192 protein-coding genes and 3 tRNA genes (2 of these 195 only partly in view) are annotated in these 230,686 nt (G+C 70.6%); 81 read left to right on the forward strand and 114 right to left on the reverse strand.

What is annotated here, in order from left to right; translation table 11 throughout:
• Positions 1 to 471 carry the 3' portion of an FAD-dependent oxidoreductase gene (locus tag HNR02_RS33370; protein ID WP_179777578.1) on the forward strand. Its footprint begins 846 nt before the window's first position, so 471 of the gene's 1,317 nt are visible here — the last part of the coding sequence; its start codon lies off the left edge, out of view; its stop codon occupies positions 469 to 471.
• A gap of 25 nt (positions 472 to 496) precedes the next feature.
• Here HNR02_RS33370 and HNR02_RS33375 read toward each other — a convergent pair whose 3' ends face one another.
• The 4 genes from HNR02_RS33375 to HNR02_RS33390 all read right to left on the reverse strand — a co-directional run bounded on the left by HNR02_RS33375 (position 497) and on the right by HNR02_RS33390 (position 4,595).
• Positions 497 to 976 carry an SRPBCC family protein gene (locus tag HNR02_RS33375; protein ID WP_376772983.1) on the reverse strand — a complete coding sequence of 160 codons (480 nt, stop codon included), beginning with the start codon at positions 974 to 976 and terminating at the stop codon, positions 497 to 499.
• A 19-nt stretch (positions 977 to 995) separates the two neighbouring features.
• Positions 996 to 1,649: an ESX secretion-associated protein EspG gene (locus tag HNR02_RS33380; RefSeq protein WP_179778000.1), complete on the reverse strand. Its 654-nt coding sequence runs from the start codon at positions 1,647 to 1,649 to the stop codon at positions 996 to 998.
• 1 nt (position 1,650) lies between these two features.
• Positions 1,651 to 2,094: a hypothetical protein gene (locus HNR02_RS33385; RefSeq protein ID WP_179777580.1), complete on the reverse strand. Its 444-nt coding sequence runs from the start codon at positions 2,092 to 2,094 to the stop codon at positions 1,651 to 1,653.
• Between the two features lie 86 nt (positions 2,095 to 2,180).
• The gene (locus HNR02_RS33390; protein WP_179777581.1) at positions 2,181 to 4,595 is read right to left on the reverse strand and encodes an ATP-binding protein; all 2,415 of its coding nucleotides are present in this window, start codon (positions 4,593 to 4,595) and stop codon (positions 2,181 to 2,183) included.
• Between the two features lie 86 nt (positions 4,596 to 4,681).
• On the opposite strand from HNR02_RS33390, the gene HNR02_RS33395 reads away from it, so the two are divergent.
• Complete coding sequence (locus HNR02_RS33395; protein WP_179777582.1) at positions 4,682 to 5,371, forward strand: helix-turn-helix transcriptional regulator; 690 nt, start codon at positions 4,682 to 4,684, stop codon at positions 5,369 to 5,371.
• A gap of 101 nt (positions 5,372 to 5,472) precedes the next feature.
• Positions 5,473 to 5,886 (forward strand): hypothetical protein, encoded by a 414-nt coding sequence (locus HNR02_RS33400; RefSeq protein ID WP_179777583.1) that lies wholly within the window; start codon positions 5,473 to 5,475, stop codon positions 5,884 to 5,886.
• Here the strand turns inward: HNR02_RS33400 and HNR02_RS33405 are convergent.
• Both HNR02_RS33405 and HNR02_RS33410 read right to left on the reverse strand, forming a co-directional pair.
• Entirely contained in the window at positions 5,883 to 9,113 is a 3,231-nt protein-coding gene (locus HNR02_RS33405) for a BTAD domain-containing putative transcriptional regulator (RefSeq protein WP_246339338.1), read from the reverse strand. The genes HNR02_RS33400 and HNR02_RS33405 overlap by 4 nt on opposite strands.
• Before the next feature lie 179 nt (positions 9,114 to 9,292).
• Entirely contained in the window at positions 9,293 to 10,162 is an 870-nt protein-coding gene (locus tag HNR02_RS33410; RefSeq protein WP_179777585.1) for a LysR family transcriptional regulator, read from the reverse strand.
• A 92-nt stretch (positions 10,163 to 10,254) separates the two neighbouring features.
• On the opposite strand from HNR02_RS33410, the gene HNR02_RS33415 reads away from it, so the two are divergent.
• Entirely contained in the window at positions 10,255 to 11,100 is an 846-nt protein-coding gene (locus HNR02_RS33415; RefSeq protein WP_179777586.1) for a TIGR03564 family F420-dependent LLM class oxidoreductase, read from the forward strand.
• A gap of 195 nt (positions 11,101 to 11,295) precedes the next feature.
• On the opposite strand, the gene HNR02_RS33420 is transcribed toward HNR02_RS33415, so the two are convergent.
• Both HNR02_RS33420 and HNR02_RS36670 read right to left on the reverse strand, forming a co-directional pair.
• The gene (locus HNR02_RS33420) at positions 11,296 to 14,073 is read right to left on the reverse strand and encodes an AfsR/SARP family transcriptional regulator (RefSeq protein ID WP_179777587.1); all 2,778 of its coding nucleotides are present in this window, start codon (positions 14,071 to 14,073) and stop codon (positions 11,296 to 11,298) included.
• Between the two features lie 44 nt (positions 14,074 to 14,117).
• Positions 14,118 to 15,005, reverse strand: a complete 888-nt coding sequence (locus HNR02_RS36670; RefSeq protein WP_179777588.1) for an SseB family protein — start codon at positions 15,003 to 15,005, stop codon at positions 14,118 to 14,120.
• A 64-nt stretch (positions 15,006 to 15,069) separates the two neighbouring features.
• Here HNR02_RS36670 and HNR02_RS33430 point away from each other — a divergent pair, with 64 nt between their 5' ends.
• Positions 15,070 to 16,752: a right-handed parallel beta-helix repeat-containing protein gene (locus HNR02_RS33430; protein WP_179777589.1), complete on the forward strand. Its 1,683-nt coding sequence runs from the start codon at positions 15,070 to 15,072 to the stop codon at positions 16,750 to 16,752.
• Here HNR02_RS33430 and HNR02_RS33435 read toward each other — a convergent pair.
• The 6 genes from HNR02_RS33435 to HNR02_RS33460 all read right to left on the reverse strand — a co-directional run bounded on the left by HNR02_RS33435 (position 16,749) and on the right by HNR02_RS33460 (position 58,934).
• Complete coding sequence (locus HNR02_RS33435; protein ID WP_179777590.1) at positions 16,749 to 17,027, reverse strand: hypothetical protein; 279 nt, start codon at positions 17,025 to 17,027, stop codon at positions 16,749 to 16,751. The two genes, HNR02_RS33430 and HNR02_RS33435, sit on opposite strands and share 4 nt — an antisense overlap.
• Positions 17,028 to 17,146: 119 nt before the next feature.
• Positions 17,147 to 18,073, reverse strand: coding sequence for an SseB family protein (locus HNR02_RS33440; protein WP_179777591.1), 927 nt, complete (start codon positions 18,071 to 18,073; stop codon positions 17,147 to 17,149).
• Between the two features lie 30 nt (positions 18,074 to 18,103).
• Positions 18,104 to 18,445, reverse strand: a complete 342-nt coding sequence (locus HNR02_RS33445) for a hypothetical protein (RefSeq protein WP_179777592.1) — start codon at positions 18,443 to 18,445, stop codon at positions 18,104 to 18,106.
• On the reverse strand, positions 18,445 to 58,089 hold the full coding sequence (locus HNR02_RS33450; protein WP_179777593.1) for a WXG100-like domain-containing protein: 39,645 nt from the start codon (positions 58,087 to 58,089) through the stop codon (positions 18,445 to 18,447). Before HNR02_RS33450 ends, HNR02_RS33445 begins: the two co-directional genes overlap by 1 nt.
• Before the next feature lie 48 nt (positions 58,090 to 58,137).
• Positions 58,138 to 58,515 carry a hypothetical protein gene (locus HNR02_RS33455; protein WP_179777594.1) on the reverse strand — a complete coding sequence of 126 codons (378 nt, stop codon included), beginning with the start codon at positions 58,513 to 58,515 and terminating at the stop codon, positions 58,138 to 58,140.
• A complete protein-coding gene (locus HNR02_RS33460; protein WP_312861273.1) occupies positions 58,512 to 58,934 on the reverse strand; it encodes a YbaB/EbfC family nucleoid-associated protein in 423 nt (140 codons plus the stop codon). The genes HNR02_RS33455 and HNR02_RS33460 overlap by 4 nt, the downstream gene beginning before the upstream one ends.
• 71 nt (positions 58,935 to 59,005) lie before the next feature.
• On the opposite strand from HNR02_RS33460, the gene HNR02_RS33465 reads away from it, so the two are divergent.
• Complete coding sequence (locus HNR02_RS33465; protein WP_312861274.1) at positions 59,006 to 60,283, forward strand: S8 family serine peptidase; 1,278 nt, start codon at positions 59,006 to 59,008, stop codon at positions 60,281 to 60,283.
• A gap of 100 nt (positions 60,284 to 60,383) precedes the next feature.
• Here HNR02_RS33465 and HNR02_RS33470 read toward each other — a convergent pair whose 3' ends face one another.
• The 4 genes from HNR02_RS33470 to eccD all read right to left on the reverse strand — a co-directional run bounded on the left by HNR02_RS33470 (position 60,384) and on the right by eccD (position 64,017).
• Positions 60,384 to 60,668 carry a WXG100 family type VII secretion target gene (locus HNR02_RS33470; RefSeq protein WP_246339339.1) on the reverse strand — a complete coding sequence of 95 codons (285 nt, stop codon included), beginning with the start codon at positions 60,666 to 60,668 and terminating at the stop codon, positions 60,384 to 60,386.
• Positions 60,669 to 60,700: 32 nt separating this feature from the next.
• The gene (locus tag HNR02_RS33475) at positions 60,701 to 61,036 is read right to left on the reverse strand and encodes a hypothetical protein (protein WP_312861275.1); all 336 of its coding nucleotides are present in this window, start codon (positions 61,034 to 61,036) and stop codon (positions 60,701 to 60,703) included.
• Positions 61,037 to 61,206: 170 nt separating this feature from the next.
• Positions 61,207 to 62,607 (reverse strand): type VII secretion protein EccB, encoded by a 1,401-nt coding sequence (eccB, locus tag HNR02_RS33480; protein ID WP_179777596.1) that lies wholly within the window; start codon positions 62,605 to 62,607, stop codon positions 61,207 to 61,209.
• Positions 62,608 to 62,616: 9 nt separating this feature from the next.
• Complete coding sequence (gene eccD, locus HNR02_RS33485) at positions 62,617 to 64,017, reverse strand: type VII secretion integral membrane protein EccD (protein ID WP_179777597.1); 1,401 nt, start codon at positions 64,015 to 64,017, stop codon at positions 62,617 to 62,619.
• 218 nt (positions 64,018 to 64,235) lie between these two features.
• On the opposite strand from eccD, the gene eccCa reads away from it, so the two are divergent.
• From eccCa to HNR02_RS33505, 4 genes are all read left to right on the forward strand, one after another.
• Positions 64,236 to 68,192: a type VII secretion protein EccCa gene (gene eccCa, locus HNR02_RS33490; RefSeq protein WP_179777598.1), complete on the forward strand. Its 3,957-nt coding sequence runs from the start codon at positions 64,236 to 64,238 to the stop codon at positions 68,190 to 68,192.
• Between the two features lie 121 nt (positions 68,193 to 68,313).
• Positions 68,314 to 69,384, forward strand: coding sequence for a hypothetical protein (locus HNR02_RS33495; RefSeq protein ID WP_179777599.1), 1,071 nt, complete (start codon positions 68,314 to 68,316; stop codon positions 69,382 to 69,384).
• Positions 69,385 to 69,388: 4 nt separating this feature from the next.
• Positions 69,389 to 71,512, forward strand: coding sequence for a hypothetical protein (locus tag HNR02_RS33500; protein ID WP_179777600.1), 2,124 nt, complete (start codon positions 69,389 to 69,391; stop codon positions 71,510 to 71,512).
• Between the two features lie 92 nt (positions 71,513 to 71,604).
• Entirely contained in the window at positions 71,605 to 72,222 is a 618-nt protein-coding gene (locus HNR02_RS33505) for a hypothetical protein (protein ID WP_179777601.1), read from the forward strand.
• Positions 72,223 to 72,356: 134 nt separating this feature from the next.
• On the opposite strand, the gene HNR02_RS33510 is transcribed toward HNR02_RS33505, so the two are convergent.
• Positions 72,357 to 73,400 (reverse strand): hypothetical protein, encoded by a 1,044-nt coding sequence (locus HNR02_RS33510; RefSeq protein WP_179777602.1) that lies wholly within the window; start codon positions 73,398 to 73,400, stop codon positions 72,357 to 72,359.
• Positions 73,397 to 74,578 (reverse strand): type VII secretion protein EccE, encoded by a 1,182-nt coding sequence (locus HNR02_RS33515; protein WP_179777603.1) that lies wholly within the window; start codon positions 74,576 to 74,578, stop codon positions 73,397 to 73,399. The genes HNR02_RS33510 and HNR02_RS33515 overlap by 4 nt, the downstream gene beginning before the upstream one ends.
• A gap of 249 nt (positions 74,579 to 74,827) precedes the next feature.
• On the opposite strand from HNR02_RS33515, the gene HNR02_RS33520 reads away from it, so the two are divergent.
• The 5 genes from HNR02_RS33520 (at position 74,828) to HNR02_RS33540 (ending at position 79,819) form a co-directional block, all read left to right on the forward strand.
• Entirely contained in the window at positions 74,828 to 75,748 is a 921-nt protein-coding gene (locus tag HNR02_RS33520) for a sigma-70 family RNA polymerase sigma factor (RefSeq protein ID WP_179777604.1), read from the forward strand.
• A 398-nt stretch (positions 75,749 to 76,146) separates the two neighbouring features.
• Complete coding sequence (locus HNR02_RS33525) at positions 76,147 to 77,016, forward strand: 5-oxoprolinase subunit C family protein (RefSeq protein ID WP_179777605.1); 870 nt, start codon at positions 76,147 to 76,149, stop codon at positions 77,014 to 77,016.
• Between the two features lie 123 nt (positions 77,017 to 77,139).
• Complete coding sequence (locus tag HNR02_RS33530) at positions 77,140 to 77,592, forward strand: C40 family peptidase (RefSeq protein ID WP_312861276.1); 453 nt, start codon at positions 77,140 to 77,142, stop codon at positions 77,590 to 77,592.
• Positions 77,593 to 78,275: 683 nt separating this feature from the next.
• The gene (locus tag HNR02_RS33535) at positions 78,276 to 78,851 is read left to right on the forward strand and encodes a PadR family transcriptional regulator (RefSeq protein WP_179777606.1); all 576 of its coding nucleotides are present in this window, start codon (positions 78,276 to 78,278) and stop codon (positions 78,849 to 78,851) included.
• Between the two features lie 2 nt (positions 78,852 to 78,853).
• The gene (locus HNR02_RS33540) at positions 78,854 to 79,819 is read left to right on the forward strand and encodes a hypothetical protein (RefSeq protein ID WP_179777607.1); all 966 of its coding nucleotides are present in this window, start codon (positions 78,854 to 78,856) and stop codon (positions 79,817 to 79,819) included.
• Positions 79,820 to 79,925: 106 nt separating this feature from the next.
• Here HNR02_RS33540 and HNR02_RS33545 read toward each other — a convergent pair whose 3' ends face one another.
• Positions 79,926 to 80,531, reverse strand: coding sequence for a TetR/AcrR family transcriptional regulator (locus HNR02_RS33545; protein ID WP_179777608.1), 606 nt, complete (start codon positions 80,529 to 80,531; stop codon positions 79,926 to 79,928).
• Positions 80,532 to 80,642: 111 nt separating this feature from the next.
• Here HNR02_RS33545 and HNR02_RS33550 point away from each other — a divergent pair, with 111 nt between their 5' ends.
• Both HNR02_RS33550 and HNR02_RS33555 read left to right on the forward strand, forming a co-directional pair.
• The gene (locus HNR02_RS33550) at positions 80,643 to 82,217 is read left to right on the forward strand and encodes an ABC-F family ATP-binding cassette domain-containing protein (RefSeq protein WP_179777609.1); all 1,575 of its coding nucleotides are present in this window, start codon (positions 80,643 to 80,645) and stop codon (positions 82,215 to 82,217) included.
• Positions 82,218 to 82,220: 3 nt separating this feature from the next.
• Positions 82,221 to 83,084, forward strand: a complete 864-nt coding sequence (locus HNR02_RS33555; RefSeq protein ID WP_179777610.1) for a Vgb family protein — start codon at positions 82,221 to 82,223, stop codon at positions 83,082 to 83,084.
• A 133-nt stretch (positions 83,085 to 83,217) separates the two neighbouring features.
• On the opposite strand, the gene HNR02_RS33560 is transcribed toward HNR02_RS33555, so the two are convergent.
• From HNR02_RS33560 to HNR02_RS33570, 3 genes are all read right to left on the reverse strand, one after another.
• Positions 83,218 to 84,711 carry a tripartite tricarboxylate transporter permease gene (locus tag HNR02_RS33560; protein ID WP_179777611.1) on the reverse strand — a complete coding sequence of 498 codons (1,494 nt, stop codon included), beginning with the start codon at positions 84,709 to 84,711 and terminating at the stop codon, positions 83,218 to 83,220.
• 3 nt (positions 84,712 to 84,714) lie between these two features.
• Positions 84,715 to 85,242 (reverse strand): tripartite tricarboxylate transporter TctB family protein, encoded by a 528-nt coding sequence (locus HNR02_RS33565; RefSeq protein ID WP_179777612.1) that lies wholly within the window; start codon positions 85,240 to 85,242, stop codon positions 84,715 to 84,717.
• Between the two features lie 94 nt (positions 85,243 to 85,336).
• Entirely contained in the window at positions 85,337 to 86,323 is a 987-nt protein-coding gene (locus HNR02_RS33570; protein ID WP_179777613.1) for a Bug family tripartite tricarboxylate transporter substrate binding protein, read from the reverse strand.
• Between the two features lie 140 nt (positions 86,324 to 86,463).
• Here HNR02_RS33570 and HNR02_RS33575 point away from each other — a divergent pair, with 140 nt between their 5' ends.
• The 5 genes from HNR02_RS33575 (at position 86,464) to HNR02_RS33595 (ending at position 90,782) form a co-directional block, all read left to right on the forward strand.
• Positions 86,464 to 88,023, forward strand: coding sequence for a sensor histidine kinase (locus HNR02_RS33575; RefSeq protein WP_179777614.1), 1,560 nt, complete (start codon positions 86,464 to 86,466; stop codon positions 88,021 to 88,023).
• The gene (locus HNR02_RS33580; RefSeq protein ID WP_179777615.1) at positions 88,020 to 88,697 is read left to right on the forward strand and encodes a response regulator; all 678 of its coding nucleotides are present in this window, start codon (positions 88,020 to 88,022) and stop codon (positions 88,695 to 88,697) included. The genes HNR02_RS33575 and HNR02_RS33580 overlap by 4 nt, the downstream gene beginning before the upstream one ends.
• A gap of 22 nt (positions 88,698 to 88,719) precedes the next feature.
• On the forward strand, positions 88,720 to 89,730 hold the full coding sequence (locus tag HNR02_RS33585; RefSeq protein WP_376772986.1) for a CobW family GTP-binding protein: 1,011 nt from the start codon (positions 88,720 to 88,722) through the stop codon (positions 89,728 to 89,730).
• A gap of 90 nt (positions 89,731 to 89,820) precedes the next feature.
• The gene (locus HNR02_RS33590; protein WP_179777616.1) at positions 89,821 to 90,021 is read left to right on the forward strand and encodes a hypothetical protein; all 201 of its coding nucleotides are present in this window, start codon (positions 89,821 to 89,823) and stop codon (positions 90,019 to 90,021) included.
• A gap of 44 nt (positions 90,022 to 90,065) precedes the next feature.
• Entirely contained in the window at positions 90,066 to 90,782 is a 717-nt protein-coding gene (locus HNR02_RS33595; protein ID WP_179777617.1) for a GAF and ANTAR domain-containing protein, read from the forward strand.
• A gap of 20 nt (positions 90,783 to 90,802) precedes the next feature.
• On the opposite strand, the gene HNR02_RS33600 is transcribed toward HNR02_RS33595, so the two are convergent.
• The 4 genes from HNR02_RS33600 to HNR02_RS33615 all read right to left on the reverse strand — a co-directional run bounded on the left by HNR02_RS33600 (position 90,803) and on the right by HNR02_RS33615 (position 94,606).
• The gene (locus HNR02_RS33600) at positions 90,803 to 91,570 is read right to left on the reverse strand and encodes a crotonase/enoyl-CoA hydratase family protein (protein WP_179777618.1); all 768 of its coding nucleotides are present in this window, start codon (positions 91,568 to 91,570) and stop codon (positions 90,803 to 90,805) included.
• Positions 91,571 to 91,574: 4 nt separating this feature from the next.
• A complete protein-coding gene (locus tag HNR02_RS33605; protein WP_179777619.1) occupies positions 91,575 to 92,876 on the reverse strand; it encodes a DUF2867 domain-containing protein in 1,302 nt (433 codons plus the stop codon).
• Between the two features lie 4 nt (positions 92,877 to 92,880).
• Complete coding sequence (locus HNR02_RS33610; protein WP_179777620.1) at positions 92,881 to 93,639, reverse strand: TspO-related membrane protein; 759 nt, start codon at positions 93,637 to 93,639, stop codon at positions 92,881 to 92,883.
• An 85-nt stretch (positions 93,640 to 93,724) separates the two neighbouring features.
• On the reverse strand, positions 93,725 to 94,606 hold the full coding sequence (locus HNR02_RS33615) for a MerR family transcriptional regulator (protein ID WP_179777621.1): 882 nt from the start codon (positions 94,604 to 94,606) through the stop codon (positions 93,725 to 93,727).
• A 220-nt stretch (positions 94,607 to 94,826) separates the two neighbouring features.
• On the opposite strand from HNR02_RS33615, the gene HNR02_RS33620 reads away from it, so the two are divergent.
• Positions 94,827 to 95,591 carry an enoyl-CoA hydratase/isomerase family protein gene (locus tag HNR02_RS33620; protein WP_179778006.1) on the forward strand — a complete coding sequence of 255 codons (765 nt, stop codon included), beginning with the start codon at positions 94,827 to 94,829 and terminating at the stop codon, positions 95,589 to 95,591.
• A gap of 44 nt (positions 95,592 to 95,635) precedes the next feature.
• Here HNR02_RS33620 and fahA read toward each other — a convergent pair whose 3' ends face one another.
• The 9 genes from fahA to HNR02_RS33665 form a co-directional block, all read right to left on the reverse strand.
• Complete coding sequence (gene fahA, locus HNR02_RS33625; protein ID WP_179777622.1) at positions 95,636 to 96,808, reverse strand: fumarylacetoacetase; 1,173 nt, start codon at positions 96,806 to 96,808, stop codon at positions 95,636 to 95,638.
• The gene (locus HNR02_RS33630; RefSeq protein WP_179777623.1) at positions 96,805 to 97,656 is read right to left on the reverse strand and encodes a hypothetical protein; all 852 of its coding nucleotides are present in this window, start codon (positions 97,654 to 97,656) and stop codon (positions 96,805 to 96,807) included. Before HNR02_RS33630 ends, fahA begins: the two co-directional genes overlap by 4 nt.
• Positions 97,626 to 98,816, reverse strand: a complete 1,191-nt coding sequence (locus HNR02_RS33635) for a homogentisate 1,2-dioxygenase (protein WP_179777624.1) — start codon at positions 98,814 to 98,816, stop codon at positions 97,626 to 97,628. The genes HNR02_RS33630 and HNR02_RS33635 overlap by 31 nt, the downstream gene beginning before the upstream one ends.
• A 63-nt stretch (positions 98,817 to 98,879) precedes the next feature.
• Positions 98,880 to 99,404, reverse strand: a complete 525-nt coding sequence (locus HNR02_RS33640; protein WP_179777625.1) for a MarR family winged helix-turn-helix transcriptional regulator — start codon at positions 99,402 to 99,404, stop codon at positions 98,880 to 98,882.
• 36 nt (positions 99,405 to 99,440) lie between these two features.
• On the reverse strand, positions 99,441 to 100,763 hold the full coding sequence (locus HNR02_RS33645; protein ID WP_179777626.1) for an MFS transporter: 1,323 nt from the start codon (positions 100,761 to 100,763) through the stop codon (positions 99,441 to 99,443).
• 28 nt (positions 100,764 to 100,791) lie between these two features.
• Complete coding sequence (locus HNR02_RS33650; RefSeq protein ID WP_179777627.1) at positions 100,792 to 102,195, reverse strand: FAD-dependent oxidoreductase; 1,404 nt, start codon at positions 102,193 to 102,195, stop codon at positions 100,792 to 100,794.
• Positions 102,192 to 102,968: an SDR family NAD(P)-dependent oxidoreductase gene (locus HNR02_RS33655; protein ID WP_179777628.1), complete on the reverse strand. Its 777-nt coding sequence runs from the start codon at positions 102,966 to 102,968 to the stop codon at positions 102,192 to 102,194. The genes HNR02_RS33650 and HNR02_RS33655 overlap by 4 nt, the downstream gene beginning before the upstream one ends.
• Positions 102,961 to 103,767: an SDR family NAD(P)-dependent oxidoreductase gene (locus HNR02_RS33660; RefSeq protein ID WP_218914365.1), complete on the reverse strand. Its 807-nt coding sequence runs from the start codon at positions 103,765 to 103,767 to the stop codon at positions 102,961 to 102,963. The genes HNR02_RS33655 and HNR02_RS33660 overlap by 8 nt, the downstream gene beginning before the upstream one ends.
• A complete protein-coding gene (locus tag HNR02_RS33665) occupies positions 103,764 to 104,180 on the reverse strand; it encodes a nuclear transport factor 2 family protein (protein WP_179777629.1) in 417 nt (138 codons plus the stop codon). The genes HNR02_RS33660 and HNR02_RS33665 overlap by 4 nt, the downstream gene beginning before the upstream one ends.
• Before the next feature lie 113 nt (positions 104,181 to 104,293).
• Between HNR02_RS33665 and HNR02_RS33670 the strand changes: the two genes are divergently transcribed.
• Entirely contained in the window at positions 104,294 to 104,965 is a 672-nt protein-coding gene (locus HNR02_RS33670; RefSeq protein WP_312861277.1) for an IclR family transcriptional regulator, read from the forward strand.
• A gap of 162 nt (positions 104,966 to 105,127) precedes the next feature.
• Here HNR02_RS33670 and HNR02_RS35930 read toward each other — a convergent pair whose 3' ends face one another.
• Positions 105,128 to 105,364: a hypothetical protein gene (locus HNR02_RS35930; protein WP_246339341.1), complete on the reverse strand. Its 237-nt coding sequence runs from the start codon at positions 105,362 to 105,364 to the stop codon at positions 105,128 to 105,130.
• A 202-nt stretch (positions 105,365 to 105,566) separates the two neighbouring features.
• Here HNR02_RS35930 and HNR02_RS33680 point away from each other — a divergent pair, with 202 nt between their 5' ends.
• From HNR02_RS33680 to HNR02_RS33695, 4 genes are all read left to right on the forward strand, one after another.
• Positions 105,567 to 106,049, forward strand: coding sequence for a hypothetical protein (locus HNR02_RS33680; protein WP_179777630.1), 483 nt, complete (start codon positions 105,567 to 105,569; stop codon positions 106,047 to 106,049).
• 56 nt (positions 106,050 to 106,105) lie between these two features.
• Positions 106,106 to 106,726, forward strand: coding sequence for an L-threonylcarbamoyladenylate synthase (locus tag HNR02_RS33685; protein ID WP_179777631.1), 621 nt, complete (start codon positions 106,106 to 106,108; stop codon positions 106,724 to 106,726).
• Between the two features lie 66 nt (positions 106,727 to 106,792).
• On the forward strand, positions 106,793 to 106,930 hold the full coding sequence (locus tag HNR02_RS33690) for a hypothetical protein (RefSeq protein ID WP_179776127.1): 138 nt from the start codon (positions 106,793 to 106,795) through the stop codon (positions 106,928 to 106,930).
• 3 nt (positions 106,931 to 106,933) lie between these two features.
• The gene (locus HNR02_RS33695; RefSeq protein WP_179777632.1) at positions 106,934 to 107,626 is read left to right on the forward strand and encodes a hypothetical protein; all 693 of its coding nucleotides are present in this window, start codon (positions 106,934 to 106,936) and stop codon (positions 107,624 to 107,626) included.
• 84 nt (positions 107,627 to 107,710) lie between these two features.
• Here the strand turns inward: HNR02_RS33695 and HNR02_RS33700 are convergent, their stop codons facing one another.
• The 6 genes from HNR02_RS33700 to HNR02_RS33725 are packed head-to-tail and all read right to left on the reverse strand — an operon-like array spanning position 107,711 to position 114,286.
• Positions 107,711 to 108,589 carry an enoyl-CoA hydratase-related protein gene (locus tag HNR02_RS33700; RefSeq protein WP_179777633.1) on the reverse strand — a complete coding sequence of 293 codons (879 nt, stop codon included), beginning with the start codon at positions 108,587 to 108,589 and terminating at the stop codon, positions 107,711 to 107,713.
• Entirely contained in the window at positions 108,574 to 109,359 is a 786-nt protein-coding gene (locus tag HNR02_RS33705) for an enoyl-CoA hydratase/isomerase family protein (protein ID WP_179777634.1), read from the reverse strand. Before HNR02_RS33705 ends, HNR02_RS33700 begins: the two co-directional genes overlap by 16 nt.
• Positions 109,356 to 110,411, reverse strand: coding sequence for an acyl-CoA dehydrogenase family protein (locus HNR02_RS36360; protein ID WP_179777635.1), 1,056 nt, complete (start codon positions 110,409 to 110,411; stop codon positions 109,356 to 109,358). The genes HNR02_RS33705 and HNR02_RS36360 overlap by 4 nt, the downstream gene beginning before the upstream one ends.
• A 13-nt stretch (positions 110,412 to 110,424) precedes the next feature.
• Positions 110,425 to 111,597, reverse strand: a complete 1,173-nt coding sequence (locus HNR02_RS33715; protein ID WP_179777636.1) for an acyl-CoA dehydrogenase family protein — start codon at positions 111,595 to 111,597, stop codon at positions 110,425 to 110,427.
• Complete coding sequence (locus HNR02_RS33720) at positions 111,597 to 112,727, reverse strand: thiolase family protein (protein WP_179777637.1); 1,131 nt, start codon at positions 112,725 to 112,727, stop codon at positions 111,597 to 111,599. Before HNR02_RS33720 ends, HNR02_RS33715 begins: the two co-directional genes overlap by 1 nt.
• Complete coding sequence (locus tag HNR02_RS33725; RefSeq protein WP_179777638.1) at positions 112,712 to 114,286, reverse strand: acyl-CoA synthetase; 1,575 nt, start codon at positions 114,284 to 114,286, stop codon at positions 112,712 to 112,714. The genes HNR02_RS33720 and HNR02_RS33725 overlap by 16 nt, the downstream gene beginning before the upstream one ends.
• 93 nt (positions 114,287 to 114,379) lie before the next feature.
• On the opposite strand from HNR02_RS33725, the gene HNR02_RS33730 reads away from it, so the two are divergent.
• Entirely contained in the window at positions 114,380 to 115,009 is a 630-nt protein-coding gene (locus tag HNR02_RS33730; protein WP_312861278.1) for a TetR/AcrR family transcriptional regulator, read from the forward strand.
• 252 nt (positions 115,010 to 115,261) lie between these two features.
• Here HNR02_RS33730 and HNR02_RS33735 read toward each other — a convergent pair whose 3' ends face one another.
• The 6 genes from HNR02_RS33735 to HNR02_RS33760 are packed head-to-tail and all read right to left on the reverse strand — an operon-like array spanning position 115,262 to position 122,265.
• Positions 115,262 to 116,197, reverse strand: a complete 936-nt coding sequence (locus HNR02_RS33735) for a hydroxymethylglutaryl-CoA lyase (RefSeq protein ID WP_179778009.1) — start codon at positions 116,195 to 116,197, stop codon at positions 115,262 to 115,264.
• A 12-nt stretch (positions 116,198 to 116,209) separates the two neighbouring features.
• Entirely contained in the window at positions 116,210 to 119,041 is a 2,832-nt protein-coding gene (locus HNR02_RS33740) for an FAD-binding and (Fe-S)-binding domain-containing protein (RefSeq protein ID WP_179777640.1), read from the reverse strand.
• The gene (locus HNR02_RS33745; protein ID WP_179777641.1) at positions 119,038 to 119,391 is read right to left on the reverse strand and encodes an FmdB family zinc ribbon protein; all 354 of its coding nucleotides are present in this window, start codon (positions 119,389 to 119,391) and stop codon (positions 119,038 to 119,040) included. The genes HNR02_RS33740 and HNR02_RS33745 overlap by 4 nt, the downstream gene beginning before the upstream one ends.
• Positions 119,392 to 119,395: 4 nt before the next feature.
• Complete coding sequence (locus HNR02_RS33750) at positions 119,396 to 120,673, reverse strand: hydroxyacid-oxoacid transhydrogenase (RefSeq protein ID WP_179777642.1); 1,278 nt, start codon at positions 120,671 to 120,673, stop codon at positions 119,396 to 119,398.
• A gap of 12 nt (positions 120,674 to 120,685) precedes the next feature.
• Positions 120,686 to 121,492 carry an N-acyl homoserine lactonase family protein gene (locus HNR02_RS33755; protein ID WP_179777643.1) on the reverse strand — a complete coding sequence of 269 codons (807 nt, stop codon included), beginning with the start codon at positions 121,490 to 121,492 and terminating at the stop codon, positions 120,686 to 120,688.
• A 59-nt stretch (positions 121,493 to 121,551) separates the two neighbouring features.
• Positions 121,552 to 122,265 (reverse strand): GntR family transcriptional regulator, encoded by a 714-nt coding sequence (locus HNR02_RS33760; protein WP_179777644.1) that lies wholly within the window; start codon positions 122,263 to 122,265, stop codon positions 121,552 to 121,554.
• A 61-nt stretch (positions 122,266 to 122,326) separates the two neighbouring features.
• Here HNR02_RS33760 and HNR02_RS33765 point away from each other — a divergent pair, with 61 nt between their 5' ends.
• The 5 genes from HNR02_RS33765 to hisS all read left to right on the forward strand — a co-directional run bounded on the left by HNR02_RS33765 (position 122,327) and on the right by hisS (position 127,840).
• Positions 122,327 to 122,830, forward strand: coding sequence for a 2Fe-2S iron-sulfur cluster-binding protein (locus HNR02_RS33765; RefSeq protein WP_179777645.1), 504 nt, complete (start codon positions 122,327 to 122,329; stop codon positions 122,828 to 122,830).
• On the forward strand, positions 122,827 to 123,798 hold the full coding sequence (locus HNR02_RS33770) for an FAD binding domain-containing protein (RefSeq protein WP_179777646.1): 972 nt from the start codon (positions 122,827 to 122,829) through the stop codon (positions 123,796 to 123,798). Before HNR02_RS33765 ends, HNR02_RS33770 begins: the two co-directional genes overlap by 4 nt.
• A complete protein-coding gene (locus tag HNR02_RS33775; RefSeq protein ID WP_179777647.1) occupies positions 123,795 to 125,867 on the forward strand; it encodes a xanthine dehydrogenase family protein molybdopterin-binding subunit in 2,073 nt (690 codons plus the stop codon). Before HNR02_RS33770 ends, HNR02_RS33775 begins: the two co-directional genes overlap by 4 nt.
• A gap of 35 nt (positions 125,868 to 125,902) precedes the next feature.
• Positions 125,903 to 126,277: an alpha/beta fold hydrolase gene (locus HNR02_RS33780; RefSeq protein WP_179777648.1), complete on the forward strand. Its 375-nt coding sequence runs from the start codon at positions 125,903 to 125,905 to the stop codon at positions 126,275 to 126,277.
• Positions 126,278 to 126,553: 276 nt separating this feature from the next.
• Positions 126,554 to 127,840, forward strand: coding sequence for a histidine--tRNA ligase (gene hisS, locus HNR02_RS33785; protein WP_179777649.1), 1,287 nt, complete (start codon positions 126,554 to 126,556; stop codon positions 127,838 to 127,840).
• Here the strand turns inward: hisS and HNR02_RS33790 are convergent, their stop codons facing one another.
• Both HNR02_RS33790 and HNR02_RS33795 read right to left on the reverse strand, forming a co-directional pair.
• Complete coding sequence (locus HNR02_RS33790; protein WP_179777650.1) at positions 127,841 to 128,506, reverse strand: HAD family hydrolase; 666 nt, start codon at positions 128,504 to 128,506, stop codon at positions 127,841 to 127,843.
• Between the two features lie 39 nt (positions 128,507 to 128,545).
• Positions 128,546 to 128,968 (reverse strand): hypothetical protein, encoded by a 423-nt coding sequence (locus HNR02_RS33795; RefSeq protein WP_246339342.1) that lies wholly within the window; start codon positions 128,966 to 128,968, stop codon positions 128,546 to 128,548.
• 139 nt (positions 128,969 to 129,107) lie between these two features.
• On the opposite strand from HNR02_RS33795, the gene HNR02_RS33800 reads away from it, so the two are divergent.
• Positions 129,108 to 129,749, forward strand: coding sequence for a response regulator (locus tag HNR02_RS33800; protein ID WP_179777651.1), 642 nt, complete (start codon positions 129,108 to 129,110; stop codon positions 129,747 to 129,749).
• Here HNR02_RS33800 and HNR02_RS33805 read toward each other — a convergent pair.
• Positions 129,746 to 130,384: a GNAT family N-acetyltransferase gene (locus HNR02_RS33805; protein ID WP_218914367.1), complete on the reverse strand. Its 639-nt coding sequence runs from the start codon at positions 130,382 to 130,384 to the stop codon at positions 129,746 to 129,748. The two genes, HNR02_RS33800 and HNR02_RS33805, sit on opposite strands and share 4 nt — an antisense overlap.
• A gap of 39 nt (positions 130,385 to 130,423) precedes the next feature.
• Positions 130,424 to 131,512, reverse strand: a complete 1,089-nt coding sequence (locus HNR02_RS33810) for an alpha/beta hydrolase family protein (RefSeq protein WP_246339343.1) — start codon at positions 131,510 to 131,512, stop codon at positions 130,424 to 130,426.
• A gap of 83 nt (positions 131,513 to 131,595) precedes the next feature.
• On the opposite strand from HNR02_RS33810, the gene HNR02_RS33815 reads away from it, so the two are divergent.
• Positions 131,596 to 132,183 (forward strand): pentapeptide repeat-containing protein, encoded by a 588-nt coding sequence (locus HNR02_RS33815; RefSeq protein ID WP_179777653.1) that lies wholly within the window; start codon positions 131,596 to 131,598, stop codon positions 132,181 to 132,183.
• A gap of 316 nt (positions 132,184 to 132,499) precedes the next feature.
• On the opposite strand, the gene HNR02_RS33820 is transcribed toward HNR02_RS33815, so the two are convergent.
• Positions 132,500 to 133,321, reverse strand: a complete 822-nt coding sequence (locus tag HNR02_RS33820; RefSeq protein WP_246339344.1) for a glycoside hydrolase family 16 protein — start codon at positions 133,319 to 133,321, stop codon at positions 132,500 to 132,502.
• A gap of 186 nt (positions 133,322 to 133,507) precedes the next feature.
• Here HNR02_RS33820 and HNR02_RS33825 point away from each other — a divergent pair, with 186 nt between their 5' ends.
• Complete coding sequence (locus tag HNR02_RS33825) at positions 133,508 to 133,693, forward strand: antitoxin (protein WP_179777655.1); 186 nt, start codon at positions 133,508 to 133,510, stop codon at positions 133,691 to 133,693.
• Between the two features lie 485 nt (positions 133,694 to 134,178).
• Here HNR02_RS33825 and HNR02_RS33830 read toward each other — a convergent pair whose 3' ends face one another.
• The 7 genes from HNR02_RS33830 to HNR02_RS33860 all read right to left on the reverse strand — a co-directional run bounded on the left by HNR02_RS33830 (position 134,179) and on the right by HNR02_RS33860 (position 140,031).
• The gene (locus HNR02_RS33830; protein ID WP_179777656.1) at positions 134,179 to 134,601 is read right to left on the reverse strand and encodes a PPOX class F420-dependent oxidoreductase; all 423 of its coding nucleotides are present in this window, start codon (positions 134,599 to 134,601) and stop codon (positions 134,179 to 134,181) included.
• Positions 134,602 to 134,634: 33 nt separating this feature from the next.
• Positions 134,635 to 135,228, reverse strand: a complete 594-nt coding sequence (locus tag HNR02_RS33835) for a TetR/AcrR family transcriptional regulator (RefSeq protein ID WP_179777657.1) — start codon at positions 135,226 to 135,228, stop codon at positions 134,635 to 134,637.
• A gap of 76 nt (positions 135,229 to 135,304) precedes the next feature.
• A complete protein-coding gene (locus HNR02_RS33840) occupies positions 135,305 to 136,609 on the reverse strand; it encodes an ABC transporter substrate-binding protein (protein WP_179777658.1) in 1,305 nt (434 codons plus the stop codon).
• A gap of 9 nt (positions 136,610 to 136,618) precedes the next feature.
• Complete coding sequence (locus HNR02_RS33845) at positions 136,619 to 137,671, reverse strand: branched-chain amino acid ABC transporter permease (protein ID WP_246339345.1); 1,053 nt, start codon at positions 137,669 to 137,671, stop codon at positions 136,619 to 136,621.
• Between the two features lie 2 nt (positions 137,672 to 137,673).
• Entirely contained in the window at positions 137,674 to 138,552 is an 879-nt protein-coding gene (locus HNR02_RS33850; RefSeq protein WP_179777659.1) for a branched-chain amino acid ABC transporter permease, read from the reverse strand.
• Positions 138,552 to 139,259, reverse strand: a complete 708-nt coding sequence (locus tag HNR02_RS33855) for an ABC transporter ATP-binding protein (protein ID WP_179777660.1) — start codon at positions 139,257 to 139,259, stop codon at positions 138,552 to 138,554. Before HNR02_RS33855 ends, HNR02_RS33850 begins: the two co-directional genes overlap by 1 nt.
• Positions 139,252 to 140,031 (reverse strand): ABC transporter ATP-binding protein, encoded by a 780-nt coding sequence (locus HNR02_RS33860; protein WP_179777661.1) that lies wholly within the window; start codon positions 140,029 to 140,031, stop codon positions 139,252 to 139,254. The genes HNR02_RS33855 and HNR02_RS33860 overlap by 8 nt, the downstream gene beginning before the upstream one ends.
• 239 nt (positions 140,032 to 140,270) lie before the next feature.
• Between HNR02_RS33860 and HNR02_RS33865 the strand changes: the two genes are divergently transcribed.
• The 4 genes from HNR02_RS33865 to HNR02_RS33880 all read left to right on the forward strand — a co-directional run bounded on the left by HNR02_RS33865 (position 140,271) and on the right by HNR02_RS33880 (position 144,815).
• A complete protein-coding gene (locus HNR02_RS33865) occupies positions 140,271 to 142,301 on the forward strand; it encodes a DUF6351 family protein (RefSeq protein WP_312861279.1) in 2,031 nt (676 codons plus the stop codon).
• A gap of 190 nt (positions 142,302 to 142,491) precedes the next feature.
• Positions 142,492 to 143,790 (forward strand): FAD-binding protein, encoded by a 1,299-nt coding sequence (locus HNR02_RS33870; protein WP_179777663.1) that lies wholly within the window; start codon positions 142,492 to 142,494, stop codon positions 143,788 to 143,790.
• A gap of 77 nt (positions 143,791 to 143,867) precedes the next feature.
• Positions 143,868 to 144,470, forward strand: coding sequence for a hypothetical protein (locus tag HNR02_RS33875; protein WP_179777664.1), 603 nt, complete (start codon positions 143,868 to 143,870; stop codon positions 144,468 to 144,470).
• 21 nt (positions 144,471 to 144,491) lie between these two features.
• Positions 144,492 to 144,815, forward strand: coding sequence for a roadblock/LC7 domain-containing protein (locus HNR02_RS33880; protein ID WP_179777665.1), 324 nt, complete (start codon positions 144,492 to 144,494; stop codon positions 144,813 to 144,815).
• Between the two features lie 302 nt (positions 144,816 to 145,117).
• Here HNR02_RS33880 and HNR02_RS33885 read toward each other — a convergent pair whose 3' ends face one another.
• On the reverse strand, positions 145,118 to 145,522 hold the full coding sequence (locus HNR02_RS33885; protein WP_179777666.1) for an ATP-binding protein: 405 nt from the start codon (positions 145,520 to 145,522) through the stop codon (positions 145,118 to 145,120).
• A gap of 196 nt (positions 145,523 to 145,718) precedes the next feature.
• Between HNR02_RS33885 and HNR02_RS33890 the strand changes: the two genes are divergently transcribed.
• The 9 genes from HNR02_RS33890 to HNR02_RS33930 all read left to right on the forward strand — a co-directional run bounded on the left by HNR02_RS33890 (position 145,719) and on the right by HNR02_RS33930 (position 157,073).
• Positions 145,719 to 146,732, forward strand: coding sequence for an iron-siderophore ABC transporter substrate-binding protein (locus tag HNR02_RS33890; RefSeq protein WP_179777667.1), 1,014 nt, complete (start codon positions 145,719 to 145,721; stop codon positions 146,730 to 146,732).
• A 4-nt stretch (positions 146,733 to 146,736) separates the two neighbouring features.
• Entirely contained in the window at positions 146,737 to 147,768 is a 1,032-nt protein-coding gene (locus HNR02_RS33895; RefSeq protein WP_179777668.1) for a FecCD family ABC transporter permease, read from the forward strand.
• Positions 147,765 to 148,787, forward strand: coding sequence for a FecCD family ABC transporter permease (locus HNR02_RS33900; RefSeq protein WP_179777669.1), 1,023 nt, complete (start codon positions 147,765 to 147,767; stop codon positions 148,785 to 148,787). Before HNR02_RS33895 ends, HNR02_RS33900 begins: the two co-directional genes overlap by 4 nt.
• Positions 148,784 to 149,383, forward strand: a complete 600-nt coding sequence (locus HNR02_RS33905; protein WP_179777670.1) for an MSMEG_1061 family FMN-dependent PPOX-type flavoprotein — start codon at positions 148,784 to 148,786, stop codon at positions 149,381 to 149,383. The genes HNR02_RS33900 and HNR02_RS33905 overlap by 4 nt, the downstream gene beginning before the upstream one ends.
• 252 nt (positions 149,384 to 149,635) lie before the next feature.
• Positions 149,636 to 149,869: a helix-turn-helix domain-containing protein gene (locus HNR02_RS33910; RefSeq protein WP_179777671.1), complete on the forward strand. Its 234-nt coding sequence runs from the start codon at positions 149,636 to 149,638 to the stop codon at positions 149,867 to 149,869.
• A gap of 57 nt (positions 149,870 to 149,926) precedes the next feature.
• Positions 149,927 to 153,493: a ThuA domain-containing protein gene (locus HNR02_RS33915; RefSeq protein WP_179777672.1), complete on the forward strand. Its 3,567-nt coding sequence runs from the start codon at positions 149,927 to 149,929 to the stop codon at positions 153,491 to 153,493.
• An 80-nt stretch (positions 153,494 to 153,573) separates the two neighbouring features.
• Positions 153,574 to 155,184 (forward strand): OmpL47-type beta-barrel domain-containing protein, encoded by a 1,611-nt coding sequence (locus tag HNR02_RS33920; protein ID WP_179777673.1) that lies wholly within the window; start codon positions 153,574 to 153,576, stop codon positions 155,182 to 155,184.
• 30 nt (positions 155,185 to 155,214) lie between these two features.
• Positions 155,215 to 156,132 (forward strand): multicopper oxidase domain-containing protein, encoded by a 918-nt coding sequence (locus HNR02_RS33925; protein WP_179777674.1) that lies wholly within the window; start codon positions 155,215 to 155,217, stop codon positions 156,130 to 156,132.
• A gap of 65 nt (positions 156,133 to 156,197) precedes the next feature.
• Positions 156,198 to 157,073 (forward strand): sugar phosphate isomerase/epimerase family protein, encoded by an 876-nt coding sequence (locus HNR02_RS33930; protein ID WP_312861280.1) that lies wholly within the window; start codon positions 156,198 to 156,200, stop codon positions 157,071 to 157,073.
• A gap of 134 nt (positions 157,074 to 157,207) precedes the next feature.
• Here the strand turns inward: HNR02_RS33930 and HNR02_RS33935 are convergent, their stop codons facing one another.
• Positions 157,208 to 157,414: a helix-turn-helix domain-containing protein gene (locus HNR02_RS33935; RefSeq protein WP_179777676.1), complete on the reverse strand. Its 207-nt coding sequence runs from the start codon at positions 157,412 to 157,414 to the stop codon at positions 157,208 to 157,210.
• 83 nt (positions 157,415 to 157,497) lie between these two features.
• A complete protein-coding gene (locus HNR02_RS36365) occupies positions 157,498 to 157,956 on the reverse strand; it encodes a hypothetical protein (RefSeq protein WP_179777677.1) in 459 nt (152 codons plus the stop codon).
• Positions 157,957 to 158,088: 132 nt separating this feature from the next.
• On the opposite strand from HNR02_RS36365, the gene HNR02_RS33945 reads away from it, so the two are divergent.
• The 3 genes from HNR02_RS33945 (at position 158,089) to HNR02_RS33955 (ending at position 164,005) form a co-directional block, all read left to right on the forward strand.
• The gene (locus HNR02_RS33945) at positions 158,089 to 158,268 is read left to right on the forward strand and encodes a helix-turn-helix transcriptional regulator (RefSeq protein WP_179777678.1); all 180 of its coding nucleotides are present in this window, start codon (positions 158,089 to 158,091) and stop codon (positions 158,266 to 158,268) included.
• A gap of 11 nt (positions 158,269 to 158,279) precedes the next feature.
• Positions 158,280 to 159,482 (forward strand): tyrosine-type recombinase/integrase, encoded by a 1,203-nt coding sequence (locus tag HNR02_RS36675; protein WP_179777679.1) that lies wholly within the window; start codon positions 158,280 to 158,282, stop codon positions 159,480 to 159,482.
• 680 nt (positions 159,483 to 160,162) lie between these two features.
• Positions 160,163 to 164,005 (forward strand): YobI family P-loop NTPase, encoded by a 3,843-nt coding sequence (locus HNR02_RS33955; RefSeq protein WP_179777680.1) that lies wholly within the window; start codon positions 160,163 to 160,165, stop codon positions 164,003 to 164,005.
• A 183-nt stretch (positions 164,006 to 164,188) separates the two neighbouring features.
• Here HNR02_RS33955 and HNR02_RS33960 read toward each other — a convergent pair whose 3' ends face one another.
• On the reverse strand, positions 164,189 to 164,422 hold the full coding sequence (locus tag HNR02_RS33960) for a helix-turn-helix domain-containing protein (RefSeq protein ID WP_179777681.1): 234 nt from the start codon (positions 164,420 to 164,422) through the stop codon (positions 164,189 to 164,191).
• A gap of 130 nt (positions 164,423 to 164,552) precedes the next feature.
• Here HNR02_RS33960 and HNR02_RS33965 point away from each other — a divergent pair, with 130 nt between their 5' ends.
• Both HNR02_RS33965 and HNR02_RS33970 read left to right on the forward strand, forming a co-directional pair.
• Positions 164,553 to 164,852: a winged helix-turn-helix domain-containing protein gene (locus HNR02_RS33965; protein WP_218914368.1), complete on the forward strand. Its 300-nt coding sequence runs from the start codon at positions 164,553 to 164,555 to the stop codon at positions 164,850 to 164,852.
• Between the two features lie 15 nt (positions 164,853 to 164,867).
• The gene (locus HNR02_RS33970) at positions 164,868 to 165,446 is read left to right on the forward strand and encodes an HD domain-containing protein (protein ID WP_179777682.1); all 579 of its coding nucleotides are present in this window, start codon (positions 164,868 to 164,870) and stop codon (positions 165,444 to 165,446) included.
• On the opposite strand, the gene HNR02_RS33975 is transcribed toward HNR02_RS33970, so the two are convergent.
• Entirely contained in the window at positions 165,415 to 165,885 is a 471-nt protein-coding gene (locus HNR02_RS33975; RefSeq protein ID WP_179777683.1) for an NUDIX domain-containing protein, read from the reverse strand. The two genes, HNR02_RS33970 and HNR02_RS33975, sit on opposite strands and share 32 nt — an antisense overlap.
• 5 nt (positions 165,886 to 165,890) lie before the next feature.
• Positions 165,891 to 166,640 carry a helix-turn-helix domain-containing protein gene (locus HNR02_RS33980; RefSeq protein WP_017983625.1) on the reverse strand — a complete coding sequence of 250 codons (750 nt, stop codon included), beginning with the start codon at positions 166,638 to 166,640 and terminating at the stop codon, positions 165,891 to 165,893.
• 164 nt (positions 166,641 to 166,804) lie between these two features.
• Between HNR02_RS33980 and HNR02_RS33985 the strand changes: the two genes are divergently transcribed.
• The 7 genes from HNR02_RS33985 to HNR02_RS34015 all read left to right on the forward strand — a co-directional run bounded on the left by HNR02_RS33985 (position 166,805) and on the right by HNR02_RS34015 (position 171,997).
• Complete coding sequence (locus HNR02_RS33985) at positions 166,805 to 167,140, forward strand: hypothetical protein (protein ID WP_179777684.1); 336 nt, start codon at positions 166,805 to 166,807, stop codon at positions 167,138 to 167,140.
• 167 nt (positions 167,141 to 167,307) lie between these two features.
• A complete protein-coding gene (locus tag HNR02_RS33990; RefSeq protein WP_312861281.1) occupies positions 167,308 to 168,036 on the forward strand; it encodes a hypothetical protein in 729 nt (242 codons plus the stop codon).
• Between the two features lie 11 nt (positions 168,037 to 168,047).
• Positions 168,048 to 168,854, forward strand: a complete 807-nt coding sequence (locus HNR02_RS33995) for an FtsK/SpoIIIE domain-containing protein (RefSeq protein ID WP_179777685.1) — start codon at positions 168,048 to 168,050, stop codon at positions 168,852 to 168,854.
• A 40-nt stretch (positions 168,855 to 168,894) separates the two neighbouring features.
• Positions 168,895 to 169,146: a hypothetical protein gene (locus tag HNR02_RS34000; protein WP_246339346.1), complete on the forward strand. Its 252-nt coding sequence runs from the start codon at positions 168,895 to 168,897 to the stop codon at positions 169,144 to 169,146.
• A 12-nt stretch (positions 169,147 to 169,158) separates the two neighbouring features.
• The gene (locus HNR02_RS34005) at positions 169,159 to 170,646 is read left to right on the forward strand and encodes a replication initiator (protein ID WP_246339347.1); all 1,488 of its coding nucleotides are present in this window, start codon (positions 169,159 to 169,161) and stop codon (positions 170,644 to 170,646) included.
• Between the two features lie 11 nt (positions 170,647 to 170,657).
• Complete coding sequence (locus tag HNR02_RS34010; protein ID WP_179777686.1) at positions 170,658 to 170,837, forward strand: helix-turn-helix domain-containing protein; 180 nt, start codon at positions 170,658 to 170,660, stop codon at positions 170,835 to 170,837.
• Positions 170,837 to 171,997: a tyrosine-type recombinase/integrase gene (locus HNR02_RS34015; protein ID WP_179777687.1), complete on the forward strand. Its 1,161-nt coding sequence runs from the start codon at positions 170,837 to 170,839 to the stop codon at positions 171,995 to 171,997. The genes HNR02_RS34010 and HNR02_RS34015 overlap by 1 nt, the downstream gene beginning before the upstream one ends.
• A 57-nt stretch (positions 171,998 to 172,054) precedes the next feature.
• Here HNR02_RS34015 and HNR02_RS34020 read toward each other — a convergent pair.
• Positions 172,055 to 172,127: transfer RNA gene (locus HNR02_RS34020), tRNA-Asn, on the reverse strand.
• A 143-nt stretch (positions 172,128 to 172,270) separates the two neighbouring features.
• Between HNR02_RS34020 and HNR02_RS34025 the strand changes: the two genes are divergently transcribed.
• Entirely contained in the window at positions 172,271 to 172,513 is a 243-nt protein-coding gene (locus HNR02_RS34025; RefSeq protein ID WP_179777688.1) for a hypothetical protein, read from the forward strand.
• 94 nt (positions 172,514 to 172,607) lie between these two features.
• On the opposite strand, the gene lexA is transcribed toward HNR02_RS34025, so the two are convergent.
• Genes lexA through dnaG form a run of 4 tightly spaced genes read right to left on the reverse strand, consistent with a single transcriptional unit; the run spans position 172,608 to position 176,464 of the window.
• Positions 172,608 to 173,261 carry a transcriptional repressor LexA gene (lexA, locus tag HNR02_RS34030; RefSeq protein WP_179777689.1) on the reverse strand — a complete coding sequence of 218 codons (654 nt, stop codon included), beginning with the start codon at positions 173,259 to 173,261 and terminating at the stop codon, positions 172,608 to 172,610.
• A 17-nt stretch (positions 173,262 to 173,278) separates the two neighbouring features.
• Entirely contained in the window at positions 173,279 to 174,034 is a 756-nt protein-coding gene (locus tag HNR02_RS34035) for a trans-aconitate 2-methyltransferase (RefSeq protein WP_179777690.1), read from the reverse strand.
• A 15-nt stretch (positions 174,035 to 174,049) separates the two neighbouring features.
• Positions 174,050 to 174,571 (reverse strand): hypothetical protein, encoded by a 522-nt coding sequence (locus HNR02_RS34040; RefSeq protein WP_179777691.1) that lies wholly within the window; start codon positions 174,569 to 174,571, stop codon positions 174,050 to 174,052.
• 3 nt (positions 174,572 to 174,574) lie between these two features.
• On the reverse strand, positions 174,575 to 176,464 hold the full coding sequence (dnaG, locus tag HNR02_RS34045; protein WP_179777692.1) for a DNA primase: 1,890 nt from the start codon (positions 176,462 to 176,464) through the stop codon (positions 174,575 to 174,577).
• Between the two features lie 51 nt (positions 176,465 to 176,515).
• Here dnaG and HNR02_RS34050 point away from each other — a divergent pair, with 51 nt between their 5' ends.
• Positions 176,516 to 177,460, forward strand: a complete 945-nt coding sequence (locus HNR02_RS34050; protein ID WP_179777693.1) for a sigma-70 family RNA polymerase sigma factor — start codon at positions 176,516 to 176,518, stop codon at positions 177,458 to 177,460.
• Here the strand turns inward: HNR02_RS34050 and HNR02_RS34055 are convergent.
• From HNR02_RS34055 to HNR02_RS34095, 9 genes are all read right to left on the reverse strand, one after another.
• Positions 177,420 to 177,989: a carboxymuconolactone decarboxylase family protein gene (locus HNR02_RS34055; protein WP_179777694.1), complete on the reverse strand. Its 570-nt coding sequence runs from the start codon at positions 177,987 to 177,989 to the stop codon at positions 177,420 to 177,422. The two genes, HNR02_RS34050 and HNR02_RS34055, sit on opposite strands and share 41 nt — an antisense overlap.
• Before the next feature lie 342 nt (positions 177,990 to 178,331).
• Entirely contained in the window at positions 178,332 to 180,116 is a 1,785-nt protein-coding gene (locus tag HNR02_RS34060; protein WP_179777695.1) for a glycosyl transferase, read from the reverse strand.
• 13 nt (positions 180,117 to 180,129) lie between these two features.
• Entirely contained in the window at positions 180,130 to 181,245 is a 1,116-nt protein-coding gene (locus tag HNR02_RS34065) for a serpin family protein (protein WP_179777696.1), read from the reverse strand.
• 68 nt (positions 181,246 to 181,313) lie between these two features.
• The gene (locus HNR02_RS34070) at positions 181,314 to 182,555 is read right to left on the reverse strand and encodes a deoxyguanosinetriphosphate triphosphohydrolase (RefSeq protein ID WP_179777697.1); all 1,242 of its coding nucleotides are present in this window, start codon (positions 182,553 to 182,555) and stop codon (positions 181,314 to 181,316) included.
• Positions 182,556 to 182,624: 69 nt separating this feature from the next.
• On the reverse strand, positions 182,625 to 183,257 hold the full coding sequence (locus tag HNR02_RS34075) for a YdcF family protein (protein ID WP_179777698.1): 633 nt from the start codon (positions 183,255 to 183,257) through the stop codon (positions 182,625 to 182,627).
• Between the two features lie 25 nt (positions 183,258 to 183,282).
• Entirely contained in the window at positions 183,283 to 183,888 is a 606-nt protein-coding gene (locus tag HNR02_RS34080; RefSeq protein ID WP_179777699.1) for a response regulator transcription factor, read from the reverse strand.
• Entirely contained in the window at positions 183,885 to 185,006 is a 1,122-nt protein-coding gene (locus HNR02_RS34085) for a sensor histidine kinase (protein WP_312861282.1), read from the reverse strand. Before HNR02_RS34085 ends, HNR02_RS34080 begins: the two co-directional genes overlap by 4 nt.
• 14 nt (positions 185,007 to 185,020) lie before the next feature.
• Positions 185,021 to 185,749, reverse strand: coding sequence for an ABC transporter permease (locus tag HNR02_RS34090; protein WP_179777701.1), 729 nt, complete (start codon positions 185,747 to 185,749; stop codon positions 185,021 to 185,023).
• On the reverse strand, positions 185,746 to 186,663 hold the full coding sequence (locus HNR02_RS34095) for an ABC transporter ATP-binding protein (protein ID WP_179777702.1): 918 nt from the start codon (positions 186,661 to 186,663) through the stop codon (positions 185,746 to 185,748). The genes HNR02_RS34090 and HNR02_RS34095 overlap by 4 nt, the downstream gene beginning before the upstream one ends.
• A 115-nt stretch (positions 186,664 to 186,778) precedes the next feature.
• Between HNR02_RS34095 and HNR02_RS34100 the strand changes: the two genes are divergently transcribed.
• Together HNR02_RS34100 and HNR02_RS34105 are read left to right on the forward strand one after the other, a co-directional pair.
• Positions 186,779 to 187,327 carry a helix-turn-helix domain-containing protein gene (locus tag HNR02_RS34100; protein WP_179778016.1) on the forward strand — a complete coding sequence of 183 codons (549 nt, stop codon included), beginning with the start codon at positions 186,779 to 186,781 and terminating at the stop codon, positions 187,325 to 187,327.
• Complete coding sequence (locus tag HNR02_RS34105) at positions 187,324 to 187,848, forward strand: GNAT family N-acetyltransferase (RefSeq protein WP_179777703.1); 525 nt, start codon at positions 187,324 to 187,326, stop codon at positions 187,846 to 187,848. The genes HNR02_RS34100 and HNR02_RS34105 overlap by 4 nt, the downstream gene beginning before the upstream one ends.
• A gap of 22 nt (positions 187,849 to 187,870) precedes the next feature.
• Here HNR02_RS34105 and HNR02_RS34110 read toward each other — a convergent pair whose 3' ends face one another.
• On the reverse strand, positions 187,871 to 189,256 hold the full coding sequence (locus tag HNR02_RS34110; RefSeq protein ID WP_179777704.1) for a glycine--tRNA ligase: 1,386 nt from the start codon (positions 189,254 to 189,256) through the stop codon (positions 187,871 to 187,873).
• A 172-nt stretch (positions 189,257 to 189,428) separates the two neighbouring features.
• On the opposite strand from HNR02_RS34110, the gene HNR02_RS34115 reads away from it, so the two are divergent.
• Positions 189,429 to 189,815, forward strand: a complete 387-nt coding sequence (locus HNR02_RS34115; RefSeq protein ID WP_179777705.1) for an ArsR/SmtB family transcription factor — start codon at positions 189,429 to 189,431, stop codon at positions 189,813 to 189,815.
• The gene (locus HNR02_RS34120) at positions 189,812 to 190,240 is read left to right on the forward strand and encodes a Fur family transcriptional regulator (RefSeq protein ID WP_179777706.1); all 429 of its coding nucleotides are present in this window, start codon (positions 189,812 to 189,814) and stop codon (positions 190,238 to 190,240) included. The genes HNR02_RS34115 and HNR02_RS34120 overlap by 4 nt, the downstream gene beginning before the upstream one ends.
• Before the next feature lie 355 nt (positions 190,241 to 190,595).
• On the opposite strand, the gene HNR02_RS34125 is transcribed toward HNR02_RS34120, so the two are convergent.
• The 21 genes from HNR02_RS34125 to HNR02_RS34225 form a co-directional block, all read right to left on the reverse strand.
• Positions 190,596 to 190,901: a hypothetical protein gene (locus tag HNR02_RS34125; protein ID WP_312861283.1), complete on the reverse strand. Its 306-nt coding sequence runs from the start codon at positions 190,899 to 190,901 to the stop codon at positions 190,596 to 190,598.
• A 4-nt stretch (positions 190,902 to 190,905) separates the two neighbouring features.
• Positions 190,906 to 191,280 carry a hypothetical protein gene (locus HNR02_RS34130; protein WP_179777707.1) on the reverse strand — a complete coding sequence of 125 codons (375 nt, stop codon included), beginning with the start codon at positions 191,278 to 191,280 and terminating at the stop codon, positions 190,906 to 190,908.
• 380 nt (positions 191,281 to 191,660) lie between these two features.
• Positions 191,661 to 192,401, reverse strand: coding sequence for a TIGR03943 family putative permease subunit (locus HNR02_RS34135; RefSeq protein WP_179777708.1), 741 nt, complete (start codon positions 192,399 to 192,401; stop codon positions 191,661 to 191,663).
• Positions 192,402 to 192,416: 15 nt separating this feature from the next.
• On the reverse strand, positions 192,417 to 192,773 hold the full coding sequence (locus HNR02_RS34140) for a hypothetical protein (RefSeq protein WP_179777709.1): 357 nt from the start codon (positions 192,771 to 192,773) through the stop codon (positions 192,417 to 192,419).
• A complete protein-coding gene (locus HNR02_RS34145) occupies positions 192,770 to 193,780 on the reverse strand; it encodes a permease (RefSeq protein WP_179777710.1) in 1,011 nt (336 codons plus the stop codon). The genes HNR02_RS34140 and HNR02_RS34145 overlap by 4 nt, the downstream gene beginning before the upstream one ends.
• Before the next feature lie 1,066 nt (positions 193,781 to 194,846).
• The gene (locus tag HNR02_RS34150) at positions 194,847 to 195,251 is read right to left on the reverse strand and encodes a hypothetical protein (protein WP_179777711.1); all 405 of its coding nucleotides are present in this window, start codon (positions 195,249 to 195,251) and stop codon (positions 194,847 to 194,849) included.
• On the reverse strand, positions 195,248 to 196,063 hold the full coding sequence (locus tag HNR02_RS34155) for an isoprenyl transferase (protein WP_179777712.1): 816 nt from the start codon (positions 196,061 to 196,063) through the stop codon (positions 195,248 to 195,250). Before HNR02_RS34155 ends, HNR02_RS34150 begins: the two co-directional genes overlap by 4 nt.
• 36 nt (positions 196,064 to 196,099) lie before the next feature.
• Complete coding sequence (gene recO / locus HNR02_RS34160) at positions 196,100 to 196,855, reverse strand: DNA repair protein RecO (RefSeq protein ID WP_179777713.1); 756 nt, start codon at positions 196,853 to 196,855, stop codon at positions 196,100 to 196,102.
• A 12-nt stretch (positions 196,856 to 196,867) separates the two neighbouring features.
• A complete protein-coding gene (locus tag HNR02_RS34165) occupies positions 196,868 to 197,284 on the reverse strand; it encodes a DUF2752 domain-containing protein (RefSeq protein WP_179777714.1) in 417 nt (138 codons plus the stop codon).
• 4 nt (positions 197,285 to 197,288) lie between these two features.
• On the reverse strand, positions 197,289 to 198,005 hold the full coding sequence (locus tag HNR02_RS36680) for an RDD family protein (protein ID WP_179777715.1): 717 nt from the start codon (positions 198,003 to 198,005) through the stop codon (positions 197,289 to 197,291).
• 71 nt (positions 198,006 to 198,076) lie between these two features.
• Positions 198,077 to 198,970, reverse strand: a complete 894-nt coding sequence (gene era / locus HNR02_RS34175; protein ID WP_179777716.1) for a GTPase Era — start codon at positions 198,968 to 198,970, stop codon at positions 198,077 to 198,079.
• A complete protein-coding gene (locus HNR02_RS34180) occupies positions 198,967 to 199,299 on the reverse strand; it encodes a cytidine deaminase-like protein (RefSeq protein WP_179777717.1) in 333 nt (110 codons plus the stop codon). The genes era and HNR02_RS34180 overlap by 4 nt, the downstream gene beginning before the upstream one ends.
• Positions 199,292 to 200,629 (reverse strand): hemolysin family protein, encoded by a 1,338-nt coding sequence (locus HNR02_RS34185; RefSeq protein ID WP_179777718.1) that lies wholly within the window; start codon positions 200,627 to 200,629, stop codon positions 199,292 to 199,294. The genes HNR02_RS34180 and HNR02_RS34185 overlap by 8 nt, the downstream gene beginning before the upstream one ends.
• 10 nt (positions 200,630 to 200,639) lie before the next feature.
• A complete protein-coding gene (ybeY, locus tag HNR02_RS34190; RefSeq protein WP_179777719.1) occupies positions 200,640 to 201,188 on the reverse strand; it encodes an rRNA maturation RNase YbeY in 549 nt (182 codons plus the stop codon).
• 3 nt (positions 201,189 to 201,191) lie between these two features.
• A complete protein-coding gene (locus tag HNR02_RS34195) occupies positions 201,192 to 202,274 on the reverse strand; it encodes a PhoH family protein (RefSeq protein ID WP_179777720.1) in 1,083 nt (360 codons plus the stop codon).
• A 92-nt stretch (positions 202,275 to 202,366) separates the two neighbouring features.
• Positions 202,367 to 202,726, reverse strand: a complete 360-nt coding sequence (locus HNR02_RS34200) for a histidine triad nucleotide-binding protein (RefSeq protein ID WP_179777721.1) — start codon at positions 202,724 to 202,726, stop codon at positions 202,367 to 202,369.
• Between the two features lie 378 nt (positions 202,727 to 203,104).
• A complete protein-coding gene (locus HNR02_RS34205; RefSeq protein ID WP_179777722.1) occupies positions 203,105 to 203,854 on the reverse strand; it encodes a 16S rRNA (uracil(1498)-N(3))-methyltransferase in 750 nt (249 codons plus the stop codon).
• Positions 203,854 to 205,014, reverse strand: a complete 1,161-nt coding sequence (gene dnaJ / locus HNR02_RS34210) for a molecular chaperone DnaJ (protein ID WP_179777723.1) — start codon at positions 205,012 to 205,014, stop codon at positions 203,854 to 203,856. Before dnaJ ends, HNR02_RS34205 begins: the two co-directional genes overlap by 1 nt.
• Positions 205,015 to 205,062: 48 nt before the next feature.
• Complete coding sequence (hrcA, locus tag HNR02_RS34215; protein ID WP_179777724.1) at positions 205,063 to 206,088, reverse strand: heat-inducible transcriptional repressor HrcA; 1,026 nt, start codon at positions 206,086 to 206,088, stop codon at positions 205,063 to 205,065.
• Between the two features lie 89 nt (positions 206,089 to 206,177).
• Positions 206,178 to 207,668, reverse strand: coding sequence for a CoA-acylating methylmalonate-semialdehyde dehydrogenase (locus tag HNR02_RS34220; protein ID WP_179777725.1), 1,491 nt, complete (start codon positions 207,666 to 207,668; stop codon positions 206,178 to 206,180).
• Positions 207,665 to 208,963, reverse strand: coding sequence for an aspartate aminotransferase family protein (locus HNR02_RS34225; protein WP_179777726.1), 1,299 nt, complete (start codon positions 208,961 to 208,963; stop codon positions 207,665 to 207,667). The genes HNR02_RS34220 and HNR02_RS34225 overlap by 4 nt, the downstream gene beginning before the upstream one ends.
• 100 nt (positions 208,964 to 209,063) lie before the next feature.
• On the opposite strand from HNR02_RS34225, the gene HNR02_RS34230 reads away from it, so the two are divergent.
• From HNR02_RS34230 to HNR02_RS34265, 8 genes are all read left to right on the forward strand, one after another.
• On the forward strand, positions 209,064 to 210,680 hold the full coding sequence (locus HNR02_RS34230) for a PucR family transcriptional regulator (RefSeq protein ID WP_179777727.1): 1,617 nt from the start codon (positions 209,064 to 209,066) through the stop codon (positions 210,678 to 210,680).
• Between the two features lie 35 nt (positions 210,681 to 210,715).
• Positions 210,716 to 211,084: an SSI family serine proteinase inhibitor gene (locus HNR02_RS34235; RefSeq protein ID WP_179777728.1), complete on the forward strand. Its 369-nt coding sequence runs from the start codon at positions 210,716 to 210,718 to the stop codon at positions 211,082 to 211,084.
• A 162-nt stretch (positions 211,085 to 211,246) separates the two neighbouring features.
• Complete coding sequence (locus HNR02_RS34240; RefSeq protein ID WP_179777729.1) at positions 211,247 to 212,812, forward strand: NCS1 family nucleobase:cation symporter-1; 1,566 nt, start codon at positions 211,247 to 211,249, stop codon at positions 212,810 to 212,812.
• Positions 212,763 to 213,605 carry a nitrilase-related carbon-nitrogen hydrolase gene (locus tag HNR02_RS34245; RefSeq protein WP_179777730.1) on the forward strand — a complete coding sequence of 281 codons (843 nt, stop codon included), beginning with the start codon at positions 212,763 to 212,765 and terminating at the stop codon, positions 213,603 to 213,605. Before HNR02_RS34240 ends, HNR02_RS34245 begins: the two co-directional genes overlap by 50 nt.
• A 9-nt stretch (positions 213,606 to 213,614) precedes the next feature.
• Positions 213,615 to 215,000, forward strand: coding sequence for a dihydropyrimidinase (gene hydA / locus HNR02_RS34250; RefSeq protein WP_179777731.1), 1,386 nt, complete (start codon positions 213,615 to 213,617; stop codon positions 214,998 to 215,000).
• A gap of 10 nt (positions 215,001 to 215,010) precedes the next feature.
• Positions 215,011 to 216,006 carry a TIGR03842 family LLM class F420-dependent oxidoreductase gene (locus HNR02_RS34255; protein WP_179777732.1) on the forward strand — a complete coding sequence of 332 codons (996 nt, stop codon included), beginning with the start codon at positions 215,011 to 215,013 and terminating at the stop codon, positions 216,004 to 216,006.
• A 94-nt stretch (positions 216,007 to 216,100) separates the two neighbouring features.
• Positions 216,101 to 217,069 (forward strand): alpha/beta hydrolase, encoded by a 969-nt coding sequence (locus HNR02_RS34260; protein ID WP_179777733.1) that lies wholly within the window; start codon positions 216,101 to 216,103, stop codon positions 217,067 to 217,069.
• Between the two features lie 12 nt (positions 217,070 to 217,081).
• A complete protein-coding gene (locus tag HNR02_RS34265) occupies positions 217,082 to 218,029 on the forward strand; it encodes a helix-turn-helix domain-containing protein (RefSeq protein ID WP_179777734.1) in 948 nt (315 codons plus the stop codon).
• Here the strand turns inward: HNR02_RS34265 and HNR02_RS34270 are convergent.
• Entirely contained in the window at positions 218,008 to 219,240 is a 1,233-nt protein-coding gene (locus HNR02_RS34270; protein ID WP_179777735.1) for a serine hydrolase domain-containing protein, read from the reverse strand. The two genes, HNR02_RS34265 and HNR02_RS34270, sit on opposite strands and share 22 nt — an antisense overlap.
• A gap of 60 nt (positions 219,241 to 219,300) precedes the next feature.
• On the opposite strand from HNR02_RS34270, the gene HNR02_RS34275 reads away from it, so the two are divergent.
• Genes HNR02_RS34275 through HNR02_RS34295 form a run of 5 tightly spaced genes read left to right on the forward strand, consistent with a single transcriptional unit; the run spans position 219,301 to position 224,877 of the window.
• Positions 219,301 to 220,293 carry a LacI family DNA-binding transcriptional regulator gene (locus HNR02_RS34275; protein ID WP_179777736.1) on the forward strand — a complete coding sequence of 331 codons (993 nt, stop codon included), beginning with the start codon at positions 219,301 to 219,303 and terminating at the stop codon, positions 220,291 to 220,293.
• A 27-nt stretch (positions 220,294 to 220,320) separates the two neighbouring features.
• On the forward strand, positions 220,321 to 221,604 hold the full coding sequence (locus HNR02_RS34280) for an ABC transporter substrate-binding protein (RefSeq protein WP_179777737.1): 1,284 nt from the start codon (positions 220,321 to 220,323) through the stop codon (positions 221,602 to 221,604).
• Between the two features lie 9 nt (positions 221,605 to 221,613).
• On the forward strand, positions 221,614 to 222,501 hold the full coding sequence (locus tag HNR02_RS34285; protein WP_218914369.1) for a carbohydrate ABC transporter permease: 888 nt from the start codon (positions 221,614 to 221,616) through the stop codon (positions 222,499 to 222,501).
• Positions 222,494 to 223,324: a carbohydrate ABC transporter permease gene (locus HNR02_RS34290; protein WP_179777738.1), complete on the forward strand. Its 831-nt coding sequence runs from the start codon at positions 222,494 to 222,496 to the stop codon at positions 223,322 to 223,324. The genes HNR02_RS34285 and HNR02_RS34290 overlap by 8 nt, the downstream gene beginning before the upstream one ends.
• Positions 223,325 to 223,335: 11 nt before the next feature.
• Positions 223,336 to 224,877 (forward strand): FAD-dependent oxidoreductase, encoded by a 1,542-nt coding sequence (locus tag HNR02_RS34295; protein ID WP_179777739.1) that lies wholly within the window; start codon positions 223,336 to 223,338, stop codon positions 224,875 to 224,877.
• Between the two features lie 5 nt (positions 224,878 to 224,882).
• On the opposite strand, the gene HNR02_RS34300 is transcribed toward HNR02_RS34295, so the two are convergent.
• From HNR02_RS34300 to HNR02_RS34340, 9 genes are all read right to left on the reverse strand, one after another.
• Positions 224,883 to 225,029 (reverse strand): hypothetical protein, encoded by a 147-nt coding sequence (locus tag HNR02_RS34300; RefSeq protein ID WP_179777740.1) that lies wholly within the window; start codon positions 225,027 to 225,029, stop codon positions 224,883 to 224,885.
• Positions 225,030 to 225,132: 103 nt separating this feature from the next.
• A complete protein-coding gene (locus HNR02_RS34305) occupies positions 225,133 to 225,900 on the reverse strand; it encodes a class I SAM-dependent methyltransferase (protein ID WP_179777741.1) in 768 nt (255 codons plus the stop codon).
• An 80-nt stretch (positions 225,901 to 225,980) separates the two neighbouring features.
• A tRNA-Val gene (locus HNR02_RS34310) sits at positions 225,981 to 226,055 on the reverse strand.
• A 22-nt stretch (positions 226,056 to 226,077) separates the two neighbouring features.
• A tRNA-Gly gene (locus HNR02_RS34315) sits at positions 226,078 to 226,150 on the reverse strand.
• Positions 226,151 to 226,307: 157 nt separating this feature from the next.
• Positions 226,308 to 227,117 carry a siderophore-interacting protein gene (locus HNR02_RS34320; RefSeq protein ID WP_179777742.1) on the reverse strand — a complete coding sequence of 270 codons (810 nt, stop codon included), beginning with the start codon at positions 227,115 to 227,117 and terminating at the stop codon, positions 226,308 to 226,310.
• Positions 227,118 to 227,161: 44 nt separating this feature from the next.
• Positions 227,162 to 228,250 (reverse strand): vWA domain-containing protein, encoded by a 1,089-nt coding sequence (locus tag HNR02_RS34325; protein WP_179777743.1) that lies wholly within the window; start codon positions 228,248 to 228,250, stop codon positions 227,162 to 227,164.
• Complete coding sequence (locus HNR02_RS34330; RefSeq protein ID WP_179777744.1) at positions 228,243 to 229,112, reverse strand: AAA family ATPase; 870 nt, start codon at positions 229,110 to 229,112, stop codon at positions 228,243 to 228,245. Before HNR02_RS34330 ends, HNR02_RS34325 begins: the two co-directional genes overlap by 8 nt.
• Positions 229,102 to 229,983 (reverse strand): XdhC family protein, encoded by an 882-nt coding sequence (locus HNR02_RS34335; protein ID WP_179777745.1) that lies wholly within the window; start codon positions 229,981 to 229,983, stop codon positions 229,102 to 229,104. The genes HNR02_RS34330 and HNR02_RS34335 overlap by 11 nt, the downstream gene beginning before the upstream one ends.
• Positions 229,983 to 230,686, reverse strand: partial view of an aerobic carbon-monoxide dehydrogenase large subunit gene (locus HNR02_RS34340; RefSeq protein ID WP_179777746.1) — the end only. It continues 1,678 nt past the right edge of the window; only the last 704 of its 2,382 coding nucleotides appear in the window; the start codon falls outside the window, past its right edge; it ends in the stop codon at positions 229,983 to 229,985. Before HNR02_RS34340 ends, HNR02_RS34335 begins: the two co-directional genes overlap by 1 nt.

Genomic DNA, 230,686 nt, shown 5'->3' on the forward strand with positions numbered 1-230,686 from the left:
GCGATGGTTCCCGGCTTCGGCGCGTGTTTCCTGACGGCGGTGGGAGACCGGGTGGGCGTGCGCGAGTCCCGCCGGGTCGTCGGCGCCTACACCATGACCGGTGCGGACGTGCACCACGGCGCCCGCTTCCCGGACGCGATCGGGCGCGGCGCCTTCCCCGTGGACGTGCACTCGGCGACCGCGCCGGGCCTGTCGCACACCGACGGCGTCGGCGCGGGGTACGAAATCCCCCTGCGGGCACTGCAGGTTCCCGACGTGCCGAACCTGCTCGTCGCCGGACGTTGCGTGTCCTCCACCCACGAGGCCAACGGGACCCTCCGGATCACCGCGACCTGCTTCGTCACCGGCGAGGCCGCCGGCGTCGCCGCCGCGACCGCCGCCGCCGAGGGCGTGCCACCCGTGAAGGTGGCCCCGGCGCCGGTCCGGGAACGCCTGCGCGGACGGGGCGCGATCCTCGATAGTGAGCCCTGAGCCACGCACGCCGGGGAAGGCGCTTTCAGTCCCGCTCGGCGCGCTCTTTCAGCCGCCGCAGGGTGGTGGCGATGTTGACGCGGTTGTCGGCCGCTCGCCGCCACCCGCCGGTGGCCAGCGCACTGGGGAACCGGAACCAGCCGGGCCGCCTGTCCCATGTGCTTTCGGTGACGACGCAGCCCTCACCGGTCGCTGCGAAGTCGTACTGCCAGCGCGAGACCGGGATGACGCTCATCGAGCGCACCTCGAACGCGAACCGCCTGCCCTCGTCGGCGTCGGTGATCGTGCTGACGGTGCTCCAGCGGCGCAACCCGCGACGGTTGACGCCCCGGAACCGCGCCCCCACCCGCGCGCCCGCGTTTCCGCCCAGCCACCGGAAACCGGTGTACTCCTCGGACAGCTCCGCGAGCACCCCCGGATCACTCACCAACCGGTAGACCCGCGCGGGATCGGCCCCGATCTCGATCCGTCCCGTCGCACCGGGTTCCGCCTGCGTCACGCACACCTCGCCTGGTCGACGACAGTTACATACGTGCAGTATGTATTTTGCCAGGGCTCCTGTCCAGCAGACCCGCCACGCGCCGCGCGAGATCGCCGGGACCCGTGGCGGTGAACGTGACGCCCTCGGGGCCGGGCACCAGCAGGTACCGGCCGCCGGGGGTGTCGAACCAGGTGACCACAGTGGACACCCGCTCTCCGGTGAACGCACCGATCTGCCCGCCCGCCGAACGGGTCACCTCGGGCGGCACGGGCTCCGATCCGGGACAGCCCGCCGGGAACACGCCCACGATCTCCCCCACCAGCGTGCTCGGCGCGATCTCCGTCATCCACACCTCGCCGCCGGCGAGTACCGCCAGCACGCCCGTCCGCCCGGCCGCCGCGGCGAGGGCGCGGACCGGGTAGCCGATGTGGCCGACCGCGTCGAGCGCGACCTCGGGCCCGGCGAGCAGGGTGAGCATCGCTTCGAGCCGGGCGTCGAGCCGCCGTCCGGTGGCCAGCCCGCGCTCGGCGAGCCCCCGGTACACCTCGGTGACGAGCCGGGCGCGCTCGCCGAGGGTGCGGCCGGTGCTGGGAACCTGCAGCGGGTAGGGCACCGGCGGCAGGCCGAGTTCGCTCCACAGCAGGTCGAACTCGTCCGTGGACAGGACGAAATCGGGTCTTCGGCCGGGAGCGCCCATCTCAGCCACGCCCGGACGTGACCACGCGGCACGGAGAACCACCGGATCCCGGGATCGCCGGGCCGGTGGTCCGCGTGCCGGACGACCGGGACGAGTTCGTCGTACCCGGCCGGCTTCCGGCCTCGCCCGCGTCCCCGGTGATTCCGGACGCGGACCTCACCGGCGGATCGCTCCGCCGGAAGTCGTGATCTTCCAGCGCCGCCCGCGCGAGAGACACGGCCCGCGCGTGCGCGGCCGTCGCGCGTTCGTTCGCGATCCGCAGGTCGACGGCGGCTTCCGCGGGATCGGCGTCACCACCCGCGGCGAACAACCGCGTCAGGGTGGCGTCCAGATCGAACTCGACCGGCTCGGGCATCGCCGCGCGAGCCGCCGCCGCGGCGGGCCCGTCCGCGCGGCGCACCGCCTCGTACAGCTCGCGATGGCTGCGCGCCGCCCAGTTCTGCACGCCACTCCCCTCAAGATCAGCACCCAGGAAACCCGTGCGCGGGCCGTGGCGCCAGGATCACCTGTGTGACATGCCCGTTCGGACTGTCAACTTTGCCCGCCCGGCTCACCGACGAGACGTTTCGCCAGGTCCGCGGCGGCGTCGGTGCCCAGATCCGCACACACCTCCAGAGCCTCACGCCGGCAGGCCGTGGCCACCGCGGTCCGGGCGCCGGCGTCGAGCACCCGGACGAGCTCCGCGAGCGCCTGCGCGCGCTGCCAGCGGGTGATGACCTGGGTGAACACGTCCAGCGCCGACAACAGGCACTCCTCGGCGACCCCGAGCCGCCCGGCTTCCCGCCAGGCCACGCCCTCCTGCACCGCGCACTCCGCGCCCGGCACCGGGAAACCGCCCTCGTCGAACAGTTTCCGCGCGGTGCGAAACGCGTCGGCGCCACCGGGCCAGTCCCCGGTTTCGGTCAGCGCCCGCCCCAGCAGCTGGAACGTCAGCGCGCGGAAGAACCGGCGGGTGAAGAGGTTCGCGTCGTCGCGGTAGCGCTCAGCGTCGGCGAGCACCTCGCGGTGCACCAGCAGCGCCTCGCCGGGCCGGCCGACCGCGCACAGAACCTTCCCGAGCACGTTGCGGATCGAGCCCTGCCCCATCCAGAAGTCCATGTCCGCCAGGCCGACCGCGCGCTCGACGTGGTCCAGCGCCTCCTCCGGCCGGTCCAGCCGCAGCAGCACCGAGCCGAGGTAGGCCAGCGCCCACGTCTGCTCACGCCGGTCGCCGGTCTCGGTCGCGATGTCCAGCGCCTCCTGGTGCGCGGCCCGGCCGCCCTCGTTGTCGCCGAGGCAGTAGTACCGCGCCCAGCCGAGGAAGTTGAGCAGCACCGCCTCGTCCGCGCGGCTGTCCAGCGCGCGGGCCGACGCGACGCCGAGAGCGAACACGTCGTGCCACGGCAGCTGCTGGCTCCGCCCGTCGGAGAACCAGTGCAGCGCCCGCGCCAGGTCGACCACCTGCCGGTACTTGCCGCACCCGTGCCCGATGCGCTGCGCGGCGAGCCAGTTCGCGGCTTCCGCGTCGAGCCACTGGGCGGCCTGCTCACGGGAGGCGAAGCGGCTCGCCTCCACCGACGCCCGCAGCGCGTCCGGGAAGAACAGCCGTCCGGCCCCGGCGGCGGTGTCCAGCAGGTGGTCGACCACCGCGGACACCGCTTCCCACGCCTCGTCCGGGTTCTCCTCGGCTTCCAGCCGCTCGCGGGCGAACAGGCGGATCAGGTCGTGGAAGGTGTGGCGGCCGGGGACCCCGCCCTCCTGCACGAGGTTCGCGTCGACCAGCTCGGCGATGTGGGCCCGCACGTCCGCGGTCGCCATGCCGGTGGCGACGGTCGCCAGTTCGGCGCCGAAGTCCGGACCGGGGATCACCGCGAGTCGCCGGAACACCAGGCGCGCGGCCGGGGACAACCTGCGGTGCGACATCTCGAACGCCGACCGCACGCGCAGGTCGCCCGCCGACAGGGACGCCAGCCGGGTGCGCTCGTCGCGCAACTGGTCGACCAGGTAGGAAATGGTCCAGTGCGGCCGGGTGGCCAGCCGGTTGCCCGCGATGCGCACCGCCAGCGGCAGGTTTCCGCACAGCTGGGCCAGTTCCTCGGCCGACGACGGTTCGGCACGCACCCGGTCCGCACCGGCGATGGCGGCCACGAGCGCGGAAGCGTCGGCGGTGTCCAGTGGCCTGAGCCACAGCCAGCGCGCGGATTCCAGCCCGGCCAGCGCGCGGCGGCAGGTGACGAGCGTGAGGCACCCGGTGGCGGCGGCCAGCAGCGGGCGGACCTGCGCCTCGTCGGCCGCGTTGTCCAGCAGGACCAGGACGCGGCGTCCGGCGAGCATCGAGCGGAACAACGCGGACTGTTCGCCGACCGACGCCGGGATCTCCGCGGCGGGCACGTTCAGGCCGCGCAGCAGGACGTCCAGCGCCGCGCGCGGGCTGACCGGCTGGTCGTCCATGCCCCGCAGGTCGACCGAGAGGAATCCGTCCGGGAAGTCGGCGGCGAGGTCGTGCGCGGCCGAGCGGGCCAGCGCGGTCTTGCCGACGCCCGGATGCCCGACGAGGGAGACGACGACGCCGCTCGGGGTGGTGCGGGCGTCACCGGCGGCGCGGCGCAGTTCGTCCAGCTCCGCGCCACGGCCGACCAGGTCGGGCACGGCGGGCGGTGGCGGTCCGGCGAAGGCGCCGGCGGGCCGGGGCCTGCCCCGGCGACGGCCGTCGCGGGCCGCGGACAGGAAATCCTCGCGCGTGTCACCGGTCAGGCCGAGCGCGTCGGCGAGCGCCTCGGTGGACCGGCGCTGGGCGGCCTTGGCGCGGCCGCGTTCGAGGTCGGAGAGGGCGCGGACGCTGACGCCGGAAGCCTGCGCGAGGTCGGCCTGGGTGAGCCGGGCCGAGCGGCGATGGCGTAGCAGCAGCTCACCGAAGGGCGGATCCTCCCCCGGCGACCCTATGTCCAGCGTCTCGCTCACCGCCACCCATTAAACCGGCAGTACTGGCGCGGCCGAAAGCTGCCGGTGGTTCCGCCTGGTTACCGGCGGGTGGGTACGGTTAGGTGAACTCCATGGCGTTCAGCACCGCTCCGCGCGAAATCCCCGCCACTCGCGCCACCACCCGCCTGCACGCCGTCCCGGCTGCCGACCGCGCCGTCGTGCGGGTCGCGGTCCTGGCAGACGACGTGTTCCTGCGGTCGGGTCTGCTCAGCGAGATCCAGGGCAAACCGGGCATCCACGTGGTCACCGGCTCACCGGCGTCGGCGGACGTGGTGGTCGCGATCACCGAAACGGCGGCCGACCTGCCCGCGCTGATCGCCGAAGCCCCGACGAACGCCCGGCTCGTGCTGATCACCGGCACCCCGCGCCCCGCGGAACTGTGGGCCGCGATCGAGAACGGCCTGGTCGTCCTGCTTCCCCGGGCGGAAGCGACGACGACCCGGGTGCTGCGCGCGATCGCCGAGGCGCACCAGGGTCACGGCCACCTGCCCGCCGAGCAGCTGGGCCAGGTGCTGCACGGGCTGGCCCGTCTCCAGCGCGAGGTGCTGTCCCCGCGCGAGCTGATGCTGAACGGGTTGTCGCGCCGGGAAACCGAGGTGCTGCGCCGTCTGGCGGACGGCCAGGACACGGCCGAGATCGCCGCGGAGATGTCCTATTCGGAGCGGACGGTGAAGAACATCCTGCACAGCCTCACCAGCAGGATGGGGCTGCGGAACCGGACGCACGCGGTGTCCTACGCTCTGCGCAACGGGTTGATCTGACGGGCTTATTCGGACAGGCGAGCGGACGGGCGCCACCCGGAACCGGCGGCCAGTAGCCCGACCCGTTGCCGCACCAGCGAAATACGCGCCCCCGCCGCGGGATGCTCCCGCATGGCCGAAACCAGCAGCTGCATCACGTTCTGTTCCAGCTGGTCATCGGCATCGAGGTTCTGCAGGGCGGCGCCCCGCCACGCGCGGAGGAAGCAGCCGCCGCCTTCCCGGACAACCACATCTTCCGCTTCCGGCTGGCCGCGGGGCGCCGACTGCGCCACCGGTACGGTCAGGCCCTCGACGGCATCGATGCGGCCCCGCGGCTCCTCCCCGCGACGGGCAAGGACGCCGGGAACGACGAGCTGCGCCGGTCGCTGCGGACCTCGACCGCGCGGGCGATCGACCTGATGACCGTGTCCACGGCCGTGGTGGCGGGCACGCCGAGGCGAGGCGGCGCCTCGGCGTGCCCGCGGCCCGGAGCGTGCGATGGTCGCTCTGGGAGCCGGAATCGCGGAAATTACTAGGCCACCGAGGAAGCGGACCAGACCTCGCCGGTGAAGTCGCGCAGCTCGGCCGCCTCCGGGGTGCCCAGTTCGTCGAACAGGGCGAACGCCCGCCGCCAGTAGTCCTGCGCCAGACCGGCCCGCGCGGCGCAGCGGTGCAGTTCGGCCAGCTCGTTGAGCGCACGGGCCTGCTGGTAGCGCTCGCCCCGGTTGATGGCGACCCGCAGGCCCGCCTCCACCAGGTCGGCGGCGGTCAGCAGGTCGCCGATGTCGCGGTGCACGGCGCCGAAGTCGATGAGGACCTCGCTTTCCGTGGCGGGGCCGCTGACCGCTCTGACGATCCGCAGTGACTCGTTGAGGTTCGTGAGCGCGTCGTCGAACCGGCCGGTCTCGCGGTAGGTGTTGCCGAGACGATGGCGCGCATAGGCGATCCGCGGCGGCAGACCGTGTGACTCGGCCAGCTCGACCGCGTTGCGCAGGTGCTCGATCGCCTCACGGTGACGGCCGAGGCGGCGCCACGCGTCGCCGAGGTCGGCCAGCGCGCCGCTCTCGCCGTCCGCGTCACCGGCCCGCCGCGACACCACCAGCGAATGCCGGTACCGGTCCACCGCGTCGTCCAGCCTGCCCAGAACCGCCTGGGTCGCACCGAGATTCGCGGCGACAGCGCTTTCCAGCCGCGCGTCGCCGGTGTCCAGCGCCGACCGGAACAGCCGCAGCGCCTCCGGGAACTCGCCGGCCCGGTGACACAGCAAACCCAGCGCGTTCAGCGACGCGGCTTCCAGCTCACGCTCACCCCTGGCCCGGTGCAGGTCGATGGCCCGCAGGAACTGGGCTCGCGCGTCGGCGGCGCGACCGTGGTGCAGGTACGCCGCCGCGAGATCGGAACGCGTGTGCGCCTCGCCGGCTTCGTCCCGCGCCGCCGTCGCCGCCGACAACGCCGCCTCGTGCGTGTGCACCCAGTCGTGGTCGTGGCTGTAGCCGTACAGGTACAGGTACGCGCGCAGGCACCGGGTCAGCTGCCACGCGTGCGTGGGCCAGCCCTGCCCGGCGGCCAGGCTCACCGCGGCGATCAGGCACGGCCGCTCGGCCTCCAGCCACCGCTTCGCCGCCTCGCGGTCGGGCATCACGGGTCCGTGCACGGGCGCCGCACCGGCCAGATCGACCTCTTTGCCCGGGTAGATCAGGTGCGTGGCGCGGGCCGCGGTGTGCAGGTAGAAGTCGAGCACGCGGGTGATCGCCGCGCGCCGCGCGGGCTCCGGCTCGGAATCACGAGCGAGACCGCGCGCGTACTCGGCGAGCAGGTTGTGCAGCCGGTACCGGTCGCGCGTGACGACGGTGACCAGGTTCTCGTCGACCAGCCGGTCGAGCAGCCACCGGGTCCGCGCCGGGTTCAGCCCGGCGAGCGCGCCGACCGACTCGGGCGTGAAGTCCGCGCCGGGATGCAGGCCCAGCAACCGGAACAGCCGCCGCTCCTCGGTTTCCAGTGCCTGGTAGGACAGCTCGAACACGGCCCGCAGACGGCGGCTTCCCGCGGCCAGCTCGTCGAGACGGTCGCCGGTCTCCCGCAGGCGCGCGGCCAGGTCCGCGACCGTCCACGTGGGACGGGACTGCAGCCGCCGCGCGGCGAGCGCCACCGCCATCGGCAGCCACCCGCACAGCTCGGCGACGCGCCGCGCCGCCTCCGGTTCGCCCTCCACGCGCTTCGCGCCGACGACCCGCACCAGCAGCTCACGCGCCTCGGCCGGGGTGAACACGTCCAGCGGCAACGTCCGCGCGCCGTCCAGCGCGAGCGCGCGACGGCTGGTGACCAGCACCAGGTTGGTCGGCCCGGCGGGCAGCAGGGGCAGGATCTGGTCCTCGCTGGCCGCGTTGTCCAGCACCACCAGCACGTCACGGCCGTAGACGCGGTCGCGGTAGAGCGAGGCGCGTTCCTCCAGACTCGGCGGGATCGCTTCGCCGGGCACGCCGAGCAGCCGCAGGAACGACGCGAGCACCGCGGCCGGATCGGCGGGCGGCCGGTCGGAGTGCCCGTGCAGGTCGACGTAGAGCTGGCAGTCGCCGTAGCGGCCCTCGGCCAGCAGCTGGTGCGCGACGTGCACGGCGAGCCGGGTCTTGCCGACCCCGGCCATGCCCTCGATCAGCGCGATACCGACCGCGGTGCCGCCGTCGATCGCGCGCAGCCCCTGGCGCAGGGTGGCCAGTTCGGCCTCGCGTCCGCTGAAATCCGCGGTGTCCAACGGAAGTTGCCGGTGCGCGCTGACCGGGGCGAACTCCGGCCGCGCGACCTCCTGGCGCAGCACGCGCTGGTAGGCGGTGGTCAGCTCCGGGCCGGGATCCGCGCCCAGTTCACCGGCCAGGCGGCGCCGCAGCGTGTCGAACACGTCGAGCGCGGCCGCCTGCTGACCACTACCCGCGAGCGCGATCATCAGCCGCGCGTGGACGGCCTCGTGCAGCGGGTCGGCCTCCGCGACGCGCTGCAGCAGCGGCAGGACTTCCTGGTAGCGGCCGAGATCCGAGGCCGCACCGGCGTACTCGACGACGACCGCGCGGTACTCGCGCACGAGCGCGACGACGATCGGGTGCGACTCCAGCGCGCTCAGGCCCTCCAGCGGCTCGCCCCGCCACAGGCCCACGGCCTCGGCGAACAGCCCGCACGCCTCGGTCAGCTCGCCCTCTTCGCGGACGTGCCGGGCGCGGGCGACGAGCCTGCGGAAGACGAGCAGGTCGTGCTGCCCCTCGGCGACCTTGAGCTGGTACCCCCCGCGAGCGGAGGAGATGGAACCGCTTTCCGGGTCGGCCCGCAGGCGGCGGCGCAGACGCGAGACGCGGGACTGGAGGAGGTCTACGGTGCCGTGCTCGGGCTGGTCGCCCCAGATCGCGTCGACGAGGGTGTCGCGGCCGACCGGCGTGTTCGGCGACAGCGCGAGGAGCGCGAGCAGGGTGCGCTGCTTTTCCGAGCCGGGGTCGACGAGGTCGCCGTCGGCGAGCACGCGCAGCGGCCCGAGGACCTCGACGCGCACACCGCCGCCGGTGGTCTGCTCGCTGCCCGCCTCGCGCAGCAGCTCGCCCAGCTCCACACGGGACAGACCGAGCACATCGCCCAGTTTGCGCAAAGTGGACACCCTGGGGCGGGTGACCCGGCCCTGCTCGACGTCGCGCAGGCCGGCCACGCTCAGGCCCGCCAGGTCCGCGACCTCCCGCTGCGTGAGGCCAGCGCGCCGGCGGAAGCCCTGGACCAGCGTCCCCAAGCGGCTCCGCGAACCGTCGCCCATTCGTTCACCGCCCGATCTCGTCGTTCGCAGCTGGGACGTCGTGCACAGCGCAGTCGTTCCCGCGTTACTCCAACAGAGTTACAAACTCCGCTTCGAAAACGCTTCGAACCGGCGAGACCGTTGCGGTTGGCCGCCCGGAGCAGGCACGCGCGCCTTCAGGCCGTGTGGCGGAATGCCTCCACCACGAGGTCCGCGCACTCCCTGGGCCGCCCGTCGTCCACACGCGTGATCACCTGGCCCGTGACCGTCAGGGGAGGGTCGAGCGGGATCACCCGCACCCGCGTGGACGATGCCTCCGTCAGTTGCTCCTCGGGCAGCAGTGCCCAGCTGCGGGCGTCGGCGCCGACCTCGACGAGCGTCGTCTGTGTCGTGTTCATCGGACGGCCCACCGCCGGCCGCACCCCCGCGCGGCCGAGCGCCCCGCGCACCGCGTCGTGCAGCGGCGGATCGCAGCGGCGGGACGGCAACCGCAGCAACGATCCCGCCAGCTCACGCGGCGTCAGGACCTCGCGCTCGGCCAGTGGATGCCGCACCGACACGACCGCGTGCAGTGGTTCGGTCCACGCCGTCCGCACCCGCAGCCCCGGTTCGCCCACCTCCCCGCGAGCCAGCGCGATGTCGAGGTCACCGCGTCGCAACGCCCGCAACCGCGCGGTCACCGGCAGGTCGACGAGGGCCAGGTCGAACCACGGACCGCTCGAGCGGAGGGCTTCGACCCCGGCTTCGAGCCGCCGGGTGAGGCCCGGCGCCATCCCGATGCGCAACGTGATGACCCGCCCGGCGGCGATCCGCACCCGGTCGGCGGAGGTGAGCGTCTCACGGGCCGCGTCGAGCACGCGCCGCCCGGCGTCGGTCAGGCGCACGTGACGCGGCGACCGGTCCAGCAGCCGCACCCCCAGCTCCCGCTCCAGGCGCGCCACCTGCTGGCTCACCGCGGGCTGGGCGATGGACAGGCGCTCGGCGGCGCGCCCGAAGTGCAGTTCCTCGGCGACCGTCACGAAGTACCGCAGCGCCCGCAGTTCCATCCCGCCTCCGATCAGCCACGATCACCCGATCTTATTACTGCGCGGAGGACCTGGGTCTGGTTCGGTGACCATGATCGCGGTGGACTCGGGGCATGCGTATCGGATTCCGCCTCCCCAGCACCGGCCCGCTGGACACGTTCCGCGAGCACGCCGCCGCCCACGGCGTCGACAGCGCGTGGGCGAACCAGGCGCCCGGCGGATGGGACCCCCTGACCCTGCTGCCCGCCGTCGACGGCCCCGCCGAACTCGGCACCGCGATCGTGCCCACCTACCCGCGCCACCCGGTGGTGATGGCGACGGAGGCGCTGACCGTGCAGGCCCTCACCGGCGGACGGCTGACGCTCGGCATCGGCCCGAGCCACGAGCACATGGTCACCGGCTGGTGGGGCATCCCGTACACGAAGCCGGCGAGCCACACCCGGGAGTACCTGGAGGTGCTGCTGCCGCTGCTGCGCGGTGAGCACGTCAAGCACTCCGGCGAATTCTTCACCGTCGACCACCGGCTGGAGGTGACGGCACCCCCGCCGCCGGTGCTGATCTCCGCGCTGGGCCCGCGGATGCTGGAGATCGCGCGGGACCTGGCCGGCGGCACGATCGTGGTGTGGGTCCGGCCGGACCTGGTCGAGAATTACCTGGTGCCCCGGCTCGGCCCGGGACAGCGGGTGGTGGCGACGGTGATGGTCGCGATCACCGGCGATCCGGACGGCGTGCGGGACCAGGTCGCGCGGGACATGGCGATCGTCGACGAGCTGCCCGCCTACCGCACGCTGCTCGACCGGGGTGGCCTGAGCGGCCCCGCGGACACGGTGGTGGCCGGTGACGAGGGTGTCGTGCTGCGGGAGCTGCGACGGTTCCGCGACGCCGGGGTGACCGACCTGATCATCTCACCGCTCACCGCCCCGGACCGGCTCCTGGAGGTGGCACAACAGGCACGCTGACCCGGCTCCCCCCTCGCCCCGGAACAGCCAACACACCGCCCGGAGCGGCCAACACGCCAGCCGGAGCGGCCAACACGCGGCCCGGAGCGGCAAACACGGCGGAGGCGCGTGTTGGCCGTTCGCGGCGGCGTGTTTGCTGCTCCCGGCGGCGTGTTGGCCGCTCACGGTGGCGTGTTTGCCGGTTGTGGCGGGTGGTCAGTGCTGGGGCAGCATGGTGCCGAGCTTGGCGCGGGTCCGGGCCGCGTCGGGGGAACCCAGTTCCTCCAGCAGCTCCACCGCGGCCTGCCAGGCGCGTCGCGCGGCGGTCAGGTCGCCGCGCGCCTGGTGGGCGTCGCCGAGGTGGTTCAGCGACCGGCTCTCGTAGTAGCGGCTGCCGTGCCTGCGGTACATCGCCACGGCCTTTTCGTAGCAGCGCACCGCTTCGCCGAGGCGGCCCAGCGACTTCTGCGCGTACCCGACGCTGTCCCACGCGTTCGCCTCGCCCAGGAGGTTCCCCAGCACCGCCTGCCGCGCGATCGCCTCCTGGCAGAAGCCCAGCGCCTGCTCGTACCGGCCCAGCCGGGCGCAGCTCCACCCCACGTTGTTGAGCGCGAGCGCCTCCCCGAAACGGTTGCCCGACGTCTGGAACAGCTCCAGCGCCCGGCGCGCGTGGTGGTACTCCGCGCCGTAGTCGCCGAGCCGGTCGCAGACCCACGTCAGCCCCTGCCGCACGTCCGCCTGGTTGCCCAGGTCGCCCAGTTCCTCGAACAGGCCCAGCGCGTGGTCGAGCTGAGTGCGGGCCTCCTCGTCGCGTCCGAGCGCGGTGAAGATGACCGCGAGGCCGCGATGGCTGTGCGCCAGCGCCACCGGGTCGCCGAGCCGCTCCGCCGCGGCGAGCGCGGTCCGGTAGGTTCCCGGCTCGCCCAGCCAGTGCCTGCCCTGCCGGACGAACGTGTGGCTGAGCGCGCACGCCAGTTGCCAGGCCGGAACGTCGAACCCGGTGGCCGCGGCCCGCTCGATGACCGCGACCAGCACCGGGTGCTCGGCCGCGAACCAGGCCGCGGCGTCGGCCGGGGGCTCCACCGTGACGCCGGGACCGGGCGCGGCGAGCATGACCGGCTGGCGCTGCGGGGCCAGCGCAGCGGCACCGGCGTGCGCGGTGTGCACGTAGTGGTCGAACATCCGGCGCACGGCCGCGGTCCGCTCCGCCTCCGGATCCTCCTCGTGCGTCAGCTCGATCGCGTAGGCGCGCAGCAGGTCGTGGAAGGCGTAGCGGCCCGGCGCGCGCTCGGTGACCAGGTGCGCGCGGGTCAGCTCGGCCAGCAGCGGCCGGACCCGGCGCACGTCGATGCCGAGCAGGCTCGCGGCCGCCGCGACCGTGATGTGCGGTCCCGGGTGCAGACCGAGGAACCGGAACAGCCGGGCCGCGTCGCCGCTGACCGCGTGGTAGGACCAGGAGAACACCGCGCGCACGTCGGAGGTGTCGTCGTCGCCTTCGAAGGCGTCCAGTCTCCCGCGCGCGGTGCGCAACTCGGTGGCCAGCTCGGTCAGCGTGAAGCCGGGGTTGGTCGCCGCGCGTGCCGCGACGATGGCCAGCGCGAGCGGCAGCCGTGCGCACAGCGTGTTGATCTGCGCGACCGCATCGGGCTCGGCGGCGACCCGGTCCGCGCCGAGCCGCCGCTCCAGCAGCTCGCGGGCGTCGGAGTCGGAGAGCAGGTCCAGGCTCACCGGGGCGGCGCCCTCGACCGCCACCAGGCCCGCGAGCTGGTTCCGGCTGGTCACCACGGTGATGCTGCCGGGTGATCCGGGCAGCAGTGGACGGACCTGGTCGGCGTCGCGGGCGTTGTCCAGCACCACGAGCACCCGCTTGTCGGCGAGCAGGCTGCGGTAGAGGCTGGTCTGCGCCTCGACGCTGACCGGGATCCGTTGCGCGGGGACGGCGAGCGCGTCGAGGAACCGGCGCACCGCCTCCGCCGGGCTCATCGCGCAGGCCCCCGGGTCGAAGCCGCGGAGGTTGACGTAGAGCTGCCCGTCGGGGAAGTGACGGCAGGCCCGGTGCGCCCAGTGCACGGCGAACGCGGACTTGCCCACGCCCGCGCCACCGCTGACGACCGCCACCGACACCGACGGCCGGCTGTCCCCCTCCAGCGGCAGCACCGCGTCCAGACGCGCCAGGTCCCGCATCCGCCCGGCGAACTGCGGCACGTCACCGGGCAGCTGCCGCGGCACGGGCGCGGTGTCCACCGGCTCGTCACGCAGCAGCCGGACCTGGGTTTCGCGCAGCAGCGGACCGGGTTCGACGCCCAGTTCGTCGATCAGCCGCGACCGGACCGCGGTGTAGACCTCCAGCGCCTCGGGCGTGCGGCCGCACCGGTGCAGGACGAGCATCAGCAGCGCCTGCAGCCGTTCGCGGAACGGGTGCTCCTCGGCTTCCTGCCGCAGGCCCGCGACCACCGAGCGGTGCCGTCCCGCGGCCAGCTCGGCGTCGAAGTAGTCCTCCAGCGCGCTCAGCCGTTTTTCGGCGAGCGGCGGGCCCTCCCGGTCCAGCAGGGACTGGGTGACTCCGCCCAGCGCGGGTCCGCGCCACAGGTCCAGGGCTTCGCGGAGCCGCCGGGCCGCGTCCTCCACCCGCCGTGCCCCGAGGTCGTGCTGGGCGTGCTCGAGTGCTTCGTCGAACTCGTGCAGGTCCAGCTCACCCGGCCCGACTTCGATCACGTACCCCGGCGCGCGCCGCGTGATCACCGGCGCGCCGATCAGCTTGCGCAACTCGGAGACGTACACCTGCACCTGACCGCGCACGGTCGCCGGCGGCGCGGCACCCCAGACCAGCGAGAAGAGCTGCTCGTCGGGCACCACGCGCCCGGCGTTGAGCAGCAGCGCCGCGAGGACGGACCGCTGCTTCGGCCCGCCCAGCCGCACGGCCCCGTCCGGGCCCGACACCTCGATCGGGCCCAGCAGCCGGTAACGCACCGGACGGGGCGGGGTTTCGGACACGGCTCGTCATCACCTTTCCGCGAACGCAATCAGGAAGCGCGGCTCTAGGAACCGCCACCGCCGGCGGACAGCTCTCCCGCGATCACGTCGACCATCTCCAGTACCGCCGTGCCGGAGAGCACCAGCTGGGTTTCGGCACCCGGGTTGAAGCAGAGGACGTGGCGCTCGTCCGGCCAGCGGATGAACACGTTGAACAGCAGGTCGGTGGTGTGGTTCTGGTCCTTGCCCGCGACCTCCTCCAGCATGGCCGCCGACGAGAACACGGTGATCACCGGGATCTCGTCGGTCCCGGCGAGTCGCCACGGCAGCGGCGGGATCCCCGGGCGGTCGTTGACCGGCACCGGTCTCGTCGTCGGGACCACGACCTCACCGGTCACCAGTGCCTGCATGAACGCGTCCTCGTTACGGCCGGCCAGTGCCGCGGCGAGTGTGCTTTCCAGTGCGTTGGACGGCGGGAGGTCGGTGCGCGGTTCCCGGTCCCCGGCGAATTCGTCGAGCACCATCATCGGGATCACCGTGTACAGCTCGTCGCGCACGACGTCGCGCACCTCGGACATCGGCACGGTGTCCTGCCTGCCTTCGGCGAGTTCCGGGACGGCCTCGGGCGGCAGGACCGCACCGATCGGCAGGCCGGGGTCGATGATGAGCCGCTTCGCCGTCACGTCGGCGAACCGCACCTGGTCGTGTCCGCGCGCGAACGTACCGAGGAACCCACCGAGCACCTCTGGCGAGGTGAAGAGCAGGACATCCCCCTCGGCCAGGCCAAGTTGACGTGTCACCTCGTCGTGGTCAGGGGTGCCGGGATCGGGCAGGACCGGCACGTAGAAGGTCGCGTCGAGCACCAGTCGCGCGTAGCGCCGCGGGTCCCCGTCGTCGATCGCCGTCTGCAGGGCGTGCTCCAGGTCATTGCCCGGCTGCCAGGAAGGTTCCACGCGACCTTGCCTCTCTGGGGTACCTTTTGTCCTGCAAACCCTAGTCGGCCGAACCACGGAAGCCATGCCACGCACCCTCTTCGTCGCCCCGGACCAGCGCGGCGCACTGCCCACCATCCGCGACGCGCTCGAAGCGGCCGACGAGGGCGCGATCATCTCGATCGCCCCCGGGGACTACCCCGAGCCGGTCTCGATCACCCGGCAGCACGTGACGCTGTCCGCGCGCGAGTCCGGCAGCGTCACCATCAGCTCGCCGTTCCCGGACCAGCCGGTCGTTTCCGTCACCGATGCCAGGGTCGAGCTGATCGGCCTGAAATTCACGTCCTCGGAACACTCCGCGGTCCGCGTGCGTGGTGGCCAGGTGAAGATCGTCGAGTGCACGGCCACGGCCGGGTACGCCCCGGGCATCGACATCGCGGGCGCCGACCGCATCGAGGTCCGCAACAGCCAGGTCACCGGCGCGCAGTACGGCATCATCGTCGAGGACTCCGACGGCACGATCGACCGGTGCGAGATCCGCGAGATCGCCGACGACGGGCTGATCGTCCGGCTGGGCGCACGGGTCAAGGTGCAGCACACGACCATCGCCGGATGCGGGTTCCGCGGCGTCTACATGTACCAGGCGGGTGACTCCAGTCTGGACCGCTGCGACATCTCGCAGACCGGTGACGCCGGGATCGCGGTGGCCGACCAGAGTTCGCCACACATCGGCACCTGCTGGGTGCACGACACGCAGGGCGCCGGGATCAGTGTCGGCCGCGGCTGCGGCGGGCTGATCGAGGACTGCCGGGTGGAGAACACCGCCGTGCCCGGCATCCACCTCGCCGACGGCGCCCGCACCGAGGTCCGGGAGGGTGACCCGGCCAAGGGCAAGGTCCCCGTCGGTGCCGTCGCCACCACCGGCAACCACCAGGACCTGGAAAGTGTCGACAAGCTGCTCGGCGAGCTGGACGGCATGATCGGCCTGGCCGGCGTCAAGGCCGAGGTGCGCGGGCTGATCGACGAGATCCAGGTCAACGAGTGGCGCCGCAGCGAGGGGCTGTCGGTCGGCACGGTCAGCAACCACCTCGTGTTCGCGGGGGCGCCCGGTACCGGTAAGACGACCGTCGCGCGCATCTACGGCCAGTTGCTCAAGGCACTGGGCATCCTGCCGAACGGCCGGTTCAAGGAGGTGTCGCGGCGGGACCTGGTCGGCCAGTACATCGGCCACACGGCGGAGAAGGCGGCGTCGGCGTTCGAGGAAGCGCGCGGCGGCGTGTTGTTCATCGACGAGGCGTACACGTTGTCCCGCTCCAGTGGCAGTGGCGCCGACTTCGGTCAGGAGGCCATCGACACGCTGGTGAAGCTGATGGAGGACCACCGCGACGAGGTCGCCGTGATCGTCGCGGGCTACACCGGCGAGATGGAGAAGTTCATGGACGCCAACCCCGGTCTGGCGTCCCGGTTCAACAAGACGCTGGTGTTCGAGAACTACAGTCCCGAGGAACTGGTGTCGATCAGCCTGCACATGGCCCGCGGCGACGACTACCTGCTGGGCGAGGACCTGGATCTGGCGCTGCTGGAGTGGTTCGGGCAGATGGAGCGCGACCAGAACTTCGGCAACGCCCGTGAGGCCCGCAAACTGCTGGAGCGGATGCGCAAGTCCCAGTCGACGCGGCTGCGCTCCCTCGGGCAGCGCCCCACCCGCGACGACCTCCGGACACTCTCGCTGGACGACCTGCTGGAGGCGGTGCGCGGCACGGGTTAGAGTTCGAAGCCGGACTTCCGCGTCAGGGTTTCCAGCTGCACCGGGTCGGCGTAGACGTAGGCGGCCGCGCCGGTCGGCACGAACCCGCGCGGATCGTCCTCCGGTGGGACCAACGAACTGGATCTCGAAGTTCTCGCTGACCTCGACGTCGGCTCGGGAACCTCGACGACGTCGGCTCGGGAACAGCCTGCCCGGTCCGCGACCGGCGGATCGGGCAGCGCCGCGCTCGGCACCGCGTGCGCGTCGTCGGCACGCAGGAGCGCGAGAGCGAGCACGGCGGGGCGGCCCGGTCCCGCGGCTCACCCCCGCGCGACGGCGCGCAGCCGCTCGACCGCGGCCTCACCCGCGGGCGCGAGCAACCGGAAAGTCTCTCGAGCCGTGCCCGGCGCCCAGCTCAGACCTGCGGGGTGTTGCCCTTGCCGGACTGCCCTTCGGCCGGGCCGCCGGCGGCAGCGGCTTCGGCGATGGCCGACACCAGTTCCGGCACGCTGGTGCCGGGCAGGGTCAGTTCCATGCTCGTGCCCGGGTTGAAGCACAGGACGTGGTCGTCGTCCGGCCAGTTCAGCAGAACATCCAGAAAGGACACGGTGGCGCGCGGTCCGCCGCCGGGGGCCACGGTGTCCAGGATCCGCTCGGAGCTGAACACCGGGATCACCGGCGTTTCGTCGTCACCGAGCACGCGCCACGGGAACCCACCGCTTTCGATGGCCGACGGTCCGGCGACCGACTCGGTGGTGGGCAGCACGACGTCGGACGCGATCAGGGCGAGCAGGAAAGCGTCGAAGTCCAGTTCGGACACCGCGCCCCGCAGACGCTCCTCCAGCTCGTTCGCGGGCTGCAGCGCAGCCGCGGCCTCGGCGTCACCGCCCAGCTCCTCCAGGGCCAGGCGGCGCACCTCGCCGAGCACCTCGTCGACCATCGCGTCCTGCACGTCCTGGACCGGAACCAGCTCCTGACGGCCCTCGGCCAGGTCCTCGACCTCCCCCAGCACCAGGTACACGCCGATCGGGACGCCGGGGTTGACGACCAGCTGCGCGTGGTCGGGATGGATGTCGCGCAGGCCGGTGATATCGGTCTGCCGCCAGCTGTCGACGACACCGCCGAGCGTCCAGTCCAGGGACTGCTCGGACGTGAAGACGATGACGTGGTTCCCCTCCGGCATCGGCAGGCTCGTGGGCCACGGCTCGCCCGGCTCTGGGGCGGCAGGCACGAACAGCGGTGCGTCGCGCAGCAGCTGGGCGTAGCGCCTGCTGTCACTGTCCTGCAGCGCGGCCAGCATGTCGGTCTCGACCTCGTTGGCCGGGCGCCACTGAAAGTCCACTCCAGACACTTCCTCTACGTCGGTCTCCGGTCAGAACCGGACTTCTTCGATGTCGTCGTCCACAGCGTCCGGCGGATGGACGAGCGTGAAGTCTGGCAGCCGGGCGTTGAGCACCTCGACGGGGGTGGTGATCGGTTCGAACTCCACCCCTTCGGGCACCGTCGTGAGCGAGATGTGGATGCCGAAACCGCAGTGGGCGCAGGAGAACTGGGCGTATCCCATCCGGTCCGATTCGTCGGCGACGAACACCAGGCGCAGCTCGTGGTGGCCGCAGTTCGGGCACGCCGTGCCGGGCCGGTCCGGCAGCGCGTCGTAGTACTCGCCATAGGTGCGCTGCCAGTCGGCGTAGGAAGCGTGCTGCTCGCCGGCCATCAGTCTTCCCGTTCCTGGTTGAGCGGGTGGTTCTGCCACCACTCCTTGTCGGCGGTGTGCGCCTCGTTCTCCCAGGCCCGCCATTCCCGGGCCGATCCGACGGGCCGCCAGCCCTTGTTCTCCAACTGCTTCACGTGCTCGTTCTCATGGTACAGAGTGCGGGCCAGCACCTCTTCGTTGACGAACGCCTGCGGCGTGGCCTCGACGCGGGCGCCCCGGCCGTTGAGCACCGTCTCGCCGTACATGCCACGCTTGGACTTGTTGATCGTCACCTTCGCCCTGTCGTGCATCTCGATGCCGTACTTTTCGGCTATCAGACGGATGTTCTCCGGCGTCACCTTGAGCTTGCCGCTCTCCCAGTACTCGAGCCGCGGATCCCTCCGGTTCTCCGGCCAGGGCTCGGGCTTGGTGCCCTCGTCGTCGAGCCGGCGCAGGCGCTCGCCCGTCAGGTCCAGTTCCTGGCGGGAGTAGCCGGCATACAGGCTTCCGGCGTCCTGGAGTTCCAGCTCCCACTGGGTATAGCGGGACAGTTGGGCGATGTTCAGGTTGGCGGTGACCCGGAAGTACCGCAGCTCACCCTTGTCCAGCTGCGCGCGCATCGCGCCCACGTGCGGTGCCTTCGCACCGCCCTCGACGGCCATGGCACTGAGCGCGGCGAGCACGTGCTGCCTCGGGTCGCCGGGCTCGGTCACGGCGTGCGGGCCCATGCCCTCGATCACCACGTAGTGCCCGTCGCGGTCGCGGTGGATCTGGACCAGCCCCCGCCCCGTCTCCGGCACGTCGACCCTCGTCAGCGGGTTCCGGCCGAGCGAGCCGTACTCGGCGCGCAGATCACGAGCGGCGTGCCGGACGGCGTGGACACCGACCTCGTCGTTCAAGACGCTCACCGGCTCCGGCGGATCCCCGTGGATCAGCGGCGAGCCCGTGTCGAGCAGCTGCGCGAACTCCGGGATGATCGGCTGGGTGTCCCAGCCGGGAATCCGCAGCCGGATTTCGCCGTTTTCGCCGCGCACCGGTGTCGCAGCGGTGTAGATGCCGTGCCGGACCTCGGGCATGCTGGCCAGCAACGGCATCCCGGCGTCGGCGAGCGCGGAAAGCAGCTCGCCCAGGAACGCGACGGCGTTCTCCGCGTCGACGACCGACTGCCGCACGGGATGCGGGATCACTGCCTCGAGAACCGCGGCGACCTCGTCGGGCGCGGCGAGGTAGCGGGTGTGCGCCACGTCCTCCGCGAGGAGAGCGTCTTCCACCGCCAGCATCCACCGCGGGCTCTCCGGACTGGCCGGATCCGCAGGGAGCAGGAATTCGTTCGGCACGACCAGATCGCGGGATCCACGCCGCGGCGAAAGCCGCACCACGTGGTCGCCGGAGGGCAGTTCGGTGACGAGATGGCGGATCTGGTCCGGCTGCGCCGCCGCTACGGCGTGAAGCACCCGGAAGGCCGTCATCGACCGCATCTGGCCGCTGCTCATGAGGGCCGGGTCGAGCGTGTCGAAGACGGGCCGGGCGACGGGCGCCCAGGACCGGCCGTCGGTGTCCTCGTACAGCGCCGGCTCGCGCGGCACCAGTGGGTTCGGGTTCGCCGGATGCCGCGGGTCCTCGGGCGGGAGGGCCGAGTCGGCCAGCGCATCGAAGGCGCGGTGCACGAGCACCATGCCTTTCCGGTCCGGCCGGTAGAAGAACTCGTGGTCCTCCAAGAGAGCCATCATCTCCGGGTTGTTCCCGTGCTCCGCCTCGAACGCGGCCCTGGCCTGCGCACGGTCCAGGGCCAGGCGTGCGGCCGGATCCCCGGCCGAGAACGGGTCGACGGCCGCCACGTGGCCCTTGGCGATGACGGGTACGTAGCGTTCGAGGTCGACCGTGCCGGACGGGGTGCGGGGCAGGCCGTGCGTCCGCACCAGCTGGGCGAGTGCCGGCGCCTGTCCGGCCAGTTCGCTCACGTGATTTTCCGCTGGGTGCAGCGGCTCGCTGTCCGGCCACGGCGAATTCAGGTCCAGCTCGGGTTCGGGCCGCCCCGCTGCTCCGCTGTCCTCGCGCGGGACGAGCGTGCCCAGGCCCTGGTCCCAGTCGCCGGCGAGTGCGCGTTCGAGCGCTTCGTGCGGAGCGAGATCCGGATACGCCAGGACGGCCAGAGCTTCGCGGTTGGCCAGCGCCCGCCGCAGCAGTGGCAGATCACCGCTGTTCCTGGAGTGCCACGCCAGGAGCTGCCGCCGTGCACGCGGATCGGTCATGGCATCGTGGACGGCCCGCAGATCGTCGGGCAGCCCTGAGGCGTCCGGCCGCATGGTGAGGGACCGGGCGAGCGCGATCCACTCCTGTGATTCGTCGCCGCCCGCGGCGTGAAGGTAGCCGGCGGTGGGCGGCAGCTGGCTGACCGGGCTGGGTGTCGTCCCGGACAGCACCACCGGTTTGCCGTCGCCGTCGATCATCAGGACGTCGATCCCGAAGCCGGCGGGCAGACCGGGCCCCGGCTTCTTCCGCCAGAACAGGATCTTCTCGGGAACGGGGGCGTGGCGCGGGCCCATGCCGGTCCGCAGCGCGTACCCCAGGGCGAGGTCGTCCACGAAGTCCGCGGCGTCCAGCACCCTGTCCGCCACGTCGCTCGCCGTCAGGCCGCGGAGTCGTTGCGGCTTGCCGCTGATCACGTCGTCGGTGAGCCAGTGGACGGTCCCACCGTGGTTGACGGCGATGGCCGCGGCGTGCAGGTCGTGCGGGTTCGAGCTGAGCCGGTGGATGACGTGCACCATCGCGCCGGGCCGGGCCGTCAACTCGCGTTCGATGTCGGCGTAGGGGTCCACGCCCTCGGGATAGGAGCGGAAGCGGGCGCCGGTGATCATTTCCTCGCGCCCGGCCGCACCGAGTTCGAAGCCGTAGGGTTCGCCATCCCGGATCCCGCGGAAGATGGGCAGCGCGGGCAGCTTGGCGATGCCGAGGTGGAAGATGGACCGCGCGGCGAGGAAGACTTCGAACGAGGAGGTGCCCGGCCGCCAGAGGAACTTCTGCCACACCTTCGGCGCCTGCTGCTTGGCAGGGTGCTCCCCCTTGCCGAGCATGGCTTTCTCCAGCTCCGCCGTCTCGTTGGCGGGCGTCCGCCGCAGCCCGTCGCGCTGGTCGAAGGGAGCGACCTCGCCGGGCGTGGCCGCGGGATCGTGGACCGAGTTCAGCAGCGACCCCAGCACCGGTTCGGTCTCGGCGAGGCGGATCAGGCGCTCCTCCGGGAGCTGCTTCTTGGCGATCTCCTTGAGCACCCGCCGGATCCAGGCGTGGTCGGACTTCGCCGGGTCGTCGTAGTGGCGCGGGGCTGCGGGGGCGATGTTCGTGGGCAGTGTGCCGAGACCGTTCTCCCACCGTGTGGTGAGCAGTTCGGCCAGCGCCCGGTCCATCCCCTGCTCGGCGAGGTCGGGGTAGGTCCACTCGGCCAGTTTGCGCAGGTGCTGGATCGCGCGCACGAAGACTTCCGGGTTCGTGCCCGCGTCCATGACGTGGGCCATCGCCCGCAGTTCGAGCTGCGCCGGACGGCTCCCCGCCAGCGAGTAGTAGAGCGCGGCGGCTTCCGGCGGGAACGAGGCCGGGGAGTCCAGCACGTTCTCGCCGTCCAGCTCCGCCTGACGGAACCGGTCGGCGTGCACGGCCCACGCGGCGCGTTCCTCGGACGACATCACGCCGAGGTGGACCTTCGTCGGTGTCCGCGGGTTGACGGGCGACAGCGGCCGGTTGCTGAAGGTGAACGCGCGCGCCTCCGTCGCCCCTCCGTTGTGGACGATGACGTCGATCGCGGTCACGCCATGCTCGTAGCGGTACAGGGGCTCGGGGCTCGCCACGCCGCGAACCGGATCGAGGTACACCGGCGTTCCGCCGTCCTGGCTCGCGACGGCGGTGACGTAGGGCTCGCGTCCCGGGCCGTGCAGGACGACGTAGGCGAAGGCGTTGCCCCGGCTCATCGCCAGCACGTTTTCGAGGTCGAGGTAGGCGAGGTCGATCGTCGGGACCGCGTCGGCGGTGTGCAGGCCGGTGGTGTCGGCCAGCCGCTGGAAGCGGCCGCCACGGTCGGCGATCCGGCCCAGCCCGTCGAGCTCGCGGCCCAGCGGCCGGGTGAGGTCGCCGTCCGCGAAGCCGTCGACGGTGCGGCGGGCCGCGGCGTCGATCTGCATGGTGCGCGAGCGGTCGCGGATCCAGTAGTCGTGCAGGACCATCGCCGCGTCGGCGTCGGCGAGCCGTCCCGCCGGGTCGGCGGCCCACGGTGCGAGCAGCCGCGCGGCGCGGATCAGGTCCTGCACGCCGGTGAGCGGTGTGACGCTCAGCGCCTCGTCCGCGATGGCGAACTGCGCTTCGGGAGCAGGCGTCAGGCCGCCGCGTTCGCCGAGCACGCGGGTCACGCGAGCAGGGGCGAAGGGTTGCTTCCCGGTCCACTTCGCGGGCCGGACCTCGCCGGAGACGATGTTGTTGGCCCGCCAGTGCTCCTCCGGCAGGTTCCGCAGCTGATCCGGGGTGAGGTGACCCAGCATCATCTCCCTGGCCACGAGATCGCGGCGGTGGTCCTCCTCCTCGATCAGGGCGAGCGTCAGCGGGCGCAGGTGCGCCGCGGCGATGGCGTCGAGGTCGAGCTCCTGGGAGACGTCAAACGCGGTGTCGCGGAACGCGGCGACGACTTCGCCGGTGCGCGCGGAATGGCCACCCTCGGCGATGGCGGCGGCTTCCTGAGCGGCGATGACGTCGAGAGTGAGCAGTCGCCCGGCCAACGCGGCGTCGACGGCGGTCTTCGGGTCGGGCCGGCGCAGCTGACCGCGCCGCAACCGCTGCATCCGGGTTTCCTGGTTCAGCTCGTGCCGGGCGCGGCCGAGCTGGTCCGCGAGCGCCCGCGCCGCCTGGTCGCGCGGAGTTCCCGGATGCAGTTCCAGACTGATCGGAGGCTTCCCCGAGTCGGGCGCCGTGCCGGCGAACGCGACCACCAGGCGCGGGCCGACGCGCCGGGTCCGGTCGGTGTAGTCGACCGTGACGGGCACGCCCGCGAGATCGACCTGCGGGGTTCCGTCCACCGAACCGATCCTCAGCTCCGGCACGACCCGGGCGAGCGTGTCCAGCGCGGCGAGCGCTTCTTCCCGGTCGGTCTCGAAGGACGTGTTCACTTCCCCGGTGGCGACGAGCGCGTCCAGTTCGGGGATATTGCGAAGCTCGGGTTCCACCGAAGCATCGCGCCCGTCCGGCAGCTCGGCGCCGCCCAGGTCCGGGTCGAAGCGGGCCGCCATGAACTGCTGTTCGATGCCGCGCCCCGGGAACCGCGCGACCGGGTTGATCCCCGGCCCGTGGGCCTCGGGCACCGACGGCAGCCCGCGCGGCCGGTGCGGTCCGCCCCCTTCCGGGAACGTCGCGTGCACCAGCGGCTGCCCGAAGTCGAGGAACAGTTCGAACTCGTGAATGGTGGCCCGGGTCCCCAGATCGGGGATGTTCACCAGGACCCGGCCGGTCCGGGCGTCGCGGACCGGTGTCGCCGTGACGTACCTGCCTTCCGGTCCGCGCGAAAGCCGGGCCAGCATGGGCATCTTCGCATCGGCGAGTACCGGCAGCAGCTGGTGCAGTGCGTCACCGGTCGCGCCGAGACCCGGCAGGTGGGACACGACCACTTCCAGGCCGGACACCGCCTCCAGCATCGAGCGGACGTGGTCGGCGCTGCCCGGATAGCCGGCGTTCGTCAGCCCCTGGTCGATGAGCGCGGCCTCCGCGGCGAGCATCCACCGGGGGCTCTTCGCCACCTCGGGGTCCGCGGGCACCAGGAACTCGTTCGGCACCGCGAGACGGACCACCTCCCCGCCGCGGTGCAATCGGACCAGGTGGTCGCCGGTGCCCTCCACCTCGGTGACGAGGCGGTTGCGCACGAGCATCCGGCGGGCGTCGGTGAACGAGCGCAGCACCTGGAACGCGACGTCGCTGCGCATCTGGTCCGGGTTCAGGACCGGGACCTTGCCGTCCTCGAACACGGGCCCGTCGACCGGCGTCCACACGCGACCGGTCGTGTCCTCGCCGGGAAGGGCCGGGCGGTGCACGAGCCGGACCGGGTCGGCCGGGTGGCGCGCGTCGCCGGGTGCGAGCACGGTGTCGAGCAGGTCGCCGAACGCGCGCGGCGCGAGCACCATCGCCGACTTGTCCGGCGTGTAGAAGAACTCGTACCCGTCGAGCGCATCGAGGACGTCCTGGTGGTCCCGGTAGACCCGCTCGAACTCCGCGCGCGCCGCCGCGCGGTCCGCGCTCAGGGTGGTGGCCGGACCTCCCCAGGTCCGGCCGCGAGCAGCCAGCGGCTGGTAGGCGGCCAGGTCGACGACTCCACCCGCGGTGCGCGCAAGCCCGTGCCTGCGCACGAATTCCGCGTGGACGGGAGCCGTTCGCGCGAGTTCGGCCAGGGCCCGCGCGGACGGTCGCAGAGGTTCCTGGTGCGTGTTCGGCAGCGCCTCCGCGTCGAAGTAGTCCAGGATGGACAGTCCGCCGAGCTCGTCCGTGGTGGCCCCGGCGCTCATCTGGTCGGCGAGCCACGCTTCCCGCTCGGCCCGCGGCATCGCGTCGAGGTAGGGCCGGGTCGGCGGGCGGCTGCTGTCCGGCGACACCGACAAGCCCGCGATCGGTACCGGCCCGGCCGGGCCGTGCAGGATGACGTCGACCGCGGTCATGCCCTCGGAGTACCCGTGGATGGGCGCCTGCCCGGAGCGGCCGGTGACCGGGTCGAGGTGGCGCACCCGCCCGTCCTGGCCCACGACGGCCGTAACCAGCGGCTGCTGTCCGTCTCGGCGCACCACGACGTAGGCGAAGGACCGGCCGTCGAGCTGCCCGAGCGCGTTGACCACGGTCTCGTAGGCGGCCTCGACGACCTCCTGGCGATCCGGCTCCTGCAGTCCGGTGAGGTCGAGCAGGCGCTGGAGGCGGCCGTCGTGGTCCTCGATCGTGTCATCCAGTGCGGCATCGATGCCTTCACCGGCCCAGTAGCCGTGCACCGCGATCGCCGCGGCTTGTGCCTCCGGTCCGGCGAGGAGCCGCGCGGCGGTTTCGACGCCCGCGAGTCCGCTGGACCCGGAGGCACCGAGGACCTCGCGCGCGATCGTCACCCGTGTGCCGAAGGATGGCTCCCGTCCGGCAAGCAGTGCCTTCGTCAGTGGACTCAGGTGGGCATCCGCGATCGCGCCGAAATCGCGACCCTCCGGCAAGCCATCGGCGATCTCGCCCGCCTCACGGGCGGTTTCCCCCGTCGCGGCCGGATAGCCGGACTCACCGATCACGCCGGCTTCCTGGCGTGCGAGCGCGTCGAGCACGAGCAGGCGCCCGGCGAGCGGGGCGTCGACCACGGTGGCCGGGTCCGCCCGCCTGCTCCAGAACCGTCGCGGCCGCTCCTCCTGCGCCAGTTCGTGGCGGGCGCGGCCGAGCTGGTCGCCCAGCACGCGCAGCGCCGCATCGCGGGGCATACCGGAAGGCAGGTTCAGCACGATCCGATGCCGTCCGCGGGAACCGGCCAGCGGACTGTCCAGGGGCGGCTGACCGGTGATCGCGACCGTCACGGGCACCGAGCCGAGATAGCCCTCGATCTCCCCGCTGCCGCCGAACGGCACGAGGTCGAGACCGGGCACCACCGTGCGGAGGGTGTCCAGCGCGAAGAATGCCTCGCGCCGGTCGGTCAGCCGTCGCTGCTCAGCGTCGCTCCCACCGAGGGCGCCGGTTCCCCGGCCCGTTCCAGCAGCAACGTCGTCCACCCGTTCCGCCGTGCCAGTGGTGTCGGAAACTCCACCGACATCACCCGCCAGGCGCGACCAGTTCCCGAGTCGGTCAGGGTCGTCCCCGGTTCGATCGGATCCCCCTGCTCCGGGCCCAGCAACCGGATCCCCGGGAACGCCGCCAGGTCGTCCACTTTGGTCACCCGAATCGTGGTCATGTCCGTCTCCTTCCGTGTGGAACAGATACGGGAGAACCTCCTCACCCTCCCGCGGCTCGGGCAGCTGACCCGGTTCGACGACCGGTGGCCGGGAACCCCGGCCGTACAGACGGTCCACCGCGGCGTCGGCGTGCGCCTCGGCGTTCGCCTCCAACTGGTCCTTGAGCGACTCGACCGGGAGGATGCCCAGCTTGAGCTGACCGGAGCGGGCCAGCCCGTGCCCGAGCACGCGGACCAGGGTGTTGATGGACTCGAACGCTTCGGGCGCCAGCCAGATCTCGCGACCGCTCAGGTGGGTCGGGGTCAGTGCCCTGGCGCCCTCCGACCGCATCAGGGCGAGCATCTCCGGATCGGTGACGACGCGAACCGCCACATCCGTGGCGTCCAGCCCGGCCTGGACCGCCGCCCAGCGTGCGGTTTCGGCGGACGGCTCAAGCGGCCCGGTCGGCAGGCTCGGTGCGGGCGTGCTCACGGGCTGCTTCCCGCCGAGATACTTCTCGATCTCCGCCCGCACTTCGCCCTCGGAGAAGACGACGGGGGTCGGGCGACCGCTGGAGCCGTGCTCGTGCCACAGCTCGTGGGCGCGGTTCAGCTTCGCGGTGAGGTCGGCGATCAGCTGTGCCCGACGCTCCTCACTCGTCTCCGGGTCGGCGAAGTACTCCGCGTACAGGACGGCGTCGCCCAAGGCCGACTTGATCCACGCGTGGTTCTGGTACCGCGGAAGGTCCTCCTTCCAGCGTTCGATCGCCTCGGCCGGCATCAGTTCGGTCCACCGCCGGAGCAGGTGGCGCTCTTCCTCCGCCGAGTAGTTCATGTAGTACAGGTGGACGGCCATGTCCGCGACCGGGTCCCCGTACAACGCCAGCTCCCAGTCGAGGAACGTCGACCCGTGATCCGCCACCAGGATGTTGCCCCGGTGCAGATCCATGTGGATCAGACCGAACGGGCGCCGGGTCAGCCCGCGCCAGCCGTCACGCACCACCGCGACCGGATCCTCGGGTATGCGGAACGCCCTCATCAGGTCACCGTGTTCGGTCGCGGCTCGCTCGTACTGCGCTTGGGTGAGGTCGGACATCCGGGAACCGAAGACACTCGTCACCGGGCCCTCGGGCCAGCGGTCCGGCAGTGGCGGCAGCTCGCCCGCGGTGACCTGGCTCGCGTCGGCGAAAAGCTGCGCGACGTCGTCGAGCACGTGCTTGGGAACAGGCTCGTCCGCGGCCAGGGTGCGCCCCTCCTCGAACCGCTGGATCTGCCGGCCGCCGAGCGACTGCCACATCGACGGCACGTTGGCCAGCAACGTGTTTCCGCCCGGGCGTACGGGCCCCAGCCGGTTCAGCAGATCCGCCTCATGCCAGATGCGCAGGTCCTTGTACCCGGTCTTGCCCGCGGGGGCCCGCACGATGACCGGGCCGAATCCGGTCTCCACCCGGGTGTTGCTGTTGTACAGCCCTTCCAGTCCCGGTTCGTGAGCGGCCAGGGCGATCAGGGTTTTGGTCCACCGCTCGCGCAGCAGCCGGTGCTCATCGTCGCGGTGGTCCGGGAGGACGCCGAGGTCGCGCATCTGCCTTTCGAGGTCCGCCAGCTGCGCCTCGGCCTCGGCGCGGGCGAGTGCGGGCGGCTCGATGTCCCGGATGTGCTGGTCGAGGTCGGCCCAGGTCCACTTCTCCGGCAACTGGTCGGCGCGGATCCCGTGGTGCAAGAACACCTCAGGGACCGATTTCGTCTCCGTGGCGAGGACCGCGCGCAGAACCTCGACGGTCTTGGGCGCGTACCACTGCGCCGCCTCGGCGAACTCCAGCAGGTCCAGCAGCTGCTGACGGCTGTACTCGGCGGACTTGCGGGCGAAGAACTGGGCCAGCTGGTCCCGGTCCTCCGACATGACCGCGCCGTCGTAGGAGTACCGCCACCGGAACTGCTCCATCTTGAGGAATTCCCCGCGACGGAACCAGCTCGACGACGTCACGTTCACGGTGCTCGAGACCACGCCCGAGGCCGCCTGCATGCCGACGTCGGCCAGGCTCGGGTCCGGCGAGATCGCCTCGGTCGTCGCGCGGCTGAGGAAACTGCCGACGTTGCCCGGCCCGAGCTCGTCGAGCATCAGGTTCAGGGCACCGGGGACACCGATAGGGCCGTGGTGGTAGACCGCCACGATGCGGGAGATCCGGTCCAGCGCCTCGTCGGCGTTCTCGCCGACGATCAGGAAGTGCGAGTCGATGGCGTTGGCCAGCACCCGCGTCGGCTCGCCCGGGACACCGGCGACGAACCGGAAGATCAGCTGCTGCCGGTGTGCGCCGCGGAGCTTGGCCCACAGTTCCTTGGGACCGGGTTTCCGGACCTTGTCGATGTACAGGACGTACTCGCCGTCACCGTAGCGCAGGACCTTGGCCAAGTGCTTGACGCGCTCGACCATCTCGCCGCTCTCGCGCAGGCGCTCCAGGTCTTCGAACAGCGTCCCCGGCCGGGTGAGTTCCGGGCGCCGGTCGAGGATCTCGCGGGCCTTCGCCCCGAGGACCGGGTCGTCGGCGTACTGACTCAGCCTCTCGCGCAGATCGTTGTCGGCACGATAAACGTCGGTCGCCAGCGTACGCGCCCAGTCGTCCATCGCCCGCGCTGTCGCCGCCCGTGGACTGAGCTCCTTCTGCAGCCGGGTCGAGAGCCGTTCGATGTTGTTGCGCGCGGTGACCATCCGCATGGCGCCGTCCAGCGTCCGCTGGCTCGCCTCGGTCACGGACTGACCGGCCGCATCCGTGTTGCCCTGCTGCAGGCTGACCCCGGCGCTGACCGCCCCGCTGCCGAGCGCCTTGCCGAACGCCGCGATGGCCAGTTGCCGGATCTCCCGGCGGTGCATGAACCGCTCACGCTCGATCAGGTCGTCGACGTGCCGGTACATCCACTGCTGGAGGTCCTGGAGCGGGATCCGGGTGCCGTCTTCCGTCCACTGGGTGGGCAGTAGGGACATGAACTCGCGGACGTCGGTGTTGCCACGTTTGTACACCGCCTGGTGCGTCGTCATGGGCGCGAGCGCGCCGGGTAGGTCGGTCAGGGCGTAGGTGATCCGCAGCTCGCCCGGGATCTTCGGCGTCCGCAGCGCCCGCTCGGCCTGGATCCGCAGGGTCAGGCCGTTGCCCTCGTCGATCGCCTTGGCGATCTCGTCGACGGTGAGGTCCTCACCGTCGTCCTTACGGCGGGCGATCTCCTTCGCCGCGGCTTCGGTTTCGTCGACCTTCCGCTTCGCCTCGGGCACCTTGTCCTTGGCGACTTGGAGAGCGTCCTTCGCTTCGGTGACCTCGCTGTTCTTCGCGGCGATCTCCGACTGCGCGGCCCCGTTCTTGCGTGCCTTTTTCAGCTCCGCGGCCGCCCTGGCGACGGCCTTCTCTGCCGCCTTGACGGCCTTTTCGGCCGCCTCGTGCTCGGCCTTGGCACGCTCGGCCACGACTTCTTCGGCCGTCAGCATCCGCGCGGAGGAGATCCCGGGGTAGGCCTGCGCCCTGGCTGTGGCCTCGTCAACGGCCCGGACCAGCATCTCGGCCGTGTTGCCCGGCACCATCTCCTGGTCCGGCTGGGCGGGCAGGTGCTGTCCGATCTCCGCGGCGGCGCCCTTGGCCACGCCGTCCGCGATTCCCATCAGTTTCAGGGAAGTGTCGGCCATGTTGATCCGGGCCGTCGCCCCGATCAGAGCCTGAAAGCCCTGGCGCTCGCGGACGGCGTCCTCCCACAGCTTGCGGGCGAGCGCGTTGTACTTGAAGTTCAGGTAGCGGGAGGACACGGCACCGGCGCGGGTCCCCGCGCTGCCCTCCACGAGCGGTGCGATCAGCTCGAGGCTGCCGGCACTCAGGTTGAAGAAGGTTGTGGCCAGGAACTCGACCGGGAGAGTGGTGAAGTTCTCCTTGAACAGCGACTGCAGAGTCGGCTGGATCCACAGCTGCGCACCCTTGGTGACGACATCGGCCAGCTGCTCCGAAATCGCCGCACGGATCGCGTCGTCGCCACCCTGGTAGGTGTTCGGCGAGACACCGATCCAGTACCGCTGTTCGCTGGCGGGAACGCGGCCACCCTTGAGGACCTGGTACGAACGCGGCAGCCCACCGGTCACCAGCGAAACCTTCAACGTCTCCCCGGTGGGCAGCTTGAGGGTGAGGGTCCCGGTGTCGTTGACCGCCTGCTTCCCGGCGTCCTCCGCGGCGATCCGTTCTTCCGACCAGGAGACCTCGATCAGTTCCTGGAGAGTTCTCCGGATGGCCGGGCTCTGCACGTAGCTCATCGGGAACGTCTTGGCGACCAGCTGTTCCGCGATCTCCGCGCCGATCCGCGTCATGCGGGTCTGCAGGTCGTTCATCTCGTCACCGGTGAGCCGTGCGACCGGCTCGGGCGCCGGCGTCTGCGGCACGTCCTCGACGTGCATCAGCTCCGCCAGCGGCTGGAGCGTCGCAGCGGTGTCGTGCGCTCCCTGCTGGAGTGATACCGCCGTCGGGCCGATGCCACCGCGCATGATGAACGCCCGCAGGCGCCGCATCTCGTTGGCCGCCTCGACCTGCTTCGCCATGGACGTGTAGTAGGCCGCCGGCGCGACCACACCGGTCCAGGCGAAGTAGGCTCCGCGCGCGATGAGATAGGTGCTGCTGACGCCCAAGCCGAGACCCACCGAGGTGAGGGTGCCCGCCGCCACGCCACCGGCGCTGCCCAGTTGCATCAACAGGGTCGTGCGCGCCTCGACGCCCAGTGAGGGCAGCTGGGACCGGTAGCCGGAAACCTGTTCGACCAGCAGCTTTTCGAGATCCCTTCGGAGGCCGTGCGTGGAGTCGCCGCGCTCGGCGTCCGGGCGAACGGCCACGACGAGCTGCCCGCCGTCCACCCACTCCACCGGCACCATCGACGGCATCTCCAGTGCCACGCCGTCGGTCGGGTCGCTGCCGTGCTCGGCGATGAACGCGTCCAGGTCCGCCTGGGTCCCGATGCGCTTGCCGAAATGCCCTTCGATCCAGTTCGCCTTGGCGCGCAGGCGGAAGTCGGCCGCCAGGGGGTGGTCGCCGGACTCGATCTGCGCGAGCGAGGGACCCACCCGGCCCTGCAGGGTGAACCCGGACCGGAAGACCCGGCCGCCGGGCACCATGTCCGTACCGGACATCCAGGTGATCTTGACGACGTTGTGGAACACCGGCTCGGCCGCGTCGACCGCGTCGGGTGGTTCCTGTTCCTCGACCGGTGTGTACAGCGACTCGATCGCGAACTCGGTGGACTGCCGCGCTTTGATGCTGCGCAGCCGGTCGTCGAGCACGCCCTTGACGTTCTTGTCCCCGAAGCCGCCCTTGTCGAGCTCGTCGAAGAGCAGGGCGAGCCCGCCCAGCGGGTGTTCCTCCGCTTTCCGGAGCTCGCCGAGCAGTCCCAGGCTCTGGGGGTCGCGGACCCGGCCCCGGAAGTCCCCGTGCGCCCGGATGACCTCTTCGAGGAGCTTCGCCCGCTCATGGCTGCGCTGGATGATCATGCTGAGCCCGAGCCCGTGGTTCTTGCCGCTCGCGTCGCCGTTGAGCAGGGTGCGCAGCTCGTCTTCGATCGCGGTCAGCTCCGCCGCGGCCTGCCGCAGCGGGGGGTCCGCGGAGTCGAGCAGGTGAGCGAACTCCGTCGCCCGCCAGCCCTCGTGGCCGGCGTCGCGCAGGAAACCGACGATCGCCTCGCGGTTTTCGAGCAGGCCCACCACCTGTTCCACCGCGGCCTTGTCGCGGTCGGTCAGATTCGCCATCGTCAGCTTGTCGCCGCGCAGTGGGTTGGCGCGGAACAGGCGCGAGCCGTCGGTGGCGGGGTCGATTCCCTCGCCCGGTGACGCCAGGCGCTGGAACTGTCCGTGAATCTCGTCGAGCGAAGCCGCTTCCCGGACCAGTTCCGACAGGGCGACGTCGAAGGGTTTGCGTAGCTCCTCGGTGCGCCGCAGGGCGAGGCCGAGGTCGTGGCGAGTGGTTTCGACGTGGGACTCGGCGGTCGCCGAGGTGATCGCTTCACCGTCCAGCTCGGGCAGAACCGGGCTCATGTTGTTCGCCTCGGCCTCGGCCTCGGCGGCGCGCGCCTGCTCCGCCGTCTCACTCCACAGCGCCAGCTTCGTCAACTGGAAGTTCGCCTGGGCCAGCTGGTTCTGGTGGTCCTCCCAGCGTGACCGCACCAGCTCCAGCACACCGGCGAGCCGCCGGTAGCGGTGCACCAGGCTGGCTCCGAGGGCGGTCTCACCCATCTCGTGCCGCAAAACCAGATCGGTGATCTGCTCCGCCAGCTCCGCGACGCGGGGGCCGATGACCTCGAGCATGGCGGTGAGGGGCTCGGCGAGTTCCTCGGCTTCCGCGGACGCCGCCGGATCGTCCAGCCGCTCCCGCAGGTCGGCCAGCGCCGTCCAGCCGCGCTGGTGCGCTCCGACCAGCTTGACCAGCTCGCCGAGTGCACGGCGGACTTCGCGGTCGGCGGCGAAGTCCGGCTCGGGCACCGGGTCGGCCGCGTCCGGCTCGTGCTGCGGGGTCGCGAGCCGCGCCAGCTCGGCGGCGATGTCGAGCTGGGCGAAGCCTTGGGTCACCGCGGCGCCCGGGATCTGCCCGGTCAGCCACGCGGCGAACCGGGGGCCGTGCGCATGCAGGGCGGCCACGGTCCGCTCGACGGCTCCCGCGGGCACCTCACTCGTGGCGTTGTCGCCGCGGAAGAACCGGTCGAGCAGGGCCTGCGCGTTCTCCCGGAGACGGACCTGCTCGGTCCGCGGCAGCCGCTCGACGGCGGACTTCGCGGCGGTGGCGAAGTCGTGTTCGGACCCGGGCAGGAGCGCGGTCGCGCGCACACCGTCGGGCAGGCTGTGGAACGCGTCGCCGATCACGGCGGGCTCGGCCTCGGCGAACTGGCGCCGCTGTGGCCCGGTGACCAGGTGGTCGCCGAGCACCAGGAGCGCGGCGACCTCGCGCAGCCGCAGCAGGTCCGATCGCGACAGGTCGGCCGGGATTCCCGCGCGCTCCAGCCAGCCGCGGAACGCGTCCTCGGCGTCGGACCGGAATCCGAACCACGGCATGGCGTCGGCGAGCGTACGCGGGTTCGGCGTGACGACGGGCACGGTCAGTGCCGCGGCCAGCCCCTGCCGTTCGTCGCCGGACCAGCGCTCCAAGAGCGCGGTGAGGTAGTCGCCTCCGTGCACCAGTGCGACCTGCAGGGCCTCCGGCAGGAGGTCGCCCGCGGTGCGGTGCAGCGCCACCAGGTTGACCTCGTGCGTGAGCAGGGCGTAGGCGTTGTCCCCCGCGGTCACGGTGGCGTGGACCGTGTCGACGGGCACCGCCGGAGTGGGCCGAGACGGCGCGGGCGGGGCCTGCGTGCCCTGCCACGCGGGGTCCAGGTAGTTGACCGTGAAGGGGTCTTCACCACGACGACGGGTCCGCGGTGCGACCGGGTTGTGGTCGCCCTCCCGCACCGGCGGCGGCGCGGGTCGTTCGGCGAGCATTTCGCGGGTCCGCATGCTCAGGCGGTCGGCCTTGACCTGTTCGAAGTCGGCCCGGTCGCCCAGCTCCTGCCGGATCTCCCGCTCCAGCTGCAGCATCTCGGCCAGCGCGGTCGTCGGTGCCTCGCTGCGTTCCCGCTGGAGGCCCATCACTTCCAGCTGCGCGAACCGGCCCGCGAGATCGCCGGAGAGCCGGTACGCGGGCCGCCGTCCCAGGCGGGGCGACTGCGCCTGCTGCTGAGCCCGCAGCTCGTGCCACCGCATCGCGGCGTGGTAGGCGATCTCGCGCGCGGCGTCCGCACGGGACGAGTTCGGGATGGCGATGCGGATTTCGTGCCCATCCGCCACTTCGATCAGTTCCGAGGTCGTGTAGTAGACGGGGAACGACGTGTCGTGGTCGATGTCGAACATGGTCACCACGACCGGCAGATCACCGGCCACGAACCGCGCCGAGTCCCCGTCGGTGGACTCGACCCGCACGCCGGGGAGCGCGGAACCGACGATCTCGGCAGTCCGCGCCAGATCGTGGTCGCGCTGTTTGAGGGCTGTGACGGCGACCCGGCCGTCCTCGTGCTCGGCTCCCGCGTCGAAACCGTGGCGCTGCAGGACCTGCGCGATGTCGTCGCCGTCCGCGTCGCGTCCGGTGCCGATCTCGATGGACGAACCGGTCGGCAGGGCGTCGGCGAGGCGGCCCAGCGTGGCGTCGACGAGTTCGCTGTGCGGCCAGTGCACGATGCGGAGTTCGACGAACCCGTCCGGCTCACGGTCGGTGATACCGGTGTGCGCGGCCCGGCGAGCGCGCAGCCGGGCGAGCGCTGCCGGGTCAGCGTCTCCGGCTCGTTCGAGGCGCCGGATCGCTTCGGCGTAGACGGCGGCGTGTCCGGCCGCGTCGGTGTTTTCCTTGAAGGCCGACACGGTGAGCCCGTCCGCGCCGTCGACGGTGATCCCGGACGCGCCGAGCGTGACGAGGGTGTCGACGAGATCGGCCAGCTCAGCCCGGCCGGCACCATCGGTCGCGATCTTGAAGAACCCGCCCTCGGCCACCGATTCGAAGGCGTTCGCGAGCGCTCCGATATTCGTCCCGGTGAACACCATGGCGTCCACGTTCTCGAGGCGCACTTCCCGGTAGTGACCGGCGGGCAGCTCGGCGTGGGCGATGTCCTCCTGGTCGAGCCGGGCGTCGTGGTCGGCACCGTCCGGATCGAACGCGGGCAGGTCATGCGCACGTCCACTATCGATGACCAGGTGTGGACCGCTTTCCCCGGGAAGCGGCCCGTCCTCCCACAGGACCAAGCGGTGGCGGCGCGGCTGCCACGCCACCAGCTGCCTGTTCCCCTCGCCGGTCCTGGTCTCGGCCACCTGACCGAACTGTTCCTGAAGCGCCCTCTTCGTCTCCCCGGCCAGTCCGCGGTCGGTGAGCGCAGGCAGCTCGATCACCGCGTGGCCATCCGCGTACAACAGGTCGGCGAGACGGCGGGCTGTCCGGGCGGTCCCTCCGCTGTCCGGATCGCGGGCCATCTCCCCGATCACGATCCGGTCGTACACGCCTTGGGCCTGCTCCAGGTCCCGTGGCCGCTCGGCGGCGAATTCGTGCCGCGGTCCCGCGCGCCAGGGCAGTGCCGGCCCGGCACCCACCGGTTCGGTCACCGCATAGCGGCCCCGGGCGGCGATGGCGAGCGCGTCGAGGCCGGAGGCACCGATGGCGGCGATGTCCGCGGGCTGGGGATAGCCGGTCGCGCCGAATCCGGCGTCACTTCCGTCGAGCACCCTGCCGAGCCGTTCGAGCTCACCGCGCAGCGCCGCCTCGAACGCCTGGACATCGTTCATGTGGTGGCGGTTCGCCAGATCCCGCGCGAGGCCCTCGTCGCCCCGGGCGAGCGCGCCCCGGAGTTGCTCGAGGGTGTCGGCCAGGATCCCGCGCCGCGGGGCCAGCCACCGCAGCACCTGGGTGGCGTCGGCCCGCCCGCTGTCCTCGTCCCACACCGGCACGCTCGGTTCGGTCTGCCTGACGGCCGTGACCGAGCCGACCATGAGACGGTCGGTGCGGAACCCCGCCCGGTGCAGTGACCGGCTGATGGCCGTCGTGTCGGCCGCCCACCCGGTCTCGACGGCCACCGTCGAGCCGCCCGGCACAGCGGCGCCGAGCTCATGGAGTACATCCTCGGTGAGCCACTGGTGGTGCCAGCGCTTGAGCGTGACCCGGACGGGTCCGGGCGGCTGTGCGTGGTCACCGGCCGCGGCGGTGTGCCTGGCGTACGCGGCACGGGCGTGGTCGAGCATCTCCCGCAGCCGCGCGTCGTCGTCACCGCGTGCCAGTGCCGCCTCGATGCGGGTGATCGCCTCCGCGTAGACCTGGGCGTAGCCCGGCGCGCGGTACGGGCCCTTGACCATTTCGACGGCGATCGTGCCTGCCCACATTCCGGCGAAGGTCACCTCGGTGGCGCCGAGCGCGACCGCGTTCGCGATCAGGTCGGCGAGGTGGGACCTGAGGTCCTCGCCCGCTTCCACCGTCAGGCTTCCGCCTTCGGGCAGTGCGTCGAAGGCATTGGCGAGAGCGCCGATCGCCGTCCCGGTGAACGCGTCGTTCCCGACACCGTCGAAATGGACGGACGCGTATTCGTCGCGCGGCAGCTCCGTGGCCGCGATGTCGTCCGGCGCGGGAGAACGCGGGTCGGACGCCCGGTCGCCACCGATTGCCAGGCGCGGCCCCTCGGGCAGATCGGGGTTGACCGGCCGGGGGCGCTTCGACCAGCCGACTGCCCTGGGGCTTGCGGAGTCCCGATCGACACCGATCTCCGCGAAGTACCACTGCAACGCGGTCCGGACCTCGTCGGGCTGTGTGTGGAGATCAACGATGAGGCGGCCGCCGTCACGCACCGCCCGCGCCGCGGCTTCGACGGCCTCGACCGCGACGCCACCGGTGTCCGGGTCTCGCCGGAGGTCACGGAGCAGGACCTCCGGCGCGGGCTCGGCTCGCGTCTCCGCCGCGGTCCCGGCGTCGAGCACCAGCTGGTCCGGGTGCGGAGGAGCCGGCTCCGGCACCGCGGGTACGGCGAACGTGGCCAGGTCCCGGTACGCGGTCCACTCGCCGATTGCGCGCAGGATGTCCTGGCCCGGCATCCAGTCGGCGGTCCCCCCGAGAGATGCCCCCGGGGCGCCTGCTGTCGCGATGTCGTAGGGAGTCGGATGGCCCGGGGCACCGAACTCGTGCTCGGCCGCGGCGAGCAACACGGCGTCGGCATCCTGGACGAAGTCCCGCAACCGGCGTTCGCCGATCGGAACGTGGCCAGTCACGTCTTCGAGCGGTTTGCCGCGGCGGAGCGCACTGGCCGCGGCGTCCCGCAGCGCACGCATCTCGGCCAGTGCCCTGGCCGCGACCTCACGTCCATGCTCGGGGTGCCAGTCGTACCCGGCCAGGGCCAAGTCGACGCCCCGGTCGCCGGACACCAGGTGCGTCACGTACCTGAATCCGCCCGCGCGGTAGACCGTGTCCTCCAGGTGCCCGGCCCGCTCCGCGGTGAAGATCCAGCCGTTCTCGTCCTCGGTACCGGGGTAGGTGTGCTCCGCCCGCCGCTGCCCGTCGGGTGACCGGTGCAGCAGCACCTCCAGGACGCCCTCCGCCTCGGCCTCGCGCCGCCCGCCCCGGTAAACCAGGTGGACCGTGTCGGCCGTCGCGGTGACCTCCTGCAGCGTCACACCTCTGGTGCGCAGGTCGATGGAGGGGAACCAGCGGTCCGCGGCTTCCGCGACTCCCGGGAATCCCCGCGACGTCTCTCCCGGCGGAGGTGGCGGCGTCACCTCTCGGACGTCGGGTCCCGGCGCCCGCTTGACCCCGGCGACGACGACACGGTCGGTGCTGCTCGCCTCCTCGATGGTCACACCGGCGGTGTCCAGGTAGGTGGCGATCACCGCCGCCGAGGCCGCGGTCGACGTGCTGATGCGGACCCGTCCTCCGGGGCGCAGCGCCTCCGCGATCCCGGCGAGCGCCTCTCCGGTCAGCTCGGTGTGGCGCCAGTGCTCGATGTTCAGGGTCACCTGACGACGCGGGGTCTGCTCGGCGGCCTCGTGCACGGCGAGCCGTTCACGTGCGCGGGACAGAGCCCTGCTCAGGTCCGGCGACGCGTCCGTCTCCGCGGCCCCCTCCGCTTCCAGACGTCGGACCGCCTCCTGATAGACCCGGACGAGCGCCGCGGCGTCCTCATCGCCCTTCCGCGCGGTCACGGCCACGTTGACGTCACCACTGACGTCGATCCTGGTGGCGCCGGCGGCGACGAGCACGCGTACCAGATCGGGCAGGTGCCGTGCGGCCGAGACGGTGCTGGTGATCGTGATGGTGCCGTCTTCGCGGAGCGCGCTCATCGCGTTGGGCACCGCACCGATCGCCGGACCGGTGAACGCGCTGGGCGGCATGTCGTCGAAACGGACGTGGTCGAACGACCCGTCCGGAACGGTCGCCGCGATGTCGTTCCCGACGACCAGCACCTCTCCGGCGGCGGGCGCGACCGGGACGGGCCGCCCGCGCGGTACCCGCGCCACGATCTCCTCGCCGCCGTCGGGTGTGGACACTTGCTCGACGCGGGCGAACCAGGTGCCGAGACCGGCGCGGAGGTCCGCCAGGTGCTCCCGCGAGGCGTCCGCGGGAACGGCCACGACGAGCCTGCCGTCGGCGGACAACAGTCCCCACGCCTGCCCGGCGAAACGTCCGAAGCCGCCGGTCGTTTCGTGCCGGGGCATCCGGGTGAGCCTGATCTCGCCGTAGGCGATGTCGTGGCGTTGGAGCGGCAGGTCCTCGGCGGTGGCCAACGTGAGACCGACCAACGGTTCGGGACGCCACTCCGATTCCGTCACCGGCGCTGCGAGGTCCCGGCGGTAACGGAGGAACTGTGGTTCCGTCAGCGCAGCTACACCCGGCGCGCCGATCGCGGCGATTTCCCGCGGAGAGGGGTATTCCGAAGTCCCGTACTCGTTCTCTCGTGCGCGGCGGACCACGTCGTCGATCGCCGCGATCTGGTTCTCGAGCGTCATCTGGAGGGACTCGGCGTCCGTGGCGCCGTAGCGCCGGACCGCCTGCTCGATACCGCTGCGCGCACCGGCCGCTGCTTGTCGCTCCAACCGGGCGAGGCTGTCGCGCAGGATGCCGGCCTTCTCGGCAAGGTGAGCGATCACCGTCCGGGCCTGCGTCCCGCCGGCACCCGGGGCCCACTGGTCACCTTGCAGTGCCCGCTCGACCCGGTCGTCACCCACCGCGTCGTCGTCCATCGCCGACACGCCCCAGCCCTGGTAGTGCTCGCGCAGGAACTGGTCGAGCGCCACGGCGGAGGGCTCCACCGAAGACCGGACGTGCTGCGCCACCAGCACGCCACCGTCCAGGCGGATCGAGTGCACCACGAATCCGCCGTCACTCGTCTCGAAGCGCACGGTGGCCGACGTGTCGCCGGTCAGCACCCCGACAGCGGAGGCGGTCGCGCCCGCGAAGTCCGCATTGGACACCAGCGCGTCGAACCCGGTCTTGATCTCGTCCCGGGACAGCGACCGCTCCGGCCCGGGCAGCAGCTCCCGCAACGGCGAGGTGTCCGTTGTGGGCACGGCTGGCATGAGCTCGGGCAGATGCCTCAGCGCGTCCCTCAGGGCCATCCCGACCACGAGCGAACGCTGGGCGCGGTCCGCGGGCATTCCGGGCAGGGTCACCTCGGGCAGACCGTCGGCATCCGGTCCGAACAGGCGCGGAGTCGAGGATCCGGGGACGACGCTCACCTTCAGCCTGATGGAAGCGCCGTCGGGGCCGGTGAACGACCACACGCCGTCGTCGACTCTCCCCTGCCGATTGCCGTTGCCCATCCAGGCGGACACCGCGTCGTGGAAGCCGACGTACGGATCCTCCGCACGGGCGGCGTTCCAGCGTGTACCCAGGGTGATCGAAGACCGCGGGGCGGGCGCATCTTCCGAGCCGGGCACCGAATGGTAGGAAAACGCTTGCCCACCCAGGTCTCCCCGGTCTTCGCCCGTACGTGGCGCCGGAGCCGGGCCCGTGTCGACGCGGCCGGTACCGAACGGATCGTCTCCGGCGGGCGCGATCGGGTCCGGTCGTGCCGTCGTCTGGCGCAGCGCGTCGGCACGGGAATTCGGACGGGGTCGCCTCGTGTGCGCCGCGATCTTTTCCCGGTCCCCCTCCCGCAGGTTCTCGGCAACTCGTGTGGCGATCGTGCTCCGCTGCGCCGCTGACGGAAGCTCCGGCTGCTGGGCAAGGCGGTTGACCGCGTCCAGACCACGACGAACCCGGCCCCAGCCGAGCTCCGTACCGTCCCCGGACACGGTTGCCTGGATTTCCGAGCGCGGCGCCCACTTCGGCGACCCGCCCTCGTAGCGGCTGTGCCGCACCGGCTTGAACCGCTCGATGGCGCGGATGCGGGACCAGGCACCGCGGACGAACCAGATGGTGGGCCCGGCGAGCGCGAACGCTCCAGCGATGCCGACCGCCACCGGGTTGCTGGTGATCATCGCGACGCCGATGCCGGTCACCGCGCTCTGCGCGAAGAACATCGCGCCAGGGCCGATCTTCGCCCCGTCGCGGCCTTCCTTGCGCTCGATCTGGAATCCCAGCCGCGACAGTTTGGCGGTCGCCGCGGTCAGGGTCGTCGCGACGACGGAGTTGAAGTACTCCCCGTCGTTGAGGTACTGCAGCGCCAGTCCGGCGTTCGCGACGGTCAGCAACGGGAACGCGGCGATGTTCTGGAGCCGGCGCATGCCCGGCCGGGCCACCGGGTCGTAGTCGGCCCAGATACCGGGCGTGGCCGCGATCCCGAACAACAGCGACGAAGGTAGGTAGGCGATGGAGACCCAGGCGGCCAGCCCGGTCCCGACCAGTCCGGTGATGAGCTGGTTGAACCCGTTGAGCACCCACGACACGGCGGTCGCGACGTTCGACCCCCGGCCGAGCCACCCGGCTGTCGGGTTCATCCGGTTGATGGAGTCCGCGGTGCCGCCGATGACCCGGTTGACGTAGTCCTTCAGCCGGGAGAACAACATGTTCGCCCAGACCCGACGGCTCTGCGCGGTCACCCCGAGCGGGAGTTTGAAGTGGGCGGTCACGATGTAGTCGGTCAGCATCTGCTTGACGTGCCGCTCGAATTCATCCGTGACGCGATCGACGATGTGGGCGAACCGGTCCCGGAACTTCTTCCCGCCCGGGCTGATCTCGGCCACCATCAGCCTGCGGATCATCTTCATGAGCCGGTGCACCGACTCGGGGTCGACGCGCTCCCGCTCCATCATGGACTCGGTGGTCACCCGGATGCCCTGTGTATGCACGATCTTCGCGCTCGCCAGCAGCGAACGTACGACGAACGCACCGCCTGCGATGACACTGGCTGCGCCGACGACCGCAGTCGGCACGGCACCTATCACGATGGCCGTCGCCCCGGCGGCCGTGCCCGCCGCCATGGTCGTCCAGCCGACGACCCCGACCTTGCGCCAGCGGCTGTGCAGTTCCTTCGCCGTCTTTTCGGAGGCGAGCCGCAACAACTCCGTCTTCGTGACGTCCTTGAGAACCTTGCCGACGAACTCCTTCCGCTCGTCCGGAGTCATGTCCTGGGAAGCCTGGAGCGCGAAGTGTGCCGCGATGAGCGCTTCGACCGGCGCGTCGAGCCCGAGCTCGTCCCCCTCCACCACATCGAGCGCCTTGCGGTCGCGGATCTTGCCCACGATGTCCGCGGCGCCCTTGCGGATCTGCGCCTTCATGTCACGCACGACCTGCTTCGTCGACTCGGGCGAGAAGTCACCGTAAGCGATCTTGTAGGCCCGGATCGACGACTGGATCTGGTGGTTCTCGCGCCAGATACCATCCCGCGTGCCGGTCGGCCCCACCGCCGCGTCGGGCCGCGGACGCACACCCTGGTCCCACAACTCCTGCGCGCGTCGGTGGAACGCCGCGACCACCTCGGATGGCGCCTCGGCCATCGTCGCGAGCCAGGCGTCGCGCTGGTCGGAGTAGTACTCGTCGACGAACCGCTGGGCACGGTCGTCCGGGGTCTCGGCCGAACGGACGTCCGACCCGTCGCCCATTCCGCTGCCGGGGCCGACCGCCTGGTCCGGGTGCGGCACGAACCCGTCCTCTACCAGGGACTTCGCCTTCTTGTGGAAGCCCTCCAGCACGTGCGGCGGGAAGTGCGACAGGACCTCGACCCAGGTTTCGTGGTGACGGGAGAAGTACTCGTCGACGAACCGCTGGCTCGCTTCGCGCTCCGCGTCGTTCATGACGCGGACGTAGTTGCCGCCCCGCATCTTCGCGACGATCGCCTCGCCGTCGTCCGGACGGCGGTCCATGATGGCGCGGTAGACCGCTTCCATCTCGGTGGAGTGCCGGTCGAGCTGGGTACTGGGCATCATGCTGATGCCGTCGGAACCGAACAGCAGGCGGTCCTGGTACTTGACCGCGAACTCGACGAACCGTTCGAACACGTACGGGTCGTCACGCAGGTACTGGCCCAGCGGCGTCCACGAGAAGTCGTAGGTCAGGCCGGGCACCAGCTGCATCATGCGGTCGAGCATGTCGAGGTGCTCGACCGTCAGGTGCGTCCAGTTGCCGACCCCGAGGTGTGCCCAGATGATGCGGTTGTTCCGGAATTCGGGGTGGTGCTTCATCAGGGCCATCATCGGGATCAGGCCGCGCTCGTCCGGCTTGCCCGCGACGAACAAGCCGTTCAGATCCACCCTGGCGAACCCATTGTCCTTGTGCAGCAGGAAGGTCTGGCCGGTCATCCGGTTGCCGCGCAGCTTCGACAGCAGGTGCGGGTTGAACATGTCCGGCACCTCGGCCGGCAGGCTCGCCGCCTTTTCGGGCCTGCCGGCCGCCCGCAGGGCGTAGCGCAGGGTGTCGCCGTTGCGGACGAGCTTTTCGAGGTACTCGGCCTTCTCGATGGCGTTGCTCAGGGAGTCGGCGTCACCGATCAGCGCCCGCGCCTCGTCGGCGGGTGTCCCGGTCAGTGTGCCGTCCGCGAGAGCGGCCTTGACCTCCTTCGCGGCGGCCACGGTGAGCTTGAGCTGGTTGATCCACTTCGGGTTGTAGGTCGTGTTGGCCTCGTCGCCGAGGAGCTGCGTGATGGCTTCCTTGTCATCGGTCTGTTCCGCACCGATGTAGGCGAACTCGGCCATCAGCATCGTCAGGTCGTAACCCTCGGCACCGGCGATGTCCCAGCGGGTGCCCACCAGGCCGACATCGGCGCGCCAGCGCACGTCGGGGGACAGCTCGTTGTACATCTTGAACATCAGGGCGTCAGCGAGCTTGCCCTGCAGCTCCAGGACGTCCTTCTCGTCGACCAGGCCGGCGCGCAGCGAATGGATGAGGCCGTAGTAGGTGGCGCCACTGGCCGCGGCCGCACCGAGTGCGCGCTCGCGGATCGCGGAGTACAGGATCCGACCGAGGTCACCGCGTGCCGCCCGGTAGCGGAGCTGCCGTTCCGCGAGGCTCGCCGTGGAATCCTGCTTGAGCCATTCCAGCAGCTTCTTCATGCGGGTCTTGGCCTCGGCGGCATTCTCGCTGTCGGAACCGAGGTACTGGTTGTCCAGGGCGTAGCTCAGCAGGTGGTGGTGCACGTCGCTGATGTCGCGGGTGGACAGCCGGTTGTTGAACATCGCCAGTGCGGTGTCCATGGACGTGCCCAGCTCCAGCAGCTGCTGGAGGGCGTCCGGTGCATCGGGGTCGATGGCCTCGACCGCTCGGGTGAGACCGTCGATGTCGACGAGCGCCTGAGTGCTCAGGAAGCGGCGGCCCGCCCTGGCCAGCAGCCCGCGCCCCTCGATGTAGCGGTCGACGAAGGGCAGGCCGTAGCGCGACTCGGTCTCCGCGCGCCCGGAGGCGACGACGCGGCGGGTGATCTCGCTGATCTCGTCGTCGGTCAGCCCGGTGCGGCGCGCGATCTCGACCTGCTTGACCCCGTCGTCGGCGGCGGCGTTGACCACCGTGCTCAGGGCGTCCACGTACTCCCGGTGTGCCTCGTCGCGGGCCTGCTGAGCGGCAAGATAGGCATCGAGCGCAGCGTCCAGCTTGGCCTGCGCGGCGCGAGTCCGGGACACGGCCTGGCGCAGCACCTCGGTCCGGTTGCCCCGGAATGGCAGCTTCGCTTCGGCGGCCCGGCTCGCGCTGACGTAGCTCACCGGCAGGTTCAGTGCGTTGGCCACGGTCTGCACGGCCGTGCCATCGTCGCCTTCGCTCCGCACGAGGCCGGGCACCCAGCCGCGGCGGGCGTTGAGGTCGGACCGGGCCTGACGCAGGTCCACGGCGGCCGCACGGTACGCCTTCTCCGCGGCGCGGCGAGCCGGCTCGTGGTCGCGCACCGCGCGGGCCAGGTCCCGGCGAGGACCGGCGAAGGCACGCAGGTCGTGGCCCTGCGAGCCATAGGTGGCACGGTCGAGGTCGTGCGTGAACTCGCGGACCTTGAACGCCGGGCGCACGTCCGCCTGGTGCATCCGGATGCTCGCGTCGGCGACAGCGCTGTCCGCGACGTGCTCGGGCAGCCCGTCGTCGACCGCGTCCGCGCGGATCTGCGTCAGTTCGCGGATGCCGGCGACCCGGGCGTGCTCCCACCGCTGCCGCGCCTCCGTCATCCGGTTCGCGGCGTTTTCGGCGGCGACCGCCAGTCGGTCGCGATGTTCGGCCACGAGCCGGAGCGTGATGCCCGCGTCCTGGCCGATGATCGAGCGCGCGACGTCCGGCGGCGGCTCCACGACCTGCGCACCGTCGAGCACCGCGCCGGGTTCGATGATGCGGGCCTCGACCTCGGTGCGGGTCAGCTGGTACGCCGATTCGAGCGAATCCACCACCAGTGCGTCGTTGACCGGCACGCCGAGCAGCTCACCGAGGCGCTGAGCGATCCAGGGCAGGTAGTTCTCGTCGGCTTCGATCGCGTCCAGGGACTCCGTGTACGCCCGCCGCGCCCGTTCGAGCGCCGTACGATGCCCGGCCAGCTCGTCGGCGATCTCGTCCGCGGCGGTGCGCAGTGGTGCCGCCCACGGCCACAGCTCCGTCAGCGGCGCCGCCTCGTCAGCGTGGCCCATGGCGGACAGCGCCTGAATGGTCGGTATCACGTCGACCCGGGAGCGCCGCGCGATCGTCTCCCGCGCGGGCGGCGGATCGCCGAGTCCGAGGACGGCGTGCCGGAAGCCGATGACGCCACGCAGCCCGTCGGCCACCATCCGGACCTGTGAGGCTTCCGTCGCGTTTGGCGGCACCTCGACCACGTAGGGGCGGTGATCCCCTTGGGCGACTCGCAGCCTCGGCGCGTCGAGCCCCTGCACCGTGCGGAAGTCGACGCGGATCGGCCTTCCGGCGGCGTCGGTGGCGCGGATGGTGAGTGTTCCGGGCGCCTGATCCGTGGTGATGATGGTGTCCCGCAGCGTGTCGCCCAGTGCCGCGCGGCGGACACTCCGTTCGGCGGTGTCGGACGCGATCGCTTCACCGGTCTCGTGCGAAAACCGGACGGCGTCGGGTGTGTTGAGCTGGTTGCGGAACCGGGACAGCGTGATCTGCAGCAGAGCCTCGGCCGCGACTGTCGGCAAGGCGTCACCGAGCGCCGTGAGGGGCAGTTCGATGTCGTAGTGGCCGTGGTTCTCGCCGAAGGTGTCGTCGCGTGGGGAGGCCCCGTCGCGCACGTCCTGGAAGTACGGCCAGACGTCGGTGCCCTCGCGCAGGGTCACGCTGAACGGCCGCTGGTCGCCATAGGTGACCTGGAGCCGGATCTCACCCTCGCCGTCCCGCTGCGCGTTCACCTGCACCGGATGCCCGGCCAGCCGGTCGACGACGGTCTGCGCGAGTGTCCTCATCGGACGGTTGTCGCCGTCGCCGAGGCGGACCCGGACCGGCGTCACCGGTTCGACCACGGGTGCCGGCCGCTGCCGGACAGCGACCGGTTCCGGTGACTGCACCTGCTGCGGGCCGGACGGCCGCGGCTGGGCCTGGTCGAGCGCCCACTCCGCGGCGAGCACGCGCAGGTGGCCCGCGATGAGCTGGGTGCGGATGTCATCGGAAACCTGCGCCGGGATGGCGAACCGCTTGATGCCGGGCGCGTCCTCCTCGAGCACGAGCGGCCCGTCGGTGTTGCGCACTTCTGCCTGGCGCAGCCTGCCTGCGCGGTCGAGCAGGGTGATCTTGACTCCGGTGTCCTCGGCCATGACGGCCAAGGTCTTGACGCGGCCCGGCAGATCGGCGTCATCGGCCGCGGCGCGCACGAGCCCGCGCAGCGCCTCGGCCGCGGCCGCGCTCATGCTGGGCGACGGCAGTGCGGTGTCCGCCGCGGCGGGCGCCGGGGCCGGAGGCTCAGGCGGAGCAGCAGCGGCACGGTCGAACGTGTCTCGATCCACGATGGCATCCGGACGGGCCGCCTGGTGCCGCCCGGAACCCCATGGCGCCGATGCGTCCCGAAGCACATCGACGAGGTGTTCCGCCCTGGTGGCGTCGTCGGCGCGGACCGGGATGACGTAACGCCGGACTCCGTCCCGGATGACCGGTCCCGGGTCACGGTCGACAGTGGAACGGTCATGAGTGGCGATGTCGACGTCGAGGCTTCCGGCAGGCCCCGACGCGCGAAGGCTCACGTTGCCGTACCCTGTTGGGCCGTCACCAGCGCGCACCCTGACATACGGGAAGCGTTCCCGCACGCCCAGCTGAGACATGGCCGCTTCGAGCTCGTCCGCGGTGAGCACCCGGGCAGTGCCTCCGGGAAGGTCGGGCACCTCGGTACCGAACCGGTCCGTGATACGCCGGACCTGCTCCACCACCGTGTCGGTCGGACCGCGCGTGTCCACCACGACGTTCATCGGCTCGCGGCCCGCGTGGTAAACCCAGAAACTCGTCTGGAGAGGCGAATTCGCCTGCACTGCCACGTGCACGGGCTCTCCCAGCCCGTCCGGCAGCGCGTCCTCGACCAGCTTCAGGAGCCACAGGTCGTCCCGGTTTCCGGCCGGAGTGGGCGGCGGTACAGCAGCGTCCGGCGCCGCCGCACCCGCCGCCGGTGCTGAAGCCTCGCCGGATGTGGCGGACGTCGCCACCGCCTCCGGTGGTGCCGATCCGAAGACCGGCTGGAGCACGGAGGTGAGTTGACCCATCCGCGTCGTTTCGTCGGTGCGCGCAGCAATCTCGGCGTGCACGACGCCATCTTCGCCCGTCCGGTCGCGGATCGGGGCGTGCTCCGCCGTCCGGATCTCGACCCGGCGGGCGGCGCCGTCCCCGCCGGTCACGGTCACCGCCGTTCCGTCCGGCCGCTCCGACACGGTGAACGCGTCACTCGGCCAGCCCAGCTGGGCCATCGCGGCGGAAACCTCGTCCGCGGTCACGTTTTCCGGCGCAGACGTGTACCCCAACGGCAGCGCCGAGCCGAACCTCTCCGTGATGAGCCGGATCTGCTCGGCCACCTCCTCCGCGGGGGCCTCGGGCGTCAGCGAGACTGTGGTGGCCTCGGCCATCCCGACGTAGTAGACCTGCAGCGACACCTCACCGGTGCCGCTCTGCTGCGCTACCACGTGCAGGGGCAGGCCCCGTTCGCGTGGTAGCTCGTCCCGCGCTTCGCGCAGGAGCCAGAGATCGTCCTGGATCCCTGCCTCGCCCCGGTAGCGCGGCCACGCCCGTCCCAGGTTCTCGCTTTCCACGACGCGGCGCAGCACCTCGGCGACGTGCTGCGCGCGAGTGCCGTCGTCCACGTGCGACGGGACCATGACGACCCGGGCGCCGGTGCTGAGGTTGTACCTGTCGATCCTCGGTCCCGAGTCCGGTCCCCCCGGGTGGACCTGAAGGTGAAGCCTTCCGCCCGAGGGATACCGACCCCGCACATCGACGTGGTATTCGTCCTGCACGGTGACAGTGACGTCCTCGATGCGACTGCGGAAGCCGACCGCCCTGATCGCCGCTTCGAACTGCTCCGCGGTCAGGCCGAGCGTCCGCGAGGCCGGAGTGGGCTCGCTGTCGCCCGACGTCGTGGCTGCGGTACTTGCGCTGGTCTCTGCTTCCGCAGTTCCCTGGCGTCCAGCAGCAGTCACAGCGTCCGGCGCTCCTGCACCGTCACCGGGCTCCGGCGCCGGATCGCCCGCAACGGCGTCATCCGGCGGTGCGGAAGGTTCGGGCTCCACCCGGGGCGGCGGCAAGTCCGGACCGTCCGGCTCGATGTAGGAACGCAATGCGCGTATGAGCTGCTTGACGCGGGTCTGCTTGTCGGTCTGGGCGGGGATCTCGACTCTGCGGGTGTTGTCGCCCAGGTCCACCTCTCGCACGCTAGTGGCGCCAGGGAACCCGATCCGGATGTGCACGGTGTGCGCCGCGATCCCGTGCGGAGTCACCGTGACCCCACCGGGTTCTGCCGACACCGTGAACGATCCGTCCGGAAGCGAGAACGACTCCAGGACCGACGTCACCGCCTCGACCGTGATGGTCGGAGCTGCAGGGACGAAACGCGGCGGCAGCTCGGTCCCGAACCGCTCTTCGATGCGCCGGACCTGCTCCGCTATCGCCTCGGGTGAGACGTTCGGCCGTACGTAGGCTTGGTCGGAGTGTCCACTGGCCCAGTACCTCTTCACGTGCACCGCGCGACCGTCCGGGGACATGGTCGCGGCGACGTGGTCCGGCCCACCGTCTCGAACGGGCGTGTCGCCCCCGGCCATCCGCAGGAGCCACAGGTCCTCCGAGCCGTCCCGGCCCGCGGTGTCGACGGACGTCACCCGCCGGGTCGTACCGTCCGCGAACTTCGCGGCGAGGTTGTCGCGGCGCGCGATCAGCAGGTCGGTCAGCTCCTGGGCGAACGCCGGATCGCTCACGGTGGACCGGACGATCTGCCGGATCGCGTCGTCGCTCATCGAGGCGACCGCGCGCACCGAGGCCTGTGCGAGGTCGTCCGGCATCCCGGCGTACAGCTGCGCGGTCCCCCGGTTGTAGCTGCCGGAGCGCAGCACCTCGTCCTCGGTGACGGAGGGGCCGAACCCGGTTTTTCTGTCGCCCTGGCCGTTGTGCACCAGGGCGCCGCCGAACTCGATGCGGACCGGGCCGTTCGGGGTGCCCACGATGTTGCGCGGCAGGTCGTAGTAGCCCAGCCAGGCGTCGGCACCGAACAGCGCCCAGAACACCCGCTTGTCCTCGGGCGTGACCGAGTCGAACCGTTCGCCCACGTGGCCGGTGTTGTCGACCCACTGGCTGGCGACGCCGAAGAAGAGCCCGCGGTCCAGCCTGCCGTCGAGCCGCACCACCCTGGTTTCCGGGATCGCGGCGGTGATCCCGGTGTCCGCCGTGACCACGTCGGCGACCGCCTGGTACAGCCGCGCGGCGAGGACCTCCACCTCGGCCGCGCGCAGCTGTTGCTCCGGAGTGCGGTAGGACTCGACCGCCTTGACGTACACCGCGCCGTCCGGGCCGTCGAACCGGCCGCCAGGGAGCTCGCCCCGCTCCTGGCCGACGTAGGTCAGACCGTCCATCCCGGGCAGTGCCTCACCGACCGTTCGCAACCGGAGCAGCTGCGCGTCGCGTTCGGCGAGCCTCCGCAGGTCGTCCTCGGTGTGCAACCAGCCGTTTTCCCTGGCGTGCCGGAGGTAGTGACCCGTGCCGAACAACTGCTCGCCGGTGACGGCGCCCGCCAGCTCCACCTGCTGCTGCGGCCACAGTCCCCTCAGGACGTCCTGCAGCGCCAGCGCGCGCAGGTCGTGGCCGTCCAACCGGGCCGACCAGGCCAGCACGGCGTCCATCGTGGGCGGGACGTCGCCCCGGCTTTCGCGGCCCAGACTCGGTTCCACGACGGGCTCGTCGCGCTGGACGGCGACGCTGAACCGGCTCACCGCGTCCTCGGTGGCCGAATACCGGTACTCGAGGACCTTCTTCAGCTTCCGCTGCGTCCAGCTGCGCGCCTCGGCGAGTTCGGCGGGCAGCGGATCGCTCAGCGAGCGCAGCCACTTGCGCAGCAGCAGGTGGTCGGCGATTTCCCGCTGCAGCATCAGCTCGGCCGGGGTGCCGTCGAAGCTCCGGGCCGCGATGTGCGGCGGGGTGCGGAAGGAGGTGATGACCTCCTTCATCAACGCCGTGGCGACGATGCCCAGCGGCTCGCCGGGCCGCAGGCCGACCCGGCCGGTCGCCCAGTCGTACACCCCGGAGGCCGAGTTCACGTACCAGGCCAGACGGCGCTCGGCCGCCGGGTCGTCGCCGAATGCCTTCGCCAGCCCGGCATCGGTGAGCTCGAACGCATCCGCGATCCGCTGTTCGAGGCGACGGCGGACCTCGTCCACGGTCACCTCGAGAACACGGGCCACCGCTTCGAGCCGGTGGTCGGCGAACCGCAGGACTTCCCGGCGCGCCTCCTCGGTCAGCTCCGCGAGGACGGCCTCCGCGTCCGGTCGCGCGGTTACCGGACGCGAATCGCCGTCAAACCCTCCCTGGACAGATCCATCGCGTCCAGCAGCCGCGTCAGCATCCGCTGTTCCTCCGGTGTCACCGGAATCGCGTGCTGTTCCAGCAGTTCCACTGTCGCCAGCGTCAGATCCGGCCAGTTCTCCAGTTCGTGCTCCTGGATCAGCTCGCCGCGATCCGGTTCCGGGATCCGCGGCCCGAACGTCTCCAGCAGCGTCCTCGCCTGCTCGCTCGCTTCCGTCGCCTTCCTGGACCGAATGATCGCGTCCAGCAGCCTTGTCACCGTCCGGGGTTCCCGCCCCGTCACCGGGATCCGGGACCGGCGCGTCCGGCGTTCCTCCGGCGTCGGCGGAATCCAGCACCGGAGCATCCACCGCGTCCGACGGCGCCGGCTCCGCCTTGGCCGGCGGCACGGGTGAACCGGCCGGATCGAGGTAGGAACGCAACGCGCCGATGAGGTGCCGAATGCGGGTCTGCTCGTCGGTCCGGGGAGGGATCTCAACCCTGCGGGTGTCACCGCCCAGGTCGACCTCCCGCGCGATCGTGGCGCCGGGCGGCCCGGTCCGGATCTCGACAGTGTGCGCGGACAAGCCGTGCGGCGTCACCGTGACGCCATCGGGTTCTGCCGACACCGTGAATGATCCGGCCGGAAGCGAGAACGACTCCAGGACGGACGTCACTGCCTCGATCGTGATGGTCGAGGCGGCATCAGGGATGAGGTGCGACGGCACCTGGGTGCCGAACCGCTCCTCGATGAGCCGGACCTGCTCCGCTACGGCCTCGGGTACGGCGTTCGGCTGGATGAAGTGTTCGTCGGTGCGCCCATCGGAGTAGTACCGCTTCAGGAGAACCGACACACCGTCCGGGTGCATGGTCGCGGCGATGTGGTCCGGCCCGCCGTACCGGGCGGGGACGTCACCCCCGACCATGTCCAGGAGCCACAGGCGCTGCCAGCTTCCCCAGCCCGGGCTTCGTCGGCCGGCCGGTTCGTCGCGCTGGAGCACGATCGGCTCGGCGACGACCACCGGCGGGTCCGGGCGGTCAGTTACCGGACGGGAATCGCCGTCAGGCCCTCCCTGGACAGATCCATCGCGTCCAGCAGCAACGTCAGCGTCCGGCGTTCCTCCGGCGTCACCGGAATCCCGTGTCGTTCCAGCAGTTCCACTGTCGCCAGCGTCAGATCCGGCCAGTTCTCCAGTTCGTGCTCCTGGATCAGCTCGCCGCGATCCGGTTCCGGGATCCGCGGCCCGAACGTCTCCAGCAGCGTCCTCGCCTGCTCGCTCGCTTCCGTCGCGCTGAGACTCGGCTGTTCCGTCAGCGCCGCGAGGTCCCGCTTCACCTGTTCCGTCCGGCGCCGCAGCGGCTCCGGGTCGTCCGGGCTGTCGAACATCTCCAGGTACGCGGCCAGTTCCGTCCGTTCCCGCGTCGTCACCGGACTGTGCAGCCTGCGCAGTGCCCTGATCAGTGCCTGCACGCTCATCGGCCACTCGCCCACGTCCAGCGTCCGGTGCACCGACGTCAGCGCCTGCTCGTCCAGCCGGTCGAGGAACCGGCCGGGCAGTTCGGCCATCCGCTGAGCGATCTCCGCCTGGGAGAGCTTCACCGTCCCGGCTCCTTCCTCCGCGCGGGGCCTCCGTGGAGTCAACCACCGGTTCGGCCCGGTGGATGACGTTGTTCCTGTCGATGGCGATCCGCACGCGCACGCCGTCGTGTTCACCGTAAACCCAGTCCTGCTTCTTACGGCCCACCGGTTCGAGCGGGGTCTCCGCGAGCGCGCCGGGCTGCAGGCCCCGCTCGACGATTCCGGTCAGGATGGTCTCCAGCCGCCCGGCTTCGAACCATTCGGCGGGGAACTTGGGCAGGCGTGCGGGCCGGTCCGGGTGCCGGAGGTTCTCCAGCTGGACGAGCACCGGCTCGGGCAGGGTGGGCGCGATCTCGTGCCGTTCCGGGACCACCGGCCTCGGGTTCGTGACGACCCCGCGGCCGCCCTCCGGGTAGGCGGTGACGATCGAACCGTCCGGCAGCACGACGACCGCGACGACCACACCGTCGTGTTCCCTGGTCGCGATCCAGGAGTTGTGGTCGTCGTCCCACACGACGCGGGTCGGCCGGTCCGCGGTCTGGCGGATGACCGCCTCGATCGTCGCGTCGTCCCAGCGAGCGGGGAACTCCGTCTTGCCGGGGATGCCGGTGCCGTGCCGGTGCCCACCGCCGCGGGTGCCGTCGAGGATGTGCTCGGTCAGCACGGTCTGGTCGAGCTGGATCCGGTCCGCGGCGGGACGCAGCGGGTGGGCGAGGATGTCCGGGTGGTGCCAGCCATTGGGCTTGACGGCGTCGGCGAAGGCGGAGACGACCTCGGTGACCGTGGCGCCGTTGGTCAGCGGCACCACCGCGATTCCGGCCGCGGTTCCCCGCAGCTCGCCGACGTGGACCGGCCGCGCGGTGGGACTGACGTTGGTCAGCTCGGTCCGGAGCGTGGCGAGATCCTCGCGCACGCGCACGACCGCGACCTCGGTGCCGTCCGGGGTGCGCGCGACCAGATGCCCCGGGATGGGACCGGCGGGCCTGCTCAGCGTCACCCGGGGCACGTTCAGCTCGGCGGCGACCTGCCGCGCCAGACGACCGCTGGTCAGCCTGGCCCGCACGTCGGGGGTGATCTCGGCGTCCGCGGGGACCGGCGGGTTGTCGGTGAGGCGCCTCAGCTGCGAGTTGAGGAAGTGCCGCCGGGGGTCGTTGTGACGCAGCTGGTCGCGCCGCCGCGCGAGGTCCGCCACCGTGTCGGCGTGCCGCTGCCCCTCTTCGGTGGTCAGGAGGATCTCGACGGTGCGGCCGTCGGCCGTCGTCCAGGTGGTCTGCCACCCGTGCCACTGACGACCGCCCAGCCGGCCCACCGAGCGGCGGCCGAACGCGCCGTCGACGTCGGTCAGCGTCAGTCCGCGGGCGTCGAGCTGGTCGGCCATCGTCAGGCCCGCGACGAGGTAGTCGTCCGCGGGGATGGTGATCGTGTACCGGCCGTCCCCGTCCTGGATCAGGGCCGCGCCGCTGATCTCACCGACCGCGTCGGCGAGCGGATCGGCGGGAGGCTCGGTGGTGGTCCTGGTGTCGGTGGTGGCGCCGGGAGTGCCGGCAGACGCGGTCGACGGCGTGTGCAGCCGCACCTGGATGGTCTGGCCGGTTTCGGCGTGCCGCAGGTCCACACGCCCGTCGCCGGTCCCGGTGACGTCGAATCCCCGGTCCGCCAGCTCGCTCACCAGTGACTCGCTCGTCGATCCGCCGGACAGGTCGACGGTGTGGCGGACGGTGCCTACTCCGGCGAGGTCGTCCAGCGTCGTGGGCCGCAGCGTCGCGCCCTCGGCCGCGGTGACCGCGTCCCGGAACTGCGCGAGCACCCGCGCCATCTCGCCCGCCGGAAGACGGCCGGCCTCGGTGTTCGGGCCCGGCAACGGCTCGGCCGACACCACCTGACCGTCCTTGCGGACGAAGGCCGCGATCGTCAGACCGTCGCGTTCCCCGCGGACGGCCCACAGCTTGGACTTTTCGTCGTAGGTGGCGGCGTCGGGATGCCGCACAACGTCGCGCACCGTCTCGCCGAGCACCAGCCGCGGGTTCGCACCCTCGTCAAACCAGTGCGCGGCGATCCGGAGCTGCGTGGGATCGGTGGCCTGCGGCCCGTGCCGGAGCCTGAACGCGTCGAGCAGCTCGTTGGACACCGCCAGATTTCCGCGAGCGGGCCGGTGCTCGTGGGCGAAAACCTCGTCGGAGTCCCAGGCGTTGGGGCGTTCGCCGGAGGGCAGGCCGACCTCGCTCAAACCGAACGGTTCGAGCGTCCCGCGAAGGATCTCGGTCCGCCGGCCGGACTCCGGGTCCAGCTGCGCGGCGTGGGCTCGTGCCGCGACCGAATCGGGCGTGCCGAACCGAAGCACGGTCTGCTCGCCGGTCACCGGGTTGGTCCACCGGGTGACGACGCCGGACTCCGCGTGGTCCCATTGCAGCTCGGTGGTGTCCGGGCGCAGGCCCATCTCCGCCAGCGCACGCATCATCTTCCCGGTGTCGCCGGTGAACGAGGCGGCGTCGGGCATCCGCACCGCGAGGTGGCGTGGTCCGCCCTCGCCGGCCTGCGGCGCGAGCGGATCGGGCAGCAGCCGGGCACCGCGGACAGCCGTCACCACCGTCCTGGCCAGCGGGACCACGCCGCGGTCCCGGTACAGCGCGACGGTGCCGTCAGTGAGGTTTCCCTTACCCTGCAAGCTCGTTCCGACCTCGCCGAGCACGTGGCGCCACTTCACCCGCTCGGAGATCGTGCGCTGGAAGCCGTCGCTGGGCGTCTGGTCCGACACCCGCAGCTGCAACGGCTCGGACTGAACACCGTCGACGGTGAACCGCGGGTAGACGACCTGGTACTCGCCTGCGGCCAGCCCGGAGTCCACGACCACGACGGCGTCGACGGTGACGTCGTCGTAGACCAGGCGCACGGTGTCGTCGTGGAACTCCATCCGCTGCGGCAGGTGGGTGCTCGACTCGGGCAGTCGCTGCAACGGGATCGCGTCACCGAGCGTCGGTGTCGACGGCGTCACGACCGAGGCCGGCGCCGTGCTCTGCCCGAGCCCGCGTGCGTAGGACTCGAACTCGCGCCGCACCGCTTCGGCGTCGGAAGTGGTCTCCTGGGTGATCGTGATCGCACCGCTCACCGGTTCACCCGGCACCCGCGCCAGGTCACGGTGGTTGACCGCGTGGTGTGGCTGGTCCCGGCCGGGCACGCCGTCGGCGACCACGCGCAGACCTTCTTCGATCAGGGCATCGAGGTCGCCGCGGCCGAGGCGCACCGTGGCCTCGGCGGTCTGCCGGGCGGAACCGTCGGGCCGCACCTGCCACGTGCCGGCATCGACCTGGACGTGGTTGTCCGGCACCCCGTCGTGCAGCTGGATCCGCACCAGGACCCGGTCGCCGTTGCCGTACTCCACGACCAGCGGCCCCCTGCCGGGAGTGCCGTGCAACGCGACCGCGATGCGCGCGCTCGTGCTGCCCGGGGTGGCTTGCTGACGCCGGGTGATCGCGTCCACCAGGTCCCGGGGAGCAGGCGTCGCCGGCATCCGGTCCGGGCCGGCCTGGATGGTGCGCGGCAAGGCGTGCCACCGGGTGCCCGGCGTCTGCGGCGTCGGCGGAGCCGAGTTGGTGAACACCAGGGACGGCGTGAGGCCGTCGGGGAGCGGGCTGCGGGCGAAGAGGTGCTCCAGTACCTGGCCCATCATGGCCTGGTTGTGCTGCATCACCTCGGACAGGTTCTCCGAGACCAGGCTCGAGATGTGGACCTCGTCGCCGCGCACCTCGAACGCCCCGGCGGGCAGTTCGTCGTTGAGCGTCAGGCGGAACTGGGCGATCTGGTCGTCCGGGGACAGCACGCTGAACGTGCCGGTCGCCGCGTCCACGTCGACCATGTAGCCCTCGGCCTTGAGGGCGTCGAGGGTGCGCGCAGTGACGGCCGTCGCGGTCTCCGGCCCGCGCTCGGCCTTCTCCGGCGGGGTGTCCGGGGTGAACTGCTGCCGGTGTTCGCGGGTGACCGGGGGCTTGTCGTCAGCGGTGTTCCGGGTGCTGCCCGGGTCCTGAGTGGACGAATCGGGGTTCCGGCTGGTGTCGCCGGAGTCGGCGCTGTCCGACTGGACATCCGGATTCCGGCCGGTGTCGCTGGAATCCCCGCTGTCCGACTGGACATCCGGATTCCGGCCGGTGTCGCTGGAATCCCCGCTGTCCGACTGGACATCCGGATTCCGGCCGGAGTGCTGGGTTTCGGGCCGGGTGTCCGGAGCCTGAGCGGTCTCGTCGTCCGGGCCGCGGACCGTCGTGTCGTCCTGGTCGTCCTGGGTGACGTCCGTCTGCGCGGCGTGGTCACCGTTGCGCGTCGTCGTGCCGGTGTCCCGGTCCGGCTCGGTGCGCTGGCCGACGTTGGTGTCCGGACGGCTGGTATCCGTGGTGGTCCGGCCGGTGTCGTCGCCCCCGGCGGTGGCCACGCGACGCTCCGGTTCCTGCGTGGCAGGCGGATCGTCACCCGTCGCGGGCTCCTCGCGTTGCGACGTGGTGGTGTCGTCCCGGGTCTCCGGCGTCGTCCGGCGGGAGTCACCGTTCTGCTCACCGGCGCGGCGGGCAGGCGGGTCTCCGCCGTTCTGCGCCGAACCACCCGAAGCGCTGCCACCCGAACCGCCCGCTCCCGCGGTCGGCCGTGTTCCCGCACCGTGGTTCGCGCCGCCACCCGAGCCAGTCGAGCCACCCGCCCCGGAGGACGTGCTGGTCGACCCGACGGTCCCGCCGCCCGTCGCGGTCTGGGTTCCGCCGCCATGCCCGGCAGCCGGCGGCGGCGCGCTGACCGTGACCCCGGAAGGCGTCACCCCTGGCGCCTGCCCGATGAAGTTCGAGAAATCGGTGCCCGCACGGAAGTTCGTCAGGAGCCTGTGGTCGGCGAGGTTCGCCTGAAAATGCTCGCCCAGCTCGAACCGGAACCGGTGCGACTCCATATCGAACCGGGTGAGCTGCGTGCCACCCGCGTAGAGCTCCTGCATTCCGCCGACCGCCCCGCCGAGGGCGGCCTTCTTGAGGTTGTCCCAGCTCAGCGGGTCCTCCCCCGCCTGCTGACCACCACGCGCGCCGCGGGCGACGACGTCGTGCGGCGTTCCCTCCATCGCGTTCGTGAGTTTGTCCATGCCGACGGTGAAACCCACCGAGCCGACCTGCCCGATGACACCACCCGCCGCACCCAGGATGACGTGGGCGGGCAGCCCTGCCGCCAGCGCCAGCGGACCGCCGCCCAGCGAGGCGCCGACGAACCCGGCGGCGACGTTCGTCCAGTTGACCGAGTACCTGTCGCCCATCTCGAAGCTGGTGAGCATTTCACCACCCCAGGCACCGCCCGCGCCGTACATCGCGCCACTGCGCACCGAGTACCCGACGAGCCGCTGGCCGATGACCTTGCCCGCGCCACCCCGTGCCACATGGGTGGCGACCGCCTCCGCGATCCGGCGCTCCATCTCGGGCGTCATCGCGCCCCGCCGCACGACCTGCCCCTTGGGGACCAGCCACTTGGGCCCGCCACGCCGGGCCGTCTCCGTGATCGCGTGGTTGAGGGCTCGCCCGCCGTAGGCCTTTCCGAGCTGCTGAGCGATTTCCCGCCGGACGTAGGCGTTTTTGACCTGCGGCAGAACCCGCATCAACGCCCGCTCGACTTCGCGCGCACTGATGCGCCCGGCAGTGTGCGCGAGGTAGACCTTCCAGCCGCGGGCGATCGCCGCACCGGCGCCCTTGATCGAGAACTTCTTGATCCCCTGCTTGATCACGATCTCCGCGATCTCCGCGAGCGCCTTGCGCATCAGGGCCCGGAGGGCGAGCCCGGTGGCGGTGATCGACGCGGGGATGCCGGCCAGGCTGCTGCCGATGCTCGGAACCGCGGCCGCCAGCGAAACGGCGATCTCCATCACCGTCATGACCAGCATGACCTCGTAGCTGTTCTTCGCCAGGGCGAGGCTCGTCTGGAACTGGCCGACCCCCATGCCCATTTCCATGGCGGCCTGCATCTGGCTCAGGAGAGCGCGGCTGAACTGGACCGACGCGGCGTTGAACTGCGCGGGCGCCGCGCCCTGATAGCCCTGCACCACCGTTTCGGTGAGGGTGCCCAGATCGGTCTGCAGGTCACCCAGGTCCGAGCTCTTCTGGTTCCAGAACTCGACGAGCCCGGCGAGGTCGTCGGGATGTGCCTCCGGGTACTCGCCGAGCCACCCGTCGATCGCCGCGCGGACGATCGGCGGGAGGACCGGGAACGGGAGCCAGTCGTTGACCTGCCGGATGAAGTTGTCCGCGGCATCACCGAAGTCCGCCAACTGCTCCGCGAAGTACGCGAAGACGTCATCGACGTCTCGGTGCACTCCCATGGACGGACCTTTCGGGTGACGGCGCGGTGGATCGGGAAGCCGGGTGGATCAGGCGGGCGGATCGATCTTGTTGAGCGCCGCCACGTTGTCGAGCTCAGTGTCTATCTGGCCATCGATCGCCGAGCGGAGGCCGCCGCCCAGCTCGCCCAGCTCGCCACCGATCTGCTTCATCGACGCGAAGAACTGCCCGGCGTTGGTCGGGTCGAAGCCCTCCTCCCCGGACGAACTCGGTTCACCCCGGTAGGACGGTTTGAACTGGTTGCCCAGGTCATCGTTGCCGAAGACGGACATGTCCTTCCCGACGATCAGGTCGTGTGCGTCGTTGGCCGTGTCGGCCAGTGCCGCCATGTCGGTCCCGTTCAGCCCGATCCGGTCACCGAGCGAGCGGATCTCCGCGGGGCTGGTGTTGATCTCGAGGTAACTCACCGGTCTTCCTTCCCCTCTTCGTAGATGTCGGCGTCGAGTCGGTTCATCAGCTTGCCGATCGTGTCGCTTTCATTGGAGCGCATCTCGTGCTGCAGCGACGTCAGATCGGCCGGAAACTGACCGGACATGACCTCCTCCCGCTGCTTGTTGATGTCGATGACGGCTTCCCGCGACGCGGCCATGATCGCCGCCTGCAACGCGGCCGCGTCGGGCTTGCGGAACACCCGCGGATCGATGTCGATGTCGGCCAGCTGACCGCGCGGTCCGACGACCACCTTGACCAGCTTGTCCGGTGACCAGCCGACCCCGGTCAGCTGCATCATCCGCTTGCTGGCCTTCGGCAGCTCCTCGGTGGCCTTCTTGATCTGTTCGAGCATGCCGATCAGCGCGGGATTCACGCGTCCTGAAGGAGAACTCACGACTACCTCCGTCCATCCGGCACACTGGCGACATTGCCATGATCACCGGTCACTCCGCTAGCATCGCCGCCGTGAACGCGAACCGCCTCCGAACGGCACTGGTCACCGCGGCCACCGGGCTCGCCGTCCTCACGGTGACCCCGCCGGCCGCACAGGCCCAGCAGAACTGTGTCGTTTCCGGGAGCCTCGTGGTTCCCGTTCCCTGGTCGCAAGAGCTTCTGGCACCCGATCGGGTGTGGCCGCTGAGCACCGGGGCGGGGCAGCGCGTCGCCGTGGTCAGCACCGGCGCCGCCGACAATCCGCAGCTCGCGGGCCGCCTGGCCGAGCGGACAACCTTCGCGCCCCCGGACACCGGCCAGCCCAGCGGCAGCCCGGACTGCCTCGGTACCGGCACCGGCGTGAGCGGCATCATCGCCGCGCAGCCGACGACCGTGGTCGGATTCCACGGCGTGGCCCCCGGAGCGCAGATCCTGTCGGCGAAAGTCGTCGGCGACGCCTACCCCTCGGGCCGTGAACCCCGCGAGAGCGTCGCACCCCAGACGCTGACCGCCGGGATCAACTGGGCCATCGACCGCAACGCCACGGTCATCACCGTCCCGACGATCACCTACGAGGACAGTCCGGCCCTGCGCGGCGCCGTGCAGCGAGCCCTGTCCCGCAACATCGTCGTGGTCGCCGCCGTCGGTGAACGGCAGCCGAACGAGCCGGGCGGACTGGTTCCCTACCCGGCCGCCTACGACGGCGTCATCGGCGTCGGCTCGCTGGCAGAGAACGGTCTGGTGGCCGACGATTCGCGTGCCCGGGCCGTCGATCTGGTCGCCCCCGGTGCCAACGTTGTCACGACGTACCCGAACAGCGGCCTGGGTGCCGTTGCCGGCACCGAGTACGCCACCGCCTACGTCGCGGGCACCGTGGCCCTGATCCGCTCCTACCGTCCGCAACTGTCCACTCAGGATGTCGAGAAACGGTTGTACGCCACCGCGGCGCCCGCGCCCGAGGGCACCGGCAGTGCCTCCTACGGCTACGGCGTCGTCAACCCGTACCAGGCCGTGTCGGACGACGTCGTGGCGGGAAACCCGGTGGCGTTGCCGCCGCTGGCCCCAGTCGTCACCGATCCGGAGGTCGCGGCTCGTCAGGCTGCCGAAAACCGCAGTGACGGCTGGGCCTTCGGACTGGCGGCCGGCGGGTTCGCCCTGGTGCTGCTGGTCACCGCGATCGTCGTGTTCGGACCGCGGGGCCGTCGCCGTCGCTGGCGTGGCGGCCTGGCGCCCGTCCCCCGGGACCGGCCCGAGGACGAGCGCCCCGAGCCGCCGGTGGAACTGTTCAGCGACCGCCCGAAGCGGTCCTGACCTCGCCTCGCACAACGGGTTCCTCCCCTAAGTTTCCGAGCGTGAGACAAGCCGGTCCCGGAGCGCGGACACGCTCCGGGACCGGCGGTGGTGACGAGCCTCAGACGAAGAAACCCCTCGCCTGCTGGTCCTTGGCGAACGCGTCTTCCGCGGTCCGCATCACGGTCTGGCCGACCTGGGCGTGCGTGTCCGAGTAGCCCAGGAGCTTCTGGTTCCACTCCGCGTGGGCCGACTCGAACATCGACGCGGCCTGGCCCTCCCAGTCGGTACCCAGGATCCCCTTGGCCTGAGCCATGAAGTCGTTGAACAGGTCCGCCAAGTCGGTCGACTTCGTGACGTTCGTCGACCCGGTCTGGCCCACCATGTCGTCATAGCGAATAACCATGCCGTTTACCCCTCTCGGTATCGGTCGACGTGTCAGGCCATGCGGGTGGCGAAGTTGCCGCCCATGCCCGGCGTGACGGCGTTGATCTTGCTCTGGCTGTCGCTTTCGTGGTCGGACATCAGGTTCTGGGTGCCGACGATGCCGGTCGTCAGCTTGTCCAGGATTGGCGCGAGCTGGCTGTTCCAGAACTGCAGCATCTCGTCCGACTTGCCCAGGGCGGCCATGGAGGCGATGCCCTTCCAGTTGCCGCCGACCACGTTCGCGTAGTCGGACTGCATGCTCCGGCAGAGCTCCTCGCCGCGGTCCTTGGCGTCACGCAGCAGTGTGTTCAACCGGGTCACTTGGTCTTCATCGAGATTCAGGGCCACGCCTGTCACCCCCCGTTTCGGAGACGTTCTACCAACACAGTGCGGACATCTACCAGCAGAGTAAGCGCGGCGGCTGACATCCCCCCGTCGCGCCGTACCACACTCGCATGGAGTAAAACCGCTGGTCAAGGCTTTTGGTCAGATCTTCACGGTCAGCGGGTGCGGGTGGACTACGGGACCGCTGACCGCATCGCCGCGGACGGGTCGAGCGTGGGCCCCTCCGGGACACGCTGCACCAGCGCGGCCGGCATGTCCACCGCCGACGAGGGGGAATACCCCAGCCGGCCCAGCACGTCCTCGGACGGGACGGGGTAGCGCAGGCCGGTGTCGGTGAGCAGCGTGTACGCCCCGGTGGTCGCTGTCGCCGAGGGCAGCACCCGCACCACGGCGACGCTGCCCGGCGGGACCAGGACGCGGTCGGCGAGCTTCGTGCCGGTGCCGGTCTCCACGGTCGTCGTGATGGCCGCGGCCATGGCGTCCGGGTCACCGCCCATCGAGATCACCGGGTCGGTGCGGGCGTCGTGCGTCTGTGAGCACAGGGCGGCGCGGCCCTCGTCCGGCACGGTGGCCAGCTCCGGTGGCAGCGACGGCGGGGCGGCCTCGCCCTCGGCTGGTGCCAGCGCCGAGCTGGTCGGCGCGGCGTTCGCGGCCGCGGCCGGGATCTCCTTGGGCTGCACGGAGTACTGCCCGGACAGGATGCGCACCTGCAGCTCGGTCAGCGGCGCCAGGCCCTCCTGCCGGACCAGGTAGTACTGCACGCCGCGGGACAGCGGGTAGTAGACCACGTCGCCGACGTCGAACCCACTGAGCACAGAGGACGGTGCACCCTGGCCGGGCACGTCGATCCGGCCCAGGTCCTGGCCCACCGGCAGGCCGTTCAGCCAGGCGGTGCCCGCCTCGACCGGACTGGCCTGCGCGCCGAACACCGAGCGGACCACCGAGGTGTCGGTGATCCGGTAGCGGTGGTTGTTCCACACCAGGTAGACGGTGCCGTCGCTGGAGTCGCGGGCGAGGATCGCGCGCTGGCCGAGCGGGGTGCCGCCCGGCATCGACCGGCCGACCATGAGCGTCGTCGTGGTCAGCGGACCGCCCGCGAGGTTGCGGCCCAGCACCGAGCACATCGTCCACGGGGTCGCGGTCGCCCGGTCGGCGGGCGGCAGCGAGGCGGGCGCGCCGGCGATGCCCACGGCGGACTTACGCGGCAGACCCGCCAGGTCCTCACCGGCCACGCGGTGCGGGCCCGCCTTGTCCGCGCTGGTCAGCAGGCGCGCTGAGGCGTAGTTCAGGGTCGGCTGCAGCTCGCCGCCCTGGTATACGAAGGTCGCGCCGGTCTCGCGCTCGATCACCACCGCGCCGTCGGTTTTCCAGGACGTGCCACCGACTCCGGTGAACACCCCGTAAACACCGAACCCCGCAGCCACCAGCACCGCGATCATCACCCCGGCGAACACCGCGCCCACCCCCCGGCGCAGCGGGGTCAGCTCCGGATCGGTCTCGTGCACGATGAGCGCGGAGGTGACCCGCTGCATCATGAACTGGTAGGCCTGCAGCTGGTCGCGACGAGTGGGCACGCCTATCCCTCAGCCGATCGAGGCCATCAGGCCCTGGACGTATGCGAAGAATCCGGTGATGAACCCCGCGAACGGGATCAGGGCCACGATAGCCATCACGTCCACGATGTCCGCGATCCGCCCGAACCACGGCGTGGGGTTCTTCCGGCTGTAGACGAGTCCGGCGGCCGAGACCAGCAGCGCGACCACCACCAGCGCCAGCAGGAACAGCCCGATCCCGCCGTTGCCGGACGCCGTGCCGAAGCACCACTGCGCCAGCAGCACGAAAATCCAGAGCCCGGCGATCAGCAGCGGGATCCGCTGGCGCGGCACGGGGAACAGCCGAGCGCGCAACAGCAGCGCGATCGTCGCGAGGAGCAGCATGATCAGTCGCGATCCGCCGCCGTGCGCGGCGAGGAAGACAGCCGAGAAAGCGCTGGTCAGCGACGCCCCCATGAGGAGCCCGGTCAGCAACTCGTCGGCACGGGCGGCCGCGTCGAACACCGCGGGCGTTGCCGGGTGGGGTTCGTCGTTGAGCAGGTCGGCCGACCGCTGCGGCAGCGCCGGGAACGGGACCCGTCCCAGCCGCAGGGACAGCCACGGATAGCCGGGCAGCAGGCCGATCCCGAGGGTGAGCACGAGCGCACCCGCCGCGTCCGGGTCCATCCAGCCCGCGAACAACGCGCCCAGCGCGCCGAAGAACCCGGTGGCGATGGCGGCCACGAACACCCTGCTCATCGCGCCCACACCGAGGTAGCCGACGATCCCGAACACCAGCAGCGAGATCGTGCCGAGCAGCAGCTGCGGCGAGCCGAAGCCGAACAGCGCCTGGTGGTCGGCCGCGGTCGGCAGGTACCCGCCGAGGAACGCGTACGGCAGCGCGGATCCGGCGAAAACCGCCCCCGCGTATGCGTCCGGTACGGCGCGCGCGACCACGATGCCCAGCGCGGTCAGCACCACCGCGACGGACAGCATGATCAGGCCCGCGTCCAGCCACGGTGGTTCGAACAACAGCGACACCAGGCTGCCGCCGCACAACAGCACGGCCGCGATCACCAGACCCGCGCGCCGGGTGGCCGCACGGCCCCAGCTGCGGCCGTAGCGCCGCGCGCCGCTGGCGATGGCCTCGACCAGGTCGTCGTACTCGATCTCGGGCCAGTCCACCGGACCGGGGACGAGGTGCAGGATCTCGCCGTCGCGCACCTGCTGCGCGGCGAGCGTCTGCTGGCCGTCGAGCCGTTCGCCGGTGGGCCGCCGCAGCGACCAGCCGCCGTGCTGCTCGCCGGTGTCCGGCGCGTCCTCGCCCGCGTGCCGCAGGATGTAGGGAAGCAGCTCCGCGACCGGCACGTTCTCCGGGAGCGCGACGTCGATCCCGCGTTTGGGCGTCGTGATGCTCACCTTCGCGAGGGTCGTGCCCATCGCCGACGTCATGCTTTCCCTACCTCCAAATTGGACCCCGAGACCGGCTGGGAGAGTATCCATTACTGTGCCATGAGTTACCAGCCCGAGGCGCAGCCACGGCGGGTTTCCGCGAGCCGTCGGCTGCGGATCTCGTATCCGCCTGCTTTCGGTCGGGCCGGTAAGCCGTGACACTAGGCTGGCGGAAAGCTCTATGCTGGCGCACCCGCGCGCTCGGGAGGTTTTCGGTCTTGGGAACGATCATAGTCAAGCGGCCACTCCGGCGGCCCGCGCCCGATCTGCCCTCGGGCGACGTGGTGCTCGATCCGCCGCCGGAGAACCCGCCACCGGCGGGTAAGAACTGGACGCGGGTGCTGATGATCCTGCCCATGCTCGCCGGCACCGGTGGGATGGCGCTGCTGATCGGCGCGGGCCGCTCCGGTCCGCTGATGTACGTCGCGGGTGGCCTGTACGGCGTCGCGGTGCTCGGCATGATCCTGTTCCAGATCATCAGTCAGGGCGGGCAGGGCGCGAGCAAACAGGAGATGATCGCCAACCGGCGCCGGTACATGCGGCGGCTGTCGCAGCTGCGCGCGCAGGTGCGGGACACGATCGACCAGCAGCGCAAGGCGATGTTCTACCGCCACCCGGACCCGTCGCGGCTGTGGTCGACCGCGCAGAGCGCACGGGTGTGGGAGCGCAGGCCCGGCGACTGGGACTTCACCGTCATCCGCATCGGGCTGGGCTCGCAGGAGCTGGCCACGCCGCTGGTCCCGCCGGAGACCAAGCCGATCGACGAGCTGGAACCGCTGTGCGCGATGGCGCTGCGCAGGTTCGTCACGACCTATTCGACGGTGCCGGACCTGCCGGTCGCGGTCGCGCTGCGCGGGTTCTCGCGCATCTACCTGACCGGCGACGACGACCGCAAACGCGCGATGGCGCGTGCGCTGACCGCGCAGCTGGGCACCTTCCACGCCCCCGGTGACGTGCTGACCGCGTTCTGCGTGCGCGAGCGCGAGCTGTGGGACTGGGCCAAATGGCTGCCGCACGCGCTGCACCCCACCAAGACCGACGCGGTCGGCCAGATCCGGCTCGTCGCGCCGAGCGTCACCGCGCTGGAGGCCATGCTCGACGACGTCCTCGCCAACCGGCCGCGGTTCAACCCGGGCACCGCGCCGATCGAGGGATCGACGCACGTGGTGGTGTTCGTCGACGGCGGCGACACCGGTGGATCCGAGCACCTGATGATCGAGGGCGGCGTCGAGGGGGTCACCGTCGTCGACCTCTCCGGGGAGCCGCCGCGGCTGCTCGACTCGGCCACGCTCGTGCTCGACATCGCTCCCGACGGCACCCTGACGAGCCGCACGATGGACGGCGCGGGCAACATCGGCACCGCCGACGGTCTGGACGTCACGGAGATGCGTGGCCTGGTGCGCTCGCTCGCGCCGCTGCGGCTGTCCGCGCTCACCGCGAGCGAGCAGCCGCTGTCCGGGTCGCTGGAACTCACCGATTTGCTCGGGCTGGGCGATCCGTACGAGTTCGACCTCGCGAAGAGCTGGGAGGCGCGGTCCAACCGGGACCGGTTGCGCGTCCCGGTCGGCATCACCGCCGACGGCCGCCCGATGGAACTGGACATCAAGGAGTCCGCGCAGGACGGCATGGGCCCGCACGGGCTGCTCGTGGGCGCCACGGGTTCGGGAAAGTCCGAGCTGCTGCGCACGCTGGTGCTGGCGCTGGCCGTCACGCACGATTCGGAGATCCTCAACTTCGTGCTGGTGGACTTCAAGGGTGGCGCGACGTTCACCAAGCTCGACCGGCTCCCGCACACCAGCGCGGTGATCACCAACTTGGCCGACGAGCTGCACCTGGTGGACCGCATGCTGGACGCGATCGGCGGCGAGCTGGTGCGCAGGCAGGAACTGCTGCGCAAGGCGGGCAACTACGGTTCGCAGCGCGACTACGAGAAGGCCCGCATCGCCGGTGCCCCGCTCGATCCGCTGCCCGCGCTGCTGATCGTGGTCGACGAGTTCTCCGAACTGCTGACCGCGCGGCCGGACTTCATCGACATGTTCGTCCAGATCGGACGCGTCGGACGTTCGCTGGGCGTTCACCTGCTGCTCGCTTCCCAGCGGCTGGAGGAAGGCCGCCTGCGCGGGCTGGACTCCCACCTGTCCTACCGGATCGCGCTGCGGACGTTCTCCGCGATGGAAAGCCGCGTCGTGCTCGGCACGCCGGACGCGTTCCAGCTGCCCCGCTCCCCCGGCAACGGCTTCCTCAAGACCGGGGTGGACGAGCTGACCCGCTTCAAGGCGGCCTACGTCTCGGGCGTGCACCGCCGCGGGACGGTGCAGCGCACGGACGACGAGGGCCGCCAGATCGACCCGGTGCAGGACTACTCGACGGCCTACCTGCGCCCGCGGCTGGCCGAGAAGCCGGTGGAGCAACCAAAACCGGACGAATCCGACGATCTCGGCGAGACGCTGATGGACGTGCTGGTCGAGCGGCTGGAGGGTCAGGGCGTTCCGGCGCACCAGGTGTGGCTGCCGCCGCTGGAGGAGCCGCCCACGATGGACCAGCTGCTCGCGCCGCTGGTCACCGACCCCGAACGCGGTCTGACCACCGGGCTCCGCGAGCACCGCGGCGCGCTGCGGGCCGCGGCCGGGATCATCGACCGGCCCGCCGACCAGCGCCGGGACGTGTGCTGGCTGGACCTGTCGGGCGCGGGCGGCAACGTGGCGATCGTGGGTGGCCCGCACAGCGGCAAGAGCACCGCGGTTCGCGCGGTGATCGCGAGCCTCGCCCTCACCCACACCCCGGCCGAGGTGCAGTTCTTCTGCCTCGACTTCGGCGGCGGCGGGCTCATGGCGATGCGGGACCTCGCCCATGTCGGTGGTGTCGCGACCCGCCGCGAGGTCGACCGGGTGCGGCGCAGCGTGGCGGAGGCACGGACCCTCATCGCCGAGCGCGAGCAGCGATTCGCCGAACACGGCGTCGACAGCATGTCCACCTACCGCAAGCTGCTGCGCGAAGGCCGTTTTCCGGAGGACCCGTTCGGCGACCTGTTCCTGGTCGTCGACGGCTGGAGCACGCTGCGCGCCGAGTTCGAGGACCTGGAGGCCGACGTGGCCGAGGTGGTCAACCGCGGCCTGGCCTTCGGCGTGCACGTCGTCGCCGCCGCCAACCGCTGGATGGACATGCGGATGAACCTGCGTGACATGTTCGGCAGCAAGCTCGAACTGCGCCTGGGCGATCCGGTGGACTCGGTGATCGGCCGCCGCCAGGCCGCCGGTGTCCCCGAGCAGACCCCAGGCCGCGGCCTCGCGCCCGACGGCATGCACTTCCTGTCCGCCGTGCCGAGGGTCGACGGCCGGGACACCGCCGACGAGCTGGCCGAGGGCATCGGGCACCTCGTGACGTCGGTGAACGAGGCCTGGCCGGGCGAGCCGGCCCCGCGGGTCCGGCTGCTGCCGCCGATGCTGCCGTACACGGCGCTGCCCGCTCCGGACGAGCACGGCATCCCGATCGGCATCTCCGAGGCCGACCTGCAGCCGGTCGGCCTCGACTTCGCCGCGGAGCCGCACCTGGTGCTGTTCGGGGACGTCGAGTCCGGCAAGAGCACGTTCCTGCGCGCACTGGCCACCAGCCTCATGGCCCGCTACACGCCCGACCAGGCGCAGATCGCCCTCATCGACTTCCGGCGCAGCCTGCTCGGCCTCATCCCGGACGAGTACTTGATCGGTTACGCGACATCCAGCGGAACCGTTCAGGAAATGGTGCGTCTCACCGTTGACGCCATGGTCAAGCGACTGCCGGGAGGTGACATCACACCGGAGCAGCTCCGCGCGCGCAGCTGGTGGAGCGGTCCGGAACTGTTCATCCTGGTCGACGACTACGACCTGGTCGCGCCGAACCCGCACGACAACCCGCTCGCTCCCCTGCTGGAGTACATGACGCAGGGCCGGGACATCGGCCTGCATCTGGTGGTGACGCGCCGCAGTGGTGGCGCCGCGCGGGCGATGTTCGACCCGGTCATCGCCCGGATCAGGGACCTGGCCTCGCCGGGGATCATGATGTCGGGCAACCGCGAGGAAGGTCCGCTGCTGGGCAACATCCGGCCGCAGAAGCTGCCGGCGGGCCGTGGCTGGCTGATCACCCGTAGCGCGGGGGCGCGGTTGGTGCAGCTCGCGGAGCTGCCGCCGCAAGCTTGAGGAAAGTGAATCACCGGGGTTGACTCGAGGTGGTTGGCTGGGATCAGCGGGGGTCCGCTGACCCCTACCCCCGGTGGACCCCCGCTGTCCACCGAGCTTCACGACGTTTGGGAGGGACATCGTGGCACCGATACCGGACGAGGGCAGCGGTACCCCGACGCCCGACTGGGCCGCCAACGGCGCCGAACTCGAGCTGGACCCGAAAAACTTTCGCAATTATGGCAAGAACCTCGACCGGGTCGGCGAGGATCTGAGCGGCGACGCCATGTCAGCGCAGTCGGCTCTGCAGGGGCCCGGAGGCAGGGACATGCTGATGAGCACGATGTTCGAGCCCGGCACCGATATGCAAGCCTTCGCCGACCGCAACGCCCAAGAGATGGGTCTGTTCATCCCCGACCTGTACAAGAACGTCACCGCGCTCTCGTCGGTCGCCCTGATCATGGGCGAGGTCTTCGAGAACATGGACGGCAACAACGCGGCGATGCTCGACGCCATCGAATGGGCCTTCCAGATGGACGGCGCGAAGAAGCCGGGCGACATGCCGTCCTGGCTCACCGACGAGCGCACCGTCGCCAAGGACCTGACCCAGCCACCCGGTACCGGCGTGACGCAGCCCGCGGGCGACACGATGATCAACCAGATCCACTACGGCGACACGACGATCACGACGTACCGCACCGACGACGGCGACATCCGCACGGTGCAGACCACCGGCGGGAAGACCATCGAGTACCTGGACAACAAGGACGGCCAGCGTCAGTACATGATCACCCACACCACGGGCGCAGATCAGGACACGACCGTCACCACGACCTTCGTCAACGGCGTCGCGGCGGGCGAGTCCCGCCGCACGACGAAGCACGACGTCGACACGAAGAACCCGAACGTGGTCCACGAGGTGACCACTACCCGGAACTACGACAAGAACGGCGATCCGATCAAGGGCGACGGCAGCAACCCGAGCCAGCACGTGGTCACGTACAACTTCGAAGACGGCTCACACGCGCGCGAGTACTACACCGAGTCGAACCAGCCGGACGTCGACGACGTCGACCACGACGGCAACAAGACCGAGAGGGTGCCGACCAAGACCGACCAGCGGACCATCAGTCCCCAGCACGACGTCCCGACCGGCGTCCCCTCCGAGGCCGTGGACGACCTGAACGCGGCACGACAGGTGGCGGGGGGTTAGCGACATGGGCGACGACTACTTCGGCTACGACGTCAGCAGGATCGGCGCCGGCGTCGGCGCGGGCTACTACGACACCGGCGGGGACTCGCCCCCCATGGTCTGCAAGAACTACGACTTCTCCGCCGAGGGCATCATCACGCTCCACCAGGCGATCGTGGAGGGTGAACAGCCCGGCACCACGGCCGACCGCGCCACTCAGTGGGGCAACGTCCAGTTGATGCTCCAGACCGTCGCGGACAACCTGCGCGAACAGACCGAAGCGCTGGCCGAACACTGGAAGTCGCCGGGGGCGAAGCAGGTCTTCCTCGACAAGGTGGGCATGACCCTGGGGTACCTGCGCCAGTGGCAGGACGCGGCCCTGCACAACAGCACCGCGCTGTACGGCCTGTCCAACACCATGTACGAGGCGCAGGCCAGGATGCAGGCCCTGTACGAGGAGTACAAGGCCGCGAAGAAGGACGCGATGGACAACGCGACCCATGACATGGGCGCGTTCTACGAGGCGAAGGTCGGCACCAAACCGGGCAACGCCCAAGACAAGCTCGAAGCGGGGAACAAGGTCACCGAGGACTACGACAAGGAGGCCAGGAAGCTCGCCAACGAGATCGCCGGCGAGTACGCGCCCTACATCTACAAGCTGCAGACCGCGCGCGCGCCGAAGCTCGAGGTCCTCAACGCGATCCTGCACCCGGAGGTCGGCGGTAGCCCTCGCCCGCCGGAGTTCAACGCACCGGGCGCACCCGGTGCACCGCCCGGTGGTTCGCCGGGCGCGCCCGGCAACGCACCTGGTGCTCCCGGCGCGCCCGGAGACGCACCGAACGCCCCGGGTGATTCGCCGGCGTTCAGCACGAAGAGCGCGCCCACCGACGCGCCCACCGCACCGCCGGGAAACGCGCCCACCGCGCCCGGGAACGCGCCCACGGCCCCGGCCCCGCCGGCCACTCCTCCCCCGGCAGCGCCGACGACTCCTCCCCCGACGGCGCCGCCGCCTGGCAACCCGCCGGGCATCAACCCGGCGCTACTCGGGCTGGCTGGCGGTGCGGCTCCGATGATGAACGCGTTCAACGGCGGCAAGGCGCCGACCGCGCCGACGTTCGGGGGCAACGGGACAGGCCCCAATCTGTTCTCCGGTAAGGCTCCGAACAACGCGCCGTCGACGCTCGGCCTGAACAACACCCCGACACCGCCCCCGGGCGCGTTCAACGGCAAGCCGCCGTCGTTCAACCAGGGCAACAGCCTGTACCCGCCGGGCACGATCACACCGCCGCCGGGGGGGCAGCTTCCGCAGCAGCCGCAGGGCAAGGAGCTCTCCGGCAACCGGCCGGGCGCGCCGACGTTCAACAACTCCCTGCCCTTCGACGAGCACCTGAACCTGCAGGCCAGTTCCGAGTTCCGGCAGAGCGTGAACTCGGCGCCTCCGGTGCCGCCCGGCGCCGAGTCGATGGGCGTGAACGGCCAGTCGGCGCCGCCGATGCCACCCGGTGGCCAGTCGCCGATGGGCCAGAACGGCCGTCAGATGGGCACGAAGCCGGGCGCGCCGCTCATGGGCGACTTCTCCGGGCAGGCCCCGGCGTTCCAGCCGCCGCCGTCCACCGCGCCGGTGCTGAACAACGACAAGCAGCGCGCCAACCGTGGCGGCAGCGCGAAGGAAGCGCCCGCGGGCACGCGGGAAGGGATGCCACCGGGCATGGGCGCACCGCCGGTGTTGTCGAACCCGCACCGCAAGGCGCCGGCGAAGACGTTCAGCGAGTGGAAGGCCGAACGCAAGCGCCGGAAGACGCAGTCCGGGGCAGGCACGCAATCGGAGTTCGCGGCGAACCTGCCGGTGAGCACCACGCAGGTGTTCGACGGCCGCTACTCCGCCCAGGAGTACGTGGCCGGGCCTGCGAACGAGATCCCGAACTTCCTGCACGCACCGACGCCGGTGGTGTCCGCGCCGGACCGGCACGCCAAGCCCGTCGTGCACGCCGACCGGGCCCAGCGCGTCGCACGCAAGGACGAGAAGGCGCCGGTCACTGACCAGACCGCGTTCGAGGTCGAGACGCCGGGTGGTCCCGTCGTCGCGGCCGGTGAGCAGGAGAAGCGGTATCGGCCGGCGGAACCGTCCGCACTGGACGGACGGAACTGATCGCCTTTCCGGTGCGTCGGATCCACAAAAGACGCGAAGAAAGTCCGCGCACGAAGTGGACAGACGCACCGGAAAGCGAGTTGTACCTCCCCATGAAGAAGACCCGTCTCGTCGTGCTCCCGTTCCTGGCCTCGGCGGCCCTGGCCCTGTCGGCCTGCGGCGGGAGCGACGAACCGAGCACGCCGACGACCACCGACGCGGGACCCACCTCGATCTCGAAGGAGCTGCCGCCGCCCAGCTCGTCGGCGGAGGCGGCACCGGCCGGCGCGACCGAGAAGACGGCTCCCGGCACGGAGCTGAAGGTCGGTGACCGGGCGGTCATCGCGTGGGACCACGGCACCGTCGCGGTCACCGTCACCGCTGTCGAGGCAGGCGACAAGGCCGCGATGGAGCAGCAGTACGGCGAGCGCGCCAAGGGCCTCACGCCGTACTTCGTCCGCTACACACTGGAGAACGTCGACGGCGCCGACCACGGGTTCGCGTCCTCGCCCAACTTCGGCATCGCGATGGCCGACGGCGGCCCGACCGGCGTGGTGATCACCGGTGAGCTGGGCACCTGCACCGACGACGGCGCCCCGGAGGACTTCACCACGGTCGGCGCCAAGTACGAGGCGTGCGACCTGTCGGCCGCACAGGACGGCGCCGCGGTCGCCGGTGCCGAGTACGACTCCGACGACTACAGCGACGAGCCCTTGGTCTGGACCAAGTAGGCGGACGAAGCGCGGCCGCACTCCGCTGGGGGGTGCGGCCGCGCTTCTTTGTTCGTGACACAACCGGGGACGGTCGCCCCCAACGCAACCACCTCACCCGCCAACGCGCCCAGCGGCCACCTCGCCAGTGAAGCTCAGTACCGCCCCGGCCGCCCCAGCCGTTCCCGCTCACCCGGCGCGGGATCCACCCACACGTAGTGGTTGGTCTCCCCGGCCAGTACCGCCAGCATGTCGTCACGCAGCATCTGCAGCTGTTGCGAGGTCCGCTGCGTCAACCGCAGCGCGGGCGCGAGCAGTGATGCCTCGTTGGGCGTGAGCCGTTGCATCAGCACCAGGTCGGAGCCGGGCATCGCACCCACCCGCTCGGGCGTGAGCCGCCGGTGCAGCAGGACCCTCGTCTGCCACGCCTCGGGCTCGCTCTGCGACTGCGGTGCGTCGTGCAGGCACAGCACCGGCGCGTCGGCGCTGGCGCTGACCGCGGGTGGCGATCCCGGCGCCACGACCGCGACGCGATCCGTGCGGCCGGTAGCCGACTGTCCGAGCTGGACCCAATCGGAGGCGTGCTGCGAGAACACCAGCAATCGCGCACCGGCACGCAGTGCGCGGTAAGCCATCAACCGCGCTGCCCAGGCGCCGCCGATCAGGCTCACCGACACCGGTTCCGGCCGGAACAACGTCAGCGCCACCGGGAACCCGTTCTGGTCCCGTCCCAGGGGAAGACCGACCGAGGATGCCGACACCTGCAGCAACTCCAGCGCCTCTTCGGACGCGTGGTGCGCGCCGATCCGCAGCCGCGGGATCGACCGGTGCCGTCGCGTGCGCCAGTCCCGGTGCTCACGAGGCGCTCCCGCGGCGGGGCCGGCGGGCCCGGGCCCTGGCGGACCGGGGGGCATGGGCGTCGGCACTCCGACGGCGAGCGCGGGTCGTGCGACTTCCACAGTGGTCGCCGCGGCCGCCGCCTCGGCCTGCTGCTGGGGCGCGGCGGGTGCGGCGACGTTGACGACGGCGGGCGCCTGCGGGGTTGCGGGCGCGCCGAGCACGGCCTGCCCGGGCGGAACCGGCGCGTGCTGGTGCTGCTGCGGCGGCGGGCCCGGTTGCGCCTGCGCCGGCGGCATCGGGCGCTGCATCGCCGGCGCGGGCGGCTGCGGCCGCTGCGGCGGGTACTGTCCCGCGTTCATCGTGCACCTCCCCCGCTCGGTGCCGAAGCATACACGGCGGGCGCGTGCTGACCGTCCAAACGGGACACGCGGGCACCGTTGCGCCCGGCCAGGGTCTTCACCAGATCACACACCTGCCCGAAACGCTGCGGCGTCGCGGCCACCCGCACCAGGCAGCGCAGCGTGGTGCCGTCGTAGGAGGGCTCGAGCAGCAGCGCGACGCTGACCAGCTCAGCGGGCACCTCGGACAGCGCGGCGAGCAGGCCGGTGCCACGGTCCGGGTCCGGCCACGACTGGACCCAGAAACAACCGTGCCGCAACCGCCGGGAGTGCCAGGCATCCCAGGTCTCGTGCACCCGTGCGGTGCCGACGCCGGGCAGCAGGTCGCAGGACCGGGCGAGCGCGTCCACCAGCTCGTCGGCGGTCAGCATCCGCGCCTGCAGCCCGCGCCGCCGCAGCACCCGTTCGGCGCGACGGGTGATCTCGGCCAGCACCGTGGGCACGTCGAGACGCCCGGCTGGCGAATCGATCATCGATTCGGCGACCGCTCGCGCGTCGAGCCGCACCGCGATCCATAAGGCGCGGTCGCGGGCCCCGGCCTCACGCGCGGGCACGGAATGCGTCACGACCTGCATGACGACACCGGCCTGTTCGGCCTCCGCGGCGGTGCGGGCCAGCGCGGCCAGCGGTACCGGTGGTGTCGCCATCCCGGCGCCACCACTCACCTCCAGCACGGCGAACCAGCCGGCCTCATCGCTGCCCATGCCGAGCTTGGTGTCGGCGGGACCGTCGATGTCCTCGACGATCAGGTCCGGCGCCAGCTCGCACAGCGCGGCCAGCCGTGGGTCCTCCCGCTTCTCCCCGGAAGCCCCGCGGCGCGAGCGGAAACCCGCCCACAGCATCAGGCTCTCCGTCCACCAGCGGCCCTTGGAGCGCCCGAACATCAGCACGATCACCGCGAGACCGATCACGCCGGCGACGATCAGCGCCCACATCCGCTGGACGCCGACCGCGGCGACCACCACGAGCACGATTTCGAACGCCAGCAGGCGGGCGAGGCTCACCACCCCGAGCCGCCCGCGGCCGCGCACGGGACGGAACCAAGCCTGCCCTCTGGACTGGGCGCGCAGCTCGGCGGAGCCGTCGCCGCGCGCATCGAACTGCGCGGCGGCCTGCGGCTGCTGGCCAGTCGTGATCACCTGCGGAGCCCCTTCCACCAGCCAACGATATCGCCGGACCCGGCCATGATCACCGTACGAAAATCCGCGGCGCCCACGGCGGCCCCGTAGCCGACCCGCACCGTACCGCACTCCGCCGCGACGGGGTTCGTGATGACCTGGCGTTTTCTCTTCCGACGCGCGGCATCGTGCTGTCGGTTCCGTGCCAGGCCGTTCGGCCACTCTGATACGGGTAGCAGATTCTTCTGGCTTTGTCGGAGGCAACGGCAGGTGACCCGACCGCTTCACGAGCCGGCCGATCCGGTCCGGGCGTACCTCAACGGCATCAGCCGCTCCGAACTCCTGACCCTGGAGGAGGAGGTCACGCTCGCGAAACGGATCGAGGCCGGCCTTTACGCCCAGCACGTGCTGGCGACCACGCGGGTGCTCGAGCCGGCGCGGCGCGCCGACCTGCTCACCATCGCCGAGGAGGGCCGGTCCGCCAAGAACCGGTTACTGGAGGCCAACCTGCGGCTGGTCGTCAGCGTCGCCAAGCGCTACACCGGGCGGGGCATGTCGCTGCTGGACCTGATCCAGGAGGGCAACCTCGGGCTGATCCGCGCGGTGGAGAAGTACGACTACACGCCGGGTTTCAAATTCTCCACCTACGCCACCTGGTGGATCCGTCAGGCGATCAGCAGGGCGCTGGCCGACCAGTCCCGCACCATCCGGATTCCGGTGCACCTGGCCGAGCAGGTCAACCGGGTCCTGGCCGCGCGACGCGAGCTGTCCACCAGGCTGGGCCGCGAGCCGGGCCACGACGACATCGCCGCGGAGCTGAGCCTGACGCCGTTTCAGGTGATCGAGTTGCTGTCGTACAACGAGGAACCGATCAGTCTCGACCAGACGGTGGGCACGGACGGCAGCAGCGTGCTCGCCGATCTGCTGTGCCATCCGGCCCGTCCGGGTGTGCCGTCGTCCTACCACGTGCTGCGCCGTGAGATCGACGATCTGCTGGCCACGCTGAAACCGCGTGAGCAGCAGGTGATCCGGCTGCGCTGCGGCCTGGACGACGGCCGCCAGCGCACGCTGGAGGAGGTCGGCCGCGAACTCGGGGTGACGCGCGAGCGGATCCGTCAGATCGAGCGACGCACGCTGGGCAAGCTGCGTGAGGAGTCCCGCACCTCGCGGCTGCAGGCCTACGTCTCCTGACCGCAGCACCGCAGTGGTGACGCCGTACCACTACGCCTGACCTGCGCTTTCACACTTCCGGCCCAGTCAGCCGGGTGCACCGGATCCGCCAGCGGGGCCGCGCACACTCGGCAGGGCAATGACCGTCGAGGGGGAAGATGGGCAGGCTGACATGGCTGAGACGAGCACCCTCTGCAGGACCTGCGGGGACTCGGGCGGCTGGATCCTGGAAACCGATGTCGATCCCATGACGGGTCTGGTGTCCTCGCGGGAGGCGCCGTGCCCCCGGTGCAGGCCGGATCCGCGAAGCCGGGACGACCTCTTCTTCTGACACTTCGAGTCGATCTGTCACAGACGACTCTTGCAGGATCGTTCAACAATTCAGTACGGTCTGGGCAGTCCGACGAATCGGAGTTGCCATGGCCGCCACGCTTGAGGTCGTCGACAGCGGCCCGCTGTCGACAGTCCAGGATCTGGGACGGCCCGGGTACGCCGCGATCGGCGTCACCGAGTCCGGCGCCGCCGACCGCGCGTCGCTGCGGTTGGCGAACCGCTTGGCAGGCAACGACGAAGGTGCCGCCGCGATCGAGGTGACCTTCGGCGGTTTCGCCGCCCGCGCGACCACGGACGTCGTCGTCGCGGTCACGGGTGCGCCGTGCCCGATCACCGTGGAGCGCAGGGGTGCGCCGATGAATGCCGCGCTGCGGGTTCCGGCGGGCGAGGAGTTCCGGCTGGGCTGGCCTGCGACGGGGCTGCGCAGTTATGTGGCGGTGCGGGGCGGGATCGCGGTCGAGCCGGTCCTCGGTTCGCGGGCGACCGATCTGTTGTCCGGTCTGGGTCCGGAGCCGATGCGGCGCGGGACGGTGCTGCCGCTGGGTGGCGCGTCCCGATGTCCGGCGGACCCGGGTTTCACGCCGGTGGCCGCCCCCCCGTCGGACGAGCTGGCGTTGCGGATTCTGCCGGGCCCGCGCGACGACTGGTTCACCGAGTCGGCCCTGAAAACCTTGCTGGCGCAACCGTATGCGGTGACCTCGGAGAGCAACCGGATCGGGATCCGCCTGGACGGCCCGGTTCTGCCGCGTGCCCGGCACGGTGACCTGGTCGGCGAAGGAATGGTCACCGGCGCGCTCCAGGTGCCGCCGTCGGGCAAGCCGACCCTGTTCCTGGCCGATCACCCGGTGACCGGCGGTTATCCGGTGATCGCCGTCGTGGTCACGGACGACGTCGACAAAGCAGCCCAGGCGCGCCCCGGGCTGCGGGTGCGTTTCGACCTCGCCACTGTGTCCTGATTCACGATCGGGTGTATATCGTTTCGTGATCGGGGGCGTGGGAATTCGGTGCGGGTTCCGGCTCCGGCCGGTTCCCCCGAAATGAACAACCGATTTGCCTTCTCCCCCGAAGGAGGTTCACCCATGCCTGGTCGAATACGCAGGCTGGTGGTTTTCCCGGTCGCCTGCGCGGTGGCCATGACGGCCCTGCTGGGCCTGACCGCCCCCGCCGGTGCGACGCAGCTCAGCACCGGCGACCGGATCGTCAGCGCGGCGGCCGCGGAGGCCGGCACGCCCTACCGTTCCGGCGGCACGAGCCCGAAGGGTTTCGACTGCTCAGGACTGACGCAGTACGCGCACAAGCAGGTCGGCATCGATCTGCCGCGCACCTCCCGCGAGCAACGGGCGGCCGTGCGAAGCGTACCCAAGTCGGACATGCACCCGGGCGACCTGGTGTTCTTCGCCGACGGCGGCACTGTCTACCACGTCGGCATCTTCGCAGGCGACAACCAGATCTGGGCAGCACCCGAATCCGGCGACGTCGTGCGATTGCAGAAGATCTGGACCAGTTCCTACAGCGTCGGTCGCGCGTGGTGACTGCGCTGAACCGGTTCCCTCTGGGACACGCGATCGGAATGCCGCCGGGCACGACGCCCGGCGGCATTCCGGGTGCTGGTGATTTCAGGATCCTACGGCTTCCTCGCAATGCCGCACACAGGGCGTGAAATCGCTTTCACCGGAGTCCTTCGCGCTGAGCCTCGGCGGATTCTTCCAGGCCGCTGGAGACGATTCCCCGGTCTCGCACGCTCACCATCCCGGCCGCCACGGAGCAACGGCCCACCACACCGGTTCACGCCCAGCCGTTGGCGACGCCACGTCATCGGCCCACGTCGACAAGGAGCGCCGCAGGTCTCGGCACGCCCCGCCCCGCCCCGGCACTGCCCGGCCGCCTCAGCGCGGCCCGGTCAGACCAGTCGCCTCAGCACGGCCCGGTCGCGCCAGCCAGGCCAGTCGCCTCAGCACGGCCCGGCCGTTCCAGCCAGGCCAGTCACCTCAGCACGGCCCGGCCGTTCCAGCACGGCCCACCCAAGCGAAGAGTCCAGTCCCTGTCACGCCTCGCTCAGTCCACCACGGCAGGCCCCGCCGGCCCTCGCCCAGTACGAGCGGCCGGGAGGACTCCGGCCTGCTCCCGTCGCCAGCGGTCGCCGAAGACCGCACCGACCTGCTTAGTGTTTCGAATCACACTCGCGATAGTCGATTTCGACTGATAGTTTTCGGCTATGCCACGTCGCGCGTTGGACAATCCACTCGTCCTGGCCGTGCTGGGCCTGCTCCTGGAGGCCCCGAGCCACCCCTACCAAATGCTCGCCGAACTTCGTGCTCGCAGTGAGAGTCGCGCGAAGGCCATCAACCGGGGCACCCTGTACGACGTCGTCGAGGCGTTGGTCGCCGCGGAATGGCTTGTACCGCAAGGCGTCGAGCGCAGCGGCAATCGTCCCGAGCGCACTGTCTACACGCTCACGGAGGTCGGCCGCCGGGAACTGATCCGGCGGTTGGACGCACAGATCCGCGAGCCTCGGCGCGAGTTCACCGAGTTCCTCGGCGCGGTGACCTACCTCGGCGCGCTCGGTCCGGACGGGGCGGTCGACGCACTCACCGCACGCGCACGACGCCTGTCCGAGCGCATCGAGGCCGACGAGGCCCGCTTGTCCGCGGCGCTCGACACCGTCCCCCGCCTGCACGTGATCGAGGCCGAGTACGCCCTTCACATCGCACGCGCGGAACTCGCCTGGATCGAGGGCCTCATCGGAGAAATCCACGCCGGTTCCCTGACCTGGCCGTCGCGAAAGGACTGACCATGCTCTTCGGTATCTACCCAGGCAGTGTCACCGGCGATGACAGCGGCGGTCTGGCCGGTGGTCCCGCCGACGACCCGGAACTGATGGCGGACGCGGTCGGCGTGTTGCAGGGACGCCCGGACCGCCCGTTCCTCGTTCGCGCCTACCTCGGCTTCCACGACGAGACACCACCCGTCGGTCCACACCCGACACTCACGCCAGTCGACGCAGCTCGGTACACCGGCCAGGGCCGCTCACTCGACCTCGTCGCGCAGTACCAGTCAGCCTCCGGAAACATCGCCGGATACCAGACGTTCCTGCGGCAGCTGGTCGAGCAGTACGGCCCGCACACCGGCACGCTGCAGGTGACCGAGGAACCGAACGTCCCGGGCAACCCCACGCTGGACGGCTACTACCCGAAGGTGGTCGAGGCACTGGTAACGGGCGTCGGCGCAGCCAAGGACCACGCCCGCCGGCTCGGTCACGACCACCTGCGCGTCGGCTTCAACACCACTCCCCTCTTCGGCCCGGGCGCGTCGTTCATCGCCGGCCTCACCGAAGCCGGCGGACCGGAGTTCGTGCGCGCCCTGGACTACGTCGGCCTGGACTTCTTCCCGGACGTCTTCCGCCCCGTCCCCGCCGCGGAGCTGGGCGACGCGGTCACCGGCCTGCTACGGCACCACCGCGACAACATTCTGACCCCCGCCGGCCTCGGCCACCTCCCCGTGCACATCACCGAACACGGCTGGCCCACCGGGCCCGGCCGGTCCCCCCAGCGGCAGTCCGAAGTGGTCGAGACCGTGGTCCGCACAATCGCCACGCACGCCGCGGAACTCGGGATCAGCGGCTACACCCACTTCGCCCTCCGCGACGCCGACAGCGAAAACCCCGGCCTGTTCCACAGGTTCGGGCTCATGACCGACGGCTACACCCCGAAACCCTCCTTCCACACCTACCGCGACCTGATCGACGAACTCGGCCACTGAGGAGCGACGCGCCCTCGCCGTCGAGACACCTCGGCGACGGCGTCCCAGTCGCGACCCAGCGGTCACAAGCCACGTACTTCACCAAACCCGACCAACAGCGCCTCCCTCATCCACTGAGCACCTGCGCCCGCGCCGCCGCCACCGCGTCACGGGCCGCGTCCTCCACCACTGCCGGATCGGGCGGCTCCCGCAGTAGCACCAGCCGGTGGTAGATCGGCGCCGTCGCCGTCACCACGACCCGGTTCGCGTTCGTGCCGGTCGGTACCTCGCCCCGGACCACCGCGCGGTCGACCACCACTTCGCACCGCCGGTACCGGTCGCGCCAGAACGAGCGCAGCGCGTTCGCCGCCTGGTCCCAGTGGAACGACGCGCTGATCAGCGTGCGGGTGAGCGACGACTCCACCTCCAGCGCGTCGAACACCTCGCGGTTGATCGACACCAGGTCACCGAACAGGGAACCCGTGTCCGCGGGCGCCCACTCGTCGTCGGACGCGGTCTCGAAGACGTCCGCGATCAGACCGCCCACGTCACCCCACCGCCGGTAGACCGTGGCCCGGTGCACGCCCGCCCGGTCGGCCACCGCATCCACCGTCAGGTCCTCATACGTGACCTCGACCAGCAACGACATGGCGGCGTCGATCACCATCTCGCGCTTGCGGGCGGTGCGGCCACCCGGTCGGCGACGGGGAGTTGCGGACTCCGGCTCGGTCATGCCATGATCTTAGCGCGACAGTCGTCGCATTAACAACCCCGACCGAGGAGACAGTCCGATGTTCCGCTCCACCCACGTCCCGTCCCAGCCCGCCGAGCCGAGGAGCTCCATTTGCCTGCCCAGCTCTCCGTTCACGACCTCACGAAACGCTTCGACGGCCGTCCCGTCCTGGACGCGGTCACCTGTTCGTTCAAGCCCGGCGGCCGTACCGCGGTCGTCGGCGAGAACGGATCCGGGAAGACGACGATGCTCCGGCTCCTGGCCGGATACGAGCGCCCGGACGAGGGCGAGGTCATCGTGCGGGCCGACGGTGGCGTCGGGTACCTCTCCCAGGATGCCGGACTTCCCGGACACCTGACGGTCGACGACGTCCTGGACGAGGCCCTGCGCGATGTGCGTTCCCTGGCCGCTCGCCTCCGCGAACTTGAGGCGCGGATGGCCGAGGGCGAGGGGCTCGCCGAGTACGGCGAGCTGCTGAGCCTGTTCGAGCTGCGCGGCGGGTACGCGGCCGAATCCCGGGCGGAGCTGGTCCTGCACGGTCTCGGTCTGAGCGGGCTCGCCCGGAATCGTGTGCTCGGCAGTCTGTCCGGTGGCGAGCGCGTCCGCCTGCACCTCGCGTCGATGCTGGTGGCCGCGCCGGAGGTGCTGCTGCTCGACGAGCCGACCAACCACCTGGACGAGAGCGCCCTGACCTGGCTCGAGGACCACCTGCGGGCACGCCGTGGCACCACCGTGGTCGTGTCACACGATCGGGTTTTCCTCGAGCGGGTGGCCTCGGAACTGGTCGAAGTGGACGGTGACACGCACACCGTCACCCGATATGGCAACGGCTACGGCGGTTACCTGTCCGAGAAAGCCGCGCAACGGCAGCGTTGGGCGGCCGAGCACCAGCAGTGGCGCGCGGATGTCGATCGCCAGCGCGCGGCGATCGACACCACCGCACGGGAGGTTGCTCCGGCGAGGGCCATGAAGGACCGCAACAAGATGGCCTACGACCGGGCGGGCGGCCGGGTGCAGCGGTCGCTCGCGAGCCGCGTCCGCAACGCCGAGGGACGACTGCGGCGGTTGCTCGCCGATCCGGTGCCACCACCACCGGAACCGTTGCGGTTCACCGGTTCCTTCGACGGAGCAGGAGCCGGCGGAGTCCTCCTCGACGCGACGGGCGTGAGCGTGACGGGCAGGCTCCGGCCGACCGGCCTGACCGCCAAGGCAGGCGGACGGCTGCTCATCACCGGCGGCAACGGCTCGGGCAAGAGCACCCTGCTGCGGGTGCTGGCCGGCGAACTGGCCCCGGACACGGGCGCGGTGCGACGGTGCGGCGCCATCGGCTACCTGCCACAGGAGGTCCGGGTCCTTCCGGCGGACCAGACGGTCCGGGCGGCAGTCGGCGTTCCCACCGACGTCCTGCTGTCACTCGGCCTGTTCACCCGGGACCAGCTGGACCGCCGGGCGAGCGCTGTGTCGACCGGGCAACGGCAGCGGGTGGCCCTGGCGCGGCTGCTGACCCGTCCGGTGGACGTGCTGCTGCTCGACGAACCGACCAACCACCTCTCGCTCGCCCTTGTCGAGGAGCTGGAGGAGGCACTGGCGGACTTCGCCGGCGCGGTGGTGCTCGTGAGCCACGACCGCGGGCTGCGACGGCGCTGGTCCGGTGACCACCTCGACCTCACCAGCAAGGAAGGCTGATACATGCAGTTCGACGAGATCACGGTTCCCGGGAAAGGGCCCTACGGCATCACGGCCGGGCCGGACGGCCGGATGTGGGCGACGCTGGTACACGATGGACAGATCGCCCGCGTCGGGGACGCGGTGGAGGTGTTCGACCTGGATCCCGGCTGCGGGCCGGCCGTCATCACTCCGGGGCCGGACGGCGCACTGTGGTTCAGCCGCCTGCACGACCACCGCATCGGGCGCATCACCGTGGACGGCACGGCGTCGTCGTTCACGGTGCCGTCCCCGGACGCGGGACCGTACGGCATCACGACCGGACCGGACGGCGCACTGTGGTTCACCGAGATGAACCTCGACCGGATCGGGCGCATCGACGGCGACGGCGGCGTGCACGAAATCCCACTCGGGCTGGAGGGGTGTTTCGCGTCCACGATCGTCACGGGCGGCGATGGTGCGCTGTGGGTGACGCTGAATCAAGCCGATGCGATTGCCCGTGTCACGGTCGACGGCGAGGTCACGACGTTCCCGTTGCCGACCGAGAAGGCCGCACCGGTCGGCATCGCCCGCGGCGACGACGGCGCGGTGTGGTTCGTCGAGATCGGGGCCGGACAGATCGGCCGGATCACCCCGGACGGGGACGTCACGGAGTTCCCGCTCCCCGACCGGGCGGCCCGCCCGCACGCCATCACCCCCGACGGCGAGGGTGGCTGCTGGTTCACGGAGTGGGGCGCCAGCCGGCTCGGACACGTGGGGCCGGACGGCGGCTTCGAACACTTCGCGTTTCCCGCGCCAGGCTCCGAGCCACACGGGCTCGCCGTCGCCCCGGACGGGTCCCTATGGGTGGCGCTGGAGATCGGGAGCGTGGCAGTGCTCCGTCCCTGACCCCGACGGAGGCCGGGCAGGGCAGCCATGCCCCGAACCCGCACCCGGCCCCGACAGAGGTCGGGCAGGCCATCCCTGCCCGACCCTGACAGTGACCGGGGAGGGCGGCCCGCGGACCGCCCTCCCCGGTCACTCAGACCTCCACGGATTCGCGCCGGCGCACCAGCTTGCGCACCAATGGCCACGCCAGCAGCACCGCCACCAGCACGTACACCGCGATCGCCAGAGGGGAGTCGAACAAGCCGCTCAATTCACCGTCGCTGATCTGGAGTGCCCGGCGCATCTGTTGCTCCGCCGCCGGGCCCAGGATGACGCCGATGATCGCCGGCAGCACCGGCAGACCGAAACGCCGCATCACGAAACCGATCACACCGATGACGTAGAGGAGGATCAGATCGATCACCGAACCACTGACGGCGTACGCCCCGACGCTGGCGAAGAACAGGATGCCCGCGTACAGGTACGGGCGCGGGATCCGCAGCAGCCTCGCCCACACCGGCGCCATCGGCAGGTTGATCAGCAGCAACAGCACCAGCCCGACGAACAGGCTCGCGATCAACGCCCACACCAGCGCGGACTCCCGCTGGAACAGCAGCGGACCCGGCTGGATGCCGTACTGCTGGAAGGCCGCCAGCATCACCGCGGCGACCGCTGTCGTGGGCAGGCCCAGCGTCAGCATCGACACCAGTGTCCCGGCCGCGGACGCGCTGGCCGTCGACTCGGGACCCGCCACGCCTTCGATCGCTCCGGACCCGAACTCGTCCTTGCGGCGGGACAGGCGTTTCTCCGTCACGTAGGACAGGAACGTCGGGATTTCGGCGCCACCGGCCGGAATCGCGCCGAACGGGAAACCGATCACCGGGCCACGCAGCCACGGCTTCCACGTGCGGCGCAGGTCGCCCCGCGACAGCCACGGCCGTCCGACGGGGATCGCTTTCGCCTGGCTCTGCCGCAGGTGCGCCGCGACCCACAGCGACTCGCCGACGGCGAACAGGCCGACCGCGACGATCACCACGTCCACCCCGTCCGCGAGGTGCAGTGACCCGAACGTCAGCCGGGACTGGCCGGTCATCTCGTCCAGCCCCACCAGACCGATCGTCAAGCCGATCAGCAAGGAGGCGTACCCGCGGACACGGGACTTGCCCAGGACCGACGTCACGGCGATGAAGGCCAGCACCATGATCGCGAAGTAGTCCGGCGCGCCGATGTCGACGGCCAGGTCCGCGATCAGCGGCGCCAGCAGCACCAGCGCGATCGTGCCGATGATGCCGCCCACGAAGTGCCCGATCGCGGCGGCGGCCAGGGCCTGCGGGCCGCGGCCCTTGCGTGCCATGGGATTGCCCTCGATCGCCGTGACGACCGCGGCGCTCTCCCCCGGCGTGTTCAGCAGGATCGATGTCGTCGAGCCACCGAACATACCGCCGTAGTAGATACCGGCGAACATGATGAACGCCGCCGTCGGGTCGAGGCCGTAGGTCACCGGCAGCAGCAGTGCCACCGCCATCGCCGGGCCGATGCCCGGCAGCACCCCGATCGCGGTGCCCAGCACCACGCCGATCGCGGCGAACAGCAGGTGTGACGGGGTCAGCGCGGTGCCGAAACCCGCCCACAGATTCGACAGGTCCATCAGCTACAGCACCCCCATCAGTGGGCCGCCGGGCAGCGGAACACCCAGCAGCACGGTGAACGCGAACCAGGTCACGAGCGACACCGCGGCCGCGATCAACGGGTCGCGCACCAGGTGCCTGCTGCCCAGCGCGTAGGCCGCGCCCCAGAACATGATCGCCGACGACAGCGGGAAACCGAGGGTGCCGATCAGCGCCGCGTTGGCCAGGAAGGCTCCCGACAACAACAGCACCGTCCGCCAGTCGGCGGGGGCGTCGAGGTCGACGTCCTCCCCGGCTTCCGCCTCGCCGCGGCCGCCGCGCAGCACGTCGCGTGCCAGCAGCAACGCCACGAGCAGCAACAACGAGCCGACGAGAACCGGCACCGCCTTGGGGCCCACCGGCCCGCGCTGCGTGAAATCCGCCGGGATCCGCAGCGCGTCGGCCAGCACCAGCACGCCGACCGCGAACAGGAACGCGCACACACCGAGTTCGGAATGCGCGCGCCACCACGACTTCGATCGCGGCGACGTCTCTTCCTCGACCACGCTCATGCCAGCCCCACCTCCTCCAGTACGGCACGCCCGCCGGGAATCCGACGTCCCCCAAGGTGGCATGGGGGAACCGGGAAACGGTGCATCGTCACGCTCATGCCAGCCCCAGCTCCTTCAGCACCGAGGCCACGCGGTCGTTCTCCGTCTTCAGGAACGCCGCGAACTCGTCCCCGGGCTGGAAGGCCGGTGTCCATCCGTTGCGCTGCAACGCCTCCTGCCACTGTGGCGTGTCCTGCAGGCGCGTGAACAGGCCGATCAACCGCTCGCGGTCACTGTCCGAGAGACCGGGTGGCGCGACGATGCCGCGCCAGTTGGTGAACGCGACGTCCACACCGGACTCCTGCAGCGTGGGCGCGTCGATGCCCGGCACCCGCACCGGGCCCGTCACCGCCAGTGCCCGCAGCGCGCCGGCGTCGATCTGGTCGCGGGTTTCACCGATGCCGGAGACCCCGAACGCCACCTTGCCGCCCAGCACGGACGCCATCAGCTCGCCGCCACCGTCGAACGGGATGTAGTTGACCCGCGTCGGCGGGATCCCCGCTGCCTGGGCCATCAGCATCGGCGCCAGGTGGTCCGGGCCGCCGGGCGCCGAACCGCCACCGACGGGCACGCTGCCCGGGTCGGCCTTCCACGCCCCCACCAGCTGCTGGATCGTCTGGTAGGGCGAGTCCTTGCTGACCACGATGATGTCGGACTCTTCGGTCAGCTTCGCCACCGCCGTCGTGTCCTGCAGCGACGACGGCGACTTGTTCGTGTACACCGAGCCGACCACACCGAGGCCCATGGACATGGCCAGTTTGCCGTTACCACGTTCGTTCACCAGCCGCCCGAGGCCGACCGTGCCGCCGGCGCCGGGCAGGTTGAACACCTCGACGTTGCCGTTGAGCCCGGCGTCCTCGACCGCCTTCACCGCCGTGCGGGCCGTGATGTCGTAGCCGCCGCCGGGCGAGTTGGGAACCATCATCCGCAGACCCCGGATCTGGGGCCCGGTCTCCTCGCCGCCCGCCGTCACCAGCGGGGGAACGAGCAGGAGTGCCGCGGCGGCGCCGAAAACGGCGAGCCACGCCTTGCGATTCTTCATCAGCGCACCTCGTTGTGGACCTTCGTCGACGGGCATCCTGCCGCCCGCCACGGCCGCTGTCACCCGTTGCGCGCTTATCGGTCCTTGTGGTCATTGTGGTCACGGCCCGCGCCGCGCCCGCGGATGCGATAGTGAGGGACGTGGGTGCCCAAGGATCGCTGGCCCGCCAGCTGCTGGGCTGGCAGCTGATCATCGTGTTCGCCCTGCTCGCGTGCGTGTTCGGGTACTCGGCCGTGCAGTCCGACCGGACCTTCACCGACACGCAGGGCCGCAAGCTGCTCGCCGTCGCCGAACAGGTCGCCGCGACCGCCGGGGTACGGGCGAGCCTCGCCGACCCCGTCCGGCGCGACGCGCTGCCCGCCTTCGCCGAGAGCGCGCGCACCCTCTCCGGCGCGGATTCGGTGATCATCGCGGCGCCCGACCGGCGCGTACTCACGTCTCCCGATCCGAACCAGCTGCGCACCGAGCTGCCGCTGGGCTCCTCGACGGTGCTGCGGGGCCGTGCGTGGGTCGGTGTCGTGAGCGGCCAGCTCGTCGCTCACGTGCCGGTGCTCGGCGACGCCGGACAGCTCGTCGGGATCGTCTCCGCCGGCACCGCGACACCCGGCTTCTTCGAAGGCATCGCCAACTCCCCCGGCACGGCGCTGACCCTGCTCGGCATCGCCACCGTCGTCGGCGTCGCCGGGTCGCTCCTGCTCACCTGGCGCGTCAAACGGCAGACGCTGGGCATGGAACCACGCGAGATCACCGCATTGGCCGAACACCGCGAGGCGTTGCTGCACGGCATCAAGGAGGGCGTGCTCGGCCTCGACCCGCAGCACCGCGTCACCCTCGTCAACGACCAGGCCCGCGATCTGCTGGCCCTGCCGGAGGACTGCGTCGGGCGCGCCGTGGACGAGCTGGGCCTCAACGAACGGCTCACCGACGTCCTCACCGGCCGGGCCCGCGGTGTCGACCAGATCGGTTTGCGCGCCGGGCGCGTGCTCGCGCTCAACCGCATGCCGATCGCGCGCGGCGCGGTGGTCACGTTGCGGGACCGCACCGAACTGGCCGCGCTGCGCGAGGAACTCGAAGCGACCTCCCGCGCCACCGACACGCTCCGCGCGCAGGCCCACGAGTTCACCAACCGGCTGCACATCATCGCCGGCCTGATCGAGCTGGGCGAGTACGACGAGGTGCGCCACTACGTCGATCTGGTCAGCCAGGCCCACGAGAAGTGGCATGAGGAGGTGACCGCGCACATCGCCGATTCGGCGGTCGCGGCCCTGCTCATCGCGAAGGCCAGCCTGGCCGCCGAGCGAGGTGTCGGCCTGCGCCTGGCGCCCGGCACGCGACTGGACGATGTGGACGAGCAGCTTTCCGCCGACCTGGTCACGGTCGTCGGCAACCTCGTCGACAACGCGCTGGACGCGCTGGCGGGCCGCGACGGCGACTGGATCGAGGTCGAGATCCGTCAGGACGCCGGATCGGTGTCGGTGGTGGTGCGTGACTCCGGTCCGGGCGTGGCGCCGGAGATCGCGACCGAGGTGTTCGCGCACGGCTTCACCACGAAGGCGGCCGAACACGGGGGTCAGCGCGGGCTCGGGCTCGCGCTGACGCGGCAGACCTGCAAGCGGCGCGGCGGTTCGGTGGCCGTGCACAACGCCGACGGCGCGGTGTTCACCGCCGTCCTGCCCCTGCGAGCGGAGGTGCCGCGGTGATCCGGGTCCTGGTGGTGGACGACGACTTCATGGTCGCCAAGGTCCACAGTGGATATGTGGCGCGTGCGCCCGGGTTCACCGTCGCCGGTGTCGCGCACACCGGCGCGGAGGCGCTGCGGGCGGCGCGCGAGCTGCGGCCCGACCTCGTGCTGCTCGACATCTACCTGCCGGACCTGGACGGCCTGTCGGTGCTGCGGCAGCTGCGGGCCGATCCGGCGACACAGGACATCGACGTCCTGGTCATCACCGCCGCCCGTGACGTGGAGACCGTGCGGGGCGCGTTGCGCGGCGGCGCGCTGCACTACCTGATCAAGCCGTTCTCCTCGTCCGCGCTGCAAGCCCAGCTGGAGGAGTTCGCCACGCTGCACCGGAAACTGCACCGGCTCGCGCAGCGCAGCACCGCCGGGCAGGAGGACGTGGACGCCGTGTTCGGGGCCCGCACGCCGAAGTCGCTGCCGAAGGGGCTGACCGAGCAGACGGCCGAACTGGTGCGCCAGGCCCTGCAGGCGCATCCGGATGGCCTGTCGGCGAGCGAGTGCGCGGGCGCGACGGACCTGTCGCGGCCCAGCGCGCGGCGCTATCTGGAGCACTTCGTCGCCGCGGGACGGGCCGAGGTGCGCCTGCGCTACGGCGGGACCGGCCGACCGGAGCGGCAATACCACTGGCGGGTGTGAAGGCGCGTTATCCTGCCCCGCGGTGAAGAGCGAACCGATTCCCGTGGTCCTGGTCGCCGGATACCTGGGCTCGGGCAAGACGACCCTGGTCAACCACCTGCTGACGCACGCGCGCGACCACCGCATCGGGGTGATCGTCAACGACTTCGGCCGCATCAACGTGGACGCGCTGGCGGTCGCCGGCCAGGTCGACGCGATGCTGCCGATGGGCAACGGCTGCCTGTGCTGTGCCGTGGACACCGCGGGCCTGGACCGGATGCTGGAGCGGCTCGCCGAGCCCGGCCAGGGCATCGACGCGATCGTCATCGAGGCCAGCGGCCTGGCCGAGCCGCGCGACCTGGTACGGATGCTGCTGGCCAGCGAGAACCCGCGCATCGCCTACGGCGGGCTGGTCGAGGTCGTGGACGCCGTCGAGTTCGAGACCAACCGGCTGCGCCATCCCGAACTGGACGAGCACCTGCGCTTCGCCGATCTCGTGGTGCTGAACAAGGCCGACCAGCGGGACGATCCCGGCATCGTCGAACTCATCCGCAAGGTCAGCGACGGCCGTCCCGTGGTGCCGGCCTCGTTCGGCGCGATCGACCCCGGCCTGCTCTTCGACGCCGGTGAGCGCCGGCCGGTGGCGCGGCAGCTGTCCTTCGACGACCTGCGGCACGAGGACGGGCATCACCACGAGCACCTGCACGACGCCTACGGCAGCGTCGAGTTCAGTTCGGACACGCCACTGCATCCGCGGCGCCTGCTGGCGTTCCTGACCGAACGGCCCGCCGGGCTGTACCGGATGAAGGGCCCGGTGGACTTCGGGGTGCCCGGGCACGAGGGCCGGTTCCTGCTGCAGACCGTCGGGCCCTACCTGCGGTTCCACCGCTCGCCATGGGACGGCCCGCCGGGCACGCGCCTGGTGCTGATCGGGACCGGACTCGACGCCGACGACCTGCTGAGGAGGCTGGCTGCCTGCGCCGAGCCCGATCCGGAGGCCCGCACGGAACGCGCGATCCTGCCGGTCCTCAAGTACTGCGAGGACCACGCGTAGCGGCCGCGCACCCACGGGAAGGTGGGACTCGCGGTAACTCAGCGCCGTCCGCGGGCGATAGGGGGAGCAACCCGGCGAGGAGTGGTTCCCATGCGTGCGATCAGGTGGTTCTGGGCGGTGGTTGCCGTGGCGTTCGCCGTGACGGCCGCCCTCGAGGTCTACCTGGCGGTGACCATGGCCGCGGCGTGGTCGTGGGCACTGGCCGGACTGTTCGTCCTCGCGTGCGTGGCGTGCGCGACGGCGGCGCTCCGCCGGGACCGCATCAGCCCGCCGCGCGACCCCGGGATCTGACCTCGCCTCTGTCGCGGCGCACCGCTATGGATAAGACTGTCCGGGTGACGGACGAACTCATCAGACCCGCCGAAGGTCCCGAACTGGCGGACGCGCTCAGCGCGGTCGTGCGCACGCTCGAGCCGGAGCCGGACGTCGAGCAGACGGTCACGAACATCGTCCGAACCGTGACCGGCTCGGTGCCGGGAACCGAGGACGCGGGGATCTCACTGCTCGACGGCGGCAGCCTGTCCTCCGTCGCCCCGTCCAGCGAGCGGGTCGCGCGACTCGACGAGCTGCAGCACAAGCTCGGCGAGGGCCCCTGCGTGGACGCCGTGTTCGAAGACGTCGCCTATCGCACGGGTGACGTCGGCCTGGACCAGCGCTGGCCGCAGTTCGGTGCCGGTGCCGCCGAGCTCGGGGTCCGCTCGATGCTGGCGATCCGCCTCTACACGGGGAAAACGCTGCTGGGCGCGCTGAACCTGTACTCCTCGGAGCGTGACGCGTTCGACGAGTCGGCCGAGCACGTGGGCGGGCTGTTCGCGGCACACGCGGCGGTCGCGCTGGCCGGTTCGCGCGCGCAGCAGCAGCTGCGCAGCGCCCTGGAGTCCCGCGACGTCATCTCGATGGCGAAGGGGATTTTGATGGAACGGCACCGCGTCACCGACGACCAGGCGTTCCACCTGCTGGTGCGCGCCTCGCAGAACTCGAACCGCAAGCTGCACGACGTGGCCCGCTGGCTCGTCACCGGCACCAACAACGCCATCAACGACGGTCAGTAGAGCATGTTTCGAAAGCAAAGCTAGCCGAACGAGCCACCTCGCCCGGCGCCCGCCGTGAAGCGCTGCACTCCTTCCGCGGCTTCGGCGAGTGAGGCCATGCCGTGCCGCCATTCGCCTGCCATCGCGGCCTGCTCGTCGAGCCCGTCCTGTTCGAGCAGCGACAGCCGGTCCTGGCGCAGGCACGTCTGCGGGAGCCGGGCGAGCGCGGCGGCCAGCTCCTCGGCCGCGGCGCGTTCGGTGCCCGCCGCGACGACGCGGTTCGCCAGGCCCATCGCCAGTGCCTCGTCCGCGGGCACCGGCCGTCCGGTGAGCACGAGGTCCATCGCCCTGCTCACGCCGATCAGGCGGGGCAGCCGGACCGTGCCGCCGTCGATGAGCGGCACACCCCAGCGGCGGCAGAACACGCCGAACACCGCGTCGTCCGCGGCGACCCGCAGGTCGCACCACAGGGCCAGTTCGAGCCCGCCCGCCACCGCGTGCCCGGCGACCGCGGCGATGACCGGTTTGCCCAGGCGCAGCCGCGTCGGGCCCATCGGACCGGGGCCGTCGTCGCCGAGGCGGTTGCCGCGTTCGGTGCCCATCGCCTTGAGGTCGGCCCCTGCGCAGAACGTGCCGCCCTCGCCCCAGAGCACGGCGACCGCGGCGGAATCGTCGGCGTCGAACGCCTCGAATGCCTCCAGCAGGGCTCGCGCGGTGGGCCCGTCGACCGCGTTGCGGGCGTGCGGGCGGGACAGGATGACGGTGTGCACCGGGCCATCGACCTCGACCCGGACCGCGGACTCGGCCATGCGATCACGCTGTCACAGGAGTACGCAGCCGGGCAATGCCCTGGGCCATCGCCGCGAACACCACGCCCAGCACCGGCGCGCCCGCCTTCCAGTAGAGGTGCCCGGCCAGACCGCGCGGCTCGAAGACGGCCCGCTGCCGGTAGCGGCATCCGCCCGGTTCGGGCGTGACGGACAACTCCAGCCAGCCCCGGCCCGGCACCACCCGCGGCAAGTCCAGCCGCAGCACACGGGGCTCGCCCGCCGGCCACCAGCCGCGGTGCCCGCCGATCGACTCGACCACCGCCCACAGCCGGTCCGGCGAGGCGGTGCTGTGGCATTCGCGGACGTCCTCGTAGACCGATCCGCCGCTCCACGCCGGATCGGACGGCAGCGGATCCGAGGGCAGCGGGTCGGGCCACGGCTCCCCGGCGCGGCGGGTGTGTGCCAGCGCCAGGCGGAGAGCGTCGTCGTAGCCCGTCGGCTCCGGGTCGGGAATATGCTCGGCGATGTCGTGTTCACGGCAGACGACCTCGTGCACGAGCGACTCGACCAGCGGTACGGCGATCCTGCGCGGCACCGGGGTGACGACGTCGATCCACTGCGCGGACAACCTCGGCGTGAGCACCGGCACCGGCACGACCACCCGCCGCGGGAGGTCGGCGACCGCCGCGAACCGCCGCATCATCCGCAGGTAGGTGAGCACGTCCGGGCCGCCGATGTCGAAGGCGCGGCTGACCTCCGGCGGCAGGTCCGCGGCGTGCACGAGGTAGTGCAGCACGTCCCGCACGGCGATCGGCTGCACCCGGTTGTGCACCCAGCGCGGCGTGACCATCGCGGGCAGGCGTTCGGTGAGGTGGCGCAGCATCTCGAAGCTCGCCGACCCGGAGCCGACCACGATCGCGGCCCGCAGCACGGCGGTGGGCACGCCGGATTCGAGGAGGATCCGCCCGACTTCGGCGCGGGAGGCGAGGTGGTCGGACAGCTTGCCGGGCGGGGTGAGGCCGCCGAGGTAGACGATCCGCCGCACCCCGGCTTCGGCCGACGCGTCGGCGACGATGTGCGCGGCGAGCCGGTCGCGCTGCACGAAGTCGCGCTGGTGGAGTGCGTGGACCAGGTAGTAGACGACGTCCTGGCCGTCCAGCGCGGCGGCCACGGAGGCAGCGTCGGTGACGTCGGCCCGGACGATCTCGGCGCGCGGACGCCAGGGCACGTCGTCCAGTTTGGCCGTCGTGCGTACCGCGGCACGCACCTCGTGGCCCGCCTCCAGCAGCTCAGGGACGAGGCGGCAGCCGAGGTAGCCGCTCGCGCCGAAGACCACGCACCGCACGGCGTCAGCCGAGCGTCGCGGAACGGCCGCCGCGCGCCAGCCGCAGCCCGGCCGCGACCACGACCAGGGCGACCCCGGTCAGCGCGGTCGCGACGACGGCGGTCGCGGGGGTGGCGACGGCGATCCAGGTCAGTGCCCAGGCGACGGCGAGCGCGTAACCCGCGACCGCTCGCCAGCGCGAGACGACCCAGACGGTGACAGCCGCGGTGGCGAGCGTGGCGGCACCGGCCAGGACGACCGCGACGGTGTCCGGCGGGCGGATACCGAGCGCGGCGCCGGTGGTCGCGGCTCCGGCGACCGTCGCCGCCGTCACCCAGCCCGCGTAGAGCCCGAGCGGGATGTGCAGCAGGAGCCGGTCGGCCCAGCCGCGGGCGGGGCCCAGTTTCGCGAAGGCGGTCAGCAGGCACGCCAGCAGCGCGACGATGACGACCTCGGACACGACGATCCAGTGCTGCGTGAACACCACGATCCAGGCCGCGTTGAGCACGCCGGACACGGCGAGCCACCATCCCGTCCGGCGGTGCACGTCGCGGTGGCGCTGGGCGGGCAGGGCCTGCCACACCGCCGTGACCAGCAGGACCGCGTAGATCAGCGACCAGATCGTGAACGCCGTGCCCGCCGGGAGCAGCAGGGTCGGATGGGAGTTGGCCACGTCCCCGACCGGCTCGCCGGTCAGGCCCGCTCCCCCGGCCGTCCCCGCCACGAACTGCAGCGCCGCCGTCACCAGCACCGCCCCTGCACGCGGGCCGTCGGATGTCCTCACCGGATCCCCGCCTCCTTCGTCGCCATCCGGTGGGCTTCCTCCTGGAGCGGCCGCGTAAACGGTGGTGCTCGGTTCGGGCACGAATTCAGCTGAGAGCTTCGACCGCCTCCGCGAGGGTCCGCAGCCGTTCCGTGCCGGTGGGCACCGCGACCCGCTCCCAGCCCGGACCTGCCACGAACAGGCGCGTGTCCGTCAGTTCCCCGACCGGGACCTGCCTCGCCAGATCCTCCGTATGCGCCCAGACGACGGTGGCCGCGGGTCTGCGGGTTGCCACGGCCGTGACGAGCGAGTGCGGTGGTACGCGGGCGCCCAGCGAGATGGTGCCGCGGCCGCGTTCGGCGAGAGCGTGGCGCAGCACTTCCAGCGGCAGGGAGTGCTGTTCGTCCGGGGCGCAGGCCAGCAGGACCGACGCGGCGCTCGTGGTGCCGGGCGGGATGGCGTGCAGTGCGGCGATGATGCCGTCGGTGGCCAGATGCTCGACCTCGACCGGGCCGCCCGGCTCGGCGCAGCGCTCCCCCAGCTCCCGCAGGAACGGCACGAGCAGCTTCTGCCAGGTGTCCACCGTGCCGTGACGGTCGAGAAAGCCGACCACGATGCGGCGGAAGGCGTCCGGGTCCAGTTTCTCCGCTGCACCGCGCAGGGAGCGTCGCCGCCGGGAGGCGACACGGTCCGGCAGCTCCCCCGGCATCGTTGCCGGGGGCGCGGCGCCCGTGCTCACCGTCGCAGCCGCACTGGCCACCGGGACGCCCTGCCGCACGAGGTGCACCACCCGTTCCAGGCGCCGCAGGTCGCCGGCCGTGTAGCGGCGGTGCCGCCCCGGCTCGCGGGAACTCGGGCCGAGGCCGTGCCTGCGGTCCCAGCTCCGCAGCGTCGCGACCGCGACACCGAGCCGGCTCGCCACCGCGGCCGGGGTCAGCACCGCCTCGGGCGGCATCGCCTCCCGCGCGGCCGGCCCCGTGCGGCTCATCAGTCCACGCCTCCCGAAAGGTGTCCGCACCGCCCTGCCCGCGGCGCACCCTTCGATTGTGCAACATTCGCGCCGGACCCGGTCGCGGATCAACTCAGTGACCGGAACGCGCCGCCACGAACGTCAGCCGCGGGTGGCCCGCGAGGGTGCCGGGCCGGACCCGCTGAGGCGGTGATCGCCGTGCTCCGGGCGCGCCCGTCTAGGGTTCGGGCTTGTGACTGTGCGCCTGGAGACCGAGCCGAGCGGGCTGGCCGTGCTGACGATCGACGCGGGGCCGCTCAACCTGTACACACTGGATCTGCACGCGGACTTCGACGCCGCGCTGGACCGCCTCGGGGACGCGCGGGCCCTGCTGGTCCGTGCCGAGGGCAAGATCGTGAGCGGCGGGGTGGACGTGTCGCTGTTCGCGGCGCAGGAGACGCCGGAGCAGGCCAAGGAGATGTTCGACCGGATGCTGGCGCTGCCGGAGAAGATCGCGGCGCTGGAGATCCCGACGGTGTTCGCGGCGCACGGGTTGTGCCTGACGTGGGCGTTCGAGGTCGCGGTGGCGTGCGACCTGATCCTGGCGGCGTCGAGTGCGTCGTTCGGCCTGGTCGAGAAGGTGGTCGGGTTGACGCCGACGATGGGCGGCACGCAGCGGCTGGCCGCGCGGGCCGGCGTCGGCCGGGCGAAGGAGTTCGTCATGACCGGCGAGCGGTACCCGGCTTCGGCGCTGGAGCACTGGGGTGTGGTGAACCGCGTCCTGCCCGACGACGGCTTCGACGCCGCCGCACGCGCCTTCGCGACCGCCTTGGCGGAGGGCCCGACCCGCGCCCACGCGGCGACGAAGAAGGTGCTGGACCACTTCTCGGCAGGCGGCGTCGCCGAGGCGAACACCCACATCACGACGATCGCCGCGGACCTCTACCGCACGGAGGACCTGCGCAACGCGGTCCGGTCGTTCCTCGCGGAGGGGCCGGGGAAGGCGAAGTTCACCGGCCGCTGATCGCCCCTCCGGCCCGGCATGACCGCACGCCGGGGCAGGTCTCGTCATTGTCGGGCCGGAAGGATCCTCCCCCGCACCTCGCCGAAGCCGATGCGGCCCGCTGTGCCCGGCGCGGTGGCCGAGATGGTGACCTCGTCGCCGTCGAGGAGGAACGAGCGGTCCTCGCCGTTGACCGTCACCGGCTCCTTGCCGCCCCAGGTCAGTTCGATGAACGCGCCGCGCTGGTCCCTCTCCGGACCGGAGATCGTCCCCGACGCGAACAGGTCACCGGTCCTGGACGAGGCGCCGTTGACCGTCAGGTGCGCCAGCATCTGCGCGGGCGACCAGTACATCTCGCGGTAGGGCGGGCGCGTGACCTCCTGCCCGTTCCACACCACCGACAGGTCGATGTCCAGGCCCCAGTCCGCGGACTCCCGCAGGTAGGGCAACGGCTCCGGGTCCTGCGCTGGGGTCGGCACGCGGGCGGCGTCCAGCGCGAGCAGCGGCACGACCCACGGCGAGATCGACGTCGCGAAGCTCTTGCCCAGGTTCGGGCCCAGCGGCACGTACTCCCAGGCCTGGATGTCGCGCGCGGACCAGTCGTTGACCAGCACGGCACCGAACACGTGCTTCGGGAAGTCCTGCGTGGACACCGGCGAACCCAGTGTCGACGGGACGCCGACGATGAAGCCCAGTTCGGCCTCGATGTCCAGCCGCCGGGATTCGCCGAACGACGGCGCGGCCTCGTCCGGCGCCTTGCGCTGTCCGCACGGCCGCACGATGTCCGTGCCCGAGACGACGACCGTCCCGGCCCGCCCGTGATAGCCCACCGGCAGGTGCTTCCAGTTCGGCATCAGGGGTTCGGCGTCCGGCCGGAACAACCGGCCCAGGTTGGACGCGTGGTGCTCGGAGCAGTAGAAGTCCACGTAGTCCGCGACCTCGACCGGCAGGTGCAGCTCCACTTCGGACACCGGGAAGACCGCCGCATCGGGCACGTCGCCGGTGACCAGCTCGGTGATCCGCTGACGCACCGCAACCCAGCGGTCGTGGCCCTGCGCCATGAACGCGTTCAGCGACGGGCGGGCGAACACGTCGTCGCCGAGCGCCACGGCCAGGTCCACCACGGAATCCCCGGCACGGACGCCGACGCGTGGCGCTGTGCCGGGCGTGGAGAACACGCCGTAGGGCAGGTTGGCCACCCCGAACAACGAGCCTTCGGGGATGTCGATCCTGGTCACGCCGTCACTCCTCCTTCCAGCGCCGAGGCCGGGACCAGTCCCAGGTCCGCCAGCTCGGCCACCGGTTCGTCGATGCTGCAGGTCCCGAACGAGCGGAACACCCCGCGCGCACCCGGGTCCACTTCGGACACCAGCTCCGCCACCCGCGCGCCGTCGCGCTCCGCGAGCAACGCCACCAGCTCGCTTTCGGAAGCCTCACACCGCGCGGCGGCCGTCGCCAGCAGCAGGTTCAGGAACCCGTGCTGTTCGAACCCCGTCGAGGGGTCGGTGTTGCGCAGGGCGTGGTGCAGGCCCGCGGTCGCCTTGAACGGAACACCGGCACGCACGACGGCGAGCACCGCGGCGGCCAGCTCCGCCTCGTCCGGGTAGAGCGAAGCCTGCACCCCGCCGGTGCGGAACTTGGCCTGGTGCCCGGTCTTCGCGCAGGTCGCGATCACCTCGGCGCGCCGGTCGTCGCGCGGGATCTCCACGAACACCGGTACGTCACCGGCGACCTCCAGCGCGCGGAAGAATTCCGGCACCGAAGACTCCGCGGGCACCGCGACCTCGAACCCCACGAGCCGCACCGGGAGGTCGGCGGCCCGGCCCAGAGCGTCCGGCAGCTGGGCCGGGCCGCCGGGCGCGGTCACCGCCAGATCCAGCGGATCCGAGACGACCGCGCCCAGTTCGGCGAGCGCGGGTGCGGCCAGGATCAGCGGGCCGACCAGCTCGCCGTAGCCCGACGCGAGGTGCTTCGCATGGTCGGGCACCGCCTGGTCCAGGGGCTTGAGGCCCGGCGGAAACACCGCCGCGTCGTCGAGGAATCCACGGAACAGGCTCACTGCGGCCCCCGCCCGGCCCAGGTCCACGCGTAGTTCGGGTCCTCGGCCGCGCGACCCCCCTCGCCCAGTTCGAGCGGGCGGAACGTGTCGACCATGACGGCCAGCTCGTCGAAGTACTCGACGCCGATGCTGCGTTCGTAGGCGCCGGGCTGGGGGCCGTGCGAATGCCCGCCGGGGTGCAGCGAGATCGAGCCCTGCCCGATGCCGGAGCCCTTGCGGGCCTCGTAGTCGCCGCCGCAGTAGAACATGACCTCGTCGGAGTCCACGTTGGAGTGGTAGTACGGCACCGGGATGGACAGCGGGTGGTAGTCCACCTTGCGGGGCACGAAGTTGCAGATGACGAAGTTGTCGCCCTCGAACACCTGGTGCACGGGCGGCGGCTGGTGCACGCGCCCGGTGATCGGCTCGAAGTCGCTGACGTTGAACGTGTACGGGTACAGGCAGCCGTCCCAGCCGACGACGTCGAACGGGTGCTGCGGGTACACGAACCGCGTGCCGACAAGTCCGCTGCTGCCGCGGTGCTTGATCAGCACCTCGACGTCGGTGCCCTCGGCCAGCAGCGGTTCGGACGGCCCGTGCAGATCGCGCTCGCAGTAGGGCGCGTGCTCCAGCAGCTGACCGTACTTCGACAGGTACCGCTTGGGTGGCGTGATGTGCGAGTTCGCCTCGATGGCGTACGCACGCACCTGGCCGTCGGGCAGCCAGCGGTGCGTGGTGGCGCGCGGCAGCATCACGTAGTCGCCCTGCTTGAACGACAACGCGCCGAACACCGTCTCGACGACGCCCTCACCGGACTCGATGTAGACGCACTCGTCGCCGATCGAGTTGCGGTAGAGCGGCGAGACCTCGCCTGCCGCGACGTAGGAGATGCGCACGTCGCCGTTGCCGAGCACGAGCCGCCGTCCGGTGACGATGTCGCGGGACTTCCACTCCTCGCCCCCGAACAGGTCATGCAGCTTGAGGTGCCGCGGCTTGAGCGGATGGTTCGCCTCGGTGGTCAGGTCCGGAAGCTCCCAGACCGACGAGCCGACGATCGCCGACGGGATGTTGCGGTGGTAGAGCAGCGAGGAGTCGGCGGAGAAACCCTCCTCCCCCATCAGCTCCTCGTAGTACAGGCCACCCTCGGGTGTGCGGTGCTGGGTGTGCCGCTTGGGGGGAACCGCGCCGACCTGCCGGTAGTACGCCATGACCTCGCCTCCTTGCCGGTCCTATGTAGTTAATGTATGTACTACTTTGCCGGAGCGCAAGGATCAGTTGCGGCCCCGCACGTCGAACTGGTCGCGGTGGGTGATCAGCTTGTCCAGCAACATGACCAGCACACGCTGCTCGGCCTCGGTGAGCACGTTGGTCCACTCGTACTCGCGCTCGTTCTGGTCGCGGAACACCTCGACCATCTCGGCCTGGCCGCCCTCGGTCAGCGACAGCAGCACCGAACGGCCGTCGTGCTCACCGGGCGTGCGCTCCAGCAGACCGTCGGCGACCAGCGTCTTGGCCAGGTTCGACACCGCGGCCCGGCTCATGCCGGTCAGCTCGGCGGCCTTCTTGGCCTCCAGCGGGCCGGCCAGCCAGGTGACGAACAGCAGCCGGAACCCGGACCAGGACCGGCCGCGCGGCCGGTGGACGCTGGACTCCAGGTCGTAGGTGACGATGTTGGACGCGCGGTTGAGCGTCAGCAGCACCTCGGTGGCGAGCTGGTGCCGGAAGCCGAACTCGTCGGCGAGCCTGCGGTTGGCGAGCTCGACGAAGGACCAGAAGTCGAGCTCGCCATCCGCCATGACCGCACCCCTGACGTCCGAACAAGTAGTTAATGCCTAAACTACCTGATGCGTGCGTTCCACGCCACGCCGTTCCTTCGTCACCTTGAGGAAGCACAGCATCACCGCGCAGATGACGAGGCAGCCGATCGGGAAGTACAGGCCCACCGACACGTCGTCGGCGGTGGCGTTCTTGCCGATCACGTAGGGCCCGAAGAACCCGCCCAGTGCCGCGATCGAGTTGATCGCCGCCAGCCCGACCGCGGTGTGTTCCTTCGACAGCACCCGCGCGGCCAGCGCCCAGTACGGCGCGAGGTAGCCGAGCACGCCGATCGCGACCAGCGACAGGCAGATCAGCGCGGCGACCGGGGTGTGCCGGAACTGGATGGTGCCGAACAGCCCGACCGCGGCCAGCAGCATCATCGCCACCACGTGCCCGCGGCGCTCGCCGGTGCGGTCGGAGTTGCGCGCCACGACCAGCATCCCGACGGCGCCGACGATCCACGGGATCACGCCGAGGAACCCGATGTTGGTCGCCGAGTAGCCCGGGTCCATCTGCTTGACGATCTGCGGCACGAAGAAGGTGAACCCGTACAGACCGCACGCGGCGAACAGGTTCGCGAAGGCCAGGTACAGCACCTTGCGGTCCTTCATGACCCGCAGCTGACCCAGGAAGGTCTCCTTCTGCTCCGGCGCGTAGTCCTTGTTGATCTCGGTGTCCAGCCAGTCCTTCTCCTCGGCGGAGAGGAAGCTCGCCTGAGCGGGCTTGTTCGGCAGCCAGGCCAGCACGACCAGGCCGACCAGCACGGCGGGCAGGCCCTGCAGGATGAACACCCAGCGCCAGCCGGACAGGCCGAACCAGTGGATGTGGTCGAGGATCAGGCCGCCGGTGAGGCTGCCGAGGATCATCGCGACCGGCTGGGCCAGCGCGAGCGTGGCGATGGCGCGACCGCGTTCCTTCGGGCGGAACCACAGCGTCAGGTACAGCAGCAGGCCGGGGTAGAGGCCCGCCTCGGCGATGCCGAGCACGATCCGCGCGATGTAGAGCTGCGGGATGTTCTGCACGAACCCGGTGATCGCGGTGACGATCCCCCAGCTGATCGCGATGCGGGCGAGCCAGATTCGCGCACCCACCTTTTTCATGATCATGTTGCTGGGAATCTCGAACACGACGTAGGCAAGGAAGAAGATCGCCGACGCGGTGCCGAACACGGCCGCCGTGATCAGCAGCTCGTTCTGCATGCCCAGCTGGGCGTAGCTGATGTTCGACCGGTCCATGTAGTTGAACACGTACAGCAGCGCGACCAGCGGCAGGACTCTGCGGCTGACCTTGCGAATCGTGCGGCTGCCGATGTCACCGGCAGCGAGTGGTGCGCTCATGTCTCTCCTCATTGAGTCCACAGAAGTCTCAGACCGCGCTGCGGCCCGCCAGGCGGCCCATCGTCAGGGCGTTGGCGACGGCGTTTCCGCCACCCACGTACCGCTGGCCGAGCACCCCGGCTCCGGCCTCACCCGCGGCGAACAGGCCGTCGATGACCTCGCCGCGTTCGTCACGCACGGCCGCGCGCGCGTCGATCTCCAGTCCGGCGTGCGTGCACACCAGCTCCGCGGGCAGCAGGCGCGCGGCGTAGAACGGGGGTTCGCCGATCGGGTCCGGGTTGCCGGTCGTGCCCTTGTTGGCGAGCGTGCGGTGACGCAGGAACTCGGGGTCGTGGCCGTGCGGCAGCTGCCCGTTCCAGCGGCGCACCGTCGCGGCCAGCGCGTCGGCCGGGATCCCGGCCTTGCCTGCCAGTTCTTCGAGACTCCCCGCGCGCAGCGTGCGCCCGGCTTCCGCTTCGGCCAGCACGTGGTCGGCGTCCCAGTGCGCGTACCCGGCGGGCAGGCTCGCGCGGGCCCGTTCGTCGAAGATCGCCCACACCGTGCCGCCCTGCTGCTCGATGATGCCGCTGGACACCGCGTAGGAGGCGTCCTCGTCCATGAACCGGCGGCCGTCGCCGTTGACGTAGATCCGCGATTTCGGCGGGAAACCCGACTGCCAGTGGTGCAGACGCTGGAAGTAGGCGGTCGGCAGCAGCAGCCCCCAGCCGTCGCCGGTGACGCCCGCGCCGACCTGCGCGCCGAAGCGCAGGTGGTCGCCGCGGCTGCCGTCGGCGGCGACGACGAACAGGTCCTCCCCCGCCCGCAACGCCGCCGGGTAGTAGCGGGCCAGCAGGTCCGGGTCCTGCGCGAACCCGCCGCTGGCGACCACCACCGCGCCCGCGGTCACCTCGATGCCGTCGGCGACGACACCCGCGACCCGGCCGTCCTTGTCGATCAGTCGCTCGGCCCGGGTGTTGAGCACGACCTCGACGTTCCTCGCGCGAGCCGCCTTGGCGAGCACCTGGACCACGCCGTAGCCCTGGTCCTTGGGTACGTGCCCGCGCCAGACGTCCTCGACCCCGGCCTGGCACAGACCCGGGGTGTGCGCGTTGCCCGACACCTTCGCCGGGATCTCCACGCCGAGGCCGATCAGCCATTCCAGCGTGGGGCCCGAGTGGCGGCAGAACGCCTCGATCAGCCCCGGGTTGAGCTGCCAGGAGTTGAGGTCCATGTAGTGCTGGAAGAAACGCTCCGCGGAGTCCTCGACGCCCAGCGCGGCCTGCACGCTCGTGCCGGCGGCGGTGAACATGCCCGCGGACAGCTGCGTGGAGCCGCCCAGCTCCTTCTCCGACTCGAACAGCAGCACCGAAGCGCCCTGCTCGGCCGCGGTCACGGCCGCGGCGAGCCCGGCGCCACCGCCACCGACGACCACGACGTCCCAGTCGTCACTCATGCGAGGTCCCCTCCGGTCTCGGCGATGATGCGGTGGTAGAGGCCGTTGGACACCAGACCGCCGTCCACGGTGACCTCACTGCCGGTCATGTAGCTGGAGCGCCGCGAGAGCAGGAACAACACCGCCTCGGTGATCTCCGCCGGCTTCGCCATGCGCCCGGCCGGAATGCTCGCGACGGCCGAGGTGACGAACGTGTCGGCACCCGCCAGCAGCGCGGTCTCGACAAGTCCGGGATGGACGGAGTTGACCCGGATCCCCCATTTCGCGAAGGTGCCCGCGGCCGATTTGGACAGTCCGGTCAGGCCCCACTTGCTGGAGGAGTACGCGGGCGAGAAGTAGCCGATCTGGCCGGAGATCGAGGAGATGTTGACGATCGAGCCGCCACCGGAGTCCCGCATCAGCCCGGCCGCGGCCTTCATGCCGTAGAACGGGCCGAACAGGTTGATGCGCAGGACCTGCTCCCAGACCTCGTCGGTGGTGTCGAGGAATTCCAGGCGCCGGGAGATGCCGGCGTTGTTGACGAGGCCGGTGAGACGACCGCGGGTCCCCCGGATCTCCTCGACGACCCGCGACCACGCGGCCGGGTCAGTGACGTCCAGCTCGTGCGCGGACGCCGAACCGCCTTGGTGCCGGATTTCCTCGGCCACCGGGGTCGCGTCGGCGATGTCGGCCAGGCACACGTGCGTGCCATGCTGCGCGAGCGCCCTGGCGTGGCTGGCGCCCATGCCCGCGGCGGCGCCCGTGATGAGCACCGTGTCCGGGTACTCAGACATGCCGCGACCCGCCGTCGACGGCGATGCTGTGCCCGGTCACGTACCGCGCGCTGTCGGAGAGCAGGAACAGCAGTGGGCCGACGACCTCCTCCGGCGAGCCGAGCCGGTGCAGCGGCACGACGTCGAGCGCGTGCCGCAGCGCGGCCGGGTCCTCCTTGACCCAGCGGGTCATTTCGGTGTCGATGTAGCCGGGGGCGATCGAGTTGACCCGGATGCCCTGATCGCCGAACTCGACGGCGAGGCTTTCGGTGAGGTGCGCGACGGCGGCCTTCGACGTGCAGTAGGCGCCGCGGCCCCGGCGCACGCGGACCGCCGACACCGACGACATGTTCACGATCGCGCTGCCCGGTTCCATGTGCCGCGCGGCCGTTTGCGCGCCGTAGAGCACGCCTTCGACGTTGACCTTCAACGTCGAGTCGATCTGCTCCGGCGTGATCTCACCGGCGAGCGCGAACGGGAAGATGCCGGCGTTGTTGACCCAGAAGTCGAGGCGCCCGAACCGCTCCAGCGCCAGCTGCGCCACGGTTTCGTGGTCTTCCGGCTTGGTGACGTCGATGCGGGTGCCGACGACCTGGCCGGGCTTGGCGGTCTGCGCGAGTTCGGTATTGATCTCGGTCGCGGTGGCGAGCATCTGCTCTTCGTTGATGTCGGCGCCGACGACGTGCACGCCGCGCGCGGCCAGTGCCGCGGTGAAGCGCGCGCCCATCCCGCGGGCCGCGCCGGTGACGACCGCGACCTTGCCCGCGAGTTCCGGGTAGACGGCCGTCATCGGCTCGTGCTGGGCGCGTGTGTCGCTCATTCGTTGTTCTCCTTGCTGTGTGTGTCGTCGCGGCGCACCTCTCGCCGCTGGATGCGCCAGCTGCCCGCGTACCGGACCAGGCGGTCGGTGATCGTGGTCTGGCGCAGCAGTTCGGACGGGCTGTCCGGCAGGGTGCGCACGATCTGCAGGTAGGCGTGCACGGTCAGCTCGTCCCCCGAGGGCATCACGTGGAGGTTGGTCAGCACATGGCGCGTGACGCCCGGCTGTTTCGCGAAAACTTCGGCGAACTCGGTGAGCGCGGCGGTGCCGGTCACCGGGGCGGGGTAGCTGGGCGAGTGGAACTCACCGTCCGGGGCGAAGGTGGCGGCCCATTCGGCAGCGTGGCCCTCGTCGATGTAGTGGCTCTGCGCGCCGTACAGCTGGTGTACGAGCGCGAGCGTCTCCACGTCCACGATGACCTCCTGCGGGGCTTGCACAACCGGCTCGGCGTGCTATTATCGCACGCAGCGTGCGAACTACGGAAACAGTAGGTCGCGGTCCGGCTGGTCGTCAAGGGGGTGCCCGCGTGTCCGAAGTCGACTCGGGGATGTCGAAAACGCTGCACAACGGCCTGCAGATCCTGGAGTTGCTCGTCGCGCACCCGCAGGGGATGACGTTGACGGAGATCGCCGACGGGGTCGGCGTGCACCGGACGGTCGCGCACCGGCTCGTGCGGACGCTGGAGGCGCACCGGTTGTGCCGCCGGGACCGGTTCAAGCGGATCTCGCTGGGCACCGGACTGGTGCGCCTGGCCGAGCCGGTGGAGCAGGACCTGCGGACGCTCGCGCGCCCCGTGCTGGAGGAACTGACGGACCTGACGCAGGCGACGGCGCACCTCGTGGTGCGTGAGAACGCCGAAGAGGTCCGGATGCTGATGATCGTGGAACCACGGCAAGCGCGGATGCACGTGAGCTTCCAGCCGGGCCAGGTCGACCCGATCGACCGTGGTTCGGCGGGCCTGGCGCTGCTCGCTTCGGGGCCTGCGGTGGACGGCGAGCGGGAAGAGGTGTCACTGGCCCGCAAGCGGGGTTTCGCCGTGTCCTACGGGGAAATCGCGCCGTCGGTCATCGGGGTGTCGGCCATGGTGCCGGGCCGCGAGATCAGCATCGGCCTGTCACTGTTCTCCGCCCCCGACGAGGAAGCACTGGGCCGCACAGTGGTCGACGCGGCCCAGCGGCTGGCGTCGCTGCTTCGGTGACTCGCGTCGCGGCGCGAGTCCCACGTTCCAGACCGCGAGTTGACCATTCGCGCCGCAAGCAACGCCAACCGCCAGCGCAGGGGCGTAGCGAAGCGAAGCCCGGCGTCCTCAGCCACGCGCAGCGCCAAATGCTCCAACGGTTCCGCCACTTCAACACAGAACCTACGCCGCGGGACGCACCACGATCTCGTTCACGCCGACCTCCGGCGGCTGCTCCACCGCGAACGCGATCGCCGCCGCGGGTACCGCCCGCTCGCGCGAGGGCGGTGACCCAACCGCGCACGAAGCGTGCGTCCACATGGAGCCGGTCCAAGGCGGACAACGGCAGCACGCCCCCGCCGCCGACGTCTCGGCGGCCGCCCACCCCATCCGCAGCACGCCCCGGTTGCTGATCAGCACCGGCTTGGCGTTCTCCCGTTCTCACCGGCAACCCCTCGGCGCAACGAGGAGAACACCCAGGCTGTGGTGTACCCACCCTCCCGCACCCGCACCGCATCCACTGCCATCACCAGGCACATCTCGGTCGAGCGCGGTCAGCGAACGGAGAGCCCGCGCGGCCAGAATTCGGCGATCCTCATCGCACCAGAACAAGGAGTTCCACGTGAGAAACACAGCGCGGACCTGGCTGCGCAAACGGCCGGCCCTGATCGTCACGACCACGCTCGCCGCGGCGACAATCACGCTGACCGCCGCTCCGAGCGCCGCCGCCGAACCCGGGTTCCTGTCGTCCTGCTCCTATTCGCACGTCGCCTGCAAGAACGGTGCGAAGGTCTCCGTCCCGAGTCCTTACAACCGCTGTGAAACAGCCGGTTCGTCGGTGGGATCCACCCAGGTGTGCGTGCTCTACGACGGTGACGTCGTCTACGTGAAGGACGGGTCGGCCGACGGACGCTCGGCACTCGGAACCATCGTGGCCACCAGCGGTGTCGAGTACCGGATCTGCCGTAACCCGCACGGCAGCGGAACCTGGGCGAAGTGCACGTGGAACTGGGGTGAGAGCGCCAAGAAGACAGTCCAGGGTGGTGTGAAGCAGAGCGCTGCTCTCGCATCCTACAACAATCTGTGGTCGTTCACGAGCAACTGATCCCGGTTCGTGGCGGAGTCGGTCACGGGTGTCGGCGGAAGTCCTAAGCTCGGAGAATGGCGAAGTACTTCGACGTGCATCCGGACAATCCCCAGCGTCGCTCGATCGGGCAGATCGTCGGCCTCCTGCGGCAGGACGGCCTGATCGTCTACCCGACCGACTCCGCTTACGCGCTGGGCTGCCAGCTCGGCAACCGGGACGGCCTGGACCGCATCCGCTCGATCCGTCACCTCGACGACCGGCACCACTTCACGCTCGTCTGCCGCGACTTCGCCCAGCTCGGCCAGTTCGTGCACATCGACAACACCGTCTTCCGCGCGATCAAGGCCGCCACCCCGGGCAGCTACACGTTCATCCTCCCGGCCACCAAGGAGGTGCCGCGGCGGCTGCTGCACCCGAAAAAGAAAACCGTCGGCGTGCGCATCCCGGACCACGTCGTCGTGCAGGCGCTGCTCGACGAGCTGGGTGAGCCGCTGGTGTCGAGCACGCTGCTGCTGCCCGACCACGACGAGCCGCTCACGCAGGGCTGGGAGATCAAGGACGAGCTGGACCACGTCGTCGACGCCGTGGTCGACTCGGGCGACTGCGGCACCGAACCCACCACGGTGATCGACTTCTCCGGTGACGAGCCGGAGATCGTCCGGAAGGGTGCCGGGGACACCGCGCGTTTCGAATAGCTCTGGACATCGCCGCGTTCACGGGTCACGCTGGAAATACGCACTGTGATCCGCGAGGAGGCTGCGATGAGACTGGGCCGGAAGCTTGCCGTGGGCGTCGTCGAAGAATCCGGGGCCGAAGAGATCGCACCGGTCGAGGAGCGCCCCGAGACCGTCGAAACCCCGCAACCCGCGCGTCCCGAACCCGTCGCCGCCGACCGCTGAGCCATGGCGGGCAGGCTGTCGTTGCGCCGCATGCCCCAGGAACGGCGCGACGTCCCGCTGCACGGCTACAAACTCGCCTACCCGATGCTCTCCGCCGAGGGCACCGATGCCGGGTTCACCGGGGTGTCACTCGGCCGCACTTACGCCTACCGCGTCGAGGCCGAGGCGAAGTGCGCGCAGAGCAGCCGCCACCAGAGCCCGTCGCGGCTGTGCGACTGCGGCTTCTACTGCTTCCACGAGCTCACCGACGCGCGTGCGCTCGCCTGCGATCCGCAGTACCAGCAGAGCGTGCTGCTGGAGGTGGACGCCGCCGGGCGCTACTTCCGCTACGAGCGGGGGCTGCGGTACTCGCGGCAGACGGTGCGGGCCGTGCACGCCGGGTTGTGCGCGTGCGGGTGGCCCGCGCAGGTGTTCGTCGCGACCGGCACCGGCGTGGTGGGCTGGCGCAAGCTGCTGCCGGTGTGCTCGACCTGCGCCGGCAACCGGCCGCCGTTGACGCTGGAGCATTTCGGCCGCCTGGCCGGGGTGCCGGTGCACCGGGACGACCGCGCGGTCGCCTTCACCACGGGCGCGCAGGCGGCCGGTCCCGAGATGGTGCCCCTGCTCTCGGCGGAGGTGGCGCTGCTGCACGCCCGCCTCGACGAGCTCCAGACCCAGCTGGACCAGCTCACGCGGGGCAGCGGACCTCCCACGTGACTCCGTGCGCAGCGAGGCCGTCGAGGAAGCTCGCCGCCTCGACCGCCGGGCGGCAGCGCCGAACGCGGAACTCGCGAGGCGGGGTCACGGGGAGCCGGGAAATGGGGGGATGCCGGCAGGGTAGTCCGTGGTGACGCGGCCGGGGAAGCTCGGCGAGCGTTTCTCCAGGAAGGCCATCACACCCTCCATCGCGTCCTTGCCCGCGCCGAGCTGGAGCAGCGCCGCCGAGTCCGCCCGGTGCGCGTCCCACGGCGTGGACGAGCCGAGCATGCCCCACAGCAACTGCCGCGACACCGCGACCGACACCGCCGACGTGTTGTCCACGATCTCGCGCGCGATCGACAGCGCCGTCGGGATCAGCTCGTCCGGCCGCACCACCCGCGACACCAGCCCGCCCGCGCGCGCCTCCGCCGCATCGAACACGCGCCCGGTCGCGACCCACTCCATCGCCTGCGAGATCCCGACCACCCGCGGCAGGAACCAGGACGACGCGGCCTCCAGCAGGATCCCGCGCCGGGCGAACACGAACCCGAACCTGGCGCTCTCACTGGCGATCCGGATGTCCATCGGCAGCGACATCGTCACGCCGACACCCACCGCGGGCCCGTTGAACGCCCCGATCACGACCTTCTTGCACGCGGCGATCCGCAGCGCCACCGAACCACCGGCGTCGCGCGGCACGCCGTCGATCTCACCGAACCCCTTGACGTCACCGATCGCGTTCTTGTCGAACGTGCCCGCGCCGCGTTCCAGGTCCGCACCCGCGCAGAACCCGCGGCCCGCGCCGGTCACCACCACCACGCGCACCGCGTCGTCGGCATCCACCTCGTCGAACGCCGCGACCAGCTCGTGCGCCATCTCCAGCGTGAACGCGTTCAGCCGCGACGGCCGGTTCAGCGTGATCGTCGCGATGCCATCGGAGACCTCGTAAGTGATCTCACCGTAACTCACCGTACCGCCCATCGTCCCGTGTACTTCACTTCGGTTTTCCGCAGGAACGCTTCGAACGCCGCCGGGGCGTCCTCGGTCGCGAAGTTGACCGTCTGTGCCCGCGCCTCCCCCTCCAGGGCCTCGCGCAACGTCCGGGTCGAACCCTCTTCGAGCAGCTTCTTGCTCAACGACAGCGCGACCGGCGGCAGCCCGGCGAGTTCCGCCGCCAGCGAGTCCACAAAGGAATCCAGCTCGTCGGCGGGCCGCACCCAGGTGACCAGCCCGAGCTCGCGGGCCTCGTCCGCGCCGATCATCTCCGCCCGCAGCGCGAGCCGTTTCGCCTGCTGCATCCCGACCAGCCGCGGCAGCAGCCACGACCCGCCGAAATCCAGCGACAGGCCGCGCCTGGCGAAGATCTGGCTGAACCGCGCCCGCTCGGTCGCCACGACGAGGTCGCAGCCGAGCGCGAGGTTCCAGCCCGCGCCGACCGCGACGCCGTCGACCTTCGCGATCGTCGGCTTGGCGATTTCGTTCAACGCCAGCGCGACGTCGTTCAACCGGTGCATCCGGGTCAACGGATGCTCCCCGCCGTCCGCACTCAGATCGGCGCCCGCGCTGAACTCCCCGCCGGCGCCGGTGACGACGACGACCCGCACGTCGTCGGCCCGCTCCACCTCGCGGAACGCGTCGAGCAACCCGTCCCAGGTCGCGAGGTCGATCGCGTTCTTGCGGTGCGGCCGGTTGATCGTCACGGTCGCCACCGCGCCCGCGCGGCTCAGCAGCACCGGATCCTGCTCGGTCACGAACCTTCCGCCAGACACCCGGCGAGCCGGGCCAGCTGCTCGTCCTGGCCGCCGAACAGCAGCTCGCTGCTCTTGGCCCGCTTGTAGTACAGGTGCGCGTCGTGCTCCCAGGTGTAGCCGATGCCGCCGTGCAGCTGCAGCCCGGACCGGGCCGCCTCGAAGCAGGCGGGAGCGGTGAACACCTGGATGGCCGCCGCGGCCAGCGGCAGTTCCTCCGGCGCGTTGTCGGCCACCCACGCGGCGTGCCGCAGCAGGGATTCCACGCGCTCGCTCGTGCTGTAGAGGTCCGCGCACGCGTGCTTGACCGCCTGATAGGAGCCGATCGCGCGGCCGAACTGCACCCGGACCTTGGCGTACTCGACGGTCGTCTCCAGCACCTTCGCGATGCCGCCCGCCTGCTCCGCGGCCAGCGCCACGGAGGCGAGGTCACGCACCTTCTCCAGCACCGCCGCCGGATCCGCCGCGTCGAGCCGACGGGCCGGTGCCGCCGCGAACTCCAGCTTCGCCTGCCCCCGCGTCGGGTCCAAAGTGGTCAGTGTCTTCCGCTGCGCTTCCTCCGCGACGAACCACCCATCGGAGGTGTACACCACGAAGACGTCGGCGACGTCACCGGAAATCACGAACGACGCCTGCCCGTCCAGGACCCAGCCGCCGTCACGTTCGGTGGCCGTGACCGCCGAAGGCCCCCAGGTTTGTGAGACGACCAGCGCGCCGATCTTCTCGCCGGAGGCCAGCGCGGGCAGGACTTCGGTGTCCCCCAGCGCCATCAGGGCGTCCGCCGCGAGCACGGCGGAGGCGAAGAACGGTACCGGCGCCAGCGCGCGGCCCAGTTCCTCCAGGACCACGCACCGTTCGACGTGTCCCGCGCCCGCGCCGCCGTGCTCCTCCGGCACGACGAGCCCGGTCAGGCCCAGCCCGGCCAGGTGCTTCCACAGCACGCGGTCGTAGGTCTCGTCACCGTCCACGACGGACCGGAGGTGATTGTGGTCGGCGAGCAGTTTCCGCACCGTCGACCGTAGTTGCTGCTGTTCGGAGTCGAGCACCAGCTGCACGATCCCTCTCCTTTCAGGCGGGCCGCTGCGTGCCGACCCGCAGTTCGCGGAAGGGCACGTCACGGTCGAGGACGGGTTCGCGGGGCAGACCGAGGATCCGGTCCCCGATGATCGTGCGCTGGATCTGGTCGGTGCCACCGGCGATGCTCGACGACGGTGCCTGGTTGATCGCCAGTGCCAGCTCGTCCCCGGCCGCGTCGTCCGGGTCCCAAGCGGTCACTCGCGGTCCGCCGATCGTCCCGGCGACCGCGACGGCCTGCTGCATCAGCTGCGCACCGGCGAGCTTGGCGACCGAGCCGCGCGCGCCCGGCGGGGTGCCCGCCTCGGCCTCCTGCCGCAGCCGCGTGTTGAACAGGACCAGTGCGCGTTCCGCCGCGTACAACTTCGCCAGCTCGGCCCGCACGACGGGATCAACGTCGCGCCCGAACCGGCGGGCCGTTTCGGCGAGGTTGGCGTGCGCCAGCGGATCGTTGCGCTTGCGCACGAACCCGCCGATGGACACGCGCTCGTGGCCGAGCATGGTGACCGCGGCCAGCCAGCCCTGACCGACCCGCCCGAGCACGGCGTCCGCGGGCAGGCGCAGGTCCTCGAAGTACACCTCGTTGAACGGCGCCCGGCCGGTCATGTCCTTCAACGGCCGCACCGTCACCGCGGGGTCGCGCATGTCGATGAGGAACATCGTCAGACCCTGGTGCTTGGGCACGTCCGCATCGGTACGGGCGAGCAGCGCGCCGAAGTCGGCGACGTGCGCGACGGTCGTCCACACCTTCTGACCGTTGATCACCCACTCGTCGCCATCGCGGACCGCGCGGGTCTGCAGGCTCGCGACGTCGGACCCGGCGCCGGGCTCGGAGAACAGCTGGCACCAGATCTCGTCGCCGCGCAGCAACGGCGGGAGGTAGCGGGCCTTCTGCTCGGGCGTGCCCAGGTCGACGATCGTCGGCCCGCACATGCCCATGCCGATGCGGAACACGGAGGTCGGCAGGTCGTAGTTGGCGACCTCGGAGTCAAAGATCTGCTGTTCGGCGGCGGTGAGCCCCTGCCCGCCGAACTCCGTCGGCCAGGTGATGCCGGACAGCCCGGCGTCGTAGAGGGCGGCCTGGAACCGCTTGGCGCTCTCCAGGTCCTCGTCTCCCGGCACGTTCTCGGCGAGCCAGGCACGCACCTTCTCGCGGAACTCGCTCATCACACCAACTCCAGAATCGTCGCGTTGGCCTGCCCGCCGCCCTCGCACATGGTCTGCAGGCCGTAGCGGATACCGGCGTCGCGCATCTGGTGCACGAGCGTGGTCATGATCCGCGCGCCGCTGCCGCCGAGCGGGTGACCGAGCGCGATCGCGCCGCCGTGCGGGTTGAGCGTCTTGGCGTCGGCACCGGTCTCGGCGAGCCAGGCCATCGGCACCGGCGCGAACGCCTCGTTGACCTCGAACACGCCGATGTCCGACACCGCCAGGCCGCTGCGCGTCAACGCCTTGTGAGTCGCCGGGATGGGCGCGGTGAGCATGATGACCGGATCGTCACCAGCGAGCACGGCGGTGTGCACGCGCGCGATCGGCCGCAGGCTCAGCTGGGCGGCCTTCTCGCTGGTCGTCATCAGCAACGCGGCCGCGCCGTCGCTGATCTGCGAGCTGTTGCCCGCCGTGATGACACCGTCCTCGCGGAACGCGGGCTTGAGCTTGGCCAGCTTCTCCAGCGAGCCACCGCGGCGCACACCCTCGTCCGCGGTCACGTCCCCGATCGGCAGGAGCTGATCGTCGAAGGCGCCGGAATCCTGCGCCGCGGCGGCCTTTTCGTGCGAGGCCAGCGAGAACTCGTCGACCTGCTGACGGGAGAAGCCCCACCGCTCGACGATCATCTCCGCGCCGATGCCCTGGTTGGGCCGCACGCCGCCGTAGCGGGCCAGCACCTGCTCGCCGAGCGGATTCGTGCCCTGAGCGGAAAAGCCCATCGGCACGCGGCTCATCGACTCGACGCCACCGGCCACCACGACGTCATAGTGACCCGCGATCAACCCGGCGGCCGCGAAGTGCACGCTCTGCTGACTACTGCCGCACTGCCGGTCGACGGTCACGCCGGTGACGCTCTCCGGCCAGCCGGCCGCGAGCACGGCGTTGCGGCCGATGTCGCCGGTCTGCTCGCCCGCCTGGCTCACGCAGCCCCACACGACGTCGTCGATCTCGGCCGGGTCGATCCCGGCCCGTTCGGCGAGGCCGCGCAGCACGTGCGCCGACAGGTCCACCGGGTGCACGCCGGACAGGCCGCCGTCACGTTTGCCGACGGGCGTCCGCACCGCTTCCACGATCACCGCGTCTCGCACGGCTCCTCCTTCTGCGTCGCTGCGGCGGGGGCCGCGTACCGTTCCTTGAGCCGCCGCTTGACCAGTTTTCCGGTTGGGGTGCGGGGCAGTTCTTCGGCGAAATCCACGCTGCGGGGCGCCTTGTAGCGCGCGATCCGCCCGCGGACGTAGGCCAGCAGTTCGGCTTCGAGCGCCGGGCCGGGCGGGATGCCGGGCGCGGGCTGGACGACGGCCTTGACAACCTCGCCCATCTCGTCGTCCGGCACGCCGATCACGCCGACGTCGAACACCGCGGGGTGCAGGGCGAGCACGTCCTCGATCTCCTGCGGGTAGATGTTCACCCCGCCAGAGATGATCATGAATGCCTTGCGGTCGGTCAGGTAGAGGAAGCCGTCCTCGTCGAGGTAGCCGACGTCGCCCGTGGTCGTCCACGTCTCGTGCGCGGGGTGCTGCGCCTCGCGCGTCCTGACCTCGTCGCCGTGGTAGGTGAACGGGACCTCGTCGCGTTCGAAGTAGACGGTACCGACCTCACCGGCAGGCAGCAGTTCGCCCGCGTCGTCGCAGATCCTGGCGACGCCGACCACCGCGCGGCCCACCGAACCGGGCTTGGCCAGCCACTGCTCGCTGTCGATGAAGGTCATCCCGGCGCCCTCGGTGGAGGCGTAGTACTCGGACAGGACCGGGCCCCACCAGTCGATCATCGCGCGTTTGACCTCGACCGGGCACGGCGCGGCGGCGTGCACCGCGACGCGATGGCCGGTCAGGTCGTAGCGGGCACGGACGTCGCCGGGCAGCTTGAGCATCCGCACGAACATCGTCGGCACCCACTGGCTGTGCGTGACGCGGTAGGTCTCGATGGCGCGCAGCGCGGCCTCCGCGTCGAAGCGCTCCATCATCACCACCGTGCCACCCAGGCGGTGCACGACCGCGCCGAACCGCAGCGGCGCCGCGTGGTAGACCGGCGCCGGGGACAGGTAGGTCATGTCCGGGCCGAAGCCGTACAGGTGCCGCAGCACCGGGGTGAGCACGTCGCCCGGCTCGTCGATCTGCCGGTCGGGCAGGTCGACCTTGATGCCCTTGGGACGGCCGGTGGTGCCGGACGAGTACAGCATGTCCGCGCCCGAGGGCTGGTCGGCGGGACGCTCGGATGAGCCGGTGGCCAGGAACTCGTCGTAGCCCGCGTAGCCGCCGGTCCCGCCGCCGTAGACGAGCTTGACCGGCACGTCCGGGAGCAGTGCGGCGACCGCGGCCGCCAACGGGCCGAGTGCGGCCGAGACGACCAGGGCCTTCGCGCCGCTGTCGGTGACGATGTAGGCGACCTCGGCGGGCGCGAGATGGCTGTTGACAGCGGCCACGTAGCGGCCTGAGCGCATCGCGGCCCAGTAGACTTCGTAGGCGCGCGCGTTGTTGTCGCTCAGCACCGCGACGGTGTCACCGCGGCCGAGACCGGCGCTGGTCAGGGCGTCGGCCAGGCGCGCGGAACGCTCGTCGAGCTCGCCGTAGGTCAGCCGCTCCCCGGAGCCCGCCATGATCACCGCGGCCTTGTCCGGATCGGCGTCGGCGTGGGTACCCGGGTACATGCGGCTCCTCCTCGAACCGTGGACTCCCCTGCGAGAGTGCAAGGATTCGGCGTAACAGTCAACACCGACTGTTAACGGGTTATGGTGAGCCCCGTGGTGACCGAAACCCGGAACCGGCAGGACCGCGCGGCAGGCACGCGGACGTTGATCCTCGACGCGGCCGTGGCGTGCCTGGTCGAGCTGGGCTACTCCGGCGCGTCCACGCTGGCCATCCAGGCCAAGGCCGGAGTGTCCCGCGGGCGCCTCCTGCACCACTTCCCCTCGCGCGACGAGCTGCTGGTCGCGGCGACGCAGCACCTGACGAAGACGCGGCTGACGCAGATCGAGGAGCAGGTCGCCGAGCAGCTCGCGGGCGAACCGGAGGGGCCGCGGCGGGTCGACCGGTGCATCGAGCTGCTGTGGACGACCTTCCACGAGCCGGTGTTCTGGGCGGCGGTCGAATTGTGGACCGCGGCGCGGACCAATCCGGCACTGGCCGCGGCGCTGCGACCGGAGGAGCGGGCGCTGCGGGAGGCGATCCGCCGGGTCGGCGAGCGGATCTGGGGACCGGCGGTGGTCGCGCACCCGAACTACCCCGAGCTGGGCGAAGTGCTGTTCACCAGCATGCGCGGCGCGGCGCTGCCCTACGCCTTCGAGAGCCGCCGCCGTCCGGCGAACGACCCGCACCTCGCGTTGTGGAAGTCCATCGCGCACCGGCTGCTCTTCGCGACCGGCCAGTGCTGACTCTTTCGTAGCCGCTACGCGGGTGTTTGCGCTGCGCGCGGATGAAAGCGTCCCGGAGGGGCCAACACGCCGCCCGGAAGGGCCAACACGCCAGCGCGAGCGGCAAACACGGCGCGGACGCACCGTGTTTGCCGCTCCGGGCACCGTGTTTGCCGCTCCGGGCACCGTGTTTGCCGCTCCGGGCACCGTGTTTGCCGCTCCGGGCGCCGAGCCGGCGCCCAAGCCGGGCAGCGCGGGATCCCGCGTAGCGGTCTACGAACCAGTGAGGGCCTTCACGACGCGTGAAGGGCTGGGCCGCCCCAGACGCTCCGCCATCCAGACGCTCGTGGAGACCAGCGAGTCCAGGTCCGCCCCGTGCTCGACACCCACACCGTCGAGCATCCACACCAGGTCCTCGGTCGCCAGGTTCCCGGTGGCCGCCTTCGCGTAGGGGCATCCGCCGAGACCGCCCGCCGAGGAGTCCACAGTGGTCACCCCACACCTCAGCGCCGCCAGCGTGTTCGACAGCGCCTGTCCGTACGTGTCGTGGAAATGCACGGCCAGCGAGTCGACCTCCGGGAACGCCGCGAGCACCGCCTCGACGTGACCGGGCGTCGCCACCCCGATCGTGTCTCCCAGGGACAACTGGAAGCATCCCATGTCCAGCAGGCGCCGACCCGCCGCGACCACCTGGTCGACAGGCACGGCTCCCTCCCAAGGGTCGCCGAAGCACATCGACAAGTATCCGCGCACCTGGAGGCCCTCGTGCCGGGCCCGGCGCACCACCGGCTCGAACATCGCGAACTGCTCGTCGAACGAACGGTTCAGGTTCTTGCGCGCGAACGTCTCCGTGGCGCTGCCGAAGATGGCGATCGACTCGACCCCGAGCGCCAGCGCCCTGTCCAGGCCCCGCTCGTTCGGCACCAGCACCGGGTACCGCACGCCCTCGCGTCGCTCCAGCTTCGCCAGCAGGTCGTCGGCGTCCGCGAGCTGCGGGACCCACTTCGGGTGCACGAAGCTCGTCGCTTCGAGCGTGCCGAGCCCGGCCGCCGCCAACCGGTCCAGGAACTCCAGCTTCGTGTCCAGCCCGACGATCGCCTGTTCGTTCTGCAACCCGTCACGCGCCCCGACCTCCCAGATCGTGACCCGCTCCGGCAGCTCCGCACGGGACGCCTCCCGCTGCGGAAGCCCCAGCTCACGCACACTCACCATGCCCCCACGTTAACGCTGACTAACGCCGTCGTCCAGCGCGCGGGCCAGCACCTGCGCGAGGTGCAGCGCCTCGCGGCCGGTGAGGTCGTCGATCTGGGTGCGGCAGCTGAACCCGTCCGCGAGGACCATCGTGTCCGGGGAAGCCGCGTTCACCTCGGGCACCAGCACCCGCGCGGCCGCGCCGACCGACACCTCGTAGTGGCCCTTCTCGACACCGAAGTTCCCGGCCAGCCCGCAGCAGCCCGAGTCGAGCGTCCGGTTCGCCACGCCCACCCGGCGCAGCAGGCGCTCCTCGGCCGCGTTGCCCACCACCGCGTGCTGGTGGCAGTGCTGCTGCGTGATGGCCGTGGCCTCGACCCGCGGGAACTCCACGTCGGGTGCGTAGCGTTCCAGGAACTCGGCCAGCGTGAACGCCTGCGAGGGCAGGCCGTGCAGCTCCGCCTCGTCCAGCAGCTCCCGCGAGTCGTGCCGGAAGACGGCGAGGCAGCTCGGCTCCAGGCCGACCACGGGAGTCCCGGCTTCCAGTTCCGGCCGCAGCACCCGCAACGTCCGCCGCAGCACCTTCCGCGCCACGCCCAGCTGCCCGGTCGAGATCCAGGTCAGCCCGCAGCACACCGACGACGACGGCAGCACCACGTCGAACCCGGCGTGCTCCAGCACCCGCACCGCGTCGTGACCGACCTCGGGCGACAGGAAGTTCGTGAACGTGTCCGGCCACAGCACCACCCGCGGACGGCCCTGCTCCCGCCCGCGGAACCCGCGCCGGAACGTCCGCGGCGCGAACCGCGGCAGCGACCGCTCCGGCGTGATCCCACCCGCCTTCTTCACCAGCCCGGACAGCCGCCCGCCCAGCACGCGGTTCGCCAGCCGCGGCGCCGCCGAAGCCAGCCGCGACAGCACCGGCAGGAACCCGAGCGTGTAGTGGCTCGCCGGGCGCAGCCGTCCCCGGTAGTGCTGGTGCAGGAACTCCGCCTTGTACGAGGCCATGTCCACATTGACCGGGCAGTCCGACAGGCATCCCTTGCACGCCAGGCACAGGTCCAGCGCCTCCAGCACTTCGGAAGACCGCCAGCCGTCGGTGATCGTCTCGCCACGCATCATCTCGAACAGCAGGTGCGACCGGCCGCGCGTGGAGTGCTCCTCGCGACCGGTGACCATGTAGCTCGGGCACATCACGCCGGACGACTTGTCGACGCAGGCCCCGACGCCGACGCACCGCCGGGTCGCCGTCGCCAGGCTGCCGCCGTCGTGCGGGTACTTCAAGGTGAGTGGCAGCGACCGCACCGGCCCGTCGAACCGCAGGTCCGCGTCGAGCGCGCGCGGGTGCACGAGGTTGCCCGGGTTCAGCAGGTCGCCGGGGTCCCAGATCGCCTTGAACCGCTCGAACAACGCGAGGATCTCCGGCGGGTACATGCGGGACAACAGCTCGGCACGCGCCTGCCCGTCGCCGTGCTCGCCGGACAGCGATCCGCCGTGCCGCACCACCAGGTCGGCCGCGTCCTCCATGAACGCGCGGAACTGCCGCCGCCCTTCCTCGCTGGTCAGCCCGAAGTTGATCCGGACGTGCACACAACCCTCGCCGAAGTGTCCATACGGGACACCCGTCAAACCGTACTTCCCGAGCAGGGCGCGGAAGTCACGCAGGTACACGCCAAGGTTCGCGGGCGGGACGGCGGAGTCCTCCCAGCCCGGCCACGCCTCGGAGCCGTCCGCCATGCGGGTCACGATGCCGGCCGCGGCCTCCCGCACCGACCACAGCACGCGCTGATCGGCCGGACGGGTCTCGACGACGGTCGCCGCGCCGGTCTCTCGCGTGAGCACGTCCGCGACGTCGGCGGCCCGCGCCGCCGCGTCGGCGGCGTCTGCTCCCCCGACCTCGACGAACAGCCAGCCGCGCCCCTCGGGCAGCAGGTCGACCGCCGGATGGGACCGCCGCGTCAGCAGCGAGTCGATCAGATCGCGCCCCATGCCCTCGACGGTCAGCGGCTTGAGCGGCAGCACCGAGGGCACGGCGTCGGCGGCCGCGATGTCGTCGGCGTACCCCGCGACGACCAGCGCGCGGGCCGCGGGCGCGGGCACCAGCCGCACGGTGATCTCGGTCAGCAGCACGCAGGTGCCCTCGGTGCCCACGAGCGCGCGGACCAGGTTCGTGCCGTTCTCGGGCAGCAACTGCTCCAGCGCGTACCCCGACACGCGTCGCGGGATCGTCGGGAAAGCCGTGCGCAGCAACGCCAGGTTGTCCAGCGCGAGCTGCTTCGACGCCGCGACCCGCGGGTCCTCGGGCAGCTCCGGCCCGATCACCAGCCGCGCACCGTCCGCGGTCAGCACGTCCAGCGCGATCACGTTGTCCGCGGTCCGGCCCCACGCCACGGAATGGGATCCGCACGCGTCGTTGCCGACCATGCCGCCGATCGTGCAGCGGCTGTGCGTCGACGGGTCCGGCCCGAACGTCAGGCCGTGTGGCGCGGCCGCCGCGCGCAGCGCGTCCAGCACCACACCGGGCTGCACGCGCGCGGTCCGCGCCTGCGGGTCGATCTCCAGCACCCGGTCGAGGTGCCTGCTGTAGTCGACCACGACACCCCGCCCGAGCGCCTGCCCGCCGATGCTGGTGCCGGAACCCCGTGCGGTGATCGGGATTCCGTACTCCCGGCACAGCCGGACCGTCGTCTCCAGGTCCTCCACAGTGGACGGGAAGACGACGGCCACCGGCACGTGCCGGTAGTTCGACGCGTCCATGCTGTAGGTGGCGCGCGCCGTCGTGCCGGATTCCACCTCACCCGTGAGCGCGTGGCCCAGTTCCCCGAGGAACCGGGCCACGCGCTCGTCGGTAGCCACGGTCATGAAACCGGTTCACCGGCCCGCAGCGGCGCGGCGGCGAACCGGCCCTCGTGGGCGAGCACCGGACGGCGGTCGCCGCCCAGCTCGGGGTATTTCTGCTCCAGTTTCTCGCGCCGGGTCATCTGCCGGTGCCAGTGCCGCACCGTTTCCCGGTCACCGTCACCCGTGCCGCGCCAGCTCTTCGGCGCGTCGTCCCGGCTGGGACCGGCCGAAGCGACCCCGCCCAGCCGCACCGCGGGTGGCAGCCGGTGGGGCACGGAACCGCACTCGCAGTCCGGGGCCGGACTGGCGGACGACGGCACGAGCGCCTCGAACCGGTTCCCGCAGTCACACGCGTAGTCGTAGATCGGCATCGGCTCACCAGTTCTCGATCGATTCGGCGAAGATCGCCGACAGGTCCTCGCCCCGCACCGGCCGCGGGGCCGTCGCCAGCAGCCGCTCCTGCTTGAGCGTCCCGTCGACCAGTCCGGAGATGTCGCTCTCGTCGTAGCCGACACCGCCGATCCCGTTGGGGGTGCCGATGTCGCGCATCAACGAGGACAACACGAACGGCAGCTGGTCGACGGGGTCGTGCTGCTCGGGCGCGTGCGGGTCGAGGATCCGCGCGGCCCGCAGGTGCTTGTCCGGGTTGGTCGGGAAGGTGAACCGGAACGCCGCCGGCGCGGTCAGCGACACCGATTCACCGTGCGGGACCAGCGCCTCGTCCTGCGGGTAGTTCTTCGGCCGGTAGTCCTTGACGCGCCCGGCGATCGGGTACGCGCAGGCGTGCGGGATGTGCACGCCCGCGTTGCCGAAGCCCATCCCGGCGAACGTGGCGGCCAGCATCATGTCCGACCGCGCGGCCAGGTCACCGCCGTTGAGCACGGCCTTGCGGAACGAACGGGCCAGCAGGGTCAGCGCCTGCTCGGTCCAGGCGTCGGAGATCGGGTTCGACCCGCAGTAGGCGACACGGGTCTCCGGACGGTGCCGGGCGAAGGAGTCGAACGGCTTGGCCGTGTAGGACTCCAGCGCGTGGCACAGCACGTCCATGCCGCTGGCCGCGGTCACCTCGGGCGGCATGCTCAGCGTGAGCAGCGGGTCGACGACCGCCATCGACGGCCGCAGCCGCGGGTGGCTGATACCGGCCTTCACCTTGAGGTCGAGGAAGTCCATGATGCACACCGGCGTCGTCTCCGACCCCGTGCCCGCCGTGGTCGGCACCGCGACCAGCGGCTTGAGCGGCCCGTCCGGCGCCTTGCCCTGGCCGATCGGCTTGTTGACGTAGTCGTAGAGGTCGGCCGGGTAGGTGGTCATCAGGTTGATGGCCTTGGCGGTGTCGATCGAGGAGCCGCCGCCGACCGCGATGAAGCCGTCCCACTCCGACTCCTTCGCGAAGTCGACCGCGGCCTGGATGCTGACGTCGGTCGGTTCGACGTGCACCTGGTCGTAGACCTCGACGGTCAGCCCGCCCGCCTTGGCGGCGTCGGCGACGCGCTGCGGCACGCCCGTGGAGGCGATGCCGGGGTCGGTGACGATCAGGACCCGCTGCGCGCCCATCTGGGCGAGATCCCAGCCGATCTCGTCGACGGCGCCGGGCCCGAACTTGAGCGGGGTCGCACCCCAGGTGAAGACGGTTTCGTTCAGGTACTCGGTCACGGAAGTCCCCTTTCAGCCGAAGTGCCCGTCGGGCGCGAACGGAAGCGTGGCGGCCTGCGCCGGATCGTGGCCGAAGATGACCTCGGCGTTCGTTTCCTCGGCGATGCGGCGCAGTTTCTCCACCGACTCCAGCCAGCGCACGCTGTCCCACACGATCGCGGCGCCGACGGCGGGCGGGCCCCAGCTCTCGTCCAGGTAGACGGCGTCGGAGGTGAAGATCTTGGTGCCCGCACCGGGCAGGTCCACCCGCAGGGACATGGTCCCCCAGGTGTGTCCGGGTGTCGCGATGACGCTGACGCCGGGCGCGATCTCGGCGTCGCCGGAGACGAGTTCGTAGTCGATGCCCTCGTAGTCGACCTTGAGGTGCGCGCCCTTGAACGGCCCGTCGATGCCGAGCGCGCCGTCGTGCTCGTCGGAGTTGACGACGATCCGGGTCTTGCCGTTGTCGAACAGCTTCGCGTTGGCGGCATGGTCGAAGTGCAGGTGGGACAGCACGAGCACGTCGATGTCGTCCGGGGTCAGCTCCAGGCTCGCGAGCGAGTCCTGCAGGTAGCTGGTGCCCTCCTGGACGGGGAAGAACTCCTGCAGACCGGTGGGCGCCCAGCGGGTCTCCCAGTCCTGCGGGACGCCGGTGTCCCAGAGGATGCGCCCGTCCGGATGCTCGATGAGCACCGCATGGGTGGGACAGGTCGTCCACACCGCCTCTTTGCGGGTGTCCGAACGGTCGGTGATGGTCGCGCCCGGCTTCAGCAGCAGCCAGGTCTGGTCGCATTCCATGGTTCCGGTTCTGAGCAGGTGGACTTTGCTCGGTGCCGTCATCTGCGCCTCCTTGCGCCTCGTGATCCGGCCGAGGCACAGGGTGGCATGTAGCATGCTACTCAGTCAACGCCGGGGTACGCGGTCCACTCCAAGGAGACCGGCGGGAGCGCGTCTCCGCTGGCGGCGGCCTCCTGGCTGATCAGCAGGCGGCCGGTGTGCAGCAGGTGGGCACGCATCGATTCCGCAGCCGCCGCGGCCTCGCCCGCCTCGATGCGGGCGAAGATCTCCTCGTGCTCGGCAAGGATGTCGGCCAGCGTGCGGGACGTGTCGACGGTCGAGCTCCCCCGCAGCAGCACCATGTCACGCAGCGAGTCGATGTAGCGGGCGAGCCGGACGTTGCCGGAGGCGGAGTTGATCACTTCGTGGAAGCGCCGGTCGGCGGCCATGAAGGTGGCTTCATCGTGCCTGTCCGCCGCCACGCGCATGGCCTTGAGCTGGGCATCCAGGTCCCTGACCCACGCCGCGGTCCGTTGCGTCACCGCGCGGTAGGTCGCCGGAACCTCCAGCAGCAGCCGGATCGCGAAGACCTCCTCCAGATCGTGCAGCGACGTCTGGAGGATCCGCACCCCGCGGTTGCGCTCGAAGCGCACCATGCCACGCTCGGCCAGCTGGATCAGCGCCTCGCGCACCGGCGTCCGGGACACGCCGAGACGCTCGGCGAGGTCGTGCACCGAGTAGAGACTGCCCGCGACCAGTTCACCGTTGACGATGGCGGTCTTGAGCTCGTCGAGGAGCTTCCCGGCGAGGTTGGCGTCGTTCCCGATCTGCCGCATCCGCGCATTTTCCCACGCCGCACGCGGTTTCACGCCGCAGGCGCCGGGTACGCCCTCCGGCATGGACGCGGAGATCACCTTGCGCGTCGACGGCGCCGCCCGCCGCCTGACGCTGGACACCCGCACCACGCTCCTGGACGCCCTGCGTGAACGGCTCGGGGTGACCAGTCCGAAGAAGGGCTGTGACCACGGTCAGTGCGGCGCGTGCACGGTGCTGATCGGCGGCAGGCGGGTGCTGTCCTGCCTGTCGCTCGCGATCGCCCAGGACGGGGCCGAGGTCACCACCGCCGAAGGGCTCGCGGACGACGGCGAGCTGCACCCCGTCCAGCGGGCGTTCCTCGAACACGACGGATTCCAGTGCGGGTACTGCACGCCGGGCCAGATCTGCTCCGCCGTCGGGATGCTCGACGAGGCCGGGCAGGGCTGGCCGAGCCACGTCACCCCGGACATGAGCACGCGTCCCGCCCTCACCCGCGCCGAGATCGCCGAGCGGATGAGCGGCAACCTGTGCCGGTGCGCCGCCTACGACGGGATCGTGGGCGCGATCGAGGAGGCCGCGCGGTGAAACCGTTCGCCTACGACTCCCCCGCCGACGCCGCCACCGCGGTCCGGACCGTCGCCGGGGACCCGTCGGCCATGTACCTGGGCGGCGGCACGAACCTGGTCGACCACCTCAAACTCGGCGTCGCCCGGCCGGGCCGGATCGTTGACGTCACCCACCTGACCTCGACCGAAATCGTCGAACGGGACGGCGGGCTGTCGATCGGCGCCGGGGTCCGCAACAGCGAGCTGGCCGCCGATCCGCGGGTGCGGTCCCGCTACCCGGTGCTGGCTTCGGCGTTGCTGGCCGGCGCGTCCGGGCAGCTGCGCAACATGGCCACCACCGGCGGGAACCCGTTGCAGCGCACGCGGTGTGTGTACTTCCAGGACGTCACCACAGCGTGCAACAAGCGTGAGCCGGGTTCGGGCTGCTCGGCGATCGGCGGGTACACGCGCTACCACGCGATCCTCGGCGCGTCTTCGGAGTGCGTGGCCACGCACCCGTCGGACATGGCGGTCGCGCTGGCCGCGCTGGACGCCTCGGTGCGGGTGCTCGGACCGGACGGCGAGCGCACGATCCCGTTCACCGAACTGCACCGGCTGCCCGGCGACTCGCCGGAGAAGGACACGGTGCTGGAGCACGGCGACCTGATCACCGCGATCGACTTGCCCGCGCCTCCCGGAGACCGCCAGCGGTACCGCAAGGTCCGCGACCGCGCCTCCTACGCTTTCGCGCTCGTGTCGGTGGCGGCGGTGCTGTCCGTGGACGACGGCAGGATCCGGGACGCGCGCCTCGCGTTCGGCGGGGTGGCGCACAAGCCGTGGCGGGCGTGGCAGGCCGAAGACACGCTACGCGATGCTCATGTTTCGGAGGACGTGTTCCGCGCCGCAGCCGAGGCCGAGCTCGCGCAGGCGGAACCGTTGCCCGGCAACGAGTTCAAGGTTCCCCTGCTGACCCGCACTCTCGTCGCCGTCCTCCGGGAGCTGTCATGACCGCGATCGGCAAACCGCTGGTGCGGCGCGATGGTGCGCGCAAGGTCACCGGGACCGCCACCTACGCCTACGAAACACCACTCGACGCGCCCCTGTTCTGCCATCCCGTGCAGGCCACGGTGGCGCGGGGCCGGATCACCGCGATCCACACCGCCGACGCGGAGATGCTCGACGGGGTGCTGGACGTGATCACCTACCGCACCGCCGAACGGCTCGCGTCCACCGAGGACGCCGAGCTGGCGGCGCTGCAGGACCGGGAGGTCGCCTTCCGCGGGCAGCTGGTCGGGCTGGTGCTCGCCGAGTCGTCGGAGAGCGCGCGGCACGGCGCGGAACTGGTGACCGTGGACTATCACGAGCACGCGCACGACACCGAGCTGTCCGCCGACCGTGACGATCTCTACCGGCCCGAGAAGGTCAACCCCTCGTTTCCGACGGACACCGGCACCGGGGATGTGGACGCCGCCATGGCCGCGACGGATGTGACGGTCGAGCAGACCTACCGCACGGCGATGTACCACAACAACCCGATGGAGCCGCACGCCACGACGGCGTGGTGGGACAACGACTCCTTGACGCTGTGGGACTCGACGCAGGGCGTGCACCCGTCACGCACGACGGTCGCGAAAGTGTTCGGGCTGCCCGAAGAGCGGGTGCGCGTGGTGTGCCCGTTCGTCGGCGGCGGGTTCGGCTCCAAGGGACTGCCGCACGTGAACGTCGTGGCGGCCGCGATGGCCGCGCGAGCCCATCCGGGACGGCCGGTGAAGCTCGCGCTGACGCGGCAGCAGATGTTTTCGCTGGCCGGGTACCGGACGCCGACGATCCAGAAGATGCGGCTGGGCGCGGACTCCGACGGGCGGTTGGCGGCGATCAGCCTGGACGTGGTCGAGCAGACGTCGCGGATCAAGGAGTTCGCGGAACAGACCGCGTTGCCCGCGCGCATGATGTACGCCGCGCCGAACCGCCGCACCACGCACCGGCTGGCGGCGCTGGACGTGCCGGTGCCGTCGTGGATGCGCGCGCCCGGCGAGTGCCCCGGCATGTTCGGGCCCGAGGTGGCGATGGACGAACTGGCCTGCGAGCTGGGCATCGACCCGATCGAACTGCGGGTGCGCAACGAGCCGGAGACGGACCCGGATTCGGGAAATCCGTTCTCCAGCCGTCACCTGGTGGAGTGCCTGCGCGAGGGTGCGCGCCGGTTCGGCTGGGCGGGGCGCGATCCGCGGCCCGGCGTCCGGCTGGAGGACGGGTGGCTGGTCGGCACCGGCGTCGCCGCGTCGGTGTATCCGGCGCGGACCAACCCCGGGTCCACCGCGAACGTGCGGTTCGACGGCGGCCGGTACGTCGTCGAGATCGGCGCGGCCGACCTGGGCACCGGCGCGTGGACCGTGCTGCCGCAGATCGCCGCGGACGCGCTCGGTGTGCCCGTCGAGGAGGTCGACGTCCGGATCGGCGACACCGACTACCCGAAGGCGACGGTGGCAGGCGGGTCCACCGGAACGGCGACGTGGGGTTCGGCGATCGTCGAGGCGGCGCGGACGTTCCGCGACAAGTTCGGCCGCGACCCCGGCGACGGCGACGAGGCCGACGCGACGACCGGGGAGAACCCGGCGAGCGAGCGGTACGCGATGTACGCGTTCGGCGCCCAGTTCACCGAGGCGCGGGTGCACGCCGACACCGGCGAGATCCGGGTGCCCCGGCTGCTCGGGGTGTTCGCCGCGGGCCGCATCATCAACCCGCGGACGGCGCGGTCGCAGTTCCTCGGCGGCATGACGATGGGCCTGTCGATGGCGTTGCACGAGGACAGCGTGTGGGATCCGCGGTTCGGGCAGGTGGTGAACCACGATCTGGCCGAATACCACGTCTCGGTGAACGCCGACGTGGACGACGTGCAGGCCCACTGGCTGGACGAGCAGGACGACCAGGTGAACCCGCTGGGCAGCAAGGGAATCGGCGAGATCGGGATCGTGGGAACCGCGGCGTCGGTGGTGAACGCGGTGTTCCACGCGACCGGGGCACGGATCCGCGACCTGCCCGTCACCCTGGACAAGGTGCTGCCGTTCCTGCCCTGACGGGGTTTCCCGAGGGCCGCCTGCCGGATTCGATCGTGGAGTACCTGGACGTGATCGGGCGGCTGACCGATCCCGTCGCCTACGGTGGCTCACCCGAGGACGCCTTCCACCTCGTGTGCCCGGCTCCGCCGGGCTACGGTTTCAGCGACACACCTTCCACATCGGGCTGGGGAATCCAGCGCATCGCCGACGCCTGGGCGGTTTTGATGGCCCGGCTGGGTTATGCGCGGTACGGCGCGCGCGATCTGATCGAGAGCGAACGCGCCGGGCTGGAGAGCCTCGCCTCCCGCTGCTGGGCCGCCCGCCGTGACACCGACATCCGGTACTGGAACGAGCCACGGCGAGGGGGTCATTTCGCGGCCATGGAAGAACCGGAGGTGATCCGCGCGTTCTTCCGGCTGGTCCGCTGAGCCCTGACCGCACCGCCGTGACACCGTGTCCTTCGTCACCGGCAGCCACCGACGGTCTTTTTCCGAACACCAGGTTTGCGGCGTCCACCACCGGGGTAGACAGCCGCCGGAGTCGCAGTCCGGTGGTCGCGCAGGGGTGCCGTCGGATGGAGCAGGAAGCCCTGGCCCACCTCCCCCTCGGCGGGCCGGGGCTTCCGTCTGTCCAGGGGCAGTGCTCGGGCCCGCGCACCGGCGCGGGACAATGGCAGGCGCACCCGACCAGCAAAGGACCGTTCCATGGCGAAGGCCGCCGAGCCACCTTCAGGTACCCGCGACTTCCTGGCCGACGAAGTGCGTCGCCGGAAGGCGGCGTTCGACACCGTCAGCGCGGTCTTCGAGCGCTACGGCTTCGACCCCCTGGAGACCCCGGCCTTCGAACGCCTGGAGGTGTTCGCGGGCAAGCTCGGCGAGGACGCCTCGGCGCTGATCTTCAAGATCCTCAAGCGCGGGGTGCACGAGGCCAGCGGCGAGGCCGACCTCGCGCTGCGCTACGACCACACCGTCCCGCTGGCGCGGGTCATCGGCACCTACGGCAGCAAGCTGCCCTCGCCGTACAAGCGCTACGCGATCGGCCCGGTGTGGCGCGCCGACCGCCCGGCGCAGGGCCGGTTCCGCGAGTTCGTGCAGTGCGACATCGACACCGTCGGCTCGTCCTCGCCGCTGGCCGACGCCGAGACGGTCTGGGCGCTCAACGACGCGCTGACCGCGCTGGGGGTCGAGGACTTCCGGTTCCTGGTCAACAGCCGCCAGGCGCTGCACGGCCTGCTGGAGGCGTACGGCATCCCCGAGGAGGCGGGCGCCCGGGTGCTCGGCAGCCTCGACAAGCTGGACAAGGCCGCACCGGACGCGGTGGTCGCCGAGCTGGCCGACCGCGGGCTCGCGGCCGAGACCGCGGAGAGCCTGGTCGGTGACGTCGTCGCCCCCGACACCGACCGCATCCGCAAGCAGCTCGACACCACCGAACGCGGCCGCGCCGGGCTGGCCGAGGTCGACCGGCTGCTGGAGCTGACCGCCGGTCTGCCGTCCGGGCGCGTCGTGTTCACCCCGCGCATGGTGCGCGGCCTGGACTACTACACCGGCCCGATCTTCGAGGTCACCGCGGCGGGCTACCCCGGTTCGATCTGCTCCGGCGGACGCTACGACGGTCTGGTGGCGAAGCTGGGCGGCCCGGACCTGCCCGCGTGCGGCGGGTCGATCGGCCTGGAGCGGATCCTGGCGGGCCAGGCCGCCGCCGACGCCGAGGCCGGTGCGCTCGACGTGGCGCTGACCGTGCTCGGCGCGGAGGATCAGGTGCTGCGGCTGGCGAACCAGCTGCGGGCCGACGGCCTGCGCACGGCGGTCTACCTGGGCACCTCGGGCAAGCTCGCACGCCAGCTCAAGTGGGCGAACGACCAGCACGCCCGCACCGTCCTGATCTACGGGCCCGCCGAGCAGGAGGCGGGCGAGGTCACCGTGCGGGACATGACCTCCGGCGAGCAGACGCGCGTCCCGGTCGCCGACGTACCCGCCCACCTGCGGCGATAGTCACTCCCGGCCGGGCGCGCCGAACGGCAGGTCGTCCAGGCTCGCCCGCAGTCCGTGCAGGTCGGCGAAGGTGCGGGCGGCTCCGCTGTCGGTCAGTTCGGCCGCGGAGAACCCGCCGGTGAGCAGGCCGACCGAGGGCAGGTCGATGCGTCCCGCGGCGACGCAGTCCCACACCGAGTCGCCGATGACCACCGCCTGTTCGCCCCGCACCTTCTCCAGCGCGACCTCCAGCAGATCGGGTTCGGGTTTGGTGGCCTCGACGTCCTTCGAGCTGGTCCAGTCCCCCGCCAGCTCGCGGCCGTCGATGAGGTCGAGGTAGTGGTCGACGTGATCGGGTTTGCCGGAGCTGGCCAGTACCACCCGGTAACCGGCGTCGCGGGCGGCCCGCAGCAGTTCGTGCGCGCCGTCGAGGGCGCACACCTCCGGCAGCATCCCGTCGACGAGTTCCTTCCACTTCGCCCGGACGTCGTCGCCGCACGAGTCCTCGGCCTCCTTGCCCGCGACCTCGGGCACGAGCTGGTCACCGCCCATGCCGATGGCCCGGTGGATCCGCCACACCGGCACGGTCACGCCGTAGCAGCGGAACGCGCGGAACCACGCGAGCGAGTGGTGGTAGTTCGTGTCCACCAGCGTGCCGTCCACATCGAGCACGAGAACCTTGGCCATGCCCGACGGGTTGCCCACGGCGACCAGCCGGGAAACCGCTCAGCCGAGCGTGCTCACATACGCGAGGAGCCCCACGACGGGCACGCCCGCGAGCACGAACCGCAGGTCGCGCCGCGGCGCCTCGCGCACCAGCCGCACCCCGGCCGGAACCAGTGCCACGCACAGGCCCGCCGCGGCCACGACCGACCGCACGGTCGTTCCCTTGAGGACGCCGAGCGGCATCGCCGAGGCGGCCGCCAGCCCCAGCGCCTGCACCGGGTGCAGCACCCGGCTCCGCCACGCCCCGAACGCGAGCACCGGCCAGCCGATCAGGATCGCGAACGACAGGTAGCTGAACAGGTGAAGGTCACCGTATGCCTCGCCGACGAAGGCGGTGGCGAACCCGGCGCCCCGGTGCCGGGCCAGCGCGAGGGCCGCCTGGTCGAACCCGGCGTGGAAGGTCCGTTCGAACAGCCCGGTCACGACCAGCACCGCACCCCAGACACCCCATCCGGTGCCGTGCGCGCGGCGCTCTACGATGGTGACCTGACCGCGGAACCGTTGCCGCGCGGCGGTTTCCGCGTCGCCGCCGTCCTGCGGTACGACACGCCGGAGGTTCCCGTTGCCCGAACCGCTCCGGCTGGTGATCGCCGACGATCAGGCGTTGCTGCGCGGCAGTTTCCGGGTGCTGGTCGAGAACGAGCCCGACATGACGGTGGTCGGCGGGGCGGCCACCGGCACCGAGGCGATCGAGGTCGTGCGGGCGACCGCGCCGGATGTCGTGCTGATGGACGTGCGGATGCCCTGGATGGACGGCATCGAGGGGACACGCGTGCTCATCCGCACGATGTTCGATCTGGACTCGCACGTCTTCGGGGCGCTGCGGGCCGGCGCAGCGGGCTTCCTGCTCAAGGACACCCGCCCGGCCGACCTGTGCACCGCGATCCGCGTGGTCGCCGCCGGGGACGCGCTGCTGGCACCGGCCGTCACGCGCCGCCTGATCGCCGAGTTCGCGCGGACGACGACGGCGCCGCCGCGGCTGACCCGGGAGCTCGACGTGCTCACGCCGCGCGAGATCGAAGTGCTGACGCTCATCGCGCAGGGCCTGCCGAACACCGAACTGGCCGGGAACCTGCACCTGTCGATGGCGACGGTGAAGACCTACATCGGGCGCTTGCTCACCAGACTGCACGCCCGCGACGGTGCCCAGCTGGTCATCCTCGCCTACGAGAACGGCCTGGTCACCGCCTCCGGACCGGTCTAGAGCCCGAACAGTGGACGGCAGGGCTGGAAACCCTCGATCGTCACCGGGACGCCGCCGCGCCACGCCTCGCGGGTCAGGCGCAGCCGTCGCTCGATGGCGAGCTTTCCGCGCACGACGTGCCGCGCGGTGCCGTCCGGCCGGTAGCCGAGCTTGCGGGACACCGCGAGCGAGGCGGCGTTGTCCTCGAAGGCGCCGGAGACCGCCTCGTCGGCACCGAGGGCTTCGAAGGCCAGGTGCAGCACGGCGGCGCGCATTTCGGTGCCGATGCCCTGTCCCTGGTACCGGCGGCCGATCCAGGATCCGGTGTGCACCTCACGGGTGATCGCCAGGTCCCGCCCGTTGACCGTCTGCTGGCCGACGACCTCGCCGTCGCGGAAGACGGCGAGGTCCAGTCCCCAGTCCCGCGGTGTCCAGCCGCCGAGCCTGCGCCAGAAGTACTGCACCACCGATCGCGCGACCAGTTCCGGTTCCTGATCGGTCCACGTGACGATGAACGGCTGCACCCCCGGATCGTGCACGCCGTCGGCGGCCAGCCCGGCGAGCGCGGACAGTTCGTCGGAATCGGGCAACCTCAGTTCGAGCCGCGGAGTCCTTATCCGCAGCCCGAAAACCGGGAACTGATCGGCGATCACCATCTCATCTTGGACCAGCGCGGCGCCGCGGAAAATCCGATTTCAGGTCACGAACTCCATGTCCGGGTAGCGCGGCGACGGCCCGTCCAGCAGGTGGTCGTTCCGGTCACGCAGCCACCGGTCGAAGAACGAGGCCACGTAAGCGCGCTGGGTGCGTACCGCGGTGTCCGGGTCGAGCGTCCCCACCTTGACGCCCAGTTGCGGCAGCAGCGTCACGGCATCGGTGAAGGAGGCGTGTTCGCTTCCACGCAGTGTGAGCTGCCGCGCCCATCCCGGCGTGGCGGCGAGGAACGCTTCCCAGCCGGGGCCGGTGTCGATCTCCCCGTCCTTGCCGACCAGCAGGAAGGGCTTCGGAAGCCCCTCGGCCGCGGGCGGCATCAGGCTGCCGTCGAGGTAGGTCAGGTTGCCGTCCAGGTTCACCCCGGCCACGACGCGCGGATCGGCCGCCATCGTCAGTGCCGCCGCCGCGCCGCCCATCGAGTGGCCGACCATCCCGACCCGGCTGACGTCCATGCGGGTCGCGATCGAGTCCAGCACGAACCGGGTGTCCGTCACCCGCACGTCGAGCGCCTCGCGCACGAACGCGTCCGGATCGCCGGGGCCGACCATGGTCCGCACCGAACCGTCCGGGAACTGCACCTCCGGCGACTCCCCCGTGTGATCGATGCTCACCACCACACAGCCCCGGCTCGCCAGGTCCTCGGCCGTCGCGGTGCCCCAGGTGCGCGGTTCGCCCAGGCCCGGCGAGTACACGATCACCGGATGCCGTCCCGGAAGCGGCATCGCGTCACGCCGTGCGCGGGTCCGCACACCGGCCCAGTCGGTTCCGGCAGGCACGCCGAGTCCGAGTAGTCCGTTGGCGGTGACGGCGTCGAAGTGCGCCGCCGCGCCCGGCAGCATGTACGGCGCCGGTGCGCGACCGGGCAACGCCGGATAGTGCACGCTGACCATCAGCTCACGCGCCCCGCCCTGCCACGGATCCGCCCGCGACGTGTCGACCAGGTGCAGATCCGTTTCACCGACGCGGTACGGGCCGGTGAGCGCGGGCAGCGTGAGCCGCGGTGACGCCGACGCGGGCACGGCCGAGGCGAGCAACACCGTCGCGGCGAGGAGGAACGATCTCCGCATCATGGTGATCATGATGTCGCCTCGCACCGCGCGCGACATCCGGGAACGCCCTGAGCGCGACCCCGGAACGGGGTTAGGGTCACCGGATGGCAGCAACCGGCACCACGGTCACCGGTCAGGACTGGGAGGCCGCGCGGCTCACCGGTGAGCGGTACGAGCAGGTCACCTTCGTGCGGGCCGACCTGAGCGAGGCGGTCACCGAGGGCGTCGTCTTCAGCGGGTGCACCTTCCGCGACAGCCGGTTCAACGCCTCCGGGCACACCGGCGCGGCCTTCCTCAACTGCACGTTCACCGGCTGCTCGTTCTTCGACGCCACGTTCACCGACTGCAAGCTGACCGGCTCGGTATTCGACCGCTGCACCTTCGACCTGCTGTCCGTCGAGGGCGGCGACTGGTCGTTCACCGGCCTGGCCGGCGCCGACCTCCGACGAGCGTCGTTCACCGGCGCGCGCCTGCGGGAGACCGACCTCATCGCCGCCCGGCTGGCGGGCGCCAAGCTGAACCGGGTCGACCTCACGGGCGCCGAACTGCGCGACGCCGACTTCTCCGGCTGCGACCTGCGGGGCAGCGAACTGTCCGGCCTGAACCCACTGCAGGTGCGGCTGGTCGGCGCGATCATCGATCCGGGGCAGGCGTTCGTCCTGGTCCACGCGCTCGGGCTGGAGATCCGCTGACCGGAGCCGCTACGCCGGTTTTTGCGCTACGCGCCTCACTCCGGCGACGGCTTCGCTTCGCTACGCCCTGGGCCGTGGGCCGGCGGATTGTGCCCTCCCGAACCCGATCTTTCAGTGTTCGGTTGCCGAGGGGGCTGGGGATCGGGTTGCGGGCCAGGACCGGTTCGGGTGGTGGGGCGCGTCGCGCTGCCGGGTGCGATACCGGGGCGGCAAACACGGCGCCCGGAGTGGCAAACACGGCGCGGTGCGTGGCGTGTTTGCCGCTCGCGTTGGCGTGTTTGCCGCTCCGGGCAGCGAGTTGGCCCAATCCTTACGATCAGGTCGTCACGCGCACGTAATCGACCACGAGCTGCTGCGGGAACTGCGTGCTGCCGTCCGGGTCGCCGGGCCAGTACCCGCCGACCGCGAGGTTGACGATCAGGTAGAACGGGTGGTCGAACACCCACCGGTCGCCGCCCAGGTCGGCGGGGGTCCGGGTCTGGTAGAGGGCGCCGTCGACGTACCAGCTGATGCGGTCCGGCGCCCAGTCGACGGCGTAGGTGTGGAAGTCGTCGGAGAAGTTCGGGCCGTTGTAGTAAGCGCCGATGCCCTCGGCACCGGAGTAGCCAGGACCGTGGATCGTGCCGTGCACGGTGTTCGGCTCGAAACCGACGTTCTCCATGAAGTCGATCTCACCGCAGTTGGGCCAGCCGTTGCTGCCGATGTCGTTGCCCAGCGCCCAGAACGCCGGCCACATGCCCTGCCCGCGCGGCAACTTCATGCGGGCCTCGAAGTGGCCGTAGGTCTGGGTGAACTTCCCGGCGGTGTTGAGCCGCGCCGAGGTGTACTCGCACGGCCCGTACCAGCAGTTGTAGCCGGCGGGGTTCTCGCGTTTCGCGGTGATGACGAGGTGGCCGTTGCCGTCGAGCGCCGCGTTGGCGGCCCCCGCGGTGTAGTACTGCCGCTCGTGGTTGTTGACGTTGTCGCCGGTTTCCAGTTGCCACTTCGAGCCGTCCACCGCGCTGCCCGCGGCTCCGTCGAAGTCGTCGTTGAACGTCACCGCGGCGGCCAGCGCGCCGCCGTCGGCCTGGGCGGGTGCGGCGGCCAGGGTCGCCGCGGTGACCAGTGCGGGGAGGAGGAAGCGGACCAAGCTCGACATCGGCATCGACATCACGCCTTTCCGACCGTTTGTTGTGGGGGAGAACAAAGGTAGCGCGGTCTAGACCACTGCGGAAGGGACTTTCGTCGGAAACTTTCCACCCTCACACGAGTGACCCGCGTCCGGGGGAGGCGCCGTTTCCGCGATCCCGGACCGGGTACGCGAGGCGCCGAGGAGGTAAGTGCCATGAACATGTTCGACAAGGCCAAGGACGCACTGAGCAAGAACCCGGACAAGGCCGACCAGGGCATCGACAAGGCCGCCGAGGCCGCCAAGGGCCGGTTCGGCGAGCACGGGGACAAGATCGACCAGGCTTCCGAGAAGGCCAAGGACTACGTGCGCGGCCAGCAGGAGCCGCCGCCCCCGCAGTAGTCCACAATGGAACGAGCCCTCCGGGACGAGATCCACGTCCCGGAGGGCTCTTCTGCCGGCCCATCGGCCTGGGGCGCACTCGGGGAGGAGGTTGCCGGGCACGCCACGCACGGTCGCGCTGACGCACGCGCATGACGACCACGACCACGCCCACGGCGCCGGTCGCGTGGCCGCCGAGGGCGCGACGATCCTGGCCGGGGCCGCGGGCGAGGTGCCATCCGGTCCGCACACTTACGACATGCTGTTCAGCTGTGACGGGGTCGCCATCGACCCGCCAGGCGACATCGATCAGCCGGGCCGCGCACCCTCGATCTGGGCGGGACGTCGGTGGCGGTGGTGCCGGGTTCCGCGCACACCCACGGCGCCGCGGCGATCTCCGGGTCGGTCGAGGGATGGCTGGAAACGCTGCCCTGGCTGGAGAGCTTCGGTGCGGGACTACATCGAGTGGATACTCGCGACGGTCAGCCACCCTCGCGCGCCGCCGGTCAGCGGATCTTCTCGCCGTACACGCGGTCGACGGTCAGCGCCATGAGCACCCGGCGGTCGGACACCATGACCTGCCGGTACTCGGCCCAGTCCGGGTGCTCCCCCGCGGCGCGCCGGTAGTAGTCGACCAGCGCCCCGACCTCGGGCCCGTCCGGATCGTCACCCGGCCCGATCAGCTCGACGGTGCCTTCGGCGGTCGCCCAGGCCCAGCCGTCGGAGCTGGTGACCTCCAGCGCCGCACGCGGGTCGCGGCGCAGGTTCCGTGTCTTGGCACGCCCGTCGGTCATCGACACCAGGACGACACCGGCCTCGCGGTCGTAGAAGGGCGTGACGGGCGACAGCTGAGGCAGGCCGTTCGCTTTGATGGTGGCCAGAACTCCGAGCCTGGCCTCGGCGAGCAGCTCGCGCGGATCGAAAGTCATGCGCCGATCATGCACCTTCGCACGGATGTGAGGTCACGACGCCGGGTACAACCGCCCCATCAGGTCCAGCACCTCGTCGATCATCTTGCGGGCCTTGGCCTTCGACGGCGCCGCCGCGACCTCGCGTCCGGCCTCGGTCGCCATGGCCGTCAGGCACAGCACCAGCATGTCGCTCAGCGGCCGCGTATGCCCGTTGACCAGCGTCGAGTTGGCATGCAGCCACTCGCGGAACCGCTGCCGCGTCAGCAGGCCGAATCCGGCGGGCCCGCTGCCGGACAGGAAGATCCGCGCCAGCTGCCGCTCCTCCCAGCACCCGTCGAGGTAGGCGCGGGTGCCGGCGATGAACAACCGCAGCGCGTCCTCCTCCCCCGCCGCCAGCGCAGTGCGGAACGCGCGCGCCGACCGGTGCTGCTGCCGCTTCGTGTACTCGTCGTACAGCGTGATCCACAGGTCCGCCTTGGCGGTGAAGTGGTGGTACAGGCTGCCGATGCTGGCGCCGGCCCGGTCGGCGATGTCGACGAGCTTGGCGTCCTCGTAACCGGAGGCGACGAACACCTCGCGAGCGGCGTCGAGCAGCGCCGCGCGGGTGATCTGCGCCCGGGAGCTGCCGGTGGTGGCCTCGGTCATCCCCCGATTGTGCCGGACCGCACGGCCCGCGCCGGTCCCGGCGTGACGTGAGCCCCGCCGGGACGCGGCGCTCACCTCATGCCGCCGGAACGCCGTTGACCGGCGCCGCGGGCTGCGGTGTCGTGTACGGCACGACCGGCCCGTCGCCGTCGTCGGTGGTCAGCGGCGTGCCGGACAGCACCTGCTGCCCGCCCGTGATGGTCGAGATCTGCCCGCCGGTGTAGCCGGCGTGCGAGTCCGGCCCGTACCGGAACGGCACCAGGCCGGGCCCGGTGAACCCGCCCTTGTTCAGCGCGTCGATCAGGCCCTGGCGCGTCAGGTCCTTGCCCGCGGCCTGCAAAACCTGCGCGAACGTGTAGGCGTAGGACATCGCGTAGATGACGTTGCCGTCGAAGGGCAGGTTCGGGATGTACTGATCGTGCACCTTCCGGAACAGCTCGATCCACGAGTTCTGCCCGCCGGTGGTCGAGGGCAGGTAGGCGCTGCTGACCAGCCCCTCGATCAGATCGGTGCCCGTCACCGGGGCCCCGCTCTGTTTGGCGTAGTTCTCCAGCAGCCCGGAGACCGTCACCGGGTCCGCGCCGACGCTGGAGGCGACCAGCTGCGGACTGTAGCCCAGGCGGAGCGCGGTCAGCTTGAACAGCGCGGTGTAGGCCGGGATCGTCTCCAGCACCACGACCTCCGCGCCGCTGCGCGCGATGGCCGACACCTGCGCCGCGACGTCGGTGTTGCCCGGCTGGTAGGGCTGCCGCGACACGACCAGGTTCTGGTCGATGAACTTGTCCAGGCCCTTCATGCCGTCGGCGCCGAAGTCGTCGTCCTGGTAGAAGTAAGCGACTTTCTTGCCCGCGAAGTTCTTCGTGACGTAGTCACCGAGGATCTTGCCCTCGACGGTGTAGTCGGGCTGCCAGCCGTAGGTGTAGGGGTTGCGGTCCGGCTGGTCCCAGCAGGTGCAGCCGGAGGCGACGAACAGGTCCGGCACGCGGGAGCTGTTGAGGAAGTCGACGACCTTGGTGTGGGTGGGCGTGCCGAGCGCGCCGACCATCGCGAAGACCTTGTCCTCCAGGACGAGCTGCTTCGTCAACGTCACCGTGTTCGCCGGGTTGTAGCCGTCGTCGACGTACTTGAGGTTGATCTTGCGCCCGTGGATGCCGCCGCTTGCGTTGATGTAGTCGAACATCGCCTTCGCCGCGGGCCCCTGCTCGCTGTAGCCGGGCGCCGCGTTGCCGGTCAGCGGCAGGGTGCTGCCGATGAGCACCTCGGTGTCGGTCACGCCGGGCGTGCTGCCACCGCCGCCACCCCCTCCGCCGCACGCCGTCAACGTGAGCGCGAGCGCCGCGGCGAGCGCGACCGCCGCGCGCGGGCGTCTGGACAGGACCATCTCGTCTCCTTAGATCTTCCGGTTCCGTCGGAGCAGGCGGCCGATCCGGCGCACCCCGGACTGGATGCCGCCGGGGAAGGCCAGGATGACCAGGATCAGCACCAGCCCGTAGAGGACCAGCGGGATGTTGGCGTAGATCGCGCGCGGCAGGTCGGCCCGCTGCGCGAGGTCGGTGGACCAGGTGGGCAGCAACGTCACGATCACCGCGCCGTACACCGCCCCGGCGAGGCTGCCGAGCCCGCCCAGCACCGCCGCGGTGAGCAGGGACAGCGACAGGGCCAGCGTGAACGCCCCCGGCGCGGCCAGGTTGTTGACGATCGCGAAGAGCCCGCCCGCCAGCCCCGCGCACCCCGCGCTGACGCAGAACGCGAGGATCTGGATCCGGGCGACGTGCACCCCGGACAGGGCCGCGGCGTCCTCGTCCTCGCGCACCAGCCGCATGTCACGGCCGAGCCTGCTACGGCTGAGGTTGGCCAGCAGGAACAACACGGCCACCAGGCAGATGCCGCAGATCCAGGACTGCCACCGCTCCAGTGGGAACGTCTCGCCCAGCGACAGCGGCGGCACCGGCGGGCTGACGACCAGTCCGTTCGCACCGCCCAGCAGTTCGCGCAGGCCGTGGTAGTCGGCCAGCGACGGCAGCCCGACCGCGAGCGCGAGCGTCGCGCCCGCCAGGTACGGGCCGCGCAGCCGCGCCGCGGCCACCCCGACGAGCGCGCCGACCAGTGCCGTCCCCGCGGTCGCGACGATCAGCACCGGCGCGAGGCTCCAGCCCTCGTTCTCCAGCAGCAGCGCCGAGGTGTACGCGCCGACCGCGACGAAAGCGCCGTGCCCCAGCGAAATCTGGCCGGACAGTCCGGACAGCACCGTCAGTCCCGCCACCGCGATCGCCGTGTAGGAGATCTGGGCCAGCTGCAGGTTCGCGAACGGGTCGAGCACGATCGACAACGCCCAGAACCCGAGCAGCCCCAGCACCGCCCAGCACCCGTGCCGCAGCAGGGTGGAGCGCCGCCACAGCGGCAACGCGCGCGTCGCGCTCGGGCGCGCGGGTGTTTCCGTCATCGTCATACCCGCCGCCTCGCTCCCGCGCCGAACAACCCGTGCGGCCGCACCATCAGCACGACGATGAGCACGACGAGCGCACCCAGCGTCACCACGTCCGGGCCGAGGTAGCCCGAGACGAGACTGAGCACCAGCCCCAGCACCAGCCCGCCGACGACCGCGCCGGGCGGGCTGTCCAGTCCGCCGATCACCGCGGCGGTGAACCCGAACACCAGCACCGCGTCGAACGCCGTGGGGCTGACGAAGGTGCTGGGCGCGATGAGGACCCCGGCGATGGCGCCGACCACCGCGGCCAGCGCCCAGCCGACGGTCAGCATCCGGCCGACCCGCACCCCCAGCAGGCGGGCCACCTCCGGCGCGAACGCCGTGGCCCGCATCCGCAGCCCGATCGACGTGCGGCGGAACACGACCGCCAGCACCACCATCACCGCGAGCACCACGCCGACGATCCAGAGATCGTTGAGGGAGAACAGGATCTGGCTCCCGCTCACCTCGAAGCCCGCGATGGAGAACGCCGGCGGGTAGGACTGCGGCGTGCCGCCGAACACCATCCCGGCGATGCCCTGGAGCCCCACCAGCAGACCGAAGGTGACCACGACCGCGTCCAGCGGCGGCCGGTTCGCGACCGGGCGGATCAGCACCCGCTCGACCACGGCGCCGAGCACGAGCCCGGCGGCGATCGCGACGGCCAGCGCCAGCCAGTACGAACCGCCGTGGCTGATCACGGTGTAGGCGAGGAACGTGGTGATCATCAGCATCCCGCCCTGCGCGAAGTTCACGATGCGGGTGGAGCGCCAGATCAGCACCAGTGCCAGCGCGACCGCGGCGTACACCGTGCCGCTGGTCAGCCCGGCGAGGGTCAGGTCGAGGAAACGGCCCATCACATCTCCAGGTAGGCCCGGCGCACCCGGTCGTCGGCGGCCAGCCGGGCGGCTTCGTCGTCGGCGACCTTGCGGCCGACGTTGAGCACGATGGCGCGGTCGGCCACGGACAGCGCGGTGCCCGCGTTCTGCTCGACCAGCAGCAGCGTCAGGCCGGTGTCGGCGCGCAGACCGCGCAGGGTCGCGATGATCTGCGCGGCCGTGCGTGGCGCGAGCCCCAGCGACGGCTCGTCGAGCAGGAGCAGTTCGGGACGGCTCATCAGCGCCCGCCCGATCGCGAGCATCTGCCGCTCCCCGCCGGAGAGGGTTTCCGCGCGCTGGTTGCGGCGCTCCGCCAGCGGCGGGAACAGCTCGAACATGCGCGCCACCCCGGTGCGCAGCCACCCGCGGTCCCGCCGCCACAGTCCGCCGAGACGCAGGTTCTCCTCGACTGTCAGCTCGACGATCACCCCGCGCCCCTCGGGCACGTGCGCCACGCCCAGCCGCACCAGGTCCTCCGGGCCGCGGCGGGTGATGTCCTGGTCGTTCAGTCGCACTGCGCCGGCTTTCGGGCGCAGCAGACCGGACAACGCGCGCAGCAGCGTCGTCTTGCCCGCGCCGTTCGCGCCGAGCACCGCGGTGATCGAACCCCGCTCGACGGTCAGGTCGACCTCGTGCAGCGCGCGCACCGGTCCGTACTCGGCGACCAGGCCGCTGACCTCAAGCATCGGCGGCCACCGCTTCACCGAGGTAGGCGCGCTGCACGGCCGGGTCCTCGCGCACCACCGCGGGGGTCCCGGCCGCGATCACCTCGCCGAAGTCCAGCACGACGAGCCGGTCGCAGAGGTTCATCACGAACTCCATGTGGTGCTCGACGAGCATGACCGTGGTGCGCTGCCGCAGCCCGCGCACGATGTCGGCCAGCTCGGTGATCTCGGCGGCGGACAGGCCCGCGGCGGGCTCATCGAGCAGTAGCAGGCGAGGTTCGCTGATCAGCGCGCGGGCCAGCGCGACCCGCTTGCGGACGCCGTAGGGCAGGCTCGCGCAGTGACGGTGCGCGACGTCGCCGATGCCCAGCGATCCGAGCATCCCCAGCGCCTGGTCCCGCAGCTTCAGTTCGTGACGCTCGGCCCACGGCGAGGCCAGCAGCGCGCCGATCGGGCCGGTGCGGGAGCGGTGGGTCGCGCCCGCCGCGACGTTGTCCAGCGCGGTCAGGTTGGGGAAGAGCCCGAGCCCCTGCAGGGTGCGGGCGATGCCCAGGCGAGTCAGCTGGTGCGGACGTGGGTCGAGCCGGCGACCGTCGAACGACAGCGCGCCGGAATCCGGGCGGACGAATCCGCAGATCGTGTTGAACAGGGTCGTCTTGCCTGCGCCGTTGGGACCGATCACGCCGAGCACCTCCCCTTCGGCCACGTCCAGCGAGACCGCTCGGAGGACCCTCAATCCGCCGAAGGAGACGGTGCATTCGTCCACTCGCAGCAAGGGAGCTTCCTGCGCCATTTCTTGCGACCACCGCCTCTTCGCAGCCTGTCAAAACAGAATCTGGTTCGGTTTGGAGGGACCGTACACACTCAGGACCCGATTGCCCAGACCCTTCGGACAATCGCCGCAAGCGTGATTCAACAGAATCCTGTTCTGTGCTGTTGTGGTGACCTGGCGGCGTGCTATACCCGAGCGGGGCGCCACGACGAGGTGGCGCGCGAACCAGGGGGTGCCCATTGCTGCGCGCACTGGTGTTGGTGGCCGCTCTGACGGCGCCGCTGCTCACGACCGCGACGGCCACCGCGGCACCGCCACGGCTGAGCGTCGAACCGGTGTCCAATCCACATCCCGACCTGGTCAGCGGCGGGCAGGTCCTGGTGCGCGTGCCCGCGCTGCGGGACGTGCGCGTGAAGGCCAACGGGCGGGACGTCACCGAGGTGTTCAAGCAGGAGGGCGACAGCCTGCTGGGCTTGGTCGACGGCCTGCGGGACGGCGTCAACGAGATCACCGCGAGCGCGTCCGGCCGGGCCCGAGCCAGTTTGCGAGTGACCAACCACCCGATCAGCGGGCCGGTGTTCTCCGGCCCCCAGCAACAACCTTTCGCCTGCGAGACGGAGGCGTACGGCCTGCCTGCCGCGACGCCGCCACTGTGCGGCGCGCCCACGCAGGTCACCTACCAGTACCGGACGACCGACGGACGGTTCCTTCCGCTGGACGATCCGGCCTCGCGGCCCGCCGACCTCGCCGTGACAGCCACGGGCGTGCCCTACGTCGTCCGGGTGGAACGCGGCACGATCGATCGCGCGGTGTACGAGATCGCGGCACTGTCCGACGGCACGCAACCGTCACCGTTCACCCGGGAGCATGGCTGGAACGAGCGGCTCGTCTACACGTTCGGCGGCGGCTGCAACTCCGGCTTCCACCAGGGCGCCTCAACCGGCGGAGTGGTCGACGACCTGTTCCTGTCGCAGGGGTACGCGGTCGCCTCGTCGAGCCTGAACGTGCTGGACAACAACTGCAGCCCGATCATCTCCGCAGAGGCCGCGATGATGGTCAAGGAGCACTTCACCGAAACCTACGGGCCGGTACGGCACACGATCGGCTGGGGCGGTTCGGGCGGCGCGATCCAGCAGTACGACATCGCCGAGAACTACCCGGGCATCCTGGACGGGATCATCCCCGGAATCTCCTACCCCGATCCGCTCACCACGGCGGGCCCGGTGTCCGACTGCCGCCTGCTGAACCGGTACTTCGCCGGAGCGGGCAGCACTTTCACGCCCGAGCAGCGGCTCGCGGTGTCCGGTTTCGCCAGCTACAGCACGTGCGCGTCGTGGGAGCTGACGTTCGCCAGCCGGGCCACCGCGACCGGCAGCTGTCACGCGTCCATTCCGGTGTCGCGGCGCTGGGATCCGGTGTCCAATCCCGACGGTGTCATCTGCAATTCCAACGAACAGCTCGTGAACCAGTTCGGGCGTGACCCGCGCACCGGTTTCGTGCGCAGCACCCTGGACAACACCGGCGTGCAGTACGGGTTGTCCGCGCTGCGGGACGGGACGATCACGGCGGCGCAGTTCGCCGATCTCAACGCGGCTGTCGGCGGACTGGACTACACGGGTGCGCCAGTGGCGCGGCGCAGCGCGGCGGATCCGCGGGCGCTGGCGGCGGCCTACCGGACCGGGCTGCTGAACTCGGCGTCGCTGGGGCTGCGCACGACGCCGATCATCGACCAGCGCACGGACCTCGACCTGGCCGGCACACCTGCGGACATCCACACCGCCGAGTGGTCGTTCGTGATGCGGGAACGGTTGCGCCACAACGGGATCGAGGGAAACCAGGTGATCATTGCCAACCACCTCACGGCCGCCGAAACGGCGGCGGCGAGCCGGTACGAGCTGGACGCGATGGACCGCTGGCTCACCGCGATCGGCAACGACCGCTCACACCGCAGCGTGCAGCACAAGGTGGTGGCGAACCGGCCGCCGGACCTCAGTGACGGGTGTTACGTGTCGGCGACCGAGCGGATCCAGGAGCGGTTGACCTACCCGTCGCGGGGACGGTGCGGGGAGCTGTATCCGGTGGCGGCCAACACGCGGCTGGCGGCGGGGTCGGGGCTCGCCATGGACGCGCTGAAATGTCGCCTGAAGCCGATCGACTTCCGCGACTACCCGGTGCGTTTCACCCGCGAGGAGCAACAGAAGTTGCGTTCCGCGTTCCCCGGCGGGGTGTGTGACTACCGCAAGAGCGGGGTGGGTTCGCGTCAGCCTTCCGGAGTATGGCAAAGGTACTAGGCCGTTCAGGCGATTCGACGCGTTCGACACGATGTGGTGAAGTTCTTGCGCGGCAACGGTTCCTGTTCGGGCATAGTCGGTGGGGAAGGAGAAACCTCACGGAAGAAGGCACGAAAAGCCATGGCCGGTCACTGCATTGCGCTCCCGGGACACATTGCGACACCCCATGAGTGCGCCCTAGCGTGGCGGAGTGAACCTGAGCCACGACGACGGCCCGCGCGAAGCGGCGTCTGTCGACTTCGGGCACCTCGTGCACCGGCGGCCATCTGCGGTGGCGCGGCCGCGTTCGGCCATCGAAGTCGCCGAGGTGGTCCGGGCCGCGGCGGCGGACGGGATCCCGGTCGCCGCACGGGGTCGCGGTCATTCCGGGTACGGGCAGGCCCAGACGGACGGCATCGTGCTCGACCTGTCCGCCCTCGCGGAGGTGCACGAGGTCCGTGACGATCGCGTCGTCGTCGACGCGGGTACGGGCTGGCGCGCGGTCCTGGACGCGGCGTGGCGGCACGGCAGCGCGCCACCGGTGCTGACGGACTACCTGGGTCTGTCGGTGGGCGGGACGTTGTCGGCCGGTGGCATCGGCGGGACGAGCTTCCGGTACGGGCTGCAGACCGACACCGTCACCGAGCTGGAGGTCGTCACGGGCGACGGTGTGGTGCGCACGTGCGGACCGGGTGACGAGCTGTTCGCGGCGGTGCTGGGTGGTCTCGGCCAGTGCGGGATCATCACCCGTGCGACGCTGCGGCTGACCGGTGTGCCCGAACGGGTCCGGCGCCACGAGATCGACCACGACACGGTCGTTTCGGCCGCGGCCGAGCAGCTCCGGTTCGTCGAGGACGGGCGCTACGACTTCGTGCAGGGCCAGGTCCGCTACGGCGAATCCGGGCGGCGGATCTTCCTCGAAACCGCCACCTACTACACACCGCCCGCCGCACCCCGCGACGACGGTGAGGACCTGCCGTTCCCGGAGTTCCAGCACCGCCTGGACGCGGCCGAGGCGCTGCTCACCCAGACCGGCGCGTGGTTCCACCCGCACCCGTGGTGGAACTGTTTCCTGCCCGCGTCCACGGCCACGGAGTTCCTGGAATCGCTGGTGGGACAGCTGCGCGCGGACGACCTCGGCCCGGCCGGGTGCGTGTTGTTCTACCCGGTGTTCACGGCGAGGGTGCACACCCCGCTGGTCCGGCTACCGCCCGAGCCGGTCGCCTACCTGGTCGCGCTCCTGCGTTTCCCGCCCGACGACACCGCTGTCGCCGAGCGGCAGGTCGCCGACAACGTCCGTCTGTACCGCGAGGCCCGCGATCTCGGCGGTCTGACCTACCCGATCGGCGCGATCCCGTTCACCGCGTCCGACTGGCGCCACCACTTCGGCGCCCGATGGCCCCGCTTGCGAACCTGGAAGGAGCACTACGACCCGGCCCACATCCTCACCCCCGGACCCGGCATCTTCACCGCCCCCGGCTCCGGCACCCCGAGGACAACCGACGACTGATCTCCGGCCGGCCCCAGGACTGACGCCCGGGCAGCCCCACCATGCCTACCTGGAGCGCAGGCCGGACGGGAGGTCGCATGGGGGTACGCCACTACCTGCGCAACGAACGCCGCACCATGACCGCGATCGGGCTGGCGGTGCGGGGGCGGAAAGCGCTTGCGCCGGACGCCGTCGCCGTGCCGTACTCGCGGGCGCAGCGGCCGCTGCTGGTCGTGTTCGCGGTCCTGACCGTGGTCGAGGGCCTGCTGTTCGCGCTCGTCGGCTTCGGGGTCACCGTGCACGTGGTGCTGGGCGTCGTCGAGGTGTACTCGCTCGCGCTCCTGCTGGGGCTGCTGTCCTCGGTCACCGTGTACCCGCACTCGGTCTCACCTCTGGAGGTACGTGTCCGGTACGCCGCGCTCCTCGACGTGGCGGTTCCGGCCGCCGCGATCAGCGCGGTGCGTGTCCGGCAGGAGGACCACTCGGGCCGCCCCGTGATCGACCTCGCCGATGGGACGTTCGCGGCGGCGCTGTCCTGGCAGACGAACGTCGCGCTGGAGCTGGACCGGCCCATCACCGTCACCCGGCCGCTCGGCCGGACGGGTCGGGCGAGTGTGGTCAGGTTCTACGCGGACGGCCCGCGAGCCGCGACTGCCGCGATCCGGTCCGCCGTGGCGCGCCCGCGCGACCGCCCGGTGTGACCGCGCCAGCACGATGCGCTCATGATCATCGACGACCTCGTCCGCGGAGTGCCCGCGATCCGCCACGCCGTCCTGCTCTCCCCCGACGGTCTGGTGCTGGACCACTCGGCAGACCTCGCCCCCACGGACGCCGAATACCTCGCCTCGATGGCCGCCATGCTGAGCAGCCTGGCCCAGCGCGCGGGCGCACTCCTGGACGGCGGACGCACCCAGCACCTCCTCGTCCGGTGCGACAACACCACACTGCTCCTCGTCCCGGCCGGCCCCGCCAACCGCCTGGCGCTGACCACCCCGGCGGACACCGACCCCGCCGACGTCCTGCACCAGCTCCCGTCGACCAGCTGAACACCACACCCCGAACGGTCTCCCCACACCGCAGCCCGCGCATCCCCACCGCGCCACCCGATCCCCACCTCACCGCAACACGCCGCAGCGGCCGTCCGAAGTAGACCCACGGCGACCGGTTCTGCTTCGCGGGCCGCACCCGCCCATCACGCGATCCAGCCTCCGCACCAGGCACACCGGCCCATGCAGCACTGCCGCGCCAGCATCCCGCCGACGCGCGCACACGAAGCTTCGCTCCCCAAGGTCCTGGTACCGAAGATGCGATCCGCCCGTGCCCCGCGCCCGCGGCCCGCATCAGTGCCTCACGCGCACGGTTCCCAGGAATACGCCGAGCAGTCGATCAGTGCCCACACGGTCTTCCCGCCGCCACCACGGAGGCGGTAGCCCCAGTCCGCGGCGAGGTTGTCCACCAGCACGAGCCCCCGTCCGCGCACCGACGTCGGCTTTCCCGCGCGCAGGATGGGCGGCGCGAGGGAACCGTCGTCGACCTCGATGCGGACCCGGCAGGCCGGTCCCGTCCGCGCCAGGGTGACCCGTCCGGCGCCGCCGGCGTGGTCGTAGGCGTTGGTCAGCACCTCGGTCGTGATGAGCTGCACCGCCGTGAGGTGGTCCTCGCCGAGGTCGGACAGCACACGCGCGATCCACCGGCGCACACGCACCAGCGGCGGGACCGCTCCCACCAGATCGAGCACGCGCTCGTCGCCCATCCGCCCACCCACGCCCTGTCTGCTCAAAGCGCCGCGGACGGCCGAGCGCCGCCCGCGAGAACCGCGGCCCGTCCATGGGACACCCTCCACCCCAAGAGCACCAGTCCCGTACCGGCTTGTGATCACGGCCATCCGGGAGGTTGCACTGTCCTCTTCCTAATTTAGGATCGGCTTACCTAATCCGAGAGGCTCATCCATGCGTACTCCACGCCCGCGTGCGCGCGGCTCCATCCTGGCTCTCTTCCTGGGCGCGGTCCTCGCGCTCACGGGCTGCGGCTCGTCCACGGAACAGAGCGCGACCGAGCAGCCGGCGGCGCCGGCGAGCGGTCAGTTCCCCGTCACCATCGCGACCGCCTTCGGCGACGTCACCGTCCCGGAGCAGCCGAAACGGGTCGTCGCGCTGGGTTGGGGCGACGCCGAGGTCGCGCTGACGCTGGGCGTGCAGCCCGTCGGCGCGTCGGACTGGCTGCCCGTCGGCGGCGACGGCGTCGCGCCGTGGATGCCGCAGGACAAGCACTACACCACCGCGCCGACGATGCTCGGCACCCTCGAAGTCAGCGCCGAGCAGGTCGCCGCACTGAACCCGGACCTGATCCTGGACACCCGCGCCAGCGGCGACAAGGCCCGCTACGACCAGCTCGCCGCCCTCGGCGTCCCGGTCCTGTCCATCCCCGCCGGCGGTGAGGCCTACGCGACCACCTGGCAGCAGCAGCTCGACATGATCGGCAAGGCGCTGGGCAGGACCACCGAGGCCGAAACGGTGAAAAACGACCTCGAAGCCAAGTTTCAGCAGGCCGCCGACACGCACCCCGAGTTCAAGGGCAAGACGGTCGCGGTCGGCTCGAAGACGTCCGGCTCCTACGGCGCCTACGTCAACGGCGGCTCCCGCATCGAGTTCATGGAACGCCTCGGGTTCATCCAGTCGCCCCAGGTGCAGGCTCTCGCCGACGACAGCTTCTCCGTCACCGTCTCACCCGAGCGGATGGACCTGTTCGACGCCGATCTCACCGTGATGTCGCCGATCGGCGTCAGCGCCGACGAGATCACGAACGACCCGCTGTTCCAGGCGGTCCCGTCGGTCAAGGCGGGTCACGTGGTCGTGTTCTCGGACAAGATGATCTCGCTGGCCTTCGCCAGCGCCACCCCGCTGGGGCTGAGCTACGCGATCGACAAGGTCCTGCCGATGGTCACCGAGGCGATGGCACGCTGACCCGGTGCTGACCGAAACCACGACCGTCCTGCCCCGGCGCCGCCGGACCCCGCTCGCCCTCGGCCTGGTGCTGGGCCTGGTCGCGCTGGGGCTGGCGGTCGTGGCCAGTATCGCGGTCGGCGCCAAGGGACTCCCGCCGTCGACCGTCCTCGACGCGCTGCTGCACCACGACCCTGCCGATCCGGACCACCTGATCATCTGGGAGGTCCGGATCCCGCGTACCCTCATCGGGCTGCTCGCGGGTGCCGCGCTCGGCCTGGCCGGCGTGATCATCCAGGGCGTCACCCGCAACCCGCTCGCCGATCCCGGCATCCTCGGCGTGAACGCGGGGGCGTCGCTGTGCATCGTCGTCGCGATCAGCCTCGCCGGTATCGACTCGATGACCGGGTACGTCTGGTTCGCGTTCCTCGGCGCGGCGCTCGCGGCGATCCTCGTCTACGGCATCGGTTCGCTCGGCCGCGATCGCGCCACGCCGCTGAAGATCGCCCTCACCGGTGCGGCGTGCGAGGCCGCGTTCCGGTCGCTGACCACGGGAATACTGGTGACCGACAACGCCACCTACGAGCAGTTCCGGTTCTGGCAGGTCGGCTCGCTGGCCGGGCGCGATTCCGCGGTCGTCACACAGGCGCTGCCGTTCCTGATCGCCGGTTTCGTGCTCGCGCTGGCGTCCCCGCGGATCCTCAACGGGCTGGCGCTGGGTGACGACGTGGCGCGCGGGCTGGGCCAGAACGTCGCCGCGGGCCGGGCGCTGAGCGCGGTGGCGGTGGTCGTCCTGTGCGGGACGGCGACCGCGATGGCGGGCCCGATCGCCTTCGTCGGGCTGGTGGTGCCGCACGCCGCGCGCCTGATCACCGGGCCGGACCACCGGTGGCTGCTGCCGTACTCGATGGTGCTGGCGCCGCTGGTGCTGCTCGCCGCCGACATCATCGGACGGCTCGTCGCCCAGCCGGGCGAGCTGCAGGTCGGCATCGTCACCGCGGCCATCGGCGCGCCGGTGTTCATCGCGCTGGTCCGCCGGAAGCGAGTGCGCGGATGAGCGCCGTCGTCACGGTCCAGCGCCGCACGGCGCGCCGCACCGCGATCGTGACCGCCGTGCTGGCGGTCGCGGTGCTCGCCGTCTTCCTGCTGGCGCTGTCCATCGGGGACTTCCCGATCGCCGTGCCGGACGTGGTGCGCACGCTCTTCGGCGGCGGCACGGTGCGGGACGACTACATCGTGCTGCGGCTACGGCTTCCCCGCGCGCTGGCGGGCCTGCTCGTCGGCCTCGCGTTCGGGTTGTCCGGCGCGTTGTTCCAGCGGCTGCTGCGCAATCCGCTCGCCAGTCCGGACGTCATCGGCGTGACCGCGGGTTCGTCGCTGGCGGCGGTGCTGTGCCTGGTGACCTTCGGCGTGACCGGGGTGATCGTGCCCGCGGCGGCGCTGGCGGGCGGGCTGCTGACGTCGGTGGTCATCTATGTGCTGGCCTGGCGGCGCGGGGTCACCGGGCACCGGCTCGTGCTGGTCGGCATCGGGATCGCCGCGCTGGCCGCGAGCGCGATGTCGTACTTCCTGACCCGTTCCGATGTCCGGATCGCGACGCAGGCGCTGGTGTGGATCACGGGCAGCTTCGCCCGGGTGGGCTGGGCCGAGGTGCGGATGGCCGGCGTGTTCCTGGTCGTGCTCGTGCCCGCGGCGGTGCTGCTCGGGCGGACCCTGTCGGTGCTGCAGCTCGGCGACGACGCCGCGATGGCGCTGGGCGTGCGTGTCGAACGGGTCCGGCTCGGCTTGCTGGCGCTGGCCGCCGCGTTGTGCGGGGTGGCGACGTCGGTCGGCGGGCCGATCGCGTTCGTCGCGTTCCTGTCCGGGCCGATCGCGACCCGCATCCTGCGCACCGGTCGTCCCGGCCTGGCTTCATCGGCGCTGGTCGGCGCGCTGATCACGCTGCTGGCGGACTTCGCCGCGCAGCACCTGCTCAGCGGCACCCACCAGCTGCCCGTCGGAGTGGTCACCGGCGCCGTCGGCGCACCGTATCTGCTGTACCTGCTGGCCACCGCGAACCGAGGAGCACGCACATGACCACCTGGCGCCGCGAGGACGCGCAGCTCGTCACCACCGAGGAGGAGCTGCGCGAGATCGTGCAGCCGCCCGCACCGGTGATCGCGAACAAGAGCGTGGCCGGGATCGACGACCTGAGCCGGAAGTTCATCCACGCCGCGACGCTGTACTTCGTGGCGACGACCTTCCCGGACGGCGGGCTGGACGTTTCGCCGCGGGGCGACCCGGCAGGCAGCGTCCTCGTGTTCGACGACGGCCGCACCCTGGCTTTCGCCGACCGGCCGGGCAACCGGCGGCTGGACAGCCTGCGCAACCTGCTGGTGCACCCGCGGATCGGGATGCTGTTCGTGGTGCCCGGCCGGGAGGACGTGCTGCGGATCAACGGCCGCGCGACGGTCGTGCGGTCCGCGCCGTTCTTCGACGAGCTGGCCGACGACGGGGTGAAACCGGCGCTGGCCGTCGTGGTCGAGGTCGAGGAGCTGTTCGTGCACTGCGCCAACGCCCTCCGCCGCTCCGGCGCGTGGGAGCCGTCCACCTGGCCCGATCAGGAGGCCCTGCCAGGCGTCGGGCAGCTGTTCAAGAGCCAGATGGAGACGGCGAAGCTCAGGGGCTGGTGACGGGTTCGACCCCGCCCGGCCGCCCCGATGCCGCAGGGGGGCACTGCGCACCCCCTCGAAAGTTGTGGGCCGAACGGAGCCACTTCTTCCTCGCGGCGACCTTCCAGTGGCCAGTTTGCGACAGACATCTTCCTACCGTGCACAAAAGTCGTTAGTTTCCCAGAGCATCCGTCGCCCGCTGCTGGGAGGGCAGAGATCAATGCCGATCCGAACCCGCATCGCACCCGTGGTCCGCCTTCGGGCAGGCGTGAAGTGACCGCCACGCTCGACAATCCCCTCAGATACTCCAGCCCGCCCCCGCTGGGCGCCGAAGAACTGGCTGTCCTGGCGCTGCTCGCCGATGGCCTGCCCATCGACGCGGTGGCGCGACGGCTCAACCTGTCCAAACGCACGGTGCAGCGCCGGATCCGGCGGATCTGCGACCGGCTGGACGTGCACGCCCCGATCCAGGCCGTGGTCTGGGCCGCGCGGCGCGAACTCATCTGACGTGCGGGGGACAACCACCGCAACGGCAAGGAAATCCGACGCTAGGCGAGGGATGGTATGCGGCACAGACGTGATCTCGAACCGAGCCGATCAAGAAGGCCCCGGCAGGGCCGGTTCCGGCGGTCGCTGGCCCAGCTGTGCGGGCTGGTCCTGCTCACCGCCGTGCCCGTGGTGCCCGCGCTCGCGGCGCCCGTCCAGGCACAGGCCCAGGCACCCGTGGCAGCGGCGGATCCGGTGCGGGTACTGGTCTTCCACGGCCCGTCCGACCGCCAGGCCGACCCGGTCAACACGGCGGCCGCGGCGGTGCAGGAACTGGGCCGCACGGGCGGTTTCCAGGCCGACGTCGCGGCCGACCCCGCGGCGTTCACCCCGGCCAACCTCGCGCGCTACCGCGGCGTGGTGTTCCTGTCCGCGGACGGCGTCACGCTCAGCGCCGCGCAGGAGGGCGCGCTGAAGGCGTTCGTCGAAGCCGGCGGCGGGTTCGTCGGCGTGCACGACGCCGCCCGCGCACAGTCCGGTTCGGACTGGTTCACCGGCCTGATCGGCACCCGGCCCGCGGCCAGCCCGGACACCATCCAGCAGGCCGTGGTCGACGTGACCGACCGGCAGCACCCGGCCAACGCCGGGCTTCCCCTGAACTGGACGCGTTCCGACCAGTGGCTGAACTGGAACCCGAACCCGGTCGGCCAGGTGCACACCGTGGCGCAGGTCGAGGAGTGGAAGTACCAGGCGGGTGACAGCGGCAACGGCCCGTTCCACCCGGTCTCGTGGTGCCGCGACTACTCCGGCGGCCGGTCCTTCTACACGGGCATGGGCCGCACCCCGGAGAGCTGGACGACCGACCAGCAGTTCCGCGGTCACCTGCTCGGCGCGATCCAGTGGACCTCCGGCATGGTCCGCGGCGACTGCCAGGCCACGATCGCCTCGAACTACACCGTGGAGCGGCTCACCGCGGAGAACCAGCCGGGGCAGCTGGACCAGATCGGCGAGCCGCACGGCCTGACGATCGCGCCCGACGGCAAGGTCTTCTACGTCGGCAAGGCTGCCTGCCCGTCCGGTCCGATCGTGGACTGGGAGGACCCGAACGTGGGGCTCGGCTGCGGCACGATCCACCAGTGGGACCCGGCGACCAAACAGGTCAAGCTGCTCACCACGCTGGAGGTGATGGGCAACCGCGGCAGCGGTGACGAGCTGGTCAAGAACGAAGAGGGCCTGCTCGGCATGACGCTCGACCCGGACTTCGCGCACAACGGCTGGTTCTACGTCTACTGGATGCCGCACGACTCGATCGACCGCGACCTGCGGATCGGTCAGCGCACGGTGTCCCGGTTCACCTACGACGCCGCGACGCAGACCATCGACCAGTCCACCCGCAAGGACCTGCTGCACTGGGACGCGCAGATCCACAGCTGCTGCCACGCGGGCGGTGGCATGGCGTTCGACGACGACGGCAACCTCTACATCGGCGTCGGGGACAACAACTCCTCCGGCGGCTCCGACGGCTACTCCGGCAACAACTGGACGGCCGAGTACAAGGGCACTTCGTTCCAGGACGCGCGCCGCACGTCGGGCAACACCAACAACCTCAACGGCAAGGTGCTGCGCATCCACCCGGAACCGGACGGCACCTACACGATCCCGGCCGGAAACCTGTTCACCGGCACCGAGGATGGCGGCGGCAAGACCCGTCCGGAGATCTATGTGATGGGCGTGCGCAACATCGCGCGCCTGGCCATCGACAAGCAGCACGACTGGCTCACCGCGGGCTGGGTCGGTCCGGACGCCACCGAGCCGAGCCCGGAGCTGGGCCCGGCCAAGTACGAGACGGCCACGGTGATCACGTCCGCGGGCAACCAGGGCTGGCCGTACTGCATGGGCAACCGGCAGCCCTACCGCGACCGCAGTGACACCGACGCGAGCGTGCTCACCGGCTGGTACGACTGCGGCGACCTCAAGAACACTTCGCCGCGCAACACCGGATTGGTGGACATCCCGCCCGCTCGGGACAACGCGATCTGGTACTCGCCGCAGGGTGGCGGCCCGGTCTACCCGGACCGCGCCGACGGCAGCGGCGTGCCGACCTACGTCGAGGGCGACGCGACCTACACCGAGCCCTACGTCTCCGGTGGCGGCCAGGCCGTCATGTCGGGCCCGACCTACCACCGCTCGGAGGTGAACACCGCCAGCGGGGTCGCCTGGCCCGCCTACTGGGAGGACAAGTGGTTCATCGGTGACGAGTCCAACGCCAACAACCGCATCGCGGTGACGCTGGACCCGTCGCGCGTCGAGTCCCAGGGTGCGCCGGCGTTCGCCGAGGACCTCCGCCAGATCATCACCGGCGGCGGTGGCGACACCAACCTGCAGAGCTGGATGGACGCCAAGTTCGGTCCGGACGGCGCGCTCTACCTGCTCGACTACGCGGGTGGTTTCTTCAGCCTCGACCCCAACCAGAAGCTGATCCGCATCACCTACCACGGCGGGGCGCCCACCCCGTCGCCGGAGGCGGCGACCGCCGGGACGACCACCCAGGCCGGCCCGATGACCATGGCGTTCTCCGGGATCAAGGCCGGTGGTGTGTCGTGGCGGTGGGACTTCGGTGACGGCACCACGTCCACCGAGGCGAACCCGACGCACACCTACCTGCGCGGCGGCACCTACGACGCGACGCTGGAGGTCACCTACGCCAACGGGGAGAAGGCGTCGAAGCGGCTGCCGGTGACGGTGAGCTGCCCGGCCCCGGACGCCCGGAAGACGGTGTGGATGCTGGACACCGACACCGCCGTGGCCAACCGCAACATCGGGCTCGGCTGCACGCTCAACGACCTGATCGACGACGAGCGCACCTGGGAACACGACGCGTTCACCGCCTACGTCACCGACGTGACCGCGAAGCTGCGCGGGTTCGGATTGCTGTCCGACAAGGAGGCGAACCTGCTGATCCGGGCGGCGTCGATGTCACAGGTCGGCCGTGGCACGGCATACGAGTGGATCTTCGACGGCACGTCGACGGACGGCTGGAGCCAGGCCCCGGACGGGAAGTTCGAGCTGCAACCGGACGGCACGCTGCACAGCGCCGGTGGCATGGGCATGCTCTGGTACTCCGACAAGGCGTTCGGCGACTTCTCGGTGCGGTTGCAGTTCCGTGACGAGGCACCGGCGGGAACCCGGGCCAACAGCGGGCTGCTCACGCGGTTCCCCGATCCGCGCACGCCGCTGGACCAGCGGCCGCCGGGCAGCTGCGGCACGGTCGGATCGGCGCGCACGTCGCAGGCGTGGGTGGCGGTCTACTGTGGACACGAGATCCAGATCAACGACAACACCGAGGGTGACGTCCAGAAGACCGGTTCGGTCTACAACTTCTCCCAGGTGGATCTGGACGGGGCGTTCCCGACACCGAAGGGCGTGTGGAACGACTACGAGATCCGGGTGACCGGCCAGCACTACACGATCATCCGGAACGGTGTCGTGCTCAACGAGTTCGACAACACCCCGGGCAAGGAGTCCTCCCGCGCCGGCGATCCGCCGACGGACCTGCGGCAGTTCTTCAGCGGGTTCATCGGATTGCAGAACCACAGCGACAGCGACGTCATCGAGTTCCGCAACATCCGGGTCCGCCAGCTTTAGCACTCCCCCATCCCCCGGTGGCGCCGCGCAACCCCGCGGCGCCACCGGTTCCCCACCTCGTGACGAAGGGTTGTCCACCCATGCGCATTCTCCGGGGCGCGCTGGTCGCCGGGACAGCGGCACTGTGCCTGCTCACCGGCGCCACCACCGCCGCCGCATTCGCCGAACCCGTGGCGGCGGCCGTCGCGCCCGCCGCCGACCAGGTGCTGACCTGGACCGCGAACGACAGCATGACCGAATACGCCTCCGCGCCGGCGACCGCCGTGGCGGGGACGGCGACCATCGTGTTCGAGAACAGCACGGCCACCGGCAACACCAGCTTCATGACCCACTCACTGACCTTCGACACCTCGACGCCTGGCTACAACCACGACGTCGACGTGAACATCACCGCCAGCCCGCTCGACTCGGAAGGCGGCAGGCACGAGGTACAGGCCACCCTCACCCCCGGCACGTACCGCTACTACTGCACGCTGCCCGGCCACACGATGTCCGGGGAACTGGTCGTCACCGAGGGCCCCGGCGAGGAGGACACCACGCCGCCCGAGGTCACCGCGCAGGTCGACGGGCAGACCGACGCCGATGGCAACTACCTCGGCAGCGCGACGCTGACCCTGACCGCGACCGACGACAGTTCCGGTGTGGACACCGTCGAGTACACCCTCGACGACGACAACTACCGCTCCTACGACGGGCCGGTCACGATCACCACGCCGGGCGCGCACAACGTGCACTACCGGGCCACCGACAAGGCGGGCAACGCCGCCGAACCGAAGACCCTGGTGGTCAACGTCGTCCAGAACAGCGACGACACCACCGCGCCGACCGCGACCGCGACCGTCGACGGCGAGCAGAACGACGAGGGCCACTACGTCGGCAGCGCCACCGTGACGCTCGCGGCCACCGACACCGGTTCGGGTGTCGACGCGATCGAATACACCCGGGACGGTGGCGCCTACACCGCCTACTCCCAGCCGATCGTGTTGACCGAGACGGGCGAGCACACCCTCACCTACCGCGCGCGGGACAAGGCCGGGAACACCAGCGAACCGCAGACGCTGACCGTCACGGTGGACCCGCTCGGTGATGGCGTCGCGCCCTACGTGACGGCCGACCTCGACGGCGAGGTCAACACGGAAGGTTCCTACGTCGGCAAGGCGACGCTCACCTTGGCCGCCAACGACACCGACTCCGGGGTCGCCTCGGTCGAGTACGACCTCGACGGCGCGGGTTATGTCCGATATGGACAGCCGGTGACGTTGACCGGTGTCGGCACGCACATGCTGCACTACCGCGCGACCGACCGGGCGGGCAACGTCAGCGCCGTCCAGATGCTGTCGTTCACGATCGCCGAGGCCGGTGACGTCACCGCACCGGTGGTGGCGGTGCAGCTGGCCGGACCGCAGAACTGGTCGTGGGACTACGTCGGCCCGGTGACGGTGACGCTGTCCGCCACCGACGAGTCGTCCGCGGTGTCGCGGATCCAGTACTCGGTGGACGGCGCGGTGTTCCAGCGCTACGCGGAACCGTTCGTGATCGACCACGTCGGCACCCACACGATCCGGTACCGGGCGACCGACGAGGCGGGCAACACCAGCGCGACCGCGAGCGTCACGTTCACCGTCGTGGCCTCGACCGGCCCGTCGCGGCAGGCGCCGCAACCGAATCCCGCGTTCGAGCGCATGGTCTGACTCTCCCATCCCCCAACGGAAGGACCGTTCATGTCCGATTTCTCGCGCCGGATCCTGTTCGGTGGCGCGGCCGCCGGGCTGGCTTCGGCGGCGGTCGCCGTGCCCGGTGTCGCGGCGGCCGCCGAGGGCGAAACCCGGCGGTTCACGATGTACGCCGAGAAGATCTCCGACGAGCTCTACGGTTACGGGCTGGCACCGGGCGCGGCGACCGTGCCCGGGCCGGTGCTGGAGATGTGGGAGGGCGACACCCTCGAGATCGACCTGGTCAACACCACCGATCGTGTGCTGTCGCTGCACCCGCACGGCGTCGACTACGACGTCGACTCCGACGGCACCCTGATGAACGGCTCGGCCGTGATGCCGGGCCAAACCCGGCGGTACGTGTGGAAGAGTCACACGGCTTATCAGCGGGCGGACGGATCGTGGGCCGAGGGCACGGCGGGTTACTGGCACTACCACGACCACGCGATGGGCACCGAGCACGGCACCGAGGGCATCCTCAAGGGCCTGTACGGGGCCCTCGTCGTGCGGCGGGCCGGTGATCTGCTGCCGAAACGGCAGTTCACCGTGGTGTTCAACGACATGCTGATCAACAACCGCGCGGCCCACGACGCGCCGATGTTCGAAGCGAACCTCGGCGAGCGGGTGGAGTGGATCGCGATCGGGCACGGTAGCAACTTCCACACCTTCCACCTGCACGGGCACCGCTGGCTGGACAACCGCACCGGCATGCGGACCAGCGAGTACGACAACAGCCCGGTGATCGACATCAAGGACCTGAACCCGGGCGTTTCGTTCGGGTTCCAGGTGATCGCCGGCGAGGGGGTCGGGGCGGGCATGTGGATGTACCACTGCCACGTCCAGAGCCACTCCGACATGGGCATGGCCGGGATGTTCCTGGTGCGCAACGCCGACGGCACGATGCCGGCCGGCGCTCACGAACACTGAGAGGAGAACGGACTATGTGTGGTGGTGCACCGGTCAGGTTCGACCGGCGGAAGTTTTTCCGGGGCGTGGCGGCGACGGCGGCCGGGGTCGCGGCGGTCGGAATCGGTACGTCATCGGCCTCCGCTGCCTCCGAGGGGTTCGGGGGTGGCTGGGGTCGGCACATCCCGAACAGCAGGATCGGCCTGCAGATGTACTCGGTGCGGGACGCGTTCATGGCCCAGCCGGAGGCGGTGCTGCGCGCGCTGGCCCGCGCCGGGTACCGGAACCTGGAGTTCGCCGGTTTCCCCGGCGGGACGGACCCGGCGCACGCGCGGGAGATCCGGCCGTTGCTGAGGAAGTACGGCCTGCGGGCGGTGTCGAGTCACCACAACTACTCGGAGTTCACGGATGAGGCGCGCCTGGCCGAGCTGATCGAGATGGCCCGGATCCTGGGCCAGCACTACATCGTCTGCCCCGGCGGGGTGCCGGACACCGCGGAGGGCTTCGCGGAAGCCGGGCCCGCGTTCAACCGGGCAGGCGAGAAGATCCGGAAGGCGGGGATGAAGCTGGGCTACCACAACCACACCAGCGAGTTCACCGGGCACGGGCCGGACGGGCGCACGTTCTACCAGATCCTGCTCGACGGGTCCGACCCGCACCTGCTGCACATGGAGCTGGACATGGGCTGGTCGTCGGCGGCGGGTCTGAGCGCGCAGGACAACCTCGACCTGATCCGTGCCAACCGGGGCCGCATGCTGCTGGCGCACGTGAAGGACCTGGACGCGTCCGGCAACCTGGCCGATCTGGGCACGGGCGTCGTCGACTACCGCACCATCCTGAGCGGCGCGACGCGCCTGGGCATGCGCGAGTTCATCATCGAGAACGACGACCAGAGCAACCCGCTGACCGACTCCCGCGCCGACAACATGCACGACTACCTGGCCGCACTCCGCCTCCACTGACCCCAGCGGGTGGTCCCGGCGGGCGGCGCGGCCCGCCGGGCCCCCACCCGGCGAGTCCCACCTTCCCGTCGGCGAGTCCCCCGCTCCGGCACGCGAGTTCCACACTCGCGCACGCCAGGCCCGGGCGGTGGAGGTCAGATGGCGCCCTGGCGGACGGCCCACACCACGGCCTGGATGGGCGTCGCGACGCCGAGGCGGTCGCAGATGGCGCGAATGCGGCGGCGGACGGTGCGCCCGGACAGGTTCATGCGCCGGGCGACCGCGTCCGGCGGCAGCCCGTCGGCCAGTAGCCGCAACAGATGCAGGTCGTTTCCCGCCAGTTCACCGACTTGCTCGGTCACCCCGGCCCTCCACCGTCCCGTGTCCCGCCAGCATCGTCACTCCGCGCCCAGGCGGAGTCAATGACAGAACAGGACAAGGTGGTTCAGACCGGTGCCGTCAGGTCCAGCTCATCCCATCCCGCCACGGGCAGGGGCCGGACGTCCCGGGTCCACTCCGGGAGCAGGTACGGCAGGCACACCTGCGCCGGCTCACGTTCCGGTTCGGGGCACACCTCCCACGAACCGTCCCCGGCGAGATAATCGTTCCACCGCCCGTAGTCCGAGCAGACCGCCAACTCGTCCGGCGCCTCGAACTCGACCGTCGCGAAGCCGGCGCTGAGCTGATACTCGGGGTCGAACAGCATCGCGGCGTCCAGAAGACGCAGCTCACCCCGCCACGCCCACACCGGCGGCCGCCCTTCCGTGCACACCCCCGCGCGTTCCATCGCCGCCACCATCGCCCGGTAGGCCCGCCGCTCCCCCGGCGACACCCACTCCCAGCCCCCGACGAGCACTCGGCAGCCCCGTAGCCGCTCCAGCGGCTGAAACGTCCGCAACAACACGAGCCGACGCTAACGGCCCCGGCACGGTTCACACATCCGGGCGGATCCCTGATCTCCCCGCGACGATCACCTCAGGCAACGAGATTCACATCACCGCGCCACCCTCCGCAGGCTTAGCCAGCAGGAGACGAGATGGATCGCTTGTGGACGGTCGAAGACGTGGCGAAGTACCTCGGTGTGCCGGTCAAGACGCTTTATGTCTGGCGCACCACCGGCTACGGGCCCAAGGGGCGCCGGGTCGGGAAGTACGTGCGCTACAAGCCCGAAGACGTGATCGCGTGGTTCGAAGCGCTCGACGACCACGCGGCCTGAAAGGAGATGACGTGCCTCGACCACCGTTGCCGATCGGCACTTACGGCCTGATCCGGGTCCGGCGGATCGCGCCCCGGAAGTGGAAGGCGATTGCCCAGTTCCGTATGCCCGACGGTCGGATCAAGACTGTGAGCCGTATCGGGCGGAGCAAGACCGACGCGGAAAACCGTCTCAAGGAGGCGATGACCACGCTGGCCGCTGAGGTCAGGGGTGGTGAGATCTCGGGCGACACGCGAATGAAGCGCATTGCCGAGGTGTGGACGGCCGAACTGGCTCGGGAGGCCAAGCTCGGGGACCGGTCGCCGAACACGGTGCGCCACTACCGTGGGCAGCTCAAGAACTGGGTCCTGCCTGCCGTCGGGGAGTTGCAGGCTCGCGAGTTGACGGTGACGTGGTGTGACCGGCTGGTCAAGAAGGTGCACGACGCGACCAGTCATGACACGGCCAAGAGCGTCCGGGCGGTCCTGACCGGGCTCTGCGGCTACGCGGTGCGGCACGGCGCGATGACTGTCAACCCGGCGAAGTCGATCGGTCGGCTCGCGCGCGGGGAGGAGAAGGAAGTGGTGGCCCTCAACCAGGAACAGCGGAACGATCTCCTCGCGAAGCTCGAACGGCTGGCTGAGAAGAAGAGCACCGACACGACCGGGCGGAGCCTGGGGCCGCGGGCACAGGTGTGGCGGGACCTGCCGGACATCGTGCGGACGATGCTGGCCACCGGCGTCCGCCTCGGCGAACTGCTGGCGCTGACGGGCGACGACGTCGACCCACAGGAGCGGATCGTGGCGGTCGGAAATCACCTGATCCGGGTAACGGGCGTTGGGCTCGTCCGCGTCGCCAATCGCAAGGGCAATCGACCAGGTCTGCTGCTCAGGGTGCCCAAGTGGTCGGTGCCGATGTTGCGCGCCCGGAAGCTCGCCTCCGGTGGCGGGCCGCTGTTCCAGGCGTGGAACGGTGACTGGCTCGACCCGAGCAACACGATCAACCGGGTGCGGGAGGCGTTCGAGGAGGCCGGGTACGGGTGGGTCACGTCACACGTCTTCCGCAAGACCGTGGCCTCGGTGCTCGATGACGCCGACCTGCCGCTCAGTGCCATCGCGGACCAGCTCGGGAACACCCAGAAGGTGGCAGACAAGCACTACCGGAAGCGACGGGTAGCCAACGAAGCGTCAGCAGCGGCCCTGGAGACGATGTTCGACGAGGCGCCGGGGACTTGACGAAAAACGGGGGTTTAACGGGCTTCGGGCCTACCGCGTCCGAGTCACGAAAGAACCCCAGGTCGATGACCTGGGGTTTCGGCTCCCCCGGCTGGACTCGAACCAGCAACCCTTCGGTTAACAGCTACATGGTGGTTGATGGCGACCTGGGGTTTTGCTGTCTCGGCTCGCCGTCGTTCTTCGGCTTTCGCCACGTCTGTTCGCGCTCGTCCGCCGCTGTTGATGTCACGATTGGATGTCAGCTGCGGCGGGCCGTGTGGGCGCAACATCGCTGTTCAACGGGCTGCTAACTGACCGCTCGTCACCTTTCCGCGATCCAAAGCCGCCCACAGCCGGGCCGGGTGCCGTCAACCCTTGTAACCGATCACGCCGCACAGCCGAACTACGAGACGTGACTGTGCGTGCACGAGCCGACCACCGGAGGCGTGATCGGCGCGAAGCGGGGTTGACGGCGCTCGGCCCGGCTTTGACCATCCCGGCGATCGCGGAAAGGTGGCGCCTACCGGTGGCCGCCTGCCTTGGATGCTCCGTGCCTTTCTCGTGCGCCTTCCCCCGCCCCGCGCGCCGGCCGACGGCGTTGAGCGCGGCCGAGCAGAGCGGAGCGGCCCGGCTCGGCCGCGCGCCAGTTCGGCCCGCGCGCCCGCCCGCTAGGGCGGCTTGAAGACGTAAAGAAAGTTCTCATGAGCGACGACGACATCGAGTTCGCGGGGCTGCAAGCAGAACACTCGAACATCGATGACCTTGGAAGTCAAGGACGTTCAATGACCAAGCCCAACGATGACCAGCAGCAACCAGCTAACCAGCAGCAACCAGCTAACCAGCAGCAGCCAGCTAACGACCCACAGTTCCGTGTGGACGCTGGTCCGCTTTCCGGGGATGGATCAGGAGGCAACTTGACTAGGTTTGGTTCCCAGTCCGGTCTCCCTACGCTGGAATCGCTAGCCCCGAAGTACGCGCCCGAGCAGCACGCCACCTATCTCCGACACCTTCAACGGGCGGTGCAGGACTCAAAGAACCTGAATATCGCGCTCACAGGTAGATACGGAACAGGGAAGTCTAGTGTTCTCGATGAGTTCGAGTCTGAGAACAAGAAGAAGACACTGCGTATAGCGATCTCCACCCTTGGACCTGACTCCGACGGTGTGACTCTCACCAATCGGATTCAAAAGGAGCTGGTCAAGCAACTTTTGTATCGAGCAGCCCCGCGGAAGCTCCCCTTCTCGCGCTTCAATCGCATCGTCCCTTTGTCCCGCAAACGCGCGGCATTTCAGTCGACTATCGCGGTGGGTGTAGTCGGCGCATTCCTTGCGGTCCTCGGCTGGCTTCCGAAAATCGCTGGCACGGGACAGGGCCAGCACTGGTTGGTCCAAACACTATCCTGGCTGGTGTTCGCCGCCCTGGCTGTCGCGACTCTCACCGTGGTGCGAATAGTCCTCCACGGTCGCTTCGTGGTCTCTGATGTCTCGGCAGTCGGGACTGCGGTGAAGTTGACACAGAAAGCATCGACGTACTTCGATGAGTACCTTGAAGAAATTGTGTACTTCTTCGAAGAGGTCTCGCCGAATATTGTCATATTCGAGGACTTCGACCGCTTCGACGACCCTCACATCTTCGAATCATTGCGAGAGCTGAACACCCTCCTCAACAACACGCCCAAGCGCCAAAAAGAGGGTGAGCAGCCACTCCGCTTTATATACGCGATCAAGGATAGTCTCTTTGAGCGACTGGGAACCGAAGTCGTGGAATCGGGAGCGGATGCGGCGGCTGTGGAGACTGTGCGTGCCAATCGCACCAAGTTCTTTGACGTTGTCATCCCACTGGTTCCATTTATCTCACATCGAAATGCACGAGAACTGCTGTCCGACCTAATAAGGGATCGCGGCTTCTCCGGTATTGACCGTTCTCTCATATCAATTGTTGCTCAGCATGTCACCGACATGCGGCTACTGAAGAACATTTGTAATGAATATGCAGTGTTCGAGGAGCGGTTGCTCAGATCTACAAAGACTGCGCCAGGGCTGGCCGCCAGTAATCTATTCGCGCTAGTCGTTTATAAGAACTTTCACCTCAAGGACTTCGAGGAAATTTCGCGCCGAAATAGCGATCTCGATGTCCTGTATGATCTCCGAAGAGAACTCGTGCGTGCAAACATCGACGACTGTGAGAAGCGGAGGCGCGCACTCCTTAACGAGCCATCAAGGTACAGAACGATGGAGTCGACAGCCAAGCGGATTGGCGAGCGTCTCGCCATCATCGGAATGGTCTCGAAAGCCTCAACTGGGTACGCAAGCTGGCCAAATGCGCAATTCTCTTCAGGCTCTCGGATCTGGTCGAAGGAGGAAGTTCAGTCCTATGATTTCTGGGTCACTGTGAGGAATGGGGGAGGAATTGGAATCCTGGCCTCAACGGCACCACAGGGCGGCCAGCAGCAACTGGTGGCCAATCTAGAACCGGGTCAAGTACAGGTGGTCTTCCCCGAAGCTTCGAACGCGGACCAATGGGCAGATGTCGACGAAGGCAATCTTCAAGATAGGCTCGATAGCCTGAGAGATGAAATCGACTTTTTGCGAGGAGCGGATTTCAAGGAACTGTACGAAAAAAGCGAATTCAAATTGTCAACAGGAGTAGGCGAGCAGGCTTTCGCTGACCTCGTCAATGCAACTATGCGGTCGCAACTGGCCCGCGATCTCGTTAAGCAGGGATATCTAGATCGAAACTTCGCCCTGTATGCGGCTCAGTTTTACGGTGACTTCACCGGGGTCGACGTTGCAAACTTTATCGTGCAGGTCGTCCAGTCCAATATAATGGAAATCGACTTCTCCTTCAGTGGGCCAGAGGCGGTTGCGAACCTCCTCGCGGAGGTTCCAGACGACTTCTCGCACACGGTCAGTGCCTACAACATCGAGATCCTTGATTACCTTATCGACCACGGCGACGGACGCGTCCAAAGTATTGTTCAAACGGTTACCTCGAACTTCGGAAGTGACGCACAGGAGTTCTTTAGGGCGTATTTCAATGCCGGTTCGCGACGTTCGGAATTTGCGGCTCTACTGAGTCGCCATCCGTGGCCAGAAGTGTTTGAATACCTGGTTTGCAATCAAGGTATCCCGGCAGACGTTCGATCTGGTCTCGTCGACGCCGCTCTCCGCGACGCCCAAAAAGTTAAGCTCTACAAGCTAGATTCCGAAGTGTGCGATTTCATCGTGTCGAACTACACAACGATGACTGTGTTCACCGGAGATCTTGACGATGATGTCGCCGACAAAGTGGTTTATCTCATCAAAAGGGCAGGTGTCGTTCTTCCTGACCTGAGCGAACTCAGCGAGGTGATTCGCGACCGCGTCGTACGCGAACATCTGTACGTCCTCACGGCAAACAATATACGCGAGGCTCTCGGAATTACCGGAGACATTAGTCTTGATCGCGTACGCGAAAATGCACACGTGTACGACATGTGCCAGCGAAATCCTGGCGAATACCTCGAAGCAGTAGAGAAGGACCGGCATACGCAGTACGCGGTCCTCACTGAAGCAACTCTCGCCGAAGCCCTAACCGTGATTGCGGAAGTATGGGAAGCGGAGCAGATCCGCGAACTCATAGCATTGACTGCGCCGGAGAGCCAGCTGAGCTGCCTCGATGATGTCCCTAAATCGTGTTGGCGACATCTCGCGACGCATCATCTCTTCCGTCCGAGTGTGCAAAACGTCCGAATTTATCGCGAGGCGATCGGCTCCATCGATCAAAATCTCGCCAACCTCCTCATGCAGGCCCAAGCCATTGAGGTCGCGGGCGAGGATGAGGCCGGACAGATGAGCGTCGCCATCGGTGTGCTCAATGCCGCTTCGACCATCCCCGATGCTCAGGAGAGAGTCCGCTTGGTCGCGAGCATGCAGCTTGATGAGTACGTACCGCCCGCGGAGGTCAAGCCGGAGGCCGGCAGCCTCTTGGCGTGCCTGTTAGAACATGACATTGTCGAGGATTCCCCGGAGTCCTTTGAGCACTTCCGAGGAGCAGGCTGGGGAACTATCGAGTCTGCGATTTCGAAGTCAGCAAAGTTTGTCGACTTCATGACGCCCGAACTGGTCGGCAATTTCGTCACGGACCTCTTCAACAGTCAGGTAGTACCTGAGCAAGCCTGCGCGAAGGTCTTGGATAATCTCGCGCAGTACGTTAAAGACGACGACGCATCGGTGCTTGCGGCCGTGGCCCGCTATGCCTTATCGCGAACGCGGCCTCTTCCCCCGGAGCAACTCCTCCGAGTTGCTGCGGCCACCCGTGACAGGCATCTCACGCTCGGACTCCTTGCTATCGCTGCCCCTATGCCGTCAGCACCGCAGGTCGTCTCGGTTTTGCAGGAGTTGGGTGAGCCATACAACTACTTGGTGAACCGTACTAAGGATGAGTTCTCGGTGCCTGACGACGAGGAGCACCGCGTGGTTTTCGAATACCTCAAAGAGGCCGCCATCATTTCCGAGTTCAGGAAGCGGCGGAATAAGGATGTCCGTGTAGTGAAGGTGGCATAGAATTGTGATGGTCGCGAATTAGTAGGAGGACTAAGTCAGCGGTAAAGCCCGGTTCAGCATTGGCGGGCTTGCTAACGTCGCCCGAGTTGCTGCAAGCCGACCCGCTGAGCACCCACCGCATTTGCTCGCGCGAGTGTGGTGATTGGTAGGGCCTTTCTCGGGCACAATGGCGTCGGCGTCCTGCTATAAGTCAAGCCGTGACAGGATATCTGCCGCTGAAGAATTCAACGCGGTGGCGATGTGTCGCAACTCGACCACGTCCAGTCGACGCTCGCCGGTTTCGTACTTGCTGACGAACGACTGCGGTACCCCCAGACGCTCTGCAACCTGCACTTGTGTGAGGCCGGCCTCCTGGCGTAGCTCGCGCAGGAGGCGGCAGAGCTGCTGGTACTCGGCTGAGTAGATCGACTTCTCCACCTGTCAAGGCGACCGGAGAGCCAGCGGATATCCCAAAATCGGATATCCTGGCCCCCGTGCCCTGCCGCAACGAGCGGCACTGCCACGCGGCGGGGTGCGCAACCGGTATCGCCGACAGGCAGGAGGGAGCATGAGCGATGACCTCGACGGCAGCCACACCGTCGACGAACGCATCGTCTTTGATCCGGACAGCAACCCGGACAAGTACATCTACGAGCAGCTGGCCGATCACCTGGCCAGGCTCATCGCTGCGGGCCGACTGAAGCCCAACACCCCGTTGCCGGCCGAACGGCGCCTGGCCGCCGAGTACGGCGTCTCACTGGGCACGGCCCGGCATGCGACCAGCATCCTCCGCGAATTGGGCCTGGTCGTCACCGTCCGCTCCAAGGGCACGTTCGTTCGCGGGCCTCGTGCGTCCGCTGAATCTTGACGTTACGGTGGGCGGATGTCGCTGATTTCGTGGGCATATGACCTTTCCGAGGCGAAGCTGCGTGACGCGCTGCCTCGACGATGGGCCCACGTTCAGGGCGTAGCCCGGCAGGCGCGCACCCTCGCGCCCATCGCCGGATCGGACGCCGAGCTGCTGGAAGCCGCGGCCATCCTTCACGACATCGGGTATGCCCCAGATCTGGTCGACACCGGCTTTCACCCCATCGACGGCGCTACTTACCTGGCCAAGGTCGATGCCCCCGAACGGCTCGTGCACCTCGTCGCACACCACTCCTACGCCGTCTACGAAGCCGAACTGCGGGGGCTGACCGAAGAACTGGCCGACTTCCACGACGAACGCGGCTCGATCCGCGACGCGCTCTGGTACTGCGACCTCACCACCTCACCGGACGGCGAGACCGTCGACGCCGAAGACCGCATCGCGGAGATCAAGCGGCGCTACGGCCCTGACCATCTCGTGACTCGGTTCATCACCGGTGCGACTCCCGAACTGCTGGCAGCCGTCGAGCGCACGAAGGGCCGTCTCTCCGCCGTCTCGGCGGCTAACCCAAATGGACGTCCGCAGGGTTCTTGACCGCATGATCGATCCGCAGTCGCATGGACGGGTGGATGTCCAGCTCGTCCAGCCGCTCCGGCGCGACCCAGTGCACCTGCCGTGACTCCGAACTGGGCCGCAACGACCCTGCGAGCGGGCGGGCGTGGAAGCAGATCGAGAACTCCTGGCGCACCTCGCCATCGTCGTAGGCGATGACGTGCTTGGGGTCGGAGTAGATGCCGCTGATCCCGGTGACCTCGACCGTCAGCCCGGTCTCTTCCTCGACCTCGCGCCGCACGGCGTCCACCACCGACTCGCCGAGGTCCTGGGCTCCTCCAGGGAGCGCCCACAGACCGTTATCGGTGCGCTCGATCATCAGGATGTCGCCGGCCTCGTTGCGCACGACCGCGGCGACGGCGGGCACGATGCTGTTGGCGGCCGGGGCGTCGGGGTCGTCGTAGTAGTCCTTCTTCGGCACGAGCCTCAGTCCTCCCACTTGTGCGGTTGAGCGTGCTCCCACACGGCGGTGAAGCTGTCCGCGTAGGTGGTGAACAGGTCGCCCGCCGACAAGCGCCGCAGGTGTAGCGCGGGGGCGTGGGCGGCCATCTTGCCGTAGACGTGCGGGTTGACGATCATCTCGTCGTCGAACCGGAAGATGCTGTTGTAGAGAACCGTTCCGTGGGTGCGGATCTCGATTCCCGGAACGCCGTCGAGCTTGCGGAAGTAGGCCAGAGCGTGGTCGATCTTCGCGGAGATCGTGTGCGGTCCGATGCCCTCGTCGGTGCTGCGCTGGATCACCGCCGGGGCGTCCCGGTCGCCGAACAGCAGCCGGATTCGCGCCCCTGCCTCGGCCTTGCTCCGCAGCAGCTCCAGCAGGCCGGGCTTCTCGGTCATGAACATGCCGACGTAGACCAGCATGTCCACGTACGTCGTGGCCTGTGCCAGGAGCTTGTCCCAGAGGTCGGCCGGCACCGAGTTGCGGTGGGCGTAGACCTTCACGATTTCGGAGTTGCTGACCTCGCTTGCCTTGGCCTCGGACAGCGCGTCAGGCCATAGGTAGCTCTCACTCTCCTGCAAGATTGCGGCGATCTTGTGTCGCGACTTCGCATAGGGCGTGCGCCCCTTGGTGATCCAGCGCTCGACCGTCTTCGGGTCCACTGCGATACGCTCGGCGAGCTGGTCCGGGGTGAGGCCCCGCGACAGCAGGGCGTCACGTAGACGCTCGTTGGTCATCGACCCTCCCCCAAGTACTCCTAGGGACGTCTTCACGCTACCAGAGACGTCCCTAGATGTCCCTTCGTGCGGTGAAGCCGTCCCTGTCCTCGGCGGCATCGTCAGGGACGCACCGAAGAGCGCTATGGAGCGGTGCGGAACTGATCACCCTTGGAGGACAGGTTATGCGTCTGGTCATCGACACTTCTCAGGTGACGTTCACGGTGGGCCGGGAGGCTCAGCCGAAGACGGATCAGAACGGGATTCAGCGGGTCGAGCGCAGCACGAACGTTCCGATGTGGACTGTGCAGCTGGTTGCCATGGACGGCTCGGGCGCGGAGGTGATCGGTGTGACCGTCGCGGCCCCGCAGGCCCCCAAGGTCAGCACTGGCACCGTCGTGACGCCCGTTGAGCTGCAGGCGATTCCGTGGGCACAGAACGGTCGCAACGGCGTGGCTTTCCGTGCAGTCGACATCAAGGCTGTCTCCGGTTCGAAGACGTCGGCGAACTCCGCTTCCTGACCGTGACGAACGTCTGAAGTGCTCACCCGGCACAACAGCCGGGAACTGGTCGAGCGGAACACCCTCGGCCGCTAGTCATTCCCCTCGAAGAGAAGCACGGGACCGGTCTGGTTCTTGGCGGTTCCCGTCCGGACCCGTGCCTCTTTCGTCTCCACCTTGGAGGAGTCGTGGCGAAGTCTATCCGCCGGGCGCGTGGCGCGCGCCGTATCGATGTCATGGAGTTCTGGCACGCGCCGAAGCAGCACTGGTTCGTTGTGAGCCTGGGCGTGTTGCTGCGCTGGCGCGCAGAGATCTTTCTGACCGCCGTGTTCCTCGTGGGCATGGCGTGGCTGTATCACCAGGTCGGCGAGGGTTACGCCTGGCTGATCTTCACCGGGACCGTGGTGGCCGTGGTGCTGGTGCCGCAGACCCGCTGGTTCGTGTTCTCCCGGTTCTGGTGCCTGGTCGACCGGCACCGCTTGCGGACCTGCCTGCGGCAGGCGCGTGCCCGCACGATGAACCTGGACGGCGCGCTGCCGTTCATGCTGTGGGCGCGGCCCACCAAGACCGGGGAGCGGATCTGGTTGTGGAGCCGTGCGGGCTCCTCGGCCGGGGATCTGGAAGCGGTCCTCGAGTACATCGCGCCCGCCTGCTACGCCCGTGACGCGCGGGTGCACCGGGTGCGCAAGCTGTCCACCCTGTTCGCGGTCGAGGTCATCCGTCGTGACCCGCTGGACCGCTCGACGCCGATCGACTCGCCCCTGGCGAAGGTGGCGTCCCTCGTTCGCAAGAACCGCGGTGAAGGCAGCGAGCCCATCACGGCCGCCACGGTCACGCCGCTGCCCGTACAGGACAAGCCCGCGCCGAAGCCGGCCGCGGTGGTCCACGGCGAAGACCTCTCCGACTACATCGACTGAGAGGCGTGGTCATGCGGAAGAACACCATTCCGGTGGCTGGGCTGTCCATCTATGACCCCGTCCACCTCGGCATCTACGAAGACGGCTACGGCGTCGACATCGAGCTGATCTGGCGCAACATCCTGCTTGCAGGCGAGCCCGGCGCGGGTAAGTCCGTGGGCCTGAACAACATCGTCGCGCACGGGGCGCTGTGCCCGGACCTGTCGTTGTGGCTCTTCGACGGCAAACAGGTCGAGCTGGGCCTGTGGCGCGAGGTGGCCGACCTGTTCGTCGGTCCCGACATCGAACGCGCTCTGACCGCGCTGGAACGGCTGCAAGCGGAGATGGACCGCCGCTATGTCGAGCTGGACCGGGTCCGGCGGCGCAAGATCGACCGTCACGACCCCATCGACGTGATCATGGTTGTCATCGATGAGCTGGCCCTGTTCTCGGCCACGATGGGCACCAAGGACCAGCAAGAACAGTTCGTCCGCCTGCTGCGCGACCTTGTGGCGCGGGGCCGGGCTGCCGGGATCATCGTCGTAGCCGCGACTCAGCGGCCTTCTGCCGACATCATCCCTACTTCGCTGCGGGACCTGTTCGGGTACCGCATGGCTTATCGCTGCACCACCGATTCCAGCTCCGACATCATCCTCGGCCGGGGCTGGGCCGCGCAGGGCTTCGACGCCTCCAACATTGCGCCGGAGGAACGCGGCGTCGCCCTGCTGCTCGCCGAAGGCGGCATCCCACGCCGGATGAAGACCGCCTATCTGACCGACGCGCACATTCACTCGCTCGTCGAATACGCGCGCCGAATCCGCACTCGCAAGACCGCTTAATCCGCATTCGCAATTCGACTCGCAGGAGAGGACTGCCCTCATGCTGATCGCAACCAAACCCATGGCCCTCACTCCCGAGCAGCTGTGGGTCTTCGTCACCGGCGAGAACAACGCCGTCGACGTCGCCCGCCTGGCCCACGCGCCCGAGATCGGCGGCTTCATCGCCCTGCCGATTTCCGCGTTCGACCCTTACGCGCTGCTGCCCGCCTACGCGCCGACCGGCGAACTCCTGGAGGGCTGGCGGTGGGCCACCACCCAGGACGTCGACGCCTACGCGCACTTGTTCGCCTGACCCGGAGCATCCTTGACCGTCTCGACCATGACCCTCAGCCCCACCGCTAAGACTGTGGTGGGGCTGGGAGCCGTCGCCGAGCCGGACATCCTCCGCCGCGCGAGTAGCCCTGACTACCGCTGGTGGCTCGCTCACGTCATGCCTGCGGCTGCCTGCTCTCGGCCGGTACGCCTGCGCGTGGAAGCGGACTGGGGCGGCGGTGACGTCGAGCGGGTCACTGACGATATGCCGGACGGGCTGCTCTATGTCGCCTGCAAGAATCGGCGTGCCTCGGTCTGTCCGGCCTGCGCGGAGACCTACCGGGCCGACACCTACCAGCTCGTGAAAGCCGGTCTCGTCGGCAGGAAGGGCGTGCCGGAGACCGTTACCGAGCATCCGTGCTTCTTCGTCACCCTCACCGCGCCGGCCTTCGGGCCTGTGCACAGTCGGGTGGTCAGCAACGGGCAGGTCAAGCCCTGTCGGCCCCGGCGGTACGCCCCGCTTTGTCCGCATGGCCGTTCAACTGAGTGTCGCGTGCGGCATGGCGAGGATGACTCGTGCGTGGGGGAGCCGATCTGCCGGGACTGCTACGACTACGAGGCACAGGCGGTCTGGAACTTTCATGCTGGGGAGCTGTGGCGGCGGACCACGATCACGCTGAACCGGTACCTCAAGGCTGCGGCCAAGGACCGGGGCGTGCAGGTGCGGTTGTCGTATGCCAAGGTCGCCGAGTACCAGCGTCGCGGCGTTGTGCACTTCCATGCCCTGATCAGGCTCGATGGCCTTGACCCGAACGATCTGGATACCATTGTCGCGCCGGATCCGAGCATTACGCCGGAGCTGCTGAGCAGCCTTATCGACACCGCTGCGACCGTTACGCGCTTCACTACGGCACCCCATCCCCGGCGTCGTACCGGCTGGACCATGGCCTGGGGCAAGCAGCGTGACATCCGCCCCGTCCACCTTCTCGCGAGCGATCACGATGACCGTGGTGCGCTGACAACCACCGCGGTGGCCGCCTACCTCGCGAAGTACGCCACGAAGGCCACCGAGGAAGCCGGGCATGTCTCCCGGCGACTGACGCAGCTCGACGCCAACCTGCACGCGGAGCGCGACAACCACCAGTCCCGGCAGCTCGTCGCCTGCTGGCGGCTCGGGCAGCGGCCCTTCTACTACACCAGCAAGCAGCAGCGCACCGAGTGGGCCGAAGGCTGGGGAAAGCTCCAGAAATGGGCGCACATGCTCGGCTTCGGCGGTCACTTCTCCACCAAGAGCCGCCGCTACTCCACCACTCTCACAACGCTGAGGGCCGTCCGTAAGGCATTCCAGCGCGGCGAACACCCCGAAGAGACACTGCCGGCCGACGCGGACCGGGACGGCGAACAGTCCGCGGTCACTCTCAACTGGATCTTCGACGGCGTCGGGTGGTTGACCATCGGCGACGCCGCCTTGGCGAACACGGCCGCGGCCAAGGCGCGGGAGCGCAAACGTGTTGCGCGAGAAGAGATCGAAAGCCACTGAAGGGAGAAGCAATGGAACCGATCCTGCTCCGCGTCGACGAAGCCGCGCACCTGCTCGGCATCGGCCGGACGCGGGTCTACGACTTGATCCGATTAGGACAGTTGCGGTCCGTCAAGGTGTTCGACTCGCGCCGGATTCCTCGGGACGCGATTGACGAGTACGTGCGGTCTCTGATGGCACAGGCGGCGTGATGGCGAAGCGTGCGGCCAACGGGATGGGCACAATCGTGCAGCGAAAGGACGGGCGCTACCAGGCGGCGGTCTACGTGCTCACGGTGCACGGCACCCGCCAGCGGAAGTACGTCTACGGCAAGACCTGGGAGGAGGTGAACAACAAGCGCATCGAGCTGCTCGACAACAACCGCAAGGGCGTGCCGTCGATCTCCTCATCGATGAAGCTGGGGGACTACCTCGACTATTGGCTGGACGAGATCGTGCGGGTCGAGCGGGGAGCCTCGACGTACTCGGGGTACGAGGTCGTCGTCCGTCGGTATCTCAAGCCGTTGCTCGGGTCGCGGAAGTTGAACGCTCTGACGCCGGCCGATGTCCGGAAGATGCTCGCCAAGCTCCGGAAGATGGAGACGATCCACGGCAAGAAGCTCTCGGCTCGCTACGTCCAGAACGTGTTCGAGGTGTTGCGGAGTGCGCTCAACAACGCCGTGCGGGAAGAGCTGATCGGACGCAACGTGACCACCCTGGTCAAGGCGCCGTCGCGGGATCACTTCGAGGTCGAGCCCATGTCGGCGGCCGACGCGCGGCGGTTTATCCGGCACGCCTCCGAGCACTGGCTGTCCGCGCTCTGGCTCGTGTTGATCACCACTGGGCTCCGCAAGGGCGAGGTGCTGGGGCTGGCCTGGTCGGACGTCAACCTGACCACGGGGGAGTTCCGGGTGCGGCGGACGGTCCAGCGGGTGCGGGGCAAGTTGATGTTCGGCGAGCCCAAGACGAAGAAGTCGCGTCGCGTGCTGTACCTGCCGCCTGTCTGCCTGGCGGCGCTCAAGGCGCACCGCCGGGATACCGCCGAGCGGCTGACCGAGCCCCTGAACCCGGCACCGGGGCAGCCGGACGATCTTGTGTTCATCACCCGTTCGGGGAGGGTGGTCGAGCCGCGGAACGTGAACACCATGCTCGACCGGGTGCTACGGAGAGCGAGCATCGATCGCAGCCGCGTGCATGACTTGCGCCACACCTGCGCGACGCTGCTTCTGGAGGACGGGGCGACCATCCGCGAGGTGATGGAGCAGCTGGGCCACGCTTCGATCACCACCACGGCCAACATCTACGGTCACGTGCTGGACCAGGCGAAGCGGCAGATGGCCGAGCGGATGAACCAGCTGGCCGCGGGGGACTGATGTCAACCCTGGATGTCAACAGGGCCCCGGATGATCTCCGGGGCCCTGTTTGCGCTGCTCCCCCGGCTGGACTCGAACCAGCAACCCTTCGGTTAACAGCCGAATGCTCTGCCAATTGAGCTACAGGGGAATGCTCTGTGCCGCCCGGATCGCTCCGGGCTGACGGGATGAAACTTTAGCTCATGCGCGATCGCGCTCCGCAAGCACCCCCCGGCAGTTCCGCGGGTGTTGGGGGACAATGAGTGATCGAGCCGGAGACACCAGGAGGCGGGCATGAAGACTTTCCTGCTCGGCGCGGCCGTCGGGTACGTACTCGGGGCGCGGGCGGGTCGTGCGCGGTACGAGCAGATCGTGCGGACCTACCGGGCCGTCGCCGACCATCCCGCGGTGCAGGGCGCGGCGGGCGTCGTTCGGGCGAAGGTGGGAGAGAAGGTGGGTGACAGGCTGCCGTTCGGGCGATCGGGCGGTGGGCCGGACGGGCATCGGGGGCGGGAGGCGAAGGCCACCCAGCCGTGACGGGCGGCCGGGGCGCGGCGGCCCGGCCCCCGGTACCGTTAATGCCAAGACCCCGGTGCGCCTCTGACTCACGCGGCCGGGGTTTTGCCAGCCCTCACACGCTGCGCAGCACCGACACGACGGCCCCCAGGATCACCGCACGATCGCCGTCGATCACGTCATACGCCGGGTTCCTCGGCTCCAGGTAGACGTGGCCGTTGCGGCGCCGGTAGACCTTCACCGTCGCTTCTTCGTCGATCATCGCCGCCACGATCTGGCCGCTGTGGGCCTCCGACTGCTGGCGCACCACCACGATGTCACCGTCACAGATGGCCGCGTCGATCATCGAGTCACCTCGAACGCGCAAACCGAACACCGTTCCGCGGCCCGTCAGCTCGCGCGGGAGGGTCAGGGTGTCGTCGAGCTGCTCGATCGCCGAGATCGGGGTCCCGGCCGCGATGTCGCCCACCACCGGGACCGGAACGGAGTCCGACGAAGCCGCGCCCGACGAAGATTCCAGGAAGGCCCGCACGTCGATCGGCCTCGACACCGTCGCGCTGCGGCGCAGGAAACCCTTCTCCTCCAACGCCGCGAGGTGCTTCGACACCGACGACGAAGATCGAAGGCCCACCGCCTCGCCGATCTCACGCGTGTTCGGCGCGTACCCGAACCGGTTCACCCAATCGCGGATCGCGACCAGGATCTGCTGCTGCCGCTCCGGCAACGACGCCGCGTCCAGGTGCTCGAAAAGATCGTCGTAGGAGGTCACCAGCGGATGTTAGATGCTCACACCCGCGCCACCGCGAACACCCGCCGGAACGGGAACCACGTCGTCCCATCGGGTCGCGGCGGATATGCCTCGCCCAGCATCGGCGCCAGCTCCGCACGGAACCGCCGCCACTCGTCATCGTCCAGAGCCGACCGGATCGGGCGAAGCGCCGTGCCGGTGACCCACTCCAGCACCGCGTCCTGCCCGCTCAACCGCTGGATGTACGTCGTCTCCCACGCGTCCACCACACAACCCGCGTCGGCGAACAAGGTCGCGTACTCCGACGGCGCATCGACCGCCTCGACACCCCGCAGCGCACCCACCCGCGAGGACCACGTCTCCCGTGAAGCCAGCTCACGAACCAGCGCGTGCGACGGCGAGTCCATGTTGCCCGGCACCTGCATCGCGAACCACGCCCCGCGCGGCAGCTCGGACACCCACCGGCGCAGCAGCGCACGGTGCTCCGGCACCCACTGCAGCACCGCGTTCGTCACCACGACATCCGTGTCCGGTGCAGGAGACCACTCCCGGACATCGGCAACACGCGCATCGATCCCCGCCTCGCGGGCCGCCGCGACCATCTCCGGCGAGCTGTCGATCGCCTCCAGCGCAGCGCCCGGCCACCGGGCGGCGAGCGAGCGCGTCAGGTTGCCCGGCCCGCAACCCAGGTCCACCACCCGCCGCGGCTCCTCGCACGCAATGCGGCCGATCAGATCGTAGAACGGGCGTCCTCGCAGGTCAGCGTAGTCGAGGTACTTCGCGGGATCCCACACAGTACGAGCGTACTGCTAAGCCTCGGGGTGCGCCAGCTTCGCCGCGGCCTCTCGCGCGATGGCCGCGACGACGTCGGCGTCCACTCCGGCGTCCGGACGGGCCTGCAACACGACACCGTCCCGCCCCGGCAGTTTCCGCTGCACGAACCACACGCCACCACTGGTCAGCTCGGCCCGATGACGTGCGCGGATCGAGCCGTCCACCCGCTGGCGGACCAGCCACGGCACCTTCCCCGGCCGCGCCAGCGCGAACCGCACCGGGTCACGGTCCCGCAGCACGACCGCCGCCCCGGCCGTCCCGGTCTCCTCGGCCTCGACCACCGTCAGGGTCCCGTCACCCCAGACCGCCTTGCTCACCAGGTGCCAGCCGATCCGTCGCGCCCGCCCCTCCGAGGGAACCCACAGCCCCAGTTCGGTGACCACCAGGTGGCCCCCGCCCGCGACCGCGGCGGAACCCAGAGCGTTCTCCGACGCCTCCAGCTCGCCGGGGAAATCCTCCGGCAAGGGGTCGCCGAACAGCCGTCGCCACCACCGCATGGCTCAGCCCAGCCCGCCGATGGCCTGCACCTTGAGCGCCTTGCGGTACTCCTCCAGCGCGACGAGGTCCCCGAACAGCGCGCGGTAGTCGTCGGCCGCCTCGATCGGCGACAGCCGCTGCAGCCGGGACTTGATCTCGGCGATCTGCCGCCCGACCAGATTCTCCTGCACCGCGGCGATCATGCTGCCGATGTAGTGCCCGTCGGCCTCTCCCCTGGCGCGCAACGGTTCCACGGCCAGTTCCGACAACAGCGACCGCACGGGGCCCTCGGCCGTGTGCGGGCTCGCGGCGTCGATCAGCGCGGGACCGGCCAGTCCGCTGCTCGTGCCGCCCGCCTTGAGGACCGCACGATGCACGGCGACGTACGCGGGGTGTGTGAACGCTTCTTCGGGCAACGCGTCGTACTCCGGCCCCGCGTAGGCCGGTTCCTGCAGCGCCGCCTTGAGCACCTCGCGCTGCGCCATCAGCCGCGGGTCCTTCGGGTCCGGTCGCGGCACGTCCGCCGCCGGTGTCGCGCCGTTCACGCGCTGCGGCTGCCTGCGCCCGCCCGTCCTGACCGCGCCGCCGTTGCTCTCCCGCACCCGCCGCACGACCATGGCCTCGTCCTGCCAGCCCACCCACCACGACAGCTTCGTCGCGTAGCCGTCCCGCTTCGCCCGGTCCTTGATCCGCGCCACCAGCGGCACCGTGCGCTGCAGCGCGGCGACCTGGCCGTCGACCGAGTCCAGGTCGTACTCGCGCAGGATGCTGCGGATCGCGAACTCGAACAGCGGCGTCCGGCGGGCGACCAGATCGCGCACCGACGCCTCACCCTTGGCCTGCCGAAGGTCGCACGGGTCCATGCCCTCGGGCGCGACCGCGATGTAGGTCTGCCCGGCGAAGGTCTGCTCCCCCTCGAACGCTTTCAGCGCTGCCTTCTGGCCCGCCTCGTCGCCGTCGAAGGTGAAGATGATCTCGCCGCGGAACGCGTCGTCGTCCATCAGCAGGCGGCGCAGCACCTTCATGTGATCCTCGCCGAACGCCGTCCCGCACGAGGCGACCGCCGTCGGCACCCCCGAGGCGTGCATGGCCATCACGTCGGTGTAGCCCTCGACGACGACCACCTGGTGCCGTTTGGCGATCTCGCGCTTGGCCAGGTCGAGCCCGAACAGCACCTGCGACTTCTTGTACACCGGGCTTTCGCTGGTGTTGAGGTACTTGGCCTGGATCGGGTCGTCGTCGTGCAGCCGCCGCGCGCCGAACCCGACGACATCGCCGGACAGATCGCGGATCGGCCACACCAGCCGCCGGTGGAACCGGTCGATCGGGCCCTGGCGCCCCTCCTTGACCAGCTGGGCCTTGAGCAGCTCGGTCAGCTCGAACCCGCGGTTGAGCAGGTGCTTGGTCAGCTTGTCCCACCCGTGCGGCGCGTAGCCGCAGGTGAACGTGCGGGCCGCGGCCTCGTCGAAGCCGCGCTGGGCGAGGAACTCGCGCGCGGCCTGCGCCTCGGGCGTGCGCAGCTGCTCGGCGTAGAACTCCGCGGCGACCTTGTGGGCCTCGACCATCCGGGTGCGCGTGCCGCGATCGCGCTGGACGCTGCCACCGCCCCCCTCGTAGGTGAGCCGGAACCCGACGCGGTCGGCCAGCCGCTCGACCGCCTCGACGAACGGCAGGTGGTCGATCTTCATCAGGAACTTGATGACGTCGCCACCCTCGCCGCAGCCGAAGCAGTGGAAGGTGCCGTGTGTGGGGCGGACGTTGAACGACGGCGTCTTCTCGTCGTGGAACGGGCACAGCCCCTTGAGCGCTCCCCCACCGGCGTTGCGCAGGGCCACGTAGTCGCCCACGACCTCGTCGATCCGGTTGCGCTGCCGCACCTCCGCGATGTCACTGTCCCGGATCCGGCCTGCCACGAGGACCAGTCTAGTGACCGGCGGGACCGGGTCGTACGGCACACTCGGTCCGTGAACACGCTCGATGACCTCGCCGCGGAGTTCGCCGGGCTGCGCGCGCACCTGACCGCCGTGGCCTACCGGTTGACCGGCTCGGTGAGCGACGCCGAGGACGCGGTGCAGGAGTCGTGGCTGCGGCTCGCCGCGCTCGACGGGGACCGCCGGGCGGAGATCAAGGAGCTGCGTGCCTGGCTGACGACGGTAGTCGGACGGATCTGCCTCGACCGGCTGCGCTCGGCGACCACGCGCCGCGAGACCTACGTCGGTCAGTGGCTGCCGGAGCCGATCGTCACTGCACTGGGCGCGCCGCCGTCGGAGGACCCGCTGGAGGCCGCGGTCCGCGACGAGGGCGTGCGGATGGCGGCGATGGTCGTGCTCGACCGGCTCACCCCCGAGCAGCGGGTCGCGTTCGTGCTGCATGACGCGTTCTCCGTGCCGTTCGACGAGATCGCGGACATCCTCGGCATCAGCACGGCGACGGCGCGGCAGCACGCGTCGCGGGGACGGCGTGCGCTCGACGACGCGCAGCCGCCCGCGCGCGCGAGCATGGCCGAGCAGCAGGAGGTGCTCAACCGGTTCGTGGCGGCGCTGGTGTCCGGCGACGTGCGGGCGCTGGCCGAGGTGCTGCACCCCGACGTCGTGCTCATCGGCGACAGCGACGGCAAGGCCAAGACGACCGCGCGGGTCATGGTCGGCGCCGACAAGATCATCCGCTTCTTCACCGGCCTGCTGCGGATGTACCGGCCGGGCGCGCTCACCTCCGGCCGTCCGGTGCTGGTCAACGGCGATCTCGGGCTCTACCTCCCGCCGTCCCCCGGTGGGGAGGGCTACCGGGACCTGGACGCGCACCTGCAGACCATGACCATCCGGGACGGCCTGGTCGTCGCGGTCTACGACCAGGCCAACCCGGACAAGCTCACCCGGGCAGCGGAACCCGGCACGCGTCCCCGGACGTGAAGCCCTGGTCGGTGATGTCGAGCGCGCTGTTGGTGCGGGCACGCAGGTTCTCCAGGCCGATGAGGTAGGTCAGCTCCCACAGCCCGGCGCGGCCGAACTCGCGTTCCAGCTCGGCGACCTGCCCATCGGTCACGGAGACCGGGGTGTCGGACATCGCGTCGGCGTAGGCGAGGGCGAGCCGTTCCTGGTGCGTGAACAGGTCGGACGTGGCGTAGTCGTCGATGTTTTTCAAGCGCTCGATGTCCAGGCCGTGGTGCTTCTGCAGCATCGTGCCGAAGTCGACGCACCACGAGCAGCCCAGCCGCACGGCCGTCCGGTACTGGGCCAGTTCCTGGATGTTGACCGGCAGGTTCTTGACCGCCTTCGCCACGAGCAACTCGTGGATCCCGCTGGCCCGCAGCAGGGCCGGCTGGTGCGCGGCGACCGCGAACGGCTCGGGCACCGCGCCGAAGCGCCGGATCGCGAAGCGGTACAGGAGCTTCGTGAGCAGGCCGGCGTCCTTGGTGGCTACGACGGGGATGCGTGGCATGGTCCCTCCTCGGATGGTGGTTCTACCGAGGGGACGAGACGGCGCGGCGGGGTGTGACAGCGAGGGTGCGGGAGCCGCAGCAGACCGGCTGGGTGGTCATCCCGCTGGTGGCGTGGGCGGCCGGTAGTCGGTCGCCTTGGGTTCGACCTCCCCCGCCCCTCATTGCGGAGTGCTTTAGTCGCTGAGCAGCGACCAAAGCGGGCTAGAGATGAGGGTGGGGGGAGGTCCGGGCAGGGTGTAGGCCGGCTTGCGTTGCCGGGTGGCGGTCCCGGAAGGGCAAACACGCCAGCGGGAACGGCCAACACGGCGCCCGGAGCGGCCAACACGGGCGTGTTGGCCGGATCAGCTTCGCAGGGCGCGCACGTCCCAGACCCAGACGCCGTCCACGTACTGGGCGGAGCCGCCGAGCAGCTGGTCAACGGTCTGGTGCAGGGCGTTGCCGTTGGTGACCGGGGCCAGCACGACGGCGTCGGCCTTCCAGTATTTCAGGTCCTCGACCGCCTGGGCACGCTGATCGACCGTCACCTCGGGGACCTGGCCGTCCTCACGGACATCGGCCAGCAGCTTCGCCGTCGGGCGCTCCACGGCCCCGTACCGGCCGCGCTTGTCACCCGGCCCGCTCGGGCCGACGAAGTACCCGTCCGCCAACGGAAAGCCCAAGTCGGCCTCGACCTGCCAGGTCAGGGCACGTGCGTCGCCACTGCCGGGCAACGGCACGACGACCACCGAGCCGTCACTGACGTACTGCTTCCACGCCCCGTCCGCGAAGAACACGGGCGTCTCGGGGCGGATGTAGGTCTTCAACGGCGTCGGTGCGACCGGGAGCAGCACCGCGACCAGCGCGCCCAGCCACAGGAAACGCACCGGCAGGTCGCGGTCACGGAAGGACGGCGCCGCCTGGAACACGCGGTCCGTCGCGATCGCCAGCAACGCGGCGACGGCCGGGATGCAGCCGATGGCCAGCCTCGACTCCAGCAGCGAGTCGAACAGCGGCAGCTCCGCCAGCAGCTTCCACGGGCCGGGAATGCCGGTCTCCTCGTGGTTCACGATCAACTGGACGCCCAGCGACAGCCACGCCATCAGGAACATCGAGATCGCGATCGCGCGCGCGACCACGTTGCGCCACAACCAGATCGTCAGCACGACCATCAGCACGATCAGCGGCCAGCCGAAGAACGCGTTCTCCTCGGTGCGGTTCATCGACACGTCGGCCGCCGCTTCGGGCGTGCCCCCGATGGACTCGGTCGCGAACCGCGTGAACGCCGCGGTGTCGTTGCCGACCGAGCCGTGCTCCAGTGTGCGGTAGCTCTGCGGGCCGAGGAACTGCCACCACAGCGGGTAGATCGCGATCGCGACCGCAACGACCGCCGCGATGACCAGGCCACCGGCCATCGGCTTGACCATGCGCAGCGCCTCGCGCGGACGCGACGCGGCGTAACCGGCGGCGAACAGCACGAACGCCATCATCATGATCAGTAGCGGTTCCTCGCCCAGGAACACCTGGTAGGCGAGCATCAGGCCGAGGATGATGCCGTCGCGCACCGGCCGCTGCCCCTGCGCGAGGCGGATCAGCCGCATCACGATGAACGGGATGAGGAACAGCACCACGAAGTTCGGGTGCGCGTTGCCGTGCGAGATCATCGCCGGCGCGAACCCGCAGAACGCGCCGCCGATCGCGGCCGCCGTGCGCGAGCCGACCAGATGCCGCGAAAACACCCAGTACCAGGCGATCGACGTGCCCGCGAGACCACCGGTGAGCGCGATCGCCCAGGTCACGGTGGGGCCGAAGAGCTGCGTGATCGGCGAGAGCGGGATGCTCAGGCCGAACATGGCCGTGTTGGCCATCAGGTTCACGCCGTCGGGAAAGTTCTGCAGATCGGTGCCCAGCGGGTTCTGCCAGGTGAACACCGAGTGGGCGGCGACGGCGAAGAACCATTCCCACATGTTCTGGTCCTGGCCGCTGTTGTACATGTAACCGCCGCGGGTGAGGTTGACCCACAGCCCGGCGTAGAGGATGAACGCGGCGATGACGTAGAGACCGATGACCAGCGCGTCGGCGCGGCCGAACCGGCGCCGTTTCTCGTCCACCTCGGGCACGACCTCGGGCGCCTCCAGCAAAGCGGTCACTTCTTCTTCACCCTCAGGGCTCGACAACGCGGGCGAAAAAGTAGACCACACCCGTGCGGGCGTGCCGCACGAGGAGCAGGAAAGGCCGGTCGACGCGCACCTCGACCGGATCGGACGGGCGGACCATGGACAGGGTGCGGATCATGACGGCGGTGGCCGCGGCGCCCTCCAGGCCCTGTTCGTCGAGCTTGAGGACGGACTGGTGCTGCACGGCCGAGACGTAGGCGCGCGGATCCGGGGTGAGGTTGCCGAGATCGGCTTCGCCCGCCTGGAAGAGGGTCCGGACGCCGAGCCGCCGCAGGGCGCCGGTGAGGTCGGACGGCACGTCCAGGCCGATCTTCGGCAGGTGCAGATCGACCTGGGTCTGTTTCGGCGCGGCGAGGAGGTCCGCGAGCCGGTCCGCGTCGAGATCCGGCTCCTGGTTCGCGAGGTCGTCGTCGGGCAGCAGGACGGTCGCGGTGACGCCGCCGGCGCCGGGCAGCTCGACGACCTGCCAGCCGTCGGTCCGGGCGTGGCCGAGGCGCTCGGACTGGCGCATCATCTTCACCCGGCGCGGTCCGCCCGGGCTGTGGAACTGCTCGTCGCGGGTGTTGGCGTCGCGGAACGGGTGCTGCCAGGCGGCCTTGAGGTAGAGGGCGTTGACCAGGCTCGCGACCGTGTTCGCGTCGACCGAGCCCGGGGGCAGCAGCTCCGGGATGAGATCGCGGGTGGTCTCCGCGATGTCGGCGTTGATGGCCCGGCGGGCGGCCTCCGGATCGGCGACGAACGGTGCGGATTTGCTGCTCGCGCCCGGCCAGCCGCCGAGGTCGGCCAGGAAACCGTCGTGGACGGGCAGCTCGTCCCAGGCCCACAGCGTGTTCGCCACGGCGAGCACCGGGTTCTCCTGACGGCCGCCCTCGTCGAGGGTGGCCGCGGCGCGGAGCAGGTCGGCCTGCTTGGCGATGTCCGGGTCACCACCGGTGAGCAGCCGCAACAGCTCCTCCGCGGCGGGGCCGCGCGCGGCCTGGGCGGCCAGGCCCAGCGCGCTGGCGATCGAGTACGGCGAGACAACCGAGCCGCCCCCGCCCTCGGCGACGACCCGGTGCACCGCGAGGCTGAACTTCAGATGCTCACGTTCCGGCGTGGTCACGCTCCCGACGCTACCGGACGCGCCGTGCGGCGCCGGTGACGTGCGCGACCGGATGACGAGGACAGCGCTCAGTGGCGGCCGGTGTGCCAGCGGTGCCAGGCGTGGGCCTGGGCGTCGGTGAGGGAGGCGACCTGGTCGATGGCCACACGCAGGCGGGCGGGGTCGTCGGCGGCCGCGTGCCACGCCGGGTGGAAGGCGGCCTCCAGGGGCTCCGGGCCGCGCTCCACCAGGATCGTGACCAGCTCGGCGAGCACCTGACGCTGGCCCTCCTGCATGGACAGCCGCCGCGGATCGCTCATCACGTAACGCAGCGCGAGCGCCTTGAGCAGCGCGACCTCGGCCGCCACGCGCTCCGGCATCTCCAGCGTCGCCTCGTAGCGGGTCAGCGGACCCTCACCGTAGGCCGCGCGCGTGCCCGTGACCGCTGCCGAGGCGAAGCGGCCGACCAGCTCGCTGGTCATCCGTTTCAACGCGGTCTGCGCCGGGTCGAAGCCGGGACGCGCCACCTCCGCGACGACCGGCAGGTCCAGCAGGTCCCGCGCCGCGCCCTCCAGCGCGGACACCGACAGCCGCGAGAAGTGCTTCGCGGCCAGCCCGGCCACCGCCGCCCGCTCACCCGGATCGGCCAGCACGGACAGTGAGATGCGGCCCGCCAGCACCCCGTCCTCGACGTCGTGCACGGAATAGGCCACGTCGTCGGCCCAGTCCATGATCTGCGCCTCCAGGCAGGTGCGGCCTTCCGGCGCACCATCCCGCATCCAGTCGAACACCTCCCGGTCGTCGTCGTACACCCCGAACTTCGCCGCGCCCGCCCGCCGCGGCCACGGGTACTTCGTGGCCGCGTCCAGGCACGCGCGCGTCAGGTTCAGCCCGGCCGATTCGACCTTCGGCTCCAGCCGGGTGAGGATGCGCAGCGTCTGCGCGTTGGCCTCGAACCCGCCGCACGCCTGGCCCACGTCGTCGAGCGCCTTCTCGCCGTTGTGCCCGAACGGCGGGTGCCCGATGTCGTGCGCCAGCCCCGCCGTATCCGCCAGGTCCGGGTCGGCGCCCAGTTCCTCGGCGATGCCACGGCCGATCTGCGCGACCTCCAGCGAGTGCGTCAACCGCGTGCGGGGCACGCCGCTGACCTCGGCGCCCTCCCCCGGCCCGACGACCTGCGTCTTGCCCGCCAGCCTGCGCAGGGCCGCGGAATGCAGCACGCGCGCCCGGTCACGCGCGAACGCACTCCGCCCGTCCGGCCGCGACCCGGTGAGCGCCGCCCCCTTGGGCGCCTCGCCGAGCCACCGCTGCTGATCGTGCTCGCTGTACACCCCGCAACTCTACGGGTACCCACCGACAGTTTCCGGTCCACGCGGCGACGAGCAGGCGAAATGGAGACGTCAGCGCAGCCCGGTGCCGCCGATGTCGTCGGCCGGGGTCTTGGTCAGCCGGTAGAACAACAGGGCGCCGGTCTCGCGGTAGATGTAGGCGAACTGGGTTTCCCTGGTCTGCACGATGGGCCCGCTGTGGGTCGGCGAGGTCCAGGTGTCCATTCCGGAGTCATCGGCCATGATGCGGGCGCGCAGCGAGTGCCACGGGTCGCTGACGAGCACCGCCGTGTGCCAGCCGCGCTCGTCGAACGTGTCCGCGACCGCGCGGAGGCTGCCGAGCGTGTCGCTGCCCTCGCCGACCGCCACGGTGTCCTCGCTCGGCACGCCCTGTTCGACCAGCCAGCCCGCTCCCGCCGAGGCTTCGGTGTAGTTGTCGCCCTCGCGGTTGCCGCCCGCGGTGACGATCCGGTCGGCGACCCCGTCCTCGTAGAGCTGCATCGCCTTCCGCAGACGGGACTGGAAGATCGGCGACGGTTTCCCGTTGTACTGCGCCGCTCCGAGCACCACGATCGCGTCGGCGTGGTGGCGGTCGTCCTCGCGCGCGACCTGCCACACCCGGAACGCCGTCCCGCCCGCCACCATCACGAGCACCAGGACCGTGCCCAGCACGGCCCGGCGCGTCCAGCTCACCCGATCACCCATCCCGGTCATCCTCGCAGACGGCCCGTCACAGCCAGCCCCGCTCCTCCGCCAGCCGGACGGCTTCGGCGCGCGTGCGGGCGCCCGTCTTGCCGATCGCGGCGGACAGGTGGTTGCGCACGGTCCCTTCGGACAGATGCAGGCGACGTGCCACATCGGACACCGTGCCGCCGTCGCTGGCCGCGAGCAGCACCTCGTGCTCGCGCGGGGTCAACGGGCTCGCCCCGGTGGCCAGCGACTCGGCGGCCAGCGCCGGGTCCACCACGCGCAGTCCAGTGTGGACCCGACGGACGGCGTCGACGAGTTGTTCCGGCGGCGAGTCCTTCACGACGAACCCCGCGGCGCCCGCGGCCATCGCGCGAGCCAGGTAGCCGGGGCGGCCGAACGTCGTGCACACGATGATCCGGCACGAGGGCAGCGCCGTGTGCAGCTCGGCGGCCGCGGTGAGCCCGTCCTTGCCGGGCATCTGGACGTCGAGCAGCGCCACGTCGGGCGCGCTCTCCTTCGCCGCCGCCAGCACCTCGTCACCCGAGCCGACCTGGCCGACCACCTCGATGTCCGGTTCCAGTCCCAGCACGGTCGCCAGCGCGCCGCGCACCATCGCCTGGTCGTCGGCCAGCAGAACGCGGATCACGACACCTCCACCGGACGGTCCGCGAGGACCTCCGCCCGCAGTCCGAAACCTTCACCGGGCCGCGCCCGGACCTGCAGCGTGCCACCCACCTGCGCCAGCCGCTCCTCCAGCCCCCGCAGCCCGTTGCCGGCCACCCCCGGCTCCACTCCCCGGCCGTTGTCGGTGATCTCCAGCCAGTTCCGGCCCAGCCGCACCTTGACGCGGCTCGCCCCGGAATGCCGCAGCACGTTCGTCACCGCCTCGCGCAGCACGTACCCGAACGTCGTCTGCAGCTCAGGGCGCACGTTGTCCACGGCGCTGGGCAGGTCCGCCTCGATCTCGGCGGCACGCAACGCCGTCCGCGCCCCCACCAGCTCCGCCGACAACGACACCTCCCGGTACTCCGACACCGTCGCGCGCACGTCGGACAGCGCGCTGCGGGCCAGTCCTTCGACCTCCCGGATCTCGGTGACCGCCCGCTCCGGGTCCGCCGCGCTCTCGATCAGCCGCCGCGCCAGGCCCGCCTTGACCGCGATCGTGGTCAGGCTGTGGCCGAGGATGTCGTGCAGGTCGCGGGCCAGCCGTTCCCGCTCCGCGCCAACCGCCAGCGCGGCGATCTCCTCGTTGGCCCGCCGCAGCCGCCGCACCGTCTGGGACAACCGGCCCAGGAAGAACATCGCCGACGTGACGCCGACAACGGTCCCGAAGTCACCCGGCACGCTGGACAGGCCGGCGTGCAGGAGCACCAGCAACCCGGCTCCGGCGATCGTGAGGCCGTCGAAGAGCAGCACCCACCCGGACTCCAGCGACAGCGCGATGACGACCGTCGTGTACAGCAGGATGTAGACGGTGGCCCCGGCGGCCAGCACGGCCAGCCCGACGACGACCATCGCCGTGGCGAACGTCAGCCGCACCCACCTGGGCTGGTGGGGCAGCAGGAGGAACGGGAACGTGAGGTAGCAGACCCCGTAGACGACGAGCAGGCTGATCAGCAGCGGCCCGCCGTGCTGCGCGGTCGGAACGGCGCCGGGGAGGTAGAACACCGCCCCCAGCACGGGCCAGCGCCGCATGAAGGACGCCGGCCTCGGCTGGCCGGTGACCTTCCCGGCCCACCAGCCGGCCCTGTCGTCGGTGTCCACCGTGCTTCTCCCCATCACACCCGTGCGGAGTCCTTACGGTAGCGCCGGACCACGACGATCCCGAGCGCGACGGTCCACACCGCGAGCCACAGGACGGACTGCCCGAGGCCGCTGCTCAGGTCGGTGGTCACCGCGCCCCGCCCGATCTGTCCCATCCAGTAGGTGGGCAGCACGTGCGAGAACTGCAGGAGCCAGTGCGGCATCGCGTCGATGGGGATGAAGATCCCGCCCAGCAGCGCCATCGGCAGCATCACCAGCTGGGTGATGGGCTGGACCGAGTCGGCGGTGCCGATCTGCCCGATGAGCAACCCGATCAGGGCGAACGGGATGGCCGCGAGCCACACCCCCAGGGTGACCCGCAGCCATCCCCCCACCCCCAGCGACACCCCTTCGGCCAGCGCACCGACCAGCGGCACGAGGACCACCGGGGCGATCGCGAGCGCCAGGCCCGTCGCGGCCTTGGCGGTCAGGTAACCGGCGCCCGACAACGGGGTGAGCCGCAGCTGCCGCTGCCAGCCCGCTGTGCGTTCGATCGCCACCCGCGTGCCGACGAACAGGGCCGACGCCATCGCGCCGAACGAGGTCATGCTGACCATCAGCACCGCGATCACGTTCGTGTCGCCGCCGCCGAAGATGCCGACGTAGAGCATGAACAGCAGCACCGGGAAGGCGACGGTGAAGATGAGGAACCGCGGCGAGCGCAGCACCCGCCGGATCTCCAGCGTCAGGAACTTGAGGCTCATCGGTCGTTCTCCTCGTCGGCGGTGAGGGTCAGGAAGGCGCCTTCCAGCCCGATCGCGGTGATTTCGATGTCGTGGGCGTCCGGGAAACGGGCCAGCACGGCGCGCAGGGTCGTGTCCGAGTCCCTTGTGGACACCGCGATCCGGCCGCCGCGGACCTCGTACTCGGTGACCCCTGGCAGCGCGGCGACCTCGACGGCCGTGGCACCGGGCACGACGGCCCGCAACGTGCGGCCGCTGGCCAGCGCGCGCACCTCGGCGACCGAACCGTCCGCCACGATCCGCCCGGCGCGCATCAGCACCACCCGGTCGGCGAACTCCTCGGCCTCCTCCAGGTAGTGCGTCGCGAACAGCACGGTGCGGCCGGTGTCGGTGTAGGCGTGCATGGACTTCCAGAAGTCCCGGCGGCTGGACACGTCCATGGCGGCGGTCGGCTCGTCGAGCACCAGCAGGTCCGGATCGCTGACCAGCGCGACGGCGAACCGCACGCGCTGCTTCTGGCCCCCGGAAAGCTTGGTGCCGCGCCGGTTCGCGAGGTCCTCGATGCCCGCGCGCCGCAGTGCCTCGGCGACCGGCATCGGCTTGCGGTGCAGCGACGCGATCATGCCGACCATCTCGCCGACGGTCGCGTCGTCGAGCAGGGCGGCGCCCTGCAGCATCGCGCCGATGGCACCGCGGGCGACAGCCTCGGCGGGCGCGGCGCCGAAGATCGATACCTCACCGGAATCGGGCCTGGTCAGACCTAGCATCATATCGACCGTGGTGGACTTGCCCGCGCCGTTCGGGCCGAGCAGCGCGACCACCTCTCCCGGCGCGATGGCGAGGTCGACCCCGTCGACGGCACGCACCTCGCCGTAGTGTTTGCGCAGGCCCGTCAGCCGCACCGCGGCCCGGGTCGTGGTCTGTGCTCCGTTCATGTCCTCAGCGTCCCGCCGCGGCGGGAGTGTCCCGCAGGCCGGGAGTCACGACCTGACCATGACAAGCGTCAGGGTCCCCTCCCAAATGTGGGATATCCTCTCTCAGGTGAGAACGATGGAGGATCGCCTCGCCGCCCGGCTGGCGGAGCTGCGGGCCGAGCGCGGATGGTCGCTCGACGACCTCGCCGACAGGTCCGGCGTGAGCCGGTCGACGCTGTCCCGCGTCGAGCGCGGCGAGATCAGCCCGACGGCGTCCCTGCTCGGCCGGTTGTGCACCGTCTACGAGCGACCGATGTCGCGGCTGCTGACCGAAGTGGAGGCCGACGGGGCGCAGCTGATCCGGTCGGCCGGGCAGAGCGTGTGGACCGACGAGGACAGTGGATTCGTGCGTCGTTCGGTGTCGCCGCCCCATCCGGCGCTGCGCGCGGAGGTCGTCGAAGGCACGCTGCGGCCCGGTGCCGACCTCTCCTACGACGCCCCGTCGGTGCCCGGACTGGAGCAGCACCTGTGGATGCTCGACGGCGCGCTCGACCTGACCGTCGACGGCCGGAAGCACGCGCTCGTCTCCGGTGACTGCCTGCGGTTCCGGCTCTGGGGCCCGACGCGGTTCCACTGCCCCGGCCCGGGGGCCGCGCGGTACCTGCTGGTGCTGGTGATGCCGTGATCACGCGACTGTCCGCCGCGGACTACCCCGGTGCTGTGCGCGCGCTCGGCGAGGTGCTGGCCGACTGCACGAACGGCGGCGCGTCCGTCGGGTTCCTGGCCCCGTTCGACCCGGCCGAGGCCGCGGCGTGGTGGAAGGGTCTGGCGGGCGATGTCGAGAGCGGCGCGCTGCTGATCTGGGCCGCCTGGTCCGGCGCGCGGCTCGTGGGCACCGTCCAGATCCGCCGCTCGTCGATGCCGAACGCCCCGCACCGCGGCGAGCTGGCGAAACTCCTGGTGCACCGGGACGCGCGAGGCCGCGGCCTCGGCCGGACCCTGCTCGCGGAGGCCGAACGCGGCGCCCGCGACGCCGGGATCACGGTGCTGGTGCTCGACACGGAGACCGGGAGCCCCGCCCAGCGGCTGTACTCTTCCGCGGGCTGGACCGAGACCGGCACGATCCCGGACTACGCGCAGGACCCGTCCGGGGCGCTGCGTTCCACGACGTTCTTCTACAAGAAAGCCCTGGTCACCGAGCGGTGACCAGGGCTTTCGAGCGCGTTCGTCAGCAGCCGGGCAGGCGCGCGGCCAGGTAGGACTCCACCTTGTCCAGCGCGACACGCTCCTGCGCCATGCTGTCGCGCTCGCGCACGGTCACGGCCTGATCCTCGAGCGTGTCGAAGTCGACGGTGACGCAGTACGGCGTGCCGACCTCCTCCTGGCGGCGGTAGCGCTTGCCGATCGAACCGGCGTCGTCGAAGTCGACGTTCCAGTTGCGGCGCAGCGCCGCGGCCAGGTCCTTCGCCTTCGGCGTGAGGTCGGCGTTGCGGGACAGCGGCAGCACCGCGACCTTGAACGGCGCCAGCCGCGGGTCGAGCTTGAGCACGACGCGCTTGTCGACACCGCCCTTGGCGTTGGGCACCTCGTCCTCGTTGTAGGCGTCCAGCAGGAACGCCATCATCGGGCGGCCGACACCGGCGGCGGGCTCGATGACGAACGGACGGTAACGCTGCTTGGTGGCCTGGTCGAAGTAGGCCAGGTCGACGCCGGAGTGGTTGGAGTGCGTGGTGAGGTCGAAGTCGGTGCGGTTGGCGATGCCCTCCAGCTCACCCCACTCCTGGCCGGCGGAGAACCCGAAGCGGTACTCGATGTCGACGGTGCGCTTCGAGTAGTGCGACAGCTTCTCCTTCGGGTGCTCGTAGTGCCGCAGGTTGTCGCTGTTGATGCCGAGGCCGGTGTACCACTCGGTGCGCAGGTCGATCCAGTACTGGTGCCAGCGCTCGTCCTCACCCGGCTCGACGAAGTACTCCATCTCCATCTGCTCGAACTCGCGCGTGCGGAAGATGAAGTTGCCGGGGGTGATCTCGTTGCGGAAGGACTTGCCGATCTGGCCGATGCCGAACGGCGGCTTCTTCCGCGACGTGGTCTGCACGTTGAGGAAGTTCACGAAGATGCCCTGCGCCGTCTCCGGGCGCAGGTAGGCCATGCCCTCTTCGCTCTCGACCGGGCCCAGGTGGGTCTTGAGCATCATGTTGAACTCGCGCGGCGCGGTGTACTGGCCGCGGGTGCCGCAGTTCGGGCACGGGACGTCGGACAGGTCGTCCTCGCCGGTCTCCTTGCCGGTGCGGGCGCTGTAGTCCTCGGCCAGCTGGTCGGCGCGGAACCGCCGGTGGCACGAGGTGCACTCGACCAGCGGATCGTTGAACGCGTTGACGTGACCGGAGGCCACCCACACCTGGCGCGGCAGGATGACGGAGGAGTCGAGACCGACGACGTCGTCCCGGCTCTGCACCATCGTGCGCCACCACTGGCGCTTGATGTTCTCCTTCAGCTCGACGCCGAGCGGTCCGTAGTCCCACGCCGACCGGGTTCCGCCGTAGATCTCCCCGCTCGGGAAGACGAAGCCACGACGCTTGCACAGGCTGACGACGGTCTCAATGTTGGCGGGCACTCCACGCTCTCCATCAGATGCGGGGACGGTTATCGGTTCTGTCCAGCGTATCCGGCGCCCGTCGCGGCCCGGCGCGGGGCTTGACATGGGATGGGAGGAGGCGATAACGGCAACCACTACCGGGAGAACACTAGGATGGAAGGACATCGACCGACCCGAGGCTGGAGATGTTATGCCGATGGCTCGTCCGGACGCCGCGTTGCCCGGATTGCCCGACGACGCCGAGCAGGTTCACGCGGGCGACGAGCTGAAGCCACGCACGCCGCCCCAGCCGGCCGCGACCCTGTCCGAAGCGGGCGAGCTGCTGCGGGCCCTGTCGGCGCCGGTGCGCATCGCGATCGTGCTGCAGCTACGGGACGCCGACCGGTGCGTGCACGAACTGGTCGACGCCCTCGACGTGGCGCAGCCGCTGATCAGCCAGCACCTGCGGGTGCTCAAGGCGGCCGGGGTGGTGCGGGGTGACCGACGGGGCCGTGAAGTGGTGTACCGGCTCGTGGACGATCATCTGGCGCACATCGTGGTGGACGCGGTCGCGCATGTGCAGGAGGGCAGTTCATGACGAGTAGCGAGGTTCGCCGGGCCCCGGTGCCCGGTCGCCGGTCGACGAAGCAGCGGGCGGCGGTGGTGGACTTGCTGTCGGAGGTCGACGACTTCCGGTCGGCGCAAGAGCTGCACGACGAGCTGCGCAAACGCGGCGACGGCATCGGCCTGACCACCGTGTACCGGACGCTGCAGTCGCTGGCCGAGGCCGACGAGGTGGACGTTCTGCGCACCGAATCGGGCGAGGCGATCTACCGCCGCTGCTCGACGCACCACCACCATCACCTGGTGTGCCGTCACTGCGGCTTCACCGTCGAGGTGGAGGGCCCGGCGGTCGAACGCTGGGCGGACAAGGTCGCGGCAGGCAACGGCTTTTCGGACATCCGTCATACGGTCGAGATCGTGGGCACGTGCACGGACTGCTCCCGACGGCTGGCGGGTTGAGTCGGCGGCGGTCCCCAATGCGGCATTGGTGGCGTCCAACGCTCCCAAAGTGGCATGGGGGAACTCCCCGGCGGGGGAGTGCGGCGGGCGGCGTGGCTACGGTGGGCAACCGGGCTACGGCGAGCAGCCGGACTGCGGCCGGCGAGCAGCCGGACTGCGGCCGGCGAGCGGCCGGACTGCGGCCGGCGAGCGGCCGGACTGCGGCGGGCGGCCAGGGTCGATGTCGCGGCGGGGCGGTCCGCTGGACTGGTCATGACGGCGGGCAGCCCGGGTTGAGCCGACGCCGCGGCGGCAGTCTGAGCCGGGGCCGATGTCGCTGTGGGCCACCGCGGCCGGGCCTGCCTTGCGGTGTGACCTAGGTTCCCTGTGCCGGGCCTCCGTGCCCCGTGCCACGTTCGAGCGCACTTCCGTGCGTGGCGCGGTAGGCGGCGCGCACGGCTTCGGCGGCGGTGTCGGCGTTCGCGCCCAGATCGCTTGGCAGTGCGGCGAAGTCGGCGGCCGCGGAGTGCAGCACCAGGGTGGTGTCGGGGTGCCCTGCCGCGTCGGCGGCAGCTTCGCGCCGGGCGGGAGAACCGCTGGTCACCAACCGGTTCATCTGGTCGCGCACCTGTCGCCAGGGCGCGAGACCACTGTCGGTGTCGACGACGATGCGCAGGGCCACCCCGTCACCGCATGGGCGCTGTCGTGCCGGTCCGGTCGCGCTGGACGATGGCGAGGAAAGCGACCACGCTCACGACCACCAGCGCGGCACCGGGCAGGTCGGTCACCTCGCCGGCCAGGGAAGCCGGAGTGACGAGGCCGAGCCCCACGGCGACGCGCGCGCTGCGGGTGCGCAGAGCGAAATCGACTTCGGCACGCCCGTCCGCCGGCCGTCGCACGGCGAGCAGGACGACCAGCACGGCCAGCGCGGTCATCACGAGCGCCACGGCCAGCTCGACCCACCGTTGCAGGAGGGCCAGCCGCAGCAGCGCGGCCACGACGACGACCCCGGCGACGATCAGCGCCCACACCGGTACGAAGTCCCGGATTTCCCGTCGCACCAGGAGGGCCGTGCGCCGCACCGTCGTCCGGCGCGACGACGGGCAGCACCAGGAACAGCCACGGATACCAGAACCGGCGGCGGCGCAGGTACCGCACCGCGTCGGACACGTCCTGCCCGTCCGGCTCCGCGATGCCCCACCTGCGGAGCACACGTGTGCCCTGACGTTCACCGGGCCACAGCAGGAGAAGGATCACCAGGCCGACACCGAACATGACAGCGGCTACGGCGATCCTGTTGTCCCAGGGCGTTCCAACGTCCCTCTTGTATCAAGCACTCGATACAAGAGGGTGAGTGCCCGGTCCACTCGTGCTTCCAGCGCGGAGTACGTCGTGCGCTTGCGTGGTCGGGGAGGTCCGTGAGCCGCCGGAGGTGCGCTGGCTAGTACTCATACGCGTCCTGAGGGGCGGCGATGGGGTTCAGGGACTCGACCGTGACGTCCGCGGTGTAGCCGTTCGACGCGACGGCCGTGCCGGGGACGATCTGGCCGGTGACCTCCAGCCAGCTGTCGTCGGGGTAGCGCGTGGCTTCGGGGCCGGTGAGCCGGACTGTCATCGGCGAGGCGTCGGCCGCGCAGCACCGGATCACCATGCGCGCCAGCAGCACGCTGTCCTTGTCGTGCACGACGAAGCCGGTGAGCCGGACCGTGCGGCCGTTCAACGAGCCGCGGGAGTCCCAGCCCGCGCGGGTGACGAACTCGGTCAGCGTCAGCGGCACGACGTCGCCGGCCGGAAGCGGCGGGAACGCGGCGGCATCCTGCGCGGCGGCTGTGCGTGGTGCGCCCGCGGACGTGCGGATCACCGAGTCGGACCCGAGTGCGGGCGGGGCGACGAGCAGCACCGCGAGCACGGGGACGACCAGCAGCCACGCCGAACGCGCCGGATGGTGGTGGTCGTGCGCGTGGCCGGGCTCCGGGGTCGCGGTGGCGGCGCGGGCCCTGCGGGCGGTTTGCAGGTCGCGCGCGATGGCGACAGCGCCGAGCAGCAGGATCACCGCTCCCCCTGCGATCACCCACGGTTGCTGGGCGGGTTTGACGTAGCGCAGATAGTCACCGTTGATGCCGATCTTGAGCAGCGCCCCGCCGAGCAGCACCAGCAGGATGTTCTGCGTTTCGCGACGCACGAGTTCCCCTCCTCCCTACAGCGGCCGGACGACGAGCCAGTCGCTGGCGGCGACGACGAAGGCGATGGCGCCGCTCAGCGCGAGCAACGCCGCGATCGCCCCGAAGAGCATCCCGGCGCGGGCGAGACCGCCGGGTGTGGCGCGGCCGAGGAAACCGAACAGCATCGACAGCACCCCGGCGGACAGAACCACGATCCACAGCGCGCCGAGGACGAGCGTCAGCACCACGGACATCGGCGACGGCAGCGCGCCACCCGCCGCCGGCCGGACGAACGCCCAGGTCACCCAGATCGACACACCCATCACGACGCCGACAGCACCGAGCGCGGCGGACGCTACCGCGAGACCGGGCCGCTGCTGTTGCACGTTCATCTCGCACCCCCCAGGACGAGCACTCCGGCCACCACGGCGCAGGCGGTCGCCACGACGAACGTCACCGGGGCGAACCGTACCGCGAACGAGCGCCCGAAGGTGCCCGCCTGCAGCGCGAACAGCTTGACGTCGATGGCCGGGCCGACGACGAGGAACACGAGCTTCGGCAACAGCGGCAACGCGGTGAGTGACGCGGCGACGAACGCGTCGGCCTCGCTGCACAGCGCGAGGACCACCGCGAGAACGGCCATGATCACGACACCGAGCACGATCTGGTTGCTCAGCACCTCGAACCACGCCGCGGGCACGAGGACGTTCATCGTGGCGGCGATGAGCGCGCCGAGCACCAGGAACCCGGCCGATTCGACGAGGTCGGCACGCGCCGTCTCGGTGAAGGTGCGCCACCGGTTGCCGCCTTCGGGCATCCGTTCCAGCGCGCGCTGGACGATCCAGTCGAGCTTGCCCCATCGCGCCCAGAGCAGACCCATCACGACGGCGGTCGCGAAGGAGCCGAGGAAGCGGGCCAGGACCATCTCGGGCTGCCCGGGGAACGCGACCGCCGTCGCGACGAGCACCACCGGGTTCACCGCCGGAGCGGCGAGGAGGAACGTCAGCGCCGCCGCCGGAGCAACCCCCTGCCCGATGAGCCGCCGCGCCACGGGCACCGAGGCACACTCACAGCCCGGCAGGGCGACCCCGGCGAGCCCCGCGACGCCCACCGCGCCCGCCTGGTTGCGCGGAATCACGCGGCGCAGGACCTTCGCCGGGACGAACGCCGCGATCGCCCCGCTGATCAGCACGCCGAGCACGAGGAACGGCAGGGCCTGCACGCACACCGCGACGAACACCGTGGAGCCGGTACGCAGGGCCGGCACATCGAGCACGTCACGCAACCACCCCTGCCCGAGCACGGCGACGATCAGCAGGGCGCAGAGCACCTCGATGGAGGTGATCCGCCCCCGGCGCCGCTTGCCCGCGGGTTCCGTTCGGTCGAGTACGTCGCTCACCGGGCCGATACTGCCAGGAGTCAGGGGGCCGGGGCTCGGGGCGGGCTCACGAACGGACCGTTGGTGAGGTTTTGGGCATGAACGGACCAGTCGTGGGGGTGCGAGATGCGCTGGGTGGGGCCGGTGAGGGTTCCGCTCGCGCCCCCGGGCTGTCCGATCGGCGCAGGGATGGGGTGGTGAGGGGTGCTACCGGGATCACGGCCTGGGGTGGAGCCGCTGCGGCGAGGGCGGCGGGGCATGAAGCCGCTGCAGCAGGAACATCGCGCGGGGCCGAGCCGCGACGGCAGGAACATCGCGCGGGGCCGAGCCGCGACGGCAGGAACATCGCGCGGGGCCGAGCCGCGACGGCAGGAACATCGCGCGGGGCGAAGACACTCCAGCAGGACCACGGCGCAGGATGGAGCCACTGCAACAGGAGCATCGCGGGACGTGAAGCCGCTACAGCAGGAACATCGCGCGGGGCGGAGACACTCCAGCAGGACCACGGCGCAGGATGTGCAGTCGTGTGCCGCAAGTGCGGTGGGCGATTTCGCAGCCGCGACGCGGCGCGCGACGCGAGTACCTCCAACGCCGGGCTCGCAAGCTCGCAACGGATTGCCCCTTCCGCACCCGATTCTTCAGGGTTTTGGCGATCGAGCAGACGCGTCAAGGCGGGAAAGCGTGCCTTGACCCGCCTGATCGATCGCCAAAGACGGCTCGGGATCGGCTGCGGGAGAGGAACGGCCGGTAGGCACAGTGCCGGGTTGCCTACCGTTGCCGGGCGCCGGACGAACGTGGAGTTGGCGCCGCGAGCGGCAAACACGGCGCCCGGAACGGCCAACACGCCGCCGCGAGCGGCAAACACGGCGCCCGGAGCGGCAAACACGGCGCGGCGCGCGGCGTGTTGGCCGCTCCGGTTGGCGTGTTTGCTCTTCCGGGACGCCACTTGCCCACCCAACCGCAGCCCGGCAACGCAACCCGACCCACCAGGCCGTCCAGCCTCCCCCTCACCCCGATCAACTGCGAGCTTGCGAGCCCGGCGCGTCCAGCCGCGCGCAGCGCAAAAACCCGCGTAGCGGCTCGAAACTCAAGTCAATTCGGAACGCAACTGCGAAGCCGTCGAAACCACCAGCATCAGCAGAGTCCCCAGCGCCGCGATCTCCAGCCCCTGCGCCGGGAACGCGTATCGCAGCGTCAGGTCCAGCCCCCGCTCGGCGTGTTGCACACCCAGCGTTCCGAACAGACCCTGTCCCGCGCGCTCGGCGGCCTTCGCCGCGAAGGCTGGATCGTCGGGCAGGTCCCAGCCGACCACGCAGGTCAGGCTGAGCACCGTCAACCCCTCCGCGAGCTGCGTCGACTGGATCACGCACGGCACGCCGTTGTGCGAAAACGTCAAGGCCCCGTCGTCGTCCACATGGACTTCGAGATAGGTCTCCAGCGCTTCGCGGGCCCGGCTCAGCAGCTCCGCCGTGTCGGCCGCCTCCGTGGTCACGATTCCCCCTTCGCGGCGTCGAACGCGGCTCCGAAACGGCGGTCGCGGCGGGCGAACTCCTCGCACGCCGCCCATAGTTGACGGCGGTCGAAATCCGGGAAGAGCGTGTCCTGGAAGACGAACTCCGCGTAGGCCGACTGCCAGAGCATGAAGTTCGAGGTTCGCAGCTCACCCGACGGGCGCAGGAACAGATCCACGTCGGGCATTTCCGGCTGGTACATGTACTTCGCGAGCATCCGCTCGTCCACCTTGTCCGGATTGATTTTTCCCTCGGCGGCGAGCTGCGCCAGCCGTCGTGCCGCGTCGGCGATCTCGGCGCGGCCGCCGTAGTTCACGCACATGGTCATGTTCAACAGCGTGTTGTGCCTGGTCTTCTCCTCCGCGGCCTGCAGCTCCTTGATGACGCTGCGCCACAGCCTCGGCGTGCGCCCCGCCCACCGGATCCGCACCCCGATCGACCCGAGGTAGTCCACCTGACGGCGGATCGTGTCGCGGTTGAAGCCCATCAGGAACTTCACCTCGTCCGGGCTGCGCTTCCAGTTCTCCGTCGAGAACGCGTACACCGAGAGCCACTTGACGCCCAGTTCGACGGCACCGCTGGCGACGTCGATCATCACGGCCTCACCGCGCTTGTGCCCCTCGATCCGCGGCAGCCCGCGCTGGTTCGCCCAGCGGCCGTTGCCGTCCATGACCAGCGCGACGTGGTTGGGCACCAGCTCGGCGGGGATCACCGGCGGCTTCGCCCCCGACGGGTGCGGATCGGGTGCCCGTAGCTCCACCGCCGAAGTTGACGCACGCGCCTTGAGCCGCACCTGATCCTCCCACTGCCTCGGGTTGCGGCTTCGACCCTACTTGCCCGCCTGGAGCTCCCTGGCACGCCTCTCGACGAGCGGCAACGACTTCAGCTGCCGTTCGAGGTGCCACTGCAGGTGAGCGGCCACGATCCCGCTCGCGTCACGGCGCGTGCCGGGCACCGATGCCTCCGCGATGTCCCAGTCACCGTGCAGGAGCGACTCCAGCAGCACCAGGACCTCCGGCGCCGGGTTCACCGAGCCGGGAACCCGGCAGTTGCCGCACAGCAGACCGCCCGCCTGCACGTTGAACGCGGTGTGCGGACCGGGAAGGCCACAGCGGGCGCATTCGGTGATCGCCGGCGCCCAGCCGGCGAAGGCCATCGCCCGCAGCAGGAACGCGTCGAGCACCAGCGAGGAGTCCCGCTGCCCGTCGGCCAGCGCCCGCAGCGCGCCCACGACCAGCAGGTACAGCCGCATCGCCGGCTCGCCCTCCTCGACGGTGAGCCGGTCGGCGGTCTCCGCGATCGCGCTGGCCGCCGTGTAGCGCTGGTAGTCCCCCACCAGCGGCAACGCGAACGCGTCGACCGTCTGGACCTGGGTGATCACGTCGAGCGTGCGGCCGGTGTAGAACTGCGCGTCGACGTGCCCGAACGGCTCCAGCCGCGCCCCGAACCGCGACGTCGTGCGGCGCACCCCCTTGGCGACGGCGCGGACTTTGCCGTACCGCCGTGTCAGGAAGGTGATGATGCGGTCCGCCTCGCCCAGCTTGTGGACCCGCAGCACCACACCGGTGTCGCGATAAAGACTCACGTCTCCATGGTCTCACGCGTAGGCGGACAGACCGGTGAACGGCGCGAACGGCACGTTCCGCACCACCCACCAGACCACCAGCAACCCGGCGACAGCCAGGGTGAGCCGCCACCCGAGAGCACCGTCGGACCACCACCGCCGCGCGCGGCCGGCCTCCCACCGCACCGCCGCGACCAGCGTGACCACGGCGAGCGGCAGCAGCACGACCAGGGCGAACGCGTTGAACGACAGCGCCGCACCCACATCGCCGTGCAGCAGCGCCCCCACGGCCCGGCTGCCACCACAGAACGGACAGTCCAACCCGGTCAGGGCGTGGAACCAGCACGGGATCCGCAGCACACCGGTGCCCAGCGCCACGGCGGCGCCCGCACCGGCGGCAGCCACGGCGGGCGTGACCCGCACGCTCCGCCACGACCGCCGCACCGTCATGACCTCAGTACATCGCCTTCGTCGAGATCGCGTAAGTCTTCGCGGCCTTGTCGTGCCAGCCCTGGCGCGCCTGCTCGTCGAAGAACGGCGACAGGATCACCAGCAGCTCGACCAGCCCGCCGATACACGGGATCAGCCCCGGCAGCACCATCGTGGCCAGGCGCGTGAACGCCGGCCCGCCCCCGATACCGCCGCCGGGCTGCCCGGCCGACTGCTCGGTGACGACGCGGATCCCGGCGACGTTCTTGCCCACCGTCGCGCCGCGCGTGGCCAGCATCGTGCCCTCGTAGACCAGGACCGACAGCGACGTCAGCGGCAGGAACAGGATGAAGATCCACCACGAGCTGGGGTCGCCCGCGATGATCGCGAACTGCAGGATCACGATCAGGATCGTCAGCGGAACACCGATGATCAGCCCGTCCACGACCCGCGCCAGGAACCGGCTGCCCATCGTGGCCAGCACGAGCGGTGGTGTGTGCGGGAACTGGATCTGCGAACCGGGCACCACGATGTGCGCCTGCCCCGGCAGGGGCGGGATCGGGCCGTACTGGGGCTGGCCGTACTGGGGCTGGCCGTACGGCGGTTGTGCCGGGTATCCCTGGGGCGCGCCGTAGCCGGGCGTCTGCGGGTACTGGCCGTACGGCTGCTGGAAACCGCCCGAAGGCTGCCCGTATGGCTGCTGCGGGTACTGCCCGGGCTGCTGGCCGTAGGGATTGGTCACTGGAGTCCCCCTCGAGTGGATCACGTCGACGCGGCAGCGTACCCGGTCATCCGGCGACGAGTTCCGATCGGTCAGAAACCCAGGCGGCGCAGCTGCTTCGGGTCGCGCTGCCAGTCCTTGGCGACCTTCACGTGCAGGTTGAGGTAGACCTTCGTGCCGAGCAGCTTCTGGATCTGCTGCCGCGCCTGCGCCCCGACGGTCTTCATGCGCTCGCCCTGGTGGCCCAGGATGATGCCCTTCTGGCTGGGCCGCTCGACGTAGACGGTCGCGTAGATGTCGAGCAGGTCGCGCTTGTCCTCGCGCGCCAGCATCTCCTCGACGGTCACCGCGATGGAGTGCGGCAGTTCGTCGCGCACGCCTTCGAGCGCGGCCTCGCGGATCAGCTCCGCCACCAGCGTCTGCTCGGGTTCGTCGGTGAGGTCGCCGTCCGGGTAGAGCTGCGGGCCCTCCGGCAGGCGGGCGACGAGCAGGTCCTCCAGCTGCTTGACCTGGAAGCCGTCCACGGCGGACACCGGGATCAGCTCCTCGAACTCCATGACCTCCTGCAGCGCCAGCAGCTGCGCGGCGATCTGCTCGGGCCGGACGAGGTCGGTCTTGGTGACGATCCCGACGACCGGCGTGCGCTTGGCGACCTTGCGCAGTTCGTCGGCGATGTAGCGGTCACCGGGCCCCACCTTTTCGTCGGCGGGCACGCAGAACCCGACGACGTCCACTTCGGACCACGTCTCGCGCACGACGTCGTTGAGCCGCTGCCCGAGCAGCGTGCGCGGTTTGTGCACCCCCGGGGTGTCCACGATGACCAGTTGCGCGTCGTCGCGGTGGACGATGCCCCGGATGGCGTGGCGCGTGGTCTGCGGTTTGCTGGAGGTGATCGCGACCTTGCTGCCGACCAGCGCGTTGGTCAGGGTCGACTTGCCGGCGTTGGGACGGCCGACGAAACAGGCGAAACCGGACCGGTGCGTCACAGGACTTCCTGGACGGTGCCCGACGGGTCGGCGCGCAGGATCGGCGCCGTCTTCGCCAGGTCCCGCACCGCGTTCACGGACGCCTCGGAGACGAACGGGTCGGCGGTGACGATCGCGGCCGCCTCCAGTCCCTCCGCGCCGCTCGACACGGCCGCCGCGATGGCGGCCTGGATCGCGGTGATCTTGAACGAGGGCAGGTCGATGGTGGTGGCCGCGTAGGTGCGGCCATCGGTGTCGCGCACCGCGGCGCCCTCGGCGGCCTGGATGCGCGCCCGCGCGGATCGGGCGAGGATGACGATCTTCTCGTCCTCGGGGTCCAGCTCAGGCATGGTCCACACTCCTGTCGGCCTCGTCGTGGTCACCGTTGCTGGTACGCACCCTACGTCCGGCCAGCTCGTCGCTTTCCGCCTGCACCACGACGGTCGAGATCCGCATCCGGCCGCGGCGGTCCTTGCCGCCCTCGGCGTGCAACCGCAGACCGTCGATCTCGGCCTCGGCGCCGGGCAGCGGGACCCGCCCGAGCCGCTGCGCGAGCAGCCCGCCGACGGTCTCCACGTCGTGGTCTTCCAGTTCCAGCCCGAACAGCTCGCCCAGGTCGCCGACGCCCAGACGCGCGGACACCCGCACCGTGCGGTCGTCGAGGTGCTCGACCGGCGGGCGTTCCTCCAGGTCGGACTCGTCGGTGATCTCGCCGACGATCTCCTCCAGGATGTCCTCGATGGTGAGCAGCCCGGCGGTGCCGCCGTACTCGTCGACCGCGATCGCGAGGTGGTTGTGCGACACCTGCATCTCGCGGAGCAGTTCGTCCAGCCGCTTGGAATCGGGCACGAAACTCGCCGGGTACATCAGCTCCGACACCGCGCGCGCTTCACCCGCTTCGAGCTGCGCGCGCACCAGGTCCTTGATGTTGATCACACCGACGATGTCGTCGACCGACTCGTCGATCACCGGCAGCCGGGTGAACCCGGTGCGCAGCGACAGCGCCAGAGCCTGCCGCACGCTCTTGGTCTGCTCGATCCAGATGATCTCGGTGCGCGGCACCATCACCTCGCGCGCCACGGTGTCGCCCAGCTCGAACACCGAGTGGATCATCTGCCGCTCGCCGGGTTCCACCACGCCGCGTTCCTCGGCGAGGTCGACCAGCTCGCGCAGCTCGATTTCCGTGGTGAACGGGCCTTCGCGGAAACCTTGGCCGGGGGTGATGGCGTTACCGATGATGATCAGCAGCCGGGACAGCGGGCCGAGGACCGAGCCGAGCACCCGCACCGGCCAGGCCACGACGGTGCCGACCCGGTAGGGGTGCTGGCGGCCGATCGTGCGCGGCCCGACCCCGATGAGGACATAGCTGACCAGCAGCATCACCAGGGCGGTGACCACCAGCGCGAGCCCCTGCGGCTCGATCCAGCGCAGGAACACCACGGTGACCAGCACCGTCGCGGTCAGCTCGCAGCCCAGCCGCAGCAGCACCAGCAGGTTGATGTGCCGTCGTCGTTCGTCGATCACCGTGGACAGCTGGCGGGCGCCGGGACGGCCCATGCGCACCATGCCCTCGGCGCGGGCCTTCGACACGCTGCTGACCGCCGCGTCGGCGGCCGCGAGCACCCCGCCGAGCAGCACCAGCGCCACGGCGATCACCAGCAGAGCGGCCGAACTCGCCATCGGCCGTCCCTCACTCCTCGGTGTCGGCGGGGGTGTCCAGGCCGGCAGCCCCCAGCAGGCGATCGTCGGTGGTCCGCTGCGCTGCGCTGCGCTGGGCGTCGGCCACCGCGACCTTGAAGTCGGCCAGGATCCGCTTCTGCAGACCGAACATCTCGCGTTCCTCGGCGGGCTCGGCGTGGTCGTAGCCGAGCAGGTGCAGGACGCCGTGCACGGTCAGCAGGTGCAGCTCGTCGATCAGGGAGTGACCGGCCGTGCGTGCCTGGTCCCTGGCGAAACCCGGGCACAGCACGATGTCGCCGAGCAGCGCGGGCGACGGGTCACCCGCGTCGGGACGGCGGGCGGCGTCCAGCTCGTCCATCGGGAAGGCCATGACGTCGGTGGGCCCCGGCAGGTCCATCCAGCGTTCGTGCAGGTCGGACATGACGTCCAGGGTCACCAGCACCACCGACAGCTCGGCGAGCGGGCTGACCTCCATGCGGTCCAGCGCGAAGCGCGCGGCCGAGACGATCGACGTCTCGTCCACCGCGACACCGGACTCGTTCGCGATCTCGATCGTCATGGCTCAGCGTCGGCCCCGCCAGCCGTTGCCCGGCTGCGTGTCCTGCTCGGCCTGCCACTTCTCGTAGGCGTCCACGATGTTCCCGACCAGCCGGTGGCGCACCACGTCGGAGCTGGTGAGCGTGGCGAAATGCAAGTCTTCCACGCCTTCCAGGATCTCACGCACCACTCGCAGGCCCGACTTCTGCCCGGTCGGGAGGTCGACCTGGGTGATGTCCCCGGTCACCACGATCTTCGAGCCGAACCCGAGCCGGGTGAGGAACATCTTCATCTGCTCGGGCGTGGTGTTCTGCGCCTCGTCGAGGATGATGAACGCGTCGTTGAGCGTGCGGCCGCGCATGTAGGCCAGCGGCGCGATCTCGATGGTGCCCGCCTGGATCAGCCGCGGGATCGAGTCCGGGTCGACCATGTCGTGCAGCGCGTCGTAGAGCGGCCGCAGGTACGGGTCGATCTTCTCGGACAGCGTGCCCGGCAGGAAGCCCAGGCGCTCCCCCGCCTCGACCGCGGGCCGGGTGAGGATGATCCGGGTGATCTGCTTGGCCTGCAGCGCCTGCACGGCCTTCGCCATCGCCAGGTACGTCTTGCCGGTGCCCGCCGGGCCGATGCCGAAGACGACCGTGTACTTGTCGATGGCGTCGACGTAGCGCTTCTGGTTCAGTGTCTTGGGGCGGATCGTGCGGCCGCGCCGGGACAGGATGTCCAGGCTGAGCACTTCGGCCGGCGACTCCGAGCCGCCCGCCGAGAGCATGCCCACGGTGCGGCGCACGGTGTCCGGGCCGACCTGCTGGCCGCGCCCGGCGAGCGCCACCAGCTCGGCGAACACGCGCTCACCGAACGCGACGTCGGCGGGCTCCCCGGTGAGGGTGACCTCGTTGCCCCGTACGTGCACGTCGGCGGCCAGCAGCTCCTCGGCGACCCGCAGGTTCTCGTCGCGGGACCCGAGCAGCGTGAGCACCGCGCCGTCCGGAATGGGGAACCGGGACTGGGCACTGCGCGTGCCGTGTGCGGTTCCGTTGGTCTCAGTGACGCCCCCGGCGCCGTCGGGAACGTCCGATCGGGCGGCTCCACCCTGTGCGGTTCCGGCCAAGTGTCCTCGGGCCTGCCTTCTGCGTCTCCGCTGCTCGCTTGCTGCTGCTTACCCCACGATGCTAGCGAAACGGGCGGGGCGCGCGCAGGCGGTTACTTCGCGAGTCGCCCGAAGTACCCGAGTTGTTCGCCACCCAGGACGTGCGCGTGCACGTGGAAGACGGTCTGCCCGGCGTCACTGTCCGTGTTGAAGACCACGCGGTAGCCGGATTCGGTGATGCCCTCGAGTTCGGCGACCTTGGCCGCGGTGCTCATCACGTCCGCGAGCAGTTGCGGATCGGCGGCCGCCAGCTCCGCGACATTGCGGTAACGCTTCTTCGGCACAACGAGCACGTGCACGCGCGCCTGCGGCTGGATATCGCGAAACGCGAAAGTATTTTCAGTTTCGTACACCTTGTCGCTCGGAATCTCGCCCGCGACAATCCGCTCGAACAACGTCTCCGCATCGCTCATGCGCGAACCCTATCGCTGTCGTCCGGTGCGGCGACATGCCTGGTGCCACAGGGAAAACGGAAAACTCCGTGAGATGCCGCGGGGCGGTGGAGCCTGGGGGTCGCTCCACCGCCTCCGCGGCTCCGCCGGACCGAGGGGGGAGGTGTCCGGCGGGGCTTCGGGCACCCGAGGCCAACCCCAGGTGTCGTGGTGGTCAGGGTAATGGGTGCGGTGCCTCACGCGCCACAGTCGACACCCAACTTTTTCCAGGTTTCGAAGACGGCCGGTACGCGAATGCGGTGAAACGCGCGTTGTGGTGCGAGTTCCAGCGCGACCGCGCGCCAGGACCGGCAACCGGATTCGCCCGCTTCGGTGGCAACAGCGCGTGACCGACGCGGATCACCAGCGAGCGGTCAACGCCCCCAGCGCGCCCAGCGCCACCGCGGCCGCCGTGGACGTCCGCAGGACGGTCGGCCCCAGCCGGACACCCACGGCCCCGGCCGCGCCGAGCGCGGTGAGCTCGCCGTCGGTGATGCCGCCCTCCGGACCCACCACCAGGAGCACATCACCCGAGGACGGCAGCTCCAGCTCGGTCAGCCGCCGCGCCGCGCTGCCTTCCAGGACAAGGGCGCACGCGGCACCGGACACCGCGTCCGCCAGCTGTGCCGTCGTCACCGGCTCACGCACCGGCGGCACCCACGCGCGCCGGGCCTGTTTCGCCGCGGCCCGCGCCGTGTTCTGCCAGCGGGCCAGCGCCTTCGCGCCCCTCGGGCCCTCCTCCCAGCGCACGACGCTGCGCTCGGCACGCCACGGCAGAATCTCGTCCGCGCCGGCCTCGGTCGCCAGCTCCACCGCGAGTTCGCCCCGGTCACCCTTGGCCAGCGCCTGCGCCACGACGACCCGTGGCGACGGCTCCGGCTCGCTCCAGCGCTGCGACACCGCCAGGTCCAGCACCGGCTCCCGGCCCGGCCGCACCACCTCGATCAGACACTCCGCCGCGGAGCCCCGCCCGTCGGAGACCACCAGCCGCTCCCCCGCCCGCATGCGCCGGACGGTCGCCGCGTGCCGGGCCTCCTCACCGCCCAGCACGACGTGCGGTCCCGCCGGCAGCTCCTCGACGAGGAACACCGGCGGCGTCGTGGACGGCATTACTTGTGGCTCTTGGCGCGCAGCTTCGAGAACAGCCCGCCCTGGTGGCGCCCGTTCGACGTCACCCCGGACTCCTCGCCACGCAGCTGGGCCAGCTGGGCCAGCAGCTCGCGCTGGGTTTCGTCGATCTTGGTCGGCACCGTGACGTCGACGTGGACGTGCAGGTCACCCCGCCCGTCGACGCGACCGGACGACCGCAGCCGCGGCATGCCCATCCCCGCCAGCACCAGCTCGGTGGCCGGCTGCGTGCCCGGGTCGACCGTGAGCTCGTACTCGCCGTCGACCAGCGTCTCCAGCGGCACCGTGGCGCCGAGCGCGGCGGAGGTCATCGGGATGCGCAGGTTGCAGTGCAGGTCGTGGCCCTCGCGGACGAACACCTCGTGCGGTTCCTCGTCGACCTCGATGTAGAGGTCACCCGCCGGGCCACCGCCGGGGCCGACCTCACCCTGCGCCGACAACCGGATCCGCATCCCGTCGCCGACCCCGGCCGGGACCTTGGCGGTCACCGACCGCCGGGCGCGCACGCGGCCGTCGCCACCGCACTGGCGGCACGGGTCGGTGATGACCTCGCCGAGACCGCGGCAGACCGGGCACGGCCGCGCGGTGACGACCTGCCCGAGGAACGACCGCTGCACCGACTGGATCTCGCCCTGGCCGTGGCAGGTGTCGCAGGTCTTGACCGAACCGCCGGGAGCGGTGCCACCGCCCTGGCACTGGTCGCACAGGATCGCCGTGTCGACGGTGATGTCCTTGTCGACGCCCGTCGCGCACTCCTCCAGGCTCAGGCTGATCCGGATGAGCGCGTCCGACCCCGGCTGGACCCGGCTGCGCGGGCCGCGTCCGCGCCCGCCGCCGCTGGCCGCGCCGAAGAAGGCGTCCATGATGTCGCCGAGGCCGCCGAAACCGCCGAACGGATCGCCGCCACCGCCACCGCGGGCGCCACCGTCCATCGGGTCGCCCCCGAGGTCGACGATCTTGCGCTTCTGCGGGTCGGACAGGACCTCGTAGGCCGACGTGACCTCGCTGAACTTGTGCTGGGCGTCCTCGGACGGGTTGACGTCGGGGTGCAGCTCGCGGGCGAGCTTGCGGTAGGCGCGCTTGATCTCCTGATCACTCGCGTTCTTGGGCACCCCGAGGATGCCGTAGTAGTCCCTGGCCACCTTCTGAACCGTCCTCCTAGAAAAGCACTGCACCTTGGCCGCGGCGGGTCAGCCGCCGGCCAGGATCTGCCCCACGTAGTTGGCCACCGCGCGCACCGCGGCGATCGTGCCGGGGTAGTCCATCCGCGTCGGACCGACCACACCCATCCCGCCGAGCAGCATGTCGTTCTTGCCGTACCCGATCGACACCACCGAGGTGCTGCGCATCTGCTCGTCCTCATTCTCTTCACCGATGCGGACGGTGACCGCACCGGGGTTGCGCGCGGCGGCGAGCAGCTTGAGCACCACGACCTGTTCCTCGAGCGCCTCCAGCACCTGGCGCAGCGATCCGGGGAAGTCGGCGACGCTGCGGGTGAGGTTCGCCGTCCCGCCCAGGACCAGGCGTTCCTCCGGGTGCTCCACGAGGTGCTCGACCAGCAGCGTGCAGATCCGGATGACCGCGTCCCGCAGCTCGCCGGGCGCCTGGTCGGGCAGTTCGGTGACGCGGGTGGCCGCGTCGGTGAGGCGCCTGCCCGCCAGCGCTGTGTTGAGCATCTCGCGGATGCGGCCGACGTTCTCCTCGGTCATCACGTCGCCGAGGTCGACGGTACGCTGATCGACCCGCCCGGAGTCAGTGATGATCACCAGCATCAGGCGCGCCGGTGTGAGCGGAACCACTTCCAGATGCCGCAGCGACGAGTTCGACATCGTCGGATACTGGATGACCGCGACCTGCCGCGTCAGCTGCGCGAGCAGCCGCACCGACCGGCGCAGGACATCGTCGAGGTCGAGCGCCCCGTCGAGGAAGCTGGTGATGGCACGCCGCTCGGCCTGCGTCAGCGGCTTGATCTCGGAGAGCTTGTCGACGAAGAGCCGGTACCCCTTGTCGGTGGGGATGCGGCCGGCGCTGGTGTGCGGCTGGGTGATGTACCCCTCCTCCTCCAGCACCGCCATGTCGTTGCGCACCGTCGCGCTGGAAACGCCGAGGCTGTGCCGGTCGACGAGCGCCTTCGAACCCACCGGCTCCTGGCTCGACACGTAGTCCGCGACGATGGCGCGCAGAACCTCGAAACGACGGTCCTCCGAGCTGGGCACGCCTCACCTCCGAACACTCCGGGCGGGTATCTCACCCCGAGTTTACGGAAGGCGGACGGCGGGCGCGCCCAGGTCGGGAAGGGGCCGGATCACGAGTTGCGCGGGAAGCCCAGGTTCACCCCGCCCTGCGACGGGTCCGGCCACCGTGACGTGATGGCCTTCGTGCGGGTGAAGAAGTGGAAGCCCTCCGGTCCGTAGGCGTGGCTGTCGCCGAAGAGGGAGTCCTTCCAGCCGCCGAAGGAGTAGTACCCGACGGGCACCGGGATGGGCACGTTGAGCCCGACCATGCCGACCTCGACCTCGTTCTGGAACCGGCGCGCGGCGCGGCCGTCGTTGGTGAAGATCGCCGTGCCGTTGCCGTAGGGGCTGGCGTTCACCAGTGCCAGCGCGTCGTCGTAGCTGCCCGCGCGCACGACCGACAGCACGGGGCCGAAGATCTCGTCGGTGTAGAGGGACATGTCCGTCCGCACCCGGTCGAACAGTGTGGGGCCGAGCCAGAAACCACCTCCCCGGACCTCCGGCGAACGCCCGTCCACCACCAGCGACGCGCCCTCGGACACCCCGGCGTCCACATAGGACGCGACGCGGTCCCGGTGCGCCGCCGTGACCAGCGGTCCCATCTCCGACTCCGGCGAACGTCCGTCGCCGACCGTCAGACCGCCCATGCGGGAGGCGATCTTGGCCACGAGTTCGTCGCCGATGGGATCGACCGCCACGACGACGGACACCGCCATGCACCGCTCCCCCGCCGAGCCGAACCCGGCCGACACCGCGGCGTCGGCGGCGAGGTCGAGATCGGCGTCGGGCAGCACGACCATGTGGTTCTTCGCCCCGCCCAGCGCCTGCACGCGCTTGCCGTGCCGCGTGCCGTTCTCGTAGACGTAACGCGCGACCGGTGTCGAGCCGACGAACGAGATCGCCTTCACGTCCCGGTGCGCGAGCAGCCCATCGACCGCGACCTTGTCACCGTGCAGCACGTTGAGCACGCCGTCGGGCAGCCCGGCCTCGGCGAACAACTCGGCGAGCAACAGCGACGCCGACGGGTCCTTCTCGCTCGGCTTGAGCACCACGGTGTTGCCGCACGCGATCGCGTTGGGCACGAACCACAGCGGCACCATCGCGGGGAAGTTGAACGGTGCGATCACGCCGACCACGCCCAGCGGCTGCGCGATCGAGTAGACGTCGACACCGCGGGAAGCGTTCTCGCTGAACCCGCCCTTGAGCATCTGCGGCGCGCCGCACGCGTACTCGACGTTCTCGATGCCGCGCGCGACCTCGCCCGCCGCGTCCGAGAGCACCTTGCCGTGCTCGGCGGTGATGATCTCGGCCAGCTCGTTCTTGCGTTCGGTGAGCAGCTCGCGGAAGGCGAACAGCACCCGCGAGCGCGCCGCGAGCGAGGTGTCCCGCCAGCCGGGGAACGCGCGTGCGGCCGCCGCGACGGCCTCGTCCACCTGCCCGTCACCGGCGAAGTCCACGTGCCCGCGGACTTCGCCGGTGGCGGGGTCGAACACCTCCCCGGTCCGGTCCGCGACCCCAGCCCACGGTTTGCCGTCGATCCAGTGGCTGATCCGCTGTGTCACTTCCGCCCCTCCCGCACCGCGGCGACCGACTCCCGCAGGATGTCGAGCCCCTCGCCGGTTTCCTCGTCGGTCAGCGTCATCGGTGGCGCCAGCCGGATCACGTTGTTGTGCAGCCCGCCCTTGCCGACCAGCAGACCGCGCGCACGCGTCTCCTCCAGGAGCAGCCGCGCGGCCTCCGGGCTCGGCGCACCGTCCGGCTCGACGAACTCGACACCGATCATCAGGCCCTTGCCACGCACATCACCGACGATATCGTTGCCCTCGGCGAGGTCGCGCAGACCGGTGAGCAGCCGCGTGCCCTGCTTCGCCGCGTTGCCCTGCAGGTCGTGGCTGAGCAGGTAGTCCAGTGTCGCCTTGGCGCCCGCGGTGGAGACCGGGTTGCCGCCGAAGGTCGAGATCGAGTTGGCGCTGATCGCGTCCATCAGCTCGCCGCGGGCGACCAGGCCACCGATCGCCAGGCCGTTGCCGAGTCCCTTGGCGAACGTCATCGCGTCCGGCGTCACGCCGTGCGCCTGGATGCCCCAGAAGTGCTCGCCGGTGCGGCCCCACCCGGTCTGGACCTCGTCGGAGATCAGCAGGATCCCGTAGGAGTCGAGAACTTCCTTGAAGGCCGCGAACAACCCGTCCGGCGGAACGTTGAACCCGCCGACCCCCTGGATCGGCTCGGCGATCAGGGCGGCCACATCACCCGACGTGGTCGTCTGCAGGACATCACGCAGATCGTCGGCGCAGGCGCGGACGTAGTCGGCGTCGGACAACCCGCGGAACGCGTCGCGGTAGCGGTAGCCGCCGTGCACGTAACTGACCTTGACCGGCGACAACGCACTGGCCGACCAGCCGCGGTTGCCGGTGATGCCGATCGTCGCGAAGGCGCGTCCGTGGTAGGAGTTGCGCATCGCCAGCACCTGGTGGGAGCGGCGGTACTGGGTGGCCAGCATCAGCGCGGTCTCGTTGGCCTCGGTACCGGAGTTGGTGAGGAACACCTTGGCGTCGGGGATCCCGGACAGCTGCGCGATCTGCTCGGCCAGCTCGACCTGCTTGCGGATCAGGTACAGCGTCGAGGTGTGCAGGACGCCGGAATCGACCTGTGACCGGATGGCGTCGGAGATCTCCGCGATGTCGTACCCGATCGCGTTGGTGAGGATGCCGGCGAAGAAATCCAGGTAGGTGACACCGGCGGAATCGGTGACCCGCCGTCCCCGCGCGCGCACGATCTCGATGGGCTCGTCGTAGTACAGGGCCAGCCAGTCCGGCAGGACCGCCCGGTGCCGGGCGAGCAGCTCCGATTCGCTCATGCCCGCCAGTCTCGGCGGCCGCCGCGCCCCGCCACCACACACAACATGTACCCAATGGCCGGATCAGCCGTACAGTCTGCATTTCGGGAGGAGGTGCCGCTTGTACCCGACGGTGACGGACGTGCTGGCCCTGCCGGTGCTGCGGCGCGGGCGCCCGAAGGTCGTCGCGGGCGGGCAGCGGCTGGACACGCGGGTCCGCTGGGTGCACGTCGCCGAGGTCGCCGACATCGGGCACCTGCTCAAGGGCGGCGAGCTGGTCCTGACCACCGGGATCGCGCTGCCGGACGATGCCGGGCAGCTCACCGAGTACGTCGACGGGCTCACCGAGGCCGGGGTCGCGGGGCTGGTGGTCGAGTTGGTCCGGCACTGGAGCGAAGCCCTGCCGCGGGCTCTGGTCGACGCCGCCGCCCGCCACGAACTACCACTGATCACCCTGTCGCGTGAGACGCGCTATGTCGCGGTCACCGAGGCGGTCAACGGCCTGATCGTCGATGCCCAGGTCGCCGAACTGCGCGCCGCCGAGCACGTGCACCAGGTGTTCACGCAGCTGACGGTGGCCGGCGCGGGGCCGTCCGAGGTGCTGCGGGAGGTCGCGCGCATGACCGAGCAGCCGGTCGTGCTGGAAACACTCGCGCACGAGGTGGTGGCCTACGACTGCGCCGGAGCCGATCCGGGCGAGCTGCTCACCGGCTGGCCCGCCCGGTCCCGGACGGTGCACCTGGGCGAGCGCACCGGCTACCACGCCGAGGCCGGCTGGCTGGTCACCGTCGTGGGTGCGCGCGGGCACGACTGGGGGCGGCTGGTGGTCGTGTGCGACGAACCGCCACCGGACCGGCACGTGGTGGTCACCGAGCGGGCCGCGTCCGCGCTGGCGGTGCACCGGCTGGTCGCGCGCGAGGCCGACAGCCTGGAACGGCAGGCGCACCGCGCGGTCCTCACCGAGCTGCTGACCTCGCCCGCCCCGTCCGCCGAGCTGCTGGCCCGCGCCGCCGCCCTCGGAGCCGCGTTGTGCGGCCGGCTGGTCGGTGTCGCGATCCGGCCGCGGATGACCGAGTCGCACCGGTCCTCGGCCTCCGCGCCGGTCGTGCTGCGCGACCTCGCCGAGACCGTCTCGCTGGCCGCCCGGCGCGCGAAGGTGTCCGCGCTCGCCGCGGTCGTCGACGACGTCAGTGTGCGGGCGCTGTTGTCGCTGTCCCCGCAGGCGAACGTGGACGCCGTGCTGCACCGCCTGTCCGCCGAGCTGCGCACGCGGCCGACGTCGGTGCCCGTGGTGCTCGCCGTCGGCACGACCGTCGAGTCCGCCGCCGAGGCCCGCCGCAGCCTCGTCGAGGCGGGGCACGTCGCCGCCGCCGCGCTGAGGTCGGGCACCGACCGGGAGGTGCACCGGCTGCGGGACGTGCGTCTGCGCGGGCTGCTGCACCTGCTCGCCGACGACGAGCGGGTGCGGGCGTTCGCCGACCGCGAGCTGGGCCCGCTGCTGTCCCGGGACGCCGCGTCGGGTACCCGGCTGGTCCAGGCCCTGCGGCACTACTGCGAGCACGGCGGCAACAAGTCGGCGGCCGCGGCGGCGGCGCACACCTCGCGGACCGCATACTACCAGCAGCTCGCACGCATCGAGCAGGTGCTCGGCGTGCCACTGGAGAACCCTGAATCGATGCTGTCGCTCTACCTCGCGCTACTCGCCCACGACCTCGCCGACGATCACCCGGACAGGTAACACAGTTTTTCCGCCGTTCAGCCGATAGCCCCGATATGCCACTTTCCGCCCTCCTTCCCGCCGCGGCGTCGGTACTGGCCCTGGCCGCGCCCCCGGCACACCCGCCCGCCGCGAGCCTGGCGCTGGCGCTCCAGGACAGCACGGGCCGGGTCAGCACCGTGACCCTGGACTGCCATCCGGCAGGCGGCGACCATCCCGGCAAGGCGAAGGCCTGCGCCGCACTGACCACTGTGGACGGCGATTTCGACCGCCTGCCCGCCGAGGCCACGGTGTGCCCGATGATCTACAGCCCGACCACGGCCACCGCCCAGGGCCACTGGCGCGGCAAGCCGGTGGTCTACACCCACACCTTCGGCAACAAGTGCGCGGCGGCCGCCGAGTCCGCCGGGGTCTTCGAATTCTGAGTTCGTGTTTCGGCCGGATCGACTGGCTGTCACGGTCAGATTGCACATCCGGGTGATGCACCGGCCCGCGCCGGGCGCAATCGACACACTGCGTTCCGACGCGGGCAACGGTGAACACTCTGACACTGCCTCCCCCGTACCGGGGACGCGCACGATTCCGCAATGGAACCCACCTCGCAGGTCGCCCGACCCGACGGCCGGGTCGATCTCAGCGACGCCGCACCGCTTCGCGGTAGCCGGTTCTTCAACGACGAGCTGGCTCCGGTGCCCGTCGGAAAACGCACCTGGAGCACCTACAACTATTTCGCCCTGTGGATGGGAATGGCGCACAACATTCCCAGTTACGCGCTCGCCGCGTCGCTGATCGCGCTGGGCATGAACTGGCTCCAGGCGCTGATCACGATCACACTGGGCAACCTGATCGTGCTCGTCCCGATGCTGCTCAACAGCCACGCCGGCACCAAATACGGCATCCCGTTCCCGGTGTTCGCGCGGGCCTTCTACGGGATCCGCGGGGCGAACCTGGCGGCGCTGCTGCGTGCGTTCATCGCGTGTGGCTGGTTCGGCATCCAGACCTGGGTCGGTGGCGAGGCGATCTACATCCTGGTCGGCAAGCTGACCGGTGCGGGCTGGCGCGACGCCGCCGGGATCGGGGGCCAGCCGTGGACGCTGTGGTTGTCGTTCGCGGTGTTCTGGGCGGTCCAGATGCTGATCATCTGGCGCGGCATGGAGGCGGTGCGGCGGTTCGAGAACTGGACCGCGCCGCTGGTGTCGGTGGGGTTCCTGATCCTGCTCGCCTACGTGCTCATCAAGGCGGGCGGGCTGGGCCCGATCCTGTCCGAGCCCGCGTCGCTGGGCTGGGGCGGCGACTTCTGGAAGATCTTCGCCCCGTCGTTGATGGCGATGATCGCGTTCTGGTCGACGCTGTCGCTGAACATGCCGGACTTCACCCGGTTCGGCGGAAGCCAGCGCAAACAGGCCCGCGGGCAGGTGCTGGGCCTGCCGACCACGATGACGTTCATCGCGATCGTGGCGATCCTGACCACCTCGGGCGGGCAGGTGCTCTACGGCGAGGCGATCTGGGATCCGGCGCAGCTGGCCGACCGGTTCTCCAGTCCCGCCGTGGTCGTGGTCGCGCTGATCGCGCTGGTGCTCGCCACGATTTCGGCGAACCTCGCCGCCAACGTGGTCAGCCCGTCCTACGACTTCTCCAACGCCTTCCCCAAGCGGATCACGTTCGCCGTCGGTGGACTCATCACCGGGGTCATCGGTGTCGTGATCATGCCGTGGAAGCTCTACTCCGACCCCGACATCTACATCTTCGCCTGGCTCGGCTTCTACGGTGGCGTCCTCGGCGCTGTCGCCGGGGTGCTGGTGGCCGGGTACTGGGTGGTCAAGCGCACCAGGCTCGACCTGGCGGCGCTCTACACCGAGGGCGGGCGGTACTGGTTCCGCGCGGGCTGGAACTGGCGCGCCCTGGTCGCCACCGTCGTCGGTGCCGTGCTCGCGGTCGGCGGCGCCTACACCGCACCGGGCTCGCAGGGCCCGTTCCCCGCGAACGGGCTGATCCCGTTCCTGAAACCCCTCTACGACTACAGCTGGGTCGCCGGTCTCGTCGGCGCCTTCGTCGTCTACCTCGCGCTGTCGTGGGCGCACCGTCAACCGAAGGAGGAAACCCGTGAGCAATCAGGTCCGAGCCGCGTTGGTACAGCAACGGTGGACGGGTGACAAGGATTCGATGATCGCGGGCGCGGTCGAGGCGATCGGCTCGGCCGCCTCGCAGGGCGCCCAGGTCGTGTGCCTGCAGGAGCTGTTCTACGGGCCGTACTTCTGCCAGGTGCAGGACACCGACTACTACTCCTACACCGAGGGCATCCCGGACGGCCCGACCACGAAGCTGCTTCAGGAGGTCGCCGAGCGGCACGGCATCGTGATCGTCGCGCCGATGTACGAGCAGGAGCAGGCGGGCGTCTACTACAACACCGCCGCCGTGATCGACGCCGACGGGAAGTATCTCGGCAAGTACCGCAAGAACCACATCCCGCAGGTCAAGGGGTTCTGGGAGAAGTTCTACTTCCGGCCCGGCAACACCGGCTACCCGGTGTTCGACACCGCGGTCGGGCGGATCGGCGTCTACATCTGCTACGACCGGCACTTCCCGGAGGGGTGGCGCGCGCTCGGCCTGGCCGGGGCGAAGATCGTGTTCAACCCCTCGGCGACCAGCCGCGGCCTGTCGCAGTACCTGTGGCGGCTGGAGCAGCCCGCCGCGGCCGTGGCGAACGAGTACTACGTCGGCGCGATCAACCGCGTGGGCGTGGAACCGCTGGGCGACAACGACTTCTACGGCCAGACCTACTTCGTCGACCCGCGCGGCGAACTGGTCGGCGACGCGGCCGCCGACGACAAGGACGAGGTCGTGGTGCGGGACCTGGACATGGACAGGCTGGGCGAGGTCCGCGACCTGTGGCAGTTCTACCGCGACCGCCGCCCGGACTCCTACGACTCGATCGTGGCGCCCTGAGGAGGGTCGATGCGCACGCTGATCAAGGGTGGCACGGTGCTGTCCACCACCGGGGCGAGTCACGCGGACGTGCTCGTCGAGGGTGAGACGATCGCCGCCGTCGCCGCGCCGGGCCTGTTCGAGGCGGCCGACGAGGTGATCGACGCGACCGGGAAGTACGTGATGCCGGGTGGGATCGACGCCCACACGCACATGGAGATGCCCTTCGGTGGCACGTTCTCGCATGACACGTTCGAGACCGGCACCGTCGCGGCCGCGTGGGGCGGCACCACGACGATCATCGATTTCGCGGTGCAGCCCAAGGGTTCGACGCTGCAGCCGACGCTGGACAAGTGGCATGAGAAGGCCGACGGCAACTGCGCCGTCGACTACGGGTTCCACATGATCCTGTCCGACGTCAACGACACGACGCTCAAGGAGATGCAGACCTGCATCGACGCCGGGGTGTCCAGCTTCAAGATGTTCATGGCCTACCCGGGCGTGTTCTACTCGACCGACGGCGAGATCGTCCGCGCGATGCGGCAGGCGACCGAGACCGGCGCCACGATCATGATGCACGCGGAGAACGGCATCGCGATCGACCAGCTGGTCGCGCAGGCGCTCGCCGAGGGCAAGGGCGATCCGGTGCAGCACGGGCTGACCCGGCCGCCGGAACTGGAGGCCGAGGCGACCTCGCGCGCGATCCGGCTGGCGCAGGTGACCGGTTCGCCGCTCTACCTCGTGCACCTGTCCGCGTCGCAGGCGCTCACCGCGGTGGCGGAAGCGCGTGACGGCGGGCAGAACGTGTTCGCGGAAACGTGCCCGCAGTACCTGTATCTGTCCATCGACGATCTCGCACGCCCGGAGTTCGAAGGCGCGAAGTACGTGGCCTCTCCCCCGCTGCGCGAGAAATGGCACCAGGGCGATCTGTGGCGGGGGCTGCGCACCAACGATCTGTCCGTGGTGTCGACCGATCACTGCCCGTTCTGCTTCAAGGACCAGAAGGAGCTGGGCCGCGGGGACTTCTCCAAGATCCCGAACGGGATCCCGGGCGTGGAGCACCGGATGGACCTGCTGCACCAGGGTGTGGTCGCCGGGGAGATCTCGCTGGGACGCTGGGTCGAAGCCTGCTCGACGACACCGGCCCGGATGTTCGGGTTGTACCCGCGCAAGGGCGTGATCGCACCCGGTTCGGACGCCGACGTCGTGATCTACGACCCGGCCGCGAAGCAGACGCTGTCCGCGGAAACGCACCACATGAACGTGGACTACTCGGCCTACGAGGGCTTGGAGATCACCGGGAAGGTCGAGGCGGTGCTCTCGCGCGGCAAGCTGATCGTCTCGCCGTCCGGGTTCGCCGGCGGCGACGGGCACGGGAAGTTCCTGTCGCGCGAGCTGTGCCAGTACCTGAACTGAGGAGCGGGCCATGGATTTCGGTGTGGTGCTGCAGACGGATCCGCCTGCTCGTGAGGTGGTCCGGTTGATGAAGGCCGCGGAGGACTGCGGGTTCGGCTACGGTTGGACCTTCGACTCCGTCGTGCTGTGGCAGGAACCGTTCGTCATCTACTCGCAGATACTGGCCGCAACCTCGGCGATGACGGTCGGGCCGATGGTGACCAGCCCTGCCACCCGGGACTGGTCGGTGACCGCGTCGCTGTTCGCCACGCTCAACGACATGTTCGGCAACCGCACCGTGTGCGGGATCGGGCGGGGCGATTCCGCGCACCGGGTGGTCGGCAGGCGTCCGTCCACTCTGGCCACCCTGCGCGATGCGATGCACACCATCAAGGAGCTGGCCGAGGGCCGGGAGGTCGTGCTCGGCGACACCCCGGTGCAAATCCCGTGGGTGCGGGGCGGGCGGCTGGAGATGTGGATGGCCGGGTACGGGCCGAAGGCGCTGCGGCTGGCCGGTGAGCAGGCCGACGGGTTCATCCTGCAGTGCGCGGACCCGGCGATCGCGTCCTGGACCATCGGCTCGGTCCGGGAGGCTGCCCGCGCGGCGGGCCGGGACCCGGCGGGGATCACGATCTGCGTCGCGGCTCCCGCCTATGTCGGCGACGACCTGCCGCACCAGCGGGACCAGCTGCGGTGGTTCGGCGGCATGGTCGGCAACCACGTCGCCGATCTGGTGGCCCGCTACGGCGAGTCCGGCCCGGTGCCGCGTGCCCTGACCGACTACATCCGCGAGCGGCAGGGCTACGACTACTCGCATCACGGCAGAGCGGACAACCCGTCGGCCGACTTCGTGCCCGACGAGATCGTCGACCGGTTCTGCCTGACCGGCCCCGCGGCGGCGCACGTCGGGCGGCTGCAGGAACTCGCCGCGCTCGGGGTCGACCAGTTCGCGGTCTACCTGATGCACGACCAGCGGGAGCAGACGCTGGCCGCCTACGGCCGGGAGATCGTCGGGAAGCTGGGGTGAGGCGCCCGCCGGGTGGCGGGGAACGTCCGCCATCCGGCGCGCCCGGTCCGCGCGAGGATGGGTGTCCGGTACACCGTCGTCCCCAGGAGGCCCGATGAGCACCAGCACCCCGTACGGCCCGCCCCCGGCGTTCGACCCCGAGGCCGCGGCCGCGCTCGCGGTGATCGCCGACCAGCTTCCCCCGTCGATCCTCCCCGAAATGGTCCCGGTGATGCGTGCGGGCATGGGCGCGCGGCTGCTCTCCGACGACGAGCTGAGCCGGGACGGGCGGATCACGCTCGAGGACCGGCGGCTGTCCGGGGACGTGTCCGTGGTGATCGGCCGTCCCACGGGGCTGTCCACGCCCGCCGCGGCGATCTACTGGATCCACGGTGGCGGGATGGTGCTCGGCACCAACCGGGTCGGGCTCGACGACCCGCTCGGCTGGGCGCTGGAGCTGGGGCTCGTCGTGGTGTCGGTCGAGTACCGGCTGGCGCCCGAGCACCCGCATCCGGCGCCCGCCGAGGACTGCTACGCCGGGCTGGTCTGGACGTCCGAGCACGCCGACGAGCTGGGCATCGACCCGTCGCGGCTGGTGGTGGCCGGGGGCAGCGCCGGTGGCGGGCTCGCCGCGGCGGTCGCCCTGATGGCGCGGGACCGGGGCGGACCGGGCCTGGCGGGGCAGCTGCTGGTCGCGCCCATGCTGGACGACCGCAACGAGTCCCCGTCCACGCACCAGATGACAGGGCTCGGCGTGTGGGACCGCACGTCGAACGAAACGGGCTGGACCGCACTGCTCGGCGACGCACGCGGCGGACCGGACGTCTCGCCCTACGCCGCCCCCGCCCGTGCCACCGATTTGTCCGGCCTGCCGCCGGCGTTCCTCGACGTCGGCTCGGCCGAGTCCTTCCGCGACGAGGACGTCGAGTACGCGCGGCGGATCTGGCTCGCCGGTGGCAGCGCCGAGCTGCACGTGTGGCCGGGCGGGTTCCACGGGTTCGACTCGTTCGCCCCACAGGCGGTCATTTCTCAGGAGGCGAAGGCCGCGCGCCTGCGATGGCTGCGCCGGATCCTCGCCGAGTGACACGATGAACGGGTGAGAGAGCTGGCAGGGCGGCTGGCCGCACTCGATCCCGAGGCGGGCGCGGCGGTCAAGGTCATCGCCTACTTCGACCGCCTCGTGGACGGTCACGCCGGGCTGGAGTCGCTGGTGCGCGGCGCGGCGGCACTCGCCGCGTGTCCCGCCCGGCTGGACGTGCCCGGCCACCGGGTCAGGGTGTCGGCTGAGGGACAGCGGTCGGGCCTCGGCGGGGAGCCCGATCCGGCCTGGCCGGGTGTGCCGCTCGCCGGTGGCGGGCTGTGGCTGGAACGGCCTGGTCAGACGAGGCCACTGGACGCGATGGTGCTGGAACGCGCGGCCACCGCGATCCGCCTGGTGCTGGAGCGCGACCGTGTCCCGGAACCGCTGGAGACAGTGCTGGACGAGGCGGCCTCGCCGGAGGCGCGACGCAGGGCCGGGCGCCGTCTGGGGCTGCCGTCGACCGTGCGTGCGGTCGCCTGCTCCGACGGGACGGTGGCGGTCGGCGAGGTGCGGGCGGAGAAGCGCGCCGGTGTGGGCCCGGCCGTGCCCGTACTGGAGCTGCCCGCGTCACTGGCCGCGGCGAAGGTCGCGCTGCGCTTCACCGCCGAAGGAACCCCGGAGGACCCCGGCCCGCGCGTGGTGCACGCCGATGACCTGGGCGGGCTCGTCGTGCTCGCCCAGGCGGTCGGCCCCGGCACGGAACCGGTGCCCGACGTGCGGGCGCTGGAACGCGCGGCGGCGTCGGCGCCGTGGATGCTCGCGACCCTCGACGCGGTGGCGACCAGCGCGAGCCTGCGCTCCGCCGCCACCGTCCTGATCGTCCACCATTCGACGTTGCAGGACCGGCTCGGGCACGCGGAAGCCATGCTGGGCTGGTCGGTGCACGAACCGGACGGGCGGCTGCGGTTGCAGCTCGCTCTGGCCCTGCGACGTCTGCATCGTCAGTCCACGATCGCCTGGTAGACCAGCTGGCGCAGGTACTGCCGGAGCGGGTGGGTGCTGGAGGGCAGCAACTGGGTGAAGAACAACGCGGTGATCTCCTCGGCCGGATCCACCCAGAACGCCGTGCTCGCCGCGCCGCCCCAGGCGTACTCGCCCTTGCTGGACAACGTCTTCGCCTTGACCGGGTCTTCGAGCACGGAGAAGCCGAGCCCGAAGCCGAAGCCGTCGTAGGGCATCTCGGCGAACAGCCCGCGGCCGTACTGTTCGAGGTCGACCCCGCCGGGCAGGTGGTTGCTCGCCATCAGTGCGACGGTGCGTGGCGACAGGAGGCGGACCCCGTCGAGTTCGCCGCGCCCGAGCAGGAACTGGGTGAACCGGTGGTAGTCGGCCGCCGTGGACACCAGCCCGCCACCGCCGGAGAGGCAGGCGGGCCTGGTCTGCCCGGTCCGGCCGAACGCGTCGTTGCGCACCGCCCTGCCCGTCGCGGGATCCGGCACGTACAGGGCGGCAAGCTTGTCCGGATCGTCCGTGACGAAGCCCGTACTGCCCATGCCGAGTGGCTCGAAGATCCGCCGCGCGAAGAACTCGTCGAGTGGCTGCCCCGACACCACCTCGACGAACCGGCCGAGGACGTCGGTGGCCACGGAGTAGTTCCACTCCGCGCCGGGCTGGAAGACCAGTGGCAGCTGCGCCCACCGCCGGACGCACTCGGCGAGGTCGGCGCCGGGCGGGGTGCCGAACTCGAAGCCGTTCTCCCGGTAGATCGCGTCGACGGGGTGGGCGTGGTGGAACCCGTAGGTGAGGCCCGCGGTGTGGGTGAGCAGATGCCACACGCGGATCGGCTCGGTCGCGGGTTCGGTGACCGGTTGCAACGCGGATCCCTTGACGAACACGCGCGGCTCGGCGAACTCCGGCAGCCACCGCGCGATCGGGTCGGTGAGCTCGAACGCTCCCTCCTCGTAGAGCATCATCGCCGCGACCGATGTGACCGGTTTCGACATCGAGTGGATGCGCCAACGCGTGTCCACTTCGACTTCGAGGCCCGCTTCGACGTCGCGATGCCCGTGCTTGCCCACGTACGCGACCTTCCCGCGCCGGGCGACCACGGCCAGCCAGCCGGGCAGCAGGCCCTCGTCGACGTACCGGGTGAAGTGCTCGTCGATGCGGGCCAGCCGTCGCGCGTCGAACCCCACCTCGGCGGGATCGGCGTCCACTTTCAGTTCCATCGCCATGATCCCGTTCTACTCCGGGCGATCTTGACAAGCCAGGTCCCGGCCTGACATCGTTTAGTTATGCGCATAACTGGCCAAGGCAGGCCCCGCCGGGTCTCGCAGGCGGACATCGCGCGCCGCGCCGGGGTGACCCAGGCGGCGGTGTCGCTGATCCTGCGCGACAAGGCGACGACGATCCCGGAGGAGACCCGGCAACGGGTGCTCGGCATCGCCAGGGAAATGGGCTACCGGGCCGATCCACTCGCGCGGCGCCTGGCGAAGGGACGCAGCCAGCTGCTCGGGATCTTCACCTACGAGCGCGTGTTCGGCACCGCGCAGCGCGGCCTCTACCACCCGTTCCTGCTCGGCATCGAGGAAGTCGCCGAGGAGTCCGGGAACGACCTGCTGCTGTTCACCAGCGCGGCGATGTCCGGGCCGGTGCGCAGCATCCACGCCGACGGCGAGAACAAGCTGCGCCTGGTGGACGGCGCCGTGCTGCTCGGCAGGGACGAGATCCCCGCCGACCTGGAGCAATTGGTCGCCGAGGAGTACCCGTTCGTCTTCATCGGGCGGCGGTTCCTCGACGACGGGCGCGAGGTGCCCAACGTGTCGCCGGACTACCGGGGCGCGGGGCGCGCGCTGGCAGGCCGGATCGCCGCGCTCGGTCACCGCGAGATCCGTTACGTGGGTGCCAATTCCGGCCTGCCCGCCACGGCGGACCGGCTCGCCGGGCTGCGCGACGGCGACCTCGCGGTGTCCTCGTCCTTCCCCCGGCTCGACGGGGTCTCCCCCGCGTTCGTGCGGGAACTGCGCGAGAGCGGAGCCACCGCCGTGGTCGCCGAGAACGTCGACTACGCCGAGGCGGTGCGGACCGTGGCCGCCGACCTGCCGGTCGCCGTCGCCGGGATCTCCGAGGAGAACGAGGACGAGCGCTGGTCCGGCTACGGCATTCCCGGCAGGCTGGTCGGCCGCCGCGCGCTGGAACAGCTGCTCGCCGCGCTCGACGGTGGCGGCGCCCGGATCAGCACCGTCGACTGCCCCCAGCACGAGGGAACCACGCTCACCCGCGCCTGACACTGACGACCCCAACGGAGAGGTTGCATGAGAAAGCGATGGGGACGCCTGGCCGCCGTGTCCGCGGTCGCGCTGACCGCGGCCTGCGGGATCGGTGACCGCGCCGGCGCCGACACGGTCACCATGACCGTGTGGACGTCCAACCAGGAACAGCTCGACCTGCTCAACCGGCTCGCCGGGGAGTTCTCGGCCCAGCACGGCGGCACGCCGGTGCGGATCGAGACCGTGCCGCAGGCCGACTACACGACGAAAGTGTCCGTTCGCCTCGCCGGGGGCGACCCGCCGGACCTCGGCTGGCTCGGCGCGCCGGACGCGGTCGGCATGGCCGCCACCGAAGTGCTCGCCGACGTCGGCCCCGCCCTGCGCGAGGACCCCACGTACCGGCTGGACGACTTCGTTCCGAGCGCCTTCACGAACTGGCAGGACGGGGACGCCGTGTACGGGGTGCCGTTCTCCACCAGTCCGTTCTTCGTCGTGTACAACCGGGACTTCTTTTCCCGGGCCGGTCTGCCGGATCCCGCGGAGCTGGCCGCGCGCGGCGAGTGGACGTGGGACCGGCTGGCCGCCCTCGCGCGCGAGCTGCAGCCGACGTTGCCGGGCGGAAGTTACGTGTTCCAGAGCAACGAAGGCAGCTTGTACGGGCCGCTGCCGGTGTCGTGGCCGACGCTGGACCCCCTCCTGCGGGCCTACGGCGCGCGCTTCGCTTCGGGTGATCAGTGCACAATGGACTCGCCGGAAGCCGTGCGGGCCATCGCAACGCTGCATCGCATGGTGTCCACCGACGGCACCGCGGTGCCACCCGGCGCGCAGGCGGACTTCTACGCGGGCAACGCGGCGCTGACGATCACCCAGCTCTCCCGGTTGTCACAACTGGAAGGCGCGAAGTTCCGGTACGGCTTCGCGCCGCTGCCCGCAGGCCCCGGTGAGCAGCCCCGGGTGACCGGACAGGCCGGGCTCGTGGTGTTCCAGCAGGCGCGGCACCGGGACCTGGCGATCGAGTTCCTGAAGTTCCTCACCAGCGAAGGCCCGATGCGTGAGCTGGCCCGGTTCTTCCCACCGCCGCGCCGGTCCGTGCTCGCCGACGCCGCCCAGGTGTACGCCGGGAACGCGCTGCCGCCGGACGCGGTCACGGACATCCTCGTGCCCGGCATCACCGAAGGGCAGGCGTTCCAGTACCCGCGGACGTGGCCGGAGATCAAAACCGCGGCACAGCCGGTGTTCGACGAGCTGTGGGTGCCCGGCGCGAACGTGCCGCAGGAGCTGTCCGAACTGTGCGGCGAGGTCGGCCCGTTGCTGCGCGAGAAGGGTTAGGAGGAGGTCGTGGTCGCACGGCGCCGCGTCCGCGAGACGCTGACCGGTTACCTGCTCATCACCCCGCAGATGCTCGGGTTCGCACTGTTCGTGCTGGTCCCGCTGGTGTCCGTGGTGGTCCTGTCGTTCACGCACACGGATCTGCGCTCGGGCGTGTCGAAGCCGGCGGGGTGGGAGAACTACCGGGAACTGCTCACCGGGGACAGCACGTTCTGGCACTCACTGGCGGTCACCGGGGTGTTCGCGCTCGGGCTCGTGGTGATCAACGTGGGATTGTCACTCGGGCTCGCGCTCGTGCTGTACCGGCGCCCGCCGGGGGCCGGGGTGTTCCTCACGCTCGCCTTCCTGGCCGTGATCACCTCGCAGGCGGCGTGGGCGCTGGTGTGGCGGTTCCTGTTGCAGGGCAAGGGCGGCGGGGTCAACGAGTTCCTGTCGGTGTTCGGGATCACCGGCCCCAACTGGCTGTTCGAGTCCCAGCCGTCGCTGGTGGCGGTGACCGTCGTGGCGGCGTTGAAGACGGTCGGGCTCAAGGCCGTGATCTTCCTCGCCGCGCTGCGGAACATGCCGTCGGAGACCCTGGAGGCGGCGCGGCTGGACGGCGCGAGCGAATGGCGGGTGACCCGGCACATCGTGCTGCCGCTGATCGCGCCCACGACGCTGGTGGTCGTCCTGATCACGTTCATCGGTTCGTTCCAGGTGTTCGACTACATCCAGCTGATGACGCACGGCGGGCCGGCGCACGCCACTTCGGTGCTCGCCTACTACCTGTACGAGCAGGCGTTCCAGCTGTTCCGGACCGGTTACGCGAGCGCGATCGCCGTCGTCCTCTTCGGACTGACGCTGCTTCTGGTGGCGGCGCAGTGGTGGGCGCGCAGGAGGTGGGTGCACAGTGAGTAGGACCGTCAGCCGCGTGGTGCTCTACGCGTTCCTGGTGGTGCTGTCGGTGCCGCTGGTGTTCCCGTTCCTGTGGATGATCGCCAGCGCGCTCAAACTGCCCGGGGACGTGCTCGCCTCGCCACCCCAGCTCATCCCCCGCGACATCACGTGGGACAACGTCCGGACCGTCTTCGCGTTCCAGCCGTTCGCCAGGCAGATCTACAACAGCCTCTACATCGCGGTCCTGGTCGCGTTGTTCACGTGCGCGCTGTCGCTGCTGTCCGGCTACGCGTTCGCGCGGTTGCGCTTCCCCGGACGGAACGTGATCTTCTTCCTGTTCCTGAGCGCGCTGATGCTGCCGGTCGAGGTCACGCTGATCCCGAACTTCACGCTGATGAAGGACCTCGGGCTGGCCGACACGCACGTGCCGCTGCTGGCGCTGCCGGTGTTCGGCGCGACCGGGGTCACCGGGATCTTCCTGATGCGCCAGTTCATCCAGGCGCTCCCGGTCGAACTGGAGGAGGCGGCGATGATCGACGGGATGGGGCGGGCGCGGGTCCTGTGGCACCTGATCCTGCCGCTGACCCGCCCGATGCTCGCGACCATCGGCATCATCGCCTTCCTCTACAGCTGGAACTCGTTCCTGGAACCGCTGGTGTTCGTCAACCGCAGCGAGCTGTACACGGTGCCGCTCGCGCTGACCGCGCTCACCGACACCAGCGGAAACCCGTTGTGGGGACCGCAGATGGCGGCGACGGCGATGTCGACCGTGCCACTGGTGATCGCCTACCTGGTGGCCAGGCGGCAGATCACCGACAGTCTCGCCCAGTCTGGCGTGAAGTGAGGGGAAGGGCGATGGGTTCCGACTGCGAGGTGCTGGTGGTCGGCGGCGGCTGCGGCGGCGTGGCCGCGGCACTGTCGGCGGCGATGCTCGGCCGCCGCGTGGTGCTGACCGAGGCGACCGGGCGGCTCGGCGGTCAGCTGACTTCGCAGGCCGTGCCGCCCGACGAGAACGCGTGGGTGGAGACGTTCGGCAGCACCCAGTCCTACCGGCTGATGCGGTCCCGGGTCCGTGACCGGTACCGCGCGGACCCCGGACTGACCGCCGAAGCACGCGCGCTGCCCGAGCTGAACCCTGGCGAGGGCTGGGTGAGCGCGCTGTGCGCCGAACCCGTCGTCGTCGGCGAGGTGCTGGACGAGCTGCTCGCGCCGCTGGTGCGCGCGGGAAATCTCGAGATCCGGTACCACCGCACGCCGGTCGCCGCGGCCACGACGGGCGACCGGGTGGACGCGGTGACGTTCGCGTCGCCGGAAGGCGCGGAGTCGGTGAGCGCGTCGTACGTGATCGACGCGACCGAAGAGGGCGACGTGCTGCCGCTGGCGGGATGTGAGCACGTGCTCGGCTCGGAGAGCGCGGCGGACACGGGTGAGCCGCACGCGCTGGACGGCCCGGCCGATCCGTTCGACCAGCAGGCACTCACGTGGTGCGCCGCGCTGGAGTGGGACCCGGACGGCTCGCACGTCGTGCCACGCCCCGGCGACTACGACTTCTGGCGTGGTTACCGGGCGCCGTTCTGGCCGGGGCCGCAGCTGGGGTGGACGACGCAGGAGCCGGAGACGGGCGAGCCGCTGAGCCGGCCGTTGTTCGGCGAGGGGCAGGACCTGTGGCGGTTCCGCCGGATCCGGAGTGGACGGTTGTGGGATCCGCCACGCCCTGATGTGACGCTGGTGAACTGGCCGCAGATCGACTACTGGCTGGCGCCGGTGACCGGGGTGGAGCCGGAGGAGCGAGCGGCGCGTCTCGCGCAGGCGCGGTCGCTGACGTCGTCCTTCGTGCACTGGCTGCAGACCGAGGCGGGGTATCCGGCGCTGCGTCCGGCCGGGGAGCCGCTGGGCACCCCGGACGGCCTGGCGCTCGCGCCGTACGTGCGGGAGAGCCGCCGCATCCGGGCCGAGTTCACGGTGCTGGAGCAGCACGTCGGGGTCGAGGCACGCGCCGGGATCGGGCAGGCCGAACAGTTCGCCGACTCCGTCGGGGTCGGCTGCTACCGGATCGACCTGCACCCGAGCACCGGGGGCCGCGGCTACCTCGACATCGCCTGCCATCCGTTCCAGATCCCGCTCGGTGCGCTGCTGCCGGTGCGGACGGAAAACCTTCTGGCGGGCGGCAAGTGCCTCGGCGTCACCCACGTGACCAACGGCTGCTACCGGCTGCACCCGGTGGAGTGGAACACCGGCGAGGCGGCCGGAGCGCTGGCGGCGTTCGCGCTGGAGAACGGCGTGCCCCCGCGGGCGGTGCGTTCGCGGCCGGGCCTGCTGGCGGATTTCCAGGCCCGGCTGGCGAAGCTCGGAGTCCCGCTGGAGTGGCCGGAACCGGTGCGAGGCGTGGTGCGCTAGCGAACTCACCGCACCGGCGGCGCCGCGAAGAAGCCCTCCAGCACCACGCTGATCACGCGCCGCGCCGGGTCACCGCGGTGGGGGCGTGCCGAGCCTGCCGCCACGGCGGTCTCGACCATTTCGAAGACCAGCAGCAGGTCGGTGGGTTCCACGTCCGGGCGCAGGTGCCCGTCGGCCTGGGCGCGGCGCCTCCTCCCACGATCAGCACGGCCGCCTGGATGTCGGTCGGTCCGGTCAAACGACTGTTTGATTGTGTCAAACGTCGGGTTTGGTGGCCGTGACGAGATGGCTGGGGAACCAGGGCCCGCCCCACCAGACTCGCGGGCCCAGGTTGCCGCGCTCCGCGCCGACCAGCCCGAGTGCCCGCAGGCGCGCGAGGTAGGTCCTGGTGTGCGCGAGGTCGGCGAGGACGATGCGCCCGCCGGGACGCAGGACACGCACCGCCTCGTCGATCGCGGCCTCGCGTCCGGCGGCGTCCGGGATGTGGTGCAGCGCGAAGCTGCTGAGGACGATGTCGAAGCTCCGGTCCTCGTACGGCAACTGGGTCATGTCGCCGCTGCACAACGTGACACGTGCGGCGACGCCCTCCAGTTCGGCGTTGCGGCGGGTCGTTTCCGGCGAGTTGCCCGTCTGATCCGGCCGCCACAAATCGATTCCGGTGGCGCGGCCCGCGGGGAGCAGTTCCGCCGCGGCGAGCAGGACCGCGCCGCGTCCGCATCCGAGGTCGAGCAGGTCCTCGTCGCCGCGCAGCCCGAGTCCGGTGAGCAGTGGTGCCCACACCCGGAACTTGCCGACGCGCGAGGTGTAGGCGTACGAGGCCGCCGTGAACGCCAGCCAGACCGTGATCAGCCCGCCGATGACGGCGGCGACGGTCCGCCCGGTGATGATGTCGAACACGGTGAAGCCGGCCATGACGGTGAACACGGTGACGGCGACGACCGCTTGCCCGAACGGCGGCACGACCCGGAAATCGCCGTCGAAACCGTAGTCACCGCGACGGCGGCGCAAGTCGATCTCGCCCATCCTGTCCGATTTTCCCGGAGCGAATGCCGCGACGGATCCGGCGAACGGAGCAACCTGCGCGGCTGGGCGATGCAAGAAGGTGGTGCGCGATACTGGGATTGAACCAGTGACCCCTACCGTGTCAAGGTAGTGCTCTCCCGCTGAGCTAATCGCGCGGAAGGCCCTCGCGGGCCTCGGAGCGGACGACGGGATTCGAACCCGCGACCCTCACCTTGGCAAGGTGATGCGCTACCAGCTGCGCTACGTCCGCCTGTTGCGCCGGGGAACCGGCGCTGGAGAAGACTTTAACGGATGGCGAAATCGGGCTCGCAACCACCCGGTGTCACCGCCCGGCACACCCGGTCACCCCGTGATCACGGGGCCCGGGACTCGGACGCCGTCGGCCGTGCCCGGCACCGGGGGCCGACTCAGCGGCCAGCCTCCTCCGCGGCGCGCTCCGCCGCCTTTTCCGCCCGCCACTCCTCGTCGGTCCTGCCCCGGCGCCAGTAGCCGGAGATCGAGAGCATCTCCCTGGCCACGCCGCGCTCGTCGAGCAGCAGCCGGCGCAACTCCTTGACCGCTCCGGCCTCACCGTGGACGAATGCCTGCACCGTGCCCCCGGGGAAGTCCAGTGCCCGCACGGCACTCACCAGGTCGTGCCCCGCGGCGCGGTGCAGCCACTGGATCTGCGCGTCCCCCTTGGTGACCAGTGGTTGTTCCTCCGCCGGGTCCGCCACCTCGACGAACACCCGCACCGGCACGCCCGCGGGCATCGCCTCCAGCGCCACCGCGATCGCGGGCAGGGCGCTCTCGTCGCCGGCCAGCAGGTGCCAGTCCGCCTCCTCACCGGGCGCGTAGGCGCCACCGGGGCCGGCCAGCAGCAGTTCGTCCCCCGGCCGCGCGGCCGCGGCCCACGGGCCACCGAGCCCCTGGTCGCCGTGGTGCACGAAGTCCAGCGCCAGCTCACCGGCATTGGCGTCGTAGTAGCGCACCGTGTACGTCCGCATCACCGGCCACTGCTCGCGCGGCATCTCGGCGCGGATGACGCCCATGTCGAACGGCTGGGGGTACTCCACACCCTCCTGCGGGAACAGCATCTTGACGTACGCGTCGGCGAACCCGTTCGGCTCGAAATCGGCCAAACCGGGCCCGCCGGCGACGATGCGGATCATGTGCGGGGTCAGCCGCTGGGTGCGCAGCACCCGCAACCGGACCGCGGGCCGGGACTTGCCTGCCATACGCCGCTCCTCACTCCGTTCAACGCCTGCCTGGTTAGGCTACCCTAATCCCGTCCGGAGTAACCGGCGATCGCGGCCAGTAGTTCTCCGATCGCGTCCAGCCGGTGGGCGCTGACCACGGCGTCACAGTACGGCCAGGCCGCGGCCATCCCGCCCGTCGACGGCCGGAACCGGGGGCTGGCGGTGCGCGGGTTCGCCCACACGATCCGGTGAGCCAGCCGCGACAGTCGTTCCATCTCGCGGCGCAACCGCTCGGGGTTGCCGGTCTCCCAGCCATCCGACAGGATCACCACGACCGCGCCCCGCGCCATCCCGCGCGCGCCGTGGCCGTTCAGGAACTCCCCCAGCGACTCGCCGATCTTCGTACCGCCCGACCAGTCCGGGGCCTCCTGTCCGGCGTCGGCCAGCGCGGCCGACGGCGTTTGTTGCAGCACCCGCGTCAGTCTCGTCAGCCGGGTCGCGAACGTGAACACCTCTGCCCGCGTGCCACCGGCCGCGCACACCAGGAGTTGCAGCAGCGCCCGCGAATAAGCCTCCATCGAGCCGGAGATGTCACACAGCACAACGAGTTTACGGGGTTTCTCCCGTGACACCCAGCGCCGCAGCCGCGCGGGTTCCCCGCCGGTTCTCCGTGCGGTGCGCAGGGTTTCGCGGAGATCCACCCGGCGCCCGCCTGCCGCGACCCGTGTGCGCCGGGACCGCCGCAGCGGGGTCGCGAGCCGGAACTCCCGCATCGCCGAGCGCAGCAACGCCAGCTCGGCGGCTTCGAGCGTGCCGAAATCCCGCGCCGCCAGGCGTTCCACCGCACTACCCATCGTCGGCACGGACACCTCGCGCGACTCGCCGGGGGTGCCGCCCGCGCTGAACGCGCCCGTGACCTCGTTCCCCCCGACCGAGGACGTGTTCGGCACCTCGCCGTCGAACACCGAGGCGAACACCCGCGCCAGCACCGGGATGTCGGCGGGTGAGGAGGTGAGCGTCGCCAGAGCGCACAGGTACAGCTCGCGGGTGCGCTCCGGCGCCACCAGCACCACGGCCTCGGTGAACCGGGCCGCGCGGTCCGCGCCGACCGCCAGACCTGCCGCCCGGAGCCGGTCGCAGAACCGCGCCGCCAGCGAGGCGAGGTCACTCACCGACGACCTCGGCCAGCCGTTCCACGGCCACCGCGCGGTCCTCCTCGTACTTGAGCACCGCGCTCAACGTCCGCCGCACCGCCGGTCCGTCCACGGCGGACGCACCCAGCACGTGCAGCGCCGAAGCCCACGAGATCGCCTCCGCGACCCCGGGCGGCTTGGCCAACCCGAACCCGCGCATCCGGCCGACCGCCCGCGCCACCCGCGCGGCCAGCCACTCGTCCGCGCCCGGCACGCGCAGCCGGATGATCGCGGCGACCTGCTCGACGCCGGGGTGCGCGATCCAGTGGTAGAGGCACCGTCGTTTGAGCGCGTCGTGCAGTTCGCGGGTCCGGTTCGAGGTCAGCACGACCACCGGCGGCACCACCGCGCGCCGCGTCCCCAGCTCCGGGATCGTCACCGTCGACTCGGCCAGCAGCTCCAGCAGGAACGCCTCGAACTCGTCGTCGGCGCGGTCCACCTCGTCGATCAGCAGCACCGCCGGCCGCGGACCGGGATGCGAGATCGCCGCCAGCAGCGGCCGGGCCAGCAGGTAGTCGTCGGCGAACAGGTCCGCCTCCGCCAGTGCCTCACCGCGGGACTCGGCCAGCCGGATGCCGAGCAGCTGACGGGGGTAGTTCCACTCGTAGAGTGCCTCCGTCGAGGACAGTCCTTCGTAGCACTGCAACCGGATCAGCGGGGTGTCCATCGCGGCCGCCAGCGACTTCGCGGCCTGGGTCTTGCCCACCCCCGGCTCACCTTCGAGCAGGATCGGCTGGCGCATCCGCACCGCGAGGAACAGGGCGGTGGCCAGGGCGTCGTCGGTGAGGTACCCGGCGGCGCCCAGGCTCTCGGCGAGATCGCCGACCGTCTCAGGCGTCACCGGTGTACCTGCTCGGTTCGTCGGCGAACGCGTGACGGCAGCCCGCCCCGCAGAAGTAGTACCGCCGCCCCGCATAGGGCAACTGCACCGACTCCGGTGTGATCGCGACGCTCATCCCGCACACCGGGTCGACCGCCTCGGCCGCCACCGCCACGTCCTCGGCGGGCCTGCGTGGCACCCGGGGACGGGTCGCGATCAGCTCGGCGTACACCGACACCGCGATCTCGGCGGGCGATCCGGCGCCGATCGGCAGACCGGCCGGGGTGTGGATACGGCCGGGCTCATCGGGAGCCAGCCGCTCCAGCACCGCCGCGCCGCGCTTTTCACTCGCGATCAGCCCGATGTAGGCGACGTCCGCCGTCAGGGCCGCCTCCAGCACCCGCTCCTCGTCGCGGCCGTGCGAGGCCACGATGACGGCGAAGGTGTCGTCGGACAACTCGGCGCCCATCCGGGTTTCGTAGCCGAGCACGCGTCCGACCGACGCGAGTGCGCGCGCGGTCGGCCCGTCACCGTAGATCGCGACCAGCGGTGGAGGCATCTGCGCGTCGAGGAAGATTTCCAGCGCGCCGCCGGACAGGCACGGGTTGCCGACGGTCACCACACCCTCCTCCACCTCCTCACCCGCTCCCGGGGTGATCCGCAGCAACGCGGACTCGCCGGTCAGCAGCAACCGGATCCCCTGGGCACGCACGGTCGACTCGGCGCAGGACCCGCCGACGAAACCCTCGATGGTCCCGTCGGCGAGCACCAGCGCGCAGTCACCGGGCTTCGCGCTCGTCGGGCGCTGCGCGCGCACGACGGTCGCCAGCACGAACGGAGTCCTCCCCGCACGCAGCGACTCGGCGTGCGCCCGCAACTCCTGGCCGTTCATCACGTGATCGCCAAATCTGTCCGGAGTGGACGGTTCTGCAGCGCGCGCCACACCGCGGCCGGGGTCAGCGGCATGTCCGCGTGCCGCACCCCGTACGGCTTGAGCGCGTCGAGCACCGCGTTCACCACCGCCGCGGGCGAGCCGACGGTCGCGGATTCGCCGATGCCCTTCGCGCCGATCGGGTGGTGCGGCGACGGGGTCACCGTCTCGCCGAGTTCCCACGTGGGGCACTCCATCGACGTCGGGATCAGGTAGTCCATGAAGGATCCGCCGAGGTGGTTGCCGTCCTCGTCGAACGCCATCACCTGCATCAGCGCCATCCCGATGCCCTCGGCGAGGCCGCCGTGCACCTGGCCCTCGACGATCATCGGGTTGATCCGCACCCCGCAGTCGTCGACCGCGACGAACTTGCGCACCTGGACCTGCCCGGTCTCCGGGTCCACGTCGACCACGCAGATGTAGGCACCGAACGGGTAGGTCAGGTTCGGCGGGTTGTACACGCAGGTCGCGTCGAGGTGGCCTTCGACGCCGTCCGGCAGTTCGAGGTCGGAGTGCGCGGCCAGGGCGATCTCGGAGATGGTCCTGCCGGAGTCCGGGTCGCCCTGGACGAACCAGCGGCCCTTCTCCCACTCCAGATCGTCCGGGCTGACTTCGAGCATCGCCGAGGCCACGATCTTCGCCCGCTCCCGCACGCGGCGCGCGA

This window comes from Amycolatopsis endophytica (genome assembly GCF_013410405.1).
GTDB lineage: Bacteria > Actinomycetota > Actinomycetes > Mycobacteriales > Pseudonocardiaceae > Amycolatopsis_E > Amycolatopsis_E endophytica.

Bases quoted from the DNA above. Each gene is read 5' to 3' on its own strand.
- HNR02_RS33380 (WP_179778000.1), bottom strand. From the start codon at position 1,649: ATGGGCGCTCCCGGCCGAAGACCCGATTTCGTCCTGTCCACGGACGAG.
- HNR02_RS33395 (WP_179777582.1), top strand. From the start codon at position 4,682: ATGGCGTTCAGCACCGCTCCGCGCGAAATCCCCGCCACTCGCGCCACC.
- HNR02_RS33400 (WP_179777583.1), top strand. From the start codon at position 5,473: ATGCTCCCGCATGGCCGAAACCAGCAGCTGCATCACGTTCTGTTCCAG.
- HNR02_RS33410 (WP_179777585.1), bottom strand. From the start codon at position 10,162: ATGGAACTGCGGGCGCTGCGGTACTTCGTGACGGTCGCCGAGGAACTG.
- HNR02_RS33415 (WP_179777586.1), top strand. From the start codon at position 10,255: ATGCGTATCGGATTCCGCCTCCCCAGCACCGGCCCGCTGGACACGTTC.
- HNR02_RS33430 (WP_179777589.1), top strand. From the start codon at position 15,070: ATGCCACGCACCCTCTTCGTCGCCCCGGACCAGCGCGGCGCACTGCCC.
- HNR02_RS33445 (WP_179777592.1), bottom strand. From the start codon at position 18,445: ATGGCCGGCGAGCAGCACGCTTCCTACGCCGACTGGCAGCGCACCTAT.
- HNR02_RS33450 (WP_179777593.1), bottom strand. From the start codon at position 58,089: ATGGGAGTGCACCGAGACGTCGATGACGTCTTCGCGTACTTCGCGGAG.
- HNR02_RS33470 (WP_246339339.1), bottom strand. From the start codon at position 60,668: ATGGTTATTCGCTATGACGACATGGTGGGCCAGACCGGGTCGACGAAC.
- eccD (WP_179777597.1), bottom strand. From the start codon at position 64,017: ATGACGTCGGCGATGGGCACGACCCTCGCGAAGGTGAGCATCACGACG.
- HNR02_RS33500 (WP_179777600.1), top strand. From the start codon at position 69,389: ATGGGCGACGACTACTTCGGCTACGACGTCAGCAGGATCGGCGCCGGC.
- HNR02_RS33505 (WP_179777601.1), top strand. From the start codon at position 71,605: ATGAAGAAGACCCGTCTCGTCGTGCTCCCGTTCCTGGCCTCGGCGGCC.
- HNR02_RS33510 (WP_179777602.1), bottom strand. From the start codon at position 73,400: ATGAACGCGGGACAGTACCCGCCGCAGCGGCCGCAGCCGCCCGCGCCG.
- HNR02_RS33525 (WP_179777605.1), top strand. From the start codon at position 76,147: ATGGCCGCCACGCTTGAGGTCGTCGACAGCGGCCCGCTGTCGACAGTC.
- HNR02_RS33530 (WP_312861276.1), top strand. From the start codon at position 77,140: ATGCCTGGTCGAATACGCAGGCTGGTGGTTTTCCCGGTCGCCTGCGCG.
- HNR02_RS33535 (WP_179777606.1), top strand. From the start codon at position 78,276: ATGCCACGTCGCGCGTTGGACAATCCACTCGTCCTGGCCGTGCTGGGC.
- HNR02_RS33540 (WP_179777607.1), top strand. From the start codon at position 78,854: ATGCTCTTCGGTATCTACCCAGGCAGTGTCACCGGCGATGACAGCGGC.
- HNR02_RS33545 (WP_179777608.1), bottom strand. From the start codon at position 80,531: ATGACCGAGCCGGAGTCCGCAACTCCCCGTCGCCGACCGGGTGGCCGC.
- HNR02_RS33555 (WP_179777610.1), top strand. From the start codon at position 82,221: ATGCAGTTCGACGAGATCACGGTTCCCGGGAAAGGGCCCTACGGCATC.
- HNR02_RS33560 (WP_179777611.1), bottom strand. From the start codon at position 84,711: ATGGACCTGTCGAATCTGTGGGCGGGTTTCGGCACCGCGCTGACCCCG.
- HNR02_RS33565 (WP_179777612.1), bottom strand. From the start codon at position 85,242: ATGAGCGTGGTCGAGGAAGAGACGTCGCCGCGATCGAAGTCGTGGTGG.
- HNR02_RS33570 (WP_179777613.1), bottom strand. From the start codon at position 86,323: ATGAAGAATCGCAAGGCGTGGCTCGCCGTTTTCGGCGCCGCCGCGGCA.
- HNR02_RS33590 (WP_179777616.1), top strand. From the start codon at position 89,821: ATGCGTGCGATCAGGTGGTTCTGGGCGGTGGTTGCCGTGGCGTTCGCC.
- HNR02_RS33600 (WP_179777618.1), bottom strand. From the start codon at position 91,570: ATGGCCGAGTCCGCGGTCCGGGTCGAGGTCGATGGCCCGGTGCACACC.
- HNR02_RS33615 (WP_179777621.1), bottom strand. From the start codon at position 94,606: ATGAGCCGCACGGGGCCGGCCGCGCGGGAGGCGATGCCGCCCGAGGCG.
- HNR02_RS33635 (WP_179777624.1), bottom strand. From the start codon at position 98,816: ATGGCGTACTACCGGCAGGTCGGCGCGGTTCCCCCCAAGCGGCACACC.
- HNR02_RS33640 (WP_179777625.1), bottom strand. From the start codon at position 99,404: ATGGCGGATGGCGAGCTCGACTTCTGGTCCTTCGTCGAGCTCGCCAAC.
- HNR02_RS33645 (WP_179777626.1), bottom strand. From the start codon at position 100,763: ATGAGCGCACCACTCGCTGCCGGTGACATCGGCAGCCGCACGATTCGC.
- HNR02_RS33650 (WP_179777627.1), bottom strand. From the start codon at position 102,195: ATGAGTGACGACTGGGACGTCGTGGTCGTCGGTGGCGGTGGCGCCGGG.
- HNR02_RS33655 (WP_179777628.1), bottom strand. From the start codon at position 102,968: ATGTCTGAGTACCCGGACACGGTGCTCATCACGGGCGCCGCCGCGGGC.
- HNR02_RS33660 (WP_218914365.1), bottom strand. From the start codon at position 103,767: ATGAGCGACACACGCGCCCAGCACGAGCCGATGACGGCCGTCTACCCG.
- HNR02_RS33685 (WP_179777631.1), top strand. From the start codon at position 106,106: ATGGCGAAGTACTTCGACGTGCATCCGGACAATCCCCAGCGTCGCTCG.
- HNR02_RS33690 (WP_179776127.1), top strand. From the start codon at position 106,793: ATGAGACTGGGCCGGAAGCTTGCCGTGGGCGTCGTCGAAGAATCCGGG.
- HNR02_RS33695 (WP_179777632.1), top strand. From the start codon at position 106,934: ATGGCGGGCAGGCTGTCGTTGCGCCGCATGCCCCAGGAACGGCGCGAC.
- HNR02_RS33700 (WP_179777633.1), bottom strand. From the start codon at position 108,589: ATGGGCGGTACGGTGAGTTACGGTGAGATCACTTACGAGGTCTCCGAT.
- HNR02_RS33715 (WP_179777636.1), bottom strand. From the start codon at position 111,597: ATGAGCGAGTTCCGCGAGAAGGTGCGTGCCTGGCTCGCCGAGAACGTG.
- HNR02_RS33725 (WP_179777638.1), bottom strand. From the start codon at position 114,286: ATGTACCCGGGTACCCACGCCGACGCCGATCCGGACAAGGCCGCGGTG.
- HNR02_RS33740 (WP_179777640.1), bottom strand. From the start codon at position 119,041: ATGACCGTGGCTACCGACGAGCGCGTGGCCCGGTTCCTCGGGGAACTG.
- HNR02_RS33745 (WP_179777641.1), bottom strand. From the start codon at position 119,391: ATGCCGATCTACGACTACGCGTGTGACTGCGGGAACCGGTTCGAGGCG.
- HNR02_RS33755 (WP_179777643.1), bottom strand. From the start codon at position 121,492: ATGACGGCACCGAGCAAAGTCCACCTGCTCAGAACCGGAACCATGGAA.
- HNR02_RS33760 (WP_179777644.1), bottom strand. From the start codon at position 122,265: ATGCGGCAGATCGGGAACGACGCCAACCTCGCCGGGAAGCTCCTCGAC.
- HNR02_RS33765 (WP_179777645.1), top strand. From the start codon at position 122,327: ATGGACGCGGAGATCACCTTGCGCGTCGACGGCGCCGCCCGCCGCCTG.
- HNR02_RS33775 (WP_179777647.1), top strand. From the start codon at position 123,795: ATGACCGCGATCGGCAAACCGCTGGTGCGGCGCGATGGTGCGCGCAAG.
- hisS (WP_179777649.1), top strand. From the start codon at position 126,554: ATGGCGAAGGCCGCCGAGCCACCTTCAGGTACCCGCGACTTCCTGGCC.
- HNR02_RS33790 (WP_179777650.1), bottom strand. From the start codon at position 128,506: ATGGCCAAGGTTCTCGTGCTCGATGTGGACGGCACGCTGGTGGACACG.
- HNR02_RS33805 (WP_218914367.1), bottom strand. From the start codon at position 130,384: ATGGTGATCGCCGATCAGTTCCCGGTTTTCGGGCTGCGGATAAGGACT.
- HNR02_RS33810 (WP_246339343.1), bottom strand. From the start codon at position 131,512: ATGATGCGGAGATCGTTCCTCCTCGCCGCGACGGTGTTGCTCGCCTCG.
- HNR02_RS33815 (WP_179777653.1), top strand. From the start codon at position 131,596: ATGGCAGCAACCGGCACCACGGTCACCGGTCAGGACTGGGAGGCCGCG.
- HNR02_RS33820 (WP_246339344.1), bottom strand. From the start codon at position 133,321: ATGTCGAGCTTGGTCCGCTTCCTCCTCCCCGCACTGGTCACCGCGGCG.
- HNR02_RS33825 (WP_179777655.1), top strand. From the start codon at position 133,508: ATGAACATGTTCGACAAGGCCAAGGACGCACTGAGCAAGAACCCGGAC.
- HNR02_RS33830 (WP_179777656.1), bottom strand. From the start codon at position 134,601: ATGACTTTCGATCCGCGCGAGCTGCTCGCCGAGGCCAGGCTCGGAGTT.
- HNR02_RS33835 (WP_179777657.1), bottom strand. From the start codon at position 135,228: ATGACCGAGGCCACCACCGGCAGCTCCCGGGCGCAGATCACCCGCGCG.
- HNR02_RS33840 (WP_179777658.1), bottom strand. From the start codon at position 136,609: ATGGTCCTGTCCAGACGCCCGCGCGCGGCGGTCGCGCTCGCCGCGGCG.
- HNR02_RS33845 (WP_246339345.1), bottom strand. From the start codon at position 137,671: ATGACGGAAACACCCGCGCGCCCGAGCGCGACGCGCGCGTTGCCGCTG.
- HNR02_RS33850 (WP_179777659.1), bottom strand. From the start codon at position 138,552: ATGGGCCGTTTCCTCGACCTGACCCTCGCCGGGCTGACCAGCGGCACG.
- HNR02_RS33855 (WP_179777660.1), bottom strand. From the start codon at position 139,259: ATGCTTGAGGTCAGCGGCCTGGTCGCCGAGTACGGACCGGTGCGCGCG.
- HNR02_RS33860 (WP_179777661.1), bottom strand. From the start codon at position 140,031: ATGGCGCAGGAAGCTCCCTTGCTGCGAGTGGACGAATGCACCGTCTCC.
- HNR02_RS33875 (WP_179777664.1), top strand. From the start codon at position 143,868: ATGGGGGTACGCCACTACCTGCGCAACGAACGCCGCACCATGACCGCG.
- HNR02_RS33880 (WP_179777665.1), top strand. From the start codon at position 144,492: ATGATCATCGACGACCTCGTCCGCGGAGTGCCCGCGATCCGCCACGCC.
- HNR02_RS33885 (WP_179777666.1), bottom strand. From the start codon at position 145,522: ATGGGCGACGAGCGCGTGCTCGATCTGGTGGGAGCGGTCCCGCCGCTG.
- HNR02_RS33890 (WP_179777667.1), top strand. From the start codon at position 145,719: ATGCGTACTCCACGCCCGCGTGCGCGCGGCTCCATCCTGGCTCTCTTC.
- HNR02_RS33900 (WP_179777669.1), top strand. From the start codon at position 147,765: ATGAGCGCCGTCGTCACGGTCCAGCGCCGCACGGCGCGCCGCACCGCG.
- HNR02_RS33905 (WP_179777670.1), top strand. From the start codon at position 148,784: ATGACCACCTGGCGCCGCGAGGACGCGCAGCTCGTCACCACCGAGGAG.
- HNR02_RS33915 (WP_179777672.1), top strand. From the start codon at position 149,927: ATGCGGCACAGACGTGATCTCGAACCGAGCCGATCAAGAAGGCCCCGG.
- HNR02_RS33920 (WP_179777673.1), top strand. From the start codon at position 153,574: ATGCGCATTCTCCGGGGCGCGCTGGTCGCCGGGACAGCGGCACTGTGC.
- HNR02_RS33925 (WP_179777674.1), top strand. From the start codon at position 155,215: ATGTCCGATTTCTCGCGCCGGATCCTGTTCGGTGGCGCGGCCGCCGGG.
- HNR02_RS33945 (WP_179777678.1), top strand. From the start codon at position 158,089: ATGGATCGCTTGTGGACGGTCGAAGACGTGGCGAAGTACCTCGGTGTG.
- HNR02_RS33955 (WP_179777680.1), top strand. From the start codon at position 160,163: ATGAGCGACGACGACATCGAGTTCGCGGGGCTGCAAGCAGAACACTCG.
- HNR02_RS33965 (WP_218914368.1), top strand. From the start codon at position 164,553: ATGAGCGATGACCTCGACGGCAGCCACACCGTCGACGAACGCATCGTC.
- HNR02_RS33970 (WP_179777682.1), top strand. From the start codon at position 164,868: ATGTCGCTGATTTCGTGGGCATATGACCTTTCCGAGGCGAAGCTGCGT.
- HNR02_RS33980 (WP_017983625.1), bottom strand. From the start codon at position 166,640: ATGACCAACGAGCGTCTACGTGACGCCCTGCTGTCGCGGGGCCTCACC.
- HNR02_RS33985 (WP_179777684.1), top strand. From the start codon at position 166,805: ATGCGTCTGGTCATCGACACTTCTCAGGTGACGTTCACGGTGGGCCGG.
- HNR02_RS33995 (WP_179777685.1), top strand. From the start codon at position 168,048: ATGCGGAAGAACACCATTCCGGTGGCTGGGCTGTCCATCTATGACCCC.
- HNR02_RS34000 (WP_246339346.1), top strand. From the start codon at position 168,895: ATGCTGATCGCAACCAAACCCATGGCCCTCACTCCCGAGCAGCTGTGG.
- HNR02_RS34010 (WP_179777686.1), top strand. From the start codon at position 170,658: ATGGAACCGATCCTGCTCCGCGTCGACGAAGCCGCGCACCTGCTCGGC.
- HNR02_RS34015 (WP_179777687.1), top strand. From the start codon at position 170,837: ATGGCGAAGCGTGCGGCCAACGGGATGGGCACAATCGTGCAGCGAAAG.
- HNR02_RS34025 (WP_179777688.1), top strand. From the start codon at position 172,271: ATGAAGACTTTCCTGCTCGGCGCGGCCGTCGGGTACGTACTCGGGGCG.
- HNR02_RS34040 (WP_179777691.1), bottom strand. From the start codon at position 174,571: ATGCGGTGGTGGCGACGGCTGTTCGGCGACCCCTTGCCGGAGGATTTC.
- HNR02_RS34055 (WP_179777694.1), bottom strand. From the start codon at position 177,989: ATGCCACGCATCCCCGTCGTAGCCACCAAGGACGCCGGCCTGCTCACG.
- HNR02_RS34075 (WP_179777698.1), bottom strand. From the start codon at position 183,257: ATGGGTGATCGGGTGAGCTGGACGCGCCGGGCCGTGCTGGGCACGGTC.
- HNR02_RS34090 (WP_179777701.1), bottom strand. From the start codon at position 185,749: ATGAGCCTCAAGTTCCTGACGCTGGAGATCCGGCGGGTGCTGCGCTCG.
- HNR02_RS34095 (WP_179777702.1), bottom strand. From the start codon at position 186,663: ATGAACGGAGCACAGACCACGACCCGGGCCGCGGTGCGGCTGACGGGC.
- HNR02_RS34100 (WP_179778016.1), top strand. From the start codon at position 186,779: ATGGAGGATCGCCTCGCCGCCCGGCTGGCGGAGCTGCGGGCCGAGCGC.
- HNR02_RS34115 (WP_179777705.1), top strand. From the start codon at position 189,429: ATGCCGATGGCTCGTCCGGACGCCGCGTTGCCCGGATTGCCCGACGAC.
- HNR02_RS34120 (WP_179777706.1), top strand. From the start codon at position 189,812: ATGACGAGTAGCGAGGTTCGCCGGGCCCCGGTGCCCGGTCGCCGGTCG.
- HNR02_RS34140 (WP_179777709.1), bottom strand. From the start codon at position 192,773: ATGAACGTGCAACAGCAGCGGCCCGGTCTCGCGGTAGCGTCCGCCGCG.
- HNR02_RS34165 (WP_179777714.1), bottom strand. From the start codon at position 197,284: ATGACGGTGCGGCGGTCGTGGCGGAGCGTGCGGGTCACGCCCGCCGTG.
- HNR02_RS34180 (WP_179777717.1), bottom strand. From the start codon at position 199,299: ATGCCTGAGCTGGACCCCGAGGACGAGAAGATCGTCATCCTCGCCCGA.
- HNR02_RS34185 (WP_179777718.1), bottom strand. From the start codon at position 200,629: ATGGCGAGTTCGGCCGCTCTGCTGGTGATCGCCGTGGCGCTGGTGCTG.
- ybeY (WP_179777719.1), bottom strand. From the start codon at position 201,188: ATGACGATCGAGATCGCGAACGAGTCCGGTGTCGCGGTGGACGAGACG.
- HNR02_RS34200 (WP_179777721.1), bottom strand. From the start codon at position 202,726: ATGAGCGATGCGGAGACGTTGTTCGAGCGGATTGTCGCGGGCGAGATT.
- HNR02_RS34205 (WP_179777722.1), bottom strand. From the start codon at position 203,854: ATGCCGTCCACGACGCCGCCGGTGTTCCTCGTCGAGGAGCTGCCGGCG.
- HNR02_RS34225 (WP_179777726.1), bottom strand. From the start codon at position 208,963: ATGAGCGAATCGGAGCTGCTCGCCCGGCACCGGGCGGTCCTGCCGGAC.
- HNR02_RS34235 (WP_179777728.1), top strand. From the start codon at position 210,716: ATGCCACTTTCCGCCCTCCTTCCCGCCGCGGCGTCGGTACTGGCCCTG.
- HNR02_RS34240 (WP_179777729.1), top strand. From the start codon at position 211,247: ATGGAACCCACCTCGCAGGTCGCCCGACCCGACGGCCGGGTCGATCTC.
- hydA (WP_179777731.1), top strand. From the start codon at position 213,615: ATGCGCACGCTGATCAAGGGTGGCACGGTGCTGTCCACCACCGGGGCG.
- HNR02_RS34255 (WP_179777732.1), top strand. From the start codon at position 215,011: ATGGATTTCGGTGTGGTGCTGCAGACGGATCCGCCTGCTCGTGAGGTG.
- HNR02_RS34260 (WP_179777733.1), top strand. From the start codon at position 216,101: ATGAGCACCAGCACCCCGTACGGCCCGCCCCCGGCGTTCGACCCCGAG.
- HNR02_RS34270 (WP_179777735.1), bottom strand. From the start codon at position 219,240: ATGGCGATGGAACTGAAAGTGGACGCCGATCCCGCCGAGGTGGGGTTC.
- HNR02_RS34275 (WP_179777736.1), top strand. From the start codon at position 219,301: ATGCGCATAACTGGCCAAGGCAGGCCCCGCCGGGTCTCGCAGGCGGAC.
- HNR02_RS34280 (WP_179777737.1), top strand. From the start codon at position 220,321: ATGAGAAAGCGATGGGGACGCCTGGCCGCCGTGTCCGCGGTCGCGCTG.
- HNR02_RS34295 (WP_179777739.1), top strand. From the start codon at position 223,336: ATGGGTTCCGACTGCGAGGTGCTGGTGGTCGGCGGCGGCTGCGGCGGC.
- HNR02_RS34305 (WP_179777741.1), bottom strand. From the start codon at position 225,900: ATGGGCGAGATCGACTTGCGCCGCCGTCGCGGTGACTACGGTTTCGAC.
- HNR02_RS34320 (WP_179777742.1), bottom strand. From the start codon at position 227,117: ATGGCAGGCAAGTCCCGGCCCGCGGTCCGGTTGCGGGTGCTGCGCACC.
- HNR02_RS34335 (WP_179777745.1), bottom strand. From the start codon at position 229,983: ATGAACGGCCAGGAGTTGCGGGCGCACGCCGAGTCGCTGCGTGCGGGG.